Here is a 230,686-nt window from a genome sequence, read left to right as displayed (position 1 = left end):
CGTAGGGTTTATGCCACGGCTGCCCGCCCGGCGAGCCGTTACGAAGGGTAAACAGCGTCAGGCCGGTCTGCATAAAATCTGCCGCGCCAAAACTGGTGAGGTCCCAGCCCAGCCGCAGCGCCAGAATCTCCTGTATCACGTCGCGATCCTGAGCGCGCCACTGGCTGACGCTGTAATCGGCCCACGGCGGCAGATGCACATCCTGCTGCCGGAAAAACTCGCGGGTATGTTGCAGATAAGAGTTAACCTCTGAACGTTGCATAGTGGCCTCCTGAGAGCGGCACCCGAAGGGTGCCACATTAAAGCCTATTTCACCGTCCAGCCCTGATAGCTGCCGATATTATTGCGGTCGATCAGTTTCACCGGGATCAGCACGGGCTTATCCGGGGCCGGTTTGCCCTGCAGGATGTCATAGCCAATCTCAACCGCTTTGGCCGCCATGACCTGCGGGTCCTGCGCAGGCGTCGCAACGAACAGTGAATTCTTGCGCTTCAGCGCCTCTTCACCGTCTGGCGAGCCATCGACGCCAACGATAAAGAACTCACTGCGCTGCGCCTGTTTCGCGGCTAAATCGGCACCAATCGCGGTCGGGTCGTTGATAGCAAAGACCGCATCGATTTTCGGGTTAGCCGAGAGCAGGCCGGTCATGACTTCCAGTCCGCCTTCACGACTGCCTTTGGCGTTCTGGTTGTAGGAGAGCAGCTTGATATCCGGATGGGTTTTCAGCTCATTCATGCAGCCTTCAACGCGGTTCTGTACAGCTGAAACCGGCGGTCCGTTGATGATCACCACATTGCCTTTGTTCTTCAGGCGGTCAGAAATATATTTACAGGCCATCGCGCCCGCCTCGGTGTTATCGGAGGTGATGGTCGCATTCGCGCCATCGGCTGCCACGTCGACCGCCACCACCACGATACCGGCGTCACGCGCCCGCTTCACCGCCGGGGCGATCCCTTTGGAGTCGGCGGCATTGAGGATAATCATGTCGACTTTGGCCGCGATAAAGTTATCAATCTGGCCGACCTGCTGACCGAGATCGTAACCGCTGGAGACCAGCGTCACGTTGACCTTGTCGCCCGCCAGCTGACGCGCCTTCATCTCTGCGCCTTTGGTGATCTGCACGAAGAAGGGGTTAGCGAGATCGCCGACCGTGACGCCAATAGATTTGAGTTCTTTTGCCTGAGCCAGGCCGGTGCTGAGCAGCGTCGCCGCCAGCAGCCCGGTTACAATCGGATTAAAACGCATAGACCTTCTCCTGCTGTTTTTAGGTGCCAACCACTTAATGGCGTTTTTTGGGTGGCGGAGGCGACACGGCGCATCCGCCCTTTTAAGCCTCAACTCACATGATGTCGGGTACGGTATTTGTCGATCAGGACCGCGATGATGATCACCGCCCCCTTGATCACCAGTTGCCAGAAATAGGAGACGCCCATCAGCGTCATGCCGTTATTCAGCGTGGCAATAATCAGTGCGCCAATCAGGGTGCCGGTGATGGTACCAATGCCGCCGACAAAGCTGGTGCCGCCGAGGATCACCGCCGCAATCGCATCCAGCTCGTAGCCGACGCCGAGGTTGCCGTTGGCGCTGTAGAGCCGCGAGGCGCTCATTAAGCCGCCCAGCCCCGACAGCAGGCCGCTCATGCCGTAGACAAACAGCAGCACCACGCCAACCTTGATGCCGGTAAGACGCGCCGCCTGGATGTTGCCGCCGACCGCGTAGATATGGACGCCCAGCGTGGTGCGACGCAGGATGAACCAGCAGATGGCGATTACCGCAAAGGCAATCACAATCAGCCACGGCACCGGCCCGAGATAGCCGTTACCAATCCACTCAAAGTTAATATCGGAGTTAATCACCGTGGTGCCGTTCGCCAGCAGATAGGCCGCCCCGCGCAGCGCAGTGTAGGTGCCGAGCGTGACAATAAAGGGCGGCAACCCGGCCCAGGCGACGAGGATACCGTTGAACAGCCCCATCACCAGGCCCGCGCCCAGCGCCATCGGAATAGTCAGGGAGGCGAGCATCGGATCCAGCGACGCCACCAGCGCGACCACCGCCGTAGTGCCCAGCATCGATCCCACCGACAGGTCGATGCCGCCGGTCAGAATGACAAAGGTCATGCCCGCCGCCAGCACGATGTTGATCGACGCCTGACGGGTAATGTTGAGCAGGTTCGCTTCGGTAAAGAAGTTGGGCGTAACGAACCCAAATACCGCCACGATCAGGATAAGAATCGGCAGGATACCCACCGTTTGCAGCAGATCGCCCATCAGGGCGCGTTTCAGCGTCGGCGCTTTGGTGCGGGCCAGTTGTGACATGATGGTCTCCTCAGATTTCGCCTGCTGACGTGCTGTGCGCACCGGTTGCCAGCGTCATAATGTTTTCCTGACTGATGTGGCTGCCCTCAAGCTCACCGACGATGGTGCCTTCGTGCATCACGTAAACGCGGTCGCTCATCCCGACCACTTCCGGCAGTTCGCTGGAGATCATTAAAATCGCCACACCCTGCCGCGCCATCGCCTGCATCATGCGGTAGATCTCGCTTTTCGCGCCGACATCGACGCCGCGCGTCGGCTCATCCAGGATCAGAATGCGCGGGCCAATCGCCACCCAGCGTGAGATCAGCAGCTTCTGCTGGTTGCCGCCCGACAGGCCGCCTGCACGGACCTGAGCGTGTGGTACACGAATATTGAGTGAGGCGATCGCCTCCGTCGCGATGGTCTGTCCTTTACGGCGGTTGAGCATGCCGTAACTCGAATCGCGCTCCAGCGTCGCCATGACGATGTTCTCCTGCGCCGCCATCTCCAGAAACAGCCCCTGCTCTTTGCGGTTCTCAGTGAGAAAACCGATACCGCGCGCAATCGCATCACGCGGCGAATGAATAGTGACCTTCTCGCCGTCGATCCAGATCTCACCCTGTTTCGGCTTGTGTACGCCAAAGATCAGCTGTGCCAGTTCACTGCGGCCTGCGCCCACCAGACCGGCCAGGCCGACTATTTCCCCGGCCCGCACCGCCAGACTGCTGGGATGCACTTTGCCGCCGTCGGCGAGGTGATTCACTGCCAGCCGGATGTCGCCCAACGGGATAGCCCGGTCTTTGTTAAACAGGTCGCTGAGCGGCCGCCCGACCATCATCCGCACCAGTTCACTGGCATTGAGCTGGTCACGGGTCAGGCTGCCCACATACTCCCCGTCACGCAGCACGCTGACGCGATCGGACAGCTCATAGACCTCCGCCATGCGGTGGCTGATATAGATAATGGCCATGCCTTCGCTGCGCAGCCGTTTAATCAGCGCAAAAAGCTGTTCGGTTTCGCGATTAGAGAGCGCGGCGGTCGGCTCATCCATCACCAGGATGCGGCTGTTGCGTTGCAGCGCGCGGGCGATCTCCACCTGCTGCTGCTCGGCGATGCTCAATCGACTCACCAGATCCCAGGCGCTGAACTGCGCGCCGAGCCGGTCAATCACCCGCTGCGCCTCTTCGGCCATCTGCCGCCGCTTCACCAGCCCGCCGGGTGCGATTTCGCTGCCGAGAAAAATGTTCTCCGCCACCGTCAGATTGGGTGCCAGGTTGATCTCCTGATAAATCAGGGTGATCCCGGCGGCCAGCGCCTCTTTCGGCCCCTTAATCGTATAGGGCCTGCCTTCAATGAGAATTTCCCCGCTGCTGGCGGTATAGGCACCGGCCAGAATCTTCATCAGTGTGCTTTTACCCGCGCCGTTCTCTCCCATCAGCGCATGAACCTCACCAGGATACACCGTGAGGTCAACGCCCTTCAGGGCATGAAAATTGCCGAAGCGCCGGGTAATGCCCCGCATTTCCAGTATCGGTGTGGCTGTCATCGCCCTGCTCCTGCGGACTGTGGATAGCCGCCAGTTAAGCAACACCAGATAAACGGAAAATGTCAGCCGCCATTCATATTTGTCATAAATGCCCGACATCACGCTCCTATACTCGGCCCACTGTTGCAGTGATGAAGAGGTTGTGGGATGCAGCGCAGTTATCCGTGGCAGGCCGGGGCACGTGGCCGCCTGTTGCTGTTCAATCTGCTGGTAGTGTCGGTCACGCTGATGGTGAGCGTGGTGGCGATTATCGGCTTTCGTCATGCCGGGGCGATTCAGGAGCAGGCGCAGGCGCAGACGCTGGCGGATATGAACGGCAGCCTGGCGCTGGCACGTGACACCGCCAACGTGGCGACAGCAGCGGTGCGGCTGTCGCAGGTGGTCGGGGCGCTGGAGTATCAGAGCGAATCACAGCGGCTGCAGCAGAATCAGCAGGCGTTGCAGCAGTCGCTGAGCCTGCTGGCCAGCGCGCCGCTGGCGGCCCGTCAGCCGGAGCGCATCGCCCGGATCCGCGCGCGCAGCCTGATGCTGGAACAGACGATTAACAGCCTGCTGCTGAACGGCCATCAGCGGCATCTGCAGCGCAACAACATGCTGAGCGATCTGTGGCAGACGCAGATTCTGCTCAGCCATATCGACCAGCGGGTGCAGCTGGAACAGCGGACGCGACCGGATGCCGCATTGCGCGAGCAGACCGAACGGCTGATCACTATCGCCATCCGTACACCCTCGCCCATCGCCGTGATTGAACAGCTTCAGCAGATCATGACGCAGTGGCGCACGGTGCCGCTGACGGGGATCACCGGTCAGCAGGTACAGCGGCTGCTGGTCACTCAGCAGCGCCTGCTGCCGCTGGCGGAGGCGCTGGAGCAGAGTGACCTGGCGATCGCCTACGCCACCTACCGGATTAAAGCGCTGGTCGCGATGCTGAACGACGATATCAATGCGTCGGTGCAGCAGGTCGCATTGCAGAGCGAGGCGCGCACCCAGGCCACCCATCACGAACTCGACTCCATCATCGGCTTTATCGCGCTATTTGTGCTGCTGGCGCTGGCGATCACCGGGTACGCCGGGATCTATATCTACCGCAATCTTGGGTCGAGCCTGACGGCGATTGCCGGGGCGATGACGCGGCTGGCGCAGGGCGAGCAGAACGTCAGCGTGCCGGGATTGCAGCGGCGCGACGAGCTGGGCGAGCTGGCGCGCGCCTTTAACGTCTTTGCCCGCAATACCGCCTCGCTGGCGCATACCTCACGTCTGCTGAAAGAGAAAAGCAATCAGCTGGAATCCACGTTTCTGGCGATGCGCGACGGCTTTGCCCTGTTCGATCACCACGGTCAGCTGGTGGTGTGGAACGCCCAGTATGCCGAGCTGCTGGGTATCGCGCCGCGTGAGCTGCATCGTGGCGTCCATTATCAGCAACTGCTGGCTCCGCTGGCGGTCGATCTGCACGATCCCGGCGAACCGCAGGAGATCCGGCTGGCCGATGGCCGGACACTGGAGCTGCGCTTCAGCCCGATCCCCCGGCGCGGCATGGTCAATACCGTGCTGGATCGGACCTCGCGCAAAACGCTGGAGGAGGCGCTACAGCACAGCCAGAAGATGAAGGCGGTCGGTCAGCTGACCGGCGGCCTGGCGCACGACTTCAACAATCTGCTGGCGGTGATTATCGGCAGTCTGGCGCTGACTGAAGGCCAGCTGATGCCCGGCCCGCTGGCGACCCGGATAGAGCGGGCGCGGCAGGCCGCCGATCGCGCCGCCCAGCTGACGCAGCGGCTGCTGGCGTTTTCACGCAAGCAGGCGCTCTATCCCCGCGCGGTGTCGGTGGTGACGCTGGTGGATAACCTGCAGAGCCTGTTGCAACACTCGCTGCTGCCGGGACAGCAGCTGGTTATTGATGCGCAGCGTCCTGGCTGGCTGGCCTGGATTGATGCCAGCCAGCTGGAGAATGCGCTGATGAATCTGGTGGTAAACGCGCGCGATGCGATGTATCAGCAAAGCGGCGAAATCCGGCTGCGCATCTGGAATCAGCGTCGTCCGGAAGCAGGCGAGAAAAGTGACAGGGTCACAATAGAGGTCATCGATCGCGGTTGTGGCATGTCCGCCGAGGTTCGCGAGCAGGTTTTCGAGCCCTTCTTCACCACCAAAGCCACCGGCAGCGGCAGCGGACTGGGGCTGTCGATGGTTTACGGCTTTGTGCGACAGTCAGGCGGGCAGATCGAACTGGAAACCGCGCCGGGCCAGGGCACCACGGTGCGGCTGCTGTTGCCGCGCGCTTCGGAAGCCGCCGCCACTGCCGCGATCGCCCCGCCACCGCCAAAGCCCGCGGAGGCAGAGGCAGCGAACAACCGGCTGATACTGGTGCTGGATGATGAACCGGCGGTGCGCCAGACGCTGTGCGAGCATCTGCATCAGCTGGGGTATCTGACGCTGGAGTGTGGTGATGGTGAAGCGGCGCTGGCGCTGCTGCGCCAGACGCCCGATATCGACCTGCTGATCAGCGATCTGATGCTGCCCGGCGAGATCAATGGTGCGGAAGTGATCCGCCAGGCGCAGCAGAACTGGCCGCAGCTGGCGACGCTGCTTATCAGCGGTCAGGATCTGCGCCACCAGCCGGTGACGCTGCCGCTGTGCGAACGACTGGCGAAACCCTGGCAGCAGGCCCAGCTGGTGCAGGCGCTGCAGCGCGCCTGGCAGCGCAGCGAGCGACTTAATCGCGCGCAGCAGGCTGCCACAACGGCACCGGCTTGCCACTGATGTAGCGCTTACGCAGGCGGCTGGAGATCACATCCATCACCATGACCACTACCACCAGGATCAGCGTCAGGAACATCACCACATCCCAGTTCCACAGCCGCATGTTCTCGGCATAGACCAGGCCGACGCCACCCGCGCCGACAAAGCCCAGCACCGCCGCCGAGCGGGTATTAGACTCAATCTGGTAAAGGCTCAGCGCCAGGAACTGCGGAAATGACTGGGTGAAGATGCCGAACCGGTGTTTCTGCAGACTGTTGGCCCCGACCGCGCCCAGCCCGCGACTGGGCGAGCGCTCCACCGCTTCATGCCCTTCGGCGTACAGCTTACCGAGCAGGCCGACATCCTGCAGGATAATCGCCAGCACCCCGGCCAGCGGCCCCATCCCCACCGCTCGCACGAATATCAGCCCCCAGATCGCCATATCGATGCCGCGTAACACATCGAACAGACGCCGCACCAGAAACGCCAGCGGCTTCGCAGCGCGATCGTGCATCACATTGCGTGCCGCCAGAAACGACAGCGGCAGCGCCAGCAGCGAGGCAGTCAGCGTGCCGGCAAAGACAATCCCTAAGGTGATGCCGACCTGCGACAGATAGTAGCCAAACGGCCAGTTCACGAAATCGTGCCAGACAAACATCCGCAGGAAATAGCGCCCCAGCTGCTGACAGCCCATCAGCAAACGCGACCACTCCAGACCAAATACCGAGAAGAAAAAGAGGTAGTAGAGCAGCACTGCCAGTGTCATCAGCGCCAGGCGACGCAGATAGCGCGGCTGTGCGGCGAAGAGTTCACGATGCTGCTGCTTCATTAGCGCGATATCGGGAACGGTGCTTATCATGTCCTGTCTCCTGTGACACGGCGACGAAGCTGGCCGGAGAGCGTATCCAGCAGCGACACCACAATCAGGATCAGCAGCAGCGTGATACTGACCTGATCGTAGCGGTCCAGTTTGATATTGGTCATCAGCTCCTGGCCGATGCCACCCGCGCCGACCAGCCCAAGAATGGTGGAGGAGCGAAAGTTAATCTCCAGCCGCATAAAGCTGTAGGAGAGAAAGATCGGTTTCACCTGTGGCCAGAAGGCGAAACGCATCCGCTGCAGCTTGCTGGCACCGCAGGCGGCCAGACCGCGCACCGGCTTATCCGACGCCGACTCAATCGCCTCGTAAAACAGCTTGGTCAGGCTGCCCACGGTGTGCAGCGCCAGCGCCAGAAAACCAGGGATCGCGCCGATGCCAAACGCCATGACAAACATCACCGCCCACGCCAGCTCTGGCATGGTGCGCAGAAAGGCAACACAGGCGCGAATCGTCATCCGCACGCTGACCGGCGTCTGGGTGTTGTCGGCGGCGAAAAAGGCCAGCACTGCGGCCAGTGCCACCGCCACCAGCGTCGAGGCCAGCGCCAGTTGCAGCGTTTCCCAGATCAGCGGCAGCTGAATCGGCAGACGGTAGCCCCAGTAAGCCAGCGAGCCACTGGTTTTGCCGTCAGCAAACAGCAGCGGCAGATGCAGCACCGGCAGGATTTCGTGCAGGTAGTCGAAGAAGTGCGGCAGCGACTGCCAGACGGTGAGCAGATTAAATTCTGCCACCCTGCCCGCCGCCAGATAGAGCGCCACCAGCAGCAGTGACCACAACAGCGTGTCACGCTTCTGCTGACGGCGGATGCGTTGGTAATAGTGTTCGAAGTCGGTCAAAGGGGTTCTCCGGCGCTAAAGCAGCGGGACGCAGGCGGGGTTGCCGCGTCCCGCCTTTCCCGCCTGGGCAGGAAAAGTCAGGAAGTCCGGCCTTAGCCGCGGCTGCCTTTCATCAGGTCACGTTTCATATCGATGATATTTTTGTAATCAGCGACCGTCGCCTCACCGATATGCTGCTCACCGCCTACCGCTTTCACGAAGCAGGCGTGATCTTCCTTATCCAGCTTTTTAATCGCCGACACCACTTTCGCTTTAAAGTCGGCAGGCAGCTTGTTGCTGACCAGCACCGGGCCGTTGGGGATCAGCGGTGACTGCCAGATAATGCGGATCTGCTTCATCAGATCCGGATGGTCCATACGGATCAGACGGCCAAATGCGCCAGAGGTGTAGCCGCTGTTGTAGTCACCGACCAGCGAGGTCCAGGTGACCGCGCCATCGAACTGGTTGTTCAGCACGCCCAGAATGTCCTGCTCATGGCCGCCAGAGAAGGTGACGCTGGAGAAGGTGTTGTTATATTTGTCATCCACCGAGCCGCCGAACATCTTCTTAAATGCCTGGTTTGGCATCAGGAAACCGGACGTCGAGTCGGGATCGGCCATACCGAAAGATTTGCCCTTCAGGTCTTCCAGCTTTTTATACGGGCTGTCCGCTTTAACGATGACGACAGAGTGGTAGCCACGTGACTGATCTTTGTCATCCACCACAATGCCGACCACGTCTACCGCTTTCGGGTCCTGAATGTAGACCGAGGCAAACGAAGCCGGTGACATGCTCAGTACCATATCGATCTTGCCGCCCAGCAGGCCCTGAATCACGCCCGAATAGTCAGAGGCGTTGCGCATCTGGGTATCCACACCCAGCTCTTTATCAAAGAAGGTCTTCACACACTGATTATCGCCAATCTGCTGGGTGGCGTTCTGCCCGCCCAGAATCCCCAGATTAAGCTGTTTCGGCGCATCCGCTGCGCTGACACCAAACGCCATGACAGGGGTCAGAAGTGCTAAAGAAGTCAGTTTCATTCGGAATTATTCTCTTGCTGTGGACGTTAATGGATTTGGTTAAGTTCATCACCGTACAGCTGGTGCAGCAGGCTGTCGGTGAGTCGGGAAGGATGGCCGTCAAACAGCACCACGCCGCGCTGGATGCCAATCACACGGGTGCAATAGCTTTTCACCAGCTCAATCGAGTGCAGGTTGACCATGACGCTGATGCCCTGCTCGCTGACCTGACGCAGTACATCCATGATGCGTTTGGTATTTTTAGGGTCGAGCGACGCCACCGGCTCATCGGCCAGCAGGATTTTGGGGTTCTGCATTAATGCGCGACAGATCGCCACGCGCTGCATCTGACCGCCAGAGAGGTTTTCCGCCCGCTGCAGCGCCTGCGGCAGCATGTTCATCCACTGCAGCAGTTCGATGGCGTGCGCCCGGTCCTGGTCAGAGAAGATTTTAAAGAAAGACTTCAGCGTGCCGGTCTGGCTCAGACGGCCCAGCAGCACGTTGGTCAGCACGTCGAGTCGCGGCACCAGACAGAAGTCCTGAAAGATCATGCCGCACTGGCTGCGCCATTCGCGCAGCTGGCGGCTGTTGAGCGTGACCACGTTACGATCGGCTTCGCCTTCATGCAGGCTTATAATCGCGCCGGACGTGGCGTTAATCGTGCCGTTGAGCATATGCAGCAGGGTCGATTTACCCGCGCCCGAGCGGCCAATCACCGCCACCAGTTCACCGGCGTGCAGGTCGAAACTAACCTGATCCAGCACCTGGGTGTCGCCGTAGGCTTTGCTCAGTTTCTGCACCGACAACACTTTTTGTCCGCTGTGGCTGGCCGGTGGTACGTCGTTATCGACCACCGTTTTCAGAAGTGCCTGTGCCATGCTGTTCTCCGTCATCGCTGATTGCGTCTGCCGGTTATTAAGGCGTGGCGCGATGAACGCGGGATGACAGCAAGATGATCAAACCGTGACAGGCCAGTGCGCACCGCACAGCAATGTCTGACCGTCACGGGCAGGCTGCACACCCTCCGGCAACGGGTTTTCGGCTAACCAGTTATCCATCTCATGACTGAGGTGGGTCAGCCACGTCTGACGCGGCTGAAGCAGCGCCGCAATCGCCAGTGCCCGGGTCACATCATTGTGATTACGCGGTTCGGCACGGGGCGGATCGTTGCAGTCAATCACCAGTTGATCCAGCGGCTGGCCACGCAGGAAGTCGGCGGTATCGGACGGCAGTCCGCAGGTGTCGCACAGCCAGGCGAGCCGGGTGCCATGCCAGTCGAACAGATAGCCGTGCGTCAGCTTCGAGTGTTGCAGGGGCAGCGGCGTGACCTGCAATTCACCGAAGGCGTGCGCCACAAACGGCGTTAAGGCGGGACGGAAATCGAGCAGGCCAGGGTGTTTATAGAGATCGTCACAGCCTCGCGGATCGGGCGGTCCCCAGACCGGAATCGGTGCGCCCACTCCCCAGCGCAGCGCAAACAGGCCCTGCACATGATCCATGTGGTAATGGGTCAGCAGAATGCGCGTCAGCGTGCCGGGCGGAAAGCGCGACGCCAGCAGCAAGAGACCGGCATCCAGCAGGATTCGCTCGTGGCCAAACTCAATCAGCGCACTGCAGGCCGCACGCGCATGGGCGCTATTGCGCTGCGCCCGCTGGCAGGCGCGACAGTCGCAGCCCGGCAGCGGTGCCGCAGTCACCCCGCCGGTACCCAAAAAAGTGAGTTTCATTGATGCGCCTCCAGTATCTGGCGCAGCTGGCAGACGGTATCCGCCAGCGCGACGTCGTTGTTGAGAATAAAGCAGCCATCGGGCTGCGGCTGAGCGGCGCGCGCCAGCCGCCGGGCGATCTCCGCCTCATCTTCCCGTCCGCGCTGACGCAGCCGCGCCGCCAGTACCGCGGGCGACACCTGCAGACAGACCGGCAGCAGCTGCGCACCAAACCGCGCCTGCGCCTGGGCCAGATGCAGCCGCGACCCGTTCACCACCACATTCTGCCCGCGCAACAGCCATTGCTCGGTCTCACAGCCGATGCCGTAGCGGAAACCGTGCGCCTCCCAGCTCACCGCAAACAGGCCGAGTGCGGCGCGACGCTCAAACTCCGCCTCAGTCAGCGCCACATGGTTTTCACCGCCCGCATCGGCGGCGCGGGTAATGTAGCGATGGGCGATCAGCAGCCGGGGCGGCGGTGACGCCCGCAGCGCATCCAGCAGGCTGTCTTTACCTGAACCCGAGGGACCGGTGAGCCAGATCAGCCGCGCCATCAGTAAACCTGCCGACCTTTGCTCCAGACGTGCCGCACGTGCGGGTAGCCGTGTGCGGTGTGCGCCAGCACCAGATCGGCGCGGCAGCCCTCGGCGATCACACCGCGATCCTCCAGCCCTAGCGCGCGGGCCGGGTTACAGGTCACCAGTGCAATCGCCTGCGCCATGCCGAGGCTGTTGCGCTCATCATCTGCCAGCCGGAACGCCGCATCCAGCAGGCTGGCCGGGTAGTAATCGGATGACAGAATATTCAGCAGGCCGTGTGACGCCAGTTCCCAGGCGGCAACGTTGCCGGAGTGCGAGCCGCCGCGCACGATGTTGGGCGCGCCCATCAGCACCTGCATGTTGCGATAGCGTGAGGCGCGAGCCGCCTCCAGCGTGGTCGGAAACTCCGCGATGCGGCTGCCTGCCGCATGGGACTCCTCCACGTGCGCCGCGGTAGCGTCATCGTGGCTGGCAATGGCGATGCCATGTTCGCGGCACAGTCCGGCAATCGCCTGACGATTGGGCTGCGACCACGCTGCCGCCAGAGTGAGCTGGTCATGCTCGAACTGATCCATCTCGGCGTCGTTGAGCTGATATTTGCCCTGATAATATTCGCGATATTTGGTCAGCGACGCATACTGGCGCTGGCCCGGCGAATGGTCCATCAGCGACACCAGCGCCAGTTCCGGCGTGCCCATCAGCGCTTCAAACAGCGGCGCGGTGGTAGGATGCGGCAGTTCACAGCGCAGATGCAGCAGATGCTCGGCCCGGTTCAGCCCTTTACGGTTGCTGTCGCGGATGGCGTCGATCATCTTGCTGAGGTTATCCAGCCGGTGCCCGCCGTCGCGCACATCGCCCACGCCAATCGCGTCCAGCACAGTGGTGATGCCGCTGGAAACCATCAGCGCATCGTGGCTGCTCATCGCCGAATGTGCAGGCCAGTCCACTTTTGGCCGTGGGGTGAAAAACTTGTCGAGGTTATCGGTGTGCAGCTCCACCAGCCCCGGCAGCAGCCAGGCCCCTTCGCCATCCAGCGCGCCCGGCTGCTGGCTGGTGGTTTCGCTGAAGCTGCTGATGCGCTCATCACGAAACTCCAGCGATCCGTTCACCACTTCGTTTTCCAGCACCAGTCTGACGTTATTGATGATCATGCCTGCACTCCTGTGTCGGTCGCGTGCATCAGGTGCAGCCGGTCGGCTACCCGCTCGCGCACCGCCCGATCGTGAAAAATACCGACGATGGCGGCACCCCGGGCGCGCGCCTGTTCAATCAAACTCACTACCGCCGCGCTGTTGACGCTGTCGAGCGAGGCGGTGGGTTCATCCAGCAGCAGCACCGGATAGTCGGCGATAAAGCCGCGAGCGATGTTCACGCGCTGCTGCTCACCGCCGGAAAAGGTGGACGGGGCCAACGACCAGAGACGCTGCGGCACATTCAGCCGGGCCAGCAGTTCGGCGGCCCGCGCTTCGCAGAATTCACGATCCACGCCGCGCTCCAGCAGCGGCTGCATCACAATCTCCAGTGTCGGCACACGCGGGATCACCCGCAGAAACTGGCTGACCCAGCCCAGCGTGTCACGGCGCAGGGCGATAATCTGACGCGCTGATGCCTGCGCCATATCGATCCATTCGCCCTGATGCGCCACGCGGATGTGGCCGCTGTCGGGCTGATAGTTGCCATAAAGCGCGCGCAGCAGCGTGGATTTGCCGCTACCAGAGTGACCGTGCAGCACCACGCATTCGCCCTCGCCTGCCGTCAGACTGGTGTTGTGCAGCACCGGCAGCGCCGCGCCGTTCTGATTGTGCAGCACAAAGGTTTTACACAGATTTTCTACACGCAGACGCGGAGTGTGAGTCGTCATTTAATTGAGCACCGAAGAGACCAGCAGTTGAGTGTAGGGATGATGAGGATCGTCCAGCACGCGGTCGGTCAGACCGCTCTCCACCACCCGCCCCTGTTTCATCACCAGCAGGCGATGCGCCAGCAGTCGCGCTACGCCGAGATCGTGAGTGACAATCACCACCGCCAGATTCAGCTCGCGCACCAGCGTTCGCAGCAGATCCAGCAGTCGCGCCTGCACCGAGACATCCAGCCCGCCGGTTGGCTCATCCATAAACATCAGCTGCGGCTGCGTCACCAGGTTGCGGGCAATCTGCAGACGCTGCTGCATCCCGCCGGAAAAGGTGGTCGGCAGATCGTCGATGCGACCGGCATCAATCTCTACCGCCTGTAACCAGCGGCTCGCCTCGGCGCGGATGTCGCCATAGTGGCGCTGCCCGGTCGCCATCAGCCGTTCGCCGATGTTGCCGCCCGCACTGACCTGCGAACGCAGTCCGTCCATCGGATGCTGATGTACTACGCCCCACTCGGTGCGCAGCAGGCGACGGCGATCGCTTTCACTCATCTGATAAAGGTTGCGGTTCTGATAAAGAATGCTGCCCTGCTGCGGCGTCAGACGCGCCGACAGGCTCTGCAGCAGCGTGGTTTTACCGGAGCCGGACTCGCCGACAATCCCCAGCACTTCACCGGGCCAGAGATCAAAACTGACCTGCTCAAACCCTTTGCCCGGCGCGTAAAGATGGGTGAGCTGGTTCACCGCAAGCAGCGGCTGTTCACTGTGCATGTTGCTGTTCCTGCTGCTGATGGCAAAAGTCGGTGTCGGAGCAGACAAACATCCGCGTTCCCTGATCGTCCATCACCACCTCATCGAGATAGCTGTGGCGCGAGCCGCACAGCGCGCAGGGTTCTTCCCACTGCTGCACGGTGAACGGGTGATCGTCGAAGTCGAGACTCTCCACGCGGGTATAAGGCGGCAAAGCGTAGATGCGCTTTTCACGCCCGGCACCAAACAGCTGCAACGCGGGCATCATGTGCATCTTCGGGTTATCGAATTTAGGAATGGGCGACGGATCCATCACGTAGCGATCGTTGACCCGCACCGGATAAGCGTAGGTGGTGGCGATATGCCCGTAGCGGGCGATATCTTCATACAGCTTCACCTGCATGATGCCGTACTCCTCCAGCGCGTGCATGGTGCGGGTCTCGGTTTCGCGCGGCTCAATAAAACGCAGTGGCTCCGGGATCGGCACCTGAAAAATCAGGATCTGATCCTCCTCCAGTGGCGTTTCCGGGATGCGATGGCGGGTCTGGATCAGCGTGGCATCGGCGGTGCGCTCGGTAGTGGCCGCGCCGCTGACCCGCTTAAAGAACTGGCGGATCGATACCGCATTCGTGGTGTCATCTGCGCCCTGATCGATCACCTTGAGCACATCCTGATCGCCAATCACGCTGGCGGTGATCTGGATGCCGCCAGTGCCCCAGCCGTAAGGCATCGGCATCTCGCGTCCGGCGAATGGCACCTGATAGCCGGGGATCGCCACCGCTTTCAGGATGGCGCGACGGATGGTGCGTTTGGTCTGCTCGTCGAGATAGCCGTTGTTATAGCCGGTGAGTTTAGCCATGGTTGCGTTCCTGATAATCGTTCTGGAGCTGTTTCAGCAATTCCAGCTCGGCCTGAAAATCGACGTAGTGCGGCAGCTTGAGGTGCGAGACAAAGCCCGCCGCTTCGACGTTGTCGGCGTGCGACAGCACAAACTCTTCATCCTGCGCCGGGCTGGTCACACGCTCATTCTGCTCGCGGCTTTGCAGCGCGCGGTCTACCAGCGCCATCGCCATCGCTTTGCGTTCGGCACGGCCAAACACCAGCCCGTAACCACGGGTAAACTGCGGCGCAGCATCATCGCTGTGGGCGACGCCGTTGACCATTTCACACTCCGTCAGCAGCAGTTCCCCGATCTCCAGCTCAAAACCCAGCTCTTCGGGACAGATGCTGACGCTGAGAGTGCCGGTGCGGATCTCACCGGCAAACGGATGGGTACGGCCATAGCCGCGCTGGGTCGAATAGCCCAGCGCCAGCAGAAACCCTTCGTCGCCGCGCACCAGCTGTTGCAGCCGCGCGGCGCGTGAGGCGGGAAAACTCACTGGCTCGCGGGTGATATCGACCGGCTCGCTGCCGTCATCCACCTCGCCAGCAGCCAGCCCTTCCTCGGTCATCATGCTGAACATATGGGGGCACTGGTCTGGCACCGGGCAATCGTCACGCGGCGCAGCGGGCGTTTCACCGTTAGCCAGCAGCGTGAAGTCGAGCAGCCGGTGGCTGTAGTCATAGGTTGGGCCCAGCACCTGGCCGCCCGGCAGATCTTTGTAGACCGCCGAGATGCGGCGTTCGATACGCATCGCACCGGTCGCCAGCGGCGTGCTCTCCGCCAGCCGTGGCAATGTGGTTCGATAAGCGCGCAGCAGAAAGATCGCCTCGACCAGATCGCCGCTGGCCTGCTTGATAGCCAGCGCCGCCAGTTGCGGATCGTAAATTCCGCCTTCGGTCATCACCCGGTCCACCGCCAGGCCCAGCTGCTGCGCCACCTGGTCACAGCCGAGTTCCGCTACTGCCCGATCCCCGCGTCGCAGATCGGCCTGCAGCTGGTGGGCATTAGAGATGGCTTTTTCGCCCCCTTTCACCGCGACATACATCAGCACACCTCCACAACGGTGGTGCGCGGCACGGCCATGATCGCTTCGCCACAGGTGAAGATCAGATCCACGCCCTGTGGAAACGGATGCGGACGGGTGCGCAGATATTCCAGTACGCTTTCCGGCAGCTGCGGCGCAATGGCGCGGGTTTCCCGCAGGCCGGGACCGGAGAGACGCAGCGTTAATCCGCCATTCAGCGACGGTAACTCGATAATCAGCGTGGTGCTTTTTTCCGGCGACATGTTGTCACCCGCCGCGAACTGCGTCGGATCCGGCTGCGCCGCCGCATGGCTCAGCGCGAAAGGGGCGTCCTGCTGCATGGTGATGGGCGCGCCGGTGTGGAAGCGCAGATTGTTGCGCAGCTGTTCGTTGTCGATTTGCGCATCCAGCCAGACCGGACTTTCCTGGTCGACCAGCGTCAGCAGCAGCGCCGTGGCCGCCGGGGACAGTGCGCCCCAGCCCTGTTGCAGCGGCAGCGAGACCATCACGCCCGGTTCGCTCATCGCTTTCAGAATGCGGCGAAACGCGCGCTGTGCATCCGCGACCGGATGGTTAAAACTTGCCAGTAAAGTCATCAGTTATCTCCGCGAACCAGCGTAAAGAAATCCACTTTGCTGCTGGCGATTTCACGGGCGCGCAGCTGTCGCTGCTCATCGCGCCACGCTGCCAGCGGCGTAATAATCTTCTCTTCCAGCAAAAGCCGGGTTTCCGGCTGCTGCAACAGCGCATCCAGCAGGGCGCAGCGTTCGGCATGGGCTTTGTCGCGCCCTAACAGGTAGCTGTAGCCCAGGGTACCGTCGCCCAGCTGCACCACTGCGCGCGTTACCGTGGCATCACCCATCACGAAGCGTTTTCCGGTAGCCCCCATCCGCGCCTGTAACCGCGTCAGCCCGATCTCTGCCGGACGAACCAGCGTGAATTCGGGCTGGAGATTAAGCGCCTGCCAGTGCGCTTCAAGCAGGGTGGCGCTGCTGTGTGCCAGCACCGACAGCCAGCGCTGGCGATCCGTTTGCTGTTCCATTAGTGCTCCAGAGTCAGTTCGATCATGTCGCCGCGCGTCAGGCTGACGGAGTATTCCGCCACCGCGCCATCACTGGTTTTGTTCAGGGTCCGCACGCAGAGCAGCGGCGCATGCAGCGCGATATCCAGCTGCCGACACTCCTTTGCCTGCGCCCGGCGGGTGCTGATACGCGTCTGGGTGCGCACCAGCTGTTTGCCGGTGTGCTCCACTAAGAAATCGTGCAGCGACCCGCTGTTAAATTGCTGCAGCTGTGGCCACCAGCTGAGGTCGGCGAGGAAATGGTTGATCAGGCAGAGCGGCACGCCGTTGGCGCGGCGCAGGGTGCGCAGGTGAATGACGTTTTCGCCCTCTTTTACGCCCAGCGCACTGGCGACGTCGTTGCTGGCCGGACGCAGCACCGCCAGCAGCCGTTTGCTGGTCGGGTGACTGCCCTGCTCCATCAGGTTCTGGCTAAAGCGCGCCTGCGCATGCAGCGGATAGTCATACGGGCGCATCAGCACCAGGATGCCGACGCCATGACGGCGCTGCAGCAGCCCTTTGTGCACCAGCTCATCGACAGCGCGGCGCAGGGTGTGGCGGTTCACCTCATAGTGATCGGCCAGCTGTTGTTCGGAAGGAAGATAGTCGCCGCAGCGGTAGCGCTCTTTCAGCGCCTGCTCCAGTTGTGCGGCAACAGCCTGATAGACAGTGGTCGGATGTCTGGATAACTCCATCACGATGAAATCCTCACGGGTTACAGAGTGGGAACGCAGTGATAAGACGCTGCGGGATGGGGTTAGCCTGAGGGACGCAGATGACAGAATAGTGACGCAGGGGTGAAGGTGGGGTGAATGTGAAAGTCGGGACAGAAGCCAGTTAAGGATAAAGAGGCGTCATGGGAATAGAGCTCAGGCCTGAAACCCTCTGCTCTGTTTGTCCGGGAACACTTTCAGGGTGCTGCACGATGGCTTTACGCTTCTTGCCGTGTTTCAAACCAGGGCGTAATGAGCATATGCGGAATCGCCAGTGCGGCCAGTGCCGCAAAAAGTGACTGAATTCCCGCTTTATCCGTGGGATGCATCATCGCGACGGTTCCCGCCGCCAGCAGAATGGCTGCCGTCAGTACCGGCCATGTGGCATGCAGGTAGCCTGTGTAGCTTTTGCATCCCAGCCGATCGCGCCGCTGCCGGGTTTGCGGGAGCGCATGCAAAATCAGAAAGCCCATTGAAAAACCGACGAAAGGCGGAAGGAGTAATAATGCCAGTGTACCGGCCAGAAGACGTCTGTCCCGGCGGAGTAAGCCCACAAAAATAAGGCCTGCTGCACAAACTCCCCCTGTGAGGGCAATGCCTGCAGCAAAAGAGTGTGGCAATGAAAATCCCAGCCCCGCCTCATGCAGAATTGTACTGAACGCCTGCAGATGCAGAGCAGCTGGCGTCGCTATCATGCTTATTCCCCGCGCCAGACGTTCAATGCTGCATCCATGAGGGGCATCCTCAAGTGCAAAGTGTATGGCTGAGGCCAGGAGAAAAACGGGCAGCGCCAGTGCCGGCGCACCGTGCCACCAGAACAGACAGAGCACAATGACCAGCCCATAGGCGGCAAGAAATGGAAACTGACGCTCGCGTTTCACGACGTCAAGATCGCTGGCACCGTGCGCCATGCCGATAAGGCCAATCGCTCCGGTCGCAAACAGCACCTGCCCGGCAAGAGGGCTGAAAGAGGCCGCCAGCGCTGCCCCCCACAGTCCTGCCCAGCCGAGCCGCACCTGGCCTCTCATCTCCTGACTGCACCAACAGGCACGGCATGAGAAAGGGCTTTCTTCATGTTAGCCGCGGCGTAGAAGGCATAGAAAACTTTTGCGATGATATCCAGAATCAGGAATGCCCAGACCGATGTCGCATCAGTAATGATGTTGAGCCCTTCCGGACCCACCAGAAAAACGATCGGATAGATAAACCATACGATGGTCAGCAAGGCCACATTTCTGTTATATGCACCTGCCAGCGCACTACCCCGCGTAGCGGCTATAGCACGCAGCGGTCCCCAGAGCAGATAAACAACGCCCAGAAATGCCGCGCATGACCACAGATACCAGACCCATTTCGCGACAGCATTTTCAGCCAGCGAAGAGACCAGACCGGTGACGATCATCATCACATCCAGCACAATGATGGCCGTGAGAAAGCCCGCCATTTCGCCCGGCTTACCCTGTTCATGGAAAGCCAGCATGACCAGCCCGGCCAGTAAAAGAGGCGTGGTGACAGACCAGTCAGCATAACGTGCCAGATACACTACCGTGCCACTGTCCAGCGTGAGGTTGCCAAATTCAAACGCCATGGCCAGATAAGCCGTGGCCGCAATAAACGGGACTGACGCGTGCACGAGTGTATGGTGGCCAAAAGGATATTTTTTGTCACCCGTCACGTAGATAATCAGTGATGCGATGGCCATGACCGAAAACCCAATCATGAATGCGGATTGATCCATTTTTCTCTCTCCTGTACTAAAACGCCGGTATCGCGACAGCAATGCAGCGACAAATTATCGTTAATCAAGCAGGTTTATATTCATTCAACGAATATGCTGAAAGTATATGGTGATATTCGTCATCTGCTCAGGATGATTAACTCACAAGTTCTTATTTTTAAATAAACGGTTAAATTAACCTCTTTTATCAACCTGGTAAGCGTCTGATAAAAAATTCAATGTAAAGTTATGTTTCTCAGCGTTTCGCTTTACTTCCATAACCTCAAAAAAAAGAGAAAGCAATCCTGCAAATAACCTATTGATGTAAGTCATATTTTTCATCATGGCGGTGGGTCAGACCTCTTATTTGCATAAACTGACAAAAGAGCAATAATTTTATTTTTCAGTGGTAAATATGAAATCGGGCGCTATGAGAATAGCGTGGTGAGGCGTTTCACATGGGTTCAATGGCATAAATAAAAACTGAATTCTGATGTCTGCCGATTAAACGTAAAACGATAAAAAGAAATAATGTCTAAAAGTTGCCCCCATCCTGCCCGTTATCTTATGCCCAATCCATAAGTGGGGAAAGAATGCGCAAACTTAATTTCTGGCTTATAAAATCGAAACGACAGCTGTATTTTTCTGCAAACCCAATTAAACTGCCGTTTCTCTCCTTCTCTAAATATTTTCTTCCATTACTGCTCTCCCCACCTTCTCCGACCCACTCTCCGTCAGCGACGCCCTCACCTGTGGCAGGCTTTCCGGGTAATTCTGCTGAATAAACTCAATCATCTTTTCACGCACATAACAGCGCAAATCAAAGGCGATCGGGGAGTTCTGGGCGGTCATCAGCATCCTGATGGTCATGGTTTTTTCGGTGGTGTCGGTCACCTGAAGCACCGAGGTTTCCTGGTCCCAGAGTTTGGTTTCACTCAGGATTTTGTCGAAATGCTTACGCAATGGCTCCAGCGGCATCGAGTAATCCACATAGAGAAATACCGAGCCTAAAATCTGCGCGTTGTTGCGCGTCCAGTTCTGAAACGGATTCTCGGTGAAGTAAGTAATCGGCAGCACCAGACGGCGTAGATCCCAGATGCGCACCACCACATAGGTCAGGTTGATCTCTTCAATCCAGCCCCACTCCTTTTCCACCACCACTGCATCATCAATCTTAATCGGCTGGGTAAAGGCGATCTGAATACCGGCGAACAGGTTAACCAGCGACTTCTGTAAAGCGAAACCAATAATGATACCGGCCACACCCGCACCGGCCAGAATAGTGGTGCCGAATTTACGCACGCCGGGAAAACTCAGCAGAATCAGCGAAACACAGAACAGCACCAGGATGACAATAACGACTTTCTTGACATAGATAATCTGAGTACGGATTTTTCGCGCACGCAGGTTATTGGAAATATTAATGTCGTAGCGGATATAAAGCATATCCTGCGCCACGTTGGTCAGCCGGATTAAGACCGAGCAGAATGACATGATGATAAAAACGTTGATGATATTGGTGATGAGTTCAAGTGATTCAGGATGGAAATCGATGTAGTTAATCCCGACATTGATCATCAATAACGGCACGAAAAAGAACATCGAACCGCTAAGGTGCTTTTCCAGAGATTTGAACAGCTTTCTGTCACGGCCCTGCCAGTAGCGGATAAACGCGAGCAGGATAAGGCGGGCCAGGAAACCCAGAATAAAAGAAAGCGAGACGAGTAATACAACAGGTACCCATGACGGGAAACCAGATAACTCACCGAATAACAATGGCATTATTTTCCCTTTTCGTTAGCTGTCAGGCGCAGGCTGTCAGATAAGTGACCCACTCAGTAACCGTTGTCTGCACGGTTATCCATTCGTAACACAATCAGCGCTCATGAGTATGAACCATAGCAGCGAAGTTGGCAGGAAATGCGCGGTGATGGACTTGCGGCCGAATTCAGCCTGTCAGCCTTACCGCACAGGTCAGGGTTTACCATCCTGACCTTTATGCCCTCGGCATGACTGCCGCGCTCATTAAAATAACTGATAAAACGTACTCACTTTCTTTCCCTGACTGTCAGCCTGCCCCCGCCGCTCGTTAATAGAAAAACGCTCGCCTGCTCACTGTCCATCAAGCTTTTCATGGAAGATCTGTTCCTATCTGCTAATTTTTAAGCTGTTCCCCTGCTGCTGAGAAAAACAACAATATGATTAACACCCTTAAACTTTCCTCTGATTTTCGCCACAGTTTTCTGCGCGAAGTGTTGGTGCCGCTGGTGGCTATCCTTGTGCTGACGTTTGCCGGTGCGGGTGCGGCACTATTTATTGGCACGTCACTGACCAATACTGAGGCCCGGCATCAGCAGCAGCGGATGATTGAGGCCTCTTTTTCGCAGAGTCTGAATGAGCATCTGCGCCAGTTGCATAGCCTGTCACGCTGGCGGCCCTTTGAGGAGCATCTGGCTGAGGGGAACAGCGACAGGTGGCTGGATGAGAACATCGGGCAGTGGCTGTATGAGATGTTCGGTCATCAGCTGATTATGGTGCTGGATGCGCAAAACCAGATCGTCAGAGTCTGGCGTGAAGGCCAGCCGGTTATGGAAGCGGACAACGGTCCGCTGATCGCCGAGGTGCTGCAAAACACGCTGATCCAGGATCCCAGGCGTCAGGATAACGCCGATTATGCCCGTGTTACCCAGCGAGCTGCGGCGCTGGCCGTGGGTAGCATCCAGCGGGATAGCAACGACCTGCCGCGTTTCCGGCTGGTGAGCCTGAAATTTCTTGACGACGGTTATCTGGCGAGCCTGGCGGAACGCAATCAGCTGGAGGGACTGCACTTTTCTGATGGCACATCTCAGTCCGGCACCAGCGCACGCTATCTGCTGATCGCGCAGGCGGGCGAGCCGGTTGGCTATCTCAACTGGATCCCCGCCCGCCCGGGTGCGCAGATGCTGCGCACCATCGGGCCGTCTACCGGGCTGGCGGTGCTGGCGATATCGCTGCTTTGTCTTTATATGGTACGGCGACTCTGGAACTCGTCAGTTAACCTCTCGCAATCGATGCTCAGGCTGGGCGCATCGGAAGCGCAGGCACAACATCTGGCATTTCATGACGTGCTGACCGGCCTGCCGAACCGCGCGCTGGTTGAAGACCGCTTAACCCAGGCGCTGGCCCTGGCGACGCGCAACGATCAGCGGGTAGCCTTGCTGCTGATCGATCTTGACCGCTTCAAGGCCGTCAACGATACCCACGGTCATCATGCTGGCGATGAGCTGATCATCGCGGTGGCGCAGCGCCTGAGTCGTATCGTGCGGGCCAGCGATACCGTGGGACGCATCGGGGGCGATGAATTTATCGTGGTGATGCCGGAGGTCGATAATATTGGTCAGGTGAATAGCCTGGCGCAGCGCATGATTGACGAGCTGGCTCAGCCGTTTACCCTGTTCGGCAGCGATGTCTGGAGCGGGGCCAGTATCGGACTGGCGCTGGCACCTAAAGACGGCATTGATCGGCTGGAGCTGATGCGCAAAGCCGATATCGCGCTGTATGAAGCCAAAAGCGGCGGGCGCGGCCGGTTTCGTCAGTTTGAACGGGCAATGGATGAGTCAGTGCAAACCCGGCAGACCATCGCCGCCGATCTGCGTACGGCGCTGCAAACCCGACAGGGACTGGAGGTATGGTATCAGCCACTGATGGACGTTGGCGGTCAGCAGATGGTCGGCATTGAAGCGCTGCTGCGCTGGCATCACCCGACGCGCGGCCTGATCGCACCCGGTGAATTTATCGCGATTGCCGAAGAGACCGGCCTGATTATCCCGCTGGGCGAATGGGTGCTGGCTGAAGCCTGTGCCACTCAGCAGCGCTTTCCCGATTTGCTGGTGGCTGTCAATGTCTCGCCCGTGCAGTTCCGCTCTACCGGCTTTGTTGACCGTGTAATGGCGATTGTCAGCCAGCACGGCGGTGACCCAAAGCGGCTGGAGCTGGAAATCACTGAGGGCGTATTAATCGAGGATGAACGCGAAGCACGCGAGATTATTGTGTCGCTGCGGGAAGCAGGCTTCCGCATCGCGCTGGATGACTTCGGCACCGGCTACTCCAGCCTCAACTACCTCAGCACCTTCCCGGTGGACAAAATCAAAATTGACCGCTCGTTCACCCAGTCGCTGGGCGTGGCGGAAAATTCCGTGGCGATTGTTGAATCCGTGGTGAAACTGGGCCATGCCATGGGGCTGATAGTGACGGCGGAGGGTGTCGAGACCGCCGGGCAGATGTCTGCACTGGCAGATGCAGGCTGTAATCAGCTGCAGGGCTATCTGTTCAGTCAGGCGGTACCCGCCGATCAGCTTGAAGCGCTGATGAGATTACCTGCGCCAGAGGATACGCAGCGCGAATAGTGCTGCGGATGGCCTGAGCGCATAACGGCGCTCAGGCCATCCGGAATCGCCCTGAGAATCAGGGCAGCACCTCTTACTGTGGGATGCAAAACGCTACACGCCCAGGCTATCCAGCAGCGCGGCCGACGTAGCGACCGCGCCAAAGATGCCGCCCTGCATAGGGATCATGCTCAGCGCCGCCTCATGATGCCGCTGCTCGGTCGCAGCACAGCAATCGGAGAGCACCAGGCACTCAAAGCCGCGATCGTTGGCTTCGCGCAGCGTGGTATGGACGCAGACGTCGGTGGTAATACCGGTCAGGATCAGGTTACGGATGCCGCGACTGCGCAGAATCAGCTCCAGATCGGTGGCGTAAAACGATCCCTTCCCCGGTTTATCAATCACCACTTCCTCCGGCAACGGAGCCAGCTCCGGGATGATTTCCCAGCCCGGTTCACCGCGCACCAGAATACGGCCACAGGGTCCCACATCGCCGATCCCGGCGTTCATCCGTCGCGAGCGCCAGCGCTTGTTGGCGGGCAGATCGCTGAGGTCGGGCCGGTGTCCTTCACGGGTATGGATAATCGGAAACTGCCGGGCGCGCATCGCCGCCAGCACCTGCTGCAAAGGGACGATGGGCGCGCGGGTCAGGCTCACATCATAGCCCATGCTGTGGACATAGCCGCCGACACCACAGAAATCGGTCTGCATATCAATCACGATCAGCGCCGTGTCAGCCGGGCTAAAGCTGCCGTCAAACGGCCAGGCGTAGGGGGTCGAATTAACGCTGTAGTCGGGCATTGCTGTTCTCCATTACCGGGCGCGGCATGCGCATTTTACTGATCAGGGTGTAGCTGATGGCGGCGGTCATCAAACCGATCACCGCTTCACCGAACTGCGGGAAAGCCACATGGGCGATGACTGCACACAGGCTGCCAATCGCCCATGCGGCAAACGCGGTGCCACGGAAACGCTGCGCCGGACGCTGCTCGCTGATGCGCGCCATGAAAATCAAATCCACAATCATTACCGCACCAAACGGCGGCACCACAATGCCCAGCAGGCTGAGCCACTCCAGGAAGTAAGACCAGACTCCCGCCAGCGCCAGCACGCCGCCAATGGCACCGAGGATCAGCGTCCAGAGGCGCATTTTGCTGCTGAACAGATGGCTGAAACCCACCGCACCGTTGTAGAGACAGTGGGTGCAAACTGACCCCAGATTGATAAAGACAAACAGACAGGCCACCACCGACAGGAAGGCGCTGTGTCCCATCAGCATCGGCAGAAAGTTACCGCCGTTGGTCAGCGGATCAACCGCCGCGCCCACTGCCACAATCACCACGCCAAACAGATAGGAGATCACATTGGCGATCGGGAACGCAGAGAACGCGGCAATCACCGCCGAGCGGCCATTCTTCGACCAGCGGGTGAAGTCAGCGGTCATGGTGCCGGAGTCAGCAAAACCGGCCACCACCATAGTGACGGCGGTGCCCATGCTCATGGCACCGGCGGCGCTGGCGCTGCCCTTCCACTGCGTCACGATGGAGAAGTCGTGCTGTTTGCTGATCAGCCACAACGCCACCATCCCCAGCACCACAAACAGCGGCGCGGCGATCATCCCCAGTACCGACAGCGCCCGCACGCCCAGGAACGTAATACCTGTGTAAAGGATCATGGCAAAGGCGGTCACCGCCAGCGCATTCCAGCCAAAGGTCTGATTAATCACCGTGCCGGTGAGACCGGTCTGGAAGGCATACCAGCCGATCACCACCGTCGAGAGAAAACCGGAAACCAGGATGTAGCCTTTGCTGCCAAAGGTGCGTCTGGCCTGCAGAGCGAAGTTCATCCCGCTGTTACCGGCGTACCAGCTCAGCGCACCGACATAGGCGAACAGCACCAGGTTGCCCAGCAGAATGGCGATCAGCGCGGGCCAGAATCCCAGATGCCAGGTGATGATGCCGCCAAACAGCGCGTTGGTGAGGATCATCGGAAAGCCAAACCAGACCGCCGAGACGGAGCGGGTGGAATGACGGTGCGACAGCGGCACCGGCTCATGTTCAAACTCCTGCTCCAGCGCAGGTGTATCAGATGTTTTCATTGGGCGATTCCGGGTTGAAGGTGATTCCACGGCTGAATGCGCTCGAAAGCGGCACTGGCAGCCAGCACTAACGCATCATCAAGATGACGTCCGACAATCTGCATCCCGACGGGCAGGCCGCTGGCGGTAAAACCGGCGGGCACAGACGCAGCAGGCTGTCCGGTGAAGTTGAACGGGAAGCAGAACGAGAGCCAGTGATCGCTGCGGACCATGCGGCCATCAATGATCTCTGGTCCCTGCATCCCCAGCGGAAATGGCGGCACTGCCAGCGTCGGCGTGATCAGCAGATCAAAGCGCTGCATAAAGCGCCACAGGCTGTTGCTGACCGCTTTTCGGGTGGTGATGGCATCGGTGAAGTTTTCCGCCCGCCAGTCGCGCTGCAGCATGGCGACCAGATGCGGCGACATCTTGCTGTCCTGCTCCGCCATCATCTGGCGCATGCCGGTGAGATCGCTCTCCATCGCCACCAGCGCGCCAAAGGCGGCAGCCGGATCAGGGAAGCCGGGATCGGCCAGCTCCAGTTCAGCCCCGATTTCAGCGGCAAAACGCTGCACCGCCGCGCTGACCAGCGCCCGCACCTCCGGGTCAACAGCCACATAACCAAAATCTGCGCTAAAGGCGATGCGCAGTTTGCCAGGCAAATGCTCTGGTGCGCCCAGCCAGTCAACGTCGCAGCAAGGGATCGAGTGGCGGTCACGCATATCCGGCCCGGCCATCAGCGACATCATCAGGGCGGCATCGCGCACGCTGCGCGTCATCGGCCCGATATGCTCCAGTGACTCCCAGCTCGACACGCCGGGATAGCGCTCATCGCGGCAGCCGGGCCACAATGGCACCCGGCCCATTGACGCCTTAAAGCCAAAAATGCCGCAGTGCGCTGCCGGAATGCGTACCGAGCCGCCACCGTCGCTGCCCAGTGCAATCGGGTAGAGCCGCGCCGCTACCGCTGCGCCGGAACCTGCGCTGGAACCGCCTGGCGTCATTGCCCGATCCCAGGGATTGCGTGGTGACGGGAACAGCGGATTGTGTCCGACGCCGCTGTAACCAAACTCCGGCGCAGTCGTTTTGCCCAGCAGGACGGCGTCGGCGGCCAGCAACCGTTCCACCGTGATGTCGTCATCTTCCGGTACGAAATCTTTGTATGCCGCCGATCCGGAGGTGGTTCTGACGTTTGCGGTGCAGATTAAATCCTTCACCGCCAGCGGTACGCCCGCCAGCGCGCCCAGCGTTTCCCCGCGCACCCGTCGGGCATCCACTTCTCTGGCCTGTGCCATTGCCCGTTCAGGCGTCGGGGTACAAAAAGCCTGTATCGCCGGTTCCCGCTGTTCCATCCGCGCCAGCGCCGCCCCGGTCAGCTCGCACGCCGACACGTCCCCGCTGCGAATCAGAGCGGCCATCGTGGTGGCATCTTCGTCTAATAAGGAGTCAAACATGGGTTACCTCGCCAGAATTGTACCTGTCAGCGAGTGCATGAAGCGTGCCAGTTAGCGGTGATGCATCCGGTCTGAAACGGGGATGCCAGATGGAATACGGGCTGGGATACAAGATCGAATTCTTATGATGTTGGGGATGGGTGGCTGTTTATTTTTTCAGCACGATGATGGCGCAGGCCTGCGCGATAAAGGGGCGTAATAGCTGAATGGTTTGCGGGCTGGCTTACAAAACGATGTCGATAATCAGCAACAGCGGCCGATATGCTGGAATCAATAACCACATCTTTACCAGTGATGTTTGAGGTTACTGAGCAGGAGAGCAAAAATCGAGTTTCAGGGATTCATAAGCTGCGGCAGGGATGAGAAGTGCGCTTTGAAGAAGATATTTATCTTGAAAACTACGAAATCAGGCGAAAAAAATTCATTTACGATCGGCGTATTCATTACAGTTACGCGTTTGTTGCCGGTAATGAGAATTACACTGTCATCGTGGGCACGCTAATGGATGAACAGACCTTTACCCGCATCAAATACCAGTTGCCACCCGGTATCGCTTTTCCGGTTAACGGGCTGGCTGAAGTCTGTTTTGACGTGTTCGATGGTCTGGAGTGTCTGGGCGATTTCCGCCATATCAGCTTTGCAGGATTAGGGGGTGCTGTCGTTTTCAAAAGCGTACTCCTGGCGTTAATGGCACACCATGAAAGCTTCTTTATAGGCGGTTTTGTTTTCTAGGCTGCATCAGGAGAGATCGTCGACCGCAATCGCCCGACACCCCTTGAGGAGATCTATGACGCTTTGCTTGGGTTAAAAAATGAACTACGCTACAATCGCCGAACAGGGTTGCCGAAGAAAGCACCGCAACCTTTAATCCCGAAATATTTCCGGGCTTATAAAGTAGTGACTACAGGGAGAGCTTGCTATGTCGTTTTACGATAAATACGATGGCATCACAGATGCGGCTGATGCCGAGAACAGGGAGTTAAGGGCACTATTGATAGCTGAGTGGCTGGCCAGACCCGATCTGCCCGCCATTAAAGCCCAGTTAGCTCAGAGGAAAAAACGCTCCTCATCTGCCCTGTTGCGCCGCAAGCTGAAAGAGCTGAATGCGCGCGAAATGCAGAAAGCTAAGATCAGCGCTTAACTCTTAAAGGCCCGATAAACGGGCCTTTCGTATTTTATCAGCTTCTGGCTCACACGCGGGCGGCTTTCCGCCACCCACAGCGCACTCACCTCTACTCCGGAAAATCCGTCTCCACTGACGTCTGTTTCCACGCTTCTATCTCAGCCAGACGCTCTTTGAGCTTGCTGGTAACGGCGTCATGGCCCCAGGCCCCCATCACCAGATGGCGTGGCGGGTTGTCATGTTCGGTGATGGCGATCATCGCCGCGGCGGCCCGTGCCGGATCGCCTTTCTGAGTACCGCTGTATTCGGCGGTGGCTTTCATCCGTGCGGCTGCAGTCTCTGCATAGTCCGGCAAGTTACTCGGCGTCTGATGCAGTGAGCGTCCGGCCCAGTCGGTGCGGAACGGACCGGGTTCGACGCAGGTAACGTGAATGCCCAACGGCCCCGCTTCCAGCGCCAGCGAGTCGGACCAGCCTTCCACCGCATGTTTGCTGGCAGAGTAGTAGCCTGAGCTGGCAAAGCCAATTAAGCCAGCCACAGAGGTGATGTTGATAACATGACCGCTGCGCGTTTTGCGCATCGCAGGCAGCACCGCGCGCGTCAGGGCGAACAGGCCAAAAACGTTGGCATCAAACTGGGCGCGAATTTCACTTTCCACACCCTCTTCCACCGAACTCTGGTAGCCGTAACCGGCGTTGTTTACCAGCACATCAATGGTGCCGAAGGTGTCTAAAGCTGCTTTGACGGCCTGGTCGATGCTCGCCTGCCGGGTCACATCCAGCGCCAACGCCAGTGCGTTGTCGTGTCCTTCAACCAGATCGGCGATGGACGACGTATCACGCGCCGTTACGACGACCTTAAAACCACGCGCGATGGTCTGCTGCGCCAGTTCACGACCAAAACCGGTTGAACATCCCGAGATTAACCAGACAGGGCTGGAATGAGCAGTCATGTTAAGACTCCCGTTAAGTATGATGAAGGGGTTTACGACCCGGACGTGAGTGCATCCGGGGATCAAGGTTAGCGAGGCGGAACCGCCCCACTTAGCCCTTAATGCTTTTTATGGAACAGCTGGCTGGCGGTGTCGCTGATGATCTGCGCCGCCCCGCGATCGCCTTTCACCATCGACGCCATAAAGGCTTTCGCCTGCTTAAAGGTGATATGCGGCGGTAACGGCGCAACTTCCGGATCGGTTTTCACCTCCAGCAAGACCGGGCGATCGGCGCTGAGCGCACGCTGCCATGCACCGGCCAGATCGTCAGGATTATCGACATAAATTCCGACCATCCCCAGCGACTGCGCAAACTCGGCATACTTCACGTCCGGCAACTGCTGCGAGGCGTCAAAGCGCGGATTACCCTCCATCACGCGTTGCTCCCAGGTGACCTGATTGAGATCCTGATTGTTGAACACGCAGACGATCAGGCGCGGATCGGCCCATTGTTGCCAGTATTTCTGGATGGTGATCAGCTCGGCCATGTTGTTCATCTGCATCGCGCCGTCACCTACCAGCGCCACCACCGGTTTCTCCGGGTGAGCAAATTTCGCGGCAATGGCGTAGGGCACCGCCGCGCCCATACAGGCCAGGCCGCCGGAGAGCGAAGCGCGCTGCCCCTGTTTCACCCGATAGTCGCGGGCGAACCAATTGGCGCAGGAGCCGGAATCCGAGGTAACAATGGCGTTGTCCGGCAACTGAGGCGACATCTCCCACACTACCCGCTGCGGATTGACCGGATTAGCGGGTGCCATGGCGCGCTCTTCCATCAGCGTCCACCAGTCACGTACCTGAACCGCGATAGCTTCCTGCCAGCTGCGATCCTCTTTGTGGGTTAGCAGCGGCAGCAGCGCACGCAGGGTTTCAGCCGCATCGCCATGCAGATTGACTTCGCTGGGATAGCGCAGGCCGAGCATGGCCGGGTCGATGTCAATCTGTACCGCACGCGCCTTGCCCTCTTCCGGCAGGAATTCTGTCCACGGGAAGCCGCTGCCGATCATTAGCAGGGTATCGCAGTTCTGCATTAAATCAGATGAGGGCTTCGTGCCCAGCAGGCCAATCGAACCGGTCACAAACGGCGCATCGTCCGGCAGCACATCTTTGCCCAGCAGCGCTTTTGCCACGCCCGCACCCAGCACATTGGCGACCTGAACCACTTCCACGGCGGCGTCGCGTGCGCCTGCCCCGATCAGAATCGCCACTTTTTTACCGGCGTTAAGCACCTCAGCGGCGCGTTGCAGATCCGCTTCGTAAGGAATGACTTTAGGACGTTGATAGCCGCTGCCGGAATGGGTAAAACCGTGCAGATGCTGCGGCGGCTGCCACTCTTCATCCTGAATATCTTTAGGGATGATGATCACCGCCACGCCATTTTGCGCTTTGGCGATGCGCACGCCACGGTCCAGCAGATGGCGCACCTGCGTTGAGGTCGAGGCTTCCTGAACAAAGTTGGCGACGTCCGAGAAGATGCGATCCAGATTCATCTCCTGCTGGTAACTGGCACCCCGCGCAGTCGCCTCTGCCTGTCCGGCAATGGCCAGCACGGGGGCATGGTCCATTTTGGCGTCATAGAGTCCGGTCAACAGATGGGTTGCGCCCGGTCCGCCAGTCGACAGGCAGACGCCCAGCTCACCGGTAAATTTTGCGTGTCCGGCCGCCATAAAGGCCGCCATCTCTTCATGACGCACCTGAATAAATTCGATGCCGTCCCCTTTGGCGTTTGCGCGCTGAATCGCCCCCAGCACGCCGTTAATCCCGTCTCCCGGATAGCCGTAAATGCGTGTGACGCCCCACTCTTTCAGGCGCTGGACAAAAAAATCACTGGTTTTCATGCTCATCGTCGCGTTTCCCCTCGTTGTCCTTACAGACTTAAAGCGTAGTAGACGATGAGCCATCACCGTTAACTGTTCGCCATTGCCGGGTATCGCTGACGCAAATCACTGAATATTTGCGCCATATCCGCCGTTTCGCCTGTCTCCTCCACCGCCCGGAATACCTGGGTTTTCAGGAAGTGACGCCAGCTCACCGGCGCGTTTGCCAGAAAGGCGGTCAGCAACTGATAACGCTGAGGCGTCCAGCACGTTTCGAAGCGACTCCGTGCTTCGCCGTGCTCAAAATGGTGTGCGACCTGCTGCGGCATGTCGGCGCGCAACCTTTCTGTCGCCGCCTGATCCACGCGGTTATCCACTACCACCACGCCATACTGCGCTCTGGCCGCCGCGACGCTGAGATATCCACAGCGCACATCCTGCATGACCGCCTCAACATCGCGCTGTGACGGCAGGCCGTAACCGCCTGCACCGGGTCCGCGCACGTCGACCACATCACCTGGCTGGCAGTGGATCACATCGGTGTTACCGTGATTAATGACTTCACCGTTGCGCCGGGTACGGAAGGTCGACAGCGCACCGCTCTGTCCGCCCACTACACCCGCCGAGGCAAACACTGACCGGTTACGGTTGCGCGCGGTAATGGTGGTGTTGGGCGAGAAAATCTCGAACGCCATTTCGGTCGCCAGGCCGCCGCGATAGCGACCGGCGCCGGCGCTGTCCTGCGCCAGTCCGTAGCGATGGAAGCGAATCGGCACTTCCGCTTCGTTGATCTCAATCGGGGTGTTTTTCAGAAAGGCGGAAAGCCCGCCAGAACCATCGGGTCCGTCATGATGCGGCGTGCCGCCCGCCCCACCGCCCACCGGCCCCAGTGAGGCGACTACGCTGCGGTTCTGCGTCTGAGTGCGGATGTTCATAATCGAGTTGCCGCCCGGTGAGTTCGCGGGCAGTCGGTCCGGCATCGCCAGCGAGAAGACGCCAATCGTCGCAATCTGCGACAGTGCACAGGTCAGCGAACGCATCCCCACTGCTGCAGGTGCTTCACAGTTCATCACCGTGCCTGGCGGCAGAATTGCCCGGGTTGGCCGCAGCGTACCGGCGTTAAGCAGCAGCGAACGGTCCAGCGTTGATAGCACATAGGTGACGCCCACCAGCGCCAGCGGATGCCGCTCGCGCCCGCCAGTCGGCATGTTCAGCGACGACGCCAGCTGCGGATCGCTGCCGGTGTAGTCCAGCTCCAGCCGGTCGCCCTGCACCCGCAGCGTAATGGCGATGCGACAGGGATAGCCGCCCTCGCCATCTTCATCGGCGTAGTCGGCGTAAAAGTATTCACCGTCGGGAATGGTACTGATAATCGTGCGCGCCTGCGCTTCGGCATAATCGAGAATGCCCTCAATGCCCTGCAAAAAATCATCAATGCCAAAGCGGGCAATGATGTCGTGGATTTTGCGCTCGCCCACGTTCACCGACGCCAGCTGCGCCTTGAAATCGCCCCAGTTCTGATCAGGCACCCGGACGTTGAGCCGCATAATGCTGGCGACCTCTTCGTTGAGCTGACCCTGTTGTATGATCTTCAGCGGCGGGATGCGAATACCCTCCTGCACGATATCGGTCAGCGAGCGCGACAGCGAGGCAGGCACTGCGCCGCCGACGTCGGTGTTGTGAATGTGACCGACCACGAAGCAGACTATTTCGCCCTGATGGAATACCGGCTTCCAGATGTGGATATCGGGCGAGTGAGTTGCCACGTTACCGGCGTAGGCGTCGTTGGTAATACAGATGTCGCCCTCGGCGTACTCCTCTATCAGCGCCAGCACCGGCGCATAGTCGATGCCGCTGTACCAAGGCGCGCCAAAGCTGCGCGGCGAGGCAAATGCCAGCCCGCTGCGGCTGACAATCTGGCAGGAGAAATCTTCCGTCTCTTTCACGAAAGTGGAGTGCGCGGTGCGCATCAGCGTAAAGGCCATCGCATCAGCCGCAGCGGCGCAGTAGTTCGCCAGGATCTGTAAGTTACGTCCGTCAATCGCCATGTTATGCCTCGTTCGCCGTGATGAGCAGATTACCGAATGAATCGACCGTGACGCTCATGCCGGGCGGCACGCAGGTGGTGCAGTCGTCCTGGGCGATGATGACCGGGCCACTGAGCTGATGTCCGGCACGCAGCACTGAACGCAGCACTAAATCGATCTGATGCCAGCCGCCGTCGATCCAGGCTCGGGTCTGTTTCAGGACCGGCACGGGTGCTGTGGCGGGGGGAAGTGTGATGAGCACCGGTTTCGGCGTCGGTGAGGTCATCACCAGCCGCAGGTTGATCAGCTGCACTGGCGCCTCCGGGTCACAGTGACCAAACAGCTGCTGGTGCTGCCGGTCAAAGGCGTCATGCAGCGCAGCGAAGTCCGCCTGCACCAGCCAGCTCGCCTCCAGCGGCACGTCGATTTCAAACGACTGACCGCGATAGCGCATATCCGCGCTGAACTGCAGGCTGTATGGCATGTCGCTGCCGTGCTCCTGCGCCAGCCAGCCGCAGGCGCGCTGCTGCAAGGCGTCGGCTTCACTGGCTAAGGTGTCGGCCAGCGCAGGCGTCAGATCGCCGTAGAGCGTACGGATAAAGTCGTTGCGGATGTCCGCCACCAGCCCGCCCAGCGCTGAGAGCACGCCCGGCGTCGGCGGCACGATCACCCCTTTCATGTTCAGTTCGCGGGCGAGAAAACAGCCCATCATCGGTCCCGCGCCGCCAAAGGCGAGGAACCAGAATTCACGTGGATCGAGGCCAAAGCGCGACAGCAGGCCGCTGGTGTCGCTGTACATGCTGGAGATCGCCAGCTGGATAGCGGTCTCGGCGGTTTCTTCAACCGAAATTGCGAGCGCATCCGCCAGCGGCTGCCAGGCCGCACAGGCGGCGGCAACATCCACCGTCACCGCGTCATAACCCAGCGCACCGTGGCCCATCATGCCGCAGGCGGCAAAGGCATCGGTAGCGGTCGGCTGCGTGCCGCCGCGCTGGAAGCAGACCGGCCCGGGTAGCGAACCGGCGCTGTCCGGCCCCATCTGCAATACGCCCTGCCCATCAATCCACGCCAGCGAGCCGCCGCCCTGACCCACCGAGGTCACAGCGACGGAAGGAATAAAGATCGGGAAATCCCCGATGATTTCGCCATTGCCCTGCGCCACCTTGCCGTCGATGATCACCGCCACGTCGGCGCTGGTGCCGCCGATATCCAGGCTGAGGATTTTGTCAAAACCGCAGGCGCTGGCGAGGTAACTGGCGCCAATCACGCCGGATGCGGTGCCGGAGAGCACCATCTGCACACATTCGCGCTTCGCCTGGTCAACGCCCATTACCCCGCCGTTGGATTTGGTGATGCGCGGCGGTGGCTTAACGCCAAGCCGTTGCAGTGCCTGCTCAAAGGATTCCAGGTAGTGAATGACCATCGGCTGCACGTAGGCGTTGATGGTGGCGGTGATGGTGCGTTCATATTCGCGGATGATCGGCCAGATGTCGGCGGAACAGGAGGTCAGCAGTTCAGGTGCCACCTCATCGATAATCGCCTTCACCGCCGCTTCATTGTGTCGGTTGCGATAGCTGTGCAGCAGCGACACCACAATGCCCTGACAGCCGGCAGCGCGTGCCTGATGGATTGCGTCGAGCACACTCTGGCGATCCACGGGTTGCAGTATGTTGCCCTGCGCGTCGCTGCGTTCGCGGATGGCAAACACCCTGTCACGGGTAATCAGCGGCGCTGCACGCCGTGAGAAAAGGTCATGGATATGCGGGATTTTCAGCCGGGCCAGCTCCAGTACATCGCAGAAGCCCTCGGTGGCAAACAGCGCCAGCCGCACGCCGCGCCGCTGGATCACCGCATTGATGCCTACCGTGGTGCCGTGAGTGAAGTAGCCAATTTCAGCGGGATCAATGCCCTGCTGCTGCTGAAACTGCGCCAGCCCGGTTAAGATTTCGCTGCCGGGCTTATCCGGTCGCGACAGGACCTTCAGGGTGTGGATCTGGTTCGTTTGCTGATCGAGCACGGCGAAATCGGTAAAGGAACCACCAATATCCACGCCAACGCGGTATCGCATATCGGGTTAACTCCAGTGTCAGGAAGGGGGAAATTCCATCAGCGCCTCGGGATGCTGCACCACACGCCAGCCGAGCCGTTGGTAGACCTGATGCGCATCCTGGGTTGAGAGCATCCAGCGATGCACCGTTTGCAGCTCCGGGTGTTCACGAACACAGGTCGCCAGCCAGCTACCCAGCCCGTGACCACGCCAGTTTTCATCAATTATCACGTCGCACAGCCAGCCAAAGCGGGTGTAGTCGGTGATCAGTCGGGCAAAGCCAATCTGTGCCTGCTGGTGATAGAGGCCAAACGGCAGCGAACCGGCAATCGCCCGCCGGGTTTTCGCTTCCGGCTGGCCTTTGGCCCAGTACGACTTCTCCGCCAGCTGGATGTGGATCCAGGCCAGATCGAGCCGCTGGCGATCGGTAGAGACAGTGAACGCATCGCGCTGCCACTGCTGGTCAGCAATCAGTAATGAGTCCATCACAACTCCTTGTATCGGTTGAATTCAGTGTAAAAGGGTTCGCTCAACGATTGAGGCCGTAGCACGCGACAAAACCGGACAGAGCGACTGAATTTTGGGCAGGGAAAAAATTTTATGCTGAGGGAAAAATCGCAAAGGTTAAAGGGGAAAGGAAGCCCGTCTGTGAACAAAGGTGGGTGGGGGGAACAGCAGACAGAGACAATGCGTGTGGCCGCCCTCTCCACCGGGGAGGTGGCGAGAGGCGACCGCCCGTTATACGCCGAATTCGACTGAGTTATGTTTGCCGATGAGCGAGCGTAATGGCACGCTGCTTTTCATGATCGGGGATTTGATGACGATATAGCTGAAGTACTTATCGATGCCGATCTGCGCGTCGAGCATCTTCTCAATCACTTCCTGGTAATGTTCAATGCTGCGGGTAATAAAGCGCAGCAGATAGTCATAGCCGCCGGTGATCAGATGGCACTCCATCAGTTCATCGACGTCGCGCATCGCACTTTCAAATTTCATAAAATCTTCGCGGCGATGGCCGGACAGGGTGACTTCGGTAAAGACAGTCACTGAATCAGTGATGCGGGTGAGATTAATGTGCGCTTCATAACCGGTGATAAAACCGGCCTGTTCCAGACGTTTGACCCGTTGCAGACAGGGGCTGGGCGAGAGGCCTACGGCGTCGGCGAGGTTAACGTTGCTGATACGGCCATCTTTCTGGAGTTGCACCAGGATGTTGATGTCGATGCGGTCGAGTTTCATTAAGCCGTTCATAGCACCCCCCTCATTGTCAGAGCCTGTTGGGCCAGGCGCGCAATCAAATGTTCAGAACCTCCCGAAGATATAACATGCTTTACCGTAAACGCGCCAGCGCTTCGCAGTGGTTATACCAGCGGGAGATTTTCAAATTACTCTAACAAAATCAATGAGGAATACGGTTTAACCCAGCCGGCCGGTGGCACGTGCCAGCGCAATATCGAAAATATGCAGCGCCTCTTCCAGCTGTGAGTCGGTAGTGACCAGCGGTGCCAGGAAACGGATGGTGTTGCGATGCAGGCCGCACTTAATCAGCAGCAGTCCTTCCTGACAGGCGCTGTCGAGGATCTTCTGGGTCAGCGCCGCATCGGGACGACCGGTTTCGAAATCAAGAATTTCTACCGCCTGCATGAAGCCCACACCGCGCACGTCACCGATGCAGGCATATTTATCCGCCAGCTGTCGCAGACGGGCATTGAGCTGTTCGCCGAGCTGACAGGAACGCTGCAGCAGGTTCTCATGCTCAAACAGATCCAGCACCGCCAGTGCCGCCGCACAGGCCAGTGCGTTGCCGCCATAAGTACCGCCTAACCCGCCAGGCGTCGGTGCCTCCATGATCTCCGCACGCCCCACCACGCCAGAAATCGGCAGCCCCCCGCCCAGGCTTTTCGCCAGCGTGACTAAATCGGGTTTGATACCCAGTTGCTGGAAGGCGAACATCGTGCCGGTACGCCCGAAGCCGGACTGGATTTCATCACAAATCAGCAGAATGCCGTGCTGGCTGGTAATGCGACGCAACGCCTGCATAAATGCCGGGCCAGCGGGCAGGAAGCCGCCGTCGCCCTGAACCGGCTCAATGATAATCGCCGCCACACGCTCCGGCAGGATCTGCACCGCGAATAGCTGCTCCAGCGCCTTCAGGCAGTCCGCTTCCGTCACGCCGTGCAGTGGATTCGGGAAGGGAAGACGATAGATGTCGCCGGGGAACGGGCCAAAGTTCTGTTTGTATGGCGCAGACATGCCGGTCAGGGTGACGCCCAGCAGGGTGCGGCCATGAAACGCGCCATCAAACGCGATAATGCCGGGGCGCTGAGTGTGTGAGCGGGCAATCTTCACCGCATTTTCCACCGCTTCGGCGCCGCTGGTGAAGAAGACACTTTTGTACGCCTCATCGCCACCCACCAGTCTATTCAGCCGCTGCGCCAGCTCAATGTAGCCCGGATAGGCCACCACCTGAAAACAGGCGTGTGACACCAGGCCAAGCTGGCGGGTCACCGCATTGACTACCGCCGGGTGATTGTGACCGACATTCAGCACGCCGATGCCGCCAACAAAGTCGAGATAGCGATTGCCCTCAACGTCCCACACTTCACTGCCTCTGGCGCGTTCAATCACCAGCGGATGGGCGGTCACTACACCGCGCGGCACGTTCTGCTCGCGTGCATCCAGTAACAGGCTGTTATCGGAGTATGCTTGCTGCTCTGCCATGACATTCTGCATTTTAAACCCTCATCCACGTAACGTTCGGTTGGCTCAAGTATCGCAACCCGCTGGTTTCTCACGCTGCCGTAATTTCCGAGGCAGCGGCATTTCCTGTCAAAATCCCGCTGCATTCAGCAGGGAAATTTCTCTGCCAGCGCCTGGCGTACCAGCGCGACAAAAACGTTAACGCCATGCGGGATCAGCGCATCGTTGAAGTCATAAGCGGCATGGTGCAATGGCTTGCAGGGTGCCGATCCCAGCCACAGATAGGCACCGGGACACGCCTGTAACATAAAAGCGAAATCTTCCGAGGTGAGCGCGGGTCTGGCCGCGGTGTCAACCGGTATGCCCGCCTGCGTCAGCGCCTCCAGACAAAACTGCGCTTCCGTCGCGCTGTTAATCGTCGCCGGGTAGTAACGCTGATAGTTCACTTCTGCGCGCAGGCCATGAGCCGCCGTGACGTGCTCCGCCATCTGGCGCAGCCGCACTTCAATCGTATCCTGCGCCGCCGGGCTGAAGGTACGCACCGTGCCGGTGATACTCGCCTCGGCCGGGATCATGTTGTGTGAAAAGCCACCCTGCATCCGTGTGACGGTGAGCAGCGCGGTTTCACACGGGTCGAGTGCGCGTGAAACCAGCGTATTGAGCTGCACCACCAGCTCGCTGGCCGCCAGCAGGGTGTCGCGTGTAAGGTGCGGCTGCGCGGCGTGGCCGCCGCCGCCCAGCACCCTGATATCAAAGCGGTCGGCCGCTGCCATAATCGGGCCAGGGCGGGTCTGTACCTGACCGAGCGGCAGTTCCGGCCAGTTGTGAATGGCGTAGACCGCCTCACAGGGAAAGCGGCTGAAGAGGCCGTCGTCGATCATCGCTTTTGCACCCGCCAGTCCCTCTTCAGCAGGCTGGAAGATAAAGCAGACGCTGCCGTCAAAGCTGACGTCCCGCGCCAGTTTTTCAGCGGCACCCAGCAGCATCACGGTGTGACCATCGTGGCCGCAGGCGTGACTCACCTGCTCTGCCTGACTTTGCCATTCCGTGCCGCCTTGATCCTGCATCGGCAGCGCATCCATATCGGCGCGCAGGCCAATCATGCGTTCACTGGTGCCCTTTTTCAGTATCCCGACCACGCCGGTTTTACCGATGCCGCGATGCACCTCGATGCCCAGCTGGTGCAGGAAGTTCGCCACGATGTCGCTGGTGCGCTGCTCCTGAAAACCCAGCTCCGGGTGCACATGCAGGTCGCGGCGCAGTACCACTAAATGTTCCATCTTAATATCCTCGCGAACGGTCAATCTCACCGTGCAGCGGCTCACCACGCTGGTAGCGCCGCAGATTCTCCAGCAGGGCCGCAATGGCACTCTCATTCTGCGTCTGGCTGGCAATGTGCGGCGTCAGCCAGATGGCGGGATGGTGCCAGAAGGGATGGCCCGGCGGTAACGGCTCCGGATCGGTGACGTCAATGACGGCGGCGCGGAGCTGACCGCTCTCCAGCGCCTGCAGCAGATCATCATGATTCAGCTGCGGGCCGCGTCCGGCCTGTACCAGCGCCGCGCCGTGCGGTAGCTGGCTGAACAGGGACTGATTCAGCAAACCCTGGGTGGTGTCGGTCAGCGGCAGCAGGCAGACCAGAATCTCGCTGTGCGCCAGGAAGTCAGCGAGTTGATCCGCGCCGTGCCAGCAGCGCACACCGGGGCACTCGCGCGGTGTGCGGCTCCAGCCTGCGCAGTCAAAGCCCAGCGCCACCAGCCAGGCTAACGCGGCCTGCCCCAGTTCGCCAAGCCCCATCACGCCGACCCGACGCTGCCCGGCAGGTATGGCTGCATGAGGCTGCCACTGTTGCTGGCGTTGCTGATGGAAATAGCGCGGCATGTCGCGATGCAGACCGAGCACCGCGAAGGTGACATATTCCACCATGCCCTGCGTCAGGCCTGGCTCGATCATTCTGATTACCGGCAGGTCGGGCGGCAGCGTGCTGAAGTCAAACTGATCGGCACCGGCCCCCACCGAGAACAGCAGTTTCAGGCGGGGAAACAGCGCCGGAATGTCAGCTGGTGGCTGCCAGGCGACCAGCGCCTCAACCTGCTCCGGATCACCGGTCTCCGGCCAGAGATGCAGCTGAATATCAGGCGCATGTTCCGCCAGCCAGCGCTGCCAGATCCGGCCTCGTTCCGGCTCCGATTTATAGACGATATGCATCAGGCCATCGCCTGCGTCATCAGTCCAAATGCGTGCATACCCTGCGGCGTCCAGGGCGTGCCGCGCACCATGGTGGTGGGCGCATCGACCTGAGGGATACCAAGACGTTCAAGCCAGGCTGCCATCGGCAGCGCGGCATCGGTGTCGATGCGCAGAAACTCACCCTGCAGCGACTGCATCAGCGAGGCGACCAGCGCCTGAGCCATCGGGAAATCCGCCGCTATCACCGGGCCAATCGCCCAGCCGTGACCAAAGCGGCGCAGGCTGGCGAAGCCCTGAATCCGCTGTGCCGCGTCCTCTAAGAGCACCGTCTGGCAGTCGCGCACTAAATGCTCAATCAGCGCCGGACGATGCATGCCGTGTGCCTGCTGATCCAGCGTGACCAGCGTGTCACGATCGGCTACTGTCGCCGGGCGCAGTTTCAGCCCCGCAGGGATCACCACCTCTGGCAGCGTGGTGACTGCACGCGTCTGGTGCTGACGGATCTCACCGCAGCTGACAAAGCCGAGTTTTTCATACAGCCCTTTGCCCATTTCGGTGGCATGCAGACGCACGTTAACGTCGGGCAGTTTTTCCAGCTGCGCCAGCATCAGCTGCTTGCCGAGGCCGCGTCCCTGCTGCTGGTTATCGATAATCACCAGTCCCACCGTGGCGGCACGGTCACCCCAGCGCCAGAGCACAGCGCTGCCCATCAGTTTGCCCTGCTCTTCTATTACTGTGCCTTCGCCCAGTTGTAACGCCAGCTGCCAGTCTTCACGTCGGTGGGGCCATTTCAGCGCCTGCGTTAAGGCGAAACATGGGTCGAGATCGTCTGGCGTCATTGCGCGTATTGTCAGGCTCATTCGCGTTCTCCTTACATCATGCCTGGCGTGTCAAGTCCGCTGCCGTCAACCAGACGGCTGTAGCGGTAAGGGGTCGGATCAACGATGGGTGTGGCGTCGGTCGCCAGATCGGCGGCCAGTCGTCCGGCACCCGGTCCGATACCGAAACCGTGGGCGCTGTAACCCGCCGAGAGCACCAGCCCCGGCAGTTTCGCCACGGTGGAGATAACCGGAATGGCGTCCGGGGTGCTGTCAATCATGCCGCCCCATGACTGCGCCAGCCGGAGATTCGCCAGCGCCGGGTATTCACGCCGCATTGCCGCCAGTCCTTCTTCCACGATTTTTGCATCCGCTGCCGGATCGAGAATGCGCATCCGCTCAAACGGCGACTCGCGGTCGAATGACCAGCCCCCCATCGCCTCAGGGCCGTTGAAGAACGGTGACAGGCCGAGATTCAGGGTCAGATTCTTGCGGCGGCTCTTAAAGGTCGGATAGAACTGACGGGCATAGCGCAGCCCCTGTGCGCCCGGCTCCAGACGACCACGACCAGATACTGACACGGTATAGCTGCCATCCATTTGTGGGCGACAGGCGAAGCCCGGTGTGTAGAGCGGCATGGCGATCGCCTGCTCAATGGGCTGCGTGCGGAAGGCCGTGCCAATCACGTTGCCCAGCGGCAGGTCGATGCCGTGACGACGGCAGAACATGGAGGTCCAGGCCCCGGCGGCACAGATAACCCGGCTGGTTTTGATCAGACCGCGCTCGGTCCAGACGCCGCTGACCCGTCCGGCGGCGATATCCAGTCCCCGCACGGCGCACTGCTGAAACAGCAGTGCACCCTTTTTCTGCGCGCCAGCCACCAGCCCAGGCGCCGCCAGGCGCGGCTCGGCGTGACCATCGGTGGGCGACGAGAGACCGCCCAGCCAGTTTGTGGTGCTGCCGGGCGTCATCGCTTTAGCCTGCTCTGCGGTGAGAATCGAACTGCGCATGCCATAGCCTTTCGCCATCTGGTTCCACTTATCCCAGGCCGCGATATCCGACTCTTCCTGCGTGGCGTAAACCAGCCCGCTGCGGCGGAAACCCAGCTCTTCGCCGGTTTCTTCACTGAGCTCCCCCCAGCGTTGCAGCGCATAGATAATCAGCGGCAGCTCACGCTCATCACGGTTTTGCTGGCGGCACCAGCCCCAGTTGCGGCTTGACTGCTCAGCGCCGACCAGTCCTTTTTCAATCAGCACCACCTTCACTCCCTGCTTCGCCAGCTCCCAGGTGGCGGCGGCACCGGCGATACCGGCGCCAATCACCACCACATCGGCGGAATCGGGAAAGTCAGCACTGTCCTGTACATAACGAATCGGTGCGGGCATAACAAGATGACCTCTGTTGTCAGTATCGGGTCTGGCGCAGAGCGACGTCGCCGCTGTACGCTGACCCACGCCGCCTGCCTTGCACATCAGTACTATGCAGACGGATAAATTCAGTTGCCCGTAAGGCTCAGCGGCAACTCACTCCGCTTTTAAAATCTCTTCATGCTCATCCAGCCAGCCCTGCCGCAGCTCCGGCACTGCGCGCTTCAGCCGCTCGAAATACAACTCGCTGGTCGGCTTGTCGTAGTCGTTGCGTGCCAGCTGGGTGACGATGCGACCGCTTTTCATCACCACAATTTCGTCGCACACCGCGCGCACCGCATGCATGTCGTGGCTGATGAAGATCACGGAAAGCCCCAGTTCGCGGCGCAGTTCGCTGATTAAGTCGAGGACGGCGGCGGCGACCACAGTATCCAGCGCTGAGGTCACTTCATCACACAAAATCAGATCCGGCTCCGCTGCCAGCGCACGCGCCAGGTTGACGCGCTGCTTCTGACCGCCGGAGAGTGCCCAGGGACGCCGCCACAGTACGCTGCGTGGCAGCTGCACCAGATCCAGCAGCTGATAAAGTCGCTGCTGTCGGGCTGCGCCGCTCAGGCCGTGAAACAGCGTTAGCGGGCGCGACAGGATGCGCTCAACGCTATGGGCCGGATTCAGCGCGGTATCTGCCATCTGGAACACATACTGAATGCGCCGCAGCTCGTTGTCAGGACGTTTCTGCATATCGCCGGCAATATAGTGGCCGTTAAACAGGATATGCCCGTGGCTCGGCGCGTTGAGACCAGCAATGGCATGAGCCAGCGTCGTTTTGCCTGAACCTGACTCGCCGATGATGCCAATCGCCTGCCCTTTCCACAGCTTAAGGTTAATCTCCTCCAGAATGCGTATTTTTGGCTGGCCGTCGCTGCCGCGCGGACCGTAACCGGCATAGAGATCGCGCACTTCCAGCAGCGGCTGAATATCGGCGGCAGCCGGACACCAGTTGCTGGGCCGCTCTTTCTGCCGCGCTGCGTCCATCAGCAGCCGCGTGTACTCTGCCTGCGGCGCGCCAATCAGGTGCGCGGTGCTGCCATACTCCGCCATTTTACCGCGCAGCAGCACCAGAATCCGGTCAGCCATCTGAGCCACCACGGCCAGATCGTGACTGACGTAAATCGCGGTGACGCCGCGCTGCACCACCACGCGGCGAAACGCCTTCAGCACTTCCACCTGCGTGGTAACATCCAGTGCGGTCGTAGGCTCATCAAGGATCACGACGTCGGGATCGCCAATCAGCGCCATCGCCGTCATCAGACGCTGTAACTGACCACCCGACACCTGGTGCGGGAACCGGTCACCAATGGTCCCGGGATTGGGCAGCGCCAGCTCACGGAACAGGCCGATCGCTTTCGCTTTCGCGTCTTTACGGGTCATCGTGCCGTGAATAACCACCGGCTCAATCACCTGGTCGAGGATCTTCATGCCCGGATTAAATGACGCCGCCGCGCTCTGGGCGATATAGGCGACTTTATTGCCGCGAAACGCGCGCAGCTGGCCCGGTGTCAGACTGTTAATGTCGGTGCCGGCAACGTGAATATTGCCCTCGGCGATGCGGCAGCCGCTGCGGGCATAGCCCATCAGCGCCATCGCGATAGTGGTTTTCCCGGAGCCGGATTCGCCAATCAGCGCCAGCACCTCGCCCTTCTGCACCGTGAAGTGAATGTCGGAAACGAGGTCGATCTCTTCGCCGCGATCGGTCTGCGCGGTAACGCGCAGTTTATCCACCGAAATCACCGGCATGGCGGTATGTGGTGTCACGTTCATGCTCCCTCCTTCGCCAGCGTCATCGGACGCATCGCCTGCAGGCTGTCTATAAACAGGTTGGCGCCAATGGTCAGGCTGGCAATCGCCAGCGCGGGCATCAGTACCGCGGGCGAGCCATCAAACAGCCCCTGCATATTTTCACGTACCAGCGTGCCCCAGTCAGCGTACGGCGGCTGCACTCCCAGGCCAAGGAAGCTCAGGCCGCTTAGCAGCAGCACGATGTAGACAAAGCGCAGGCCAAAGTCCGTCAGCATCGGGTGCACCATGTTAGGCAGGATATCGTGAAGGGCGATATACCAGCGGCTTTCGCCCCGCAGCCGTGATGCCCGGACGTAGTCCATGCTGCGCAGCGAGCTGGCCATGGCAAACGCGATGCGGAATGCGCCCGGCCAGTAGGTGAATACCGCCGTGAGGATCAGCATGGGCAGCGAGGAGCCAAACACCGCGACAATCATCAGCGACAGCACTTTGCCCGGCAGCACCAGCAGGGCATCGTTGACGCGGCCCAGCAGCTCCTCCAGCCAGCGTCCCGTTACCGCCGCCAGCAGCGCCAGCAGCGTGCCGATCAGGCTGGCCAGCAGTGCCGCACTCAGCGCCAGACCGATGGAGAACTTCGCGCCGTAGAGAATACGGCTCAGCATGTCGCGTCCCAGGTAGTCGGTCCCCAGCAGGTTATCCGCCGTCATGCCGCCCATCAGCGGACCGCCGCCGATGTCATCAATGCTGTGCGGAGCCAGTGGCGTGCCAAACACCGCCATCAGCAGCCAGAACAGCGACATGATGAGACCCAGCCGGCCTGACCAGGAGAGCGACTGTAAGAAACGCCAGGGCAACAAGAGAGTATTCATGCGCTTCTCCATTTCGGGTTAAAGGCGATAGTCAGTATGTCGGCCGCCAGCAGCAGAACCAGGTAGCAGGCGGCGAACAACATCACGCAGAGCTGCACCACCGGCAGGTCGCGATTACTGACCGCATCCACCAGCTGGCTGGCCAGACCGGGATAGCTGAAGATGGTTTCGATGATGATCACGCCGCCAAACAGGTAGGAGAGGCTGAGTGAAATCGCATTGGCGATCGGGCCAACCGCGTTGGGTAGCGCATGACGCAGCACGGCGCGGAGCGGCGATACCCCTTTCAGCAGCGCCATCTCCAGGTAGGGGCTGTCGAGCTGGTTGATAATGGCGGCTCGCGTCATACGCGCCATCTGCGCCACCAGCACGCAGCAGAGCGTCAGCACCGGCAGCGCATAGGCTTTGAGGTAACTCAGCAGGTCGCTATCCGGACTGCCGAACGACATCGCCGACACCCAGTGCAGCTTCACGGCAAAAATCAGCACCGCTACCGTCGCCACCAGAAACTCCGGCACGGCCACCGTCGCCATGGTGCCGATAACCAGGGCCCGGTCGAGCCGGGAACCGCGATTCATCGCCGCAATAATGCCGATAATCAGCGCCAGCGGCACGCAGATCAGCGTGGTGATGCCCGCCAGTTCAAAGGTGGCGGGAATGCGCTGCGCCACCAGCTGCGAGACCGGCAAATGGCTGGCAAACGAGGTGCCAAAGTCGCCCTGCACCATGCCTGTCAGCCAGTGGAAGTAGCGCATCAGCAAAGGCTGATCGAGACCCAGTTGCTGCCGTAACGCCGCCACCGTTTCCGGTGTGGCATTCTGGCCAAGGATCATCTGCGCCGCGTCACCCGGCAGCAGGCTGGTGATGAAAAACACCACCGCCGAGACGATAAGCAACGTCAGGATGCCAGCACCAATGCGCCGGGCAATCAGGAACAGCATGTATCGGTTCATCGGCGAACTCCTTATGAATAGCCTGATGGGACAGGCTGAGATCAGGCGGTCAGCCAGGCAAACTCATGGAAGCGATAGCCCATCATCATGCCTGACGGCCAGGCTTCGACCCCTTTAACCTTTTTGTTGTAGCCATCGGTGGAGCTGATAAAGGTCGGGATGATCGTGCCGCAGTGGTCATAAATCAGCGTCTGCATATCGCCATACATCTGCTTGCGCTTTGCCTGATCGCGTTCCCCTCGCGCGGCAACCACCAGCTGATCAAACTGGGGATTTTTCCAGCCCGATTCATTATTCGGTGCGGTAGAGAGATAAAACTGTGAGAAGAGCATGTCGAGCGTCGGACGCGGATTTATCGAGCCATATCCCACCGGATCTTTCATCCAGTGCGAAGACCAGTAACCGTCATACGGCACACGTCGCACTTTTACATTCAGCCCTGCCCCGCGCGCCATCTGCTGGATCATCTGCCCCCCTTCGTTCGCCCCTTCAATGTTGGGCGTCGTGATGATCTCTACTGTCGCGCCAGCCATACCCGCTTTTTTAATGTGGAACTTCGCTTTTTCTATGTCGAGCGGACGCGGTTTGAGGTCGGCGTTGTAGAGCGGATGCCACGGCGGCACCGGCGTGTCATTACTGACGTCGCCATAACCCTGCAGTACCGTTTTCACCAGCATGTCGCGCGGCTGCAGATATTTCATCGCCAGCACAAAGTCTTCGTTGTTACCCGGTTTCACGTCGGTGCGGATAATCAGGTTGGTGTACATGCCTGATTTGCTCTCCAGTATGCCAAACTCGCTGCTGGCTTTAATGCGTTTGCAGTCTGCGGCTGTCAGGGTGGAGACCATCTGCAGATCGCCCGACATCAGGGCATTGACGCGTGCTGCACCGTCGGTAACGCCAATCAGCTCCACCTCATCCAGGTGCGGCAAGCCGGGCTTGTAGTAATGGGGATTTTTGGTGCCGATGGTGCGTGTGCCTGGCATAAAGGTTTTGCAGACAAACGGACCGGTGCCGATGCCTTTGCTGAAGTCGGTGGTGCCGTCTTTGACAATCAAAAAAGGCGGCGTCGCCAGCATGTAAGGGACGTCAAAGTTGGCGCTATTCAGCTCCAGCTGCACCTCGTTATCATTGACTGCGCTGAAGGTTTTGAACTGATCGGCCAGCTTAAAGGCGATTGAGGCGATAGCCGGATCTTTGTGTCGGCTGAGCGAGAAGATCACATCTTTAGCGGTCAGCGGTTTGCCATCATGGAAGGTGACGCCCTTCCGCAGTTTAATATGCCAGGTGATGCCGTCGCTGGACTCCAGTGATTCGGCCAGCGCCGGTTGCGCCATCAGGTTTTTGTCCAGTTCGGTCAGGCCGCTGTAGAACATGAACTGACGGGTATAGTCCGCGCTGTTGTTACTTTTCGCCGGATCGAGCGTGTCGGTAGCGGAAGCATTCGACATTGCCGCCCGCACTTTACCGCCTTTGACCGGCTTGTCGTCCGCCAGTGCCGCCCCGGAAAAGCCCACCAGCCCGCTGCTCATCACCGCACCAGCGGAAAGCATTTTCATCAGGCTGCGACGTGACAGCGATCCTTCGGTGATCATGCGCGTCAGTGCCGGATTTACCGCATCAGCGTCGTTATTATCAAATTTACTCATCTCTCTACCCTCAATAGTCAGGCGAACCGGGATCATGTTCTGGCGGTGCTGGCAACCTGGCGGCCAGCACCCGACGGGACGTTAAGAAAGGCGATCCTTTGCTTTGTAATAGAGTCCTGCGAGCGGTAAAAACCATGGCTTGCCGTGATAACCGGGCAGCGCGGGCCATGCGTCGCGCTGCCAGGGATTTTCAGTGCGCTTTTCGGCCAGCAAATCGGCCATTACCCGTCCCATCCACACCGACATCTGCGTGCCGTGGCCGCTGTAGCCCAGTGAATAGAACAGGCCATCCTGTTCACCCGCGTGCGGCAGACGGTCGGCCGTCATATCGACCATGCCTCCCCAGCAGTACTCCACCTCTGCCTGGCCGAGCTGTGGCAGCATCTGCGTCATCGCGTGGCGCAGGATCTCGCCGCTGCGCGAATCCGAGGTTGGGTTACTGACCGCAAACCGCGCCCGCCCGCCAAACACCAGTCGGCTGTCGGCAGTGGTGCGGAAGTAGTTGCCGATATTCAGCGATGTCACATAGGTCCGATTATGGGGCAGCGCCTGGCGCAGCAGCGCCGGGTCGAGCGCTTCCGTCACCACAATAAAGCTGCCGACCGGCACGATGCGGCGCTGAAACCAGGGGAAAGGGCCGATGTTGGAGCAGCCCGTCGCCATCAGCACTTTATCCGCCAGAAGGGTGCCCTGCGCGGTGTGAATCCGGTGCTGATAGCCCTTCAGACGTTCCAGCTTCGTCACGGCGTGGTGCGGGTAAATTTTCGCCCCGCTGCGGGCGGCGGCTTCAGCCAGCCCAATGCCAAACTTGCCCATGTGCATCTGACCGCCACGCTTCTGCAGCAGGCCGCCGTGGAATTTGTCACTGGCGATTTCGTCGCGCACTGCCGTTTTGTCGAGCAGTTCGATCTCGGGGTCCACAGTGCGACGCATCAGTTCATAGGCTTCCCGTAGCCCGGCGACATGCGATGCTTTGCTGGCGAGCTTGAGTTTGCCGCACAGACGGAAGTCGCAGTCGATCGCTTCAGCCTGAATCAGTTGCTGGACGTAGCTCACCGCGTCGTCAAATGCCCGGTAGAAGCGGCTGGCCTGCTCCAGACCCTGACTCGCCACCAGCGAGGCGAAGTTCTGCGCCACACCGGTATTGCAGTGACCGCCGTTGCGGGCCGATGCCTGGCTCATGACGTCGCCACTCTCCAGCAGCACCACGCTGATGCCGCTGCGCGCCAGGTTAAGTGCTGCCGAAACGCCGGTGAAGCCGCCGCCAATCACCACCACGTCCGCCTGGGCGGGCAGCGGTTCGCGGGCAGCACCGGTAAAGGCGGGTGCCGTGGCCTGCCAGAACGATTCCAGTTTCATGGGGAGTTCCTCAGAGTCCGACGACGCCAGGCAGGCCGCCGATATCTTTGATTTCGGTGTACTGGTAGTACGGGTTCGCCGGTTCATGACCACGGTTGACCCAGACTTTGTTTTTGATGCCGAGATCGTAGGCGGTCATCAGGTCATAGCGGAAGCTGGAGGAGACGTGCAGGATCTCTTCCGGACCACAGCCAAGCTTATCCAGCATGTACTCGAAGCCCTTCATCTGCGGTTTATAAGCGCCTGCCTCTTCTGCCGTGATGGTCATGTGAATGGGCGCGCCCAGACGCGGTACATGGTGCGGGATGAGGTCTTTCATCGAATTGGTCAGCAGCACCAGCGGAAACGCCTTAGCGACTTTTGCCAGTCCGGCCGGCACGTCGGGGTGCGGACCCCAGCTGGCGCAGTCGGTGTAGATAAAGTCGCTGTCGGCTTTGTCCCACTTAATGCCCCACTTTTTGCAAGTGCGCTGTATCGCATTACTGACCACGTCGTAATAGGGTTTCCATGCGCCGAGCACCTCATCCAGCCGGTAGCTGGCAAAGTCGGCGGTAAACGCGTTCATCGCATCCGGGTCGACGCGGTCGCTGAAACAGCGTTGTGCCGCACCGGCCATATCGAAGCGAATCAGCGTGCCGTAACAGTCAAACGTGATGAATTTCGGTTTAAACAGTGCCATGTAACACCCTCGTCTTGTCAGTTGCGCTTAGAAATCGATGAGTACGCTTTTCTGGCGCTGGCAGGCCTGAAACGCCTGACGCCCTAAATCTTTACCAATGCCGGAGCCGAGAAAACCGCCTGTGGGAATGATGAAGTCGCCGGAGCGACCATAGCGATTGATCCAGACAGTGCCCGCGTCGATGGCGCGCATCGCCCGCAGCGCGCGCGGCAGGCTTAGGGTGTGAACACCGGCGCAGAGGCCATAGGTGTCGTGCGCAGCCATCGCCAGGCCCTGCTCTTCATCATCAAACGTCTGTACCGTCAGCACCGGACCAAAAATTTCCTGCTGTACCGCCGGGTTATCCTGCGCCACATGGCTCAGCAGCGTCGGCTGCCAGAACCAGCCGCCTTGGGTGTCGGCAAAGCGCTCTCCACCCACCAGCACCTCTGCGCCCTGCGCTTTTGCGGCTTCAATGACCGAGCAGACTTTATTGCCCTGGCGTTCATCGATCAGCGGCGCGTAGCGGCTGCCTTCCTGCCAGGTGACGCCCGGTTTCACTTCCCGGCAAAGCTGGGCCAGTCGCTCAACCAGCGGATCGGCAATGTTGCGCTGCACAATAAGACGGGTGCCCGCTACACAGGCCTGACCACCGTTGGCGGTGAAGCCGCGCAGAATGCGCTGAGCCAGCACATCAAGGTCACCGGCATCATCAAACACCAGCTGCGGGCTTTTGCCGCCCAGCTCCAGCGTCACCGGTTTCATGCCGTGCTGCGCGGCATCACTCATGATGCGCGCGCCGGTCAGGGTCGAGCCGGTAAACGAGACTTTGCGCACCAGCGGATGTTTCACCAGCGCGCTGCCGGTCACCGCGCCACTGCCCTGCACAATGTTCAGCACGCCCGCTGGCAGGCCCGCCTGAATCGCCAGTTCGGCCATGCGCACCGTTGAAAACGGGGTCAGTTCAGAGGGTTTCAGCACGACCGCATTGCCTGCTGCCAGCGCGGGTCCGCATTTCCACGACGCCATCGACAGCGGGAAATTCCACGGGGTAATCGCGGCGATGACGCCATAGGGTTCCGCAATCAGCATGCCGAGGCTGCTGTCGCGGGTGGGAAAGAGATCGCCACTGTATTTGTCGGCGCATTCGGCATAGAAGCGAATCGCCTCGGCGGTAAATGGAATTTCGTGCAGCACCACGTCGCTGATGGGTCGCGTTGAGCCCAGCGCTTCCAGTTGAGCCAGTAGCGTATCCTGCTCGATCAAATCGGCCCAACGGCGTAAGACGCGACCACGTTTACGCGGCGGACAGCCTGACCAGCCGCTGGTTTTTAGCGCCTGATGCGCGACGGTGACGGCACGATCAACATCCTGCGGCATGGCATCCTGCAGCGTGGCATAGACGCTGCCATCAGAGGGACGTTTAACCTCGAAGGCCGCGCCCTGGCTCTGGCAATGCTGGCCGCCAATATAATGGCCAGCCGGAAGAGAAACTTTTTCAGGGTCGAAACTTAACATGGAAGAATTCCTTATTTGTAACACCCATCAGTTGCTGGCTTATTAGCGTTTTTAACTGGCATTTTATGCGCTGTTAATAAGCTAATGCAGAAAGTATGCCAGCCGGGCAAAAAATAAAAATGCGTTTAAAACAGCGCAAAAAAATTTTCTGCCGTATTACCGGGATAATTTTTGTGGATTTGCCGAACAATTAAACAGATGATTTATTTCACAAAATTTATGCGCCCTGCTGGTGCAACCTGCACGGAAATTGCACCAAAGCGGATATTCCGGGTCAGGCTGCCCACTTTTGCGCTCATGCCCCGCCAATTTACCGACCCGCCTCACATCCCTGATAAATTCTTTACTTTTTAAAGAGGATTATTTGACGCCGCAGAATTTATTCTGTGCGCCAGGCGAAAAAAAACGCCAGCCGGATTTTCCGGCTGGCGTTGGGGTCATATTTAATTACAGACTGCCAATGTGAAACGTTTTCTGTTCCAGATATTCATCCATTCCGTAGCGGGATCCTTCCCGGCCAATACCGGAAAGTTTCACGCCACCAAACGGCGCAACCTCAAGAGAAATCGCGCCGGTATTGAAGCCGACCATGCCAAACTCCAGCGCTTCCGCCACCCGCCAGGCGCGCCGGATATTTTCGGTAAAGAAGTAGGCGCCCAGGCCGTATGGCGTGTCGTTCGCCATCGCGATCGCCTGCTCTTCATCATCAAAAATAAACAGCGGCGCGACCGGGCCGAACGTCTCTTCATGGGCGATGCGCATGCTGGACGTGACCTCGCCGAGCACCGTGGGCTGAACAAAAGTGCCGTTGCCCTGGCTGATGCCGCCGGTCAACAGCGTAGCTCCCTGACTCAGCGCATCATCAATGTGACCGTTCACTTTCTCCACCGCGCGGCTGTTGATCAGCGGGCCAATGGTACTGTCGGGTGCAAAGCCATCGCCCACTTTCAGGGTGGCGACCGCCTCCAGCAGTCTTGCGGTAAAGCGTGGATAGATGTTGCGCTGCACCAGAATGCGGTTGGCGCAGACGCAGGTCTGCCCGGCATTGCGGAACTTGCTGAGCATGACGCCCGCGACCGCAATCTCAATGTCGGCATCATCGAACACGATCAGCGGGGCGTTGCCACCCAGTTCCAGGCTCAGACGTTTGATGCTGTCAGCGCTCTGCTGCATTAATAACTGCCCGATGCGGGTCGAGCCGGTAAAGGAGATTTTACGCACCGTACGGCTACTGGTCAGTGCCGCGCCAATCTCCGTGGGCAGGCCGGTCAGCACCTGCAATACGCCTGACGGAAAACCGGCACGCTCTGCCAGTACCGCCAGCGCCAGTGCCGAGAGCGGCGTTAACTCAGAGGGTTTGACAACAATCGGGCATCCGGCGGCCAGTGCGGGAGCCACCTTGCGGGTGATCATCGCAATCGGGAAGTTCCAGGGTGTGATGGCGGCGGCAACGCCTACCGGCTGTTTCAGCACCAGAATGCGCCGGTCGTCGCTGGGCGCGGGAATAGTGTCGCCATAGATACGGCGCGCCTCTTCCGCGAACCATTTCACAAAACTGGCCCCGTAGAGCACTTCACCTCTGGCTTCCGCCAGCGGTTTTCCCTGCTCGGCAGTCATGATGATTGCCAGGTCGTCAGCATGTTCAATAATCAGCTGATGCCATTTTTCCAGCAGTGCGGCACGGCTGGCGTTAGGGGTTTTGCCCCAGCTGATGCGTACCGTTTCCGCATAGGCTATCGCCTGCTCTGTTTCCGCACGGCCCAGCGCCGGAATAGTCGCCAGCGTTTCGCCCGTGGCGGGATCGGTAACCGGCAGCGTGGCACCCTGATGCGCATCCTGCCAGCGTCCGGCAAACAGCGCCTGCTGGCGCAGCAGATCGCTGTCTTTAAGTTGTAATCGCGACATAACATCCCCTTGTGGTCAGCTGATTCCACTTTATCGCGCCGTGTCAGCGCAGGATGTTGTTGTGCGGGGTCAGAAAGGTCGCTAAGCGAGTTTTTCGCGGTGATTTGAAATTTTATGCTGTGCGGAAATGGGCGCGCATCCGGCGGGATGCGCACGCGCTTTAAATCTGGAAGTCGATAACCGGTTCGTCGTCATTACTGTAGGAGAGCGCCTGCCGTTTGATCTCCTCCAGCGACAGGTTAGCGTTGCAGAGCTCCAGGAACTGCCAGACGTAATTACGCTGCAGCTGACCCCGCTTGAGGCCGAGCCAGACGGTGCTGGCATCAAACAGATGTGTGGCGTCGATGCGTACCAGCTCTTCACTCTCTTCGGTTTCACACGCCTGATCGGCCAGTATCCCGACGCCCAGACCAAGTTTAACGTAGGTTTTCACTACGTCGGAGTCCTGGGCGCTGAGCACGATATCCGGTTTTAAGCCCGCCGACTGGAAGGCACGGTCAACCCGCGAACGGCCGGTGATACCCTGGCGGTAAGTAATAAGAGGATAACGGCTGAGGGTGCTCAGTGAAACCGGTTGATTCTGCACCAGTTCATGATCTTTCGGCACCAGCAATGCGTGATGCCAGCTGAACCAGGGGAATGCCGCCAGACTGCTGTTATTAACCAGCATTTCACTGGCGATGCCGATATCCGCTTCACCCGCCAGCAGCATGGTGACAATTTCCTGTGGCGATCCCTGATTGAGTTCCAGCCGGACGTTGGGGTAGAGCTGACGAAACGCTTTGATGATTTTCGGCAGGCTGTAGCGCGCCTGAGTGTGGGTAGTGGCGATGGTCAGAATGCCGCTGGTTTCATTGGTAAAAACATCGGCCAGACGTCGTACCTTCCCCGCTTCATCGAGGATGCGTTCGGCGATGGTCAGCAGCGCTTTACCCGGTTCGGTCATTCCCAGCAGGCGCTTACCGCGACGGATAAAGATCTCAACACCCAGTTCATCTTCCAGGTCACGAATATGCCGACTGACACCTGACTGAGAGGTAAACAGCGTATTAGCGACTTCCGTTAAATTAAACTCACAGCGGGCCGCCTCGCGGATGATTTTAAGCTGCTGGAAATTCACGGTATTTACCTCCCTTTACATAATCTGATTCCCCGATGTTAAGAACTATTATTGATAACAGGAAATACTAAAAAATTTGGCTTTATGAATTTAGGGAATAACGGGGTGGGGCTGAGGTTGTGCGAACATGCTGAGATGATTGGCCTGGCAGCCCGGGCTTAACAGGTGTTCGCTGCGCGAATGGCTGCTGCAGAGCTGAAGCTGGAGTGTTCGCTGCGCGAACGGGCTGGCAGCAGAGCTGATGCTGCGGTTTGTTCGCTGCGCGAACGGGCTATGAGAGGGGTTTCGTTCGCCTGAGAAGTTGGGCAGTTTCAGACCCGCCTCTGCAGGCGACCGACAAGGGGCCGCCAGTCGCCGCGCCCCCTTGCCCCCCGGCTCCGGCCTGCTTCACCGCCGCTTCGCGGTCCCTTCGCTTCTTCCGGATTTCTGACGGACCAGCAGGACGCGCCATCCCTGGCGCGAACCCGCCTCTTCGCGACATCCCTGTCGCTCGTCCTGAAATCCCTTATCCGCTCAGCGGTTCTGACGGCCTCCCCACCCCCTCGCTGTTATCTCTTCTCTCAACGTTAAGTACTTAACTGCGGTTAGTTTCAATGATGGTCTTTGGCTCTCATGCGAGCAGACAACTCCTCATTCAGGAAAAACAAAAATTTTACAGGCGGGGGTTTTGGAGAGGCATCCGGAGCGCTGAGGAACAACCGGAGGCGAAGATGAGCCGACAGGACGTCGGCGAAAGGACGGTCCGCTGGCCGCAGGGCGTGACGAAGGTACCCCGCGAAGCGGGGCGCGCAGGCTGCCGGACGCCGGGATTGTTAAGGGGCGGGCGTCCGCCCCTTGACGCGTCCGCCTGCTCGGGCAACCTGAAACTCCCATACGCCTGGCGGGCGTCACCTTCTCAGGTGAACGCGCTGCAAAGCTTAACCTCAGCCCGCTGCAAGCGCCCCTACCCCACTAGCATCAACTCCCGCTCCTCATTCAGCGGCTTATTCAGCAGTGACAGCAGGATATTTTTCACGGCCTGTGCAGAAGGCGATAGCGGCAACCGGGCGGAGATGTTCAGCGACAAAGGCAGACTCAGTGACGGGCTGTTGATGCGTGACATCCAGGCATCCGTCGAACCCACCAGCGCCCGGGCAGCGGATTCAGGTAATACGGTGACGCCCATACCGCTGGAAATCGCTGCGGTCAGGGTTGAAATCGATTCGATCTCACCAATGATGCGCGCACTCAGGCGACGCAGTGAAAATGCCTCATCAACCCGTTTGCGCACTGCGCTGTAGTCGCGTGGTAAAAACAGGCTCATCTGCGCCACATCGGCCAGATCGACGCTGGCACCTGGGTAATCGGATGCACCGACCAGGAAGAGATCTTCTTTCATCAGCGGCACGCTGTTGATTCCGGCAGTCGGTGCGCGATCGTACAGCACTGCCATATCCAGTTGACCGTTCATCACCTTCTCATTCAGTACGCTGCCGCTGTTTTCGTGCAGGTAGACCAGGATTTCAGGAAACTGATCGCGGACGGTCTGCAGCAGCGGCATGGTCAGTGAAGAGGCTGCCGTGCCCGGTGCCAGTCCAATCGACACCTGGCCGCTCAGCACCTGACCAGCATTGATCACCGCCGTCTGGGCCTGCTCGCACTGGCGCAGAATAGTACGCGCATGGCCATAGAGAATCTTTCCGGCTTCCGTTGGCGTGACGCCGCGCTTGGTGCGGATCAGCAGTTGCTGATCCAGCTCATTCTCCAGCGTTGCCACCTGCTGACTGAGTGCAGGCTGTGCGATGTGCAGCACTTCGGCTGCCTGCGTCAGACTGCCGATATCGACGATTTTCACAAAGTACTTCAGTCGTCTTAAATTCATCTTGCCTCCGTCACTTACCCCGAATAGCGAAATAGGTCTGATCCTATCGCCCTGATAACAGAGATTTTGCAAGATGCAGGCCAGGTTTAAATTGTACACCTCACCCGTCGGCCAGATTTTTCCTAACGGCCCGGAAAATAAGCGTTTCTGATTACCTCTTAAGGGTTAATAAGGATCAGGAATGTGTAATTGCAATGAAGGAGAGGGGTGGGCGCACTGTGGCAGTGCAGACGCTGCGAGTCAGACGTGCAGAAAAGTGATGGCGGGCTGTACAGTTTAAGTGCAGTGGAAACGCATTGCACCTGATTAAAGCTTGCCGGGCTTACAGGAAAGCATTAACGAACACCATAAGAATGTAACCGGTATCAGCAGGAATTCTTATCTCTGGCGAATCACTGAGGCTAAAAGCAACCGTTGCCCTCTCCCGTTACGGAAGAAGGCAACGCCTGTTGATTAACGTTTTTTGCGGTTACGGTGCATGTCGATAGAAACCGCGGCCACGATGATTATCCCTTTAATAATGTCCTGAATGTAGGCGTCAACACCCACGAAGGTGAAGCCGCTTTTGATCAGACCGAGGATAACCGCGCCGATTAATGTGCCGGTGATACGACCTACACCACCCATCAGGCTGCTGCCGCCGATAACAGCTGCGGCAATCGCATCCAGCTCGTAGGACATTCCCATGCTCGACTGGCCGCTGCTGACACGCGCCGCCAGTACCACACCCGCCAGGCCAGAGAGCGCGCCGGCAATGGTGTAGACGATGATCAGATACTTATTAACGTTGATACCGGAGACTTTCGCCGAGGTCATGTTGCCGCCGATGGCGTAAACATATTTACCGTAACGGGTATGTTTCAGGGCGATATGGAACAGCAGTGCCACCACCAGGAAAATCACGACCGGCATGGCACCCTGACCGATTGAGGTAAAGCCGTCAGACAGGAAGCTGATCGGATTACCCTGGGTGTAATACTGCGCCAGACCACGTGCCGACACCATCATGCCCAGCGTGGCAATGAAGGGCGGAATGCCGGTGCGGGTAATCAGTACACCATTGACCGCACCCGCCAGCAGACCCACACCGATACCGGCCGCGATAGGGATCACCGCAGGCATATTGACCAGCGAGGGATACATCGGCGACAGGCTGTCAGAGGTCTGCGCCAGACTGGCCGCTACCACCGCCGCCAGGGCGATGACGGAACCGGACGAGAGATCGATACCGGTGGTGATGATGACCTGGGTCACGCCAACGGCGATAATCCCGATAATCGCCACCTGCAGGACAATCAGGATCAGACGGTTGGTGTTGAGCAGGAAAGACTGGTCACGCACGTACCAGCCGAACATTTCAAAAATCAACGCAATCCCCACCATCACCACAAAAATGCCGGTATCTTTCGGCAGTTTATGGCGCAGGCTGGCAAAAAAAGAGGGTTGCTGCGGGGCTGCCGGGGTAGCAGTAGCTTTCATATTGCTCATAGTGGTCTCGCGCCTCACTCGGATGCCAACGACAGAATGGTTTCCTGATCGGCTTCTTCTTTATCGAGGATGCCGGTTATACGCCCGCCGTGCATCACCATCACCCGGTCGCTCATGCCAAGGATTTCAGGCAGTTCAGAGGAGACCATGATGATAGCCACGCCACGGTTGGCGAGTTCACTGATTAAGCGGTAAATCTCCGCTTTTGCACCGACGTCAATGCCGCGCGTCGGTTCGTCCAGAATCAGAATCTTCGGTTGCGCCAGCAACCAGCGGGCAATAAGAACCTTCTGCTGATTACCGCCGCTGAGGTTATTGATGATTTGATCCATGGTCGGCGTTTTGATATTGAGCCGACGGATCTGGTCCATGCAGTCCTGCGCCATCTTCACATGGCTGACAAAACCGCTTTTGCCGCTGTACTCCGGCATGTTGACGATGCTCATGTTCTCCATCACCGACAGCACCAGAAACAGCCCGGACTTTTTACGGTCCTCGGTCAGGAACGCCATGCCCTTTTCAATCGCGGTTGAGGGCGAGTCGATCGTCACCGGCACGCCATCAATCAGGATCTCACCGCTGTCGAAACTCTCCATGCCGAACAGGCTTTCCATCACTTCACTGCGACCGGCCCCCACCAGCCCGGCGACGCCGAGGATTTCACCCCGGCGCACGCTGAAACTGACGTCGGTGAAACGATCTTTGCAGGTGAGGTTACGCACCGTCAGCACCTCTTCGCCAATGGCGCTGTTGAATTTCGGGAACAACTGCGTCAGCTCGCGCCCTACCATCTGTGTGATCAGCGACTGACGGGTGTATTTAGCCGTCTGATCGCTGGCGATCCAGCTGCCGTCGCGGAAGATACTGACCTCATCGGTGATGTTAAAGATCTCATCCATCTTGTGGCTGATGTAGATGATTGCTTTGCCCTGCTCCCGCAGATCGCGAATGATGGTAAACAGATGCGCGACTTCGGTTTCCGTGAGCGCGGAGGTCGGTTCATCCATAATGACGATGTCTGAATCCCAGGAGACCGCTTTGGCAATCTCGACCATCTGCTGCGACGCAATGCTCAGCTCGCCAACCATCCGATCGGCTTTCAGGCGGATGTTGAGGCGGTTGAGCAGTTCCTGCGTCTTCTGATTAAGTCTGGCATGATCGACAAAGCCAAACTTCATCGGTTCGCGGCCAAGCCAGATATTCTCGGCGACGGTCATGTAAGGCACCAGATTGAGTTCCTGGTGGATCATTGAAATGCCGGAACGCAACGCGTCCATGGTGTCCTGAAACTGCACCGGCTCCCCTTTAATTTTGATGGTGCCCTTATCGGGACGATACATCCCGATAAGGCACTTCATTAAAGTGGATTTGCCCGCGCCATTTTCGCCCATCAAGGCATGTACCGTTCCCGGACGCACCCGCAACGATACGTTGTCGAGGGCTTTGACACCGGGGAAGAACTTGCTGATGCCTTCGGCTTCAAGCGCAAACGCGTTCATACATCACCTCCGTACAGCTGGGTCGGGAACGATTATTTCAGGTTACGCTTGGTAAACTGTTCCATGTTTTCTTTGGTAATCAGCTGGTAAGGGATGTTGATGACTTTCTGGACTTTTTCGCCTTTCACCAGCTTGATTGCTGTCTGTACCGCGCCTTCCCCCTGGCCCTGCGCATCCTGGAATACCGTGGCGACCATTTTGCCCTGCTTCAGCATCTGCAGCGCATCGGGAGTGCCATCGACGCCAGCGATCAGGATTTTGTCCGGGTTTTTACCCAGCGCCTGCAGCGCACCGATCGCCATTTCATCGTTGTTCGACGCGATGGCATTGATTTCATCACCCGCCGTCATCCAGTTACTGACCACATCCACCGCGTCGTTTCGGGTAAATTTGGCGGTCTGTTTCTGAACGATTTTGATACCAGGGAATTTAGCGGCAACTTCTTCCACACCTTTGGTACGGTCGCGGGTCGCTTCGTTCGCCAAATCACCCATCAGGATGGCGACATTGCCTTTGCCGTTCATCGCTTTAGCCAGCGCTTCCATCTGTAAGCGCCCGGCCAGTTCTGAATCGGAACCCACATAGGCCATTTTGCCGGTCAGTTCCGCCTGTGGACGGCGGTTGACAAAGATCAACGGGATACCCGCTTTGCTCGCCTGATCCATAATCGGTTTCACCGCATTGGTGTCGACCGGGTTGACGATCAGGGCATCCACACCCTGACCGATAAAGTTCTGAACCTGCTGAAGCTGCTGTGAAACGTCACCTTTTGCATCCTCAACCTGGCCTTTAACGCCATCCTTCTGCATCTCCTTCTGCATTGACGTACGCAGAATCGTCAGGAAGTTGTCATCAAACAGCGCCATTGAGACGCCCACCGAGACATCTTTTGCCATAACCGCGGCAGGTAACATGCAGGCTAACAGTGAGGCGACAATCGTTTTTTTAATGTTCATAGGGACCCTTCTTATTTGTTAACTTGCTCAGGGGCTGAAGCCGCGAATGAAAAATATCTTTTACATTCACCCAGCCTGTCTGGCGTCTGTTTCGGGAAATTTGAGGTAAGACTTCAGGTTATGGCTATTTTTGTGATCGACCACTCCTTTTCACAATCACTTGATCTGCAAACAGTTAGTTTAAAAATGCCGTTTCATTTCCGGATGATAATCACGACCGTGATGATAAGCAGTTTATTTGTTCCATATAGTTTCGTTTTGAAATTTTTATCATAAAAGCACTGAAACGGTTGTTTTAACATCGGCAAACAACAAAACTTTGACATGCCTCTAACATCTGCCGAGAAATGCCCGCAAAGTGAGATCCTGTTGGCAGTTTGAAAAGCCAGCAGATTTACGTAAAAACCGCCAATCCGCTGCTTTTACGAGCATCTGAACGCAATTCAGTAAACAGGGCTTTGACAAGCGGGATCAGCGCCGTTAATATTCGCCCCGTTCAAGCGATTCCTCTGTAGTTCAGTCGGTAGAACGGCGGACTGTTAATCCGTATGTCACTGGTTCGAGTCCAGTCAGAGGAGCCAGAATTAGAAAAGCCCGCTCAGGGAAACCTGAGCGGGCTTTTTGCATTGATGTTTTTAATCACGGCGACGTGGTTTTCACGCCAGAGGCTTACACCACGAACCCGTAGTGGGAACCATCCGGCAACTCTACCACCAGCCGCAGTTTCCCCCCTGCCGCATCGACGTAGCGTTTGAGCGTGGAAAGCTTCAGGTCACGCCCCGGCTTTTCCATGCCCGCCACGGTCGGCTGTGTGATGCCCAGCGCCTGCGCCATTTCCACTTGCGTTTTCTGCACTTTCTCACGCAGCTCGGCAAGGTGAATGTTGAGCAGGATTTCGGTCGCCATAGCCTGTGCGTCGGCAACGACTTCCGGTTTTTCATCCGCAATAAGCTGTTCCAGCGTTCTGCCCATCACGTTACTCCTTATGGTTAAAGCTTTTTAGCCAGTGTGTGAATTCCCGATCGGCAACCGGAAGCATCTCCCGATAAAATCGCTTTTCATTGCCCGCCTTATTACCGGCACACAGCACAATTGCCGTGTGGTTCGGGTCAAAAGCAAAGAAAGCCCTTATTGGGTCGCCGCGGCTCTGGATACGTAACTCTTTCATGTTGATATAAGCGGAACCTTTAATCGTATCCGCATAGGGTCGGCTTAATCCCGGCCCCTTTTCCCGCAGCACCATCAATGCAGCCAGCACGCAGGCGCGATCGCTGTCATTAAGCAACGTAAACCAGCGATCAAACCGCTCTGTCGTTTTAATCATCCACACGAGATCTCCTTATCAATATAGGTCAGATGCTATATAGGTGTAAAGCGATAACCGAGTGTGATGTCGCGGCATGTCAAAATCATGGGTCTTAAATGAAATGCGAGAGAAGTATTCAGTTATGTCAGTGAAAACCGCACAAGATCTGCACACATTCGCGAGCTGTATCTGATTTGCTGCGGGTTGTGGTGATCTCATGGCGGTCAGACGAAAGCCCACTCAGGCTTCACTGAGTGGGCTTTAAGAAGGTTAGCGGCTAAACGCTAAGAGGTAACGCCTGGCGCGTGCTTATGGCAACACGATACGAGCAATCTCGTCAGTGCCTTTAGTGGAGGAATCTTTGTTAAATTCCGCTTTAAGGGTGACAAACAGGGTATTGTTATCCGGACCTATCAGCAGGCTGTTGGGATTTTTTTCGAACGACCAGCTATTTTTCACCGCATAGGTGGTGGCATCCAGTTGCAGTACTCTCTTCGATTCGCGCTGGCTGATGTAAAGCTCATTGCGCTTAGCGTTGAACTTAATGCCCATCGCATCACCTTCAATGCGTTTGATTACCTTGCCGGTGCGCTCATCAAAGATCAGCGTGGCTTTGCCTTTGGAATCGTCGGTCACGAACAGGCGACCGGTTTCAGGATCTTCTGCCATGTTCAGGAACAGATATGCTTTGCCATCGCCTGGCGTCCAGCGCTTCTCGATTTTATGGCTGCGCGGATTAATCACCAGAATTTCACCCGAGCCATTAGCAGCATAGATGCGATCAGTCAGCGGTGAGTAGATGATACCCGTCACCCATTTACCGGCATTCTTAATTTCGGTTTTAAGCGTAAAGGTTTTGGTGTCGACTACCGAGATATAGCCTGGTTCAGCCACGCGGCCCACATAGAGTTCGTTGCCATGCCATAACACTTCACGTGCACCTGCCGGATAGCCCTCTTTACTGATTTTGCCCGGGAAGACCAGACGCTGCAGCAATTTGCCACTCTTCGCATCCACTCTGGAGATTGCGCCATCCAGCGAGTTGGTGGTGTAGAAGACCTCACCCGCTTCATCGATAGCGGTGCCGAAATTTTTCATGTCGGTATGTGTTTCACCCTGAGTAGTTAGTGTGGCGGGATCAAGACGGTAGATCATGCCGCCGTTCACATCCTTAAACGCCTGCGCACTGGCAACAAATAACGCTTTTGCTGCAGGAGAATAAGCCATTTCATACAGACCATCCCCCAGGGCGCGCTGAGTTACCGCGCTGTCGACTGGTTTAGAGGCTTCTGCAGCAGGCGCATCAACTTTTTTAGCAGGTGCCTGACACGCTGTCAGGCTAATGGCAGCGGCGGCAGCCATGGCAACAGCGGCTTTGCGCGGGCTTAACGATTTCATGCAGAACTCCATCAGGGAATAAAGGGTGCCGGGCCATTCTGATCGGCCAGAATAAAGAATGCGAATCATACTCATTAACAGTCGCTAAGCAAACTACGGCTCAGATTCCTGTAGCGCTCCAGTGCGTTCTCACGACATAAACCTTCAACTTTCGCTTTTTATTAGGGTCAATTCGCCATTTTTCAGCACCAGAATAATGTAAACGCCAGCAAGTATGAGGCTTTTATCGCGCTTATTTATCTGATTTATTTGAAATTAATATAATGTTACATCTTCAATTGAATCTCACAGGGAATTTATAAAGCAAATGATTATCATTGGCATTCTCACAACTAATTCAGCTTCTCTCTTTCTGTGATGGGCTGAGAAATATAACGATCAAAGCGTAATGACTTAACGCAATACCAACATTTAATGGAAAATTTATGGCTCGTAGTGGCAGGGAATCAGATTTCAAAAACGTTTTCAGCGTTTCATTACTGGCACTGACGGTGCATGCCCTTCTCAACCCCGCTCTGGCGGCTGCGGAAACATCGCAGGATATGGTAGTCAGCGCGGCCCCCGCCGATAACAGTGAAAGTGATAAGCAGAATTACGCAGTCCAGACCACCCGCGCGGGCACTAAACTAATGCTGACACCACGCGATGTGCCGCAATCCCTTAGCGTGGTGACGCAGCAGCGGATGCAGGATCAGGATCTGCAATCCGTTAGCGATGTGCTGACCAATGCCACCGGTATCTCCACCAATCTGATCGACAGTGAACGCTCCGAGTACTATTCACGCGGCTTTAAGGTCAGTAACTTCACCTTCGATGGCATTCCGACGTCGGTCAACGATAACTGGAATTACGGCGATGCGGCGTCTGACACTGCCATCTATGACCGCATTGAGATCGTGCGTGGGGCAACCGGGCTGATGACCGGCGCGGGCAGCCCGTCAGCCTCTATCAACATGGTGCGTAAACATGCCGACAGCAAAACCGCCACCGGTACGCTGAGCGCCAGCTATGGCAGCTGGAATAAACAGCGGTATGTGGCGGATCTCTCCTCTCCGCTGAACGGCGACGGCAGCCTGCGTGGCCGCGTGGTAACCGGCTATACCGATCAGCAGAGCTGGCTGGACCGCTATCAGAAAACCCAAAAGTTTATCTACGGTGTGATGGATGCCGATCTCTCTGAGAAGACCATGCTGTCACTGGGTTACGACTATGAAGATAACAATACCGGCAATCCGACCTGGGGTGGCCTGCCGATGTTTTACAGCAACAACGCCACCACACATTACGATCGCAGCCTGAATTCGTCAGCCAACTGGACACGTTACAACACTAACTCGCGCAAAGTCTTTGCGGACATCGAGCATAACTTTGACAACGGCTGGAATATTCATGTCAACGGCACGCACGCCGAAAACACCTTCAGCGATAAGCTTCTCTATGTGATGGGCAATCCCGACCAAGAGAGCGGTGAAGGCACCACCGGCTACGGCAGCATGGATCGCGGCAAGCGTAAAATGGATTCCATTGATGGTTTCGCCAGCGGCCCGTTTGACTTACTGGGCCGTCAGCACCTGTTAATGGCGGGTGCGAACTACAGTCGGCAGCATAATGCCGCTTACAGTCAGGATGGTTTCAGCGATGCAGAGGCTCGTGAGATCGCCACTGCTGATATGGGTATTTTCAATAATCACTGGAGCGGTAACGTCGCGGAGCCTGAGTGGCAGGGCTGGTATCTCAACGATGATGACACGGTTCGTCAGAAATCGGTGTACAGTGCTGCACGTCTTTCGCTGGCCGATCCGCTGTCACTGATCGTTGGCGCACGCTATACCCAGTGGAGCACGAACGGCAGCAGCGGAGAGATGACCAAAAACAACACCACGCCTTACGCCGGGCTGGTCTATGACATCGATGACACCTGGTCCGCCTATGGCAGTTACACCGCCATTTTCCTGCCGCAGACCTATCGTGATACTCATGGCAGTTATCTCTCGCCTGTCACCGGAAAAAACTACGAAACCGGTCTGAAATCGGCCTGGAACGACGGACTGCTGACGGCCAGCGTGGCGATTTTCCGCATTGAGCAGGATAACGTCGGTCAGGCGCTTGATGGTGTCTACCTGAGCGGCAGTGAGCAGGCCTATGTTGCAGCCAAAGGTGCTGTGAGTAAAGGTGCTGAGTTCGAACTGAATGGTGCGCTGACTGATAATCTGCAACTTACCTTTGGCGCAACCCGCTATGTGGCACGTGACCAGAGTGGCCGCTTTAACAGCTATCAGCCACAAACCTCATTTAAGCTTTTTACCCATTATCAACTGGCCGCAATCCCCGACCTGACTGTCGGCGGCGGCATCAACTGGCAGAACCGGGTATTTAAAGATGTCACTAATGCCAGCGGCGACAGCGTACGGGTTTATCAGGGCAGTTATCCCCTGGCGTCGTTGTTTGCCCGCTATCAGGTGAATAAACAGGTCGCGGTGCAGGCCAACGTCGATAACCTCTTCGACCGCGAGTATTACAGCTATATGAACAGTTACGTATACGGTGAGCCACGTAATGTGAACGTCAGCGTTTCGTATCAGTTCTGAATGGCCTGCCAGAGATATCAAAAAGCCCGCGATGAATATCACGGGCTTTTTTGTTTTTCAGCAACGAGGGCGGTGACTCCTGTGCAGCTGACTATCCTTTTAAAAGGGTTAATGAAAAGAGTCATACGTGAATATGTCTGAATTGTAGCTGGCTTATTTTATCGATTTATTACGCCAGAAAACAAAAGCAACCACCGCGGTTAACACACCAATCAGCGGCATGGTCGCTGCGTCCGCCAGAAAGTTGTGCTGGTCGATACGCTGGTTCCTGCGGATATCCGCGAAGCGTGCCAGCGCCTCTGTTTCATCTGATGCACGCACTTCCTCAAACTCTTTTTTATACCCCTGCTCTGTTAGATCTGAAGCCCGGTTTACGTCTGATCTTTTCAATGCAACGGTGTGTTTGCCTCTGGAATAGAATCTGTAGTCTGACATTCAGTGAGCTCGCGGTCAGTAGAGTGAATGTCTGTTATATCGGGCAGGCAGTGATTTGCAAAATGGTTTTAGTAAAGCGTGAGGCACGATAAAGATTTCGTGCTGGTTAAACTAACCGCACGCCATCTTCTGGCAGACTCCGTGCGGTACAGGCGACAACATTCCACGCGATGAGAGTGAACCAAGCTCTTAGATCACGTCCAGCCCCAGATTTTCACGCAGCGTGGCAAACTCATACTCCTCACGAAACAGCCCGCGACGGCGCAGTTCCGGGATCACCAGTTCCACAAACAGATCGAGCTGTTCCGGCATGATGGCGGGCATGATGTTGAAGCCATCCGCACCGCCCTGCTCCAGCCACAGCTGGAAATCATCGGCGATATCTTCAGCCGTACCGACAATCACGCGGTGCCCGCGTGAACCGGCGGCGACGGCGGCCAGTTCGCGCAGCGTCAGGTTTTCGCGTTTTGCCATATCGGTCATCAGCTTAACGCGGCTCTGGTTCCCTTCGCCCAGCGGCACCTCCGGCACCGGGCCATCCAGCGGATACTGACTGAGATCCATGCTGAACCGCAGTGAGAGCTGACGCAGCCCATTCTCAATATCCACCAGCGTATTCAGCTCTTTCCACAGCGCCTTAGCGTCTTCGCGCGTGCGGCCGATAATCGGCATGACGCCAGGCATGATCACCACCTGATCCGGGTTGCGCCCGGCGGCCACCACCTGCGCCTTCTGCGCGCGATAGAAAGATTGCGCCTCCTCCAGACTGGCAGAGGCGGTAAAGATCACTTCCGCCGTCTCCGCCGCCAGCTTCTGACCATCCGCCGAAGAACCCGCTTCGATAATCACCGGACGGCCCTGCGGCGAGCGGGTGATATTCAGTGGACCCTGCACCTGAAAATGTTCGCCCTGATGATTAATCGGCTGGATTTTCTCATCAACAAAATAGTTTCCGGTCGCTTTATCCGGCTGCACGGCGCCCTCTTCCCACCCCGCCCACAGTTTACAGGCCACCTCGAGGAACTCACGCGCTCGGGCGTAGCGTGAAGCATGATCGGGCATATCACTGCGGCTGAAGTTTCTTGCAACGTCTGCGGAAAACGAGGTCACCACATTCCACGCGGCACGGCCCCGGCTGATGTGATCCAGTGATGAGAAGCTGCGCGCCAGCGTAAAGGGATCGCTGAAGGTGGTGGAGGCCGTCGCGGCCAGGCCAATGCGCCGGGTATTGACTGCCAGCGCCGCCAGCATCGTCAGAGGTTCAAGACGGGCCATGGTGGACGGCAGACGATACATGCTGGTTGCCAAGGCATCGCCAACAAAGAAAAGATCGAACTTACCCGCTTCAGCTTTTTTCGCCAGGGCGATCAGCCAGTCAATATCGGTGGGATCGCCCAACTGTTCGGTCAGACGCCAGCCGCTGACATGCTGACCCACGGGTTGAACAAACAGCCCAAGCCGCAGGCGACGTGATGAAGTTGCAGAGTTCATAAACGATTCCTGGTCTGAAAGATGAAAAAGCGAGCCGCAGCGCGCTTAGAAAAGGGTGTCGGTCGCCAGCAGGGCCTGTTCCAGCGCGCTGGCAGAGACGTTAAATGGCAGGCGATCTGCACAGGCTTTGGGAAATGTAATCTGCTGCGCAATGTTACGCAGCGCGGTATCACGATCACCCGGCAACGCGGGAAGCTTTAATGGCATGCCGTAATAGCGCAGCAGCGCCAGCAGTTCTGCATCCGGTTCCCCGTCATGCTCAATCAGCGACTGCACCAGCAGGCTGAAGCCCACTTTTTCGCCATGAAGCCAGTGATGGAGTTCCGGCTGGTGGGTCAGACGATTATGGATGGCATGCGCCAGCCCCGGCGTCGGCAGCGCGTCGCGCACGCTGTTCGCCAGCCCGGCCAGCACGATACTGGCATCGATGACTTTGACCAGTTCGGGTGTGACCCGCTGCTGCTGGCAGGCGGCTAGCGCGGCCTCACCATATTGCTGAAACACATCTGCCGCCTGCCGCGCGGTCATCACCTTTAAATCCAGCGCCAGATCGTTGGGGTTATGCCGCTGGTAAGGGCGGAATTCGTAATATTTTGCCAGCGCATCCACAATACCCGCTTTCAGAAAGCGCACGTCGCTTCGGGCAATGACCTCACTGTCTACCAGCAACAGTTCCGGCATTTTGCCCAGAGGCTGGCTGCGCAGATGCCCGCCCGCTTCGTTATAGATGATGGCAATCGGTGACCAGGCGGCACAGGTCGCTGCCTGAGTAGCAAAGTTAATCAGCGTAAGTGCCGGTAACTGGCTGGCGGCGGCTTTGGCGGCATCCAGCACCCGTCCACCGCCAATCGCCAGCAGTAACTCTGCGCCCTGCTGTTCGGTTTGCTGTTTTACGCGGGCAATCGCCTCTTCAGTACATTCACCCGCTAAATAATCCAGCTGCCAGTGAATGCCCGATGCCTCAAGACTCTGGCTTAATTCCGGATTAACCGCCTGCCACGCGTGCGGCGAGGTCAATATCCGGATATGGCTGGCGTAGGGTTTAATAAACTCACCGACGCGTGCACGCAGGCCCGCCTCATGTGCATAGGCTCGCGGAGAAGTAATCGCTAACACAGCGGCATCCTGATTATAAGAATTATGCCAAAAAGGCTTTAATTACATTTATTTATTAACGAAAGAGCAGCGTTATTTCTTTTTTAAATACTACGACAACCAGCAATTTAAGCAATTGAAAACCGGCCATTCTTTATTCACAAATCTGCATGAGGATAGTTATTTTTCACATATAGCGACCCGGCTTTTTACTGTTAACCTGCCCCTCTGGCTGAATTAATTAACTGCTTATCAGGCAGTGTTCCGGGAAAGAATATGCAACTCGATTTTCGTCAGGTCAGAGAAGATGAAACAGATGTTTATCTGGCGCTGATGCATGCGGCCTATGCGCCGGTGAAAGCGCTGGGCATTAAGTTTGATGCCGCTACCGCAGACCGCGCTATGGCTCTGCGCCATCTGCAGAGCCACGGGGTGTATGCGCTCTATGCTGACGAGAAGATGGTCTCGTCAGTGACCATCCGCTATCCCTGGGGGCCGCTGCCCGGCCCGTTTGGTCTGCCGCATATTGGCTGGTTCGGCGCGCACCCTGACTATCCCGGCCAGCAGTTTGGTCGTCAGGTGCTGGAAAGGGTCGAACAGGCGATTCTGATCGGTCAGCTGCGTGCTCCTGCGGTCTCGCTGGGAACGGCCACCCGTCACCCCTGGCTGCAGGCGATGTACCTGAAGCGCGGCTTCCAGCCAATGCATACCCGCGACCTCGGCAAGGGTCATATCACCCTCTATATGAAGAAAGCACTGGACCCGGTGGCACACGATGCCTGGCTGAGACGCCAGACAGCAGCACAAGGAAACCCACAATGAGCATCACTATCCCCTCGACATTAGGCGAACCGCTGATCGCCTTCCGTCACGAACTGCATCAGTTCCCGGAGCTGTCGAATCAGGAGTTTGAGACTACGCGCCGACTGCGCGATCAGCTGGAACAGCATCAGATACGCATTCTCGATCTGCCGCTGAAAACCGGCCTGGTGGCGGAGATTGGGGCGTCAGCGGGGCCGCTGATTGTACTGCGGGCCGATATCGACGCGCTGCCGATTGAAGAGCAGTCTGGCGTCAGCTTTCGCTCGCAGCGTCCGGGCGTGATGCACGCCTGCGGTCATGATTTTCACAGCGCAGCGGCAATGGGCGCGGCGATCCTGTTAAAGCAGCAGGAAGCGAACCTGCCAGGCCGGGTACGGATTCTGTTTCAGGCCGCAGAAGAGACCGGCCAGGGCGCGCCGGAGGTGATTGCCAGCGGCGCATTAACTGACGCGCTGGCGATTTTCGGTATTCACAACGATCCTTCACTGCCTGCTGGCGTCATCGGTTCCAGAGCCGGGCCGCTCACTGCCGCCGTCGACCGTTTTGAAATTGCGATTACCGGTATCGGCAGCCATGCCGCCAGACCCGATCAGGGCAACGATCCGATTGTCATCGCGGCACAGATTGTCTCGGCGGCGCAGACGCTGATCAGCCGCAATGCCCCTTCTGCCGATAACGCGGTGGTCTCTATCACCCAGATCCACAGCGGCAGCACCTGGAACGTCATTCCGGACAGCGCCTGGCTGGAGGGCACGGTGCGCTCGTTTTCATCATCCACCCGCCAGCGTCTTGAGCAGCGCTTCCGGGCAATTGTGGCGGGCATCGCGTCAGCCTTTGATGCGCAGGTGAGCTTTACCTGGCACGCCGGGCCACCCTCGGTAGTAAATAATGCGCACTGGGCGGACTTTGCTTTGCAGCAGGCGGAAAGCAGCGGATTGGAAGCACGCGTGGTCGAGGCGAGTCCGATTGGTGAAGATTTTGCCTTCTATCAGCAACAGTTGCCCGGTGCCTTTATGATGGTGGGCACCGGTGAACCCTATGCGCTGCATCACCCTGCTTTTCGCATTAATGATGAGGTGCTGCTGCCAACGGCGCGCTATCTGGCCGACCTGGCACGGGCGGCACTCCTTTCTCCGGAGCAGCCACAATGACCCTGACTGCCGCGCTGGCTGAAGCGATCCTGTACAGCCAGCCGGATGCTCCGGCACGTGAGCATGCGCGCGAAGGCATCCGGGATTTTATGGCGGTGAGCTGGCCGGTGCTGCAGGGCACCGTACCGGATAGCGGTTTACCGGCTCTGCGCACCCTTTACAGCGACGGCAGCGTGCGTTCACAGGCGCTGCTGCTGGGCTATGCGGGACATGCGCTGGACTACGACGACTTTCATGCCGATTTTCGCGGTCATCCCAGCGTCGTGATCCTGCCTGCACTTTTCGCCTGGCAACGGGTTCAGCCCAGAAGCCTGGAGCCGTTTCTGGATGCTTACGTCACGGGGATAGAGATGGCCGGTCGTCTGGGGCTGGCGATCAGCCAGCAACACTACGCACTGGGCTACCACAACACGGCGACGCTGGGGACCATTGCGGCAGCTGCGGCGCTGGCGCGTCTGCTGGGGATGGAGAGTGATGCCACGGCCACCCTGCTGGGTATTGCGGCGACCCAGGCCAGCGGTTTACGCGCTCAGTTTGGTTCGGCGGTAAAACCGCTGCACGCAGGCTTTGCCGCCGAACGGGCCGTGACCGCGGCTCAGCTGACCCTGGCCGGAATCGATGGCCGCCAGCAAGGGGTCATTGAAGCCTTTGTTGCCGCCAGCAGCGCGGACCAGGCTCAGCCGGAGAAATTGCTGGAAAACTGGGGCAGCCCGTGGCGGATCAGCACGCCGGGACTGGAATTCAAACCCTTCCCGACCTGCGCCGGTACGCATAGTGCGGCAGAAGCGGCCCGCAGCCTGCGCCAGCAGTGGCTGGCTGCGGGTAAACCGCTGGATGCGCTGCTGAGCCAGATTGTTGATATCACCGTCGGCTTCCCGCCAGGCGGTGACATCGCCGCCTCGATACGGGTGCCGGTTAACGGTATTGAAGCGCGCTTCAGCCTGGAATATGTGATTGCCGCCATGCTGATTTATGGCGATTTGCGCCTGCAGGATTTTGCGGAAGGCGATCTCAATCATCAGGTTATGCCGCTGGCCGCCCGTGTGCGACGGACATCGGATGAGAGTGCGCCGCCCGATGCGATCAATCCCGCGCTGCGCTTTCACGTCGTCACGCTGACGCTCGCGGATGGCACAACGCTGCATCAGCGCCGTACGCGCCAGCAATCGCTGGCGGAGGGCGTGAATGTCAGCAGTAAGCTTCGTCAGACGCTGGGTGACGCGTCGCCAGAACTGCTTGCTGCCACTGCGCTGCATTCCATGGCAGAGTTGCAGAGGCTGACCGGGGCGCTGACCCGATAGTGGCTTAGCGCGGCGGAACGAAGGCCTGAACCGGCGTAACCTCACCGGCAAATTTCCGCACCTGCACTACCGTAATCTGGCCGCTGCAGCCCTGCGTCAGCGACGACGTGCCGATATCCATGGTCAGCACATTGGGATTACCGTGGCGGCATAACGGACGGGCGGCAGTGGGCTCGACCGGATCGTACCAGGCACCGGTTGGCAGCTGAACTACGCCAGGCATGATGGTATCCGTGAGACGCGCGCTGGCGAGCACATGGCCGCGCGCGTTAAAGAGTTCGATGATGTCGCCATCCGCGATCGCCTGTGCTGCCGCATCGTCCCGGTTCAGGCTACAGACTTCGCGTCCGTCCCGCTTGCTGCGCTGGCTGTAATCACCAAAATCGAGCTGGCTGTGCAGACGCGTCGCGGGCTGATTGGCAATCAGCCAGAACGGATAGTCAGCGCTGGGTGTTTGCTGCGGTTCACGCCATACCGGATGGCCGGGACAATTTTCATAGCCAAAGCTGGCGATAGTGGCGGAGAAAATTTCAATTTTTCCGCCTGGCGTCGGCAGTGGCGCGGCGTCGGGGTCGGCGCGAAACGCCCTGATCATCCGGCCACCATCCTTTAACTGCGGCAGCTCCAGCACGCCCTCCTGCCAGAACTGACTGAAATCAGGTGCCTGCACCTGATGAGTGGCCAGTTTTTCCTGCAGCTGGCCGTAAAGATGCTGCAGCCAGCCACGCGCATCACGCCCTTCGCTGAATGCCGCTTCCCTGCCCAGCCGCCGGGCCAGGTCACGAAAAATCGTGTAATCATCCCGGGCTTCGGCGTAAGGCGCCGCCACCGGCTGCATGGCGATTAAATGGCGATCGGTTGGCGCACCGCCGATATCCTCGCGCTCCAGCGTCATGGTGGCGGGCAGGACGATATCCGCATGACGCGCCGTGGCGGTCCAGGCGCTTTCATGCACGATCAGCGTATCCAGCTGGCAGAAAGCCTGACGCAGCCGGGCCAGATCCTGGTGATGGTGAAACGGATTACCTCCCGCCCAGTAAGCCAGACGGATATGGGGATAGGTCAGCTGGCGGCCATTATAGTCAAACTTTGTGCCGGGATTGAGCAGCATGTCGGCGATACGCGCCACCGGAATAAAGCGGTCAATGCCATTTTTACCCTGCGGCAGGGCCGGAAAGCTGACCAGATTATGATGCTTGCCATAATGGCCCAGCGCGCCCAGTGCATACGTATATCCACCGCCGGGCAGCCCTGGCTGTCCGAGCGCCGCCGCCAGCACCAGGCCGAGCCACACCGGCTGTTCGCCATGCTCGGCACGCTGCAAAGCATGAGCCACGGTCACCAGTACGCGCTTACCGTGCAACTGCCGTGCAAACTGACCGATCAGATCGCTGCTGACGCCGCAGATTTCAGCCGCCCAGTGCGCGTCACGGACTATGCCATCCTCTTCACCGCGAATGTAAGCGACCATCTGCGGCCAGCCGACACAGTAGCGCGCCAGAAACGCCTCGTCGGTTAACGCTTCCGCAATCAGCACCGCCAGCAGACCCAGCATAAACGCCGCATCCGTGCCGGGCCGCAGCGCCAGCCACTCGCCCTGCGCCTCTTCAGGCAGATCGCTTTTCAGCGGGCTCACTGAGATAAACCGGGTACCGCGCTGTGCCGCTCGCTGCATAAAACCGCGCTCGGTGTGTTCGCTCAGGCCGCCGCTGGCCACCTGCGCATTTTTCAGCGCCAGGCCGCCAAACGCCAGCACCACCTCGCTGTGCGCGGCGATCTCCTCCCAGCTCACGCCGCGTCGGGCGATCTCGTTCATGTCACCGACAATGTGTGGCAGCAGGACAGATGCCGCGCCGGAACTGTAGCTGTTGACCGAACGGACATAACCGCCCAGCGTGGTGTTCAGAAATCGGTGCACCTGGCTTTGCGCATGATGAAAACGGCCTGCGCTTGACCAGCCGTACGATCCGCCAAAGATGCCTTCCGGGCCGTATGCTTCACCAACCCGCTTGAGTTCCTGCGCCACCCGCTGACTGGCCTCTTCCCAGCTGACCGCGACATACTCATCAGCACCACGACGCTGATCCGGGCCTGGCCCGTTTTCCAGCCAGCCACGCCGTATCATCGGCTGCGCGACACGCGCCGGATGATTGAGTGCATGACGGAAGTTTTGCAATAGCGGGCTGGGATCGGGATCGCGGTGGAACGGCTCAATCAGCAGTTGATCGTCCCTGTGCTGGACGTGAAAAGCGCCCCAGTGGGCGCTGTGCATTACCGGTTTCTGGGTCATGCTGATTCCTGATTACCAAAAAAGAAACGGTGCTCAAAGCACCGTTGCAATAAAGTTTCTGACACGTCCGTTGTCCGGATCGTCGAGGACCTGCTGCGTCGGACCCGCTGCGACAATTCTGCCGCTCTCCATAAATACGATGTTGTCGGCAACCTCGCGGGCAAAGCCAATCTCATGCGTGACCACCACCATGGTGATACCGGAGTGCGCCAGTTGCTTAATCACCTGCAGCACTTCCCCTACCAGCTCCGGGTCAAGTGCCGAGGTCGGTTCATCAAACAGCATGACGCCGGGATCCATCGCCAGCGCGCGGGCAATGGCCACACGCTGCTGCTGACCACCAGAGAGGTTCTGCGGCCACTCATCTTCGCGGCCAGACAGCCCCACCTGCTTCAGCAGCGCCAGCGCTTTGGTCGTGGCCTGATGACGGCTCTGCTTTTTTACCCGCATCGGTGCATCCGTAATGTTCTGCAGCACGGTGCGGTGCGGAAACAGGTTGAACTGCTGAAACACCATGCCAATTTCCGCCCGCTGGCGGGCAATGGCACTGCTGCTGAGTTCGTGCAGCGCCTGGCCTTTTTGCCGGTATCCCACCATCTGGCCGCCGATGCGGATCGTGCCGCCATCCAGTTTTTCAAGATGATTAATACAGCGCAGCAGCGTGGATTTACCGGAACCCGATGGCCCCAGAATTACGGTCACCGATCCGGCAGGAATATCGAGATTAACCTCGTCGAGAATGGTGACGCCGGAGAAGCGCTTGGTGACTTTGCGTAGCGCGATTGCTTCAGCCATTGCTCACGCTCCTTTGCGTTTTCGGCAGCGAAAAGCGCGGTAACGATGACAGCAGGCTGCGCTTTTCTCGCCGCGCCACACCGCGACCAAAGTAGCGCTCGACATAGTACTGGCCGACAGAGAGCACGGAGGTCATCAGCAGATACCACAAGGTTGCGACCAGCAGCAGCGGGATTACTTCATAGGTGCGCTGATAAATAATCTGCGCCGAAAACAGCACATCCTGCAGAGAAATCACCGACACCACTGCGGTGGTTTTCAGCTGGCCGATAATCTCATTGCCCGCTGGCGGCATAATGGCGCGCATCGCCTGCGGTAAAACGGTGTGACGGAAAATCTGCGCCGGGCGATATCCCAGGGCGCGGGCCGCTTCTATCTGTCCATTACCCACGCTCTGGATACCAGCGCGTACAATTTCTGCAGCATAGGCAGACTGATGCATCACCAGCGCGATCACCGCCGCACTAAATGGACTCACCAGCGCATTAGACTGCGCGCTCCAGAGTTCGCCTAATCCCGGGATCGACAGCGCGATGCGGGGATAGAGCGCGGCGATGTTGTACCAGAGAAACAGCTGCACCAGCATCGGCACACCACGGAAAAACCAGGTGTAAGCCCAGCTCACCGCCACCAGCACCGGGTTAGAAGAGAGGCGCATCAGCGCCAGCACCGTGCCAAAAGCGAATCCCAGCACCACCGAGATGGCCGTGAGCTGCAGCGTCATTAACACACCCTGCAGAATAGAGGGCGCAGTGAAGTTCTCTGCAATCACCTGCCATTCAAAGCGCGGATTGTTAATCATCGAATGCGCCATCGCCACCACGCATAACAGCACCACCAGCGCACTCAGCCAGCGACCATAGTAGCGTTTACCGACGATTTTCAGGTCGTCGGTGTGGTCCGGAGTTTCTCTCATTTAAAGATCTCTTCGTTGCGTCGGGCTTCGGTCACGGCACCAAAACCGATTCCCCAGTTATCGAGGATTTTCCGGTAGCTGCCATCTTTGATTAACGAATTCAGTGCCGCCTGTACGGCTGGCTCCAGCGGCGAGTCTTTCGGGAACGCGACCGAGACCGGTGCATCATTCACGGTGATTTCACCGCTCATGGTCAGCGGTTTGATCACTTTGGTCTGCCACAGCAGTCCTTCATAAGGACCGAGGAACAAGGGAACGCGACCGCTGACTACAGCCTGCACGCCCGCCGGACGATCCGGGAATATCGCTACCTTGATCGGTTGTTTACCGGCGGCTTCACAGGCTTTGCTGGACTCTTCCAGCCGCGTCACCTGAGTCGTACCGGAGCCAGCGCCCACCTCTTTGCCACACACATCGCTGAGGGATTTAAAGGGGGCGATATTAGCGTCTTTGCGGGAAATAATGCCCAGCAGGCTGGCATTGTAGTAACCGACAAAGTCGATCTGTTTCAGGCGGGTCGGCGTGGCATTGATGTTTGACAGCGCCACGTCGTAACGTCCGGTCTTCAGGCCAGGAATAATATTGTCGAAGCCGCCGGTGTCGCGCCACTGAACGGTGATGCCCAGACGCTCACCGACCGCATTCATGATGTCGATTTCACGACCCGCCAGCGTTTTGTTGTCTTCTTTATAGAAGGTGGTGGGCGGCGTATTCGGGTTAGTACCCGCCACAATATAGCCACGCTTAAGGATATCCGCGGGTATCAGGCTTTTCAGCGCCGGATCGGCTTTGACATGTAAGCTGCTTTCAGCAGGCACTGACGGTTCGGCTGCAAAACTGGCGTGCGCACTGAGCGCGAGGGCAAAAAGGGGCATTCCTTTTATATATTTCACTGGAACCTTTCTCCTGATAATTAAAATGTTCCCCCCAGAGGGAAAAGTTATCGCGATCTGTTGTCCGCACCGGAAGCCAGCGAAGCTGCGGGCTTCAGTGCTTTTATCATCCTCGTCACGTTCTGTTGTCATTCTTAGTGAAGACCGACGGCGATCACAAATGCTAAAACCGGGATTATTTAGCCGGAATATGGCAATGAAGAGGTTTCTCCGCTTTTTGATCAGGAAATGAGATGTTGCAGGGCAAGAACAGGGGGCAGAGGTCTCCGGGCGCTGGCGAAATAATAGTAGTTTCCGCAGCGGTTCGTTAACGGCAGAACAACCTCTAAAATGTCGTTTTATTGATAAGTTTATCTTTAAAATCGCTGGAATGTTTTCAGGCTAATTTTCATCATTCATTTAATTGATCAAAATCAATAAATATTTATTCAGGTAGTGTAAAGACTCTTTCCCGCAACGCAACCCCTTTAACTATCCATATTAATCAATCATTTAAATAAAAAATATATCACTTAACAGACAGATAATTACATCGCAAAACAATGGAGTTCTAATTAATAAGATTACTGAATAAATAATAAATAGCCTTAAAGTATTGTCAGAAGCTGACGATAAAAAGATCAGGATTGAATTATTTGAATTTCTTTTGTCTGCTTTTGAACCTCAATAAAGGTGAACCTCATGGGCCTTGCTCAACGCATTTCCAGTATTAAAATCGGGAAAAAACTTGGCGTCGGTTTTATCGTCGTCATCGCGGCGTCTCTCGCCATAACCTTTATCGCTTTTGACTGTTTCCGCAGTATTAAAGACAACTCTGCACGCCGCACGACAACCGTGGAAATGGTGAATACGTTAAGCAAAGCACGTCTTAATCGCACGCTTTACCAGTACACCAAAAATCCTGAATTTGCCGCGAAGAACGTTCAGGCTCTTAAGGAGCTGGATACCCTTTATCAACGACTGAGTGGATTTAAGTGGGATGATGAAGGTCAGCAAAAAATTACGCTGATGGGCCAGTTACTTAATGATTATCAAAATCAGCGCCAGAAGTTCGTGGCATCTGCGGAGGTGACCTCTGTCGCCTTTGCTGCCATTAAACCGGACATGCTAATCAGTCTTGCTCATCAGTCTGAATTACTTGATATGGCTATGGCACCCGACGCCGCGCTGCCGGTCATGAAACTGGCCGCCGCGCTGTTTGATGCCGCGAATATCGAAAAAGCGTTTCTCGATAAGCCAACAGCGGCCAGCAGAGATGCGGTTATTGAGGAGTACACCGCCATCAATACGCTGAGTGAACAACTGGACAGTTTTAATCAGCCAGCGATCAATGCCGTCACGCAAAATGTCATCACTATCCTTACGCAGCAACGTCAGGCATTGACGCGTTATGTTGATGCTTCAGAGAAAGAAAAAAGCGAATCTGCGGACCTGACCACAGCTGCAGAGCGGCTCAATGCGGCAGTTTCTGATACTTTTGCCTTCCAGTCCCGGCTGTCTGCTGAATTTATCAAACAGGCAGAGTGGCGCATCGCCTTTGCTGCGCTGATTTGTGTCGTCCTGAGCCTGCTGATTGCCTGGCGGATTACACGCAACATTACGCTGCCATTGAAAGAGACCCTGAATGCAGCGCAGCGTATTGCCAGCGGTGATTTAACGACCTCACTGAACACCACCCGGGGTGATGAGCTGGGCCAACTGATGCAGGCCGTCGATGCGATGAACCTCAGCCTGCAGAACATCATTACCAATGTGCGCGATGGCGTCAGCAGCGTAGCGCGTGCCTCGGCAGAGATTGCAGCAGGTAATACCGATCTGTCATCCCGCACCGAACAACAGTCTGCGGCAGTGGTTCAGACGGCGGCCAGTATGGAAGAGCTCTCATCCACGGTGAAACAGAATGCGGAAAATGCTCACCATGCGAGCCAGCTGGCGACAGATGCGTCGGTGAATGCCGGACGCGGTGGCGAGATTATCCGTGATGTTATCGTCACCATGAACAACATAAGCCAGAGTTCAGGCAAAATTGGTGAAATCATTCACGTCATCAACAGCATCTCCTTCCAGACCAATATACTGGCATTAAATGCCGCGGTTGAAGCGGCTCGCGCCGGTGAACAGGGTCGTGGGTTTGCGGTGGTGGCCGGTGAAGTCAGAAATCTGGCCCAGCGCAGTTCGCTGGCTGCCAAAGAGATTGAAACGCTGATTCGCGAGTCACTTGACCGGGTTCATGATGGTTCGGAGTTTGTGGAACGCGCCGGAAGCACGATGGATGATATCGTCCGCTCGGTCAGCCAGGTCAAAGACATCATGGGCGAGATTGCTGCCGCATCCGACGAGCAGAATCGCGGTATTTCCCAGATTGCGACAGCAATGTCCGAAATGGATACCACCACGCAGCAGAACGCCGCGCTGGTTGAAGAGTCTTCTGCCGCAGCCAGTTCCCTGGAAGCGCAGGCAGACGAGCTGGAAAAAACGGTGGCGGTATTCCGCTTATCAGACGGGCAAAGTGCCCCCAGCCGGACTGCACATGCCCTGGCGCCGCGTTTAGTGCCCGCGATGCCGGTTAAAGCATCAGCCGAATCCAGCTGGGAAAACTTCTGATACACAGCGCCGCTTTGACTTAAGCGTCATGCTAATACAGCCAGCCTGATTTAATGAGGCTGGCTGAAGTATGAATTGGCCACAGACAAGGCATCACAGTAATCACAGAAAAAAGCCGGCGCGGGAGCGTATTCGTCCGGGTCAGTTATTGTTTCAGGGCCGGCAGGGTTGTGGCTTCAGGAAAGCCTTCTTAAAGATGGGTATCAAATCGCGGTGGCAGGAGAAGTATCGTCCATGACAGTTTCTCCGGCCGGTATACGCTTCGCGCAACCGATGAGGTCGTCCGCTTCGTCGTTTTCCGGCCGGAGCCGGACTACGTCCACTGGCGTCAGTTCAGTTAATGCTGCTTCAGTTCTTCGTTCAGGGCTGCAAGGGTCTGCAGGTACGGCACCTGCTGTTGGGCAACCGACGGTGACTTAAAACTACTCAGCCAGCGCCTGGCTTCGGAGATTTGCGTCAGCCGATCGGGGTTGCTTTCAGATTTCGCCATAAAACCCAGCTGAGTAAAGAGTGATGCGATACTGATTTCTTTCTCACCCAGGGCAAGGCTTAGTGCCGCTTCGCCAATAATGACGTGGCCTTTCTCGTCGATTTGAATTAACACAGAAAATCCTCCATTAGTACGAATTGATGACAACCTCACCAGAGACTGTAGTCGTAAAAGCAGGACCTGCCCGAATAAATCACTAAGAATCTCGCAACCTTCTGATAGAATACACTTAATGTTTTTTTCCGGATTGTTCTGTTTGTCTCTGCCGTCCATCCTGCCAGACTGGCTGGCCTTATCAGCGACGGATGCACCTATGAAACTCTCTGTTCTTCTCACGTTGTTAGCCGCAACGGTTTGCTCAGTTTTTGCTGCCCATGGTGGATTCGGCACGCATCAGGCCAGCCATTCGCTTCCCACACAAAGTGGCGAAACGGTTACGGAAGAATAAGGGTGAAGTCCGGCGTCGTCAGTGAACCGGCAATCGGTTATGATCCCCTGCCATTCTGCTGCCGGTTGCCCGATGTCTGCCATTATCGATACGTTTATCGCCCCACCCTGCTTTGATGAGATTACTCTCCTGTTTCAGGACGATCATCTGCTGGTGATCAACAAACCCAGCGGGCTGCTGAGCCTGTCAGGCAAAAATCTGCAAAATCTCGACTCCGTGCATCATCGGCTGGTAACGCGTTTTCCCGGCTGCACGCTGGTTCATCGGCTCGATTTTGGCACCTCCGGGCTGATGGTGGTGGCACGAACCAAAGCGATTAATGCCGCCCTCTGTCAGCAGTTCAGCCAGCGCACGGTGAGCAAAACCTATCAGGCACTGCTGTGCGGACACCTTGCCGATGATGAAGGTGTGATTGATGCCGCAATAGCCAAAGATCCGGCGCTGTTTCCCCGCATGGTGATATGCGCTATTCAGGGCAAGCCGGCGCGCTCACGCTATCGGGTCATCGAACGCATTGATTATCAGGGTAAAGAGGGAAAGGCGTTGCCGGTTACGCGGGTTGAGCTGACACCAGAAACCGGACGCACCCACCAGCTGCGCATTCACTGTCAGCATCTGGGGCATCCGATTCTGGGCTGTGATCTTTACGGCGGGTTGTTACTGCCGGGTGCTGAGCAGGCAGAGAGGCTGATGTTGCACGCCAGTGGATTAACGTTTTTGCATCCTGTCAGCGGCGAGACAGTGCAGCTCTCTGCCGCCAGCCCCTTCTGACTGCATCAACGCGCCATTACCACATCAGATCATCTGGCACTTTGAAATCAGCATAAGGATCATCTTCGTCCTGAGCTTCTTCGCTTAATGCGCTGTTTAAGACGATGGCGCTGGCATCACGCTGGGCAATTTTATCCGCCACGCTGGCCGGGATGATGGCGTACTGGCTTTCACCATTCGCGTCAGCCGCCAGGCGGGCAATGGCGAGACGGCCATTGATCAGCTGAGCCTGCGTCGGCTTATCCACCATAATCTTTTTGATCAGATTATTGTCGGTGAAGTTGAAGCTGATATTGCCCCTCTCCACGGCAATTTTGTTCATTTCGATCAGCTGCTTGACCTGCGCTTTATACTCTTTCGACAGCACAGCCAGCTTCTGCTGCTCGTTCAGCTGCTTATCCCGCTCAAGCTGCGCTTTTTTGTTATCTTCCACTGCTGCTCTGGCTTCGCGCGCCTGAACCCGGGATTTCTTGGCGGTCCGCTGAACCTTGTCCATCTTCTTGCTGGATACTAATCCCGCTTTCAGCATCTGCTCTTGCAAGGTGAGTTTTGTCATTGTCGTCTCTGAACCTGTGAAATAATGCCCGGGATTATACCTGCAATCGTCCGGAGTGTGCCAGGTTGCCGCATTTGCCGCGCCCGGGGTTGCGCGCAGCCTCTCAACACTGTGCTAACATTCCCCGGTCAGAATCACCTTATTGAGCACCATGTCAGAACTCACAAAACGTAAAAATGACCCTGAAGGGCTGAAGAAACGCATTATTGCAGGCGCACTGAAAACCTTCGCTGAATTTGGTATGCAGGGTGCCAGGCTGGAGCAGATTGCTGAGCATGCGCAAACCACGAAACGCATGGTGGTCTATCACTTTGGCACTAAAGAACAGCTTTATATCGCCGTACTTGAGCAGGTTTATCAGCAGATACGTCAGCATGAAACCGGCCTGAATCTGGCGGCGATGGCGCCGGAACTGGCCATGACCCGACTGGTGGAAGCCAGTTTTGACTATCACGTCGAGCATCCCGATTTTATCCGGCTGGTCTGCAGTGAAAACCTGCTGCGCGGTCGCTACATCACCCAGTCGCCGCAGATTAAAGCGCTGAACCGCAGCGCACTGGATCTGCTGGATGACATCCTGGCGCGCGGTCAGCAACAGGGGGTATTTACTGGTGATGTGCAGACCATCGATGTCCATCGCCTGATCAGCAGTATCTGCGTGCATCACGTCTCAAACCGCTACACCTTCAACGCCCTGTTCAGTCCTGACAACAGCGAAGCCGAGAGTATCCGCCGCAATCGTCAGCTCGCTGTCACTGCAACGTTACGCTATGTCCGCAAATAAATGTCCGCCGCCCCGGCTCCGCTTAGCAATAGTCTACGCTTAGTTAAACTTGTCATTAAAATGCGATTATAAGGAATGCTGTTGTGAGCAGAGACGCACGCCTCTATCCGCTTCGCCAGACCCATGTTGAACCCAATGATGATGCGCTGTGGAACTGGGCGCAGAATGCGCAAATTGGCACTCATCATCAGGTTCAGCGTCCCGCCAGCGAAGCAGAACTACAGAAACTGATCAGCGAATCACACGGCAAAATCCGGGTGATCGGCAGCAAGCTGTCGCCCGGCCGGATGCTGCATGTCGCCGATAACGATGTACTGCTCGATCTCAGCGCACTGAGCGGTCAGCTCGCCAGTGATGAGCAGAGCGTGACCTTTGGTGGTGCCACCCCGCTTGAGCAGGTTTATCGCAGCCTGACCGACATGAACCGGATGCTGGCGTCATCGCCGGGTGTGATTGCGATTCAGACGCTGGCAGGCGCGATGGCGACCGGTACGCACGGTCAGGGTTTGCAGCAGAGTTCCATTGCCGATGAAGCGCTGGCCATACGGATGGTGCTGGCCGATGGCAGCGTGCGGGAATTTGTCCGCGGCGACGCTGACTTTCCGGCGGCGCAGGTCTCGCTGGGGGCGCTGGGCATTGTCACTGCCGTTACCCTGCGCACCCAGCCGTTTAAGATCTTTACCTGCCACAAAAATGCTGTCTCTGCCGATACGCTGGAAGAGGATCTGCTGCAGTGGAACAACGACTATCCGCTGAGCAAGGCCTGGTGGTTTGTTGACGACAACCTGATGCACGTCTGGAACGCCCATGAGGCGAGCGATGAAGAGCGTCAGCGCTATGAAGCGCAGGGTCGCCAGGTGGTCGAGCATGAGGGTGACGTTGATGACAGCCTCAACGACACCATCGACCAGACGCTGGCGCATATGCACCGCGACACGCAGATTCAGGGCAAAGGCGGAAAACAATTCCGTACCGTCACCCGTTTTCGCGACTTCACCGATGTTACCGGTGACATCTACCAGCTCTTCTGTCGCGGCATTGCGGTGCCCCAGATCAATGTGGAAATCGGCGTGCCGCTGGCAAAAACCCCGGCCATCATCCGCCGGATTAAGCAGTGGTATGCGGAGAATCGTCCGCACATGCACTACCCGATTATTCTGCGCTGTACCGGCGCCTCGTCGGCCTGGCTCAGCCCGGCTGCTGGCCAGCCGACCTGCTTTTTCGGCTTTGTGGTCTATTACGCCGACGATGGCTCGCTGTCCCAGGAAGGGCTGCACTTCCTGACCGAAGTGGAAAAACTGCTCGCCGAAGAGGGCGGACGCCCGCACTGGGGCAAGTATTACGACGAAGAACGCTACAACTGGCGTGAGATCTATCCGCAGTGGGACGCCTTCCGCGCCCTGCGCAGCCAGCTCGACCCGCAGGGCCGACTGGGGAACGACTACATCACGCCACTTTTTGACTGATTGAGGAAAGCTATGTTTGCCTGGGTAACGCTGTTAACACAACCCGATTATCTGGTGGGCGTGAAAGCGCTGCACCGTTCGCTGCAGGAGAGCCAGAGCCAGTGGCCACTGATGGTGATGACCACGCCAGCCATTTCAGACGCTGACTGTCAGAGTCTGCAGGATGAGGGCTGTGTGATTAAACCGGTTGAACCACTCTATCCGCGCGACGATCTCGATCAGCATTACGCCTCGGCGCAGTTTGGCGAGGTCTGGACCAAGCTGCGTGCCTGGCAGCTCACCGATTATGAGCGTGTGGTGTTCCTGGATGCCGATATGCTGGTGCTGCAGAACATGGACGAGCTGTTTACCCTGGATCTGGGCGATAATCCGCTGGCGGCCTGTCACGCCTGCCGCTGTAATCCGAACCAGATTGCCTCTTATCCGCCAGAATGGCAGCCCGAGCAGTGCCACTACACCTGGCAGGCACGCGGTGAGCAGGCTCCGGAGAGCGTTGACTACTACCTGAACGGCGGTTTTCTGGTGCTTAAGCCCGACAGTGCGATGTTCGATGTACTGGAAAAACGGATTGCGGCGATTGACGATCTCAGCGCTTATCCTTTCTCCGAGCAGGATCTGCTGAATGAAGTCTTTGCCGATCGCTGGAAACCGCTCTCGTATATCTACAATGCGTTAAAAACGCTGCCATTCCAGCACAGCGGTCTGTGGCAGGGGGATGAGGTGAAGAACCTGCACTACATTCTGGCGAAGCCCTGGAAGCGCGACCTCAGCCAGCCCGAGAGCCAGCGCGACCGCTTCTATGCGCTGGATAAACTGTGGTGGGAAAAAAGCGGTCTGATCTGACTGGATACGGGCGGGACACTCCCGCCCTTCGCGCCTGTTCACTCAACTCCGTAGTCTGCCACTCGCTATATCTTCTCTTTCTCAGATTCTGCCTTACACCTCGACCCAGCGGCGCTGCTCTGCGGAGTGGGCAATCGCTTCCAGCACCCTCTGCACCTGCAATCCCTCGGCAAAATCGGGCCACATGCGATCGCCCGCCGCGATACCGTTGATCAGGTCGCGGATCTCCACCGTTTTCTGATCGTTAAACCCGATGCCGTGTCCGGCTGAAACGCAGAAGTTCGCGTAGTCAGGATGGGCCGGTCCGGTCAGGATGGTTTTAAATCCCTGTCGCCCGGCAGGTTCGTCATGCAGATAAAGCTCCAGTTCCGCCATGCGCTCCTGGGTGTAGCGCAGCGTGCCTTTTGTGCCGGTGACAACATAGGTCAGGCCCATTTTTGCGCCACAGGCGATACGCGAGGTTTCAATCACGCCGTGTGCGCCATTGCGGAAGCGCAGCAGCGCGCTGGCCTGATCTTCGTTTTCTACCGGTAACAGTCGCGCAGGTTCTTTCGGGTCGGGCCGTGAGGTGATGACCGTCATCATGTCGCCGCTGACCTCGGTAATATCCCCGACCAGGTAGTGCGCCATATTCACGATGTGCGCCGCCAGATCGCCCAGCGCGCCGAGCCCTGCCAGCGCTTTCTGGCAGTGCCAGTCGAGCGGCGTTTCCGGTCTGGCGAGATAATCTTCGTTATGGGTGCCGTAGAAATGCACCACGTCACCAATCTCGCCTCTGGCAATGATCTCTTTTGCCAGCTGGCTGGTCGGGTTTTTCATGTAGTTAAAGCCGACCAGCGTTTTCACCCCTGCCGCTTCGGCGGCCGCCACCATCTCCTGCGCATCCGCCACGCTCAGCGACAGCGGCTTTTCTGAATAGACGTGCTTGCCATGGCGTATCGCCTCCAGCGCCATCTCTTTGTGCAGGAAGTTGGGTGCGCAGATATCTACCACATCAATCGCCGGATCGCTGACCAGCGCGCGCCAGTCGCCGGTAGAGCGAGAAAAACCAAAGGTTGCCGCCTGACGCGCCGCCAGCTCAGGATTCACTTCGGCCAGCATCTCCCGCACGATTTCGCCTTTCAGCGCAAATACGGTGGGGGCCTGGGCATAGGCTATCGCGTGGCAGCGCCCGATATAGCCGCTGCCAATCATGCCGATTCTGACTTTATTCATTTCAACTCCGGATATTCAGTTCAGGGTTGAAATGGAATCTACGTTTCGTTTCTGCTGCTGACAAAGCCAGAATCGGAACTTTGTGACGGCCATAAAAAACTATCCGGTTAAATCACGCACAATGCCTTCTGACAAGCGCTTTACCGCGTCAGAACACCTCATAAACACCTCAGATTTACGTGCCGCTTTTGCCGCGTGAAGCCGTAGTGCAGACCCTTCTTCTATGACGTAAATCGCCATTGTGGCGACTATTTCAGCAGTCGCACGAATTTATGAAAAAGAGCTTTGACATGATCCGGCGTGGCCGTTACTATGCGCCCCGTTCAAACAATTCCTCTGTAGTTCAGTCGGTAGAACGGCGGACTGTTAATCCGTATGTCACTGGTTCGAGTCCAGTCAGAGGAGCCAAATTTATATTTTCATGCATCTTCACGAATTTTATACGATACAGATTCAACAAGTTAGTGTGAAAAGTCTTCCAGATGCATTTTCATTTCCCCCTCGCATCGGGAAAGATTAGTGGTCTGATTTGGGGTCATTTCAGTTCGATTATGAAGTGACCATCCTATGTCTCTTCATGACACTAAAATCCGCAGCTTAAAACCATCCACTAAACCATTCAAAGTATCCGATTCTCATGGCCTGACCCTTTTAGTCAATCCAGGCGGTTCACATCTCCGGTATCTCAACTATCGTATCAATGGTAAAGAATTCCGCCTCGGCTTAGGGGCCTGTCACGATGTTTCCCTGGTTTACACCCGACAGCAACGTGATGGTATCGTTGCCGACTATCACTAAAACGGATAGACGGAGTTAAAAAAGATCTTTTCGCCAGGGACGCTCATAAACCCTGCCATAACGGCATGTTATGCACATGGCAGAAAATGGCTGGCAGACGGAACCCTCCAAACTCGCGCCGCTATTCAATCACGTTCCATTCCAGTACTTCATCTTTATCAGGCAGGCCGCGGGGTTCAGACATAAACGGCCCCAGCGGTTCTAAGCATCGTAAGCAGCAATTTCATCAGTAAAATCCTGAGTCGTTAATGACCCGTTAACTACAGAGTTTACCGTCGAAGTCACAAGCCACAGTCCTCCTGAATCTTTGCCTGCTTCTGTTCAGTTTATTTCTTAAAGCTGCCGAACATTTTGTAGCGCCCGCCCGGATACAACAGCCGGGCGCAGGTCACCACTTTTTCATGATGCCAGGTGCGGCGCAGGGTTTGCAGGCACGGCTCGGTCTGATGAATATTCAGCAGGCGCTGTTCGTCGTTGCTGGCCATCACCGCTTCAATGGTATGTTCGCCCGCCGTCAGCGGTGCCAGCTGGGTCAGATAGGCGAAAGGCGTCGTTTTAGTGAAATCCTGGTGTAAATACAACGGTGCGATGTCCGGATTCACTAGCCGGTCTTCCAGTTGCACCGGAATGTCATTTTCGTAATGCACAATCACCGAATGAAACAACACCACGCCGGGCAGCAGCATAAAGTTCATCGCCATGCTGTCACCGGCAATTTGCTTACCCAGCTGCAATACGCGGGAGGTATGAAAGTGCCCGCGGCTCTTAATTTCGTCAGAAATGTTATTCACTTCCAGCATCGGCGTGAATGCTTTCATTTCATTGACAAAGGTGCCGACGCCCTGCAAACGCAGCAGATAGCCCTCCGTGGTTAACTCGCGCAATGCCCGGTTTATGGTCATGCGGCTAAGCCCGAGTTCGGCGACCAGTTCACTTTCTGACGGCACGCGCTGATGCGGTTGCCAGTGTCCGTGCAGGATCTGATTAATGATCCCCTGTTTCACCTGCTTATACAGCGGAGAAGGCTCGTCTCCGGCGTCCGCAATGACTTCTGATAGTGATCGGTTTGATGACATTATTCCTGCCTTGTATGTCGCACGGCGGCTGGCGTATTTTACCGGACGTTATTGGCCGGTAAACGCCGCCAGTTCTTTCGCCGCCAGTGCACGCATGCCTTCGCTGCGGTCGTCACTGGCCGCAATCAGGGCCGACAACGAACGTTCGTAACTGATGCCCGCCGTTAAGCCCATATCGAAACTCGCAAGCACGGCTTTTTTGGCCATCTTAACGGCGAGTGGTGCGGCACGGGAAATATTCTGCGCAATCTTTAACGCCTGTTCCGTTAATGTTTCCGGCGGGGTGATACGGCTGATCAGTCCGGCCGCCAGCGCTTCTGTGGCGGTGATTTTTCGCCCGGCAAGGATGATTTCCATCGCCAGTGATTTCCCCACCGATTTAACCAGTCGCTGCGTCCCTCCCGCGCCGGGGATAATCCCGATGTGCGTTTCCGGCAGCCCGATAATGGCCGTGTCATCGGCAATCACGATATCGCACAGCAACGCCAGTTCCAGCCCGCCGCCCAGTGCATAACCGGATAACGCCGCGACAACGGGCGTTTCAATGGCAGCAATCTGATCCCACTTTTCACTGAAACCACTGGTGTAAAGGGCTATCGCTGAGGCGGTGGCCAGCGTGCCGGTATCGGCACCCGCAGCAAACGCACGCGCGGATCCGGAAATCACCATCGCGCGGATCTGTTTATCACCGTCCAGTTCGCGCATTTTCTCCAGCAATTGCGTCAGCATTTCTGCACTCAGGGCGTTAAGTTTTTCCGGCCGGTTAAGAATGATATGCGCCACGCCCTGATGACGTTCACAGCGGATAAGTTCGCTCATGATTTTTGCCTCCCGCTGATGGCAAGGATTGTGGCGTTACGGTGCGCGAGACCTTCTTCAATAGCCTGCGCCGTCCACGGATAAAACCCGGCGCCGGTTTTGGTGCCCAGATTGCCCTGCCCAATTTTCGCCAGCAACCACGGCGGCAGCGCCTCGTCGCGCGATAAGGCAGGCAGTAATATCGCGGCGACATTTTTCACCGTGTCCAGTCCGGCAAAATCCATCAGCTTCAGCGGCCCCATTGCCGACCAGCGCGGGGCAAGCGTACTTTGTACAGCGAAGTCCACGTCTTCGATGCTGGCAATTCCGGCTGTGACCAGGTGCAACGCCTCACGTAGCATGGCGTATTGCAGCCGGTTGACGATAAAACCCGGCGCTTCTTTATGAATGGTCACCGTCTGTTTACCCAGTTGCTGACAAAGCGCATCGACCTGCTGACGCGTATTTTCATGGGTTTGCGGTCCGCAGACAATTTCCACCATCGGCATCACATCCGCCGGATTAAACCAGTGCAGGCCGATAAAGCGCGACGGCACCGCCAGTACGCTGGCAATCTGGCTGACCGGGACGCTGGAGGTGTTGGTGGTCAGCAGACAGTCGTCGCTGACATGTTTTTCAATCTCCTTGAAAATCTGCTGCTTGAGCGCCAGCACCTCAGCGATATTCTCCGAAACAATCTTCGCGCCTTTCAGACATTCCGCCATGGACGTCGTAAACGTGACCGACGCCGTCAGCCCGGCGTTGATACTGTCGATTACGTTTGCAGCCTTGTGCAGTGAGTTTTCAGTACGTGAATAAAGTGCCACCTTAAAGCCGCTGGCGGCAAATACCGCAGCGATCCGCGCGCCCATCGTACCCGCGCCAATGACAGCAACCTGCGTTAGTTCCATATTATCTGTCTCCGGTTAAATAACGCCCTGTTGCGCAAGTGTGTCCATCTCCTGTGAAGACAGCCCCAGTTGCGCACTGAGAATGGCACGGGTGTGCTCGCCAAGCTGTGGCGGCATTAAATCGGGTTGCTGGATCATACCGCTCAGCTTCACCGGCTGCGGTAAGATACTGATTTCACCAGCGACCGGATGCCTCACCTGATGCAGTAATCCACGTTCCGCGGCATGCGGGCTTTGCAGCAGTTCATCCAGTCCCCAGACCGGTGCGGCGGGAATACCACTGGCATCGAGCAGGGCGAGCGCCCCGTCCACCGTTTTGTCATGCAACCACTCTTCAATCAGCACCCGTAATTCGTACTGATGTTTCAGGCGCTGCGGATCCGTCGCAAAGCGTGCATCCTGCACGACTTCCGGTTTGCCAATGGCCTGCGCCAGACGGCGGAACAGGCTGTCATTGGCGACGGCAAGCACCAGATAGCCGTCTGCCGCACGGTAGCTGTCCATGGGGGCGCTGATCGGATGTGCATTACCCAGTCGCCCGGCCAGCGGCATACCGCCCAGCAGCTGTGTCAGCGAAACCATTTGCATCGACACCATCGCATCAAGCATCGCGACATCCACATGTTGCCCGAGTCCGGTAATGCCCCGTTGCAGCAATGCCGCCAGAATACCCCACGAACAGTACAGACCCGACACCACATCACCAATCGCATCCCCCACCCGAGTCGGTTCGCCGTTCGCCCAGCCGGTGACCTGCATAATGCCGCCCATCGCCTGGATCACATGATCGTAAGCAGCTTTATGCGCCAGCGGTCCCTGCTGACCAAAACCGGAAATACTCGCATACACCAGCCTGGGATTGATCTTCTTTACGGCGTCATAATCAATGCCCAGGCGGGTGGTCACACCGGGACGAAAATTTTCCACCAGCACATCCACGCTTTCGATCAGTTGCTCCAGCACGGCCCGGCCTTGCGGTGATTTGAGGTTCAGCGTCAGGCTTTTTTTGCCGTGATTAAGCAGCATGAAATAGGTGCTTTCGCCATTAACATGCGGGGTGAAATCACGGGAATCGTCGCCTTTACCCGGCATTTCAATTTTGATCACTTCCGCACCCAGATCATTGAGCAACGACGCGCAGTAAGGCCCGGCCAGCACGCGGGAAAGGTCGAGCACTTTGATCCCTTCCAGCGGCCGGGATGTCTTTGATACATTCATGCGGTTTCTCCCCCAACGGTGTCTGCGAAAATCAAAGGTGTCAGCGCGCGCAAGATATCGCCCTGTTTGATGAGCTGGCGGATGGCCAGCATATCCGGATACATTTCCTCGTCACTCTGCCGGAAGGCCACCTGCTCACGCACCAGAGACAGCACGGTTTCTGTGCCCGCCGACGCGCGCAGTGGCCGGTGGAATTCCACCGCCTGTGTGGCACACAGGATTTCTATCGCCACGATATCAATGGCATTTTCAACGGCATCAATAGCATTGCGTGCCGCCGTCACGCCCATGGAAATGTGATCTTCCTGTCCGGCACAGGTGGAAACGGTATGCACGCTGGCCGGTGCCGCCAGCGCACGGTTTTCCCCTGCCAGCGCGGCCGCAGCATACGGCGGGATCATCATCCCTGAATGCGCCCCGCCATTGGCCACCAGAAAAGCCGGCAACCCGCTGAGATGGCTGTTCGTCAGGCGGTCAGAACGGGCCTGCGAACCCGTACTGAGTTGCACAATGGCAATCGCCAGCGCATCCAGACACAGCGCCACCGGCGCACCGTGTCCGTTGCCGCCCGGAAGTACATTCAGCTCGCCGTCTTCGACCATAAACACCGGATTATCCGTGACAGAATTCACTTCCGTAGTCAGCGTTTTCAGGCAATAACTCAGCACATCCCGCGCCGCGCCGTGCATTTGCGGAATGCAGCGCAGACTCAGCGCGTCCTGCACGCGAAAATCACGGTATTTATCGAGGATCTCACTGTCACGCAGTAAACTGCGCAAAACCCGCGCGGTTTCCTGCTGCCCGTCGTGTGGGCGAAGCGCATGAAGGCGGGCGTCATACCCGCGGATGTTCCCCTTCAGCACCTCCAGGCTCATGCCGCCCGCGGCATCCGCTACCGGCAGCAATTCGCGGAAGGTTTCCGCCGCCAGACAACCCAGTCCAGTGATTTCATACGTGCCGCTGACCAGTGCATGGCCTTCACGCGGGCCGGGAGTGCGTACAGCAATTCCGGCCCGTTCCAGTGCTTCCCGCGCAGGTAACAGTTCGCCCTGATAGAACGATTTTCCATAGCCGAACACCGACAGCCCGATATGAGCGGTGGCAATCAGATAACCGACTGACCCTTTGGCGGGTGACCACGGCGTCACTCCCTTGTTGAGCATGTCGGCCATCGTCTGCACCAGTGCCGGGCTGACACCGCTGAACCCCTGCAACAGGGATTTCATCATTACCGCCATCATCGCCCGCACTTCATGCTGCGCCAGAACCGGCCCTGTACCGCAGGCATGGCTTTTCAGCATATTGAGCTGCACGTCGGAGATTTGCTCCGGCGACAGGCGCTGAGTGACCAGGTCGCCCACGCCGGTGGTCAGGCCGTAAATGACGTGATTGTCAGCCATTGCCTGCCTGATTTTCTCGTGCACGATCAGCATGGCGTCTGATGCTAACGGGTCCGGCAGCACCGGCGCCCCGTAAGCGATATCTGCGATGTCACGGACGGAGGTTTCCGCCGTGCCTAAGATGACAGTGCGCCTCATCATTTATTCAGCCCGTGCCCGGTCAGCCACTCTTTTGCCACAGCATCCACACTTTCGAAATTCGCCAGTTTGCCGTTCATCACGATTAAATCGCTGGTGGTCAGTTGTCTGGATACATTGTTCAGCGTGGTTTCAACCACCTCGCTGGCTTTGTCTTTTGCAATCAGCGGCACAATGTTTTGTGCCGGGAATAAGTGTCTGGAATCTTCCAGTGCCACCAGATTCTTCGTTTTCATTGCCGGATCGGTTGAGGTCATGTCCGCGACCTGAATCTGATTGTTGGTCAGTGCAGACAGCGTCAGCGGACCCGCGACGTCAAGCACTTTGAAATTCTTAAAGGTCAGGCCGTAGACTTCGTTCAGCCCTTTCACCCCTTCACGACGGGTTTTCCATTCTGCCGGGCCACCCAGTACCAGCATTTTCGCCACCGGCGCCAGGTCACTGATATCTTTCAAATTGTATTTTTTGGCAGTTTTTTCAGTCACTGCCAGCACATCGCTGTCCTGCGCTGCAGAAATATCCAGCATTTTGATTTTCTCAGGCAGCGCTTTCGCCAGCGCCGCTGCCACATCTTCAGAAGAGTGCGCCTGGGTTTTTTCGTCGAGATAACTCAGCGTGGCACCGCTGTATTCCGGGATCAGGTTGATTGAGCCGTCAAGCAGCGCAGGCATATATACCTCACGGCTGCCGATATTAAGTTTGGTTTGCACCTTGACGTTTTTCGCCGCCAGCGCCTGCTGATAAATAGTGGCAATCAGCTGGCTTTCCGGGAAGTCCGCCGAACCGATAATGATGGAGCCACCCGTTTCAGCGGAGAAAGCGGCAGGGGCGTGCACGACAGCAGCAGAAAACAGGGCAACGGCGAGTAGTTTTTTCAATTTCATTTTTGTCAGGCTCCGAAATGAGTGAGTCGTTAATTCAGTTATTCGATAAAGGAATGGTTTTTTTACGGCGACGCTCACGCTGCCGTAATCCTGGTGAAACAATGAAACGAATTAAAAAAGAGAAAAACACATCAACCAGTAACGCTAATATCCCCACCATAAAAGCACCCGCAACCATTTGCGGATAATCGTTCTGCGCACGGCCATCAATAATCAGCCGCCCTAACCCCCCAAGCGAAACATACGCAGCAATCGTAGCCGTAGATACAATTTGCAACGCAGAACTGCGGACACCGGATAATATCAGCGCCATCGCACAAGGTATTTCTACCGTCAGCAGTAATTTCAGCGGTGAATATCCCATGCCGATTGCGGCATCAATAATCGCCGGATTAATCGCCCTGATGCCGGAATACACCCCCATCATGATGGGTGGTAATGCCAGAATAATCAGCACGATCAGACAAGGCACAATAAAAGCCAGGTCTGATTCAAATACCGGCCCGAACAGAATTACCAGTAAAATGATCAATCCGAATGAAGGCAATGCGCGCATGGCATTGGCGCTGCCGATGAGTAACATCGCGCCTTTGCCGGTATGACCGACATAACAGCCAATCGGGAAAGCAATAATCACTGCAATAAACAACGCTTCAAAGCTGTAAATCAGATGCTGAAATATCAGCACCAGTAAGCCGTCATCGTTGAACCAGTGACCGGGATCCAGCAACCAGTTAATCATTTCGCGTTCCTTTTCGGTTGCCAGGTGGTCATTTTATTGCCGGTGCGCAGCACCAGATTATCCAGCAGCAGCGCCAGCACAATGCACAGGAAAATACCGGCAATAATTGGCGTCAGAAAATGTAGCTGGAAACCCTGGGTGAATAATGCCCCCAACTGCGGCATGCCGACCAGTGCTGATATCGACACAATACTGACGTTCGATACCACCACCACCCGCATACCTGCGGCGATCACCGGCACAGCCAGCGGTAATTCCACGCTCAGGAAACGCTGCAATGGCCGGTAGCCCATGGCGACAGCGGCCTGATGGGTTTCAGGTGGAACAGAATCCAGCCCGTCGCATACGGTACGGATCAGCAGCGCAAACGCATAAAGTGTCAGGGCCACCACGACATTCACGGTATCCAGAATTTTCGTGCCCAGCAGACCGGGTAATAAAACGAACAATGCCAGGGAAGGAACGGTATAGAGCAATCCTAATACATTGAGAATGCCGTCTTTAAATTTTCCACAGCGGTGCAAAATACCCCCGACCGGAATAGCCAGTGCCAGCCCGATTAATACCGGAATAACAGACAGGTAAACATGCCAGCCGAGCAGCGTTACTATATTTTCCCGCTGCTGAAATAACCAGTCAAAACGCATGGCATTACCTCACAGCACGGGAATGAGAAAGTGAAAACACCTGTTCGATATTTGCCGTACCTATAAAGCGCTGCTGCTCATCAACCACGATACCGCGCTGACAGGGAGAACTTAACACCGAATCCATTAACTGACGCAGCGTGCCATTTTTCGGCGCAAATGTGCTGCCGAGATTAATATCCTTAGGGTCCACGGTGGTTTTATTTTGTGTCACGTCATACCAGCCGAGCGGACATTCATTTTCAACCACCAGTAACCAGGCACTTTCTCCGGCAAGGGATCGGGCTTCGCTGACAGAAATACCCGGTGAGATCACAGGTTCTTTCGTCAGACTGATATTATCAGGAATCATATCGAACGAAAGTTTACGGTATCCGCGATCACGGCCAATAAAGTCAGCGACAAATGCATCCTCCGGTTCATTAAGTAATTTCACCGGCGACGCGATTTGCGCCAGACGACCACCGGGGCGGAAAACCGCAACCTGGTCGCCTAATTTCATCGCCTCATCAATATCGTGCGTGACCATAATAATCGTCTTGCCGATCTCACGTTGTAATCTTAAAAACTCATCCTGTAACTGTTCGCGCACCACCGGATCGACGGCGCTGAAAGGTTCGTCCATCAGCATAAATTCCGGGTCCGATGCCAGCGCACGCGCCACGCCGACCCTTTGTTGCTGACCACCGGACAACTGCCACGGATAGCGCTCCGCCATCATCAGCGAAAGCCCAACCATTTCAAGCAATTCGAGGGCTTTTTTACGCGCTGCCGTGCGTGTCGCACCGTTGAGCAGTGCCGTGACAGCAATGTTATCCTGTACGGTTTTGTGCGGAAACAACCCGGCGTTCTGGATCACATAGCCTATTTTGCGTCGCAGTTTAACCAGATCCATCCCTGCGGTCGGCTCTCCGTTCAGCAAAATATTACCCGTAGATGGCTCGGTTAACCGGTTGATCATGCGCAGTGAAGTGGTTTTGCCGCAACCCGAAGGCCCGACCAGCATAGTAATTTGTCCCGTCGGCGCACTGAACGACAGTCTGTCTACAGCCACCGTACCATCTGCGTAAAATTTGCTTATGCTCTCAAATGAAATCATTTCGTTTCCAGCCACATTACGGAGTGTTTTTCATAAGGCGCCTGCGTGTCATTAATTTGCAGACCTGACATGTACTGACTTGTATGTACAACCTAGCAAACAGGATGCCAACTTCTCTGTGCGGTTGAAAAGCCACGGATTGCGGCAGATAGGAGGTACCGGGGGGGCAGAAAGTGAACGGAACATGCAGTTATTTGCACCAGAGACAACCCCACTGCCCCATTGCGGTGCGGAATGTTTTACTTTCTGACTACAGGCTGTTTACGACTTTCGCTCTGATAACTGACTGACTGACCGACTGAATGTGATATTCAGAAGTCAACCGGAGGTTGTTTTTTCCAACAATGTGGCAGAAACAGTTGCTACCCATGACATCTAAACAACAGCGTCTCCCTTTCCGGCCAGACCTGGTTCAGGTATTGGCTCAAAACCGATATTACCCCGCGATTTGTCCGTCAAGTATCTCATCAACTATGCTCAGGCTTTTTCTCCCTTTTAAACATGAAGCGCTCATCTCCCTAATCAATGCGTTTTTTTGTGCATGCACAGACGATTCTCAGCCATCAGCCGATATTCTTCCTGAGTCAGGTTATTCTGGGATGCATAAGGTTGCTCCCCATCGCTTTCATGGCCGGTGAAAAGGTAGACAAGAGGCTATTCGGACACCCAGTGCATAAAAGCCGTTTGCACCGCCAGCATCACCTGCGAGAGCACGGCATATATTGTCGTTGTTACACTCGGTGAGCAGTGATGACGGTGAAACAGAATAAGTCATTTTTTGTTTCCGGGGAGGCAAAGATTTGGGCTAAATCTGACGAAAAAATTGCGGCGCGGCTTCCATACGCAGACGACAGGACCAGTAACCAGAAGAAATCTGGCAAAAAAAACTGCACCTTAATCAGTCGGATCACCGACTTTTAGGGTGCAGTTGAATATTAGCGAATGACAGCTTTTACATAATCAACAGCAATCAGATATCAAACCGATCCAGATTCATCACTTTTGTCCAGGCGGCGACAAAGTCTTTGACGAATTTTTCACGGGCATCGCTGCTGGCATAGACTTCTGCCGAGGCGCGTAACACCGCGTTGGAACCAAACACCAGATCGGCGCGGGTAGCGGTGAAACGTGTTTCACCACTGACGCGATCGCGTCCGATGAATTTCTCATTGCTGCCATCAGTCGCTTTCCACTCGGTACGCATATCCAGCAGATTCACGAAGAAGTCCGTGTTCAGCGATCCCACATTGTGCGTGAAGATACCGTGCTGGCTGCCATCGAAGTTAGTGCCAAGCGCACGCATCCCGCCCACCAGCACCGTCAACTCTGGCACGGTCAGGGTCAGCTGCTGTGCCTTGTCGATCAGCAGGCTTTCGGTGGTGGTTTTGCCGAAGCCGGTGCCGAAGTTACGGAAACCATCCGCACGCGGTTTAAGCAGATCGAATGACTCGATGTCGGTCTGATCCTGACGCGCATCGACACGGCCCGGGGTAAAGGGCACGTCGATCGAGACGCCAGCCGCTTTCGCCGCCTGCTCAACACCAACCACACCCGCCAGAACGATGACATCCGCCAGTGAAGCCTTGTGGGCTTCGCGCTGAATCGCTTCCAGCGCAGGCAGAACACGTGCTGCGACGGCATTGACGTCCCACTCACGCTGCGGCAGCAACGCCAGTCGGGCACCGTTGGCACCACCGCGCTTGTCGCCACCACGGAACGTCGATGCCGAAGCCCAGGCAACGGAAACCAGCTCGCTGACGCTGAGGCCGGATGCGGCAATCTTCTCTTTCAGCTGGGCGATATCGGCCACGGTTGGGTGATAAACCGGTGCAGGCAGCGGATCCTGCCAGATCAGATCTTCCTGTGGCACTTCAGGTCCGATGTAGCGCGCTTTTGGCCCCATATCACGGTGGGTCAGCTTAAACCACGCACGGGCAAAGGCTTCGTTGAACGCCTGCGGATCGTTGTGGAAACGACGCGAAATTTTTTCAAACTCCGGGTCAAAACGCAGCGTCAGGTCAGTGACCAGCATGGTCGGTTTGTGTTTCTTAGTAGAATCAAACGCATCCGGGATGATATCTGGCGCATCAGCCGCTACAAACTGGATGGCTCCCGCGGGGCTGCGCGTCTGAACCCACTCATATTTGAACAGGTTCTCGAAGAAGTAGTTGCTCCACTGGGTCGGTGTCTGCGACCAGATCACTTCCAGGCCAGAGGTAATCGCATCTGCGCCGACGCCCGTACCGTGGCTGTTGACCCAGCCCAGACCCTGCGCTTCAATCGGTGCGGTTTCCGGATCGACGCCCACGTGGCTGGCCGGTGCGGCACCGTGGGTTTTACCCAGGGTATGGCCACCGGCAATCAGTGCCACGATCTCTTCGTCGTTCATGCCCATGTTGCCAAAGGTGGCGCGAATCGCCGGGGCCGCAGAGGCAGGATCGCCGCTGTGTTCCGGACCTTCCGGGTTGACGTAGATCAGACCCATTTCGGTGGCACCCAGAGGCGACTGTGCCAGGGATTCCGGGTGACGGTGTTCCAGCCAGGCGGCTTCTTCGCCCCAGTTCACATCCATATCCGGTTCCCAGACATCTTCACGTCCGGCACCAAAGCCGAAGGTACGGAAGCCGGAGTTTTCCAGCGCAACGTTACCCGCCAGGATGTAGAGGTCAGCCCAGGAGATTTTCTGGCCATATTTCTGTTTAATCGGCCACAGCAGGCGGCGCGCTTTATCCAGACTGACGTTGTCCGGCCAGGAGTTTAAGGGGGCGAAACGTTGCTGACCACGGCCTGAACCACCGCGTCCGTCTACGGAGCGATAGGTTCCGGCGCTGTGCCAGGCCATGCGAATAAACAGTCCGATATAGCTGCCCCAGTCAGCGGGCCACCAGGCCTGTGACTCGGTGAGCAGCCCTTTAATGTCAGCTTTCAGCGCAGAGTAATCTAATCTGGCAAATTCTTTACGGTAGTCGAAGGATGCATCAAGCGGATTCGAACGGGATGAGTGCTGGTTCAGCAGGTCAACGCGGAGCTGGTTAGGCCACCAGTCACGGTTAGTTGTTCCGCCACCCGGCGCCTGATTTGGCTGCGCTGGCTTGCCTGCATGAAAAGGGCATTTGCTTTCAGGCGCTTCGCGATCGGCTTCAACAATAGGCTTTGCATCTTTTGCATCTTCATCAATGGAATTGCTCATGGTCACACCTCTTTTTGTATTTTCATCGCTACTCTATAGAGGATTTTCAGGAACTCACACCTGTCTCATCCTATAAGATTGATAGCTTATCCCTTTGAATAAGGTTTATTTCAACAGCTTCCAGCAATGGCGCAACGGATGTTACTACCCGGAATCATCAACGAAGCGGCACCGACCTGCATCAGACTATTCCGACACAACCGGTTGCACAACCGTCTTATTCAATGCTGGCAGAACAACGGCCTGACCAGATTTAGCCGCGTTCGCTGGCTAAACCGGTGTAGTTGCAGGAATGGACGGAACTGATGCGAAACAGAAATGGCAGAAATACGAGAAGAGAAAATGATTAAATAGCGTTAACGATTGCAGAGATGAATGGCAGGTAATACAGGTTTATGAAGAAACAACAGAGCGCCCGGCTTGCGCGGGCGCTCGGGTAGTGACTTAACGCCAGCCGAGTTCCGGGGCGACGTACTTCAGAATCGCCTCAATCACATGGGCGTTGTAGGCGACACCAAGCTGATTAGGCACGGTCAACAGCAGCGTGTCCGCTTCGGCAATCGCCTCATCCTGCGCCAGCTGCTTAATCAATACTTCTGGCTCTGCGGCATAGCTGCGGCCAAAGATGGCGCGTGTTTTCTCATCCAGGAAACCAACGGAATCCTGATCGTTACCGCTGCGGCCAAAGTAGGCGCGGTCCATATCATTTACCAGCGCAAAGATGCTGCGACTGACGGAAACGCGTGGCGCACGCTGATGCCCCGCCGCTTTCCAGGCCTCGCGGTAGGCGCGGATCTGTTTCGCCTGCTGAATGTGGAACGGCTCGCCGGTTTCATCATCTTTCAGGGTTGAACTTTGCAGGTTCATGCCCATTTTTGCTGCCCATTCTGCGGTGGCATTGGAACCGGAGCCCCACCAGATGCGATCACGCAGCCCTTCCGAAAGCGGCTCTGGTCGCAGCAGGCCCGGCGGGTTCGGGAACATTGGCTGTGGATTCGGCTTTGCAAACCCTTCGCCGCGCAGCACGTCCAGGAACTCTTCGGTGTGACGACGGCCCATATCCGCATCGCTTTCACCCGCTTTCGGTTCAAAACCAAAGTAGCGCCAGCCATCGATCACCTGCTCAGGTGAACCGCGGCTCAGGCCCAGCTGCAGACGCCCGTTGGAGATGAGGTCTGCCGCGCTGGCATCTTCCACCATGTAAAGCGGGTTTTCGTAACGCATGTCAATAACACCGGTACCGATCTCAATTTTGCGGGTCCGCGCTGCCACGGCAGCCAGCAGCGGAAACGGCGAGCTGAGCTGACGGGCAAAATGGTGGACACGGAAGTAAGCGCCATCTGCGCCCAGCTCCTCAGCAGCGACCGCTAAGTCGATCGATTGCAGTAACACATCCTGCGCGGTGCGGGTGGCGGACTGCGACGAAGGCGTCCAGTGACCAAAGGATAAGAAGCCGATATTTTTCATCTGTATTTCTCCTGACAGGCGGTAAGCGCCTGTGGGCTATAGGCGATTTTTGATAAGGAAAGGTTACGCCCTCCACGCGGCGACTGATAGTGAATATCTTTAAGCGCCATATTCAGGAATTTCGACATAGCTAAGCAGATTATCCACTTTGCCTTTGCCCGCGCTTTCTTTCACTCTCCAGACTCCCGCTTCTGCTGTCAGGTGAACGATGCACAACGGTTATCTCTCTTTACAGCAGCGCGTCTGGCTGAAACAGCGCGCGCGCAGCTGGCTCTGGCGCAGCGAACTGCCAACCTGGCTGCTGATGGCCGTGATTTACGGTGGCTGGTTCCCGGTGATGCTGAACTGGCAGACGCTGGGACGACTGCCCGCTACCCTGCTGCTGATCGTTTTCACCACCTGGTATATGTCACTGCAGCATGAGCTGATCCACGGTCATCCCACACGCTGGCCGCGGGTGAATCAGCTGTTCGGCACCCTGCCGCTGGCGGTCTGGTATCCCTATGGTCTGTATCGCGACTCTCATCTGGCCCATCATCGCAATCACACCCTGACCGAGCCAGATGAGGACCCGGAAACCTACTATTTCTCCGCTGCACGCTGGGCGCAGTTGCCGCGCTGGCAGCAGCGGCTGATTCATCTGCGCAACACGTTTCCGGGACGGTTGCTGCTCGGCCCGCTACTGGATATCGGGTCAGCTGTTGGCGGGATGTGGCAGGCATTGCGCCGTGGCGATCGCTCTGCGACAGGCATGTGGCTGCTGCATGGCGCGCTGCTGGCTCTGCTGTTTTACTGGATGGCGGAGCTCGGGTTTTCGCCGCTGTGGTATCTGCTGGCGGTAAGTTATCCGGCGCTGGCGCTGACAAAGGTACGGTCCTTTTACGAGCATCGTGCAGCGGACGATCCGCTGGCACGTTCGGTGAATAATGAAGCGGCCTGGCCCTGGCGCATACTGTTTCTGAATCTGAACTACCATTCAGTGCATCACGATCTGCCTGGCGTTCCCTGGTATGGCCTGCGCCCGCTCTATCTTCGCGACCGCGAGCATTACTATCAGCGCAACCACGGTTTTCGGGTGGCGGGCTACCGGGTCTGGCTGCGTCAGTTCTGGGCCAGACCGGTTAGCGTCAATGCCCATCCGGGCCGCTCAGGGGAGAAAACCCATGAATAATCTGCTCGCTTTGCCCATGTATGCGCTCCATCCGCCTGCCACGCGGGCATTGATGCAGGCTGTGGTTACGCTGCTGGCGCAGCATGACACTGAGGCGCAGCCGGTCTGGCCTGACGATCTACTGGCCCACTGGCGGGATGCGCGGTTGCTGCTGAGCCAGACCTGCGGCTATCCGCTGGTCAGTCAGTTACCGGCGGTTCAGCTGGTTGGCACCTTTCACTATCAGGCACCGGGCTGTAGCGGGCGCCATTATCGCAGCTGGCTGGTAGCGCGAAATAAACAGGCGACGCTGGCCGATTTCAACGGTCAGCGGGCCGTGGCTAACAGCCCGGACTCGCACTCCGGCTATAACGCGCTGCGGTTTGTGGCGGCGCTCCAGGGCGTGACGTTTTCACAGCTACTGCTAAGTGGCGGACACCGTCAGTCGCTGGCGGCGCTGCGTGATTCACAGGCAGATATTGCGGCCGTCGACTGCGTCAGCTGGGCGCTGCTGGCGCGCTATGCGCCGGATGAACTGCGCGGCCTGCATATCATCGGTGAGACGCCCGCCGCACCCGGATTGCCGCTGATCACGGCCGCCTCAACGTCAGCCGCCCGGCTGGAGACGTTGCGTACAGCGCTGCATCAGCTGGTAAACGATCCCGCCTTTCGCAGCGTCTGCGACGACAATCTCATCAGTGGATTCAGCCCGGTGCAGCGAGACGATTATCAGGACGTGCTGGCGTGGGAACAGCAGGCTGCCGAGCTGGGCGTCACCCGGCTTTAACGCCGCACGCTAATTCGCCCTGCTGACCGGGAAAATCTGATTTTTCTGCATTCTCGCCTCACTGCTCATGCTTTCCCTGCCTGTTTTTTCACGCACCCCGAAACGCTACGCCGGAGGCTAACGCTGGTAAGCACGCTCGCGGCGTTCTAAGGTAAAGGTTTTCAGCAAAGGGAGAGTGGAATGCGGATTCTGATGGCAGGCGCCGGCGCGACCGGTGGATACTTTGGTGCACGACTGGCTCAGGCAGGTCAGGACGTGACTTTTCTGGTGCGTGAACGCCGTTATCAGCAGCTGCAAAACAACGGGCTGGTGCTGCAGACGCCGCAGGGTACCGAAACGTTACAGCCGCAGCTGACGCAGGTCAGCACCCTGACGGGCCACTATGATCTGATTATTGTGACGGTGAAGAGCTTTGCCCTTGAACAGATGATGGAGGACATTGCACCTGCGGTCGGCCCGGACACGCTGATTATGCCGATTCTTAACGGAATGCGGCACATCGCGACGCTGCAACAGCGCTTCGGCGAAGATAAGGTGATTGGCGGCCTGTGCAAGATCAACGCTACGCTGGGCGAACAGGGCGAAATCATCCAGATGACACCGCTGCATCAGATCTTTTACGGCGCGCTGGACGGCAATAATGATGAACGGCTGCAACGGGTTGATGCCGCGCTGCGCGACTGTCAGGTTGATACCCTGTTCAGCGATAACATCATGGATGAGCTGTGGGAGAAGTGGCTGCTGCTCAGCACGCTCGGCGCGGTCTGCTGCCTGGCACGCGGCGATACCCGGCAGATCCTCACCTCGCGCGGCGGCGAAGCGCTGCTACAGGGGATCTTTACGGAGATTCTGTCCGTCATTACTGCCGAAGGCTATCAGCCGCGCCCGGCGGTGACGGCCCGCATTTTTGAGCTGTTAAACAATCCCGCGACCCCGATGACCTCCTCAATGTACCGCGATCTCACTCAAGGTTATGATATTGAAGCCGATCAGATCATCGGTGACCTGCTGCTGCGGGCGAAACGAAACGGGCTTGCCACGCCACTGCTTAACGCGGTGGATGTGAACCTGCAGGTCTATCTGCAGCAGCGTTAACAACCGGCAACGTCCGCGGGTCGGGTGCCGCCATTTTCCCCCGCTGGCATGGTGGTGAACAGGTGGCCGGCAGCAGCACAGCATGAAAATTTGTTACACTCGTCGCTTCATCTTTTGGAGAGTTCAATGACTTCCCGCTCCGTGACCCTTGATGATGTCGCTCAACTGGCCGGCGTCTCATATCAAACCGTTTCACGTGTTTTAAATCGTTCTGAACAGGTTTCAGCCCGCACGCGGGAAAGGGTTGAGGCGGCGATGCAACAGCTCAATTATGTGCCCAATCGGGTGGCGCAGCAGCTGGCGGGCAAGGCGACGCGCACGTTAGGTCTCGCGACCAGCGACCTGGCCCTGATGGCACCGGCGCAGATCGCCTCGGCGATTCAGCAGCGTGCTGCGCGGGCGGGTTATCATCTGGTGATTGCGATGGACAGCGGCCACGATGCGGCCGCCACCGTGAATGAACTGCTGGCTCAGCGGGTCGATGGGCTGCTGATTAACCTGCCGCTGGATGCCGATGAAGCGCAGCAGATCCAGCTGCTGTGCGGCGGCAAGCCGGTGCTGTTTCTGGATGTCGAACCGCAGGCGGCGGTGGCGCAGTGTCAGTATCCCAATGAGTCCGGCGCACGTGCCGCCGTTGAACATCTGGTGGCGCTGGGGCATCGTCAGATTGGCCTGTTAAACGGGCCGCTGCGCTCGGTGTCAGCCCGTCAGCGCGAAAACGCATGGCGTCAGGCGCTGGCCGATCATCAGCTAACGCCGCATTGCGCGCTGCGTGGTGACTGGAGCGCGCAGTCGGGTTATCAGGCGCTGCTGACGCAGTTGCCCGATGACCTGCCGCAGGCGCTGCTGGTCGCCAACGATCAGATGGCGCTGGGTGCAATGCGGGCGCTGCATCAGTATGGCGTCGCCATTCCTGCCGGGATCTCCGTGATTGGTTATGACGATACCGCCGAGAGCGCGTGGTATCAGCCGCCGCTGACCACGGTGCGGCAGGATTTACACTATCTTGGCGCACAAAGTGTTGAGCGAATGCTGGCGCGGCTTCAGGGTGAAGAGGCACCAGCCAACGCGCTGAAAACCACGCTGGTAATTCGTGAGACCACCGCCCCGCCCGCGGATAAGCGGGTCGATGTAGTGGCGCTCTCTCGTCAGCTACAGGAGATTGCCCGCAGGCTGGCGGGTAAATAATTCTGCGCTGAGACAGATAATAAAAAACCCGCACCACCGGAGTGAATGCGGGTTCACAGGGAACACAGAACGCATAAGCGCTCTGTTCTTAGGCTTTCGGGTGTTCGCCCACGCCCATCGCTTTGATTTTTTTCGACAGCTCGCGACGCTCTTTAGACAGGTCGGCGTTTTTGATGATGTACTCATCCACGCGGTCTTCATAATCCACACGCATGCTGGCGATGATTTCCTGAATGGCCTCAACGCTCATGCCGGGTTTGATATATTCGCTCAGGTTGTCGAGCAGCAGTACGCGCTTCTGGTTATCGCGGATTTTCTTCTCATTATCGACAATTTCACGCTGCAGTTTGTTTTTGCGGCGGAACATACGCACGAACTCCAGTACGTCCTGAAATGACTGCTTGGCATTTTCCATGATGGCACCTTTCTTTAAGCCTGCTGACGCAGGGAGAGAGTCAAAACGATCAGCTTAGCGGCTAGCCCGCCAGGTAAGCAATTTTCACAGCTAAATTCAGACTGGCTCTTATCTTAGCGCAAAGAAACCCGGTTTCACATTAAGTCCTTGTCTGAGGTGATTATTTGCGCAGCGCCATCCGCATCAGATCGGTCATCCGCTCCAGCTGTTTCGCCAGTTCCAGCGTCAGCCAGACGTAGCCGTAGATTGGCGTCTCTTCCAGCCCGTCGCTGCCCGCTTCGGCGATCAGTCTGCGCAGTTCGCCACTGATTTCGGTCAACTCATGGCTGTTGGCAATCACCTCTTCTGTTTCACCCTCAATCGCCATCACCGACAGCGCCCGTAGCGTATTCTCGGTCATCTGCTGCGTGCGGCGGAGTGCAGGCGCGTTAAGCATAATCAGGTGGCTCTCACGCGAGGCCCACCAGGCATTAATCTGCATCTCAATGGTGTAAACCATATTACGGTTTATGGTCTGAATCGCTTCAAGCACCGACTTCGGAATGCGCGTCTCTTTGCTCGACGGCTCCAGCAGCGCCCGCATTTTGATCACGCTGGTCAGCAATTTGCCCAGCGGCTTATTGAGACGCGGCTTTTCAACCAGGTTAGGCGAGAAGCCGGCGTGATAGATTTTTGCCATGCCCGCCAGCGTGTCGGAGAGCTGAATGCGCCAGTGTGTGTAGGCGCGCTGCGCCCAGATAGCGGTAAACAGCAGCGCCATCAGCGATCCCAGAATGACATCACCACCGCGCCACAGTGCCACGGTGAAATCGCCGGTTGGCGCACCCACCACCACGCTCAGCGTAATCCCGATCAGCAGCGCCATGTAGGGATGTTTGCCCAGCGTCAGGTAGCCGCTGATCACCATGATGATGCCGCACCAGGCCAGCATCACCGGCATGGAAATAAGCTCCAGCTTCAGGGCAATCAGCCCGGAAATCGAGCCCGCCACCGTGCCGCAGATGCGCTGCAGGGCGCGTGGAAAGACATTTCCCCAGGTGGAAATCGGCCCCATCACCACCACCAGCGTGATCAGCGGCCAGGTGCCTTCCGGAATACCGGTTGCCCGGACAAAAATAAAGCAGAGCAAAAAGGCGATGGCAATGCGCACGCCGTGGACGTATCGGTAATGGCGATAAAACCAGAACTCCAGTTTCGAGATGGGCTTGTCAGGACGCAAAGTGATTTTCCGGTTACGGGAACATGATGGGGCTATCTTAACCCTGAACGCGGCCTGGACTTAGCGCGGGCCGGATATTTCAAAACAGTTTTGACGTTCGCTTACAATTATCAACATCCGCCTCACATACCTGACCGGAAGTCATGAACAACTTAATACGGCTTTTTAACCTTTATCAGGTATCGGTAACAGGCTCAGGGTATAAATGTGAAAACGGGCAGCCCGCAGGCTACCCGTTTCTGTACTGCCCGGCGACAATCAGAACTTCTGTTTAAGATAGTCCGTCAGGCGAGTAATCACGCCTGCTGGCTCGACCGCACTCAGTGCCACCAGCGGATAGTGAGCAATCTGCTGATCTTTATCCATCACCTGAATCTCGCCGATCACTTCATTGGCTTTCAGCGGTGCTTCCAGATCTTTACGATCGATGACGTATTTCGCCTTCACGTTCTGCACTTCACTGCGCGGCAGAGACAGATAAACATCTTCTGCCGTTCCCACCTCTACCTGATGCGGATTGCCGTACCAGACATTTTCGCTGCCAATCTTCTTACCCGCATGGAACAGCTGAACGGTATCGAAGGTGTTCTGGCCCCAGACCAGCAGTTTACGCGCCTGCTCTTCGCGGCCTTTCGAACTTTTCCCCCCCATGACGACAGCGATCAGGCGATGTTTGCCCACCACATTTGACGCGATGATATTAAAGCCCGCGGTTTCAGTGTGACCGGTTTTCAGCCCATCAACGTGGAGATTATTATCCCATAGCAGACCATTACGGTTGTTTTGGGTAATGCCATTCCAGGTCAGGGTCTTTTCACTGTACATGGCATAAAAATCAGGCTCGCCATCGATGATGGCGCGTGACAGCTTCGCCATATCCAGCGCGCTGGAGTACTGACCTGGCGCATCCAGACCATGAACCGTTTCAAAATGCGTATTCTGCAGGCCGAGCTTCTCAACATAATGATTCATCATACCGACGAAGTTCGCTTCGCTGCCCGCCACGTAATCCGCCAGCGCAACGCAGGCGTCATTGCCGGAGTCGATGATCACGCCGCGGCTTAAATCCCGGACGCTCAGCTTATCACCTGGCTTCAGGAACATCAGGGAGGACCCTTTAAACACCGGATTCCCTGCACCCCAGGCATCTTTTCCAACCGTGACCATGTCGTCCCGGCTGATTTTCTTCTGGTCGATAGCGCGATCGACCACGTAGCCGGTCATCAGTTTGGTCAGGCTGGCGGGATTGCGGCGTTCATCGGGATTGCCCGCGGTCAGCACCTGCCCGGTAGTGGCATCCATCAATACCCAGGAAGCCGCATCAATCGCCGGAGGCGTCACAGGAAAGGGAATCGCATCAGCCTGTGCCAGCGAGGCCCAAAAAACAGTAGCGGTAACGGTGAACAACAGACGCCTTTTCAACACTTCATCCTTAATTGCACGGGAGAGAAAATTTCTAAAAACGAAACGGAAACAGCCGCACGTTGTACGGCAAAAGCGTTGTGAAGGTTTGAATAAATTGAAAAAAAGTATGAACCGGGCGCCAGGCGGGTGCGCGTCTGACGAAGTAACGCGGTTCGCCCGCCAGGGCAGAACAGAGGAAGCGCAGGCGTCATTTCATACGCTGCGCTGAGAGCGGCATACATAGGCTGCGAAAATGCGTAGCGGATTCCGCTTTTGAGATGAAAATGGCGTCCGCTGATACAGGCTCGCACGCCTGCTGCAGTGATTGCAGAGGTCTGACGGTTGAAGAGAAGCATCAGGCCGACTGAACCCTTAACTTCAGACGTACCGGAATATGGTTTACCATATGGGAGAGCGTCAGACGATCCCCTGATCCGCTATAATAGCTCTGTGGCAGAACGCACAGTCAGCGCGCACCAGACGCAACGATTACCCTCCTCTGTGGCGCAAAAATTCAGAGCGGACAGAGAGCGGTCTTTACGCTTTCTGTTCTCTACGCCAGTAAACGCAATGAACGGATATGAAATTTGAATAACGACCGCGTACAGCCCACTTTTCTGTTTCACGATTATGAGACCTTCGGTACCAGCCCCTCTCGTGACCGGCCCGCCCAGTTTGCCGGCCTGCGCACCGACAGTGAGTTTAATCCGGTCGGCGAGCCTGAAGTGTTCTACTGCCGTCCGCCTGATGACTATCTGCCACAGCCCGAAGCGGTAATGATTACCGGCATCACCCCGCAGATAGCGATGAGCCGCGGCGTCATCGAAGCAGAGTTTGCTGAACGCATTCATAAGCTGTTCACCACCGAACAAACCTGCGTGGTGGGCTACAACAACGTACGTTTCGATGATGAAGTGACGCGTAATATCTTCTATCGCAACTTTTATGACCCTTATGGCTGGGCCTGGCAAAACGGCAACTCACGCTGGGACCTGCTCGACGTGATGCGTGCCTGCTATGCGCTGCGGCCTGACGGGATCAACTGGCCGGAAAATGAAGAAGGCTTTCCCAGCTTCCGGCTGGAGCATCTGACCAAAGCCAACGGCGTGGCCCATGAAAATGCGCACGATGCAATGTCCGATGTTTACGCCACGCTGGCGATGGCAAAGCTGGTAAAAGAGAAGCAGCCGAAACTGTTTGAGTTTTTGTTTACCCATCGCAACAAAAACAAGCTGATGAACCTGATCGACATCCCGCAGATGAAACCGCTGGTCCATGTCTCTGGCATGTTCGGCGCCGCGCGCGGCAACACCAGCTGGATCGTGCCGCTGGCCTGGCATCCCGATAACCGGAATGCGCTGATCGTGGTGGATCTGGCAGGCGATATGTCACCGCTGCTGCAACTGGATGCTGACACGCTGCGTGAACGTCTTTACACGCCGAAAAACGACCTCGGCGATCTGCCTGCGGTACCGGTTAAACTGGTGCATATCAACAAGTGTCCGGTGCTGGCACCTGCCAGTACGCTGCGTCCGGAAGATGCGGCCCGTCTGGGTATTGATCGTCAGCACTGTCTGACGAATCTGGCGCTGTTGCGTCAGCAGCCTGACGTGCGGGAAAAACTGGTTACGCTGTTTGCCGAAGCCGAGCCGTTTACACCGTCAGAGGATGTGGACACGCAGCTCTACGATGGATTCTTCAGCGATGCCGATCGCGCCGGGATGAACATTATTCGTCAGACCGCGCCGGCCAATCTGCCTGCACTTGACCTGAGCTTTGAGAGTGCGCGGGTGGCGAAACTGCTGTTCCGCTATCGGGCGCGTAATTTCCCCGGCACGCTGGATGATGCCGAGCAACAGCGCTGGCTGGAGCATCGCCGTGACGTGCTGAACGGTGATCGGGTGCAGGCGTTTATGCAGGAACTGGAAGGACTGGCTAATCTGCATGAAGCTGATGCAGAAAAGGTTGGGCAGCTCAAAGCGCTCTATCTTTATGCGCAGGAGCTGGTTTCCTGAACCCATGAGAAAGCCTGACCCGGCATCCCCTGCCGGGTCAGGCTTTCCTGTCTTGCTCAATCAGAGCACCATCCACGCCAGCCAGGTCAGCACAAAACCGCTTAATCCCATTATCGTCGTCAGCACTGTCCAGGTGCGTAAACCGTCGGCCACGGAAAGTCCGAGATAACGGGTGACCACCCAGAAGCCCGCATCATTGACATGTGAAAGCCCCAGGCCGCCAAAACAGGCTGCCAGGGTAACCAGTACCCGTTGCATATCCGTCACGCCGGTTACCGCCTGCGTCAGCAGTCCGCTGGTGGTCAGAATGGCTACCGTGGCGGAACCCTGTGACGCCCTCAGCGCCAGTGACAGGATAAACGCAGCAGGCACCAGCGGCAGATGCAGCGTTTCCAGCGTCACCGCCAGCGCTTTGCCGACCCCTGATTCCACCAGGACTTTGCCAAATGCCCCACCCGCACCGGCCACCAGAATCACACTGGCGGAGGTGGGAATTGCCCGGCCGGTCAGATCTTCCAGCTTGTCTTTGCTCCAGCCACGACGGACGCCCAGCAGCCAGGCCGCCAGTCCTAAGGCAATCAGCAGGGCAATCGGCGGCGTGCCAATCACAGTCATGACGTTACGCAGCAGACTGCCTTCAGCCAGCAGGGTGTGGGACAGCGTTCCCAGCACGATCAATACAATCGGGACCACAATCAGACCGCTGATGGTCAGCGCGCCCGGTGGGGCAGGTTCATGCTTCTTTTCCTGCCCCTCTGGCTTCGCCATCTGCAACTGCTCCAGCACCTCGACCGACAGATGATAATGGCGACGGTTCATCACTTTCGCCACGTAGTAGCCAATGATCCCGACCGGCACGGAAATCGCGATACCCAGCATCATCAGCCAGCCCATGTCCGTGTGCAGGATCCCGGCGGCGGCCGCGGCCCCCGGATGGGTTGGCAGCGCCACGTGCACCGTCAGCATGACGCCCGCCATCGGCAGGCCAAACTTCAGCGGTGAGACACGCGCTACCTTAGTGAAGCCATAAATCAGCGGGATGACGATGATAAAGCCCACTTCGAAAAACACCGGAATACCCAGGATAAAAGCCGCCATGGTTAAAGCGGCGACGGTCCGCTTCAGACCCAGCGTTTTACTGAAGCGTTGCGCCAGCGATTCAGCGCCCCCTGAGGCTTCAATAATTGCCCCGAGCATAGCACCCAGCACGATGATGATGGTGATATGACCGAGCAACCCGCCCATTCCGGTGATAATCGTCTCCATGATTTTCTCAGCCGGAATGCCGGTCGCGATAGCCACCAGCAGGCTGACAATCAGCAGGGCGACAAACGGATGAATTTTGGCTTTGATGACCAGCAGCAGCAGGATCACGATGCTGGCGGTCGCTATGGCTAACAGCAGTGCGGTGGACATAGTAAACCTCAGAAATTGTTATATTTTTTGGGTTATCGGCGTACAGGGTCAGCAGGTGCAGGGCCAGATAAAGGGCGAGCCTGACCCAACCGGTGCTGAAACACCGGTTTAAGAGCACGTTAAATCAGGCTTTTAATTTCCAGGGAGCAAACCAGCCCAGGCCCGCGTTGGTGTCACCACGCGGGATATATTCGCAGCCGACCCAGCCGGAATAGCCAACCTCATCCAGTAGTGAGAAGAGCCAGGGATAGTTAACTTCCCCCTCATCCGGCTCATGGCGATCCGGCGCTGACGCAATCTGTACGTGCCGATAACGTCCCGCATAGTGTCGAATCAGATGACTGAGGTTGCCGTCTACCCGCTGTGCATGAAACAGGTCGAGCTGAGTGAACACGTTCGGCCGGTCGATCTGTTCAACCATCTCCAGCGTCTGATACTGACTGGCGTAGAGATAGTTGGGCTTGGTTACAGGGTTAAGCGCTTCTATCAGCAGGTTGATGCCGTGCGGCGCAAAGCGCTCAGCCGCATAGCGCATGTTGCTGATAAAGGTCTCAACGTAACGCTGACGATCGGCACCGGGCGGCACCGTCGCCGCCATGATGTGAACCTGCGGGCAGTTCAGTGCCAGCGCATAACTCAGGGCACGGTCGATATCCGCCTTTGCTTCCGCTTCCCGTCCGGGGATGGCGGAAACACCCCACTCACCCGCGGCGACATTGCCCGGCGCGGTATTGAACAGCACCAGTTGCAGCAGGTTTACATCGAGCCACTGTTTTATCTGCGTGGCGGGATAGTCATAAGGAAACAGAAATTCGACCGCCGTGAAACCGGCTTTCGCCGCTGCAGCAAAGCGTTCAGAAAAGGGATATTCTGTAAACTGCGTCGAGAGGTTAGCAGCAAACTTCGGCATTATCGGCTCCTGAGTTCTGCCACTTCGGCATCGCTGAGATAACGGATCGGGCGGTCGCCCAGGGTAAAGATCAGACGAGCAGTCTCTTCCAGCTCTTCGGTGTTGTCTGCCGCTTCCTGTAAGGATTTCCCCACCACCACCGGGCCGTGATTCGCCAGCAGGAAGGCGCGGTAGCGCGGCGCCAGCGCCGCCAGATCTTCGGCCAGACGCCCATCGCCCGGCTTGTAGTAAGGCACAACAGGCACATCACCGACGCGCATTACCACATAGGGGGTAAACGGACGGATGCAGTTGTCCGTATCCAGCCCCTGTAAACAGGAGAGCGCCGTCAGGTAGTGGCTATGCAAATGCACCACTGCGCGGCAGTCGGGGTTATTCAGGTAGAGCGCGCGGTGAAACGCAATCTCTTTGGAGGGTTTATCGCCGGAGAGCCATTCCCCCTCCGGCGTCACTTTCGACAGCCGGTCACCCTGTAATTCCCCGAGGCAGGAGCCGGTAGGGGTCGCCAGCAGATTGCCATCCGCCAGCAACATTGAGAGGTTGCCCGCTGAGCCGGTGGCATAGCCGCGCTGAAAGAACGAGGCACCGAGACGTACCATTTCGCCACGCGCCTGCTGCTCCGCTAAAAGTAAAGATTCAGACATCGGTAAACTCCGTTTGCGCGCGGCGGAAGAAATCTTCGTCGCCAAAATTGCCCGATTTCAGAGCCAGGGAGAGCGGCTGATGAATGTCGCGCACCCAGGGCACGCCGGGCGAGATGGTCGGGCCGATGTGAAAGGCAGTTACGCCCAGGCTCTGCGCCACCACGCCGGAGGTTTCCCCTCCCGCCACAATAAAACGTTGCCAGCCACGCTGTTTCAGCTCACGGGTGACGGCGGCGAACAGCTGCTCAACGGCTTCGCTGCTGCGCTGCGCACCATAGCGCTGCTGAATCACCTGCAGTTGCTGCGCGTCAGCGGTGGCAAAAAGCAGCGGGGCCATCGTCTGATGGCTGTTGGCTTCCACCCAGTCGCACAGCTGCCGGGCATACCCTTCTGCATCTTCCAGACAATGCTCAATCTCTACTTCGCAGGCCGGTGCCAGCTTGCGGTACGCGGCAACCTGACGATTGGTCATCTGCGAACAGGAACCGGAGAGCACTACAGCGCGATCGCCGTGCGGACGGCCTGCCCGCTCCGCCTCTGCATCCGTCCCGGCCGTCGTCCACTGTCGTGCCAGACCGATAGCCAGCCCGGAACCGCCGGTCACCAGCCGCCTGTCACTGAGTGCTTCACCCAGGGTCAACAGATGCCCCTGATGCAGGGTGTCAGTAACGACGTAGCTGATGCCCTGCTCCGCCAGCTGGTCCAGCGCCTGACGTACTGACTCCGCGCCCTGATCGATCTGTGCTGCGGCGATTAGCCCGGCTTTGCCGGTTGCCTGCGAGGTCATCAGACGCATCAGGTTGCTGTCCTGCATCGGTGTAACCGGATGGTGCCGCATGCCGGAATCGGACAGCAGTTGATCGCCGACAAACAGATAGCCCTGATAGACGGTGCGCCCGTTCACCGGCAATGCCGGGCAGATGACCGTCTGCGTCTCACCAAGCGCATTCAGCAGCGCATCGGTCACCGGACCGATATTGCCCTGCGCGGTACTGTCGAAGGTGGAGCAATATTTGAAGTAGAAGCGCTCGCAGCCCTGCTTTTGCAGCCACGCCAGCGCGGCCAGCGACTGCGAAACCGCCTGATCTGCCGGGCAGGAACGGCTTTTCAGGCTGATCACAATCGCCTGCGCCTCTGTCATCTCTTCGCTGGCGGGAATGCCGTTGAACTGAATGGTCGTCAGGCCGTTCTGCACCAGAAAACTGGCGATATCCGTTGCGCCGGTAAAATCGTCCGCTATAACACCAAGACGCATCAGCTGCTCTCCCCTGCCTGCGGCAGCGTGATGCCGCTGAAGATCTTAATCACCGCACTGTCATCTTCCCGGCCATAACCGGCGTTGCTGGCTTCGGTAAACATGTTGAGGGCGGTCGAGGCCAGCGGCAGCGGGAAGTGCAGTGACTTCGCGGTATCGGCCACCAGGTTGAGATCTTTCACAAAGATATCGACGGCTGATTTCGGGCTGTAGTCGCCGTCTACCACATGCTTCATACGGTTCTCGAACATCCACGAGTTACCCGCAGCATTGGTGACCACTTCATACATGGTTTCCAGCGGAATACCGGCTCGCGCCGCCAGCGCCATCGCTTCTGCACCCACCGCGATGTGAACGCCCGCCAGCAGCTGATGGATAATTTTGACGGTTGACCCGAGGCCAATTTCCTTGCCCACGCGATAGACTTTGGCGGCGACCGCATCCAGCACCGGCTGCAGTTGTGCAAAGACTGCATCACTGCCGGATGCCATTACCGTCATTTCACCGCTGGCCGCTTTGGCCGCGCCGCCCGACACCGGGGCATCCAGCATCAGCAACTGATGTTCAGCCAGCCGCTGTTCAATCAGCTGTGCATCCTGCGCTGAGAGTGTGGATGAGACCATCACCACCGTGCCCGGACGCAGTTTTGCGGCCAGGCCCTCTTCACCGAACAGGATGGCCTTAACCTGCTTTGCATTGACCACCAGCAGCAAAACGGCATCGAGCTGGTCTGCAAAGGCAGAGGCGGAAGTCTGCGCATCACGTGCGCCGGCCTGACGTAAGCTCTCCAGGGCTGCAGAATTCAAATCGACCCCCCAGGTGTTGAGTCCGGCGCGCAGACAGGACTTTGCCGCACCCATACCCATGGAACCTAACCCGATAACGCAGATGTTTTCAGCTGGCACGTTACGCCTCCACTGTTAAATTAAGTGATTATTTGTTTGTTACTGTTAATCCTGCCAGCTTCCGGTCGGTAAAAATGTGCCACTCCTCACAAAAAAAACATCCATCATGTGAACGTGAACAATTTTTAACATCGCGCATTTTACTGTCTGCACCTTGTATCAGCCCGGTAACTCCCGTTCTCCGCCCTGTATCAGCTGTTATTTTTTGTTCTGGTTGACTGGGAGATACTTTATAATGTGAAAAAATGGTAATTGTCAGGGAGCAGATATGATTCCGGTTGAACGTCATCAACAGATTCTGGCACTGGTGGCCGATCGTGGCGTGGTGAGCATTGCTGAGTTAACTGAGCGGCTTGGCGTGTCACACATGACCATCCGCCGGGATGTGCAGAAACTGGAGGAACAAGGTGCTGTGCTGTCGGTTTCCGGCGGCGTGCGTTCTGCCGATCGACTGGCAGCTGAACCGTCACATCTGACGAAAAGCACCCTGTACAACGATGAAAAGCGCGCTATTGGCCGCACTGCTGCCCGTCACATTCCCCGTAACAGCTGCATCTATCTGGATGCCGGGACCACGACGTTAGCACTGGCACAGGAAGTGGTTGATCGTGATGATTTACTGGTGGTGACCAATGATTTCATGGTGGCGAATCTGCTGATGGAGGCGAGTCAGTGCCGGGTGATCCACACGGGCGGCACCGTATGCCGGGAGAACCGCTCCTGCGTCGGCGAGTCGGCAGCACGCAGCCTGCGCAATCTGGCGATTGATATCGCCTTTATCTCCGCCTCCTGCTGGGGACCACGTGGCTTGTTTACACCGGATGAAGATAAAGTGATGGTGAAGCAGGCAGTAAGCGAAGTAAGCAGCAAACGGGTTTTACTGAGTGACAGTTCGAAGTACAACAGAATAGCGACGTTTCTGGCGTTACCGCTGGAGAGGTTTGATCAGGTGGTGACGGACAACAAACTGAGTGATGCGGGGCGGGATCTGTTAAGTGCGGGCAACCTGGAACTGGTGCTGGCCGGTTAACAGTTGCCGCCTTCCCGATAAAGCCCGGAAGGCGGCAACGTGAGCACGATTAAACTTCTTCGCTGAACTGCGGCACCGGATTACGGAAGCTGCGGGTCACGAATGCCAGGTAGATAATCCCGATGGCGGCCCAGATCAGGCCCAGAACCATAGAGCTCTCTTCCAGATTCACCCACAACGCACCGACCGTTATCGCGCCGAGCAGCGGCAGCAGCAGATACTGAACGTGATTTTTCAGCGTGCGGTTACGCTTCTCACGGATCCAGAACTGTGCGATCACCGACAGGTTCACGAAGGTAAACGCCACCAGCGCACCGAAGTTAATCAGCGCGGTCGCGGTGACCAGGTCAAAGTTAATCGCCATCAGCGCAATCGCACCGACCAGCAGCACGTTGAGCGACGGGGTACGCCATTTTGGATGGATGTAACCGAAGAAACGCTCCGGGAATACACCATCACGGCCCATCACATACATCAGACGCGATACGCCTGCGTGCGCCGCCATACCGGATGCCAGTACCGTGACCACCGAGAAGATCAGGATACCGACCTGCAGCGCTTTACCGGCTACGAACAGCATAATCTCAGGCTGTGAGGAGTCCGGATCCTGGAAACGGGTGATGTCCGGGAAGTAGAGCTGCAGGAAGTAAGATGCCGCGATAAAGATCACACCGCCAATCAGCGCCGTCAGGAAAATAGCGCGTGGAATGGTGCGTTCTGCATCTTTGGTCTCTTCCGACAGCGAACTGATGCCATCAAAGCCGAGGAACGAGAAGCAGAGTATGGTCGCACCGGTAATCATCGGCACCACGTGCGCATTCTCAGACCAGAACGGACGGCTGCTCACCAGGGTACCGGAACCGACGCCGCTTGCCACACCGTAGATCACCATGCCGGTGATCCCGACCATGACAATGACCTGCAGCACCACAATGACACTGTTGAAGTTGGCGACGGTTTTGATGCCCTTGAGGTTAGAGAGCGTCATAAAGCCGACCAGCAACACCACGAAGATCCACGACGGGATGCCCGGCACCAGCGATTCGAAATAGTTTTTAGCCAGCAGGATGTTGATCATCGGCATGAACAGATAGTCCAGCAGTGATGACCAGCCGACCATAAAGCCGACGTGCGGACTGATCGCCTTCTGAGCGTAGGTATAAGCGGAGCCCGCAGAGGGGAAGCGGCGTACCAGCTTACCGTAACTCACGGCAGTGAACAGAATCGCAATCAGTGCGAAAGCATAAGCGGTGGCGACGTGACCATCGGTCAGACCGGAAACGATGCCAAAGGTATCGAACAGGGTCATAGGCTGCATGTAGGCTAAGCCCATCATGACGACCGGAAGTAACGTAAGCGTCTTTTTGAGTTGCGCACGCTGCGGTGCGGCGGAGGTATTAAGCGACATGCTTCAGTCCCCCCTGTGCGACAACCTGGCTGGGCTGGGTCACAGGGCAACTGCGCATTAAGCGACAGGGAGTAAGGTTAGCGGTTGACGCGGCGCCGTAGTCATCACGAAAACGCGTACCAGCGTTGGCTGGCAGAGTGAAAAACATCCCCATCTTTGTAATCCTCAATCTCACGCTTACGCGTGTTTTCAGTGTTTATCTATCCGGGTGCGTGCCCGGCCTCGGTTAAGTCAGCAAAAACGCTCTGTTAAAACTGGATGCAAAAAAATAACCGGCGCGTTAAGCGTCGGTTATCATCTGATTTTGCAGGCCGCGTATTCTGCCCTAACCCGTGGCAGTATTACAAGCCGTCGGGGCACCTTATGCAAAAAAAAGCGCGACAGAGTAACGCTGAAAAGCTCATCAGGCGTTTTTCAGCATCCAGTCTATTTCCGTAGACGTAATCAGTCGTTCAAACTGCATCAGTTCATGATGCTTGCAGCTGTGCCAGACACTGGCAAAGCGTTCGCCCAGTAACTTCTGCAGCGGATAGCTGCTGTCAAACTCATACAGCGCATCACTCTGCCGGATCGGCAGTGCCAGCCCCTCGGCATGGTGTCCGTTGCCGGTGACCGGATGCGGCAATGGCAGCTGCGTATCCAGCCCATGCAGCATCCCGGCCAGGATAGCCGAGACGACCAGATAGGGATTAGCATCAGCGCCTGCCACCCGATACTCAATACGGTGGTTGTCGATATCGCCGCACGGCACGCGCAGCGCAACGGTACGGTTGTTATGACCCCACGAAGCCTGTAACGGCACATAGGCTTCAGGGACAAAGCGGCGATAGGCATTCACATTGGGTGCCAGCAGCGCCATTGAGGCGGGCATCAGATCGATCATCCCGGCCAGCGCCCGTTTCATCAGCGGAGAATCGCTGCCGTCATCGCAGGCAAAGGCGTTGTGATCGGCAGCATCCAGCATGCTGATATGCACATGCATGCCGCTGCCCGCGTACTCCTCATAGGGCTTCGCCATAAACGTCGCGGTCATACCGTGGTTTTCTGCCACCTGACGAATCAGGCGCTTCAGCTGCACCGCATGGTCGCAGGCGCGCAGCACGTCACGGGTATGATGCAGGTTGATCTCAAACTGTCCGGGCGAGGCTTCCGCCAGCGCGCCATCGGCCGGTATGCCCTGCTGACGGGCCAAATCGTCAATATCGCGCAGGACATCAGCGAAATGATCGAGATTATCGACCGAGTAGACCTGGCTCTGCATATTGCGTTCATCGCTGCCAGGCGAACAGGGCGGCTGGATAAAGCCTTCAGCATCGCGCTTTTTGTCCACCAGATAGAACTCCAGCTCTACCGCTACCACCGGAAACAGACCTCGGTTGCGCAACTGTTGCCACAGTCGGTTGAGGACATTTCGGGGTTCAACGTCAAAGGGAGTGCCATCTTGGTTGCACATGGTTAACAGCAGCTGTGCAATGTGTTGAGGGTCAGAGGCGGAGGGAACTAACGTGCCGCTAACGGGCAGACAGAGATTATCGGGTTCACCAAGAGACTGGCCGAGTCCCGCTTCTTCCACCGTGTTGCCGAGGATATCCATGGCAAACACTGAGGCGGGGAAATAACATCCTTTTTCCAGCTTAGGTAGCGCAGAGACCGGAATACGCTTACCGCGGAACACACCATTTAAATCATTTAACAGGATGTCGACATACTGCGTTTCAGGATGGCGCTCCAGCCAGGTTTTCACCTCAAGCTGGAACGCGCTGGTTCGTTTCTCTTCACTGTGAAGCGTGAAGTCTTCCACTTCTACCAGGTTAGTCATGATCTCACCCGCCCCTATTAGGTTTGCGTAATGCTCAAAATAACAGCCACACCACTAACATAGCGCCAACATAAAAAGTGTGCAAATGTAACAAATCTGTTTGAAGAACAAACAGCACATTGCTAGATTGAAAAAATATTGCACACTTAACCGCCAGCCGTGCCCTTTCGGTAGATATTTCGACCAGTAATGCGAGGACGTAAGATGGGCATTATTTTTGACAAGCCGTTGATTGGCGTAGTGATGTGCCAGAAGGATCTGGGCGGCCATCCGACTCAGACGGTGCATAACAAGTATATTGATGCGGTCGTCCTGGCGGGTGGCGTGCCTCTCGCCCTGCCCCAAAGTCTTACTAATGCGCCTCATCTATCAGAAAACGCTATGGCTGTGCTGGATGGCCTGCTCCTCACCGGCAGTCCCAGCAACATCGAACCCTGGCATTATGGCGAAGCCGGTGAAGAGCCGCATGCCGATCCGGGCCGCGACCGTCTCGCCTTTCAGCTGATCACCTGGGCCACCAGCCACAAAATGCCGATGTTTGGCATCTGCCGTGGACTGCAGGAGCTGGTGGTGGCCAATGGTGGCGCGCTGTGGCGGAATCTCAGTGAGCAGGCAAAATTTCAGCGTCATCATGAAGATGAGACACTGCCATTTGATGACCAGTATGCGCCAGCGCATACCATCACTATCGAACCGGATGGCCTGCTGGCAACGCTGCTGGACAGCAATATGCCGCTTGCGGTCAATTCACTGCATCATCAGGGCGTGCGCGAACCGGGGCCGCAGCTGCGCGTTGAGGCACGCGCGCCGGATGGCCTGATTGAGGCGGTGAGCCTGCGTCATCATCCCTTCGCCCTGGCGGTACAGTGGCATCCCGAATGGCAACCGGAAAACACGGCGGGATCGCAGGCGCTGTTCAGCGGCTTTATTCAGGCCGCGAGTCGTTACCACAGGGGAAAAGCAGATGAGTGATGCCACGCTGGCACCGGGACGACGGCTGGCGCAGATCCGGCAGACGATGGGATTGTCGCAACGTCGCGTTGCTGAACTGGCCGGACTGACCCACAGCGCTATCAGCACCATTGAGCAGGATAAGGTCAGCCCGGCGGTCAGCACCCTGCAGAAGCTGCTAAAGGTCTATGGGCTGTCGCTGTCGGAATTCTTCTCCGACCCCAAACCGGATGCGGAGCCGAAAGTGATTGTCCGACCCAGCGATCTGCTGGAGATTGGCAGCCAGGGTGTGTCGCTGAAGCTGATCGACAATGGCCGTGCGCAGCGCACGCTGGGCATGCTGCTGGAAACCTATCAACCCGGTGCCAGCACTGGCGAGAAGCTCCGTCATCCAGGCGAAGAGACCGGTACGCTGCTGGAAGGCGAAATTACGCTGATCATCAACGGACAGCAGTTTCATCTCTCCGCTGGCGAGAGCTATGTGATTGACACCGGTTTACCGCACAGCTTCACCAACAGGGCTGAAATCCCCTGCCGCATTGTCAGTGCCCACACGCCAGCCAACTTTTAGGCGCTTCCCGGAGGTTGTTATGAATTATGTGGAGAGTTATTACGCAGCGACCGCCAATCCGCATGCGCCCTGGCCGACCCTGCAGGAGAGCATTCAGTGTGACGTCTGCATAATTGGTGGCGGTTTCACCGGTCTTTCAGCGGCGCTGCATCTGACCGAGGTCGGCTATGACGTGGTCGTGCTGGAAGCGGCGCGGGTCGGCTTCGGTGCCAGCGGGCGAAACGGCGGTCAGGTGGTGAACTCCTACAGCCGCGACGTGGATGTGATTGAGCAGCGCTACGGTAAAGAGAGCGCCCGCATGCTGGGCAGCATGATGTTTGAAGGCGCTGAGATTATCCGCGATCGCATTAAGCGGTATGCAATTGACTGTGACTACCGGCCCGGCGGCATTTTTGCAGCGCTGAATGCACGTCAGATGGCACATCTGCAAAAACAGAAAACGCTATGGCAGCAGTACGGCAATTACGATCTGGAGTTGCTGGACGAACGGGGTATTCGCCGCGAAGTTGCCACCGAACGTTATGTCGGCGGGCTACTGGATCGACGTGGCGGCCATCTGCATCCGCTGAATCTGGCGCTGGGAGAAGCGGAAGCCATTCGTCGACATGGTGGACGCATTTATGAGCAGTCCGCGGCGACAGATGTGGTTTATGGCACACCTAACCGGGTGAAGACCGCTCAGGGCGAAGTCAGTGCGACATTTGTGATCTTCGCCGGTAATGCCTATCTGTCACCCCAGCTGGAGCCACGCCTGAGCAGGAAAAGCATGCCATGCGGCTCGCAGATTGTGGCAACCGAACCGCTGACACCCGACCAGGCACTGTCGCTGATGCCGAACAATTACTGTGTGGAGGATTGTAACTATCTGCTGGATTACTTCCGTCTGACCGCCGACAACCGGCTGCTCTATGGCGGCGGCGTGGTCTACGGCGCGCGGGAACCAGCCGATATTGAAGCGCTGATCCGGCCCAAGCTGCGCCGTACTTTCCCGCAATTGCAGAACGTGAAGCTGGACTTCAGCTGGAGCGGCAATTTCCTGCTAACGCTGTCGCGTATGCCGCAGTTTGGCCGGATGGAGAAGAATGTCTATTTTATGCAGGGCGACAGCGGCCATGGCGTCACCAGTACCCATCTCTCCGGCAAGCTGATTAGCGAAGTGTTACGCGGCGATGCGGAGCGGTTTGACGCCTTTGCTCGTCTGCCTCACCTGCCGTTTCCCGGCGGGCGGCGGTTTAAGGTGCCGCTGACGGCGATGGGGGCGGTGTGGTATGCGTTGAGGGATCGGCTGGGGGTGTGAGGCTGAGGGCCAGACCTGACTGCCTGGCCTGATGAAAACAGGTCCTGCAGCAGGGCACATTCTGCCCTGTTGTTTAAAATTCTTTTGTATGTTGTAACTATAGGAAGAGCAGACTTCTCATATATCAGAGCGGGAGCACTCAGCCCCCGCAACAGCGCCAGCCGCGTATCACTCCAGCGGCATCTTCACCGGGTCGTCATAGCGGTACTCAAACCCGAGTTCACTACAGATGCGTGACCCATCAATCAGCTTGCCGCTGTCTTTTACGGCCTCTGGCGCGAACTGCGGCGGCTGCAGACCAAGCTGGCGCGTAACGGCGGGATAGAAGGTGTCGCGCGTCGGATGTTTCGGCGCACTAAGGTTATAAACCCGGCCCCCTTTTGGCGACTGCAGCAGCAGCGTAATCGCCTCAACCACGTCATCCAGATGCACCAGATTGACGCCCTGCGAGCCATTTGTCACATCCTGCTTACCGGCGAGGAAGCGTCCCGGATGACGCTTTGGCCCGACCAGACCGGACAAACGCACAATATCCACGCTGGTTCCTGGCAGATCGTGCAGCCAGCTCTCCAGCTTAACCAGGGTTTTACCGGCTACCGTTTCGGCGGTCAGCGGGCTGTTTTCCCGTTTAATGCCAGAGCTGCCACCATAGACTGACGTTGAGCTGGTAAAGATGATGCGCGGCACTTTATACACCAGCGCGGTATCGACCACATTCTGCACCGCCTGCAGATAAGCTTCACCGCCTTCCGCTGTACGGCTGGCAGGTAACGTGACAATCAATGCATCGACGTTAAAGAGCGACTCGATATCGGCAGCATCACACAGCAGTTCCGGCGTCAGTTCCAGCTGGAACGCCTCAATGCCGCAGCGGCGTGCGGCTTCAACTCCGTCTGGCGTGGTTTTGCTGCCGGTGACCTGCCAGCCTCGCGCCGTTAACGCCGTGGCCAGCGGCATACCCAGCCAGCCCAGTCCCACAATCGCGACCTTCTTCATTTTGACTCCTGACGTGAAACATCAACCCTGACTTCACCGTAGTTTGCCCCCGGATTGCAAACAAGAACAACCTGTTTCAGCGCTTTCCGAAGCGCCTGTTTAAAAAAGTGTTGCCAAGTGCTGCCATCTTCGCTAGGTTAAACCCCACAAATGAATACTCATTCATCGACGAGATTATTATGACACGCGTTCAGTTAAACCATCATCACCACCATCATCCTGACTAGTCTTTCAGGCGATTGGTGCTGGAAGACTTTCAAGATCTTCCAGTGGTGTGAACGCAAGAGAACCCCCGGAAGATCGTCTTCCGGGGGTTTTTTTATGGGCTGGCGCAACCACACTTTCAGGACAGGATTAAGAGGACAGGAACCATGTTAGATAACACCCGTTTACGCATAGCTATGCAGAAATCTGGCCGTTTAAGTGATGATTCACGCGAACTGCTGGCGCGCTGCGGCGTTAAAATCAACCTTCAGCAACAGCGCCTGATTGCGTTTGCGGAGAACATGCCGATCGACATCCTGCGCGTGCGCGATGACGATATCCCTGGCCTGGTGATGGACGGTGTGGTCGATCTCGGCATCATCGGTGAAAACGTGCTGGAAGAGGAATTACTCTCGCGCCGTGCCCAGGGCGAAGACCCGCGCTATTTTACGCTGCGTCGCCTGGATTTCGGCGGTTGCCGTCTGTCACTGGCGATGGCGACTGACGCCGAGTACACCGGCCCGGAATGCCTCGATAAATCCCGCATCGCTACCTCTTATCCGCACCTGCTCAAACAGTACCTCGACAAAAAAGGCGTCAGCTTTAAAACCTGTATGCTGAATGGCTCTGTTGAAGTGGCGACCCGCGCCGGTCTGGCGGATGCCATCTGCGATCTGGTCTCCACCGGTGCCACGCTGGAAGCGAATGGCCTGCGTGAAGTGGAAGTCATCTATCGCTCAAAAGCCGTCCTGATCCAGCGCGACGGCGAGATGCCAGCCGCCAAGCAGGAGCTGATCGACAAGATGATGACCCGTATTCAGGGCGTGATTAAAGCGCGTGAATCGAAGTACATCATGCTGCACGCGCCGAGTGAGCGGCTGGAAGAAGTAATCAGCCTGCTGCCTGGCGCGGAGCGTCCGACCGTTCTGCCGCTGGCAGGCGATGTCAGCCGCGTGGCAATGCATATGGTCAGCAGCGAAACCCTGTTCTGGGAAACCATGGAAAAACTGAAAGCGTTGGGTGCCAGTTCAATTCTGGTGCTGCCTATTGAGAAGATGATGGAGTAAGCCATGGCCTTTTCTACCCCGATTGAGTGGCAGCAGTGCACCTCCGAACAGCAGCAGGCGCTGCTGTTGCGTCCTGCCATCGCCGCCTCTGAAAACGTCACGCTGACAGTGCGTAACGTGCTGGAGCAGGTAAAGCTGAACGGTGATGACGCGCTGCGCGAGTTCAGCGCCCGCTTCGACAAGGCGCAGGTTGAAAATCTGCGTGTGACGCCGCAGCAAATCGCAGACGCCAGCGCCCAACTGAGTGACGAGCTGAAGCAGGCGATGGCCGTCGCGGTGGGCAATATCGAAACCTTCCACAACGCGCAGATTTTGCCGCCAGTGGATGTGGAAACCCAGCCCGGCGTGCGCTGCCAGCAGATCACCCGCCCGGTGAAATCGGTCGGACTTTATATTCCTGGTGGTTCCGCCCCACTCTTCTCCACCGTGCTGATGCTGGCGACTCCGGCCCGTATCGCCGGTTGTGGCCGCGTGGTGCTCTGTTCGCCGCCGCCGATTGCCGATGAGATCCTCTATGCCGCGCAGCTGTGCGGCGTAGAAGAGGTGTTCCAGGTGGGCGGCGCGCAGGCTATCGCCGCGCTGGCCTTCGGCACTGAAACCGTGCCACGCGTGGACAAGATTTTTGGCCCGGGCAACGCCTGGGTGACCGAAGCGAAACGTCAGGTAAGTCAGCGACTCGATGGCGCGGCGATTGATATGCCGGCGGGTCCTTCTGAAGTGCTGGTGATTGCGGATGAAGGCGCCACGCCCGCGTTTGTCGCGTCTGATTTACTCTCACAGGCAGAGCATGGGCCCGACTCGCAAGTTATTCTGCTGACGCCTTCATTAAAGCTGGCCGAGGCGGTCGCGGTCGCGGTTGAGCAGCAGCTGGCACAGTTGCCGCGTGCGGCCACGGCGCGTCAGGCGCTGGAGAGCAGCCGCCTGATCGTGGCGCGCGACCTTGAGCAATGCGTTGAGATTTCCAATCTCTACGGCCCTGAGCACCTGATTCTGCAGACCCGTCAGCCGCGCGATCTGGTGGAGTCGATCACCAGCGCCGGTTCAGTCTTCTTAGGCGACTGGTCGCCGGAGTCCGCGGGCGATTACGCTTCGGGCACCAATCACGTGTTACCGACCTACGGTTATACGTCGACCTGTTCCAGCCTGGGCCTGGCCGACTTCCAGAAACGCATGACGGTGCAGGAGCTGACGCCGCAGGGCTTCCTGAATCTGGCCGCCACGATTGAAACCCTGGCCGCCGCTGAGCAGCTGGATGCCCACAAGAATGCCGTCACCCTGCGCGTTGCCGCACTGAAGGAGCAAGCATGAGTCAGGATATTGAGCAGCTGGCGCGCGCGAATGTGCGCGCTCTGACGCCTTATATGTCGGCGCGTCGTCTGGGTGGCAACGGTGATGTCTGGCTCAATGCCAACGAATTCCCGCTGCCGGTGCCGTTTGAGCTGTCGCAACAGACGCTGAACCGCTATCCCGAATGTCAGCCAAAGCTGGTTATTGAGCGCTATGCGGCTTACGCAGGTTTAACGCCCGAGCAGGTGCTGGTCAGCCGTGGCGCGGATGAAGCCATCGAACTAATCATGCGTGCCTTTTGTGAGCCGGGACAGGATGCGATTCTGTTCTGTCCGCCGACCTATGGCATGTACAGCGTCAGCGCCGAAACCATCGGCATTGAATATCGCACCGTTCCGGCGCTTAGCGACTGGCAGCTCAACCTGCCCGCTATCGCGGAACAGCTTGATGGCGTCAAAGTCGTTTACCTTTGCAGCCCGAACAACCCGACCGGCAACCTGATTAATCAGGACGACATCCGCCAGTTACTGGCGATGACCGCCGGTAAAGCGCTGGTGGTAGCCGATGAAGCCTATATTGAATTCTGCCCGCAGGCGACGCTGACCGGCTGGCTGAAGGATTATCCGCATCTGGTCATTCTGCGTACCCTTTCAAAAGCCTTTGCGCTGGCGGGCCTGCGTTGTGGGTTTGCGCTGGCGAATAAGCCGGTGATCGACCTGCTGATGAAGGTGATTGCGCCCTACCCGCTGGCGACGCCGGTAGCGGACGTCGCCGGACAGGCGCTGAGTGAGCAAGGCATTGCGCTGATGCGCGAGCATGTGGTCCAGCTGAACGACAATCGCAGCTGGCTGCTGGCTGAACTGGCGCAGCTGGCCTGCGTTGAGCAGGTTTTCCCCAGCGAAACCAACTATGTGCTGGCGCGCTTTACCGATTCTCCAAAAGTCTTCAAAACCTTATGGGATCAGGGCATTATCCTGCGTGATCAGAACAAAAATCCGGGCCTGTCGGGATGCCTGCGCATCTCCATCGGCACGCGTGAAGAGTGCGAACGAGCGATCGCCGCGCTGCAAGCCTTTTCTCTGGAGCAAGCATGAGTCAGAAGACCCTTTTTATTGACCGCGACGGTACGTTAATCTCTGAGCCGCCTGAGGATTACCAGGTGGATAGACTGGATAAACTGGCATTTGAGCCAGACGTTATCCCGGCGCTGCTGGCGCTGCAGGCCGCCGGTTATCGCCTGGTGATGATTACCAACCAGGATGGTCTTGGCACCGCCAGTTTCCCGCAGGCGGATTTTGATGGGCCGCACAATCTGATGATGCAGGTCCTGACCTCGCAGGGCATCGCGTTTGACGATGTGCTGATCTGCCCGCACATGCCGGACGATCATTGCGACTGCCGCAAGCCGAAAACGAAAATGGTAGAAGCCTGGCTGGCAGAAGGCGCGCTGGATACCGCCAACAGTTATGTGATTGGCGATCGTCTGACCGACGTGCAGCTGGCGGAGAACATGGGCATTCAGCCTATCCGCTACGGCGCTGACGGCGAGAACTGGCAGACCATTCAGCAGCGTCTGACCCAGCGTGACCGCCATGCGCTGGTGCAGCGCAACACGAAAGAGACGCAGGTTCGGGTCGAACTCTGGCTGGATCGCGAAGGCGGCAGCAAGATTAATACCGGCGTGGGTTTCTTCGACCACATGCTGGACCAGATTGCCGTACACGGCGGCTTCCGCATGAACATTGAAGTGAAAGGCGATCTCTATATTGACGATCACCACACGGTGGAAGATACCGGTCTGGCACTGGGCGAAGCGCTGCTGAAGGCGCTGGGCGACAAGCGTGGCATTGGCCGTTTCGGCTTTGTGCTGCCGATGGATGAATGCCTGGCGCGCTGCGCGCTGGATATCTCCGGCCGTCCGCACATCGAGTTCAAAGCAGAGTTCAACTATCAACGCGTGGGCGACCTCAGCACTGAGATGGTCGAGCACTTCTTCAGCTCGCTCTCTTACGCCATGATGAGCACCCTGCATCTGAAAACCAAAGGCAAGAATGACCATCATCGCGTCGAGAGCCTGTTTAAAGCCTTTGGTCGTACGCTGCGCCAGGCGATCCGCGTTGAGGGTAATACCCTGCCGAGTTCGAAGGGAGTGCTGTGATGAACGTGGTGATCATGGATACCGGTTGCGCCAATCTCTCGTCGGTGAAATGGGCAATTGAACGTCTGGGCTATACCCCGGAAGTGAGCCGCGATTCCGATGTGGTGCTGCGCGCCGACAAACTGTTTCTGCCAGGCGTAGGCACCGCGCAGGCGGCAATGAAGCAACTGGAAGAGCGTGACCTGATCGATCTGGTAAAAGCCTGTACCCAGCCGGTGCTGGGGATCTGTCTGGGTATGCAGCTGCTGGGACGCGGCAGCGATGAAAACGGCGGCGTGCCGACGCTGGGCATTATCGATGAGCCGGTGTCACTCATGGACACCCACGGCCTGCCGCTGCCGCACATGGGCTGGAACCAGATTACCGCGCAGGCGGGCAATCATCTGTTCCGCGGCATTGATGAAGGATCCTATTTCTACTTCGTCCACAGCTATGCCATGCCGGTCAACGCCAGCACCATCGCCCAGTGTCACTACGGTGAAGCGTTCACCGCCGCGGTGCAGAAAGATAACTTCTTCGGCGTCCAGTTCCATCCGGAACGCTCGGGCAAAGCGGGCGCGCAGTTGCTGAAAAACTTCCTGGAGATGTAATGATTATCCCCGCGTTAGATTTAATTGACGGCAAAGTGGTTCGTCTGCATCAGGGCGATTATGGTCAGCAGCGTGATTACGGCAGTGAGCCGCTGCCACGTCTGAAGGATTACGTAAGCCAGGGCGCGACTGTGCTGCATCTGGTGGATTTAACCGGCGCGAAAGATCCGGCGAAACGCCAGATTACGCTGCTGAAATCCCTGCTGGACGGCGTTGATGTGACGGTGCAGGTGGGTGGCGGCATTCGCAGCCGTGACGATGTGCACGCGCTGCTGGAAGCGGGTGCGAGTCGTGTGGTGGTCGGTTCCACTGCTGTGAAAGAGCCTGAAGAGGTCAAACGGTGGTTCGCGGAGTTTGGCGCAGAGGCGATTGTGCTGGCGTTAGATGTGCGCATTGACGCCAGTAACCGCAAAGAAGTGGCGATCAGTGGCTGGCAGGAAGCGGCGGGTGTTACCCTGGAAGAGGTGGTTACCGACTTTCAGCAGGTGGGCCTGAAGCATGTGCTGTGCACCGATATTTCCCGCGACGGCACCCTGAGCGGTTCCAATGTTGCGCTCTATCAGGAAGTCACGGCGCGCTTCCCGACGATCGCTTTCCAGTCCTCGGGTGGCATTGGCGACCTCAATGATATCGCCGCCCTGCGCGGCAGCGGCGTTCAGGGCGTGATTGTCGGACGTGCGCTGCTGGAAAATAAATTCACAGTTTCGGAGGCGATCGCATGCTGGCAAAACGGATAATTCCCTGTCTGGATGTACGTGACGGTCAGGTGGTCAAAGGCGTACAGTTTCGCAATCACGAAATCATCGGCGACATCGTGCCGCTGGCGCAGCGCTACGCCGCTGAAGGAGCAGACGAACTGGTCTTCTATGACATCACCGCCTCATCTGATGGCCGCGTCGTCGACAAAAGCTGGGTATCACGCGTTGCGGAAGTGATCGATATTCCATTCTGCGTCGCGGGCGGCATCAAAACCCCTGAAGACGCGGCACGTATTCTGGAGTTTGGTGCGGATAAGATCTCGATTAACTCCCCGGCGCTTGCCGATCCCACGCTCATCACCCGCCTCGCAGACCGGTTTGGCGTGCAGTGTATCGTGGTCGGCATCGATACCTGGTTTGACGAGGCCAGCGGCAAGTATCAGGTGAATCAGTATACCGGTGACGAAGCACGCACCCGCGTGACGCAGTGGGAAACGCTGGAGTGGGTGCAGGAAGTGCAGAAACTGGGCGCAGGCGAGATCGTGCTGAACATGATGAATCAGGATGGCGTGCGTAACGGCTATGACCTGGTGCAGCTGAAGAAAATGCGTGAAGTCTGCAACGTGCCCCTGATCGCCTCTGGCGGCGCAGGCACCATGCAGCACTTCCTGGAGGCGTTTACCGAGGCGAATGTCGATGGTGCTTTAGCCGCCTCGGTATTCCATAAGCAGATTATTAATATTGGTGAGCTGAAGAGCTTTCTGATCGACAACGGAGTGGAGATTCGCGCGTGCTAACTCAACAACAACAGGCCCTTCTCGACTGGGATAAAACACAGGGCATGATGCCGGTCATCGTTCAGCACAACGTCTCAGGCGAAGTGCTGATGCATGGCTACATGAACCCGGCAGCGCTGGAAAAAACCCTGGCAGAAGGCAATGTCACCTTTTTCTCCCGCACCAAAAACCGCTTGTGGACCAAAGGCGAGACCTCCGGCAACTTTCTGCAGGTGGTAAGCATCACGCCTGACTGCGACAACGACACACTGCTGGTACTGGCGAACCCGATTGGCCCGACCTGCCATCTCGGCACCACCAGCTGCTTCTCTCCGGCTGTGCCTGAATGGACCTTCCTCTATCAGCTGGAAGAGCTGCTGGCGTCGCGCAAAACGGCTGACCCTGAAAGCTCTTACACTGCACGGCTCTACGCCAGCGGCACGAAGCGCATCGCGCAGAAAGTGGGTGAAGAAGGCGTTGAGACCGCGCTGGCGGCGACCGTCAACGATCGGGATGAACTGACCAATGAAGCTTCAGACCTTGTCTATCACCTGATGGTGTTGTTACAGGATCAGAATCTCGACTTCAGCGCGGTGATTAACAACCTGCGCAACCGCCATAAGTAATTGTGCAATATGCTGCTCAGAATTTCGTTTTACAGGCGGATTCTGAGCAGAATCCTTCTCAAAAATTAAACGCTATTGTTGAGCATCATATTGCTCAACAGGTGTTGCCATGCGCACACTCCAGCTATTTATTAAGGGCCGCTGGTATGATGCCGCCCAACTCAATATTTAGCATCCCCTCCAGGGCCGTGAAAGCGCCGCCTTACTTGCGTACGATTATCTTGATCAGCGTATTAAAGGCTGGCAACTATGAAAAAAACGCTGTCACCTTTGGAACGCGAAGCGATGCTGCTGAACCTTACTCAACAGTTTCCTGAAGAGAAACTGTCACAGGGCAAGCTCCTGATGCAGCTTCGCAAAAACGTGCTGGGATTCTCTCAGGAACGTTATGCCGCGCTGGCCGGGATTAGCCGCCGCACACTGTCAGATATTGAACAGGACAGGGACAATACCACGCTGAGCACCCTCAACCGGGCGCTTAAACCGCTGGGTCTGAAAACCGGCATATTGCCACGTCAGCCGCATATGCTGCAGACACTGATGCTGCAACTGACCGCAGGAGAGCACCGTGACCACCCATGAAAAGTTAATCGCTCTGCTAGAGCAACACCAGGCGCGTTATCGCCTGATGGAACATGAGGCGACCGGCAAATGTGAAGCGGTCGCGGCGATACGCGGCACCGAAATCGGTCAGGGCGCGAAAGCGCTGGTCTGTCATGTGAAAGGCAATGGCATTAAGCAGCATGTGCTGGCGGTATTACCGGCCGACCGGCAGGCCGATCTGGGCAAAGTCGCGGCAGCAGTAGGCGGTCGACGCGCTTCACTCGCCAGCCCGGCGGAGACCGCTCTGCTGACCGGCTGCGTATTCGGGGCGATACCACCGTTCAGCTTTCATCCTGACCTCAGGCTGATTGTGGACCCCGCGCTGTTTGAACGTTATCCGGCGATCGCGTTTAACGCCGGTCTGCTGGAACGCTCAGTGATCCTGAATACCGAAGATTATCGCGCGTTATGCGCGGCTGACGTGGTGGCGATTACGCAGCAATTGCCATCCCGGCAGTCCGGCGATACTCTGCATAATCACTCATCACGACAGAATAAGAGCAAAATCATGAACATTTTCACTCAACGCCTGCGTCAGACGCTGGCTGTGGCGGTTATGGCAGGCTGCGCTTTTAGCGCGCAGGCAAAAATCGAACAGGTGCGTTTCGCGGTCGATCCGACCTATCCGCCCTTCGAATCGAAAACGCCACAGGGCAAGCTGGTCGGCTTTGATATTGATCTGGGCAATGCGCTCTGTACTCAGATGCAGGCAAAATGTGTCTGGGTTGAAAGCCAGTTTGACGGCATGATCCCGGCCCTTAAAGCGCGTAAATTTGATGCCATTCTGTCTGACATGGGCATTACCGAAGAGCGCCTGAAGCAGATCGATTTCACTGTTCCACTCTATGACACCCACACCCAGCTGATTGCCCGTAAAGGCGCTGGCATCCTGCCCACCGTTGAATCCCTGAAAGGAAAAACGGTCGGCGTAGAACAGGGAACGGTTCAGGAGCGCTATGCGCTGGCAAAATGGCAGCCTCACGGTGTGACCGTAGTGCCTTATGGCGATCAGGCACAGGTTGAAAGCGATCTGGTTTCAGGCCGACTGGATGCGGTATTCACCGATGCGGCACAGGCGGCCATCGGCTTCCTGAAGCATCCGCAGGGCAAAGATTTTGAACTGGCTGGACCGATTATTCAGGATCCGATTATCGGCCCCGGCACGGCTATTGGCCTGCGCAAAGGCGATACCGAACTGAAAACCGCACTGGATAATGCCTTTGCCGAAATCAAAAAGAACGGCACCTTTGACCAGATTCAGAAGCGCTACTTCGCCACGGATATCTCTATCCAGCAGTAACCTCGCGGTCATCCTTTTTCGTCCTCACCGCGATCCGGCACTATACTCTAACTTTTTCGGGACGGCGCGCTGTCGTCCTTTGCCGATTAAAGGACATTAACACGGTATGCATCAACAACATCATCCACTGTTAAGCGCCTCTTTAGGCACCCAGCGTGAAATCATCAGTTTCCATTTCGGTGAAGATTACCAGCGTCAGGTTTATATCCAGGCTGCCCTGCATGGCGACGAACTGCCCGGTATGGCGGTGGCGTGGTTTTTAAAGCAGCGACTACAGGCGCTGGAGTCCGCCGGTCAACTTAAAGCCGCCTTTACCCTGGTGCCGGTTGCCAATCCACTGGCGCTGGGACAGCACTGGCATGGCACCCATCTGGGCCGATTCCATACGCTCTCTGGCCAGGACTTCAACCGCCGTTTCCCGTCACTGGGCGCAACCCTGGCGGCCGGGCTGGCTGAAAGTCTGACCCAGAGTGAAACGCAGAATAAGAGTCTGATCCGCGAGGCAATTGATCGCCACTATCGCGATACCGTGCCAAAAACCGAGCTGGATGCGCAGCGCTTTACGCTGATGCGGATGGCCAGTCAGGCCGATCTGATGATTGACCTGCACTGTGACTGGGAAGCCGTGCCGCACCTCTACACGACACCGCACGCCTGGCCGGACATTGAGCCGCTGGCGCGCTGGTTAGGCAGTGAAGTACAGCTGCTGGCGCAGATCTCCGGTGGAGAGCCGTTTGATGAAGCCTGCTGCGAACCCTGGCTGACGCTGGCAGAGCGATTTGGTAAGGATTACCCGATGCCACGCGGATTGCTGCCAGTGACACTGGAGTTGCGAGGCATGCGTGATGTTTCGCCTGAACAGGCCGAGAAAGACGCGGAGGCGATTATTTCAGCGCTGCAGGAAGGCGGCTATATCGGCTACAGCGAACCTTCAATTTCCGTAGAAGTGGCCGCGCCCGTCATTGGTGGCGATGAACTGGTCCCGGCGAGCGCGGGCGGCGATGATGTGGTAGCAATCAATGACGGGCCGATTGGTTTGAACGTACCTGACGTTGCTGAAGCACCGGGAGAGGCGAGCGTGATTAAAGAACGTCACAGCGAAGGATCGTCGGCGGCCTCCCCTTCCCTGAAAAATCCGCCAACGCCGTTAGCGGGCTGTGAATATATTCATTCGCCGGTTTCAGGGTTGATTTTGCATCGCAAACCGCTGGGCGCACTGATTCGTCCGGGAGAAGTGGTGGCTGAGATTGTTGATCCGCTGACCGACCATATTACGCCGCTGGTCGCAGAGTATGGCGGTATTCTCTATGCAAGGCACTGGGTAAGGTTTGCGACAGCGGGCATGCTGGTGGTGCGGCTGGCAGGTGAGCGAGAGATTCGGAGCGGGGATTTGCTGGTAGGATAAAAAAAGGGCTTCCCTCGGGAAGCCCTTTTTAGTGATTAGTCTAACCACTCGGTGTGGAACACACCGTCTTTATCAATGCGCTTGTAGGTATGCGCACCAAAGTAGTCACGCTGCGCCTGAATCAGGTTAGCAGGCAGCACTTCTGAACGATAGCTGTCATAGTAAGCGATCGCCGCAGAGAAGGTTGGCGTCGGGATACCGTTCTGAATCGCATAAGAAACGACATCACGCAGCGCCTGCTGATACTGATCCGCGATATCTTTGAAGTACGGAGCCAGCAACAGGTTAGCGATGCCTGCATCGGCTTCATAAGCATCAGTGATCTTCTGCAGGAACTGGGCACGGATGATGCAGCCAGCGCGGAAGATCTTCGCGATTTCCCCGTAGTGCAGATCCCAGTTGTTCTCTTCTGACGCGGCACGCAGCTGTGAGAAGCCCTGCGCATAAGAGACGATTTTACCGAGGTACAGCGCGCGACGAACTTTCTCGATGAACTCCGCTTTGTCGCCAGTGAAGGCTTTCGCCTGTGGACCGCTCAGTACTTTAGAGGCCGCAACACGCTGCGTTTTCAGCGAGGAGAGATAACGGGCGAAGACAGACTCGGTGATCAGTGACAGAGGCTCACCGAGATCCAGTGAACTCTGGCTGGTCCATTTACCGGTGCCTTTGTTTGCTGCTTCATCCAGAATCACATCAACCAGGTATTTACCGTCTTCGTCTTTCTTGGTGAAGATATCTTTGGTGATGTCAATCAGGTAGCTGCTCAGCTCGCCGTTGTTCCAGTCGGTGAAGGTCTCAGCCAGCTCTTCGTTGTTCAGGCCCAGTGCGCCTTTCAGCAGCGCATAGGCTTCTGCGATCAGCTGCATGTCGCCATATTCGATGCCGTTGTGAACCATCTTCACGTAGTGGCCCGCGCCGTCCGGACCGATATAGGCCACACAGGCTTCGCCATCTTCCGCACGCGCCGCGATCTTATCCAGAATCGGCGCAACCAGCTCGTAGGCTTCTTTCTGGCCACCAGGCATGATGGATGGACCTTTCAGTGCGCCCTCTTCACCGCCGGAAACGCCGGTACCGATGAAGTTGAAGCCCTGGTCAGACAGTTCTTTGTTACGACGGATGGTGTCTTTATAGAAGGTGTTACCGCCATCAATCAGGATGTCGCCTTTATCCAGGTGTGGAGTCAGTGAGGCGATAGTCTTGTCAGTCGCTTCACCCGCCTGAACCATCAGCAGGATACGACGAGGTTTTTCCAGCGATTCAACAAACTCTTCAACGGTGTAAAAAGGAGCAAGCTTCTTGCCCTGGTTCTCGGCGATGACTTCATCAGTCTTTTCACGTGAACGGTTGAAGATTGAAACAGTGTAACCGCGGCTCTCAATGTTAAGAGCCAGATTGCGGCCCATCACTGCCATACCTACAACGCCGATCTGTTGCTTGGACATTACATACTCCTGTCTGTGGTCTCGCATGGTGTTACCCGTAACACCACTTCGTAAGTGATCACTATGTTAACTCAGGATAGCGGATTAAAGGTAATGAATGGTGCGGTAGCACCATTAAATTATGTTAATAAAAATCAACCAGATAGGTTGTTTTGCTAAATAATGCTTCCCAGACTGAAATACACATGAATTTAATAAACACAATCGATAACCTGGCATCAACCTTTGTGAGCATTGATGCCTGACTGAGAGTTAAAGTGATGTGATATCGACTACTTTAAAACCTTGTGAATTAGCTACTGCTCCAGTGACCCTTTCGACACTGTGAGCAAGAGTGCCGTCCAGTTGACCCGCCTCAAGTTCGAACTCTTCTTCGTCTAGCAAGTTGCTGGCCAATGGATCGAGGGCATCTTTTCTAAACCAGAACATGGAACCAGCCGGGAAACTGGTTTTGAATGTCTTGAACAATTCGGGAGAATCCATCCGTGCAAAGAGTTTTTCAAGCCAGTATCTGTTACCCAGATTTATTTCAGGAATTGAAAGATCCGTGATTGAATTTCTCGGTGCAATTATTCCGACATCTTCATGTAGCTCAAAATAGTTGATGATTTTTGCAACATGTTCGCGTGCTCCAAGAAGATCCGCGAAAAGGCTTTCACGCCATTGTTGACCATCAACACGATGCGGTGACTTTTTAGTATGAACCTTACAGATATATTTATAACCAAAGCCATCAGCAACTTTGAGCGCCTTAATGAAAGGCCGAATATCTCGCCCCCTATTATCTACCATCACAAAGAAAACATTTTTAAAGGAAGCTTTTATTTTCTCGAGCGTGCTCAGTTTAACATCGCTGCGCATAGTAATGATTAGGTCAAGCTTATCCTGATATTGAGCGATATATTTTTCGACTAATTCGCAAGCCAGGTCTTCATAATAGGCATGTAAAATAACTGCAGACTTAAATCTGGGTTTAAATTCTTGATTCATATCTGAAATAAGCTGGTTATCACAATCATATTTTAAAAGTGAATTACGAAGAATATTAGCTGTAGCATGTAAATAGGCATAGCCATTGTGACGGTCCGGCTCAAGATGCGCACCTTCAGCCCATTCGTTCCAGGCATTGACAAAGACAAGACGCTCTTCAGGTCTGCGATTCATTGTCGTTTTAATTGCGCTATCAAGCCATTTAGCATAGAGCTCAGGTTTTGCATTATAGAAAGAGAAACCCTGAGTAGGTTTTCGGGCTTCATTATCCCATGATGGCATGACTGCTTTGAAACAGGTAAAATTGTCGTTATCAATTTTACCTGCTCTCAACGCCAGCTCTTCATAATCATAAACCCGCCCTGTAAAGTTTTTATTTAACGGCGTAATACTGTCAGTAATATCTTTAGCACCAATCTGATGCGGTGGGAACTCAACAATAGCGTCAAAGTCATAAGGCTGTGGACTTGAAACATCGAATGCATTAACGACAACAAGGTAAAGACCTGGTAATCCATTTTTAATGGCATGCTCACGCCAGCGTTTACCCGTCTCTTTAGCATCTGGAAGTGAACTTGCACGATAAAGAATAAGCAGTGGCTTACCATCTACTCTGATATAGCGCTCATCCTTAAGTGCAGGCATGATGTCATCTAAAAAGGCAATATCATCTTCTGGAGAATGCTTTTGAGAAATCAAAACATCATTTTCCAGACCGTCCCAGCGACGCGTCCAGTTCTCATTAGCCCAGCATAAACAAAAATCAATATCGAGCGATTTATCTTTAAGGAAATTTTGTACAGGCGTTTCCATCAGACGTTTGCCACCAAACCAGTAATGGTGGAAGCAAAAACCATTGACCCCATACTGTTTTGCTAGATCAATTTGCTGGCGCATGACCTGAGGTAAACGTAAATCATAAAAACCGAGTTCGCCAGGTAAGCGTGGCTGTTGATGCCCAAGATATTGCGGCCTTGCTTTAGTCACGTTTGTCCATTCAGTGAAACCTTCACCCCACCACTCATTATTCTCTTTAAATGGATGAAATTGCGGGAGATAGTAGGCGATGACTTTTACCGGTAAATCAACGCCTTCAAGACTATCGAGCGCCTTAGGTACATAATGACTTTGTTCGTTAACTTTCAGTGAAGCTTTTTTAAAATCAGTTTTTAGCCAAGCCTCAATCAGCGAAGACCTATCATTGATAGATGTTTCATTAAAGGTATCTGTTGAAGCAGGATTATGAGCATAAATGCCAGGGTTATTATTCTTATAGGCTGACTGTAATCTGCTATAGACAGCTTTAACTCCCTCTTCTTTATAAAGCCTGGAGACCAGTTTAATACGATATTTCAAAAGATCGCGATCTCCGGAAGATAACATCTTTTTTGCAAAACGATAGATTTTCAACGTCAATACCCTTATCTGATTTCAGATTGCCAGTTTAGTATTTATTCAGCGATTTAGCAGACCGACTGAAAAATGAAGCTAATTTCCATGCTCTTGATGAAGTAATTTTCTGTAATTTATCCGTTTTGACTTTAACCTCTTCCGTAAGTTTTTCTTCTCTGAATTTTTGTTCAGCGGCAACGCTAAGAAGGTCGTCGATTTGCTCCTGCAACCTCGAACAGGATTCTTGCGCATCGATCAACTCTTTCTCTTTAATATCTAATAAAGTATTTTTACCAAATATCTCCTCACCTTTCTCCTTGATCTGCTTTTCAACATCTTTAATTTGATTTTCAACATTGGTCACAGTTGAGGAGAGATCCTGATTTGTATGATAAACTCTGGCAAGTTCACTTTTATAATCATTTAAGAAGTCACGAACAACGAAAAACGAATTTTTATAGCGTTCAAAAAGATCGTTAGTGTCAACGTTTACTACTTGCGAAACTAGAGCAACCTCTTGTTTTAAGTATTCGTTAAAATGCTCTTCAGTCAGTTCTGGGAAGATTTCTGTTACTATAATTTTAGTAGTGGTAAATATATTAGAATCTGATAGCTCTTTTGTAGGAGCAATGGAGGTTACTCGCAATAGAGAGTTGAATACGCCTCTGAAAACCAGATAGGAAAGCATTAATGGCTTATCAGAGCTTAGTTCTAAATCGAAAATCTCGTAGCCTTGCTCAGTTTTAATAATATTAAATGGAGTTGCGTCCAGGTATTCTGGTGGAAGCTCAGTGTTCCATTTCCAGGAATCCGCATCCTTTCCAGTGACGAGTGCTTTACTGATCCACAGCCTTACCCATTCAGTCACGCTGCTTAATTGCCACCCATGTTTATTAATAATATTTACCAAGCTTAGCCACAGACTTTCGCCTTGATAGAATGGCTCTTCATTAATAAATTCACCTGATATTTTGTAACTTTCAATCTTATAATTACCATTAACCTCAAGAAACTTAATTTTCTTTTGGCTGTCATTAATTCTGGCATCAGAATAATACCAAGCCAACGTATTATCGCTTTCGTGACTTAACTCTGATGCCGAAGCAATCATAAGAAATGAATTTGACAAATCTGAAGCAAGCTTATTATTCCAGATTGTTTTTGTTGACTCTTCTAATGAGAATGTATACGAATCTGGTGCCTGTGCATCTTTATGATGTACTTCACTCACCAAAGGATAAATTATTGAACTGCGCTCTTGATGACCATATGGAGTAATAACTAAAGTTGGCAGTTTGTAGTCAGGAAAAGGAAGAAATTCCTCAATATTGCTGAATCCTACTTTTTTCATCATTTGGATAAGTTCAACTCTACCAAAGGTGCGTACACCATTATTATGGTAAGCATTATTAATACCTACCATTGGTATTCCCAAATGATCTTCCTTGGCTCCAGCTAAATATTTCATGCCGAGTTGGTTTTCGATTGCTACAAATAAAGAACCATCGGATTTCAATCTTTTCTTGCAGAACGACAAAAGTGATAATTGTCCTTCATGGCCCAGGAAACACTGGGCATATTCGAGAACGCCAATCAATAATACGTAATCAAATTCACCTATATCCGGAATTTTATCGCTAGGACAATTGATTACAGTAACATTTGATAGATCCTTGCAACGGTTGCGTGTTATAGATGCTCTTCTTTTACTACCTTCTATGGCAATAACTTCTGCGCCAGCTTCAGCTATGAAACGCGTTATCGCACCACAACCACATCCAATCTCCAGAACACGTTTGCCTTTGAACTTTTTCCCAAATGGCCTCAGTAAGTTAGATCTTTTTGAAGTTAAATGATACTGTGAAGGCCAGTCTTTTATATATCCAGCAAGTTCCTGCGAAAGTACGGAACAGTCCTGAGACTTTGTGACAACGTCCAGAATATAGTTTTCATGATAATCGCCGTCATTATAATTGAATTCCTGCTGATCTTTTTCGGCCCAGATATTGATTTCAGAGTCATAAACGAAATCAGATGATAACAATACTGTTGAAAGTTTTTCTTTATTCACAGTTAATCGAAGCCTCTAAATTTACCAGACCTAAAAACTCTGGGGTAGGTTCTACTGTAATATGAATTGAATCATATCTCCGATCGTGCGGAACTACCTCTCCTGATGTATCATAACTGGCAAGGCCAATCGAAATAAAATAGTCACCCTGGAAAAGACGCATTGGCATTTCAGTATTAACGGTATATGACTTTCCTTCCTCTCCAGCTTCAATGAAAGGCGCTTCTAATATATTGGTATTAGTGTTATAAATTGTTACCCCATCTTTAGTTTTTACAGCAAAACCAAAAATAGGCCTGAAAATAGTTGAGTTGAACTTAATAAGAAACTTAAGCTTGATATTTCCATTGCCCGATACGCTGAAGGGATAAAGATTCTCACCCTGAACAAGTGAAAAGTCCTGAATCTCGGCAGCTCTGTCGCCCCAGCGAAATTCATTAGGATTATAGTTATTGCGATTTTCGAATCCGTTTTCTTCTAGAGTAACGACAGGCTCAATCTCCTGACTTACGTTAAACCTTTCAGTCTGGTCTTTTTCAATTTTACTAGCTGATTTAAGATGGTTATCCTCTTTAATTCGCTTCGCATTTGCTGAGGATGACTTTCCAAAGAGTAGATCCAGATATTTATTAACAATATCTTTTGGGGCACCGTTGCCTACAATCGAACCATCATTAAGTAGTATAGCTTTATCACAATGCGTAATAATCTGTTCAGTAGCATGGGATACAAAAAGAATGGATGTACCATCATTTTTAAGTTGTTTCAATCTGGCAAAACATTTTGCCTGAAATTTAGCATCTCCAACAGCTAATGCCTCATCAACGATTAATATCTCAGGATCTATTTGCGCCTGTACAGCAAATGCAAGACGAACCATCATTCCGCTTGAATAAGTCTTCACCGGATTATTAATAAAGTGACCAATATCGGCAAAAGACAAGATATCATCTAACTTACTATCGATCTCTTCTTTAGTCAGACCTAAAAGCGCGCCGTTCAGATAAACATTTTCACGTCCGGTAAAGTCACCATTAAAACCAGCACCTAATTCAAGTAAGGCAGCAACGCGACCTTGAATATTGACTGATCCCTGGGTAGGGGATAATGTACCTGCAATAATCTGCAATAAGGTTGATTTACCAGAGCCATTCCGTCCGACCACACCCAGCGTTTCGCCTTTAGGTAAATTAAAACTTATATCCTGAAGTGCCCAAAATTCTTCATGGTATACACGAGGTACTTTGCCTAGTTTACGTTCAATATTAGGTACGATAAATTGCTTAAGTCTTCTGACAGGACTATCGAAGACCTGATAGCATTTGCTAACATCGATTATTTCTAATGCATTGTCTTTAGATAACATCAGCAAATCCCTTACGTGTTTTCTGGAACCAGAAGTAGCTTAGCCATAATATTACTGTTGAAACACAACCATATATTAACAATCCGTTAAAATCTGGCATTCTACCCCAGATAACAACTTCCCGAGTTTGCTCAATTATGAATGTCAATGGATTAGATAATATGATGACCTGATATTTCTGAGGTACAGAAGACAGTGGATAAAACACAGGGGAAAGGAAAAGTATTACCGTAATTAACAACGTTATAAACTGTCCTAGATCCCGAATAAATACGCCCAGCGAAGAAATCAAAAAACTCAAAGCCAGTACTAAAATCAATACGGGAATAAATACAACAGGAAGCAGCACCACAGTCCAGTGGATATAACCATTCGCAAAAGTAAATGCAAGTAATAGCACAAAAATATTGATTAACGCCTGAAAGCAAGCGGACAACAATGCTATTACCGGAAAAGAATCAAGTGGAAAAACCACCTTTTTGACATAATTAGCATTATTAAGTATTAATGTGGGTGATTTAGTCAACACTTCACCAAATATCCCATGCACAATAAGTCCCGCGAAAAGAATAATAGCAAACTGTGCTTTTGACTCATTTGCGGCAGCGTTTCCCCAGCGAGCATTAAATACTTCGGAAAAAACAAGCGTATAAACAGCCAACATAAAAACAGGGTTTATGAAAGACCAGAAAATGCCCATTACTGAGCCTTTATATCTGCTTATTACATCGCGCTTGGTCATTTCGAAAATAATATGTCTATTAATATAGGTATTCTTGCATAACGACCACAGCGAAGTATCGTGTTTAGTATTCTGCTGCAAAATTTCACCTTTTTACGAATAAATTTATCTATCGATTATAATTTCTTCAGGACAATGGCAACATATAGACCTAACGTACCTAATAAAGTCTGACGGTACATGCCTAACTTTCTGAATACATACAGTCTTTTAAATAAATTACTATTCCTGGCCACATTAAAGCTTTCAAGAATAAATCTATTCTCCGGGGTGATATTTACGTCTGCTTTATTCAAAGCGTAGATATTGGAATCTATCCACATCTTAAAATGCCCGTCCATAAGACCCGAAATGCGTTTAAATCTGGCCAGCCAGCCTAGATTCGAGCCAACAATATTATTAGTATGTTGCCGATAATTAATTGATGGTTTCGGATCGTAGAAAATATTACCACCTATTGCTGTAATAACTATATATATCCACCAATCGTGAGATATAATTCTTACATCTATGGGGGTTTTATTAATAATATTTCTACCTGCCCGATTTAAGATCATCGTATTGCCGCCAGCTATACTTTGGATAAGGGCATTTTTGAACGATGGCGGCTTACTGAATAGGGGAGACTCACCCAAATGATGACCATTCTCATCGACCAATGAAGTTCGTCCACAATAAACTGAAGGAACATTATGTTTATAACCAGATAAAAGTGATATGCTCCTTGATAATTTGTCTGGCATCCATTCATCATCCTGATCGCTGAATGCATAATAATCAAAAGCATCACCACATTTTTCCAGCAACGATATAAAATTCCAGGCAAATCCTTTGCCTGGACCATCGATTATGACAAAACGCTCACGGCCTAACTTCTCCTGATAATATTTCAATATATCAAGAGTTCCGTCAGTTGATCCATCATCCGAAACAAATACCGTCCATTCGGTTTCAGTCTGATTTATAATTGAATCAATTTGCTGTCTTATATATTGACTGCCATTGTAAGAGCATAAAAGGACTGCGGTACGCGTTTTTTTATCCATCTCAATTGAAAGTTTCTGCGTTATTGAGCAATACGCCATCTTTATCTTTGCCAGACAAAGTCATTTCTTCAACTTCAGGCCATTCAATATTTATCTGCGGATCATTCCACAAAATGCTTCTTTCTGACTGTGGCGCATAATAATTTGTGGTTTTATAAATAAACTGTACACGATCCGAAAGTGTGATGAAACCATGAGCAAAGCCTTCTGGAATCCAGAGCTGACGGTTGTTTTCAGCGCTTAAATGTACGCCGACCCATTGTCCAAATGTTTCTGATGAACGTCTGATATCTACAGCTACATCAAATACTTCCCCTTCAACGCAGCGCACAAGTTTACCCTGGGCATGAGGGGCAAGTTGGTAATGAAGGCCTCTCAACACGCCTTTTTTGGACATTGAGTGATTGTCCTGAACAAAGTCGACATGTCGACCAACGGCATTATCAAAAATTGACTGATTGAAGCTTTCCAGGAAAAAACCACGCTCATCACCAAATACTTTAGGCTCAATGATCTTTACATCAGGAATTTTAGTATCAACAATATTCATTATAAACGTCCTTCAACCAGCGCCATCAGATATTTGCCGTATTCATTTTTAAGATATGGCTTAGCGAGTTCCTGCAATTGCTCTTTATTAATGAAACCCATTCTGAATGCGATCTCTTCCGGGCAGGCAACTTTTAAACCCTGACGTGATTCAATCGTCTGGATAAAATTGTTCGCTTCCATCAGGCTCTGGTGCGTTCCGGTATCAAGCCAGGCATGCCCGCGGCCCATGATGGAAACAGAAAGCTTACCCTGCTCCATGTAAATACGGTTGATGTCCGTAATCTCAAGTTCACCACGTGGTGATGGCGCAAGATTTTTAGCCATTTCTACAACACTGTTGTCATAGAAATAAAGACCGGTCACCGCATAGTTGCTGCGTGGATGTTCAGGTTTTTCTACCAATGAAATTGCTTTGCCTTCGCTGTCGAATTCCACAACGCCATAACGCTCAGGATCGGTAACATGATAAGCAAATACGGTTGCCCCATCATCTTTCATCGATGCGGCTTCAAGTTGCTTGTAGAGGTCGTGACCATAGAAAATATTGTCGCCAAGGATGAGCGCGACTGAGTCGTCACCTATAAACTCTTCACCAATGATAAACGCCTGCGCCAGGCCATCCGGGCTTGGTTGTACTTTATACTGAATTGAGATGCCCCATTGGGAACCATCACCTAACAGGCTCTCAAAGCGCGGTGTGTCCTGCGGTGTACTAATGATCAGGATATCGTTGATTCCTGCCAGCATTAGCGTACTGAGCGGATAGTAAATCATTGGCTTGTCGTAAACCGGCAGCAACTGCTTGCTGACTGCCATCGTTACCGGATAGAGGCGTGTTCCTGAGCCACCAGCGAGAATAATGCCTTTATTCTTTTTCACAATTTCACCTTAAATGGTCAGGCCGCTATTGCGGCCTGTTTCGATTAAATAAGCGTTTCGAGCAACATACGTTCAACGCCGACCGTCCAGTCGGGCAGGTTCAGACCAAAGGTCTGCTGAAATTTCTCTGTATTGAGTCTTGAGTTTGCAGGACGTTTAGCCGGTGTAGGGAATGCACTGGTTGGAACAGCATTGATCGTCTGCACCTGCAGTTCGACACCCTGTGCTTTCGCAAACTCTATGACTTTAGTGGCATAGGCATGCCAGGTCGTCTCACCTGCTGCAATGAGGTGATACAGACCTGCGACATTGCTATTTTCCAGAGCCACTCTGATTGCATGAGCCGTGCAGTCAGCAATAAGCTCAGCGCCGGTAGGTGCACCAAACTGATCGTTTATTACTGACAGGGATTCCCGGTCTTTTGCCAGTTTCAGCATTGTTTTGGCAAAGTTGTTACCCTTCGCGGCATAGACCCAACTGGTGCGAAAAATCAGGTATTTCGTCATATTGCTGACAATAGCCTGCTCTCCTTCCAGCTTGGTCTGACCGTAGGTGTTAAGCGGCGCAGTAGCATCGTCTTCGCGCCATGGTTGATTACCAGAGCCGTCAAAAACATAGTCGGTAGAGTAATGGATTAACCATGCCCCTGTCTCTTCGGCGACTGCAGCCAAAGCTTCAATAGAAGTAGCGTTAATCAGCCGAGCTTTATTCTGCTCTGATTCCGCTTTATCCACCGCAGTGTAAGCGGTGGCATTAACGATAACCGCTGGCTTAATTTTGCGAACCGTTTCAGCAACGCCTTCAGGATTTTCAAAATCACCGCAGTAGTCACGGGAATGACGATCGACCACGATTAAATTGCCTAACGGCGCAAGCGCACGCTGCAATTCCCAGCCGACCTGTCCGTTTTTACCAAACAGCAAAATATCCATTAGCTACGCTTCTCGTAGTTCTGTTCGATCCAGTTCTGATAGGCACCGCTCTTCACATGCTCAACCCACTGAGAATTATTGAGGTACCATTCAACGGTTTTCTTCAGACCCGTTTCAAAGGTCTCTTCCGGTTTCCAGCCAAGATCTTTCTCAATCTTAGCGGCATCAATCGCGTAGCGGCGATCATGTCCCGGACGGTCCTGAACATAGGTGATTTGATCGCTGTACGAGGTTGCTTTGGGACGCAGCTGATCCAGCAGTTCGCAGACTTTCAACACAACATCGATATTTTTCTTTTCGTTATGACCACCGATGTTATAGGTAGTGCCCGTCTCTGCATTTTTAACCACGGTATAGAGCGCGCGCGCGTGATCTTCAACATAGAGCCAGTCACGTATCTGGTCGCCCTTGCCATAGATTGGCAGTGGTTTACCTTCCAGCGCATTGCTGATGATCAGTGGAATGAGTTTTTCCGGGAAATGATAAGGACCGTAGTTGTTTGAGCAGTTGGTTACAATAACCGGCAATTTATAGGTGCGACCCCAGGCGCGAACCAGATGATCGCTGGCTGCTTTTGTTGAGGAGTAGGGACTGCTCGGGGCATAAGGGGTCTCTTCGGTAAACAGCGGTAAATCGCCGTCCATCTCATCCGGATGCGGTAGATCACCATACACTTCGTCAGTAGAAATATGGTGGAAACGAAATGCCGCTTTACGTTCTTCAGGCAATGCGCTCCAGTACTGGCGGCTCGCCTCTAACAGAGCATAGGTGCCTACCACGTTAGTCTGAACAAACTCAGCCGGACCGGTGATCGAGCGGTCTACATGACTTTCAGCGGCCAGATGCATGATAGCATCCGGCTGAAATTCATTTAATGCTGCAGAAATCGCCTGACCGTCGCAAATATCGATCTGCTTAAAGGTGTAGCGTGGGTCGCTGCTGACCTCTTTTAAAGACTCAAGATTGCCTGCATAGGTAAGTTTATCAACGTTTATGACTTCATCATTTGTATTGTTGATAACATGACGTACAACCGCCGAACCGATAAAACCTGCACCACCAGTGATAAGAATCTTCATAACGTGTTTATTCCTGACAAGCTATCTGAGGCATGGACGCCTGAATGAAAAGCAGACAATCATACGCGTTTTCAGAGCACGCTACCGCCCCTGGGTTACAGCCCCCACAATGCTGATTATCTTTGACCGAATGAGTATGCTGACAACATGAACCCGACAGATGTTCAGCATTCAGTTGATTGATATCACTTTATTAATGAAATTAGTTAAGTGGGTTTATCATTCAACAATCGCAAATTCTATCACTCAGGTATAGCTATTACGAATAAAATGCGATTATGCCTTGGGTGTTAGTTCAACTAATGAGCATTTTTATGGCGTAGGGGATGGTTGCTGATGCGTCAGGATGATGCAATCAGAATAGTGGGAAAGGACTGGTAAGATAATTCAAATCAAATATAAGAAAGGCGAACCTGAGTTCGCCTTTCTTTTCAATTACCGAAACCCATCCGGGTTCTTACTCTGCCAGTTCCACGTATCGCGCATCATCTCATCGATTCCGCGCGTCACGCGCCAGTCGAGCTCGCTGTTCGCCAGTGATGCATCGGCCCAGAACGCAGGCAGGTCACCGTCACGGCGTGGCTTGATCTCAAACGGGATCGCCTTACCGGACGCCTTCTCGAATGCCTTAATCATCTCCAGCACGGAGAAGCCTTTGCCGCCGCCCAGGTTGAAGGCGGTGTAGCCTTCCACTTTGCTAAGGTGATCCAGCGCTTTCAGGTGCCCTTCCGCCAGGTCAACCACGTGGATGTAGTCACGCAGGCAGGTTCCGTCTGGCGTATCGTAATCGCCACCAAACACGCCCAGCTTCTCCAGACGACCAATCGCGACCTGCGCGATATAGGGCAGCAGGTTGTTCGGGATGCCGGTCGGGTCTTCACCGATTTCGCCTGACTCATGCGCGCCAACCGGATTGAAGTAACGCAGGGCAATCGCCTTGAACTTCGGCTCCGCTTTGGCGAAGTCGCGCATGACGAATTCGGTCATCAGCTTGGAGGTGCCGTAAGGACTGGTGGTGCCGCCAATTGGCGTAGTCTCAACGTAAGGAACCGGTGCATCTGCGCCGTAGACGGTCGCTGATGAGCTGAAGATAAAGTTCCAGACGCCGGCATCACGCATCTCTTCCAGCAGTACCACTGTGCCCGCGACGTTGTTCTCGTAGTACTCCAGCGGCATACGCGTAGATTCACCGACTGCTTTAAGCGCAGCGAAGTGGATTACGGCTGAAATGCTGTTGGCTGCGAACAGGTCACGCAGACAGGCGCGGTCACGGATATCGCCCTCGACGAAGGTCGCTTTCTTACCCGCCAGTTTCTCCACGCGGTTAATGGCTTCGCGTGAGGCGTTGCAGAGGTTATCCAGAACCACAACATCATCACCGCGCTGCAACAGCGCCAGTACCGTATGGGAGCCGATATAGCCTGCTCCACCCGTTACTAAAATTGCCATGTGAGCTCCTTTCAATCTGCCGCGCATGACGCGGCGATTTAATTACTTTTGTTTTGCGAGAATCGTCTGGATAGCTTCGCGGAAATCGCGACCCTGCGCGTTGTTGCGCAGTCCGTAAGAGACGAACGCCTGCATGTAACCCAGTTTACGACCGCAGTCGAAACTGTGACCGGTCAGCAGAGAGACATCAACCGTTTTGTGCTTACTCAGGCTGGCGATCGCATCGGTCAGCTGGATACGGCCCCATGCGCCTGGCTCCGTGCGTTCCAGTTCTGCCCAGATATCAGCAGAAAGGACATAGCGGCCAACCGCGGCCAGGTCAGAGTTCAGTCCGGTGGTATCTTCAGGCTTCTCAACGAAATCGGTAATGGTGCTGATGTCGCCAGGGTGATCAATCGGCTCTGCAGTGGTGATTACCGAGTACTCAGTGAGATTGGACGCGGGCATATGTTGCGCCAGGACCTGGCTGTGGCCGGTCTCTTCAAAACGGGCAACCATCGCAGCGAGGTTATAACGCATGTGGTCAGCCGTTGAGTCATCCAGCAGAACGTCTGGCAGTACGACCACGAACGGGTTATCACCGATCATCGGACGGGCACAGAGAATCGAGTGGCCCAGGCCCAGCGGCTGTGCCTGACGCACGTTCATGATGGTGACGCCTGGCGGGCAGATAGACTGCACTTCGCTCAGCAGCTGACGCTTCACGCGCGCTTCCAGCAGCGCTTCGAGTTCATAAGTGGTGTCGAAGTGGTTTTCTACGGCATTTTTCGATGCATGCGTGACCAGCACAATCTCTTTAATACCCGCGGCAACACACTCGTCAATGATGTACTGAATCATCGGTTTGTCGACGACAGGCAGCATCTCTTTCGGAATGGCTTTAGTCGCAGGGAGCATATGCATACCGAGGCCCGCAACCGGGATTACTGCTTTAAGCTTGGTCATATTTATTCCGTTTAATAAAATGAAGATGTGGGTCGATTATGCAGGATCGGCCGGAAGAGCAAGTATAATCTTTATCTGAAAAGCGGACAGTAACTCTCTGTCATAACTTGGAAATTCGGCATTTTGCCCATTGCCAGCAACACCATAAACTGAATAAAGACAATCAGTAATCGAATATTGCCACTGTGACCTACAGCACTCTTCGTTGCATGGCTGAGACCAGCTATAAATGAAAACGGGCGACCCTGAGGCCGCCCGTTGATATAACGCTTTGTAATCAGAGCCAGCCTTCAAACCACTCTGGCATCACAAACAGATTAAAGTGATTTACCAGCAGCATCACGCCAACAAATACCACCGACACGGCCACCCACTGCCGGGCATAAGGAATAAACCGAATGCCAATCACCGGCTTGATAAAGAATGGATGCGCCAGTGCCGAGATCAGAATCTGCGAGATGGAGAGCGTCAGCGCGACGTAGAGCACGTTTGGCCAGATAAAGGTGGTCGCCAGTACCGCCAGGACCACAATGCTCGCCACGATGTTCCAGTAGAACTCAACGTTGGTCCGTCCGTTGGCCTGGGAAATTGCCCCGGTCAGCCCCCCCATCGGCCGCAGCATACCAAACAGCAGCATCAGCGGGATCAGGTGATAGACCTGCTCATGTGATGCGCCATAGAGCACACGCACAATAACCGGCGAGAAGATACCAATGGCCAGATACATGGCGCTGCTGAACAGCATGATCCCCAGCGTACCTTTCAGGAACAGCTTTTTCAGCTGCTCGGCATCGTGCTGTTTCTCAGCAAAGCGCGGCAGTGCCAGACGATTAATCACCGGCGTGACAAGCTTCAGCGGTTGCAGCACCAGCTCTTTCGCCAGCGAGTAAACGCCCAGCATCTCAGCACCCATGACTTTACCGACCACCAGCGCATCCGCCTGGGTACGTAACTGGTTAATGGTCTGCGAACCGAGCTGATAGCTGCCGTAGCGAATCGCGCCGAAGAAGGTCGCTTTGTCGAACTCCCAGGTCGGACGCCACGACTTCTCACCCAGTGCAATCATGCAAAGGATGCGCGTAAAGGCGTTGATGAACAGACCCAGAATTGCCGCCGCCACCGTCAGCGAGGTGAACTCCAGCATCGCCACGACACAGAGGAAGGCAAACAGTTTGGTGCCCATCTCAATCTTCGCCAGCGAGACCATCCGCTTGGTTTTGATGTAGTGCGCCTGATATTGCGACAGGTGCCCCAGCACCAGGAAGTTCAGGCTGGTCAGCATGATCAGCCCGGTCAGCTCCGGCAGGTGATAGAACCAGGAGACCGGGAAGGCGATCAGCAACATGATCAACCCGGTACACAGGCTGAGCGAGACGTTCACCCAGTAGATGGTGCTCTGCTCACGACGGGTAATGTTCTGGCGATGCACCAGATAACTGCTCATCCCCATATCCTGCAACACACCCGCCACCGCCAGGATGGCGTTGATGATGGCTAACAGGCCCAGCTCGTGGGTTTCCAGTTTGCGGGCGAGAAAGCTCAGCTGTGCAACCTGCAGCACCGCAGAAAAGCAGGTACTGCCGAACAGCCAAATCGCCTGTGACTTAAATCCACTCACACCAGTCGCTCCAGAATCTGTGCCAGTTCGCCGTAGGCGATATGCTGATTAAATTCAGTCTCAACTTTGTGACGGGCGGCCGCGACCACGGGCGCCACATCGACTTCGCCCTGAGACAACTTCAGCAGCGTTTCCGCCAGCGCCTCGGGGTCGTCCTCTTCCACCAGCCAGCCAGAAACGTTGTTCTCAATCAGCTCCGGAATGCCGCTGTGGAAGGTAGAGACCACAGGCAGGCCAACCGCCATCGCTTCCATCAGTGCGACCGGAATACCCTCCATATCGCCATCTGCGGCGGTTTTGGACGGCAGCAGGAAGATGTCAGCCTCGCTTAGCGCACGACGGATCTCCTCCTGCGGCTTAAAGCCCGGCATGCTGACACAATCTTCCATCCCCTCACGGGCGATGAAATCACGCATCATCTCATCCTGATCGCCGTTGCCGATAATGGTGTACTGAAACTGACCGCCACGCTGCTTCAGGATGGCGCTGGCTTTCACCGCCACATCCAGGCCTTTTTTCTCGGTCAGACGCGCCACCGAAACGATACGGAGCGGCGTATGGAACGCCTGGCGCGGCTGGAAGTTAAACTTCTCCGGCTCAATGCCCATACGCGTCACGTGAATTTTATCCGGCGGGCACCCCATCTCAATCAGCTTGTTCTCCCACAGATGGCTGATGGGCAGCATCAGCTCACTCTGGCGGAACAGATTCACGTAGTCGAGTTTGTGCTCTTCCAGAATGTGACGGCGGGAAATATCAGCGCCATGAAACACGGTCGCCTGTTTACCCTTAAGCACGCCCAGTTCACGCAGTTTGTTTGCCAGTGCGCCGGCATAGCCGAAATGCACCAGAAACACATCTGCGGTAAAGGTCTGCTTAGCATTCGCTACAATCGACGGCAGCAGCAGTTTGCTGGACTGCGCGCCATAACGGCGTACATTCAGCGAACGCAGCAGCGACGGCTTCGTTACTTTTGGCAGCACCAGTTTGATACGCTGGTTCAGCTTATCAACAATCGAGACTTTCTCTTCCGGCAGCAGATAGTGCGTCTTCGCCGCCAGACCATACTCATCAAACGCCGCATGCCGGTTCACTAAATCGCCGGGAAAGACTGAAATAATCTCCACCTCGTAACCGGCATCAATAAAATGGGTCACCTGATTTAGAACGAATGTCTCAGAGGCAACCGGGAAACGCATGGTGAAAAAAGTCAGTTTCATCACATTACCCTAATACTTTGAGAATCTCTTCAGTGATCCGGTTGCCAATTTCCCTTTCATTCGCAACGGCCGTATTGACCTTAAGCTTAATGTTGTCGTAATCGGCAAGAACCGTTTTCACCTTGTCGATCAGCGAGCCGTCCATCAGGCTTTTCACATCGGTTGCCATCTGCGGCAGACCCAACTGGTTCATTACACCCATCGACTTGTGCTCATAGTTGATTGCCACAGCCGGGGTGCCAAAGTTCATGGAGATAATCGCCGAGTGCAGGCGGGTACCGATGGTCAGATGGCAGTGACTCAGCAGAATGCCCAGCTCCAGGTCATTAAACTCGTCCATGATGACATGGTAATGTTCCGGCTGCGCCACGTGGTCACGCAGCGTCAGTGCCACCATGCGGTCATCTTTGGCATAGCTGTCGATGCCGGTACAGGTGGAGAACGCCACAACCTGATAGCCTTCAGCAATCATGGCATTAATCACCCGGCCAAACGCCGCTTCATACTCTTTCTGTGTGACACCCAGACGTTTATCAAACGGCGCCAGTTCACGCACGGTAATCGCGATGGTTTTACGGCCATCGATAATGCCCTGCCAGTAAAGCAGGTTATGGCTCGGGTTTTCGACTTCACGCGCACGCACCAGGAAAGCGGTATCCACACCCGATGCCACTTTAGAGCTGGTCACGCCATCGCGTTTCATCAGATCAAGGCTGACCGATTCACGCAGCACCAGGCTGTCGACCCGATCAAAAACAAAATTTGCCAGCGCATTGACGCGCGGGTTCTGGAAAGGTCCCACTGAGTGGCCGATCAGATAGATCGGTTTTTTCGCCATCAGCGCACAGAGCGCATGGTCAAACTGGGTCACGCCATAGAGATCGACGAAGAAGGATCCGCCAACCTGAATAATCGCATCATATTTTGCCAGGCTTTCGGTAAAGGCCTTCAGGTGAGGCGGCACAGAGAACGACTTAAAGATCCCGCCCTTGCCCAGATGCGCCATCATGATATCGGGCATCAGACGATTCGCCACTTTACGCTTAAACGAACCGACCAGACCTTTACCTGATTTGCTGTTGTGCAGATACAGCGCATCCTGCTGAATATCCTGCTGGAGCAGATAACCGGAGCTGGTTGGATAACGGCTAATAACATCAATGTCTAAATCACTGCGTGCAGACTTCATTGAATCGATTAGTCCACGAAGAATCGCGCCATCCCCGCGATTCCCACACGTATGGTTACCCACCAATAAAATTTTCATAACAACTCCGAATAAATTTTTTTAATTCTGTAAGCCGCCCAGATCCGAAATGGGCAAAATGAACGCTGTTTAAAGTCATGCTTTACGGGATAACGCACCCAAAGGTACTGCTCCTGTTAAACCGGCCGCCTCCATTCTGGCGGCCCTGATACAAGGGGTTATGACTTAATCGCGAAGTAAGGCAACGCAACCTGTTTACCGTTGATCACCACGGAAACAAAGCCTTCCGGCTTACTGGTATCGACCTGCCCGGCGGAGAGCGGACGGGAAGCCATCAGCAGATCGCCCTGCTCGTTGGCACCCACGCCCGCTTTGCCGTTGTGCAGGCTGAAACGCTGCGGCGCGCGTTTGGCCGCGTCACCCGATGGCGGATTGCCCTTCTCCATCTTTGCATTGACCCGCGCACAGCGACCGGTCACAAAGCGATCTTTACCGGTGGTTTTCACCAGCACGGCCGCCGACGGCGTCCAGCCCGCCAGTTTGACGAAGATACGGACATCGGTGTCATGCTCAGCCACGTAGCGCACATCCACAATCGGGCTGCTGCCTTCGGCCGACCAGCTCGCTTCCGACAGGTCTTTCTTGCGCTGCACGTGGATCACTGCGCGGCCGCCGGTGGTCTTGTCGCCAATCAGGTTCATCAGCGGCTTATCGCCACTGCCGTTACTGAACTGCGACTGACCGAAGATTTCGATCTCCCACGAATCACCCACCGTCGGTGAGTAGAGGCTGCCAAGGTCAAACCAGGTCTCCTGGTTCGTATTGTTCTCTAAACGCCAGCGCGAGGTGATGTAGTTATAATTCAGGCTGCCATCCAGCGCGACGCCGTAAGACTCCACACGGGTCGAGCCCATTTCCCAGATACTGAGCAGACGATCGCCCTGCATGGAGTTATCTATCCAGCTGCCCGACTGCAGGCTGGTCTGACGCATATTCAGGCGGCTGTTATGGGCGATAAGCGGATTCTTACAATCTTCCAGGCTTAATGCATCGATAATCCACTGGCCGTTGGAGATATCGCCTGGATTATCACAGTGCTCAATCCAGCCATTGTGAATAATCGACTGGGCGCAGCGCGCCAGGTTAAGAACCTTGCCGCCGCGACAGTGCTGCGCATTGAAGTTTGACAGCTCGATTGCGGTACTGTGATCCCAGTTGCCCTGCTTCTGACCAGACCAGCCTGCTTTGATCACATCACCGCTGCAGCGTGAGGCGTACCACTGATCGATTTTGCAATCGAGCGTATCCTGCAGACTGATGGCCGTGCCGCCTACTGCGGTAAAGCGCAGGCAGGCCCCACGGAAAAATTGTCCGCCAGGACACGTGTTATGGAAAAAGCCCTGCTGATTCGGGTTTTTATCGCTATTACCGTTAAAAATCAGGTTAGAAAGCTCGACCCGACGGGCATTCATCTCAAAAACAAAATCTGACTTACCATCAGAGACAATCGTGGTCGCCGGGAAGTAGCCGAAGTTAACCATCGCCCCTGAGATGCGGAATAGATTGAGATTCTTCTCGCCCAGATTACAGGCGGAAACCATAAAGGTCCCGGCCGGGAACTGGACGCAGATCTGCTGGTTAGCCTGCTGTGACCAATTGAACATTGCCATAATGGCAGGGGCTGTATCGGTCTGGCCATCGGCAATCGCACCGAAATCAAACAGCGTCAGACGGTTGAAATCGTCTACCACACGACGCCATGAGAAGCCCTCACCGGCAATGTTTACGCCGCCATCATTCTGAGTGGACTGGAAGCTACCGACAAACTCACCGCCGCCGACTTCCCGTCCTTCATGCCAGCTTTTGAGCTTAACCTTGGCCCCTTCAAACAGCGGACGGGTTTTGCGTAACTCCGCGACAGACGCGATCTCGCCAATCAGCTGATAACCCGCCGGCTGAGCCAGACGCTGACTGAAATCAGCGGCGCCCGGACGGCTGACATCGGCGATATTAAACACGGTCTGACCGTTGTTGTCCTCGACCGTCATCGAATGAGAAGGATCGGCAATCAGCGCAGCGTTGTCCTGAATAAACTGGGTAAAATTGCCCTTGTTCAGCGCGATAGGCTGAGCAATCTCAGACACTTTACCGCTGGCATCGCGCAGGAAGACCGGAATCTGGTTACCCGGTTTGCTGGCATCCACACCCGCTTTACCAATCCAGAGTTTGCCCTCAAAGCCCTGCCAGAACTGTGGTGGCATGGCGTAGACATTCTCTGGCGTCAGGATAGGCACGTCGCCTTTAGGGATAGCAGCCGCATCAACCGGCTTCAGGGCAATGCCGTTACTTTTTGCAGCGTAGCTGGAAAAGGTGCTCACGGAGAGAGCCCCCACCAGAGCGGAGGCGGCGGTCTGTAAAACTTCTCTTCTTTTCATGCATCAATTCCCGTAGTCAATAAGGCCATTGGCCATGGCGGTGTCCCTGAGGCACGTCGCAAGTGAGCTTTTCCAGCTTCTGTTAAACCAATGACAGCCAGCTTTGCTTAATCTGGTTACCGTCAAATTTCAGCGCGGTTTGTCTGGTTTTTTCGCTCATGGCATAGAACAGCGCGTCATCGGTGGCAAGCTGCTCCATTCGGGCCAGAAACGTGGCTTTGTCATTCATCGGGACCAGGAATCCATCTTCACCGTGGTTGATGATCTCCTGCGGCCCGGTCGGGCAGTCATACGCGACGACCGGCAGTGACCAGGATTTCGCTTCCAGCAGCACCAGTGGCAAACCTTCATAGCGCGACGTCATCAGCGCCATGTCGCTGTCGCGATAATAGTCATTGATATTGCTGACCTTGCCGACAAACTTCACGCTGTCGGTAATGCCCAGCACGGCCGCCTGGTCATGCAGTTGCTGACGCAGTTCGCCGTCACCAGCAATCACCAGCGTCCAGTCGGCATGAGTGCGGGAGAAGTCGCGCCAGATATCCAGCAGCAGATCAAAGCCCTTCTGATTATCCAGACGGCCCACCGCCAGCGCCTGGCGATGACGGGTCTGACGCTGATAGCCTTTGTATACCACCGGGTTGGGGATTGGCTTGCTGGGAATGCGCCAGCGGCTGAACACCTGATGATCTTTTTCGGTCAGAACAATCACGCGATCGTAGTAGCGCAGCAGCAGAAACTTGAGGAACTTAATCGGTTTGCTGAAGGAGTTAATGGCGATATGTTCGCAGGCGTAGGCTTTGCCTCGCTTCTTCTTCATGGCCAGCAGATTCCAGAAGGCGAACATCACGCTCAGGCGACCCATGCTGATCAGGAAGACGGTATCGAAACCCTCTTCGTTAATTCGCGCTACCGCGCTTTTAATCGGGTTGCTCTGCCCTTCGAAGCTGACGATTTCTCTGACATGCTCAAACGGATAAAAGGTTTTACCGCTACCTTCCAGCGAGTAGATGGTGACGTCATGCGTTTCGCCAAGACACTCTGACATAAAGTTACAGATGTTCTCGGTGCCCGCATACGAATAAGCATCTTTGATCACCAGGACAATTTTTTTCATGAAACGCTATCCACCTCAAATTTTAAAGACAATCCTGCCGACAGGCTTAACGATGCTTAAGGGTAAATAGCACACCATTCACCATATACCAGGCGTAATAGTAATAGATTTTTAACGGATTGTTTTTATAGATAATTCTTAATAGTTCAAGGTGCCACTGGGCCGCTTTGTTCTTATTACGCGAAAGGGAATCGCCTAACTCGTAATAGTTGACCAGAATCGTCTGAATTACGCGTGCCTGCTTATAGCGGGTGAATAATTCATACAAAAACAGGAAATCTTCGTGTCCTTTTCGCTGGAAGAACAGACCCTGCGGTGGACGGCGGAAACAGACAGAAGAGAAACAGACGCGATACTGCTTCTTCACAAAGTTTTCCTGCTGCAGGTAAGGTTTGCTGTAGGTGATGTCGTGCTCAGCTTTGCGGGTTTTATAGTGATATTCGGTAATCACAAAATCATCACCCGCCGCGATGGCCGCAACCTGCTGGGTCAGTTTATCGGCGTGCCACTCATCGTCGCTGTCGAGAAACGCGATAATCTCTTCAGTCGCCGCGCGCAGCCCGACGTTGCGGGTCTCTGCTGCACCCATGTTGACGGCGTTATCCAGAATAGTAATGCGCGGGTCCTGACAATGCTCGCGCACAAATTCCAGCGAGTCATCGGTGGACTTATCATTAACCAGATAGAGGTGCCAGTCGGTATAGCGCTGATTGATAACCGATTGCACAGCGCGTAATACCGTCTGACGTGCATTATACATAGGCATGACAATGCCAACGGTTCCAACAGAAGTATTCATCTTCAACCCTGAATTAAACGAAAAGAGAGGTGCTCCTGGCGTCAGGAGCAGAACGAGGCGCGGCGTGCGTCAGGAGTGTGCTTTCTCACCGCCGAAACGTGCTTTGACCTTGTCTTTAACCCGGTTCATAAAATAAGCACGGTTGTCTTTATTGGTGAGGAAGAAGTAACGCGCAAAGCTCAGGCTCGCCATCAGCGACTTGCCATCCATTTTGTAGCGCAGCGGCAGCTTAAAGGCTTTGTAGGTGTGGATATCACGCGGGGTAAGATGCGGCTTCATGCTATCAAGCCAGAACATCGAGTAGTTCACCGATTCGCCTTTGTGTTTCGAGCCAAATTTCGTGACCAGGTGGTAGTTCGCCAGCGGTGCGGCGATCATGACAAAGTCATAGCCCATGCGGTCGGCACGAATGCAGAAATCATAATCCTGATGACGGATGTAACGGGTATCGAACTGAATCTTCGCCGCGTCTTCGCGCTTCAGCACAATCGTGCTGGTCTGGATAAAGCCGTAACAGCCGAACAGATATTCCGCAACGGTTTCATTTTTACCCGGTGGCTGCATCGGCATCACTTTCAGGAAGGTCCCATCCTGGTAGATATTCACCTGGCTGAAAATGACGACGTTCTTTTTGCCCTGGGCTTCCAGCTGCGCAATTTTTTCGTTCACCTGCTGCAGTTTGTCCGCGGCCCACTCATCATCGGCGTCAAGGAAGCTGACATAATCACCGGTCGCCAGCTCTATACCTTTATTACGCGCACCGGCTCCGTTGAGCTTAACCTCAGAGAGCACAAGATTGATGTCGAGATCCTGGTAGCGTTCGCTGCGAACCACCTCCGCCAGCGCGGCGGCATCCGCCGATTTATCATCCACGATGATGACTTCAAAATTGCGATACGTCTGCGCCTTAACGCAATCCAGCGTAGTTACAATCGATTCTGACGCATTGTAAGCGGGGATCACGATAGAGAAGCGAATGTCCTTCATTGCCAGCACCTCATTAAAAACATTTACAATTCAAATATATAACGTTTGGACGTGGCAGGGTAACCGGTGATGTCCTAAATTGTTGCCGAAGCGTTGGCCGCCTCTTTTTTCTTCTGACTGCTGGTGATAAAGGGCTTCTCAACGCAGAGATAGGTCAGTCTGGCAACATAGAAGGAGGCCACAAAGAACAGCGTGGAAAGCAAGGTGTAGAAGACAAAGTTATGCTGAATCAATGATTCTGGAATCATCTTGATGAAATAGAGCACGATGCCGTGGATCAGATAGAGGCTGTAGCTGACCTCACCGACCGACATCAGAGTTTTACTTTCCAGCAGGCCGAACAGCGAATTGCCGCTGCTGATAATGAAAAACACCACGGCCAGCAGGCAGAGGAAAATCAGGTAGTAGAACGTACTACTGGTAAAGAACAGCGCGATAACGGCCAGAGCAATGGCCATTGCCGCCGCCAGACCTGAAGAGCGGAAAGCCATAAAGCGGTCGCGGTAATGCCATGCCAGATACCCGGTTGCAAAGCCCAGCACCGGACGGGGATCGGTATAGGCGGTGCCCCAGAGACGCAGCGCGATAGCGACGGCCAGAATTCCGCCAATCGATCCCATGATCAGCAGCATCTTAAAGCGGCCACCGGTGGCACGATTCAGCAGGTAGATGAACGGAATTGACAGATAGAGCAGCCATTCCAGTCGCAGCGTCCACTCGACACCCGCGTTGATATTAGCCGTCGGAATTGAACCGATATGGTAATTGCCGATAAACAGGAACCAGCGCAGCCCGTCCACCAGCATTGCGCCGCTCGCCACCACATCCCCACTGAACCAGCCAATGACCACGATCAGCAGTGCAGAGAACCAGAACATCGGCACAATGCGTCGCACGCGTGACTTCAGCAATTTGCGTGTCAGTTCAGCGGTGGTCAGCTTGTCGTTGTCCAGCCAGCGATAGAACAGAAAAGCTGAGATCATGAAAAACAGGGCGACACCGAATTTACCGGAGTTGGCAAAAAAGTTTCCCTGCGACACCCATGCAAAATAGTCTTTATCAAAGATCCACTCATGGTCGAGTGAATAGACGTAATGCGCAAAGTGTGAAAAGGCGACGATGCTGGCCAGCAGCGCACGCAATCCCGAGATACTTTTAATACCGCTGCCGTTATAAACGCCGCGATGGAATGAAAATAACCGTAATACCATCAGTGCCATGACTAATGACAGCACCATCATGAGTACGTACATACCGCCCTGCTCCTTCTGTTTTTAAATAACTTAATTAGTGAGTCGATTTAAAAACGGCATCAAAATCGTGGCTCAGCAGCGCGAACGTCTGCTGCGCTTTTAACTGATAAAGATCTTTCGTCGGGTGAATACAGTCAGGAGACATCTGACTGTTCCACGTTTTCTGCTGCTTAATCAGTTCATACTGTCTTACTACCGGGACCTGCTGTTCGCGGGCCACCGCATTTATCTGATAGACATAAGGCCAGACATTCCATTGCTCTGCACGGCCACACAGCGGATTAGGCTGCTGCAGCACCACCTGTTTGCCATGCGCTTTCGCCGTTTTCACCAAGTCCGTCAGGATACGGTTAAAATCCTGCGGGCTTTCTGCGCCATGAGAGTGGTTTTTACCTGAAAAGACGCGCGCATCATTGATGCCATAGTTGATGAGAATGATGCTGGCATCGGATTGCGCCATACGCTGTTCCCAGCTCTCTTTCGCGTTAATCAGTTCTGAAACCTGTGCGCCTGGCGAACCATGATTCTCAATACGGATGTCCGGGCCATATTTTTCCTGCAGCATCTGCTGCAGATAAGTCATTTCATTCTCTTTGCTGATGACATTACGTCCGCCAGAAGAGGTCACACCGGCGGTCGTCGAGTCGCCATAGGCTGCGATAACAACCGCAGCCGGAGCATCGGCTGCCTGCACCATTAACGGCGCAGCAATCACTAACAGGGGGAGGAATCGAATCATTTTCAGCTCTCGTCTTAGTGAACTAACTTGAATTCACGCGCCACTTCATACCCCACAACCGCCTGTTTAAGCGAGATGGTGTTGTAGTAGAGGTAGTACATCTGGAAGAAGACAAACATCGCAAACATCGCGGGCTTCCAGGCTCTCTTAGACTGGTAGATCAACAGCGTCAGCACTATTGGCTCTACCTGCAGCAGGTAGTTTGAGAGACGAGCGCCCGATGAGTAGTTGTAGAAAAAGATCCTGATAGCCCCCCCGATTGCGAAGGTAATAATCAGCAGGTAATTCAGTCGCCAGACATCATAATTGTCACGCTTCAGGCGGTTCGACAGCATGAAGTAGACAAAAATAAAGACCAGCGCCACGTTTTTCAGGTTCGAAACCGAGAAAACACTGCCGGTACTGGCTGTCGCTGCGTTGTCATTGTTGTAGCCAGCGGCCCTCTCCCCTAATCCCCCCAGATGGCCGGCAATGGCTGTAACGAAGCCCATCCCACCCACTTTCGAAGCCGGAATACTCAACACAATAATCGCAATCGGGAACCAGCGACGTTCACGCAGGAACAGGAAGGGGATCAGCGTGACCACCATGACCGCAGTATTGTGGCTGATAAATGAGAGAACAAAGAAGCCAAACGCCAGCCAGTAACGCTTCAGATAAAGCGTCCAGATTACTCCCAGGAAAAAGGCCGAGCTCAGACCAAAACGGATCTGGTTAACATCTTTGTTAATAAAGATATGGGCCGAATAGAGCGCCAGTGCCAGCACCGGATAAGGTGACATCTTTTTAAAGAAGATGGCGTTCGTCCCCACCGCGAGGATCGAGAAGACAAACAGAAAGGCGCTGGCATTATGGGAAACCAGGCTGGTCAGCCAGGCAATGGCAAAGATCAGCGGTTCATAGCGGAAAAATGCTACGGTATTGAAGAAGCCGTTGACCTCGATGCGCCGGACGAAATCTTCAAAGAAGCTGCGGTACTGATAATCATCCATGCCCGTGCCAAGTCCGCGGATACCGCCGAACACAATCAGCGTCACGGTCGCGATGCAGAGCAGATAAGTCAGAATATGGGAGGTGCGTTCGTCTTTTTTTAGCAATATTTCAAACAGCGAAAGCAGCAGTAAAAAGCCTGATACATACCAATATGGAGCCATGGTGTGATTCCTTAATTCCACAAGTTCTCATGCCAGCAATAATCACGCTTCGCCTTCCCGGCTTGCTTTTCCGGGTCTGATAGCACGGTCACAAGTTGCGTGCAGGCGATGCCATGCTGGTGATGAATTCTGTTGAGTGACGCTCGCCATGCGATTTATAGAGGTATCGCTTTCGTGGGTTTGGACAGAATAACCTGTGTAAATTGATGCGTGTCGTCATTCAAAGGGACGATAAAAAGGGGCGGTCAGACCGCCCCCTGTTTATTACTCAATGATCAGCTTTTTTCGGGCTTGCTGTAGTCATAGGCATAGTAGTCATAACCATGGCCATATGAATTAGCAGCTTTACGCACCACGGCGTTGAGGATCACACCTTTAATCTCAATACCGTTCTGGGCAAAGCGCTTGAAGCTGACGTCCACTTCTTTGGTGGTGTTGGCTTCGAAACGTGCCACCATCAGTGAGGTGCCGGCCAGCTTACCGATAATGGAGGCATCGGTGACGGCCAGGATGGGTGGCGTATCGATTAACACCAGGTCGTAGTTCTTGCTCGCCCATTCCAGCAGCTCACCCATGCGACGATGCATCAGCAGCTCAGACGGGTTTGGCGGAACCTGACCACGTGGCAGGAAGTCGAAACCGTACACGCCCTGCTGAATCAGCGCCGGACTGAACTCAGTTTTGCCAGACAGCACGTTTGACAGGCCAGATTTGTTATCCGCGCCCAGCAGTTCGTGGGTATAACCACGACGCATGTCGCCATCGATAAACAGAACACGCTGACCTGCTTTCGCGACCAGAGTCGCCAGGTTGGCACAGATAAAGGTTTTACCGATACCCGGGCTGGCACCGGTGATCATCAGGATGTTGTTTTTCGCTTCCATCATGGCGAAGTGCAGGCTGGTACGCAGACTACGAATCGCTTCAATGGAGAGGTCAGTCGGATTACCCAATGCCAGCAGCGTTTCGTGCGGATCGGTTTTCACCTTGCTGCCACGGCGCGCCAGTGCTTCGGTATCCTTCTTACGCTGCCAGTCAGACAGTGGAACGCTGGCATAGACATTCATACCCAGCTCTTCCAGCTGATCCGGATTCTCAATGCCGTGATGCAGCAGTGCTTTGAGCAGAACCAGACCTACTGATACGAACAGACCCAGAATCAGGCTCGCAGCAATGATCAGCAGCTTCTTCGGTGCAACCGGTGAGTTAGCGGTCTGCGCGCTGTCAATGATGCGGACATCACCCACGGTGCTCGCCTTGCTAATGCCCAGCTCCTGCTGACGGTTCAGCAACTGCATGTAGATCTCCTGACCAGACTGAACGTCACGGGTCAGACGCAGGATTTCCTGCTGAGTCTGTGGCATGCCAGAAATTTTCTTGTTCAGCTGAGCCTGCTCACCTTCCAGCGTTTTGCGTTTTTCCAGCAGCGCGCGGTAAGTCGGGTGATCTTTGGTGAACAGCTGGGAGACTTCTGCTTCACGGAAGGTCAGTTCGTTCAACTGACTCTGCACGCTGACAGAGGAGTCCAGGGCAGATTTCGCTTCCAGTGACAGGTCAACAGATTCGTTCTGACGACGGAAGGTATTCAGCTTGTTCTCTGCTTCATCCAGCTTGCTGCGAACGGCAGGCAGCTGCGTGCGTAAGAACTCCAGGCTTTTCTCGGCCTGCTCTGACTTGCGTTCAACGTTCTGTAACAGATAGTTGTTCACAATCTGGTTCAGCACTTTGCTGATCTGCTCCGGATCTTCACCCAGATACTCCAGACCCAGTACGCCGGTATCTTTACCTTTGTCTGCCACGGTCAGGTTAGAGAGCACAGAACGGATCGCCTGCAGGTCATTCAGCTTGGTCACGGTGAAGCTGGTGCCTTCATCGGCATGAATCTCGCTTACCAGCATGCTGATGTCGCCGTGCGACTCCAGCTGGCCGACTTTACCTTTGAACAGCTCATCGCCATCTTTAGAGACGGTGTAGCTATCCGGACCGGTCACTTCCAGTTCAACGTTACGTTTGTCGATAGTGCGTGGGATTTCCAGACGCGAAATCGCGATACTGGCGGGTTTGTTGCCCATCAGGCGCGACAGACCCTTGCCGATGACCGGTAAGTAGTTCTGCTCAACCACGGTATCCAGACCCAGATCGTCAACGGTTTTGCCGATGACCATACGGGATTCCAGAATCTCGATTTCCGTATCAGAGGCAGGTGTCGGTGGCAGAATGCTGTCAATCTCGTTCAGAACGGTGCTGGCATTCTTCTGCTCAACCTGAACTAATGCATCAGCGCTATAAATCGGTGTCGCAAACAGTGTGTAGAGTGTTCCCGCCAGCATGAAAAATGCAGTAACGGCAACAATGATCCAGCGATGGTCAATGAGCTGTCCCACAAGATGTGCCAGATCCCATCCATTCGACTCCTCGCCCGGCGCGGTTCTGACCTTATTTTTTATATTCATGGATAATCCCAACTATCGGCTTAATACGTTGACCCATTTCTGGGTAGCGTTTTCCAGTAATCCGTAAATCTCTTCAAAGGCCTCACGGCTTTTTCGGTACGGATCCGCAATTTCTTTCTGATTGAGCCAGTGCCCAAGCAACATGGTTTTGCCACGTGCGGCGGGGTCGATGCGATTCACCTGTTCAATATGTCGCTTCTCCATGACCAGAATCAGGTCAGTGTTGCGGCACATTTCGGCTGTTAACTGTTGTGCCTGATGGCCTTCCAGCGACAGACCCTGCGCTTCGGCAACAGAGGATGCCATTTTGTCGGCCGGGTGGCCGACAAGCGCCCCCAGGCCGGCAGAGCGAACATCTAAATCGGGCAGCGCACGTTTAAACAGGCGCTCTCCGGTCGGAGAGCGGCAGATGTTGCCAACGCAAACGACTAACACGGACGTAATCATGGTCAGACCTTAGTTCGACCAGTTGCGGATACGCAGTGCGCTCTCGCTCACATCGTTGATACCCGCAATGGTTGGCAGTAATTGCGAGATCACACGGTTCCAGCGCGTCAGCGGCGTTGAGGTGACATACACGATGTCATATGGCTGAAGCTGGAATTCCGTTCCCATCACCATGGATGCCGCATCTTTGGTGTTCAACTGATAGATGTTGGCAATCTTATTGCGATCGGTGCCGCGCAGTGGACGGATAACGAAGACGCCGGTAGCGTCAGAGGTGGTTTGATCCATCCCGGCCGCGTTGCCCAGTGCTTCCGCCAGCGTCATGCCGCTACGGTCCATTTTCAGGGTCGCCTGCTGCTTCACTTCACCCATCACGAAGATTTTCAGATCATCGTTACGCGGAACGTAAAGGATATCGCCCGGATAGAGGAGGTGGTTCTGACTCAGGTCGCCATTCTGCATCAGTGCCTGCAGAGAGACGCGCTGTTCACGACCGTTGTGCGTCAGCACGACGTTACGCCAGTCAGCATCAGGGGCCAGGCCGCCAGCAGCGTTAATCGCGTCCAGAATCGTCAATGGCACGTTAGTGATCGGCTGCTGACCTGAAGTCGTGACCGAACCGGTGACATAGGTTTTCTGTGATTTGAACGAGGCGATGCTCACATCAACCTGTGGGCTTTCAATGTACTGTGCCAGGCGGCGTGCTACTTCGTTACGCACTTCGCCAACAGTACGGCCCGCTACACGCACACGGCCAATGTAAGGATAGAAGATAGTGCCGTCAGAATGTACCCAGTTGCCGGTGTCGCTGGCGCTACGGTACTGGCCCGCAGGTGTCGTCAGTTCCGGGTGATCCCAGACCGTCACGGTCAGGACATCGCCCACACCGATACGGTATTCATAGTTCTGAATTTCGTTCTGCAGTGAAGGGTTCGCCTGAGCCACCAGAGGCTTAGGACGCATTTTCTCAACCAGTGAAGGCGTTAACGGGAAGACGTTGACATATTTATCGATGTCAAAGTTGCTATCCTGTTGCTCAATAACATCTTTTCCTGATGTAGAAAGACGAGAACCGGGTTCGACAGTACACCCGACAAGGAATGTGGCAGATACCAGCAAGGGTATCAATTTCATTTTGATTGTAATCATTTAGATCTTCGCTATCAGTTATTTATTGATAGAGGCGAAACCGCCGCTGTGTAAGCGTCCAACAAAAAGTAAATCCTGGCTGACTTAAGCCTTAAGCTCTGAACCTGTCGTTCATTATCCTTGCTCCACTTGTTATAAGTAGTGGCCATCAACCAGGGTGTACCCGAAACGCCTTGCATCATAGCGGACTATAGATGCACTGCGATATCCCTGATGATGGCCGCTATTAACGACACGCCTGACAACGGCATAACACCTCGGAGCGCGCGTGAGCACGCTCATTCCGACTCACGATTAATAGGCACCGTCGCGTTTCAACACCACGCCCACTGTTTTAAACAGAATGGCGATGTCATTCCACAGTGACCAGTTTTTCACGTACCACGAGTCGAAATAGACGCGGGTTTCATAGTCAACATCATTACGACCGCTGACCTGCCACAATCCCGTCATGCCTGGTTTAGCCATCAGGTAATAATCAACATCACCAGCATAACGACAGAGTTCATCTTCAATGACCGGACGAGGCCCGACCAGACTCATATCACCGCGCACCACGTTCCAGAGCTGAGGCAACTCATCGAGGCTTGTTTTACGGATGAAGTGGCCCACTTTAGTAATACGTGGATCATTTTTGAGTTTGAAATCTTTATCCCATTCCGCACGCGCAATCGGATCAGTACGAAGCACTTCTTCCAGCACTTCTTTTGAATTAATCACCATTGAACGGAATTTCAGACATTTGAATTTACGGCCATTCATGCCGACACGTTCGTGACCATAAATCGGTGGTCCGCCATCACGGCCAACCAGGAAGCCCAGGACCAGCAGTGCCGGCATCAGCATCAGAATAATCGACAGCGCACCGACGATATCAAAGGCTCGCTTCAGGAAACGCGAAGTGCGTTTTGCCAGGTTATTCTGAACCCGCAGGATCATCACTTCGTGGCTGAAGATATAGGCCATATCAGTACCGTAAAGCGGTACACCGCGTAGCGTCGGGATGACAGAAACTGAACGACAGTTGTGCATCGCCAGCGATTTCAGCCACACATCGCGATACTGACTCTGCTCATATTCTACTGCCACGATAAACTGGGTTTCGCTGTTAGTCAGGCTCCACAGCTCCTGCTCGTCGCGCAGAACCGGTACGCCGTTCATGATCTCCTGAGGACAGGTTCCGTCAACGTCATAGAAGGCGATGACGTCAAATCCCATGACCTCTTCACTTTGCAGCGCCTGCCAGGCTTCGTGCGCATTTTTGCTGCTGCCGATAATAATGGTCTGTTTTTTCCACAAGCCATTTTTATTCAGCAGACGCTTAGCCAGCGCGCGACAGGTCGGAATTAAAATCAGCGCCAGAATCCAGGTCAGTAACCAGACGAAACGCGACATCTGCCACTGTGACAGCGCGGTAATCGACAGGTCGATAACAGAAAATATAAGAATGGTACGAAAAACTTCTTTTAATTCGAACCAGAAAGGTTTGCGGTAAGTGTAGTGACGCAGCCTTACCCAGAACCAGCCAATACAAATTACCGACAGGCAAATGTGTGTGGCAATTTTTAAATTCATTTCTTTTTCAGAAATATCTGCCAGCGGCGAACCTGACTGAGCATTAATTAGCATCATCGCCACAAATAACGCTGCGTTGAAACAAATTAAATCTGAACATGCCAGCATTAATTTGGTAATAAGACTTTTAAACGTAAATTCAGTATCGCGCATATTTAACTCTTTATTTTATTTCCTTAAACCCGCAACGGCTATCGCCTGTTTAATCGTTAAGCGATGAAACCTTTCCAGACTGAGCCGTTTCTAAGGGGAGCTCCTGCGGCGTTTACGCCAGTGATCTTAACCATGACACCAATAATATTGTGATGAATACCAACAGATTACTCTGACTTTACGCACCGCCAGCACTGCTCATTTTATCAACGAAAAACGCGATTCAGGCACGCTACCGCCCTTGGCTGTCGCTGCCAATATCGCTGTCATCATTCATATTGCTCCCCGTAATGCGTTTACGTTACCGCAGCGCATCATACAGACGTTTTTTAGCGAATAACTCATTCGTCACATTTCGATTAATGTCGAATAGGCACGCAAATTACGACTCTGGGACAGAGTTTGCTAACTTGTTGCTATACTAGTTATTACTGGCTTGTTTACAAGCAGGTCCCGCCATCCCTGGACTATTTTAGGAAAAAGACTACCAGCAATTAGTATTGATGCCTGACAGGCAGTGCAATCCTTTCTGTACAATTCGGATTAATGCCATACTCCCGGTGAGATAAATCTCATAAGCCCGGCAGGTGAATATCACTTTCCCGTGACAAAATGACTCAGAATAGTCTTCTCTACACCCTGTGAATTTAATCAAAGCGTCACACTGTTATGTTCATATTTTGCACGATATATAGCGCTGTGCTGGTTATCCCTCCCTGCCCTGCCATTTGTACGCGGCTTCGCACTCCACTATCATCAGAGAAAACCCAATTTAAGACATTCAGGTGAACAACACATGCTGGAGGTAATTGCAGATCCCTCGCTTTGGGCGGGATTAGTAACGCTAATCGTTCTGGAACTGGTTTTAGGCATCGACAATCTGATCTTCATTGCCATCCTGGTTGAGAAGCTTCCCGGCCCCCTTCGCGACCGCGCGCGCGTAATCGGACTGCTGCTGGCATTAGTGTGCCGCTTATTGCTGCTGGCTTCGCTTTCCTGGCTGGTTACGCTGAAAGAACCCTGGGTTACGCTGGCCGGTCACCCCTTTAGTGCGCGCGACTTACTGCTGTTGTCCGGCGGGATTTTCCTGTTATTTAAAGCCACAACAGAGCTGAACGCGCGCCTTGAAGGCCATGATGACGATGCTGGTCAACAAAAAGGCGGCGCTAAATTCTGGCCGGTGGTGGCGCAAATTGTGGTGCTGGATGCCATCTTTTCGCTGGATGCGGTAATTACCGCCGTCGGCATGGTGAATGAATTGCCGGTCATGATGATTGCGGTCACCATCGCCATTCTGCTGATGCTGCTCGCCAGCAAGCCGCTGACCCGCTTTGTGAATAACCATCCTACGATTGTCATCCTCTGCTTAAGCTTCCTGCTGATGATTGGCTTCAGCCTGGTGGCGGAGGGCTTTGGCTTTGTCATTCCCAAAGGCTATCTCTATGCGGCTATCGGCTTCTCGGTAATCATTGAGGCACTCAACCAGCTGGCCCACTTTAACCGTCGGCGTGTGCTGTCGGCGGGTCGCCCGTTGCGCCAGCGCACGGCGGAAGCGGTGTTACGGATGCTGCGCGGTGCAGCGGAACCGGCGGAACTGGATGCAAAAACCTCGTCGCTGATTGCTGACAGCGACGCCAGCATGCTGTTCAACCGCCAGGAGCGGGTGATGATTGCCCGGGTGCTGGGCATGGGTCAGCGCCACGTTAACAGCATCATGACCTCACGCCATGATGTCGAACATATCGATCTCAGTGATGACCCGGCAGAGATCATGTCACGCCTCGACCGCAACCAGCACACACGCATTCTGATAACGGACAATTCCAGCGAACCGCTGGGCGTGGTGCATGTCATCGATTTGCTGCACCAGTCGCTGCACCATAATTCACTCGATCTGCGCGCCCTGATTCGGCAGCCGCTGGTCTTTCCTGAACGTCTGACGCTGCTGCAGGCGCTGGAACAGTTCCGGCAGGCCCATACTCACTTTGCTTTTGTGGTGGATGAGTTTGGTTCAGTGGAGGGCGTGGTGACCCTGAGTGATGTGATGGAAACCATCGCGGGCAATCTGCCGAATGAGGCGGGAGAGATTGATGCCCGCTACGATATTCAGATTCAGGGAGAGGGACACTGGATTGCCAACGGCCACATGCCGCTGGAAGACCTGGCGCTCTATGTGAAATTGCCGCTGGACGAGCAGCGTGATTATCATACGCTGGCAGGATTACTGATGGATAAGCTGCAACATATCCCTCAGGAAGGGGAAGTGTTGCAGCTGGGGGATTATCTGCTGCGAACCCTGCAGGTGGAAAATCATCGGGTTCAGAAAGTCGACATTCTGCTGCAGCCCGATAGCGATTACGAGGTGTAAGCATTCACCCGGTTTGACAGCATGCGCCCGCTATGGGCGCATGATTTTCTTCAGGTTCTCTTTGTTCTCGCCCTCTTTCTGACGATCGATCCACTGATTCAGTCGTGACTTCGCTTCACTCTGAAGACGGTCACGCAGCACGGCATCCACCGGCAGAGAATATTGCAGGCTGTTCCAGTCACCATACATACGCAGCGGAACCGGCTGACTGGAGAGCGTCTTCACCAGCGCCTCGTCGCCATGCCAGCCGCTGATTTTCAGCCCCAGGGTGAGGTCCAGCTGTTGCTGCACTATGTCGACTTTACCCGCGCCCTGCAGACCCAGATTCTGACCATTGCCATTGATATCGCTGAAGCTGAGAACGCCTTTATTCAGCGCGACCTGACCACTGATCGACTCAATGCCTTCATCGGCGGCTTCCTGACTGCTGACTTTATCACTGACCCGTGCCACGGCACGCTGCACCATCTGCTGCAGATTAAGCTGTGCCAGCTTCAGGTTACTGGCGCTGATGGTCGCCCTGCCCTGCCAGCGTCGTTTTGCCGCCTCAACCGTCAGCGTATTACCCCACAGCTCGCCATCAAGGCTCAGATTTCCCTGCAGGCTTTCCGGCAGGTCAAACGCTTTAAGCAGTGGCTGAATGGCAATCAACCGGAGTTGCGGTTTCAGGCTGGCCTGCGTTTCCGGCTGACGAATATCGATGCTGCCGGGAACCGAGAAACTGCCATTGCCCAGTTTGCCGCTAAGCGTGTTCAGTGTCATCAGTCCCTGCTGGTTGCTGGCGTTTACCGCCAGTCCGGTCAGGGAGAGGCCGCGCCATATCACACTATCCGCCTGTAATTTCAGCGCCAGGTTCAGGTCATTCAGCGGAGAGTCGGCATTGCTGCGCTCCCGTGGGGCAGCAATCACCGGGGAACGAGCCACAGTGGCATGCTGCACGCCAGATGTTTCAGAGACCGGCGTGCTGGTGAGCAAATTATCAAGATTCAGCGTGCTGGCTTTCAGATCCAGCGCCAGCTGCTGTGGCGGAGTAATCTGTCCGTTGCCCTGCCCGGTCAGTGTACTGTCGTTGGCGGTGAGCTGCAGATTGCTGAAGGAGAACTGCTGGCGGTCACCATTCCATTCGCCCTGCAGGCTCAGAGAGCCTTTGATTCCCTGAACCGGAATATCGGCACCGGAGAGGGTGTAATCAAGCTGCTGCAACTGGCCGCTGAGACGATGGGGATATTGTGCGGCATCAAGCTGACCTTTGAGATTCAGGGTCGCGTTGCGCTGATTGCGCATCAGACTGGTGCTCAGCGACAGGGTCGCCAGCTTATTCGCGTCCTGTTCCATATTAATATTGAGGTCGCGAAAATTATATTCGTCGCCGCCCGGCTGCTGCCAGATAAGCAGACTGTCGGCTACCTGCAGCTTAGCAATATCAAATGACCAGCCGCTGGACGCCGCGGCTGGCTCCGCATCGCGCGGCCCCTGCGGCGCATTTTTAGCACGCTGCGCACTGCTCTCTGGCGTGACCCGCACGATCGCATTTTTCAGCAGTACCTGACTGACGCTGAGCTGATGGGATAAGAGTGGCCAGAGATCGACATCAAGCCGCATGTTTTCTGCCGAAACCAGCGGCTGGCTGGCACCCGGCGCGGTGAGACTCATCCGGCCTGCCAGGATACTGAGCTGAGGCCAGACATGCCAGCGCAGATCGCTGCTGACTTCAAGGCGATAACCACTGCGTTGTTCGACCTGTTGCACCATATAGGCACGAAAGTCGTTGGGATTGACCAGCAGCACCAGCGCGCTCATTCCCGTTACGACCACCACTAACAGGATGGCCAGCGTGGTTATCACTCTTTTCATTACATCCTCAAATCAGTCTTTATCGATACGGCTGGCATCAGCGCCCTGCTGACCGCGATATTTCGCATCTTCACGTCGGTTGTAGGGACGCGCAGCCGGGCCTGAAAGCGGTTCAAAACTTAGCGCGCCAATTAACATACCGGGACGCAGCGCCAGCGGCAGTTTACCTGAATTGTAGAACTCCAGCACGATACGGCCCTGCCAGCCTGGATCAATGCGGTGAGCCGTCACATGAACCATCAGTCCAAGACGCGCCAGCGAGGAGCGGCCATCCAGCCAGCCGACCAGATCGTCGGGCAGCGTCACGGACTCCAGCGTCACCGCCAGCGCCAGTTCACCCGGATGAAGGAAAAAGGCTTCGCCATCAGGCAGCACGATCTCATCGCTCATTACCCGGTCCAGTGCCGCGCTCACTTCCTGTTTCGGGCCGCTCAGATCGATAAAGGCCGCGGTATGACCGCTGAAGGTACGGAACTGATTACCCAGACGCACATCGACCGTGGCACCATTAATGCGCTCGACCGGCGGGCGCGGCTCAATGGCCAGTTTGCCATTGTCCAGCCAGGCTTCGATATCGCGATCGCATAATCTCATTGCGGTAACTCCATGACATAAGTGTAGCAAACCGGCATGCGTGGCTGCCGCCGGTCTGCACCACGTCCGGACGGACGTGCGTTATTCAAAAAACTGGTTGATTTTCGCCTTGAGGATATCGATGGCGATACGGTTTTTTCCGCCGCGCGGCACAATAATATCGGCGTACTGTTTTGATGGCTCGATAAACTGCAGGAACATCGGACGCACGGTCTTCTGATACTGACTCATTACCGAATCCATTGAACGGCCACGCTCATTGACGTCACGTTTCATGCGGCGCATCAGACAGATGTCGAGCGGCGTGTCCACGAAGATAGAGAAGTTGAGTTCCTGGCGCAGACGGGCATCGGTTAACAGCAGAATACCTTCAAGGATAATGACCTTTTTGGCCTTCAGGTGTTGCGTTTGCTGGGTGCGGGTGTGTTCAACATAGCTGTAAACCGGCAGCTCAATATCCTGACCGGCTTTCACCGCCTGCAGATGCTGCAACAGCAAATCATGATCCATCGCACTCGGATGGTCATAATTGGTTTTAACCCTCTCTTCCATGGTGAGGTGACTTTGATCTTTGTAATAAGCATCTTCCGGGATAACCCCGATGTGCTCGTCACCTACCTGATCACGGATTTCACGATAGAGCGTGCTGGCAATTAAACTTTTACCGGATGCGGAAGCGCCGGCAATGCCTACAATCACGCACTGATGAGACTTGTCAGTCATACTTTTTTGAGACCTGATAACTGGAGCCTGCCACTGGTCACACATTACGCGGGCAGTGGACGGGCCGAAATGGAGAGGGTGTGTTCGCGCTAAGTATAGGGATTTCGGCCTTTTGATGCCACAAAAATGGCGTCGGCGACTTTTCAGACTTTCTCCTTTGGACGCCACTCATTTCACCGATAAACTAACGTCACACCATACTATAAATAAAATGGCCTGTGCGGCACGCTGTTCTGACGACGCGTGTCGCAAACGTTCCGACCGAATGATGCATCAGGAGTGGTATGCACTGGAAGACTTTGACCTATTTTGGCGACAGCATGCTGTTGATTCCGACAGCGGTGATTATTGCGCTGATTTTGCCGTGGAAGAGTGACAATCGTCTTACGGTCTTTTACTGGATTGTGGCCTTTGGCCTGGCTGGGCTGACTGTCAGCCTCTCGAAAATCCTGTTTCTGGGATTTGGCATTGGCAGCGCCCGCTTTAATTTCACTGGTTTCAGCGGTCACAGCGCCATGTCCGCCACGCTGTGGCCGGTCATGTTATGGCTGATTTCCGGGCGCTGGAAAGCCCTGTGGCGCATTACGGCGATAGGCGTCGGTTACCTGATCCCCCTGATGGTCGGTTTCTCCCGCCTGGTGATCCACGCCCACTCTAAAAGTGAGGTCGCTACCGGTCTGCTGCTGGGCTTTACGCTGAGCACCGCGTTTCTGATTTCGCAGCGCCGTACCTCATTAAAAGGCTTCAGCTGGCCGCAGGTGGGTGCCGCGCTGTTAGTGCCGTTTGTATTGATGGGTCACGGTCGCGTCGCGACGACGCAGCAGTTTCTGGAGCGCTTCTCTGCCAGCCTCGCGGGCCTGGAAAAACCCTATACCCGCGCCGATCTTTTCCGCCAGTAATCAACACGCTGGCAATCAATTATACCGTGCCCGTCAATTCGCCGAATAACGGGCAATATTGATTTCACCCCTTTTTTCTTTGCCGAATGTGCTAGCATGCAGTCAGAGAATGACTGGTGCCTGATTCGCCGTTGCGGAGCCCTGCACCCTGCCGGAAGTCCGCATGACGATAGAGATCCTGTCCCCGCAAAATAACATGCCAAACCGCTGGCTCTCGGCCCTGGTGCTTGGCTGCGTGGTGTTTGTCCTGACCCTGTTCTGTCTTGAACTGATTGTTGTCAGTGGGAAGATTTCCCCGCTCTGGTTCCCGACCACCTTAATGACCGTCGTGGTTTTCCGCTGCCCGTCACGACAGTTGCCGCTGCTGTTGACCGCTTGTGTGCTGGGCACCGCGGGGGCTAATGCCATCATCATCGGACCTGCTCTCTCTAATATTAAATTCGCGCTGCTTAATCTTATTCAGGCCGGCATAGGTGGCATGCTGCTGCGCGCCCTGCTAAATCGGCGCGCGCCGCTGAATTCGCTCAACGACTGGGCCAGGATGGTGTTGTCAGTCGGCATCGTGACGCCGGTGCTTGGCGGCCTGCTCGCGATCTGGACGCTACAGGTCAGCGGTCATGCCTCGTTTCCCTTCTTCTATACCTGGGTAATCTCCGAGATCATCGGCATGCTGGTGTTAGGCCCGATGCTGCTTCTGCTGCCCTGGCCGCTGCGGCGCGCGCAGTTCAGCGATCTGCGCCTGGCCGAATCGCTGCTGACGCTGCTGCTTACCCTCGGGGCCAGTTATCTGGCACTGCGTTTCCTGCCGTGGCCCTTTACCTTTATTGTGGTAATCCTGTTCTGGTGTGCAGTTCGCCTGCCCAAGCTGCAGGCGTTTGTCCTGTTCTTCCTGAACGCCAGTTTTATCTCAATACTGCTGGCTTTTGATTTGGTCAACGTGGTCAATAACAACAGCGCCCTCGGCCCGGTCTCCAGCTGGCTGCCATTTCTGCTGGTGTTAATCCCCAGCCATATTATGTCGCTGGTGATGGATGCGTCCCGGCGTGAAAAACTTCATATTACCGACAGCGAAACCCGCTTCCGGCATGCTATGGAGTACTCCGCCATCGGTATGGCGCTAGTCGCACCTGAGGGCAACTGGCTGCAGGTGAATCGATCTCTGTGTCAGACTCTGGGTTATCCGGCAGAAGAGCTGAAGCGTCTGACCTTTCAGCAGATTACCCATCCCGACGATCTCTCACTCGATTTGCAGCATGTGAGCCGGCTGCTGGAAGGCGAGATTGATACTTATACCTTCGAAAAGCGCTATTTCCGTAAGGATGGCGAAATTGTCTGGGCGCGGCTGACGGTCTCGCTGGTGCGCGACAGCAGTCATGCCCCGCTCTACTTTATTGCGCAGATTATCGATATCTCAGAGCTGAAGCAGAGTGAGCAGGTGAACCGCCGGCTGATGGAGCGTATTACGCTGGCCAACGAGGCGGGCGGCATCGGCGTGTGGGAGTGGAACCTGCTGACCGGCGAGATGTTGTGGGATAAGCGCATGTACGCCCTGTTTGGCCTTGCGCCGCATGAGTCGCCCAGCTATGACCTCTGGATCCATCTGCTGCACACCACCGATCGGGAATATGCCGCGATGACGGTACAGCAGGCAATTGAACTGCGCAGCGCGTTCCACATGGAGTATCGCGTAGTCAATGCTGAAGGACAGCGCTGGGTACGTACCCAGGCTAACCGGCAACTGAGCAAAGAGGGGCGCATTGAGCGCATGCTGGGTATCTGCCAGGACATCACGCCACTCCGCAACCTGAATGAAGCACTGTTTCAGGAGAAAGAGCGCATGGCGATCACCCTGGATTCCATCGGCGAAGCGGTGATCAGCACCGATAAAGAGATGCGCGTCGCCTTTATGAACCCGGTAGCAGAAAAGATGAGTGGCCTCTCGCAGGAACAGGCAGCCGGTCAGCCGCTGAGTGAACTGCTGCATATCACTCAGGGGCGTAACGGCCCGGAAGTCGAAAATCTGCTGTTATGCCAGCTGCCGGCGGAAAAAATCACCCCTGGGCTCGCGGAAGATCTGGTGCTGCATACGCCCGAAGGCGGCCATATCGATATTCACTACAGCATCACACCGCTGCGCTCCGAAGCGGGCCTGGAACAGGGTGCCGTCATGGTTATTCAGGATGTCAGCGAATCCCGCAAACTGATGAAGCGGCTGAGCTATAGCGCGCTGCATGACACCCTGACCCGCCTGCCGAATCGTGCCAGTTTCGAGCTTCAGCTTAAACGTCTGCTGTTTGATGCCGCTGAACATCAGCATCAGCATGTGCTGGTGTTTATCGACCTGGATAAGTTTAAAGCGGTCAATGACAGCGCCGGACACGCCGCAGGCGATGCGTTATTGCGTGAGCTCTCTGATTTAATGCAGCAACATCTGCGAAGCAGCGATTTCCTGGCCCGGCTGGGCGGTGACGAGTTTGCGCTGCTGATGCCAGATTGCGAAGTCGCTCAGGCGCATGACGTGGTGCAGCGCATCGTCGCCGCGGTCAATCATTACCGGTTTCAGTGGCTGGGCCGCCTTTATCATGTGGGTGCCAGCGCGGGCGTTACGCAGATTTCAGCGGATAACTGCCAGAGCGGCGACGTGCTTTCGCAGGCGGATATCGCCTGTTACAACGCCAAACGCAGCGGGCGCGGACGGCTGGTCATCTATGAACAGCATCGGTTACCGCTGCCAGGTAATCATCAGGGCATGGATGCAGCAATGATTGATGCGCTGAAGATCGAACTGCCTGCCTGGGCCGTTGCGCCGCCCAAAACACCGCAGGCAGCCTTTATCTGGCTGCTTGAGGTTCAGCTGTTAACGGCTGACGGGCTGCTGGTGGATGAAACGTTGCTGCGCAATAACCTGTCTGACGATACGCTGCGGCGGCAGCTGGATAACACTATTCTGGATGCTTTTTTCCGTCACGATGTGCAGAGGCTGAATAACAAAGGCATTCCGGTGATCCTGCCACTCAATGCACAGGTTCTGAGCGATGCCGCCTGTGTGCAGCAACTCTGTCAGCGCTTTGTTGCCGAGGGTCTCTCCGACAGCCGCTGTGGTTTCGCTTTCCCTGCAGCCAGTGTGCTCAGCAAAGGCGATCAGCTCTATGCCGCACTAATGCAACTGCGGCAGTGTGGCTGTCGTGTCGTGTTGCAGCATTTTGGCCGTAATCTGGATGCCTTCAATCTGCTGAGCGACGAAGTAGTTGATTATCTGGTGCTGGCGCCTGAACTGGTTGCTAACGTTCATAACAATCTGATGGATGAGATGCTGCTGACCATCATTCAGGGCCAGGCAAAACAGCGCAATATCTCGGTCCTGGCCGGGCCAATTTCAGTACCCGCCGTACTCAGCACGCTGGCGACCCTTGATGTGGATGGCGTCTGGGGCAGTGCCGTAGCCGAGCGTCAGCCGTTGCGTTCTCTGGCTGAAGATCGCATCTTCGCTATCCGTTAATTCCCGCGCTGCCTGCTTGCCACCCTGCTGAAGCTGCGCTAAAGTCGCCCCCTTTTTTCCGGCATGGGGGCGAAAATGTTCATAGGATTCGATTACGGCACGGCTAACTGCGCCATTGCAGTCAGCGAAAATGGCACGCCACGTCTGTTAACGCTGGAAAATGATCAGCGCCTGCTGCCGTCAATGATCTGTGCGCCGACCCGCGAGTCGATCAGCGAATGGCTCTATCGTCATCATCAGGTGGCGACACCAGACAGCGAAACCACGGCGCTGCTGCAGCGTGCGATGCGTTATAACCGCGAAGAGGATATCGAGGTCCAGCCCAACAGCGTGCAGTTCGGCCTCACCGCGCTGCAGCATTACATGGTCGACCCCGAAGATGTCTGGTTCGTTAAATCGCCCAAATCGTTCCTCGGTGCCAGTGGCCTGAAGCCGCAGCAGATCGCCCTGTTTGAAGATCTGGTCTGCGCCATGATGCTGCACATCCGCCAGCAGGGTGAAAGCCAGCTTGATCAGCCCATCGATCAGGCGGTGATCGGGCGGCCGGTCAACTTCCAGGGCTTAGGCAGCAAAGAGTCTAACCAGCAGGCGGAAGGCATTCTGCTGCGCGCCGCCCACCGCGCCGGTTTCCGCGACGTGGAGTTTCAGTTTGAGCCGGTCGCCGCCGGGCTCGATTTCGAAGCGACGCTGAAGCAGGAGACGACGGTTCTGGTGGTGGATATCGGCGGCGGTACGACCGACTGCTCGATGTTGCTGATGGGACCAGAATGGCGTGATAAGGCGGACCGGCGGGAAAGCCTGCTGGGCCACAGCGGTTGCCGCGTGGGCGGTAACGATCTGGATATTATGCTGACGTTTAAGACTCTGATGCCGTTACTGGGCCTGGGCGGTAACACCCTGAAAGGCACCGCGTTGCCTGCCCTGCCGTGGTGGAACGCCATCGCGATTAATGATGTTCCGGCGCAAAGCGACTTTTATAGCCCCGCCTGCGGCAAGTGGCTGCGGGATTTAGTACGTGATGCGGAACAGGGTGATGTTGTGGCTCGTCTGCTGAAAGTGTGGCAGCAGAAGCTCAGTTATCGCCTGGTGCGCGCCGCGGAAGAGAGCAAGATTGCGCTGTCATCCAGCCCGGCGCAGACCGCCTCTCTCGACTTTATTGCCGCGGCATTAGAGACAGAGATTGGCGTGGATCAGCTGCAGGATGCCATCAGTCAGCCGCTGGAGAAAATTCTGGAGCAGGTGCAGCTCGCGCTGGCCACCAGCCAGATTAAGCCCGATGTGATTTATCTGACCGGCGGCAGTGCGCGCTCACCGTTGCTGCGCGCAGCGCTGCAGAAGACGCTGCCGGACACGCCGATTGCGGGAGGCGATGATTTCGCCTCCGTCACCGCAGGGCTGGCCCGCTGGGCGGAAGTGATGTTCCGTTAATTCTGCTCTACGCTGCGCTGCAATAAAAAAACGGCACCTGAAGGTGCTGTTTTTGTTTGCGGATCACTGAGAGCAGGCTCAGGGAGCATACGCCTTTCGCAAAGACGCAAAACCCGCCATCCCTGGCGGGCTCAGCGCGGGCCATCCCAGGCCCGCTATGCTTTGCTACTGGCGTATACACCCATCGCTTTAAGTCTGGGAGTCGTCTGTTTAGGTGCCGTTTTTATTGTAAATCAGAATGCAATATTGGCGCTGATACCGCCGATAAACGCATCCTTCACTTCGCTCACCCCGCCTGGTGCCACCACATACTGCAGGTTAGGTCGCAGTGACATCCAGTTCGTCACTTTGGCGTTGTAGTAAACCTCATAGTTGTACTCTGAACCTTCCTGAATCGGCAGATAAGTCGGGCTGTCAAAGCGGCTCTCGCCATTGGCCTGATTTTGTTGACGCAATGAGCGGGTATAGTCGCTGTTCACGTGAATACGCGATGCGCCCACACCGATCTCATCCTGCGGACGGGCATCGAACGGTCCAGTCCAGGTAAAGGCGATAGACTGGTAGTTATCGGTCTTCGAGGTCTTGTGATCGTTCATCACCGCCTGAACCCGCACGCCCAGACCGCGATTCACATCGCCATCCTGCGCGGTCAGCTGTTGCTGCAATAACAGATAGCCGCCGTAGGAATGCGCCTGATCCTGATAACCACCGTTGCGCCAGCTGCCATAGACATCGCCATCCACTGACGAATAGTAATAACCGATGCGGTAGTTACCCGGTAATTTCTCCGGCCCGAAGGTCGGTTTCCAGCCCAGTTCGACCGGCACCAGATTGCCTTCTGAATTGCTGGTATCCAGACGGAAGCCATCGCCGCGATCGTAGTTAGCACGGTTCTGATTATAGAAACCGACCTGGAAGAAGACATCCGGCGTGATATTAAACTTAACCCGGCCGCCCCACTGCGACACCGGCCAGTTGAACCAGCGATCGCCACGCCAGTTACCCGCCTGCCCGCTGCCCAGCGCCAGATTCTGGAACAAATTGCCATCGAAATTATCGAAATCTTCACCTACCGTTACCCGTCCGGCTTTAATATCAACCACATCGTTGAACAGCCCTTTGCGCAACCAGAACTGCGTCAGACGCCAGGTCTGACCGCGACCATAAACTTCCTGGACTGAGGAGAGCATACCGGTGCGTTGATCCGCGACCTGATCGGAAAGATTCTGCCCGTTACGACTGGTGACGGTCATCTGAAACTCGGCATCCTGCCAGTCCAGCAGCTTCTGCAGATCGAAATTGGTGCCGAACGTCCACTGGTCGCTGTAGCGCATGGTGGTATTGGTATCGGCTCCGCCGCCTAAATTCGCGGCGCTTTCCATGGTGTAGTTAACGTCAAACTTAATGCCGTCGTCCTGCAGCTGCGTTCGGTACCCGCCCCAGTCACCAAACATCCATTCGGAGTCCGGGCTGAAAGCATCAGCGGCCAACGCCTGCGCGGAAAACATGGCCAGGATCAGGGTGCCGGTTGCCACACGGCGCAGCGGGAAACGCTGCTCTGCTTTTCTGTTTTTCATCTTGCTTATTCTTATATAAGTTACGGAAAATGACGCGCAGAGGATAGTGCTGGATAACCTCTGTTTTTTGTAAATACGTGCGCATAATTACCCGTAACATCCGTTTATTAACGCATTTGTGATCGGGATCTCTGATTGGTTATTCTCTGGGCGAGGTGCGTATTTTTTGACAGATACAGCGTAAAAAGGGGCGCTATCGCCCCTTGTGTTTACTGGCTGGCCTGATCCAGTTGATCAATCTGTGCCGGGGTCAGCGTCAGCTGCATGGCGCCAGTCAGATCGTCGAGCTGTTTAAGTGAGGTAGCACTGACAATCGGTGCGGTAATACCGGGCCGGGCAATCTGCCAGGCCAGCGCCACCTGCGTCGGTGTCACCTGATGCGCATCGCTGATCGCATCCAGCGCGTCCAGGATCCGCAAACCGCGCGGGTTGAGGTATTTGTCTACCACGCCCTGCCCCCGCGCGCTTTTACTGGCATCCGCTGCATCACGGTATTTACCACTGAGAAAACCGCTGGCGAGTGAGTAGTAGTTGATCACACCTAAACCGTGCGCCCTGACCACCGGCTCCAGCGCCGACTCATAGGGCTGGCGGTCATAAAGGTTGTATTCAGGTTGCAGGGTTTCGTAACGCGCCAGCCCCTCCGTTTCACTGATCTTTAATGCTTCCTCAAGCCGCGCCGCGCTGTAATTCGAGGCACCAATCGCCCGCACTTTCCCCTCGCGGATCAGACTGTCAAAGGTGCTCAGCGTGTCTGCCAGTGGCGTGTCCTGATCGTCACGGTGCGCCTGGTAGAGGTCGATGTAGTCGGTCTGCAACCGGCGCAGTGAATCTTCGACCGCCTGACGGATATATTGCGGCTTCAGCCCGGTTTTCTCCGGGGACAGCTCCATACCGACTTTGGTTGCCAGCACGACCCGATCGCGCTTGCCGCTTTTTTTCAGCCACTCACCAATAATGGTTTCCGATTCACCGCCTTTATTGCCCGGCGCCCAGCGGGAATAGACATCCGCGGTGTCGATAAACCACAGCCCTCGATCCACCAGCGCATCCAGCAGAGAAAAGGAGGTGGATTGATCCACCGTCCAGCCAAACACATTGCCGCCAAACGTCAGTAACGGCACCGTAATACCACTGTCACCCAACTGCCGGGTTTGATTCTGACTCATTATCTGCTCCTGATTTGCCTGCAAACGGTCTGTTTTTCAGCATAGCAAAGTCATTTCACGCCTTTATGACGATTGTGCTGCGATTAATGAAGGAACAGGCATAATTACCCCGCCCTGACAGATATCCTTATTTCCTTCAACTTTTGCCCGTCAGAGGCGACTACACTCTGTCGTTTGCAGGCTACCCCTTTCATGCCTGCGCCTGGGACTACGTCACTGCTGGAGAGCATCAACAATCATGAGCACCCGACATCCTGTTATGAAAAAAACCCTGATCGTGCTGGCCCTGATCGCCGTGGCCGCTGGCGGCTACTATGCCTGGCAACGCAATGCCCAGCCGCAGAGCAGCAGCCAGACGGATTCGCCAGCGCCACGTGGCGGTAAAGGCGGCGGTGATGGCGCGCGTCGTCCCCTCGCACCGGTTCAGGCCGCAACCGCCACTCGCCAGAGCGTGCCGCAATTTCTCAGCGGACTGGGAACGGTGACCGCCGCTAACACCGCCACGGTGCGCAGTCGGGTCAATGGCGACCTGCTGGCGATCCACTTCACCGAAGGCCAGCAGGTGAACGCAGGCGATCTCCTGGCAGAAGTCGACCCGCGGCCTTATCAGGTGGCGTTAACCCAGGCTCAGGGCCAGCTGGCGAAAGATCAGGCGACGCTGGCGAATGCCCGTCGTGACCTGGCGCGCTTCGAGAAGCTGGCAAAAACCTCGCTGGTGTCACAACAGGAGCTGGACACTCAGCGCTCACTGGTGAGTGAAACGCTCGGCACCCTGAAAGCGGATGAGGGCGGCGTTGCCAGTGCGCAGCTCAACCTGACCTACAGCCGGATCACCGCGCCGATTGCTGGCCGGGTCGGGCTGAAACAGGTGGATGTTGGCAACTATGTCACCAGCGGCGACACCTCCGGTATCGTGGTGATCACCCAGACGCACCCGATTGATGTGGTTTTTACCCTGGCAGAAAACAGCATCAGTTCCATTCTGCAGGCGCAGAAAAGCGGCCTGCCGCTATTGGTTGAGGCCTGGGATCGCAGTAATCAGAATCTGATCGCCAGCGGCAAACTGCTGAGCCTGGATAACCAGATTGATGTCACCACCGGCACCATCAAAATCAAAGCGCGTTTTGATAATCAGGACGATACGCTGTTCCCTAACCAGTTCGTCAATGTGCGGCTGAAGGTCAACACCCTGCAGGATGCAGTGGTCATTCCGCCTGCCGCATTGCAGATGGGCAACGAAGGCCACTTTGTCTGGGTGGTGAACAGTGACAATAAGGTCAGCAAAAAAAGCGTAATTGCTGGTCTGCAGGACAGTGAGAAAGTGGTGATCAGCGCCGGTCTGGAGGCGGGTGAACGCGTAGTGACAGACGGGCTGGATCGCCTGACCGAAGGCGCGAAAGTTGAGGTGGTCGCGCCGCAGAGCAATGCTCCGCGCGCCACCCGCGCGACCCTGCCGTCAAAAGGAGAGCGTGAGTAATGCAGGTCATGCCTCCCGATCACAGTGGCGGGCCGTCACGCCAGTTTATTCTGCGCCCGGTTGCCACCACGCTGTTGATGATTGCGATTTTGCTGGCCGGGATACTGGGCTACCGCTTCCTGCCGGTCTCGGCGCTGCCCGAAGTCGACTATCCGACCATCCAGGTCGTCACGCTCTATCCGGGTGCCAGCCCGGATGTGGTCACCTCATCGATTACTGCCCCGCTTGAGCGTCAGTTTGGTCAGATGTCTGGCCTGAAACAGATGGCGTCGCAAAGCTCCGGCGGTGCCTCGGTAGTGACGCTGCAGTTCCAGCTGACGCTGCCGCTGGATGTGGCAGAACAGGAGGTGCAGGCAGCCATTAACTCAGCTACCAATCTGCTGCCCAACGATCTGCCTAATCCGCCGGTCTACAGCAAAGTGAACCCTGCCGATCCGCCGATCATGACGCTGGCCGTTACCACCCGCAGCATGCCGCTGACGCAGGTGCAGGACATGGTGGAAACGCGCGTCGCACAGAAAATCTCTCAGGTCAGCGGCGTCGGACTGGTGACGCTGTCGGGCGGTCAGCGTCCGGCGGTGCGGGTGAAGATGAATGCGCAGGCGCTGGCGGCGCTGGGTCTGACCAGCGAAACGGTGCGGACCGCGATCAGCAATGCCAACGTCAATTCGGCTAAAGGGAGCCTGGATGGCCCGACCCGCTCCGTCACTCTGTCAGCCAATGACCAGATGAAGTCGGCGGAAGATTATCGCCAGCTTATCATCAGCTATAAAAATGGTGCGCCGGTACGACTGGGGGATGTGGCAACCATTGAGCAGGGAGCAGAAAACAGCTGGCTCGGTGCCTGGGCCAACCGCGATGCGGCGATTGTGCTCAACGTTCAGCGTCAGCCCGGTGCCAATATCATCGCCACGGCAGATAATATCCGTGCCATGTTGCCCGCCCTGACCGCCGCCCTGCCAAAGTCGGTAGACGTTAAACTGCTCACCGACCGCACCACTAATATTCGCGCTTCGGTCAACGACACACAGTTTGAGCTGATGCTGGCGATGGCGCTGGTCGTGATGATCATTTATCTGTTTCTGCGCAACGTACCCGCCACGCTGATCCCGGCGGTGGCCGTACCGCTTTCGCTGATCGGTACCTTTGCAGCGATGTATTTCCTTGGCTTTTCCATTAACAACCTGACGCTGATGGCGCTGACCATCGCCACCGGCTTTGTGGTCGATGATGCCATCGTGGTGATTGAGAACATCTCACGCTATATCGAGAAAGGGGAAAAACCGCTGACCGCCGCACTGAAAGGGGCCGGGGAAATTGGCTTTACCATTATCTCCCTCACCTTCTCACTGATTGCGGTGCTGATTCCGCTGCTGTTTATGGGCGACGTCATTGGCCGCCTGTTCCGTGAATTTGCCGTCACGCTGGCGGTGGCGATTCTGATTTCAGCGGTGGTGTCACTGACCCTGACGCCGATGATGTGCGCCAGGATGCTGAGCGCGGAGTCGCTGCGCAAACAGAACCGCTTTTCGCGGGCCAGTGAAGCGATGTTTGATCGTATCGTCGCCACCTACGGTCGTGGCCTGAGCCGGGTGCTGAATCACCCCTGGCTGACGCTGTCGGTGGCGCTGGGCATGCTGGTCCTGACGCTGCTGCTGTGGATGGTGATCCCGAAAGGCTTCTTCCCGCAGCAGGACAACAGCATTATTCAGGGTACGCTCCAGGCTCCGCAGTCGGTCTCCTACGCCAGTATGGCGCAGCGCACCCGCGATGTTGCCTCCATTATCATGAAAGATCCGGCGGTTGAGAGCATGACCTCGTTTGTCGGCGTAGATGGCACCAATGCCTCGCTGAACAGCGCGCGGCTGCAGATCAACCTCAAACCGCTGGATCAACGCGACGACCGCATTCCTGCCATTCAGCAGCGCCTGCAACAGCAGGTCAGTGAGGTACCGGGCGTGCAGCTGTGGCTGCAGGCGGTGCAGGATCTCACCATTGATACCCAGGCGAGCCGCACGCCTTATCAGTTCACGCTGCAATCGGGTTCACTATCGTCGCTCAGCACCTGGGTTCCGGCCCTGCTGACCCGGCTCAGCACCCTGCCACAGCTGCGCGATGTCAGCAGTGACTGGCAGGATCAGGGGCTGGAAGCCTATGTCAACGTGGACCGCGACAGTGCCAGCCGGCTTGGCATCAGCATGGCGGACGTCGATAACGCGCTCTATAACGCCTTTGGGCAGCGGCTCATCTCAACCATCTATACGCAGGCGAATCAGTATCGTGTAGTGCTGGAGCAGGATAATAACGCCACGCCAGGGCTGGCGAGTCTGGATGCTATTCGCCTGAACAGCAGCGACGGCGGCAGCGTGCCGCTAAGTGCCATTGCCCGTATCGAGCAGCGCCACACGCCGCTGAGTATTAACCATCTCGACCAGTTCCCGTCGGCGACCTTCTCGTTCAACGTGGCTGACGGCTATTCGCTGGAAGATGCGGTAAAAGCCGTCTCACAGGCAGAAGCGCAGCTTGGCATGCCTGCCGAACTGATGACCCAGTTCCAGGGCAGCACGCTGGCCTTTGAGGCGGCGCTCGGCAGCACGGTCTGGCTGATGGTGGCGGCCATTGTGGCGATGTACATCGTGCTGGGCGTGCTTTATGAGAGCTTTATTCACCCGATCACCATTCTCTCGACGCTGCCTACCGCGGGTGTTGGCGCGCTGCTGGCGCTGATGCTCAGCGGCAATGAACTGGATATTGTGGCGATTATCGGCATCATCCTGCTAATCGGCATCGTGAAAAAGAACGCCATCATGATGATCGACTTTGCGCTGGCGGCGGAGCGTGAACAGGGTATGAAGCCTGTTGATGCCATCTATCAGGCCTGCCTGCTGCGCTTTCGCCCGATTCTGATGACCACGCTGGCCGCCCTGCTCGGCGCGCTGCCGCTGATGCTTAGCACCGGCGTCGGTGCTGAGCTGCGCCATCCGCTGGGCATTGCCATGGTCGGCGGGCTGATTCTGAGCCAGGTGCTGACGCTGTTCACCACGCCGGTGATCTACCTGCTGTTTGATCGTCTGGCGCACGCCACCCGTCGCCGCTTTGGCCGCACGGAGGCCGCAGAGTGAAGTTTTTTGCCCTGTTCATCAACCGGCCCGTCGCGACGACCCTGCTGACGCTGGCCATCGCCCTGGCGGGCATGCTGGGTTTCCGGCTGCTACCGGTAGCACCGCTGCCGCAGGTCGATTTCCCGGTGATTGTCATCTCGGCATCACTGCCGGGTGCCTCACCGGAGATTATGGCGTCGTCGGTGGCCACGCCGCTGGAGCGCTCGCTGGGACGCATCGCGGGCGTCAGTGAAATGACCTCCACCAGTTCGCTGGGCAGCACCCGCATCATTCTGGTGTTCGATTTTGATCGCGATATCAATGGCGCGGCGCGCGATGTGCAGGCCGCGATCAATGCGGCGCAGAGCCTGCTGCCCACAGGCATGCCGTCGCGTCCCACCTATCGCAAAGTAAACCCTTCTGATGCGCCAATTATGATCATGACGCTGACCTCGGATACCTACAATCCTGGTCAGCTCTATGATTACGCCTCGACCCAGCTGGCCCAAAAGCTGTCGCAGATCGAGGGCGTGGGCGACGTCACCGTGGGCGGCAGTTCGTTGCCTGCGGTGCGTGTGGCGCTCAATCCGCAGGCGCTGTTTAATCAGGGCGTGTCGCTGGATGCGGTGCGCACCGCGATCTCGAACGCCAACCAGCGTCGGCCGCAGGGCGCACTGGATGACGCGCAGCAGCGCTGGCAGTTGCGTACCAATGACGCGCTGCAGACCGCCCGTGAGTATCAGCCGCTGGTGGTGCATTACAAAAACGGTGCAGCGGTGAAGCTGTCCGATGTGGCGACCGTCGAGGATTCGGTGCAGGACGTGCGTAACGCCGGGATGTCGCGCGGTAAACCCGCGGTGCTGCTGCTGATCCGCAAAACGCCTGAAGCCAACGTCATCGATACGGTTGACCGGATCCGTGCCGAAATGCCGCTGCTGCATGAGGTGATCCCGGCCGCCATCGATCTGCAGATTGCTCAGGATCGCTCGCCCACCATTCGCGCCTCGCTGCATGAAGTGGAGCAGTCTCTGTTAATCGCCGTGGCGCTGGTGATCCTGGTGGTGTTTGTTTTCCTGCGCTCGGGGCGTGCCACGCTGATCCCCGCCGTCGCCGTGCCGGTTTCGCTGATCGGCACCTTTGCCGCGATGTACCTGTGCGGCTTCAGCCTGAATAACCTGTCGCTGATGGCGCTCACTATCGCCACCGGCTTTGTGGTGGATGATGCAATCGTAGTGCTGGAGAACATTGCCCGCCATGTCGAAGCGGGCATGAAACCGCTGGCCGCCGCGCTGAAAGGGGTACGGGAAGTCGGCTTTACCGTGCTGTCGATGAGCCTGTCGCTGGTTGCCGTGTTCCTGCCGCTGCTGATGATCGGCGGCCTGATTGGCCGTTTCTTCTCTGAGTTTGCCATTACGCTGTCGGTGTCTATCATCATCTCGCTGTTTATCTCCATCACCCTGACACCGATGATGTGCGCGTATCTGCTGAAGCCCCACGGGCCGCGCAGCCAGCCCCGTCGCCGCGGCGCAGGCCGGCTGCTGATGGCGCTTCAGCAGGGTTATGGTCGCTCGCTTAACGTGGTATTGAACCATGCACGCTGGGTCATGCTGCTGTTTTTCGCCACCATCTTCCTGACCGGCTGGCTGTTTGTTCATATCCCGAAAACCTTTATGCCGGAACAGGATACCGGGCGACTTTCCGGCTTTATCTCTGCTGACCAGAGCATTTCGTTTCAGGCGATGCGCAGTAAACTGCAGGATTTTATGGAGATCGTCGGTGCCGATCCCGCTGTAGACAGCGTGGTGGGCTTTACCGGTGGCATGCGCACCAACAGTGGCTCCATGTTTATCTCACTGAAGCCGCTGTCAGAGCGCAAAGAGAGTGCCGTGGAGATCATCGCCCGGTTGCGTACAAAGCTGGCGAAAGAGCCGGGCGCCAGCCTCTATCTGAATGCGGTGCAGGATCTGCGCGCAGGTGGCCGGGAGTCGAATGCCGGTTATCAGTATTCGCTGCTATCGGACGATCTCGCCGCGCTGCGGACGTGGGAGCCGAAAATTCGCGAGGCGTTCTCTGCCCTGCCGCAGCTGGCGGATGTGAACTCCGATCAGCAGGATAAAGGCAGCGAGATGGCGCTGACCTATGACCGGGAAAGCATGGCGCGGCTCGGCATCGATGTCTCTCAGGCCAATGCCCTGCTGAATAACGCCTTTGGTCAGCGTCAGATCTCCACCATCTACCAGCCGCTTAACCAGTACAAAGTGGTGATGGAGGTCGATCCACGCTACACCCAGGATATCAGCGCCCTGTCGCAGATGTTCGTGATAAACAGCGAAGGTAAAGCGATTCCGCTGTCGTGGTTCGCCCACTGGCAGCCCGCGAATGCGCCACTCTCGGTCAATCATGAAGGGCTGTCTGCCGCCTCGACCATCTCATTCAACCTGCCGGAAGGTGTGTCGCTGTCGCAGGCATCGGAGGCAATTGAACGCACCATGACCGCGATTGGCGTGCCCTCCAGCGTGCGCGGCAGCTTTGCCGGAACCGCGCAGGTGTTTCAGCAGTCGCAGAGCAGCCAGCTCTGGCTGATGCTGGCGGCGATAGCGGCGGTCTATATCGTGCTGGGGATCCTCTATGAGAGCTATGTCCATCCGCTGACGATCCTCTCTACCCTGCCTTCGGCGGGTGTCGGCGCGCTGCTGGCACTGGAACTGTTTGATACGCCCTTCAGCCTGATTGCGCTGATCGGGATTCTGCTGCTCATCGGCATTGTGAAAAAGAACGCCATCATGATGGTCGACTTTGCACTGGAGGCAGAGCGAAACGGCCAGCTCAGCGCGCGCGAGGCGATATTCCAGGCCTGCCTGTTACGCTTCCGGCCCATTTTGATGACCACGCTGGCGGCGCTGTTTGGCGCGCTACCGCTGGTGCTGAGCAGCGGCGACGGTGCTGAACTGCGCCAGCCACTGGGGATTACCATCGCAGGCGGACTGGTGATGAGTCAGCTGCTGACGCTCTTCACGACGCCGGTCGTCTATTTAATGATGGATAAGCTGCGGCGCAGAAAACGCCCGCTGGCCGCTGCGCAGCAGCCGTAATGGGTCTGGCGGCGACAGACGGGGAATGTTACGCCTTGATCGGGGGGATTGATGACTACGCAAAGCACTAACGTCCGCTGGCAACTGTGGATTGTTGCTATCGGTTTCTTTATGCAGACGCTGGATACCACCATCGTCAATACCGCGATCCCGTCGATGGCACGCGACCTGGGCGTCAGCCCGCTGCACATGCACTCGGTGATCGTCTATTACGTGCTGACGGTGGCCGTGATGCTGCCGGTCAGCGGCTGGCTGGCGGATCGCTTTGGCGTGCGCAACATCTTCTTCTGCGCGATTGTGCTGTTCAGCCTGGGTTCGCTACTGTGCGCCCTGTCCGGCACGCTGGATCAGCTGGTGCTGTCGCGCGTGGTTCAGGGGATTGGCGGGGCCATGATGGTGCCGGTGGGTCGCCTGACGGTGATGAAAATCGTGCCGCGAGAACAGTATATGTCCGCCATGACCTTTGTGACCCTGCCTGGCCAGATTGGTCCGCTGCTGGGTCCGGCGTTGGGCGGTGTGCTGGTCGAGTACGCCAGCTGGCACTGGATCTTTCTGATTAATATTCCGGTCGGTATCGCAGGCGCTATCGCCACCCTGATGCTGATGCCCAACTACAGCATGCAGACGCGCCGCTTTGATTTCGGTGGTTTTATTCTGCTGGCCGCCGGTATGGCTACCCTGACACTGGCGCTGGATGGTCAGCGCAGCAGCGGCGGTTCGCCGTTGCTGCTGGGGGCCATGATCCTCACTGGCATTTTCTCTCTGCTGTTTTACCTGATGCATGCGCGCGGAAATGATAACGCCCTGTTCAGCCTGAAGTTGTTTGATCATCGCGTTTACTCTATTGGCCTGCTCGGCAGTTTTACCGGCCGCATCGGCAGCGGCATGCTGCCCTTTATGACGCCCATTTTTCTGCAGCTCGGCATGGGCTACAGCCCGTTTCACGCCGGTCTGATGATGATTCCGATGGTGCTGGGGAATATGGGGATGAAGCGCATTGTGGTGCGCATCGTCAATCTCTATGGCTACCGTAATGTGCTGGTGATGTCGACCGTAGCGCTGGCGCTGGTGGTCCTGTTGTTCCCGCTGGTGGCGCTCATGGGTTGGGTCTGGCTGCTGCCGCTGGTGCTGTTTCTGCAGGGTATGGTCAACGCCATCCGCTTCTCTTCGATGAATACCCTGACGCTGAAGGAGTTGCCCGATGAGCTGGCCTCCAGCGGTAACAGCCTGCTGTCGATGATTATGCAGCTGTCGATGAGTATTGGCGTCACCGTGGCCGGGCTGCTGCTGGGCGCGTTTGCCCAGCAGAGTACGGCAAACAGCCCAGCGGAACACCAGATGTTTATTTATACCTACCTTTGCATGTCGCTGATTATCATCCTGCCCGCGCTGGTGTTCTGGCGCGTTCCGCCACAGGTGAGTACCAACGTTGATCTGCGACGCCGGAGAAAAAAATGAGTGTTAACCTGCGCCTTGGAATCGGGGCCAAACTGTTTATGGCGATTTTCGCCACCTGCATGCTGGTGCTGATCACTATGCACTGGGGCGTTCGCCTCAGTTTCGAACACGGCTTTGTCGACTACATTAAGCGCGGCAATGAGCAGCGGTTAAATCTGCTCAGCGATGCGCTGGCCGATCAGTATGAGCAGCATGGGAACTGGGATTTTTTACGCCACAACGATCGGCTGGTCTTCACCATGCTGCGCTCACTGGAGCAGAATCCCGACAGCAACAGCCAGCTGCCGCCACACGGCTGGCGCACCCAGTTCTGGATCCTCGATCAACAATATAAAGTGATGGTCGGGCCGCGTGCGCCGGTGCCGCCGGAGGGGACGCGCCGCAACATTACCACCAGCACCGGCAAAGTGGTCGGCTGGGTCATCGGCTCGCCGCCGGAGCGGCTGACGCGCAGTACCGACATTAATTTTGATCAACAGCAGCGGCGCACCAGCTGGATTATCGTGGGGCTGTCAACGCTGCTGGCGGCGCTGGCGACCTGGCTGATGGCGCGTGGCCTGCTGGCGCCGGTCAAGCGGCTGGTCGATGGCACGCATCATCTGGCGGCTGGTAATTTTGCCACCCGCGTTGAGGTCAGCAGCCGGGATGAGCTTGGCCAGCTGGCCGGTGACTTTAACCTGCTGGCCAGTTCGCTGGAGAAAAACGAAAGCATGCGCCGCGCCTTTATGGCCGATATCTCCCACGAGCTGCGCACGCCGCTGGCGATCCTGCGCGGTGAACTGGAAGCGATGCAGGATGGCGTACGCAAACTGACGCCAGACGCGATCGCCTCACTCCAGAGTGAAGTGGTGGTGCTGACCAAGCTGGTCGAAGACCTGCATCAGCTGTCGCTGTCGGACGTGGGTGCCCTCGCCTACCGCAAGCAGGCGACCGATCTGGTGCAACTGCTGGAAGTAACGGCGGGCAGCTTTGCCGAGCGCTACCGCGCACATGGCCTGACGCTGAAGCTGAATTTGCCCGACAACGCTCCCTTCTTTGGCGATCCCGACCGCCTGATGCAGTTGTTCACGAATCTGCTGGAGAACAGCCTGCGCTACACTGACAGCGGTGGCCGGGTTGAAGTGACGCTGAAGTATGAAGCCCCTCACTGGCATATTGAGTTTGATGACAGCGCACCCGGCGTTGACAGAGAACATCAGGTGCAGATTTTTGAGCGCTTTTTCCGCACCGAAGGCTCGCGCAATCGCGCCAGCGGCGGTTCGGGCCTGGGCCTGGCCATCTGTAAAAATATCGCAGACGCCCACGGCGGCGATATTCATGCGACGCACTCTGATTTAGGTGGACTGAAAATCGCGCTACACTTGCGCTATGTTCCCCCTGTGTAAACGCTTATGAGCCAGGAAAACCACGACCCGCTGATTCTGGTGGTCGAAGATGAGCCGAAACTGGCGCAGCTGATGATCGATTATCTGCACGCTTCGAACTACCGTACCCATCACATCGCCGACGGCAACGCGGTACTGGATTACGTGCGCCAGACGCCACCCGACCTGATGCTGCTGGATTTAATGCTGCCAGGCACCGACGGTTTAACGCTGTGCCGTGAAATCCGTCGCCATTCCGAGCTGCCGATTATTATGGTCACCGCCCGCACCGAGGAGATTGATCGGCTGCTGGGGCTGGAGCTGGGCGCGGATGACTACATCTGTAAACCCTTCAGCCCGCGTGAAGTGGTGGCGCGGGTCAAAACAATCCTGCGCCGGATAAAACGGTCGACGGAGGAGCCGCAGAGCGCCTCGTTACTGCGGGTTGATGAGAGCCGATTCTTCGCCAGCTGGCGTGAAAAGCCGCTGGATCTTACCCCGGCGGAGTTCCGGCTGCTGAAAACCCTGTCGCTGGAGCCGGGCAAGGTCTTTTCACGCGAACAGCTGCTCAACCATCTCTATGATGACTATCGCGTGGTCACGGATCGCACCATCGACAGCCATATCAAGAATCTGCGGCGCAAGCTGGAGAATCTCGACAGCGAGCAACCCTTTATCCGTGCCGTTTACGGCATGGGCTATCGCTGGGAAGCCGATGCCTGTCATTTGATCTAGTTTGATCCCGATCAATTTACTTCCCTTTTCTCACTGCCTACAATTCCGCACCTTTTGCAGGGCTTAACGGCTCTGCTTCTGCCGCTTAAGGCGGCATACTGACCTGACATCAGTGAGAACATCATGAAACCCGAACTGCTTTCCCCCGCCGGCACGCTGAAGAACATGCGTTACGCCTTCGCTTATGGTGCCGATGCCGTCTATGCCGGCCAGCCACGCTACAGCCTGCGCGTGCGCAACAACGAATTTACCCACGAGAATCTCGCACTGGGCATTAATGAAGCGCACGCGCTGGGTAAAAAATTCTACGTGGTGGTGAACATTGCGCCCCACAACGCCAAGCTGAAAACCTTTATTCGTGACTTAACGCCGGTGGTGGCGATGCAGCCCGACGCGCTGATCATGTCCGATCCCGGCCTGATCATGCTGGTACGTGAGGCTTTCCCGGCGATGCCGATTCACCTGTCGGTGCAGGCCAATGCGGTCAACTGGGCCACGGTAAAATTCTGGCAGCAGATGGGGCTGAGCCGGGTGATTCTGTCACGCGAGCTGTCACTGGAGGAGATCGCTGAGATCCGCCAGCAGGTGCCGGAGATGGAGCTGGAAGTCTTTGTTCATGGTGCGCTCTGTATGGCTTATTCCGGTCGCTGTCTGCTGTCGGGCTATATGAACAAACGCGATCCGAATCAGGGCACCTGCACCAACGCCTGCCGCTGGGAGTATAAAGTGGCGGAAGGCCAGCAGGATGAAGTGGGGAATATCGTCGGTAGTCATGAGCCTATTCCGGTACAGGATGTGACGCCCACGCTGGGCATCGGTCAGCCCACCGACAAGGTATTTCTGCTGGAAGAGAAGATGAAGCCCGGCGAGGTGATGAGTGCGTTCGAAGATGAACACGGCACCTACATCATGAACTCGCGGGATCTGCGCGCAGTGGCGCACGTGGAGCGGCTCAGCGAGATGGGCGTACATTCACTGAAGATTGAGGGACGCACCAAGTCCTACTACTACTGCGCCCGCACTGCCCAGGTTTATCGCCGGGCGATTGATGATGCCGCGGCCGGTAAGCCGTTTGATCCCTCACTGCTGTTAACGCTGGAAGGCCTGGCCCATCGTGGCTACACCGAAGGTTTCCTGCGCCGCCATACTCACGACAGTTACCAGAATTATCAGCAGGGCTTTTCGGTGTCCGACCGCCAGCAGTTTGTCGGCGAATTCACCGGCGAACGCCGGGGCGAATGGGCTGAAGTGACGGTGAAGAATAAGTTTATGCTGCACGACAGCGTGGAGATCATGACGCCCCAAGGGAATCTGAATTGCCAGCTGGACGCGCTGCAGAATGCGCGCGGCGAACCCACTGAAGTTGCGCCGGGCGATGGCCATCGCGTCTGGCTGCGGGTGCCCGAGGAGGTGGATCTGCGTTTTGCACTGCTGCTGCGCAATTTTGATCACGGTGAAGATACCCGGGACCCTCATAATCGTTTACCAACGGAAACATGTTGAGGAAATCAGAACAGGATCACAGACCCCTGCGCAGCGCTGCTTTATAGTCCCGCCTGCTGCTAACGAGTAACAACAAACGGCAGATTTACCAGGAACCACCTCATTTACCCGCCCGGCTCCCCCGTGCGGGTTTTCTTTTTTCTCTCTTTCGCCAATAATTTACTGCTGGCAGCTGTGTTATAAATCCCTTCTTACTCTGTAGATCTTCAAGGAACGCAAAATGGATAATAAACCGCTTACGCTGCTCATCCTGAATGGGAAAGGCGCGGGTAATGATGATCTGCGCGAAGCTATTACGACTCTGCGTGAAGAAGGCTTCGACATTGCGGTGCGTGTCACGTTTGAAAAAGGTGACGGCGACAGGTACGTTAAAGAGGCCATTGCGCTGCAGGCCGCGACCGTGGTGGCCGGTGGTGGCGATGGCACCATCAATGAAATTGCGACAGCGCTGGCTTCTTCTGAAGCGGATCATCGCCCGGTGCTGGGCATCCTGCCGCTGGGTACCGCCAACGATTTTGCCACCAGCGTCGGCATCCCGGAAGAGATGGAACCGGCACTGCGACTGGCAATTCAGGGCAAAGCTAGTGCCATCGATCTGGCCAGGGTAAATCAGAGCCACTACTTCATCAATATGGCGACCGGCGGGTTTGGCACCCGTATCACGACTGAAACGCCGGAAAAGCTGAAGTCGGCGCTGGGTGGCGTCTCCTACTTTATTCACGGCCTGATGCGCATGGATACCCTGAAACCCGATACCTGCGAGATCAGCGGCCCCGATTTCGCCTGGCAGGGTGATGCGCTGGTGATCGGTATTGGTAATGGTCGTCAGGCGGGCGGCGGTCAGCGGTTATGCCCTTCTGCCCTGATCAATGATGGCCGACTGGACGTCAGTGTTGTCACCGCGCAGGAGCTGCTGCCGACGCTGCTGCACTCCCTGACCGGCGACGATGACAATCCCGGCATCGTCACCACGCAGCTGGAGTCGCTTACGATTCGCTCTCCGCACGAGATGACCTTTAACCTTGATGGCGAACCGCTCTCCGGGCGCGAATTCGTGATTCAGGTGATGGCGGGCGCGCTGAGCTGTCGCCTGCCACCACAGTGTGAACTCCTTTCCTGAGCATGGGTCAGGGGGCGAAAGCCCCTTCAGATTACTGACAAACTCACAGCTGTACGAATTTAGCAGCAACGCAATAGCTTAAAGCGTAGGGAACACGGGCAGAGGAGGAAAGCGTCCCGCGTCAGGGACGACGCGGGACGAGCATGCCAGGGATGGCGGCTTTTGCGACTTTCCGATCTGAATGTGTTCCCTTCGTCGGCTGGGTCTTACAGCCAGCAGGGGCAGACGCTGTCAATACCTTAAGAGGGCGAAAGCCCCTTTTTCACGCTGGCCGCCCGTCGTTTTACTACCACGCCGCCCTTTTTGTCGCCAAATAATACGCCAGTTCATTACCCCATTTCGTCCCAGAAAACAGTCTGTGACTGGCTTCACAACTCTGCCAGACTAACTTGTATGGTAGTATTAAAGCGCGTACTTTTTCGTCATTGAACGCTGACTGAAAGGCAACCAGGATGAAAATTGTTAAGGCGGAAGTATTTGTAACCTGCGCAGGCAGAAACTTTGTCACACTCAAAATCACCACCGATGAGGGTCTGACCGGCGTGGGTGATGCCACGCTGAATGGCCGCGAGCTGCCGGTCGCCTCCTACCTGAAAGATCATGTCTGCCCGCAGCTGATTGGCCGCGATGCGCATCAGATCGAAGACATCTGGCAATATTTCTACAAGGGCGCTTACTGGCGTCGTGGCCCGGTCACCATGTCCGCTATCTCGGCCGTCGATATGGCACTGTGGGATATCAAAGGCAAAGCCGCCAATATGCCGGTGTATCAGTTGCTGGGTGGCGCATCACGCACCGGCGTGATGGTCTATTGCCACACCACCGGCCACTCCATTGATGAAGTGATGGATGACTACGCGAAGCACAAAGAGCTGGGCTTTAAAGCGATCCGCGCGCAGTGCGGCGTCCCGGGCATGAAAACCACCTACGGCATGGCGAAAGGCAAAGGTCTGGCCTATGAGCCTGCAACTAAAGGTAACTGGCCCGAAGAGCAGCTCTGGTCAACCGAGAAATACCTCGATTTCACCCCGAAACTGTTCGCCGCCATCCGTGACAAGTTTGGTTTCGATGAGCACTTGCTGCATGACATGCATCATCGCCTGACGCCAATCGAAGCGGCGCGTTTTGGCAAGAGCGTGGAAGATTATCGCCTGTTCTGGATGGAAGATCCGACGCCTGCTGAGAATCAGGAGTGCTTTCGCCTGATCCGACAGCATACCGTCACGCCGATTGCTGTGGGGGAAGTGTTCAACAGCATCTGGGATTGTAAGCAGCTGATTGAAGAACAGCTGATCGACTACATCCGCACCACCATTACGCATGCGGGCGGCATTACCGGTATGCGGCGTATCGCTGATTTTGCCTCGCTCTATCAGGTGCGCACCGGCTCGCACGGTCCTTCTGATCTCTCCCCTATCTGCATGGCGGCTGCACTGCACTTTGACCTCTGGGTGCCGAACTTCGGTGTGCAGGAGTACATGGGCTTCTCCGAACAGATGATGGAGCTGTTTGAGGCTAACTGGACCTTTGACCAGGGCTACATGCATCCAGGCGACAAACCCGGTCTCGGCATTGAATTCAACGAGAAACTGGCGTCGAAATATCCCTATGAACCTGCCTATCTCCCGGTTGCCCGTCTTGAAGATGGCACCCTGTGGAACTGGTGAGGAGAAGCTGATGAAAAGCGTTGTTATTGAACAGCCGGGTGAACTGGTGGTGGCTGAACGTCCACTGCCACAACCCGCGGCGGGCGAAGTCCGTATTAAAGTGGCCTATGCCAGCATCTGCGGATCGGACGTGCATATCTGGCACGGTCATAACCCGTTCGCCAAATATCCGCGAGTGATTGGTCACGAGTTTTTTGGCGTGATTGACGCGGTGGGCGACGGTGTTGATCCGGCCCGGCTGGGCGACCGCGTGGCGGTGGATCCGGTGGTGAGCTGCGGCAGCTGTTATCCCTGCTCGGTAGGCCGTCCCAATGTCTGCACCACACTGCAGGTGATTGGCGTGCACCGTGATGGCGGCTTCAGCGAGTTTGCGCTGGCTCCGGCGAAAAATGCCTTTTCCCTGCCGGACAGCATCCCCGATCGGCTCGCCAGTCTGATTGAGCCTTTCACTATTGCCGCCAATATCTCCGCGTTTCTCAAGCCACAGCCAGACGATGTGGCGCTGATTTACGGCGCCGGTCCGATGGGGCTTACTGCGATTCAGGTGCTGAAGGGCGTCTATAAGGTTAAAAAGGTGATGGTGGTGGATCGCCTGCCGGAAAGGCTGGCACTTGCAGAACAGAGCGGTGCCGATCAACTGTTCGATAACAGCGAAATCCCGCTGGCGGCACAACTTGAGGGCGTGCAGCCTACGCTGATTATCGACGCGGCGTGCCATCCCACCATTCTGGCTGAAGCAGCTGCCCTCGCCTCACCCGCCGCGCGCATCGGTCTGCTGGGCTTCTCCGGCGAGCCGTGCAGCATTACTCAGCAGAGCCTGACCAGTAAGGAGCTGTCGCTGTTTACCTCACGTCTTAACAGCAATCGTTTCCCACAGGTGATCGAATGGATGGAAAAAGGGTTAATCCAGCCAGAGAAGCTGGTCACTCACTACTTTCCGCTGCATGAAATTGAACGCGCGATGACCCTGTTCGAAAAAGATCCGCGCACCTGCTGCAAAGTCATACTTCAGATGGGTTAATTATCCGCTGAACACCAGGTCTCCTCAGCCGGTGCGTACCCGCCGGCATGACTATAAAGATAAAACAGATCACGGAGTTTGTATGTTCAAGAATCTGCGCTGGACCCTCGTTTTGCTGCTGTTCCTGGTTTACATGATTAACTACCTCGATCGTGTCGCCCTGTCGCTGACCGTACCGCTGGTAGAGAAAGATCTGGCGATTAATGCTGAGCAGTTTGGCATGATCTTCGGCAGCTTTTTCTTTGGCTATGCCCTGTTTAACTTCCTTGGCGGGCTTGCCACTGACCGCTATGGTCCAAAAATCGTACTGGCCGTGGCGGTGGGTGCCTGGTCCATTTTCTGCGGCATGACCGCGCTGGCCACCGGCTTCTGGTCGCTGCTGATCCTGCGTGTGCTGTTCGGCATGGCTGAAGGCCCGATCTGCTCTTCGGCTAACAAAGCGATTAATGGCTGGTTCCCGAAGAAACAGGCCGCCACGGCGATGGGTTTACTTAGTGCCGGGTCACCTTTAGGTGGCGCAGTCGCCGGCCCGATCATTGGTTATCTGGCCCTGGCCTATGGCTGGCGTCCGGCCTTTGTGATCGTCTGCTGTATTGGTCTGGTATGGATGGCGTTCTGGCTCTTCTTTGCCGCTGATAATCCGGCGAAGAGCAAACTGGTCACCGAAAAAGAGCGTCAGCTGATCGATCGCCTGAAAGCCACCAGCCCGAATGATGAGGTTGACCTGTCAGAAACGTCACATCCGTTTGGCTACTACCTGCGCCAGCCGATTATCCTGGTCACGGCATTTGCCTTCTTCTGCTACAACTACATCCTGTTCTTCTTCCTGAGCTGGTTCCCGGCCTACCTTGTGCAGGCGCACGGCCTGGATATCAAATCAATGAGCATCACCACCATGATCCCGTGGATCGTCGGTTTCGTTGGCCTGGCACTGGGTGGGTGGATCTCCGATAAGATCTTTAACATCACCGGCAAGCTGTTGTTGTCCCGCAAAATTGTGCTGGTGGTCTCACTGCTGGCCGCCGCAATTTGTGTGGCGCTGGCGGGTACGATAAAAGATGTGGTGCCTGCGGTAATTATGATGTCTGTGTCGATTTTCTTCCTCTACATCACCGGCGCGATCTACTGGGCGATTATTCAGGATGTGGTGCACAAAAGTCGTATCGGCAGCATCAGCGGCTTTATCCATCTGGTGGGGAGCCTTTCCGGCATCATCGGGCCGATCGTCACCGGCTTTATTGTTCAGCATACCGGTAAATTCGATAGCGCCTTTGTGCTGGCGGGTTGTGTCGCCGCGCTGGGGGCTTTCCTGGTGCTGTTTGTGATTCGCAGTCCGAAACCTGGGGATAAACCGGTTTCGGTCTGAGTGTTGTTCCGCTAACAGAACGATGTTTTGGGGCGCTTTGCGCCCCGTTTGCCATAAGGACGGACTATGTTACAGATTGATTGCCTCCCCGCTGAGGTCCGGCGCCCCGCTTACGACCGCAGCCAGTTAAAAACCCGCATGGTGCATATCGGTTTTGGTGCTTTTCATCGCGCTCATCAGGCACTTTGCAGCGACAGGCTGGCTGAACAGGGTAGCGACTGGGGATACTGCGAAGTGAACCTCAACAGCGGCGCGCTGATTCAGGCTCTGCGTGAGCAGCATCTGCTCTATACCCTCACCGAGATGGCTGATGATTCCCTGCATACCCGGGTAATTGGCGTTATTACCCAGGCGCTGCACGGTAAAAGTGACGGTATTGAGGCGGTGATTAACGCCATGAGTCAGCCTGAAGTGGCGATTGTCTCCATGACCGTCACTGAAAAAGGCTACTGTCATCAGCCCGCCAGTGGCAATTTAAATCCCGATCATCCCGATATCGTCCATGACCTGCAGCATCCGGATGCGCCGCGCTCGCTGCCAGGTCTGATTCTGGCCGCGATCCGCCGCCGCCGTGACCAGGGGCTACCTGCCTTCAGCGTGATGTCCTGTGACAACATGCCGGAAAATGGTCATGTCACCCGCAACGTGATTGTGCAACTGGCGCGGCAGCAGGATCCGGCGCTGGCAGAGTACATTCAGCAGCACATTACCTTCCCCTCAACCATGGTCGATCGCATCGTTCCGGCGATGACCGATGCGGCGTTTGCGGCCCTGAGCGCGCGCCTGGGTTCCAGCGACCCGGTTGCGGTTGAAGCAGAACCCTTCTTCCAGTGGGTGATTGAAGATAACTTCGTCAATGGTCGTCCGGCGTGGGAAAACGCGGGCGCAGAACTGGTCAGTGACGTTCTGCCCTATGAAGAGATGAAACTGCGCATGCTGAATGGCAGCCACTCTTTCCTGGCCTATCTCGGCTTCCTTGCCGGTTATGAATACATCAGCGACTGCATGGCCGATCACCATTTCCGCGCCGCCGCCCGTTCACTGATGATCGATGAGCAGGCTCCTACTTTGCGCACTCAGGGCGTGGATCTCAACGCCTATGCCGATTCACTGATTGCGCGTTATGAAAATCGCGCCATTAAACATCGCACCGGACAGATTGCCACTGACGGCACACAGAAACTGCCACAGCGTATGCTCGATAGCCTGCGCTGGCACCTGCAGCGCGGTAGTGACTGCGACCTGCTGCTGCTGGGCGTAGCGGGCTGGATGCGCTATGTCGGCGGCGTCGATGAACAGGGTCAGCCGATCGACATCCGCGATCCGCTGAAAGCGCAGCTCGCAGAGTGCGTTGCCACCAGTGAAGAAGGTGAGTCTCGCGTGCGGGCATTGCTCGCCATCCGCGAAGTATTCGGCGAGGATCTGGCGCAGAATAGCGACGTGGTTGCCCGACTGACTGTCTGGTATCAGCAACTCACCACCCAGGGCGCGCGTGCCACAGTGCATCAGTGTCTCAACCGCGGCTAAAAGCGCTGGCGCAGACGCAGCGCGCTGATTAGACTGACACTTTCCCATCGCGCTGGCCCCGGCCAGCCGTAATATGGATATTGCTGCATGTCGATCGCCTATACCATTACTACCAGCGAACCGGTAAATCAGCAGATTTACCGTTATCTGCGCAAAGATATTGTTACCTGCGCAATTCAGCCAGGTTCGCTGCTCTCTGAAAAAGAGGTCTCAGCACGCTTCAACGTCTCACGCCAGCCGGTGCGTGAAGCGTTCATTAAGCTGGCTGAAGCCGGACTGGTACAGGTATTGCCGCAGCGCGGCACCTTCGTGCGCAAAATCTCCGCTAAACGTGTCGCGGATGGCCGGTTTATCCGTGAGGCGGTGGAAGTGTCGGTAGTGCGGCGGGCAGCGGTGGAGATTGACGATCCCGCCCTGATGGCACTGGAACATAATCTGCAGCTGCAGCGCATGGCCGCTGAGCGGCATGACAGCCAGGCTTTCCTCACTCTGGACGATGAGTTTCATCGCCTGATCGCTGAAAGCATTGACTGCAAGCTCGCCTGGGAGACGGTGGAAAACATAAAAGCGGCTATGGACAGGGTGCGGTTTCTGACGCTGAGTGAAGTCTCACCACCGGAGAGGCTGATTGAGCAGCATGAAGAGATTTTTGCCGCGCTGAAGCGCCATGACGCCGATGCCGCCGAAGCGGCGATGCGTCGTCACCTGCAGGAGATGATCTTCTCAATCACCCCGATTGCCGAGCGTAACAGCGCCTGGTTTGAAGCGCCCTGAAACGGAAACTGCCCGCACCGCCTGATTACCAGGTCGATGCGGACCTTCGCCGTCACCACCACTGATGAAAATGGTGCACCGGTCCGATGCCGTTCCCGACCTCCAGCGAATCCGCCTGTAACAGCGCCTGCTGCAACCAGTTTTTCGCTTCCTCAATCGTCTCTGCCCAGTCAGTATGGCGCGGACGTAACGCGGCTAAGGCGGCCGACAGCGTGCAGCCGGTGCCATGGGTATGACGGGTATGCACGCGTGGCGTGCTGAATCGCTGTTCCGCTGAGTGAGTAATCAGCCAGTCCGGACTCTCCGACGCCGCCAGATGACCGCCCTTCATCAGCACGGCCTGACAGCCGAGTGCCAGCAAGGCCCGCCCCTGCTCGCGCATCTCTGCCTCATTGGTGGCGATAGCGCAATCCAGCAACGCCGCCGCTTCCGGCAGATTTGGCGTGATCAGCGACATCTGCGGTAATAACTGCTCCCGTACGCTGGCCACGGCGTCTGGCGAAAGCAGCGCATCACCACTTTTCGCGACCATGACCGTATCCAGCACGACAAACGGGATCTCAGCACGCCTCAGCCGGGCTGCAACCTGTTCCACAATCGCCGTTTCAGACAGCATGCCGATTTTTGCGCTGTCGATACGCACATCATCCAGTACCGAATCGAGCTGGGCGGCAACAAAGTCAGGCGCAATGCGATAAACCGACTGCACGCCCTGGGTGTTTTGTGCCACCAGCGCGGTAATCACACTGGTGCCGTAGGCACCCAGAGCTGAGAAGGTTTTCAGATCGGCCTGGATGCCCGCGCCGCCACTGGGATCGGTACCGGCAATCGTCAGAGCATTAATGCGCTTCATGCTCTACCTCCAGCGTCCAGAGTGCATCAATAAACGCCGTGACAAAGCTGCCGGGTCCGGCTGCCTGCGCCGCTGCCTTTTCACCCGACAGGGCCATTATCTGACAGGCCGCCGCCACGTTCATCAGCCGATCGCCTGGCAGAGCAGTGAATCCCGCCACTACAGCAGAAAGTGCGCAGCCGGTTCCGACCACGCGCGTCATTAACGGGCTTCCACCGGTTATGGCAAGGAGTCGCCGGCCGTCGGTGGCGTAGTCCACTTCACCGGTGACGACCACAAGCGTGCTCCAGGTTTCCGCGAGCTGTTGGGCCGCATTGAGTGCTGCATCCGCCTGATGCAGCGTGTCGACACCGCGCCCGCCGCCGGCCTGTTGTGCCAGCGCCAGAATCTCTGACGCATTTCCCCGAATCACCGCCGGTTGCTGGCTGAGCAGTTGCTGACAGAAGTCGCTGCGCAGCGTCAGCGCGCCGACGGCAACCGGATCGAGTGTCCAGGGGGTGCCCGCCTGATTAGCCGCGATAACGGCAGCCTGCATCGCCTTCTGGCGCTCGCGGGTTAACGTGCCCACGTTAATCAGCAACGCATCGGCAAAGCGGCCGAACTGTGCCGCTTCGTCAGCATCGATCACCATTGCCGGTGAGGCATTGAGCGCGAGTAACACATTGGCAGTGAAGTTCTGGACCACGTCATTGGTCATGCAGTGCACCAGCGGTGACTGACGGCGGAAAGTGTGCAGAACGGGCGCGAAGTGCGCAGCAGAAAGGTGTTGAGATTGATGTGTCATCTTAGCTCCCAACCGGCGAACAAGAAGGCGAATGCGGTCAGGCATCAGACTTCCCTACGCTGGCATTATCCAGATCAGGTAATACGGGTATTTCTCAGCCTTCATTTAAGAAGGGCACCCCGAGTCGTGTTACGGCTTGCAGCATAGGCAAGCCGTACTGTTAAAGCAAGCCTGGAAAATAATCGGAACTGAAACAATTCACATGATCCCGATCAACTCTCAGCAGTACAAAAAAAGGCTTAATGCTGCGGGCTATCGGAATACCTCTTTATAAGTAGAAGTGTTTATTACCCTGATGAGTAATATTTCCCGCACTGACTCTGGTGACCCCATAATAACTAACCTGCTCGCAGCATTATCGTAAAAAACACGTTATTTCATGGAGTTAAAAAACTTCTGAAGCGGAACTTCATACTATTCAGGACGTATGATGCGATTTTTAGCGCTTATTCCACACCGTCATCGATGGCAGGAGATTAATATTGAACGCAAGGGTGCCGTGGCACCCAATGGCAGACAGTACCTCTCCACCTATCTTTCCGCCCGCTGCACAGGCTGTGGCGAAATTATTCACCGGGTCTATTATCGGGATATCAGTGACAGACAGGCACGCCGCTGGTTAGGTTAGTGTCCGGGCAACGGTCATTCCAGACACAGTTCAAGTTAACAGTTAGTTAGCAATTTGTTAGTCTGGTAACTAATCATCGCCTGACCAGACTCTCTCTATGCCACTGCTGTTTGAAAGCTTAAGCCATCAAATTTATCTGTCAGCCCCGCTGTTTATCCTGATCCTGCTGGGATACTGTCTGACGCGCCTCGGAAAATGGCCCGCCAGCATCAGCGAAGGGATGAACCGCTTTGTATTTAACGTCGCACTGCCCTGCATGCTGTTTCGGGTGATGAGCACCTTCTCGCAAAGTCCGCCGGTGGATGCGCGCCTGTTGCTGGCCTTCTTCGGCAGTTGCCTGCTGGTGTTTATCGTGGGGCGACTGCTGGCAACAAGGCTGTTCAATCTGGATGGCGTAGCGGCGTCGGTTTTTGCGCTGGGCGGCATCTTTTCCAATAACGTGATGCTGGGGATCCCGGTGGCCACAGTACTGCTGGGGCCAGAAGCCCTGCCCCCGGTGGCGCTGGTTCTGGTATTTAACAGCCTGATCCTCTGGACCTTACTCACCGTTTCGGTCGAATGGGCGAAACAGGGCAGCTTCTCGCTGGAAGGCGTGTGGCGCACCCTGATTGGGGTAGTAAAGAATCCACTCATCATCGGCATTCTCAGCGGGACGGCCTGGAGTTTTCTGCAGCGTCCTTTGCCGATGCTGGCCGCAGAACCGTTAAAGATGCTGGCTTCACTGGCCGCGCCCCTGTCGCTGGTGACGCTGGGCATGAGCCTGGCGCATTATCGGGTGCGGGAAGGACTTAAAGAGAGCTATACCCTCTGCCTGCTGAAGCTGGTGCTGCAGCCGATGACGGTATGGGCTATCGCGTGGCTGACCGATTTGCCACCGCTGGAGAGTAAAGTGGTGGTACTGCTGGGATCGATGGCAGTCGGGGTTAACGTCTATCTGATGTCGCAGAAGTTCAATGTCATTACCGGCCCGGCGGCGGCGAGTATGCTGTTTTCAACGGTATTTGCGGCGGTGACGACGCCGATATGGATGATGCTGATGACACTGGCGGGCTATTAACAGGCTAAAAAAAAGCCCCTCAGCAGGCGTGCTGAAGGGCTATTGTCTGGTTAACTAAATGTTATTCAGCCGATTTGGTACGAATCAGATAGTCAAACGCGCTCAGTGAGGCTTTAGCACCTTCACCACTGGCGATGATGATCTGTTTGTACGGCACGGTGGTGCAGTCGCCCGCAGCAAACACGCCCTTCAGGCTGGTTTCGCATTTACCATCGATGATGATCTCACCCATTTTGTTGCGCTCAACCGCGCCTTCCAGCCACGGGGTGTTCGGCAGCAGACCGATCTGAACGAAGATACCGGAGAGCGGCAGCTCGTGGGTGGTCTGCGTCGTACGGTCGATATAGTGCAGGCCGGTCACTTTGGTGCCGTCGCCTTTCACTTCAGTGGTCTGCGCGTTCAGGATCACATCAACGTTCTTCAGGCTGCGCAGCTTATCCTGCAGCACCTGATCGGCGCGCATCTCACCGGCAAACTCCAGCAGCGTAACGTGTTCAACGATACCGGCCAGATCGATGGCCGCTTCCACGCCGGAGTTACCGCCGCCGATCACCGCTGTGCGTTTGCCTTTGAACAGCGGACCATCGCAGTGTGGGCAGTAGGTCACGCCTTTGGTGCGATACTCTTCTTCACCCGGCACGCCCATGTTACGCCAGCGTGCGCCGGTCGCCAGGATGATGCTGCGGGATTTCAATACTGCGCCGGAGGCGGTTTCGATGGCGTGCATTCCGCCCTCTTTCGCTGCCGGGATCAGTTTGATGGCGCTCTGGCTTTCAATGACGTCCACGTTGTAATCATCCACGTGTGCGCGCAGTGAACCGGCCAGTTTTGCCCCTTCGGTTTTCGGTACGGAGATATAGTTTTCGATATCGACCGTGTCAAGCACCTGGCCGCCAAAACGCTCACCCAGCAGGCCGGTACGGATGCCTTTACGTGCTGAGTAGATGGCTGCCGCTGCGCCCGCCGGACCACTGCCGATAATCAGGACTTCATACGCGTCACGCTTGTTCAGCTCTTCTGCCGCACGTTTATCCGCATTGGTATCCACTTTGCTGACGATTTCCGCCAGGCTCATGCGACCCTGACCAAACTCTTTACCATTGAGGTAAACCGCTGGCACGCCCATCACGTTACGTTCCTGAATCTCGTTCTGGAACAGGCCACCGTCGATAGCGGTGTGGCTGATGCGCGGATTAATCACCGCCATAAGGTTCAGCGCCTGTACGACGTCAGGGCAGTTATGGCATGAGAGTGAATAGTAAGTTTCGAAATGGAAGTCACTGTCCAGCGCCGCGATCTGATCCAGCAGGCTCTGTGCTTCTTTCGACGGATGCCCACCGGTCTGTAACAGCGCCAGCACCAGTGAGGTAAATTCGTGACCCAGTGGGGAACCGGCAAAACGCGGGCCGCTGTTCGAACCTGGGTTAGTGATCAGAAATGAGGGCTTACGCACCTGACGATCGTTCTCTTCGCGGAAGCTGACTTTGTCAGACAGGCCGGCGATATCAACCAACAGTTCACGAATCTCGGTTGATTTTGCACCCTCATCCAGGGTGGCGATCAACTCAACAGGTTTGGTTAATTTCTCAAGGTAAGCCTTGAGCTGCGTCTTCAAATTTGTGTCGAGCATAGTGATATCCTGGTCAAAAAATCGGGTGCCGCAGCACCCGATTGGAGAATGGTCGAAAGGGCGAAGCGGAATTAGATTTTGCCAACCAGGTCCAGAGACGGAGCCAGAGTTGCATCACCTTCTTTCCATTTAGCCGGGCACACTTCACCTGGGTGAGAAGCCACGTACTGAGCCGCTTTCACTTTGCGCAGCAGGTCAGAGGCGTCACGGCCAATGCCTTCAGCAGTGATTTCGATGGCCTGGATAACGCCTTCCGGGTCAACGATGAACGTACCGCGGTCAGCCAGACCTTCGTCTTCACGCATGATTTCGAAGTTACGGGTCAGCGCGCCAGTCGGGTCACCAATCATCGCGTACTGAATTTTCGCGATGGTGTCTGAAGAACCGTGCCAGGCTTTGTGGGTAAAGTGGGTGTCGGTAGAAACGGAGTAGATATCTACGCCCAGTTTCTGGAATTCTTCGTAGTGGTCAGCCACGTCGCCCAGTTCGGTCGGGCAGACGAAGGTGAAGTCAGCTGGATAGAAGAAGAACACACTCCATTTACCTTCAACGTCTTTCTCGGTTACGTCGATGAATTCGCCGTTTTTGAATGCTGCGTTTTTGAACGGCTTGATTTTGGTATTGATAATAGACATCTGTGGCCTCCGTTAAAATATGTGATGCAGGTTACATAATTTTCGGGCCAACATCTAATACGCGGTCGTTATCAATCTGATAAACGAAAGCTATCAAACGCTGAAAGCCTGATGCTCTCTGGCCCGGCAGGCAGTGTACAGCGATTTTCGTGACATTTAACCCGCTTTATCTTTTCGCCTGTCTTCGCGAATCACTGCTAGTTTTGTAAGACCGGATTATAAGGGAGCTGACCTGTGGAGATTCGTCCGTTTACGGAAGCCGATCGTCCTTTCCTGCGCACGCTGTTTCTGGCGGCGCGACGACACAACTGGCGCTGGCTTGACGGCAGCGAGTGGCAGCTGGAAGATTTTGATGGCGTGATTCTGGGCGAAACCGTGCTGGTTGCGGAAGCAGAGGGGCAGCGTGTCGGATTTGCCGGGCTGCTGGAGAACGACAACTTCCTGCACAGTCTTTATGTCGATCCTGACTGGCAGGGACGCGGCGTGGGCAGCGCTTTACTGGAAGCAGTCGAAGCGCGCTTTACCTCAACCGGCGCGCTGAAGTGCCTGCAGAAGAACAAAGCGGCACAGGCGTTTTACCTGAAACACGGCTGGAAAATGATTTCACAGGGCGAAGGTGAGCACGGCGGCTACGTGTTGATGCATTACCCGCTGGCCTCACACTATGCCAGCGGGTCGGGTCGGGCTTAAAGCGCGCGGAAGGCGATGTCGCCGGGGATGACTTCGCCCTGCCAGTAAAGCTGAGCCGCAACGCGTCCGGCCAGCTGGCGATAGAGCGCGGTAAATTCGCTGTCGGGACGGCGAATCACCGTCGGTTCACCTTCATCAAGATCTTCGCGCAGGTCAATGTGCAGCGGCAGCTGGGCCAGCAGCTGTGTCTGGTAATCCTCCACCAGTTTCTGCGCGCCGCCGGTGCCAAAGATGGGCTCGTGGAAGCCACACTGACTGCAGATATGCAGGCTCATGTTTTCCACCACGCCGAGCACCGGCACATTGACCTTTTCAAACATCACCAGCCCTTTGCGGGCATCAATCAGGGCGATGTCCTGCGGTGTCGTCACCACCAGCGCACCGGTGACCGGCACGTTCTGCGCCAGCGTCAGCTGAATGTCGCCGGTGCCGGGCGGCATATCCAGCACCAGATAATCCAGCTCCGGCCACAGCGTTTCGTTAAGCAGTTGCATCAGCGCTTTGCTGGCCATCGGCCCGCGCCACACCATCGCATTGTCATCCGTGACCAGATAACCAATGGAGTTGGTGGCCAGCCCGTGCGCCATGATCGGTGCCATATGGGTGCCATCCGGCGAGGTTGGCCGTTGATCCTGAGTGCCGAGCATGTTCGGCACAGACGGGCCGTAGATATCGGCGTCCAGAATCCCGACCCGCGCGCCTTCTGCTGCCAGCGCAAGCGCCATGTTTACGGCGGTGCTGGATTTTCCCACGCCGCCTTTGCCGGAGCTGACCGCAATAATGTTTTTGACGCCGTTAACGCCCGGCTGGTTTTTTACCCGCTTCAGGGTGGCAATATCATGGCTGAGCCGCCAGTCGATGGCGCGTGCGCCGGTCTGGCGCAGCAGTTCGGCGCTGACCTGCTCTTTCAGGTCGTCGAATCCGCTGGCCCAGGCAAACGGCATCACCAGTTCCACATGCAGCGTTCCATCCAGCTGCGCCACATGGTGCAATGCCTTCAGGGCGGTGAGATTCTGCTTAAGGGTCGGATGCTCAAAGCTTCTCAATACGCCTGCCACGATGGCGCGCAGGCCTTCTGGCGTATGCGGTTCCCGGGATTGTACTGTCATCCCCTGCTCCTTATTTCTGCTGTGCTTACGCTGTGTTTCAGCGATGTATTGTCAATGATATCAGATGCTCGTGGATCTGCGGCGACTGGCAGGGTGAATCCCTTGTGTTTACGCAGGTGAAGCCTTCAGTTACCATCTAAGCCCGTTTTTTCAATCAACAGAAAGCTACGCAAACTATGACTCAAGTCGCTAAAAAAATTCTGGTAACGTGCGCACTGCCTTACGCGAACGGATCAATCCATCTCGGCCACATGCTCGAGCATATCCAGGCAGACATTTGGGTGCGTTATCAGCGAATGCGTGGCAATCAGGTTTATTTCATCTGCGCCGATGATGCGCACGGCACGCCGATCATGCTGAAAGCTCAGCAGCTGGGCATTGCACCGGAGCAGATGATTGCAGAGATGAAAAGCGAGCATGAAGCCGACTTTGCCGGTTTTAATGTCAGCTATGACAACTATCATTCGACCCACGGCGACGAGAACCGTGAGCTTTCAGCGCTGATTTACGGCCGTCTGAAAGAGAACGGTTTTATTAAAAACCGCACCATCTCCCAGCTCTACGATCCGGAAAAAGGGATGTTCCTGCCGGACCGTTTTGTGAAAGGCACCTGCCCGAAATGTAAATCACCTGATCAGTATGGCGACAACTGTGAAGTCTGCAGCGCGACCTACAGCCCGACCGAGCTGATCGATCCGAAATCGGTGGTATCCGGTGCGACGCCAGTCCTGCGCGACTCCGAGCACTTCTTCTTTGATCTGCCGTCCTTCAGCGCCATGCTGCAGGCCTGGACCCGCTCCGGTGCGCTGCAGGATCAGGTGGCGAACAAAATGCAGGAGTGGTTTGAATCGGGCCTGCAGCAGTGGGATATCTCCCGCGATGCGCCTTATTTCGGCTTTGAAATCCCGGACGCGCCAGGCAAATATTTCTACGTCTGGCTGGATGCGCCTATCGGTTACATGGGCTCGTTCAAGAACCTGTGCGACAAGCGTGGCGACATCGACTTCGACGAATTCTGGCGTAAAGACTCGACGACCGAGCTGTATCACTTCATCGGTAAAGATATCGTCTACTTCCACAGCCTGTTCTGGCCAGCGATGCTGGAAGGCAGTCACTTCCGCAAGCCAAACAACCTGTTTGTACACGGCTATGTCACCGTCAACGGTGCCAAGATGTCGAAGTCGCGCGGCACATTTATTAAAGCCAGCACCTGGCTGCAGCATCTGGATGCCGACAGCCTTCGTTACTACTACGCGGCGAAACTCTCTTCACGCATCGACGATATCGACCTGAATCTGGAAGATTTCGTCCAGCGCGTGAATGCTGACATCGTTAACAAAGTGGTTAACCTGGCGTCACGTAACGCGGGCTTCATTACCAAACGCTTTGACGGCAAACTGGCGGCAGACCTGGCCGATCCGGCGCTCTATCAGACCTTCGTGGATGCGTCAGAGAAGATTGGTGACGCATGGGCGGGTCGTGAATACAGCCGTGCTATCCGTGAAATCATGGCGCTGGCTGACCTGGCGAACCGTTATGTCGATGAGCAGGCTCCGTGGGTGGTGGCGAAGCAGGAAGGCCGTGATGCCGATCTGCAGGCAATCTGCTCCATGGGCATTAACCTGTTCCGCATTCTGATGACCTGGCTGAAGCCGGTACTGCCGTCACTGAGCGCCCGCGCAGAAGGCTTCCTGAACTGTGAACTGAGCTGGGATGCCATCGCGCAGCCGCTGCTGGATCATCAGGTCGCACCGTTCAAAGCGCTCTACAGCCGCATTGAAATGGCGAAAGTCGAAGGACTGATTGAGGCTTCGAAAGAGGATGCCGCTGCGGCCAGTGCATCGCCCGCCACGGGCCCGCTGGCCGATGCACCGATCGGTGAAACCATTACCATTGATGATTTCGCCAAAGTGGATATGCGCGTCGCGCTGATTGAGCAGGCGGAACTGGTGGAAGGTTCGGACAAGCTGCTGCGTCTGCAACTCGACCTGGGCGGTGAGAAGCGTCAGATCTTCTCAGGTATTCGTGCCGCCTATCCTGATCCCGCCGTGCTGGTCGGTAAAATGACCATTATTGTGGCTAACCTCGCCCCGCGTAAAATGCGTTTTGGTATCTCTGAAGGCATGGTGTTGTCAGCGGGCCCGGGCGGCAAAGATCTGTTCGTGCTCTCCGTCGACAGCGGTGCTGTGCCGGGTATGCCGGTTAAGTAATCGCCTGCCGACGCTTAACAGGTTAAGCGAAGTGCCGTCCTCAACCCTTCGCGCCGTATCACTGGCGCGAAGGGTTATTTTTCCCCCTTTGCATTCTCACCGCTACTACCCCGCTTCCTTCTGCTGAAACGCTTTGCCCGTTGCTGCTACTCTGCGGCATAAATGTGATCGCTAGCACGCTAAGCGGTTAATGCGTATGATGAAGCTCAGTGAAAACAGGAGCCTGCCATGCTCACCGTGCTGTCTGTCTGCGGACGTTATCTTCGCGCCTTTATCATCATTTATCTCTGCTTATACGCTGGCATCGGCATCGCTTCGCTGCTGCCCATTAAACTGCCAGGCAGCATCCTGGGAATGTTAATTCTGTTCGGCCTGCTGGCGTCGCAGATCCTGCCGGTCAGCTGGGTAAAACCGGGCTGCCATCTGCTGATTCGCTACATGGCGCTGCTGTTTGTGCCAATCAGCGTCGGAGTGATGAGTTACACCGATATACTCACCGCCCAGTTTGGCCCGATTGTTGTTTCCTGTGTTGTCAGTACCTTCCTGGTACTCTCCATTGTCGGCGTCAGCGCCCACCGGCTTCACAGCCGCCGTCCTGCCGGAGAGTCAGCCGATGAGTGACATGTGGTGGTCACTGCCACTGACGCTGGCAGCCTTTTTTCTGGCGCGCAAGCTGGCGATACGACTGAAAATCTCGCTGCTTAATCCGCTACTGGTCGCCATGGGGATGATTATCCCGATACTGCTGCTGTTGCAGCTTCCTTACTCGCGCTATTTCGCCGGCAGCCAGATTCTTAATCAGCTGCTGCAACCGGCTGTGGTCGCGCTGGCACTGCCGCTGTATGAGCAGATGCATCAGATTCGTGCCCGCTGGAAATCGATTATTGGCGTCTGCTTTATCGGCAGCCTGACCGCCATGATCTCAGGCACCGCTATTGCCCTGTGGATGGGTGCCACACCTGAAATTGCCGCCACCATCGTACCTAAATCCGTGACCACGCCCATCGCGATGGCCGTCTCCGGTTCGCTGCACGGCATTCCCGCCATCAGCGCCATCTGCGTGCTGATTGCCGGAGTACTGGGTGCGGTATTCGGACACACGCTGCTGAATCTGCTGGGCGTAAAATCGAAAGCGGCGCGCGGACTGGCAATTGGCAATGCATCGCATGCGCTGGGCACGGCGCGTGCCGCGGAACTGGACTATCAGGAAGGAGCATTCAGCTCACTGGCGCTGGTGATCTGCGGCATCATCACCTCTCTGCTGGCACCGTTTATTTTTCCGCTGCTGATGCACTGGTTTGGCTGAAAGTTTGCGAGAGATCTCGCAAAGTTGAAACATGCAACACATGTTACATTGTCAGAGCGATGTGGATCACATATAAACCGGTGACTGGCACATCGCCCTGCTGAATTTAATGAGGCTCACATGCATTCCCGTTTCCTCTCTGCTTTTGAGGCATTGCCGTCAACGCTGCAAACTGCACTTGCTCCCCTGTTGAACGATCCTGACTTTCATGCGGTGATCAGCGCCGACCAGGTCACCTCACTGCAACAACAGACACAAATGGAGGCCGATGCGCTGGCGCTGGCGCTGCTGCCCCTCGCGGCCTCCTGTGCCGTTGCTACCGTGTCGCATTTTAACGTTGGGGCGATAGCCCGCGGCGTCAGCGGCAACTGGTACTTCGGGGCTAACATGGAATTTGTCGGCACGCCCATGCAGCAGACCGTCCATGCTGAGCAGAGCGCTATTACCCATGCGTGGCTGCGCGGCGAGCGCCAGCTTGAGACCATCACCGTTAACTACACGCCGTGCGGTCACTGCCGTCAGTTCATGAACGAGCTGAACAGCGGCACCAACATTCTCATCAGCCTGCCACAACGCGCAATCAGCACCCTGGCCGATTATCTGCCGGATGCCTTTGGCCCGCGCGATCTGGACATTACGACCTTCCTGATGGACGAGGTGGACCACGGCTATGTGGCCGAAGGCGATGAACTGGTGCAGGCTGCGGTTGCCGCTGCCAATGCCAGCCACGCGCCTTACAGCCAGTCCCACGCGGGTGTTGCGCTGCTGACCACGGATGGCGCGATTGTCGCCGGTCGCTATGCCGAAAATGCCGCGTTTAACCCGAGCTTCCCGCCGCTTCAGGCGGCACTGGTCTTGCTGAACATGCAGGGCGGCGATGTTCGTCAGATAAAAAAAGCGGTACTGGCCGAAGTGGAAAATGCCACGTTAAGCCAGTTTGCCGCCACGCAGGCGACGCTTGAGACATTTGGTTGCGGTGAGCTGCTGCAGGTAACGCTGTACAAAGCATAACCCGCTGTCAGAGAAGCCACAGTTTTGTGAGCTTTTGTGAACAAACGCTGTACTTCTGCGGGAAATTTCATAGGATCTGGCGCCAGAATTCACGCAATTACAAATTACTCTGAATAATTCAGGTTGCAGGATAGCAGCACGGTCGTGAATGTTTCCGCAGCGGTTACCCTGCCGCTGCCTGACCTGCAGTCTGAGCTATAACGGGTGAGAAAACTGGCGCTACCTTTCCGGCGTGACGCCAGACAACACTGCAACCGGAGCATTACCGCATGGAACTCGACTACGAAAGTAAACGCCCGCTGTATATCCCTTATGCTGGCCCGATTTTGCTGGAATTTCCCCTGCTGAATAAAGGCAGCGCCTTTAGCATCGAAGAACGTAATGAATTCAACCTCAACGGTTTGCTGCCAGAAGCAGTGGAATCGATTGAAGAGCAGGCGCAGCGTGCCTGGCGTCAGTTCCAGGACTTCAAAAATAATAACGATAAGCATGTCTACCTGCGTAACATCCAGGACACCAACGAAACGCTGTTCTATCGCCTGCTGGATAATCATCTTGAAGAGATGATGCCGATTATCTACACCCCGACTGTGGGCGCAGCCTGCGAACACTTCTCTGAGATCTACCGTCGTGCGCGTGGCGTGTTCATCTCCTACCCTAACCGTGACCGTATCGAAGATATGCTGCAAAACGCCACCAAGCAGAATGTGAAGGTGATTGTAGTGACCGATGGCGAGCGCATCCTGGGCCTCGGCGATCAGGGCATCGGCGGCATGGGTATCCCGATTGGTAAGCTTTCACTCTATACCGCCTGTGGTGGCATCAGTCCGGCTTACACCTTGCCGGTGGTACTGGATGTCGGCACCAATAACCAGCAGTTGCTGAACGATCCGCTCTATATGGGCTGGCGTCATCCGCGCATTACCGGCGAAGAGTACGACGAGTTCGTCAATGAATTTATCCAGGCCGTTAAACGCCGCTGGCCGAAAGTTCTGCTGCAGTTTGAAGATTTCGCCCAGAAGAACGCCATGCCGCTGCTGAACCGCTATCGCGATGAGGTCTGCTGCTTTAACGACGATATTCAGGGCACTGCAGCCGTTACGGTAGGTACCTTGATTGCCGCCAGCCGCGCAGCCGGTAGCCGCCTGTGCGAGCAGAAAGTGGTGTTCCTGGGTGCCGGTTCCGCGGGTTGTGGTATCGCTGAACAGATCATCGCGCAGATGAAATCAGAAGGCCTGAGCGACGAGGAAGCACGTGGCCGGGTGATGATGGTCGATCGCTTTGGTCTGCTGACGGACAAGCTGCCTAACCTGCTCGATTTCCAGAGCAAGCTGGTGCAGAAGAGCGAAAACCTGCAGCAGTGGGATGTCACCAATGATTCCATCTCGCTGCTGGACGTGGTGCGCAATGCGCAGCCCGATATTCTGATTGGTGTCTCTGGCCAGCCGGGCCTGTTCACCGAAGAGATCATCCGCGAGATGCACAAGCACTGTAAGCGCCCTATTGTGATGCCACTGTCGAACCCGACATCACGCGTGGAAGCGACGCCAGCCGATATCATCGCCTGGACTGACGGTGCCGCGCTGGTCGCAACCGGCAGCCCGTTCTCGCCGGTGAGCTGGAACGGTAAAACCTATCCGATTGCGCAGTGCAACAACTCCTACATCTTCCCGGGCATTGGTCTGGGTGTGATTGCTTCGGGTGCCAGCCGCGTTACCGATACCATGCTGATGACCGCCAGCCGCGCGCTCGCTGACTGTTCTCCGCTGGTGAATGAAGGTGAAGGCCCGGTACTGCCTGAGATTAAAGATATCCAGGGCGTGTCGAAAATCATAGCGATGGAAGTGGGTAAAGCTGCTCAACTGGCGGGTGTCGCCGTGGTGACCTCTGAAGATGTGTTGTCACAGGCTATCGCCAACAACTTCTGGCTGCCGCAGTATCGTCACTATCGTCGTACCTCGATTTAATCTTCCCACTGCCGGATCGCCTCTGGTCCGGCAGTGTTCAAAAAACGTACAGCCAGCCGGCACTCACTTGCTTCGCTGCGGCTGCTCAAGTAGCCTTGTCCCATCTCACTATTTTGACATCGAGTCTCCAGGCGCATGCTGAAACGCGTTCTCATTGGTCTGCTTTTCATCATCTTACTGATGGTGGCAACGGCGCTCGGCCTTGATCGCTGGATCAGCTGGAAAACTGCGCCTTTTATCTACGAAAATGTCGCTTCATTGCCGCATCGTCAGGTAGGTGTGGTACTGGGGACGGCGAAATATTATCGTACAGGCGTTATCAATCAGTATTACCTCTATCGTATGCAGGGCGCTCTTAATGCCTATAACAGCGGCAAGGTGAATTATCTGCTGCTGAGCGGTGACAACGCGCTGCAAAGCTATAATGAGCCGATGACGATGCGCCGCGATCTTATCAAAGCCGGTGTCGATCCGGCTGATATCGTGCTCGATTATGCCGGGTTCCGGACGCTGGATTCGATTGTGCGCACCCGCAAAGTGTTTGATACCAATGATTTCATTATTATCACGCAGCGCTTCCACTGTGAGCGCGCGCTGTTTATCGCCCTGCAGCTGGGCATTCAGGCCCAGTGCTATGCGGTGCCCTCACCGAAAAACATGCTGAGCGTGCGCTTCCGTGAGGTCGGTGCCCGGCTTGGCGCACTGGCGGACCTCTTCCTGCTTAAGCGTGAACCCCGTTTCTTAGGCCCGCTGGTGCCGATTCCTGCCGTACACGATGTTCCTGAAGACGCGCAGAGTTATCCGGCGGTGACGCCGGAGCAGCTGCTGGAGCTGGAACAGAAGCTGCGGAAGTAGCTGGCGCTCAACGGCTTAATGAAACTGTGCTGAAAACTGTTATATGTGCTGAGCTGCAGTGTGGCAGCAAGGTACAAGACTCAGGGAGCATACGCCTTTCGCAAAGACGTAAAAGACGCTCTCTAAGGCAAGGCTCAGCGCGGGCCGAGCATGTCATGGATGACGGCTTTTGCGTCTTTCCGATCTGACCGTGTTCCCTTCGCAGACTCCGTCTTACAGCATCAACCCCAGCACTCCCCATAAAAAAAGCGACCCGAAGGTCGCTTTTTTAGCGTTGAATAAGACTTACTTCTTACGAGAATATTTCAGGGAATCCAGCGCCACGGCGAAGATAATGATGCCGCCCTTAATGATGTACTGCCAGTAAGGGTTCACGCCGATATAGGTCAGACCGTAGTTGATAACGGTGAAGATCAGCACACCGGTGACGACACCCGCCACACTACCCACACCACCGGCGAAGGAAACGCCGCCGACCACACAGGCCGCAATCGCATCCAGCTCATACATAAAGCCAAGGTTGTTGGTGGCAGAACCGATACGACCCGCCTCCAGCATCCCGCCAAAGGCGTAGAACACACCTGACAGGGCATAAATCATGATCAGGTTCAAAGGCACGTTCACGCCTGACACTTTCGCCGCTTCCGGGTTACCGCCGATAGCAAAAATGTTTTTGCCGAAGCGGGTTTTGTTCCACAGAATCCAGACGAAAATAATGGCAATCACAGCGTAGAACGTGATGAACGAGAGTTTAAAATCACCAAAGCGTAAGAAACCCTGAGCAAATTTCGAGAACCCTGCGTCAAAGCCAGCAATCGGTGAGGCACCCACAAAGTCGTAATAGAGTGAGTTGATACCGTAAACGATAATCATGGTGCCCAGCGTGGTGATAAATGGCGTTACCTTCAGGTAAGCAATAATCACACCATTCACCAGACCAATTACACCGCCAATGATGCACACCGTAAGGATAACCAGTGGAATCGGCACGGTATCCAGCGTCGGGAAGACTTTGTTCGCGTTATCCATCGCCTGCAACAGCGTTGCGGCAACGACCGCCGCTAAGCCAACCTGACGTCCGGCTGACAGGTCAGTACCCTGGGTCACAATCAGACCCGCCACACCCAGTGCAATAATAATGCGCACCGAAGATTGGGTCAGAATATTACTCAGGTTCATCAAACTTAAAAATGTCGGATCCTGGAAAATAATAATAGCCAGCAATACCAGCAGAACGACATAAATGCCGCCCTCTTTTAACCAGGTTAGCGCATTCTTTTTTGTAGTCGCTTTCATGTTAACAGCCCTTGCTTCATTAAAGGTGTAATGACGCTAAACGCAATATTTCGTTCTGCGTGGTCGTTTTGGTATCAACTATGCCTGCTACCAGACCATTACTCATTACCAGAATACGATCGGTAATGCCTAACAGCTCCGGCATTTCGGATGAGATAATAATGATGCCCTTTTCTCTTTTCGCCAGTTCAGCAATCAGCTGGTAAATTTCGAATTTCGCACCAACATCAATACCGCGTGTTGGTTCATCAAGCATCAGGATTTCAGGCTGGGTCAATAACCAGCGGCCAATAATCACTTTTTGCTGGTTACCGCCCGAAAGCGAACCAATTTGTGTATGATGCCCTGGGGTTTTAACACGCATTGAATCGATAACCCATTGGGTATCACTCTTCATGCGTTTATTATCCAGCAGTCCCATACTGTTTTTATATTTTTTAATATTGGAAATAAGCGAGTTAAAACCAATATCCAGGTAAGCATAAATACCAGTCGAACGACGCTCTTCAGTCACCAGCGCGAAACCGTGGTTAATGGCTTCATTGGCGCTGTGATTATTAATCGGTTTGCCATGCAGTTTGATGGTGCCGCCCGATTTTTCGCGAATGCCAAACAGCGTTTCGACGATATCGGTACGTTTGGCGCCCACCAGCCCGGCAATGCCGAGTATCTCCCCTTTACGCAAATCAAATGAGATATCGCGAATAGACGGCTGACGCAGTGACGTCAGGTTGCGAACTTCAAGAATTGTCTCGCCTGGCACGTTGGTACGGTCAGGGAAACGCTGGTTCAGTGAACGGCCGACCATCATGGCGATGATCTTATCCATATCCAGCCCGTCCAGCGGCTGAGAGGTGATCCACTGACCATCACGCAGAATCGTGATCTCATCACACAACTGGAAAATCTCTTCCATCTTGTGCGAAATATAAACAATGCCACAGCCGCGATCTTTCAGCTTACGAATAATCGTGAACAGGTGATTCACCTCTTTCTCGGTTAACGAGGAAGTCGGCTCATCCATAATCACTATTTTCGCGTCGTAGGAGAACGCTTTAGCAATTTCAATCATCTGCATCTGTGACACAGAAAGATTGGCAACTTTGTCGCGTGGATCGATATCGATATCCAGCTCGTCAAAAATCGCCTTAGTGTCCTGGTACATCTTATCCTGATCCACAAAGAAGCCTTTGCGCGGATAACGCCCCAGCCACATGTTATCCATCACGGTACGCTGAAGAACCAGGTTTAATTCCTGATGCACCATCGACACGCCATTTTCCAGCGCCTCTTTGGAGCTTTTATAGTCGATCTCTTTACCCTGAAACAGGATACTGCCGGTATCTTTTTTATAAATACCAAACAGGCATTTTAATAAGGTGGATTTCCCGGCACCGTTCTCGCCCATTAATGCATGAACAGAGTGAGGCCGCACTTTCAAATTCACATTATCTAACGCTTTAACGCCGGGAAATGATTTTGAAACATTCGTCATTTCCAGCAAATATTCTCGCTGCGCGGTCGTGTTATCACTGGCCATATTTTACCTGGCTAAAAAACGGTGGTGACATAAAAAAGGCGCGACAGCTGTCGCGCCCGTAATCAATCTTACTTCGAGAACTGAGACAGGTTTTCTTTATCAACCGGAACGTAAGGAACACGGACGATCTTATCGACCATCTTGAAGTTTGTTCCATCGGTTGCCGCTTTGCCGTTCGCCAGGTTGTTGGCAATATCCAGCGTCGCTTTCGCCTGGTTTTCCGCATCGTTCAGCACGGTACCGGCCAGCGCACCGGATTTCACCAGTGCCATCGCTTCTGGCAGGGCATCGACGCCGAAGACCGGGATAGAAGTCATGTTGTGCGCTTTCAGCGCTTCAACGGCACCCATCGCCATCGCATCGTTATTGGCAATCACAACTTCAATTTTCTTCGCGTTCGGGCCTGACAGCCACGCATCCATCTTATCTTTGGCCTGTGCGGTGTCCCACATCGCCGTATCCATCGCTAACTGCTGCGTCTTCAGACCATCTTTGTTCAGGGTGTCGATAACATATTTAGTACGGGCTTCAGCATCTGGATGGCCTGGCTCGCCTTTCAGCAGGACGAACTGAATGGTGCCATCTTTGTTCAGATCCCAGGCTGGGGTCGCTTTCCAGTGCTTCTCAATCAGCTGACCCTGGATGATGCCGGACTCTTTGGAGTCGGTACCCACATAGTAAGCTTTGTCATAGCCGGCCAGGACTTTAGCGTTCGGTTCTTTGTTAAAGAAGACAACCGGCACGTCGTTGGCACGTGCTTTGTCTACGATGACGGCAGCGGCAGCCGGGTCAACCAGGTTAATCGCCAGCGCTTTCACGCCTTTTGCCATCAGCACGTCCACCTGATCGTTCTGTTTGGACTGGTCGTTCTGCGAGTCATTCATCAGCAGCTGTACGCCACCGATCGTTTTCGCTTCTTTCTCGATGTCTTTGCGCACCATTGACATGAAGTTGTCATCATATTTGTAAATGGTCACGCCGATACGGGTGTCAGCTGCGTGAGCGGTTGCACCAAACATCATGCTGGCAACCAGTGCTGTAAGCGTGAAAACCTTCTTATTCATGGTATCTCCGGTTTTATTATGCAGGGTCTTTTTAGCGCTGCCGCAAAATGTGCGGAAGAGCAATTGGTAAAACAGATCGGCGCGTTGGTTAACGTAATGAGGCTGTTAAGCCATCAGACGCCGTCTAAAACCTGACTTCCCTGTGCCAGAACGCTTCCATGAAGAGGGTATGAACCCTTTAACCGGCTACTGAGACCACAACTGATGCCGTTACACTGGCGTTACATAATGTTTCAGTCCGGTAAGACGCTGCCATCATAGTGAGGGCAATGTTAATTAACTGTGAATACAATCACAGATTGAAAACGGTTACATGCCTGAATCGCCTGAATTAGTGACGGACTCCACATTTTGCCGCTGCGCCACAGAATGACGCCGCACCAGGGTTGGCATAAAGATATGCGTTGCCGTGTCATCAAGCAGTCCGGCTGCGCCCTGCAGTGCCAGCTCAGTGGCAATTTTTGCCATAGATACAATGGGATAGCGCACAGTGGTCAACTGCGGATCGGTATAACGGGAAATCGGGATATCATCAAAGCCAATGACAGAAAAATGCTGTGGCACCTGAATGCCGTTGTCTTTCAGCGCAGTAAGTGCGCCAGCCGCCATGCCGTCGTTATAAGCAAACACTGCTGTAAGGTTGAGATTGCGCCCCAGCAGCTCCACCATCGCCGCTTCGCCCCCCTGCATATCTGGCTCTGCGCTGGCGATCCAGCTCTCCTGCGGCCGGATGCCCTGTTCGGCCATCGCCTGCATCCACCCTTCACGGCGCTGCGCCACATCCTCAATGGGATGACTGGAGCAAAGATAGCCAATGCGGCTATGCCCCTGTTGCAGCAGGGTTCTTGAGGCCATCAGTGCACCCGTGACGTTATCCAGACTGACGCTGCGGTGTTCAAATCCAGGGACGATGCGGTTAATCACTACCATGCCGGGCACGTGCTGCATAAAGTCCGCCAGCTCCGCGTCCGGCAGCGTTTTTGCGTGGACCACCAGGGCGCTGCAGCGCTGCCTGATCAGCACCTCGATAGCATGACGCTCTTTCTCTTCCTGATGCCAGGAGTTGCTGATTAACACATGCTTGTGCACGCGCTGCGCCACGGTATCCACTGCTTTAACCAGCGCCCCGAAGAAGGGATCAGAGACATCCATCACCACTACCCCGATCGTATCGCTGACCTGCGTCGCCAGCGCCTGGGCGTTGGCGTTAGGGCGATACCCCAGCGCTTCAACCGCCTGTAACACGGCGTCGCGGGTGTCAGAGGTCACGGCGTTGCTCTGATTGAGAACACGCGACACGGTCGCCACTGACACGCCAGCCTGACGGGCAACATCACGAATAGTTATCATGCAGCAGTTCCAGAAGGGAAAAATAGGGCTTCACGCCGGGTTATACACCGGCGCTATTCTGTCAGGGGCGGGAGGCGTGCAGCGTGAATTGCGTCACATCAATGAAAACGGTTACATACAATTCTGTAACCTTTGTGATGGCGGTCATTATCTGGCGTTGTCGGTAATGCGTGATTTGCCGGCTGAGAGCAGCGTAAACCGCCGCCACAGCCATTCCAGCGGACCCTGTGCGAAGAAATGTAACCAGATGAGTGAAAACAGGATATTGATGAGCCATATCGCAGGCACCATCAGCACCAGTTCCAGCCGGGTGAAATGCATGTAGAAGCCAAAGCGATAGAACAGCGTGGTGCAGATGAGCGTTTGCAGCAGGTAGTTGGTCAGCGCCATACGGCCCACGCACTGGATGGCGTGGCTGATATGCCAGTGAGAAATTTGTGGCCAGTAGGCCAGACAGAGCGCGGCATAGCCCAGGCTAATCAGCGGGCTGGCAAGATCGCGCGGGGCCTGCAGGTAAAAAGCCGCCCAGCGGAATTCCCAATGTAACAGCCATTGCGCGGCTACACCGGCTACCGCAATGGAGAAGCCCATTGTCAGCAGCAGGGCCGCCGCCTGACGATAGTGGCGGAGGGAAAATTCTCCAGTCAGCCAGCCGCTGCGCAGCATTGCGCCACCCATCATCATTAAGCCCGCCAGCTGCCAGCCATATTGAGCCGCCAGCGCCATCAGCCCTGATGAGAGATGATCCAGCCGGTTCTGTATCGCTTCCCAGCCGCCGCTCAGTTTCCAGTACTGCTCATATTGCAGATCGGCAGCACCCGGCAGCCAGGATCGCGTCGGTTCGGGATCGGAGATCGACCCAAACACCAGCAGCACGCCGCAGCCCACCAGATAAAGCAGAATGCCGGTATTCATCAGGCTGCGGGTTGACGGGACGTCACGCAGCACCCGCCAGACCACCAGCCCGATGATGCCGTAATCCAGCAGGATATCGCCTTCCCAGAGAAAGACACCATGCAGAAAACCGATGAGTACCAGAATGGAAAGCCGGGCAGTCAGCCAGCGACTGCCGCGCGGCAGCTGCATTTGCAGACCTGCGCCAAACAGCAGTGCAAACAGGGTGAGGAATTTGAGCTGAGCAAAGGCGTCAGAGAGTGCCCAGGTCCAGACGTCGGAGAGACTGACACTGCCCTGCCAGGCCGGATTCAGGTAAGCAGCAGAAGGCAGGCCGAAGCCCACAATATTGAGCAGCAGGATGCCGAGAATGGCACAGCCTCGAATGAAATCCAGCACGTGATAGCGTTGCATGCGGCACCCTGCCCCATTGAGGCGGGCAGCATTATGCGCCCGCCGTTAACTCAACTATGGCGTACCGCGCGCAAGAATTCCTGGCGGGTATTCTGACTGGACTTGAACAGGCCGCCCAGAGAGGTCGTGGTGGTGGCGCTGGTCGCATCTTTGACGCCACGCGCTTTCACACAGTAATGTACCGCATCAATCGAGACAGCAACGTTGTTGGTGCCCAGCAGCGTCTGCAAGGCCACCAGAACCTGCTGTGTCAGGCGCTCCTGCACCTGCGGGCGCTGGGCGAAGAACTGCACGATGCGGTTGATTTTCGACAGGCCAATCACCTTTTCCTTGGGAATATAGGCAACCGTGGCTTTGCCATCAATGATCACAAAGTGATGTTCACAGGTGCTGGTCAGGGTGATATCACGCACGGTCACCATCTCATCGACCTTCATTTTATTCTCAATGACGGTGATTTTCGGGAAGTTGGCATAATCGAGACCGGAAAAGACCTCATCCACATACATTTTGGCGATGCGATGCGGCGTTTCCATCAGGCTGTCATCTTCAAGATCCAGATTCAGCAGCTGCATAATCTCGGTCATGTGCCCGGCAATCAGGCTCTTACGCGTTTCGTCATCAATGTCGCGCGTCGGTGCACGTAACGGCGTTTCCAGTCCACGCGCCAGCAGCGCTTCGTGAACCAGGGCAGCTTCCTGACTTAGGGTGCTCATTTACTCTTCTCCGGCTGGTGTTGCGCCCGCAAGCTTTTGCCTGCAGGCCCTGTAATCAGGCGCGTATTGTGAAACTTTCTTTGCGGGGAATCCAGCAATCAATCAGATTGGTGATGAAAGCTTTTCATTCAATTTTTCGCCAGACCAGCAGGCCCGCCCACACCAGGCTGATCCCGGCCACCCACAGGGCAGGCTCCAGCCGATGTAACAGAGCCGTTGAGAGAAAAGAGAGCAGCGGACCAACCAGCTGTCCGACCGCATAGCCGGTGGTCAGGAGGCCGGCCATGTAACGCAGATGATGGGGTGCCAGTTCACGGGCGCAAAGCAGCGACAGCTGTACCACGCTGAGGAAGCCGCCGCCCACCAGCAGCGCCCCGGCCAGCAGGCCACTAAAGCCGGGCAGCAGTGCCGCAGCAAAAACGCCCAGCGCCTGAGCCCAGAGCACTACCGCCAGGCGGACGTGACTATGCCCCCAGCGCCGCGTCAGGATGCCCAGCAGGATGCCGACCATCGCCGCACCGCCAAATATCGGCCAGACAAACTGCGCGAAGATGCCGTCAGGAAAACGCGTAGCGGCCATCTGCGATAAAAAGGTGGCGGGCAGGATATAACCAAAGCCCGCCAGACTGTAACTCAGCACCAGACGTTTCAGGTTGCGATCCAGCACCAGCGGCTCAGGTGCCTGATCCGGGCGATGCAGTTCGCCCCGACGCGGCAGATTACGGGTAATCAGCGCAATCAGCAGCAGTGCCAGCGTACCGTAAGCGGCCCAGGCCAGACCGGCAGAGACCTGTAGAGTATGCAGCGCCACCCCCAGCAGACCGCTGACAAAAATACCGCAGCCCGGCCCGGCAAACACGGCCGCCGACAGCCCTGCCCGGCCGTGGCGATGCAGTTGTTCGTTGCTCCAGGCCGCCACCAGCACCATCGCCCATCCACTGGCCCAGCCAATCAGAAAGCGGATCGCACCGTGCAGCCACGGTCCGGTTGCCAGTGCAGAGAGCAGCGTCAGGATCACTGCACCCCATACGCCCGCCTGCAAACGCAGCTCCACCCGCCGGTGCGCGCGCATGGCATCGAATGAGCCACACAGATAGCCAAGATAGTTGAGCGCAGCGACCAGGCTGGCACTGGTGAGCGTCAGCTGGTGCGCCTGAATCATCAGCGGCACCTGCGGCGTAAAGGCGAATCGCCCAATGCCCATCGCCACAAATAAGGTTAAAAACGCGCTGAGCGCGACGCGTAACGCCATTGCTGAACTCCTGTTGTTCTGCCTTGCGATCTCTTCTGACTTGCTAACAGCATGCAGGATGATTAAACTCACGGAAAGTGAATAATATTAACCAACTTGTTTACGGGAAAAGAAGATATGGATTTAGTTCAGCTGCGTATGTTCTGTTCCGTTGCCGAAACGGGCTCCCTGGCGCGCGCAGCCGAACAGCTGCATCGCGTTCCCTCTAATCTCACCACGCGGCTGCGTCAGCTGGAAGAAGAATTAGGTGTGGATCTCTTTATTCGTGAGAAGCAGCGCATTCGCCTGTCACCGATGGGCCATAATTTCCTGAATTATGCGCAGCGTATTCTGGCATTAAGTGAAGAAGCGATGAGCATGACCCGCACTGGTGAACCGGCAGGCAACTTTGCGCTGGGCTCAATGGAGAGTACCGCAGCGACCCGCCTGCCTGGTCTGCTCGCCGCCTATCACCAGCGCTTCCCTAAAGTGGCGCTGTCGCTGATTACCGGCACCTCGGGCGAAATCATCGATCGGGTTCGCGAAGGCACTCTGGCCGCCGCGCTGGTGGATGGCCCGGTTTCCCATGACGATCTGAATGGCTGCATCGCCTTTCGTGAGGAGATGGTGCTGATCACCGGGCTGGATCACGCGCCTATCACCACAGCGCGCGATGTGCAGGACGACACCCTGTTTGCCTTCCGCAATAGCTGCTCTTACCGGGTGAAGCTGGAGAGCTGGTATCGCGACAGCCAGACCGCGCCCGACAATGTGATGGAGATTCAGTCCTATCACGCCATGCTGGCCTGCGTGGCGGGCGGTGCGGGTGTCGCGATGATCCCGGCTTCGGTGCTGAAGCAGATGGCGGATCGGTCGCGGGTGCAGGCGCATACCTTACCTGCGGCTTATCGCGATACCGCCACCTGGCTAATGTGGCGACGCGATGCTTTTACTCCGAATGTTGAAGCGCTGAAGTATCTGATTATTGAACAGTTTGACGATCGTCCGCTCAACGATGAGTTGATCTATCCATTACAGGCGGCGCAATAAGCGTTCCACGCTATGTTTAAACCATAACCACACGACGCCATCGTGCGTCACAATCTGACTGGAAGAGGGATTGCATGAACATGATCAAAACCCGTGCCGCTGTTGCCTGGGCCGCTGGCGAACCGCTGAAAATCGAAGAAGTGGATTTGATGCCACCGCAGAAAGGCGAAGTGCTGGTGCGCATCGTCGCGACTGGCGTCTGTCATACCGACGCCTACACCCTCTCCGGCACCGATCCGGAAGGCGTTTTCCCGGCGATTCTCGGCCATGAAGGCGGCGGCATCGTAGAAGCCGTGGGCGAAGGCGTGACCAGTGTGGAAGTAGGTGACCATGTCATTCCGCTTTACACCCCGGAGTGTGGCAAATGTAAGTTCTGCCTGTCGGGCAAAACTAACCTCTGCCAGGCGATCCGTGCCACTCAGGGCAAAGGCCTGATGCCGGACGGCACCACGCGCTTCTTTAAAGATGGCAAACCGATTTTCCACTATATGGGCACGTCGACCTTCTCTGAATACACCGTGATCCCGGAAATCTCGCTGGCGAAAATCAGTAAAGAAGCGCCGCTGGAAGAAGTTTGTCTGCTGGGTTGTGGCGTGACTACCGGCATGGGCGCGGTAATGAACACCGCTAAAGTAAAAGAAGGCGACACCGTCGCGATTTTCGGTCTCGGCGGTATCGGTCTTTCTGCGGTTATCGGCGCAAAAATGGCGAAGGCTGGCCGCATCATCGCAATCGACCTCAACACCAGCAAATTCGATCTGGCGCGCAAACTAGGTGCCACCGATCTGATTAATCCGAAAGATTACGATAAGCCGATTCAGGATGTGATTGTCGAGCTGACCGACGGCGGCGTGGACTTCTCATTTGAGTGTATCGGTAACGTCAACGTGATGCGTTCCGCGCTGGAGTGCTGCCACAAAGGCTGGGGTGAGTCTGTGATTATCGGCGTCGCCGGTGCCGGTGAAGAGATCTCTACCCGTCCGTTCCAGCTGGTAACTGGTCGCGTCTGGCGCGGTTCCGCCTTTGGTGGCGTGAAAGGCCGCTCACAGCTGCCGGGCATTGTGCAGGATTACCTTGATGGTAAGTTTGCCCTGAACGACTTCATCACCCACACCATGCCGCTGGAAGAGATCAACGACGCCTTTGATTTGATGCACGAAGGAAAATCGATTCGCTCGGTCGTGCACTTTAACAAGTAATCAGGAGGCGTTATGGCATCCACTCTGGAGCTACTGGAAGAACACCGCATTTTTGGCGGCTGGCAGCAGCGCTGGCGTCATCAGTCGGCCGTGCTGAACTGCCCGATGACCTTCAGCATCTACCTGCCTGAACCGCACGGTGATGCGCCGCCGCCAGTGGTCTGGTTTCTGGCCGGGCTGACCTGCAACGATGAGAACTTCACCACCAAAGCGGGCGCGCAGCGCGTGGCGGCGGAACTGGGTCTGGTAATGATTATGCCGGATACCAGCCCGCGCGGTGAAGGCGTTGCCAACGATGAGGGCTACGATCTGGGTCAGGGCGCGGGATTTTATCTCAATGCCACTCAGCACCCCTGGGCCACTCATTTCCGCATGTTCGACTATCTGAGCAGCGAGCTGCCCGCCCTGATTGCGGATAACTTCAAAGTCAGTGAACGTCAGTCGATTATGGGTCACTCCATGGGCGGACACGGCGCGCTGATGCTGGCGCTGCGTCTGGGTAACCGCTTTGCCTCAGCGTCTGCGTTTGCGCCGATTGTAAACCCTATGCAGGTGCCGTGGGGCCAGAAAGCGTTTAAGGCCTATCTGGGCGACGACCAGGCGGCGTGGCGGGAATATGACAGCTGCCAGCTGATGGCAGAGGTGTCGCATCGTCTGCCAGTCCTGATCGATCAGGGCGACAGCGATCAGTTCCTGGCCGATCAGCTGCAACCGGAGCGGTTAGAAGAGATTGCTAAAGCAGTCGGTTTCCCGCTGACGCTGCGTATTCAGCCGGGTTATGACCATAGCTACTTCTTTATAGCCAGCTTTGTGGAAGATCATCTGCGCTTCCATGCACAACATCTGCTAACGTAAAACATCAGGGCCGCAATTGCGGCCCTGAACTTTTCTGCATCCTGTACTGCTACTGCCGCAAACGCTGGCTCAAGGCCAGGCCTGCCCGACTTTCAGACCAGTGCCGGTCCGGTCAGCCCGTCGATCATTACCTGCGGAATGCCGCGTGAGCAGTGTTCGATACGGCCATTCACGCCATACACTTTTGCCAGCGTAGTCGGCGTAATCACCTTATCCGGTTGCCCTTCCGCTACCAGTGCGCCCTGCTTCAGCATCAGCGCGTGTTGCGCATGACGCAGCGCGATATTGATGTCATGCACCACCACCACCGTCACGATGTTGCGCTGGGCTGTTTCGCGGCGTACCAGATCCATCACGTGGAACTGATAGTTGAGATCGAGCGCGCTCAGCGGTTCATCCAGCAGCAGCAGCTTAGGGCGACGGATCAGGGACTGCGCCAGCCCGACCAGCTGCTTCTGACCGCCGGAGAGCTGATCGAGGTAACGCATCGCGAGATGCGCTATCCCCAGTTGTTCAAGCAGATGCATGATTTCGGCTTCGCTGCTGGCGCTGTGCAGTCCACCAGAGGCACGCTGCGCCACAATGATCGACTCCAGCACGTGCAGATGCACGCCCGCAGGCAACGACTGCGGCAGATAGACCACGTTCTTCGCGCGGCGGGCAAACGGCTGAGTCATCAGATCTTCACCGTTGAGCCACATCTCACCCTGACCTTTATTCAGCCCGGCCAGTGCACGCAGCAGCGTCGATTTACCACAGCCATTCGGCCCGAGCAGCACGGTGATCTCACCGCGTGGCAGCGGTGCCACGTTGAGATTTTCAATGACTTTATGTTTGGGATAACCGGCACTGAAGCCGCGTAACGTCAGACCCTGTTCCATCATACCGTCCCCCGATGACGCAGAATAATACTCAGGAAGAACGGCACGCCAATCAGTGAGGTGACGATGCCGACAGGGATGATCACGCCGGGGAGCAGGTTTTTCGAGGCGACTGATGCCAGCGACAGCACCAGCGCGCCAACCAGCGCACTGGCGGGCAGATAGAAGCGGTGATCTTCACCAAACATCATGCGGGCAATATGCGGCGCGACCAGCCCGATGAAGCCGATCGGGCCAACAAACGCCACCGCCAGCGCCGAGAGAATACTGATACGCAGCAGGGTGGTCAGGCGCAGACGACGTACATCAATACCAAAGCTCACCGCGCGATCTTCACCCAGACGCAGCGCCGTCAGCTTCCAGCTGCTCATCATCGAGAACGGCACCAGAATGGCCAGCGCTACGGTCAGTACACCCAGCTTTTCCCAGGAAGCACGCGCCAGGCTGCCCATGGTCCAGAACACCAGACCCTGCAGGGTGTCTTCACTGGCGATGAACTGCATCATTGAAACTAACGCGTTAAAGGTGAAGACCAGTGCAATACCGAACAGCACCACGCCCGCCGACGAAACCTGCGTCCAGCGGGTCACGGCATCCAGCATCAGCGCGGCAAACAGCGCAAAGACAAAGGCATTGGCAGAGATTAACCACTGATCAGGAATGCCGGGAATACCGATGCCGAGAATGATCGCCAGCGCGGCACCAAACGCTGCCGCCGAGGAGACACCGAGTGTAAACGGGCTGGCCAGCGGGTTATTCAGGATGGTCTGCATCTCTGCACCTGCCAGACCCAGCGACAGCCCTACCACCAGCGCCATCAGCGCATAGGGCAGACGAATGTCCCAGACAATCACGCGGGTGCCGGCATCGACGCTGTCGGGGCTGAGCAGCGTATTCCACAGCGTATCAAGTGAGAGTCCGGCCGGACCCAGCGTGAAGTCGAGGATCAGCGAGGCGACAATAGCCACCAGTAATACGCCAATCCAGATCAGGCGGCGGCGCAGCACCTGATGGTAGTTTTGCATGGTGTGGTGAAGCGTCTCTTCCCCCGCCAGCAGCGAAGTTTCAGTAGTCATGTTTGAACCCTGTGTGGCTATCACGTCAGAAAACGCAGCCACAATAGTGCAGGTGATAATAATTATCAATTCGTGAAGATAAGCGAGACGTGAAAAAAGGGTAAAAAACGGTGTTGTTATGGGCAGGATACCGGCAGACACAGCGCGTTGAGGCTGTTCCCGGACTTAAAGCGATGGGAGCATACGTCTGGAGCAAAGCATCGCGGGCCAGGGATGGCCCGCGCTGAGCTTGCCAGGGATGGCGTTTTTGCGTCTTTGCGAAAGACGTATGCTCCCTGAGCATGTGCCCCATCTGCAGCCTCAACGCGCTGTGTCAGGCACCTGACTCAACAGAGCAAGCGCACAGAACTACTCTTTATGAACCGGGAACTCCATCTCGCTGTACTTCACGAAACGGCTGCCGCGCGTCAGTTTGTAGCCGAACCAGATAATCAGGAACAGCGGAAGACCAATATAGGTTGCCGCTACGCCATACCAGTCGATGCTGTCGTTGAGGAAGGCCTGATAGTTCTGACCCAGCGTAATGATCAGGCAGAGCACAAAGGCAAAAATCGGTCCCAGCGGGAAGAAGCCGGAACGGTATGGCAGATCGTTCAGATCACGTCCCTGGGCGACATAGCCGCGACGGAAGCGATAGTGACTGATGGCAATACCCAGCCAGGCGATAAAACCGGTCATGCCTGAGGTGTTCAGCAGCCACAGATAAACCTCCTGGTTGCCAAATTTTGAGGTCAGGAAGCACAGCCCGGCCACGACGGTCGTCGCCCATAAGGCATTGCGCGGCACGCCGCCCTTAGACAGTTTCGCGAAAATACGCGGTGCCTTGCCTTCGGAGGCCAGGTTATACAGCATGCGCGTTGAGGCATACATACCGGAGTTACCGGCTGACAGCACCGCCGTCAGGATAACCGCATTCATCACTGCTGCCGCAGAGAGCAGACCGGCGTTGCGGAACACCAGGGTGAACGGGCTGACGCTGATATCATCAATGTCGTTATGCAGTAATTGCGGATCGGTGTACGGCAGGATCAGACTGATAATGAGAATGGCGAACACATAGAACAGCAGGATACGCCAGAAAATCTGCCGCACGGCGCGCGGGATATTTTTTGCCGGGTCTTCAGATTCGCCCGCCGCGATACCGATCAGCTCGGTGCCCTGGAAGGAGAATCCCACAATCATCGCCACGCCGATCATCGCCGCAAAGCCGCCCGCAAACGGCGCATCGCCCACCTGCCAGTTCTGCCAGCCCGCATGCTCTGCACCGCGCATGATGCCCGTGATCATCAGCACGCCCACGATGATAAAGATAATGACGGTGGCCACTTTGATCAGCGAGAACCAGTACTCCGCCTCGCCAAAGCCTTTTACTGAGATGTAGTTGAGCAGGAATATCAGTCCCAGGAACAGCGCGCTCCAGATCCAGCCCGGCGTGTCGGGGAACCAGTAGGTCATCACCAGCTGCGACGCCACCAGGTCAACCGCGATGGTCACCGCCCAGTTGTACCAGTAGTTCCAG

General features: G+C 56.0%; 193 protein-coding genes, 2 tRNA genes, 2 pseudogenes, 1 riboswitch and 1 other annotated feature (2 of these 199 cut by a window edge). Of the genes and pseudogenes, 68 read left to right on the top strand and 129 right to left on the bottom strand.

Going from position 1 to position 230,686, the window contains the following annotated elements:
- The 4 genes from ACTJKZ_RS02755 to ACTJKZ_RS02740 all read right to left on the bottom strand — a co-directional run.
- Positions 1-262: the 5' end (the start) of a D-lyxose/D-mannose isomerase gene (locus ACTJKZ_RS02755; RefSeq protein ID WP_161735999.1), read on the bottom strand. It extends 422 nt beyond the left edge of the window; the window shows 262 of its 684 coding nt (coding positions 1-262); its start codon is at positions 260-262; its stop codon lies beyond the left edge, outside the window.
- Between the two features lie 44 nt (positions 263-306).
- Positions 307-1,245 (bottom strand): ABC transporter substrate-binding protein, encoded by a 939-nt coding sequence (locus tag ACTJKZ_RS02750; RefSeq protein ID WP_161736000.1) that lies wholly within the window; start codon positions 1,243-1,245, stop codon positions 307-309.
- An 89-nt stretch (positions 1,246-1,334) separates the two neighbouring features.
- A complete protein-coding gene (locus tag ACTJKZ_RS02745; RefSeq protein WP_161736001.1) occupies positions 1,335-2,315 on the bottom strand; it encodes an ABC transporter permease subunit in 981 nt (326 codons plus the stop codon).
- 10 nt (positions 2,316-2,325) lie between these two features.
- Positions 2,326-3,840 carry a sugar ABC transporter ATP-binding protein gene (locus tag ACTJKZ_RS02740; protein ID WP_161736002.1) on the bottom strand — a complete coding sequence of 505 codons (1,515 nt, stop codon included), beginning with the start codon at positions 3,838-3,840 and terminating at the stop codon, positions 2,326-2,328.
- A 147-nt stretch (positions 3,841-3,987) separates the two neighbouring features.
- Between ACTJKZ_RS02740 and ACTJKZ_RS02735 the strand changes: the two genes are divergently transcribed.
- Positions 3,988-6,597, top strand: coding sequence for an ATP-binding protein (locus ACTJKZ_RS02735; RefSeq protein ID WP_161736003.1), 2,610 nt, complete (start codon positions 3,988-3,990; stop codon positions 6,595-6,597).
- Here the strand turns inward: ACTJKZ_RS02735 and phnE (ACTJKZ_RS02730) are convergent.
- The 17 genes from phnE (ACTJKZ_RS02730) to ACTJKZ_RS02650 form a co-directional block, all read right to left on the bottom strand.
- Complete coding sequence (gene phnE / locus ACTJKZ_RS02730; RefSeq protein ID WP_161736004.1) at positions 6,551-7,435, bottom strand: phosphonate ABC transporter, permease protein PhnE; 885 nt, start codon at positions 7,433-7,435, stop codon at positions 6,551-6,553. The genes ACTJKZ_RS02735 and phnE (ACTJKZ_RS02730) overlap by 47 nt on opposite strands.
- A complete protein-coding gene (gene phnE, locus ACTJKZ_RS02725) occupies positions 7,432-8,292 on the bottom strand; it encodes a phosphonate ABC transporter, permease protein PhnE (protein ID WP_222925317.1) in 861 nt (286 codons plus the stop codon). Before phnE (ACTJKZ_RS02725) ends, phnE (ACTJKZ_RS02730) begins: the two co-directional genes overlap by 4 nt.
- A gap of 92 nt (positions 8,293-8,384) precedes the next feature.
- Positions 8,385-9,311: a phosphonate ABC transporter substrate-binding protein gene (gene phnD, locus ACTJKZ_RS02720; protein ID WP_161736006.1), complete on the bottom strand. Its 927-nt coding sequence runs from the start codon at positions 9,309-9,311 to the stop codon at positions 8,385-8,387.
- A 26-nt stretch (positions 9,312-9,337) separates the two neighbouring features.
- Complete coding sequence (gene phnC / locus ACTJKZ_RS02715) at positions 9,338-10,168, bottom strand: phosphonate ABC transporter ATP-binding protein (RefSeq protein WP_161736007.1); 831 nt, start codon at positions 10,166-10,168, stop codon at positions 9,338-9,340.
- 78 nt (positions 10,169-10,246) lie between these two features.
- Entirely contained in the window at positions 10,247-11,017 is a 771-nt protein-coding gene (gene phnP, locus ACTJKZ_RS02710; RefSeq protein WP_440829194.1) for a phosphonate metabolism protein PhnP, read from the bottom strand.
- Positions 11,014-11,550 (bottom strand): ribose 1,5-bisphosphokinase, encoded by a 537-nt coding sequence (gene phnN / locus ACTJKZ_RS02705; RefSeq protein ID WP_440829193.1) that lies wholly within the window; start codon positions 11,548-11,550, stop codon positions 11,014-11,016. The genes phnP and phnN overlap by 4 nt, the downstream gene beginning before the upstream one ends.
- The gene (phnM, locus tag ACTJKZ_RS02700; RefSeq protein ID WP_161736010.1) at positions 11,550-12,686 is read right to left on the bottom strand and encodes an alpha-D-ribose 1-methylphosphonate 5-triphosphate diphosphatase; all 1,137 of its coding nucleotides are present in this window, start codon (positions 12,684-12,686) and stop codon (positions 11,550-11,552) included. Before phnM ends, phnN begins: the two co-directional genes overlap by 1 nt.
- A complete protein-coding gene (gene phnL / locus ACTJKZ_RS02695) occupies positions 12,683-13,396 on the bottom strand; it encodes a phosphonate C-P lyase system protein PhnL (RefSeq protein WP_440829192.1) in 714 nt (237 codons plus the stop codon). Before phnL ends, phnM begins: the two co-directional genes overlap by 4 nt.
- Positions 13,397-14,158 carry a phosphonate C-P lyase system protein PhnK gene (gene phnK / locus ACTJKZ_RS02690; protein WP_161736012.1) on the bottom strand — a complete coding sequence of 254 codons (762 nt, stop codon included), beginning with the start codon at positions 14,156-14,158 and terminating at the stop codon, positions 13,397-13,399.
- Positions 14,148-14,996 (bottom strand): alpha-D-ribose 1-methylphosphonate 5-phosphate C-P-lyase PhnJ, encoded by an 849-nt coding sequence (locus ACTJKZ_RS02685; protein WP_440829191.1) that lies wholly within the window; start codon positions 14,994-14,996, stop codon positions 14,148-14,150. The genes phnK and ACTJKZ_RS02685 overlap by 11 nt, the downstream gene beginning before the upstream one ends.
- Positions 14,989-16,065, bottom strand: a complete 1,077-nt coding sequence (locus ACTJKZ_RS02680; protein ID WP_440829190.1) for a carbon-phosphorus lyase complex subunit PhnI — start codon at positions 16,063-16,065, stop codon at positions 14,989-14,991. The genes ACTJKZ_RS02685 and ACTJKZ_RS02680 overlap by 8 nt, the downstream gene beginning before the upstream one ends.
- A complete protein-coding gene (phnH, locus tag ACTJKZ_RS02675) occupies positions 16,065-16,640 on the bottom strand; it encodes a phosphonate C-P lyase system protein PhnH (RefSeq protein ID WP_440829189.1) in 576 nt (191 codons plus the stop codon). The genes ACTJKZ_RS02680 and phnH overlap by 1 nt, the downstream gene beginning before the upstream one ends.
- Positions 16,640-17,086, bottom strand: coding sequence for a phosphonate C-P lyase system protein PhnG (gene phnG / locus ACTJKZ_RS02670; protein WP_161736015.1), 447 nt, complete (start codon positions 17,084-17,086; stop codon positions 16,640-16,642). Before phnG ends, phnH begins: the two co-directional genes overlap by 1 nt.
- Positions 17,086-17,799 (bottom strand): phosphonate metabolism transcriptional regulator PhnF, encoded by a 714-nt coding sequence (gene phnF / locus ACTJKZ_RS02665; RefSeq protein WP_440829509.1) that lies wholly within the window; start codon positions 17,797-17,799, stop codon positions 17,086-17,088. Before phnF ends, phnG begins: the two co-directional genes overlap by 1 nt.
- A gap of 236 nt (positions 17,800-18,035) precedes the next feature.
- Positions 18,036-18,845: a Brp/Blh family beta-carotene 15,15'-dioxygenase gene (locus tag ACTJKZ_RS02660; RefSeq protein ID WP_161735920.1), complete on the bottom strand. Its 810-nt coding sequence runs from the start codon at positions 18,843-18,845 to the stop codon at positions 18,036-18,038.
- Positions 18,842-19,555, bottom strand: coding sequence for a bacteriorhodopsin (locus tag ACTJKZ_RS02655; RefSeq protein ID WP_161735922.1), 714 nt, complete (start codon positions 19,553-19,555; stop codon positions 18,842-18,844). The genes ACTJKZ_RS02660 and ACTJKZ_RS02655 overlap by 4 nt, the downstream gene beginning before the upstream one ends.
- A gap of 660 nt (positions 19,556-20,215) precedes the next feature.
- Positions 20,216-21,316: a mechanosensitive ion channel domain-containing protein gene (locus tag ACTJKZ_RS02650; RefSeq protein ID WP_161735924.1), complete on the bottom strand. Its 1,101-nt coding sequence runs from the start codon at positions 21,314-21,316 to the stop codon at positions 20,216-20,218.
- A gap of 416 nt (positions 21,317-21,732) precedes the next feature.
- On the opposite strand from ACTJKZ_RS02650, the gene ACTJKZ_RS02645 reads away from it, so the two are divergent.
- Positions 21,733-23,919 carry a putative bifunctional diguanylate cyclase/phosphodiesterase gene (locus tag ACTJKZ_RS02645; protein WP_161735925.1) on the top strand — a complete coding sequence of 729 codons (2,187 nt, stop codon included), beginning with the start codon at positions 21,733-21,735 and terminating at the stop codon, positions 23,917-23,919.
- A 93-nt stretch (positions 23,920-24,012) separates the two neighbouring features.
- Here ACTJKZ_RS02645 and biuH read toward each other — a convergent pair whose 3' ends face one another.
- The 3 genes from biuH to ACTJKZ_RS02630 are packed head-to-tail and all read right to left on the bottom strand — an operon-like array spanning position 24,013 to position 27,429.
- Positions 24,013-24,699, bottom strand: a complete 687-nt coding sequence (gene biuH / locus ACTJKZ_RS02640) for a biuret amidohydrolase (RefSeq protein WP_161735926.1) — start codon at positions 24,697-24,699, stop codon at positions 24,013-24,015.
- Positions 24,680-25,996, bottom strand: coding sequence for a purine-cytosine permease family protein (locus ACTJKZ_RS02635; RefSeq protein ID WP_161735927.1), 1,317 nt, complete (start codon positions 25,994-25,996; stop codon positions 24,680-24,682). The genes biuH and ACTJKZ_RS02635 overlap by 20 nt, the downstream gene beginning before the upstream one ends.
- The gene (locus ACTJKZ_RS02630; protein ID WP_440829188.1) at positions 25,993-27,429 is read right to left on the bottom strand and encodes an amidase; all 1,437 of its coding nucleotides are present in this window, start codon (positions 27,427-27,429) and stop codon (positions 25,993-25,995) included. Before ACTJKZ_RS02630 ends, ACTJKZ_RS02635 begins: the two co-directional genes overlap by 4 nt.
- A gap of 366 nt (positions 27,430-27,795) precedes the next feature.
- Between ACTJKZ_RS02630 and ACTJKZ_RS02625 the strand changes: the two genes are divergently transcribed.
- Both ACTJKZ_RS02625 and ACTJKZ_RS02620 read left to right on the top strand, forming a co-directional pair.
- A complete protein-coding gene (locus tag ACTJKZ_RS02625; protein ID WP_440829187.1) occupies positions 27,796-28,161 on the top strand; it encodes a hypothetical protein in 366 nt (121 codons plus the stop codon).
- 187 nt (positions 28,162-28,348) lie between these two features.
- On the top strand, positions 28,349-28,570 hold the full coding sequence (locus ACTJKZ_RS02620) for a hypothetical protein (protein WP_010670899.1): 222 nt from the start codon (positions 28,349-28,351) through the stop codon (positions 28,568-28,570).
- 91 nt (positions 28,571-28,661) lie between these two features.
- Here ACTJKZ_RS02620 and ACTJKZ_RS02615 read toward each other — a convergent pair whose 3' ends face one another.
- The 24 genes from ACTJKZ_RS02615 to ACTJKZ_RS02500 form a co-directional block, all read right to left on the bottom strand.
- Positions 28,662-29,504, bottom strand: coding sequence for an oxidoreductase (locus tag ACTJKZ_RS02615; RefSeq protein WP_440829186.1), 843 nt, complete (start codon positions 29,502-29,504; stop codon positions 28,662-28,664).
- A 98-nt stretch (positions 29,505-29,602) separates the two neighbouring features.
- Positions 29,603-31,384 carry a thiamine pyrophosphate-requiring protein gene (locus tag ACTJKZ_RS02610; protein WP_222925305.1) on the bottom strand — a complete coding sequence of 594 codons (1,782 nt, stop codon included), beginning with the start codon at positions 31,382-31,384 and terminating at the stop codon, positions 29,603-29,605.
- A gap of 62 nt (positions 31,385-31,446) precedes the next feature.
- Positions 31,447-33,405 carry a hydantoinase B/oxoprolinase family protein gene (locus ACTJKZ_RS02605; protein ID WP_222925304.1) on the bottom strand — a complete coding sequence of 653 codons (1,959 nt, stop codon included), beginning with the start codon at positions 33,403-33,405 and terminating at the stop codon, positions 31,447-31,449.
- A 1-nt stretch (position 33,406) separates the two neighbouring features.
- Positions 33,407-35,452, bottom strand: a complete 2,046-nt coding sequence (locus ACTJKZ_RS02600) for a hydantoinase/oxoprolinase family protein (RefSeq protein WP_440829185.1) — start codon at positions 35,450-35,452, stop codon at positions 33,407-33,409.
- 18 nt (positions 35,453-35,470) lie between these two features.
- A complete protein-coding gene (locus tag ACTJKZ_RS02595; RefSeq protein WP_253419135.1) occupies positions 35,471-35,917 on the bottom strand; it encodes a GNAT family N-acetyltransferase in 447 nt (148 codons plus the stop codon).
- Between the two features lie 252 nt (positions 35,918-36,169).
- Positions 36,170-36,682 (bottom strand): Lrp/AsnC family transcriptional regulator, encoded by a 513-nt coding sequence (locus ACTJKZ_RS02590; RefSeq protein ID WP_010247853.1) that lies wholly within the window; start codon positions 36,680-36,682, stop codon positions 36,170-36,172.
- Between the two features lie 165 nt (positions 36,683-36,847).
- Complete coding sequence (gene gabT / locus ACTJKZ_RS02585; protein WP_440829184.1) at positions 36,848-38,164, bottom strand: 4-aminobutyrate--2-oxoglutarate transaminase; 1,317 nt, start codon at positions 38,162-38,164, stop codon at positions 36,848-36,850.
- Positions 38,165-38,277: 113 nt separating this feature from the next.
- Positions 38,278-39,411, bottom strand: a complete 1,134-nt coding sequence (locus tag ACTJKZ_RS02580; RefSeq protein ID WP_440829183.1) for a M20 aminoacylase family protein — start codon at positions 39,409-39,411, stop codon at positions 38,278-38,280.
- A gap of 1 nt (position 39,412) precedes the next feature.
- Complete coding sequence (locus tag ACTJKZ_RS02575) at positions 39,413-40,339, bottom strand: 2-hydroxyacid dehydrogenase (protein WP_253419141.1); 927 nt, start codon at positions 40,337-40,339, stop codon at positions 39,413-39,415.
- On the bottom strand, positions 40,339-41,181 hold the full coding sequence (locus tag ACTJKZ_RS02570) for a GNAT family N-acetyltransferase (RefSeq protein WP_161735938.1): 843 nt from the start codon (positions 41,179-41,181) through the stop codon (positions 40,339-40,341). Before ACTJKZ_RS02570 ends, ACTJKZ_RS02575 begins: the two co-directional genes overlap by 1 nt.
- A gap of 11 nt (positions 41,182-41,192) precedes the next feature.
- Entirely contained in the window at positions 41,193-42,524 is a 1,332-nt protein-coding gene (locus ACTJKZ_RS02565; protein WP_222925470.1) for an NAD(P)/FAD-dependent oxidoreductase, read from the bottom strand.
- A gap of 138 nt (positions 42,525-42,662) precedes the next feature.
- Positions 42,663-44,327, bottom strand: a complete 1,665-nt coding sequence (locus ACTJKZ_RS02560) for an ABC transporter ATP-binding protein (RefSeq protein WP_161735939.1) — start codon at positions 44,325-44,327, stop codon at positions 42,663-42,665.
- Positions 44,324-45,175 (bottom strand): ABC transporter permease, encoded by an 852-nt coding sequence (locus ACTJKZ_RS02555; RefSeq protein ID WP_161735940.1) that lies wholly within the window; start codon positions 45,173-45,175, stop codon positions 44,324-44,326. Before ACTJKZ_RS02555 ends, ACTJKZ_RS02560 begins: the two co-directional genes overlap by 4 nt.
- Positions 45,172-46,128 (bottom strand): ABC transporter permease, encoded by a 957-nt coding sequence (locus ACTJKZ_RS02550; protein WP_010247875.1) that lies wholly within the window; start codon positions 46,126-46,128, stop codon positions 45,172-45,174. The genes ACTJKZ_RS02555 and ACTJKZ_RS02550 overlap by 4 nt, the downstream gene beginning before the upstream one ends.
- Before the next feature lie 41 nt (positions 46,129-46,169).
- On the bottom strand, positions 46,170-47,777 hold the full coding sequence (locus ACTJKZ_RS02545) for an ABC transporter substrate-binding protein (protein ID WP_161735942.1): 1,608 nt from the start codon (positions 47,775-47,777) through the stop codon (positions 46,170-46,172).
- Between the two features lie 81 nt (positions 47,778-47,858).
- The gene (locus ACTJKZ_RS02540) at positions 47,859-49,136 is read right to left on the bottom strand and encodes an NAD(P)/FAD-dependent oxidoreductase (RefSeq protein WP_440829182.1); all 1,278 of its coding nucleotides are present in this window, start codon (positions 49,134-49,136) and stop codon (positions 47,859-47,861) included.
- 10 nt (positions 49,137-49,146) lie between these two features.
- Positions 49,147-49,815 (bottom strand): haloacid dehalogenase type II, encoded by a 669-nt coding sequence (locus ACTJKZ_RS02535; protein WP_161735944.1) that lies wholly within the window; start codon positions 49,813-49,815, stop codon positions 49,147-49,149.
- 27 nt (positions 49,816-49,842) lie between these two features.
- Positions 49,843-51,312 (bottom strand): aldehyde dehydrogenase family protein, encoded by a 1,470-nt coding sequence (locus ACTJKZ_RS02530; RefSeq protein ID WP_440829181.1) that lies wholly within the window; start codon positions 51,310-51,312, stop codon positions 49,843-49,845.
- A gap of 447 nt (positions 51,313-51,759) precedes the next feature.
- A complete protein-coding gene (locus ACTJKZ_RS02525; protein ID WP_161735946.1) occupies positions 51,760-53,217 on the bottom strand; it encodes an NAD-dependent succinate-semialdehyde dehydrogenase in 1,458 nt (485 codons plus the stop codon).
- Between the two features lie 160 nt (positions 53,218-53,377).
- Positions 53,378-54,337 carry an HTH-type transcriptional regulator Cbl gene (cbl, locus tag ACTJKZ_RS02520; protein WP_013358380.1) on the bottom strand — a complete coding sequence of 320 codons (960 nt, stop codon included), beginning with the start codon at positions 54,335-54,337 and terminating at the stop codon, positions 53,378-53,380.
- A 943-nt stretch (positions 54,338-55,280) separates the two neighbouring features.
- A complete protein-coding gene (gene nac, locus ACTJKZ_RS02515; protein ID WP_161736886.1) occupies positions 55,281-56,198 on the bottom strand; it encodes a nitrogen assimilation transcriptional regulator NAC in 918 nt (305 codons plus the stop codon).
- A gap of 453 nt (positions 56,199-56,651) precedes the next feature.
- Positions 56,652-57,677, bottom strand: a complete 1,026-nt coding sequence (locus ACTJKZ_RS02510) for an ABC transporter permease (protein WP_190285965.1) — start codon at positions 57,675-57,677, stop codon at positions 56,652-56,654.
- A 23-nt stretch (positions 57,678-57,700) separates the two neighbouring features.
- The gene (locus ACTJKZ_RS02505; protein WP_098052921.1) at positions 57,701-59,185 is read right to left on the bottom strand and encodes a sugar ABC transporter ATP-binding protein; all 1,485 of its coding nucleotides are present in this window, start codon (positions 59,183-59,185) and stop codon (positions 57,701-57,703) included.
- A 32-nt stretch (positions 59,186-59,217) separates the two neighbouring features.
- The gene (locus tag ACTJKZ_RS02500) at positions 59,218-60,141 is read right to left on the bottom strand and encodes a sugar ABC transporter substrate-binding protein (RefSeq protein WP_033733168.1); all 924 of its coding nucleotides are present in this window, start codon (positions 60,139-60,141) and stop codon (positions 59,218-59,220) included.
- 505 nt (positions 60,142-60,646) lie between these two features.
- Between ACTJKZ_RS02500 and ACTJKZ_RS02495 the strand changes: the two genes are divergently transcribed.
- Positions 60,647-60,722: transfer RNA gene (locus tag ACTJKZ_RS02495), tRNA-Asn, on the top strand.
- Positions 60,723-60,810: 88 nt separating this feature from the next.
- Here ACTJKZ_RS02495 and ACTJKZ_RS02490 read toward each other — a convergent pair.
- The 3 genes from ACTJKZ_RS02490 to ACTJKZ_RS02480 form a co-directional block, all read right to left on the bottom strand.
- Positions 60,811-61,113: a helix-turn-helix domain-containing protein gene (locus ACTJKZ_RS02490; RefSeq protein WP_033733169.1), complete on the bottom strand. Its 303-nt coding sequence runs from the start codon at positions 61,111-61,113 to the stop codon at positions 60,811-60,813.
- A 4-nt stretch (positions 61,114-61,117) separates the two neighbouring features.
- Positions 61,118-61,471, bottom strand: a complete 354-nt coding sequence (locus tag ACTJKZ_RS02485) for a type II toxin-antitoxin system RelE/ParE family toxin (protein ID WP_440829180.1) — start codon at positions 61,469-61,471, stop codon at positions 61,118-61,120.
- Between the two features lie 285 nt (positions 61,472-61,756).
- The gene (locus tag ACTJKZ_RS02480) at positions 61,757-62,845 is read right to left on the bottom strand and encodes a YncE family protein (protein WP_440829179.1); all 1,089 of its coding nucleotides are present in this window, start codon (positions 62,843-62,845) and stop codon (positions 61,757-61,759) included.
- Positions 62,846-63,270: 425 nt separating this feature from the next.
- On the opposite strand from ACTJKZ_RS02480, the gene fhuE reads away from it, so the two are divergent.
- On the top strand, positions 63,271-65,433 hold the full coding sequence (fhuE, locus tag ACTJKZ_RS02475; RefSeq protein ID WP_440829178.1) for a ferric-rhodotorulic acid/ferric-coprogen receptor FhuE: 2,163 nt from the start codon (positions 63,271-63,273) through the stop codon (positions 65,431-65,433).
- A 153-nt stretch (positions 65,434-65,586) separates the two neighbouring features.
- Here the strand turns inward: fhuE and ACTJKZ_RS02470 are convergent, their stop codons facing one another.
- From ACTJKZ_RS02470 to ACTJKZ_RS02460, 3 genes are all read right to left on the bottom strand, one after another.
- Positions 65,587-65,868: a hypothetical protein gene (locus tag ACTJKZ_RS02470; protein ID WP_440829177.1), complete on the bottom strand. Its 282-nt coding sequence runs from the start codon at positions 65,866-65,868 to the stop codon at positions 65,587-65,589.
- A gap of 189 nt (positions 65,869-66,057) precedes the next feature.
- Positions 66,058-67,359, bottom strand: a complete 1,302-nt coding sequence (locus ACTJKZ_RS02465; protein WP_440829176.1) for an LLM class flavin-dependent oxidoreductase — start codon at positions 67,357-67,359, stop codon at positions 66,058-66,060.
- Positions 67,360-67,404: 45 nt separating this feature from the next.
- Positions 67,405-68,475: an iron-containing alcohol dehydrogenase family protein gene (locus tag ACTJKZ_RS02460; RefSeq protein ID WP_440829175.1), complete on the bottom strand. Its 1,071-nt coding sequence runs from the start codon at positions 68,473-68,475 to the stop codon at positions 67,405-67,407.
- 255 nt (positions 68,476-68,730) lie between these two features.
- On the opposite strand from ACTJKZ_RS02460, the gene ACTJKZ_RS02455 reads away from it, so the two are divergent.
- Genes ACTJKZ_RS02455 through ACTJKZ_RS02445 form a run of 3 tightly spaced genes read left to right on the top strand, consistent with a single transcriptional unit; the run spans position 68,731 to position 71,728 of the window.
- Positions 68,731-69,276, top strand: a complete 546-nt coding sequence (locus ACTJKZ_RS02455) for a GNAT family N-acetyltransferase (protein WP_440829174.1) — start codon at positions 68,731-68,733, stop codon at positions 69,274-69,276.
- Positions 69,273-70,427 (top strand): amidohydrolase, encoded by a 1,155-nt coding sequence (locus tag ACTJKZ_RS02450; RefSeq protein ID WP_440829173.1) that lies wholly within the window; start codon positions 69,273-69,275, stop codon positions 70,425-70,427. The genes ACTJKZ_RS02455 and ACTJKZ_RS02450 overlap by 4 nt, the downstream gene beginning before the upstream one ends.
- Complete coding sequence (locus ACTJKZ_RS02445) at positions 70,424-71,728, top strand: MmgE/PrpD family protein (RefSeq protein ID WP_440829172.1); 1,305 nt, start codon at positions 70,424-70,426, stop codon at positions 71,726-71,728. Before ACTJKZ_RS02450 ends, ACTJKZ_RS02445 begins: the two co-directional genes overlap by 4 nt.
- A gap of 4 nt (positions 71,729-71,732) precedes the next feature.
- Here ACTJKZ_RS02445 and ACTJKZ_RS02440 read toward each other — a convergent pair whose 3' ends face one another.
- Genes ACTJKZ_RS02440 through ACTJKZ_RS02425 form a run of 4 tightly spaced genes read right to left on the bottom strand, consistent with a single transcriptional unit; the run spans position 71,733 to position 76,622 of the window.
- On the bottom strand, positions 71,733-74,018 hold the full coding sequence (locus ACTJKZ_RS02440; protein ID WP_440829171.1) for a molybdopterin-dependent oxidoreductase: 2,286 nt from the start codon (positions 74,016-74,018) through the stop codon (positions 71,733-71,735).
- A gap of 33 nt (positions 74,019-74,051) precedes the next feature.
- On the bottom strand, positions 74,052-74,813 hold the full coding sequence (locus tag ACTJKZ_RS02435; RefSeq protein ID WP_013358395.1) for an amino acid ABC transporter ATP-binding protein: 762 nt from the start codon (positions 74,811-74,813) through the stop codon (positions 74,052-74,054).
- Positions 74,806-75,729, bottom strand: a complete 924-nt coding sequence (locus ACTJKZ_RS02430) for an amino acid ABC transporter permease (RefSeq protein ID WP_253419181.1) — start codon at positions 75,727-75,729, stop codon at positions 74,806-74,808. Before ACTJKZ_RS02430 ends, ACTJKZ_RS02435 begins: the two co-directional genes overlap by 8 nt.
- Positions 75,726-76,622, bottom strand: a complete 897-nt coding sequence (locus ACTJKZ_RS02425) for an ABC transporter substrate-binding protein (RefSeq protein ID WP_440829170.1) — start codon at positions 76,620-76,622, stop codon at positions 75,726-75,728. Before ACTJKZ_RS02425 ends, ACTJKZ_RS02430 begins: the two co-directional genes overlap by 4 nt.
- Positions 76,623-77,303: 681 nt before the next feature.
- Between ACTJKZ_RS02425 and ACTJKZ_RS02420 the strand changes: the two genes are divergently transcribed.
- Positions 77,304-79,226, top strand: a complete 1,923-nt coding sequence (locus tag ACTJKZ_RS02420) for a methyl-accepting chemotaxis protein (RefSeq protein WP_440829169.1) — start codon at positions 77,304-77,306, stop codon at positions 79,224-79,226.
- A gap of 337 nt (positions 79,227-79,563) precedes the next feature.
- Here ACTJKZ_RS02420 and ACTJKZ_RS02415 read toward each other — a convergent pair whose 3' ends face one another.
- Positions 79,564-79,830 carry a hypothetical protein gene (locus ACTJKZ_RS02415; protein ID WP_161736853.1) on the bottom strand — a complete coding sequence of 89 codons (267 nt, stop codon included), beginning with the start codon at positions 79,828-79,830 and terminating at the stop codon, positions 79,564-79,566.
- Positions 79,831-80,029: 199 nt separating this feature from the next.
- Between ACTJKZ_RS02415 and ACTJKZ_RS02410 the strand changes: the two genes are divergently transcribed.
- Together ACTJKZ_RS02410 and ACTJKZ_RS02405 are read left to right on the top strand one after the other, a co-directional pair.
- Positions 80,030-80,164, top strand: a complete 135-nt coding sequence (locus tag ACTJKZ_RS02410; RefSeq protein WP_285088341.1) for a hypothetical protein — start codon at positions 80,030-80,032, stop codon at positions 80,162-80,164.
- 72 nt (positions 80,165-80,236) lie between these two features.
- Positions 80,237-80,935 carry an RluA family pseudouridine synthase gene (locus ACTJKZ_RS02405; RefSeq protein ID WP_161736851.1) on the top strand — a complete coding sequence of 233 codons (699 nt, stop codon included), beginning with the start codon at positions 80,237-80,239 and terminating at the stop codon, positions 80,933-80,935.
- A 16-nt stretch (positions 80,936-80,951) separates the two neighbouring features.
- Here the strand turns inward: ACTJKZ_RS02405 and ACTJKZ_RS02400 are convergent, their stop codons facing one another.
- Positions 80,952-81,491 carry a DUF2058 domain-containing protein gene (locus tag ACTJKZ_RS02400; RefSeq protein WP_161736850.1) on the bottom strand — a complete coding sequence of 180 codons (540 nt, stop codon included), beginning with the start codon at positions 81,489-81,491 and terminating at the stop codon, positions 80,952-80,954.
- A 151-nt stretch (positions 81,492-81,642) separates the two neighbouring features.
- Here ACTJKZ_RS02400 and ACTJKZ_RS02395 point away from each other — a divergent pair, with 151 nt between their 5' ends.
- From ACTJKZ_RS02395 to ACTJKZ_RS02385, 3 genes are all read left to right on the top strand, one after another.
- Positions 81,643-82,275 carry a TetR family transcriptional regulator gene (locus tag ACTJKZ_RS02395; protein WP_161736849.1) on the top strand — a complete coding sequence of 211 codons (633 nt, stop codon included), beginning with the start codon at positions 81,643-81,645 and terminating at the stop codon, positions 82,273-82,275.
- Positions 82,276-82,358: 83 nt separating this feature from the next.
- On the top strand, positions 82,359-83,741 hold the full coding sequence (locus ACTJKZ_RS02390; protein WP_161736848.1) for a D-arabinono-1,4-lactone oxidase: 1,383 nt from the start codon (positions 82,359-82,361) through the stop codon (positions 83,739-83,741).
- Between the two features lie 12 nt (positions 83,742-83,753).
- A complete protein-coding gene (locus tag ACTJKZ_RS02385; protein ID WP_440829168.1) occupies positions 83,754-84,584 on the top strand; it encodes a glycosyltransferase family 8 protein in 831 nt (276 codons plus the stop codon).
- Positions 84,585-84,677: 93 nt separating this feature from the next.
- Here the strand turns inward: ACTJKZ_RS02385 and ACTJKZ_RS02380 are convergent, their stop codons facing one another.
- Positions 84,678-85,799, bottom strand: coding sequence for a Gfo/Idh/MocA family protein (locus ACTJKZ_RS02380; RefSeq protein WP_161736846.1), 1,122 nt, complete (start codon positions 85,797-85,799; stop codon positions 84,678-84,680).
- A 332-nt stretch (positions 85,800-86,131) separates the two neighbouring features.
- On the opposite strand from ACTJKZ_RS02380, the gene ACTJKZ_RS02375 reads away from it, so the two are divergent.
- Positions 86,132-86,207, top strand: a tRNA-Asn gene (locus tag ACTJKZ_RS02375).
- Positions 86,208-86,366: 159 nt separating this feature from the next.
- Positions 86,367-86,579 (top strand): annotated as a pseudogene (locus ACTJKZ_RS02370) (Arm DNA-binding domain-containing protein); the annotation flags it as partial.
- Between the two features lie 344 nt (positions 86,580-86,923).
- On the opposite strand, the gene hutC reads toward ACTJKZ_RS02370, so the two are convergent.
- From hutC to ACTJKZ_RS02315, 11 genes are all read right to left on the bottom strand, one after another.
- On the bottom strand, positions 86,924-87,673 hold the full coding sequence (hutC, locus tag ACTJKZ_RS02365; RefSeq protein ID WP_440829167.1) for a histidine utilization repressor: 750 nt from the start codon (positions 87,671-87,673) through the stop codon (positions 86,924-86,926).
- A gap of 48 nt (positions 87,674-87,721) precedes the next feature.
- A complete protein-coding gene (locus ACTJKZ_RS02360; protein ID WP_440829166.1) occupies positions 87,722-88,492 on the bottom strand; it encodes an enoyl-CoA hydratase-related protein in 771 nt (256 codons plus the stop codon).
- Positions 88,489-89,382: a 3-hydroxyacyl-CoA dehydrogenase family protein gene (locus tag ACTJKZ_RS02355; RefSeq protein ID WP_440829165.1), complete on the bottom strand. Its 894-nt coding sequence runs from the start codon at positions 89,380-89,382 to the stop codon at positions 88,489-88,491. The genes ACTJKZ_RS02360 and ACTJKZ_RS02355 overlap by 4 nt, the downstream gene beginning before the upstream one ends.
- A gap of 15 nt (positions 89,383-89,397) precedes the next feature.
- Positions 89,398-90,600 (bottom strand): CaiB/BaiF CoA transferase family protein, encoded by a 1,203-nt coding sequence (locus ACTJKZ_RS02350; protein ID WP_440829164.1) that lies wholly within the window; start codon positions 90,598-90,600, stop codon positions 89,398-89,400.
- The gene (locus ACTJKZ_RS02345) at positions 90,597-92,141 is read right to left on the bottom strand and encodes an HAL/PAL/TAL family ammonia-lyase (protein WP_440829163.1); all 1,545 of its coding nucleotides are present in this window, start codon (positions 92,139-92,141) and stop codon (positions 90,597-90,599) included. Before ACTJKZ_RS02345 ends, ACTJKZ_RS02350 begins: the two co-directional genes overlap by 4 nt.
- Positions 92,138-93,022, bottom strand: a complete 885-nt coding sequence (locus ACTJKZ_RS02340; protein ID WP_440829162.1) for an ABC transporter substrate-binding protein — start codon at positions 93,020-93,022, stop codon at positions 92,138-92,140. The genes ACTJKZ_RS02345 and ACTJKZ_RS02340 overlap by 4 nt, the downstream gene beginning before the upstream one ends.
- 34 nt (positions 93,023-93,056) lie before the next feature.
- Entirely contained in the window at positions 93,057-93,764 is a 708-nt protein-coding gene (locus ACTJKZ_RS02335) for an ABC transporter permease (protein WP_440829161.1), read from the bottom strand.
- Positions 93,761-94,411, bottom strand: a complete 651-nt coding sequence (locus ACTJKZ_RS02330) for an ABC transporter permease (RefSeq protein ID WP_440829160.1) — start codon at positions 94,409-94,411, stop codon at positions 93,761-93,763. Before ACTJKZ_RS02330 ends, ACTJKZ_RS02335 begins: the two co-directional genes overlap by 4 nt.
- A gap of 4 nt (positions 94,412-94,415) precedes the next feature.
- Complete coding sequence (locus tag ACTJKZ_RS02325) at positions 94,416-95,510, bottom strand: ABC transporter ATP-binding protein (RefSeq protein WP_440829159.1); 1,095 nt, start codon at positions 95,508-95,510, stop codon at positions 94,416-94,418.
- Between the two features lie 970 nt (positions 95,511-96,480).
- A complete protein-coding gene (gene katG, locus ACTJKZ_RS02320; protein WP_440829158.1) occupies positions 96,481-98,700 on the bottom strand; it encodes a catalase/peroxidase HPI in 2,220 nt (739 codons plus the stop codon).
- A gap of 444 nt (positions 98,701-99,144) precedes the next feature.
- Positions 99,145-100,167 (bottom strand): LLM class flavin-dependent oxidoreductase, encoded by a 1,023-nt coding sequence (locus ACTJKZ_RS02315; RefSeq protein WP_440829157.1) that lies wholly within the window; start codon positions 100,165-100,167, stop codon positions 99,145-99,147.
- Positions 100,168-100,375: 208 nt separating this feature from the next.
- On the opposite strand from ACTJKZ_RS02315, the gene ACTJKZ_RS02310 reads away from it, so the two are divergent.
- The 4 genes from ACTJKZ_RS02310 to ACTJKZ_RS02295 all read left to right on the top strand — a co-directional run bounded on the left by ACTJKZ_RS02310 (position 100,376) and on the right by ACTJKZ_RS02295 (position 104,387).
- A complete protein-coding gene (locus ACTJKZ_RS02310) occupies positions 100,376-101,338 on the top strand; it encodes a fatty acid desaturase (protein WP_440829156.1) in 963 nt (320 codons plus the stop codon).
- Entirely contained in the window at positions 101,331-102,104 is a 774-nt protein-coding gene (locus ACTJKZ_RS02305; RefSeq protein ID WP_440829155.1) for a phosphate/phosphite/phosphonate ABC transporter substrate-binding protein, read from the top strand. Before ACTJKZ_RS02310 ends, ACTJKZ_RS02305 begins: the two co-directional genes overlap by 8 nt.
- 180 nt (positions 102,105-102,284) lie before the next feature.
- Complete coding sequence (locus ACTJKZ_RS02300) at positions 102,285-103,199, top strand: ketopantoate reductase family protein (RefSeq protein WP_440829154.1); 915 nt, start codon at positions 102,285-102,287, stop codon at positions 103,197-103,199.
- 126 nt (positions 103,200-103,325) lie between these two features.
- Positions 103,326-104,387, top strand: a complete 1,062-nt coding sequence (locus ACTJKZ_RS02295) for a LacI family DNA-binding transcriptional regulator (RefSeq protein ID WP_440829153.1) — start codon at positions 103,326-103,328, stop codon at positions 104,385-104,387.
- Positions 104,388-104,475: 88 nt separating this feature from the next.
- On the opposite strand, the gene tmaR is transcribed toward ACTJKZ_RS02295, so the two are convergent.
- From tmaR to dacD, 3 genes are all read right to left on the bottom strand, one after another.
- On the bottom strand, positions 104,476-104,802 hold the full coding sequence (gene tmaR / locus ACTJKZ_RS02290; RefSeq protein ID WP_004571340.1) for a PTS system regulator TmaR: 327 nt from the start codon (positions 104,800-104,802) through the stop codon (positions 104,476-104,478).
- Between the two features lie 160 nt (positions 104,803-104,962).
- Positions 104,963-106,021 carry an FUSC family protein gene (locus ACTJKZ_RS02285; RefSeq protein ID WP_161734409.1) on the bottom strand — a complete coding sequence of 353 codons (1,059 nt, stop codon included), beginning with the start codon at positions 106,019-106,021 and terminating at the stop codon, positions 104,963-104,965.
- A gap of 258 nt (positions 106,022-106,279) precedes the next feature.
- On the bottom strand, positions 106,280-107,443 hold the full coding sequence (dacD, locus tag ACTJKZ_RS02280; RefSeq protein ID WP_202604973.1) for a serine-type D-Ala-D-Ala carboxypeptidase DacD: 1,164 nt from the start codon (positions 107,441-107,443) through the stop codon (positions 106,280-106,282).
- Positions 107,444-108,012: 569 nt separating this feature from the next.
- Here dacD and sbcB point away from each other — a divergent pair.
- Entirely contained in the window at positions 108,013-109,440 is a 1,428-nt protein-coding gene (sbcB, locus tag ACTJKZ_RS02275; protein ID WP_161734413.1) for an exodeoxyribonuclease I, read from the top strand.
- Positions 109,441-109,500: 60 nt separating this feature from the next.
- Here the strand turns inward: sbcB and ACTJKZ_RS02270 are convergent, their stop codons facing one another.
- The 5 genes from ACTJKZ_RS02270 to ltnD form a co-directional block, all read right to left on the bottom strand.
- A complete protein-coding gene (locus ACTJKZ_RS02270; protein ID WP_440829152.1) occupies positions 109,501-110,856 on the bottom strand; it encodes a GntP family transporter in 1,356 nt (451 codons plus the stop codon).
- 124 nt (positions 110,857-110,980) lie between these two features.
- The gene (locus tag ACTJKZ_RS02265; RefSeq protein ID WP_440829151.1) at positions 110,981-111,766 is read right to left on the bottom strand and encodes an HPr family phosphocarrier protein; all 786 of its coding nucleotides are present in this window, start codon (positions 111,764-111,766) and stop codon (positions 110,981-110,983) included.
- A complete protein-coding gene (gene otnC / locus ACTJKZ_RS02260) occupies positions 111,766-112,410 on the bottom strand; it encodes a 3-oxo-tetronate 4-phosphate decarboxylase (protein ID WP_440829150.1) in 645 nt (214 codons plus the stop codon). The genes ACTJKZ_RS02265 and otnC overlap by 1 nt, the downstream gene beginning before the upstream one ends.
- Positions 112,403-113,665: a 3-oxo-tetronate kinase gene (gene otnK / locus ACTJKZ_RS02255; protein ID WP_440829149.1), complete on the bottom strand. Its 1,263-nt coding sequence runs from the start codon at positions 113,663-113,665 to the stop codon at positions 112,403-112,405. The genes otnC and otnK overlap by 8 nt, the downstream gene beginning before the upstream one ends.
- Positions 113,665-114,570, bottom strand: a complete 906-nt coding sequence (gene ltnD / locus ACTJKZ_RS02250; protein WP_440829148.1) for an L-threonate dehydrogenase — start codon at positions 114,568-114,570, stop codon at positions 113,665-113,667. Before ltnD ends, otnK begins: the two co-directional genes overlap by 1 nt.
- Positions 114,571-114,838: 268 nt before the next feature.
- On the opposite strand from ltnD, the gene ygbI reads away from it, so the two are divergent.
- The gene (gene ygbI / locus ACTJKZ_RS02245; RefSeq protein WP_161734424.1) at positions 114,839-115,600 is read left to right on the top strand and encodes a DNA-binding transcriptional repressor YgbI; all 762 of its coding nucleotides are present in this window, start codon (positions 114,839-114,841) and stop codon (positions 115,598-115,600) included.
- A gap of 49 nt (positions 115,601-115,649) precedes the next feature.
- On the opposite strand, the gene ACTJKZ_RS02240 is transcribed toward ygbI, so the two are convergent.
- Positions 115,650-117,008, bottom strand: coding sequence for an APC family permease (locus ACTJKZ_RS02240; RefSeq protein ID WP_440829147.1), 1,359 nt, complete (start codon positions 117,006-117,008; stop codon positions 115,650-115,652).
- Positions 117,009-117,411: 403 nt separating this feature from the next.
- Positions 117,412-118,827, bottom strand: a complete 1,416-nt coding sequence (locus ACTJKZ_RS02235) for a glutamine synthetase family protein (RefSeq protein WP_161734428.1) — start codon at positions 118,825-118,827, stop codon at positions 117,412-117,414.
- A gap of 204 nt (positions 118,828-119,031) precedes the next feature.
- On the opposite strand from ACTJKZ_RS02235, the gene puuD reads away from it, so the two are divergent.
- From puuD to ACTJKZ_RS02220, 3 genes are read left to right on the top strand one after another with little or no spacing between them, the layout of a single operon-like run.
- Positions 119,032-119,799 carry a gamma-glutamyl-gamma-aminobutyrate hydrolase gene (puuD, locus tag ACTJKZ_RS02230; protein WP_161734430.1) on the top strand — a complete coding sequence of 256 codons (768 nt, stop codon included), beginning with the start codon at positions 119,032-119,034 and terminating at the stop codon, positions 119,797-119,799.
- Positions 119,792-120,349 (top strand): HTH-type transcriptional regulator PuuR, encoded by a 558-nt coding sequence (puuR, locus tag ACTJKZ_RS02225; RefSeq protein ID WP_161734432.1) that lies wholly within the window; start codon positions 119,792-119,794, stop codon positions 120,347-120,349. The genes puuD and puuR overlap by 8 nt, the downstream gene beginning before the upstream one ends.
- A gap of 19 nt (positions 120,350-120,368) precedes the next feature.
- Entirely contained in the window at positions 120,369-121,646 is a 1,278-nt protein-coding gene (locus tag ACTJKZ_RS02220) for an NAD(P)/FAD-dependent oxidoreductase (RefSeq protein WP_161734434.1), read from the top strand.
- 168 nt (positions 121,647-121,814) lie between these two features.
- Here the strand turns inward: ACTJKZ_RS02220 and ACTJKZ_RS02215 are convergent, their stop codons facing one another.
- A complete protein-coding gene (locus ACTJKZ_RS02215; RefSeq protein ID WP_440829146.1) occupies positions 121,815-122,642 on the bottom strand; it encodes an SDR family oxidoreductase in 828 nt (275 codons plus the stop codon).
- Between the two features lie 179 nt (positions 122,643-122,821).
- Between ACTJKZ_RS02215 and hisL the strand changes: the two genes are divergently transcribed.
- The 13 genes and pseudogenes from hisL (at position 122,822) to ACTJKZ_RS02150 (ending at position 133,356) form a co-directional block, all read left to right on the top strand.
- Positions 122,822-122,869, top strand: a complete 48-nt coding sequence (gene hisL, locus ACTJKZ_RS02210; RefSeq protein ID WP_110411768.1) for a his operon leader peptide — start codon at positions 122,822-122,824, stop codon at positions 122,867-122,869.
- Positions 122,845-122,965 (top strand) — a sequence feature (His leader region). Its footprint overlaps the gene before it by 25 nt.
- Positions 122,966-123,013: 48 nt before the next feature.
- On the top strand, positions 123,014-123,913 hold the full coding sequence (gene hisG, locus ACTJKZ_RS02205; RefSeq protein WP_061062857.1) for an ATP phosphoribosyltransferase: 900 nt from the start codon (positions 123,014-123,016) through the stop codon (positions 123,911-123,913).
- Between the two features lie 3 nt (positions 123,914-123,916).
- Entirely contained in the window at positions 123,917-125,221 is a 1,305-nt protein-coding gene (gene hisD / locus ACTJKZ_RS02200) for a histidinol dehydrogenase (protein WP_440829145.1), read from the top strand.
- On the top strand, positions 125,218-126,294 hold the full coding sequence (hisC, locus tag ACTJKZ_RS02195) for a histidinol-phosphate transaminase (protein ID WP_161734440.1): 1,077 nt from the start codon (positions 125,218-125,220) through the stop codon (positions 126,292-126,294). Before hisD ends, hisC begins: the two co-directional genes overlap by 4 nt.
- Positions 126,291-127,358, top strand: coding sequence for a bifunctional histidinol-phosphatase/imidazoleglycerol-phosphate dehydratase HisB (gene hisB, locus ACTJKZ_RS02190; RefSeq protein ID WP_253419265.1), 1,068 nt, complete (start codon positions 126,291-126,293; stop codon positions 127,356-127,358). Before hisC ends, hisB begins: the two co-directional genes overlap by 4 nt.
- A complete protein-coding gene (gene hisH / locus ACTJKZ_RS02185; RefSeq protein WP_161734444.1) occupies positions 127,358-127,948 on the top strand; it encodes an imidazole glycerol phosphate synthase subunit HisH in 591 nt (196 codons plus the stop codon). Before hisB ends, hisH begins: the two co-directional genes overlap by 1 nt.
- Positions 127,948-128,685: a 1-(5-phosphoribosyl)-5-[(5-phosphoribosylamino)methylideneamino]imidazole-4-carboxamide isomerase gene (gene hisA, locus ACTJKZ_RS02180; RefSeq protein WP_161734446.1), complete on the top strand. Its 738-nt coding sequence runs from the start codon at positions 127,948-127,950 to the stop codon at positions 128,683-128,685. The genes hisH and hisA overlap by 1 nt, the downstream gene beginning before the upstream one ends.
- Positions 128,667-129,443 carry an imidazole glycerol phosphate synthase subunit HisF gene (gene hisF / locus ACTJKZ_RS02175; RefSeq protein WP_033783632.1) on the top strand — a complete coding sequence of 259 codons (777 nt, stop codon included), beginning with the start codon at positions 128,667-128,669 and terminating at the stop codon, positions 129,441-129,443. Before hisA ends, hisF begins: the two co-directional genes overlap by 19 nt.
- On the top strand, positions 129,437-130,048 hold the full coding sequence (hisIE, locus tag ACTJKZ_RS02170) for a bifunctional phosphoribosyl-AMP cyclohydrolase/phosphoribosyl-ATP diphosphatase HisIE (protein ID WP_161734447.1): 612 nt from the start codon (positions 129,437-129,439) through the stop codon (positions 130,046-130,048). Before hisF ends, hisIE begins: the two co-directional genes overlap by 7 nt.
- A 249-nt stretch (positions 130,049-130,297) precedes the next feature.
- Positions 130,298-130,630: a helix-turn-helix domain-containing protein gene (locus ACTJKZ_RS02165; protein WP_285088318.1), complete on the top strand. Its 333-nt coding sequence runs from the start codon at positions 130,298-130,300 to the stop codon at positions 130,628-130,630.
- Positions 130,617-131,084, top strand: a pseudogene (locus tag ACTJKZ_RS02160) (YbaK/prolyl-tRNA synthetase associated domain-containing protein); the annotation flags it as partial. The gene ACTJKZ_RS02165 and the pseudogene ACTJKZ_RS02160, both read left to right, overlap by 14 nt.
- 75 nt (positions 131,085-131,159) lie before the next feature.
- On the top strand, positions 131,160-131,951 hold the full coding sequence (locus tag ACTJKZ_RS02155; protein ID WP_161734453.1) for an ABC transporter substrate-binding protein: 792 nt from the start codon (positions 131,160-131,162) through the stop codon (positions 131,949-131,951).
- Between the two features lie 106 nt (positions 131,952-132,057).
- Positions 132,058-133,356 carry a succinylglutamate desuccinylase/aspartoacylase family protein gene (locus ACTJKZ_RS02150; protein ID WP_161734455.1) on the top strand — a complete coding sequence of 433 codons (1,299 nt, stop codon included), beginning with the start codon at positions 132,058-132,060 and terminating at the stop codon, positions 133,354-133,356.
- Between the two features lie 35 nt (positions 133,357-133,391).
- Here the strand turns inward: ACTJKZ_RS02150 and gndA are convergent, their stop codons facing one another.
- From gndA to wbaP, 26 genes are all read right to left on the bottom strand, one after another.
- Positions 133,392-134,801 carry an NADP-dependent phosphogluconate dehydrogenase gene (gene gndA / locus ACTJKZ_RS02145; protein ID WP_033733220.1) on the bottom strand — a complete coding sequence of 470 codons (1,410 nt, stop codon included), beginning with the start codon at positions 134,799-134,801 and terminating at the stop codon, positions 133,392-133,394.
- A 252-nt stretch (positions 134,802-135,053) separates the two neighbouring features.
- Positions 135,054-137,201, bottom strand: a complete 2,148-nt coding sequence (locus ACTJKZ_RS02140; protein WP_222925256.1) for a glycoside hydrolase family 99-like domain-containing protein — start codon at positions 137,199-137,201, stop codon at positions 135,054-135,056.
- 34 nt (positions 137,202-137,235) lie between these two features.
- Positions 137,236-139,254 (bottom strand): methyltransferase domain-containing protein, encoded by a 2,019-nt coding sequence (locus tag ACTJKZ_RS02135; RefSeq protein WP_253419271.1) that lies wholly within the window; start codon positions 139,252-139,254, stop codon positions 137,236-137,238.
- Complete coding sequence (locus ACTJKZ_RS02130; RefSeq protein ID WP_222925254.1) at positions 139,247-140,620, bottom strand: ABC transporter ATP-binding protein; 1,374 nt, start codon at positions 140,618-140,620, stop codon at positions 139,247-139,249. Before ACTJKZ_RS02130 ends, ACTJKZ_RS02135 begins: the two co-directional genes overlap by 8 nt.
- A complete protein-coding gene (locus ACTJKZ_RS02125; protein WP_222925253.1) occupies positions 140,610-141,443 on the bottom strand; it encodes an ABC transporter permease in 834 nt (277 codons plus the stop codon). Before ACTJKZ_RS02125 ends, ACTJKZ_RS02130 begins: the two co-directional genes overlap by 11 nt.
- A 35-nt stretch (positions 141,444-141,478) precedes the next feature.
- The gene (locus tag ACTJKZ_RS02120; protein WP_440829144.1) at positions 141,479-142,408 is read right to left on the bottom strand and encodes a glycosyltransferase family 2 protein; all 930 of its coding nucleotides are present in this window, start codon (positions 142,406-142,408) and stop codon (positions 141,479-141,481) included.
- 1 nt (position 142,409) lies between these two features.
- A complete protein-coding gene (rfbC, locus tag ACTJKZ_RS02115; protein ID WP_253419274.1) occupies positions 142,410-142,958 on the bottom strand; it encodes a dTDP-4-dehydrorhamnose 3,5-epimerase in 549 nt (182 codons plus the stop codon).
- Complete coding sequence (gene rfbA, locus ACTJKZ_RS02110) at positions 142,958-143,839, bottom strand: glucose-1-phosphate thymidylyltransferase RfbA (RefSeq protein ID WP_222925949.1); 882 nt, start codon at positions 143,837-143,839, stop codon at positions 142,958-142,960. Before rfbA ends, rfbC begins: the two co-directional genes overlap by 1 nt.
- A gap of 44 nt (positions 143,840-143,883) precedes the next feature.
- Positions 143,884-144,771, bottom strand: a complete 888-nt coding sequence (gene rfbD, locus ACTJKZ_RS02105; protein WP_253419277.1) for a dTDP-4-dehydrorhamnose reductase — start codon at positions 144,769-144,771, stop codon at positions 143,884-143,886.
- A complete protein-coding gene (gene rfbB / locus ACTJKZ_RS02100) occupies positions 144,771-145,850 on the bottom strand; it encodes a dTDP-glucose 4,6-dehydratase (protein WP_440829143.1) in 1,080 nt (359 codons plus the stop codon). Before rfbB ends, rfbD begins: the two co-directional genes overlap by 1 nt.
- 435 nt (positions 145,851-146,285) lie before the next feature.
- Positions 146,286-147,299, bottom strand: a complete 1,014-nt coding sequence (gene galE / locus ACTJKZ_RS02095) for a UDP-glucose 4-epimerase GalE (RefSeq protein WP_161732306.1) — start codon at positions 147,297-147,299, stop codon at positions 146,286-146,288.
- 42 nt (positions 147,300-147,341) lie between these two features.
- Positions 147,342-148,244 carry a UTP--glucose-1-phosphate uridylyltransferase GalF gene (gene galF, locus ACTJKZ_RS02090; protein WP_161732304.1) on the bottom strand — a complete coding sequence of 301 codons (903 nt, stop codon included), beginning with the start codon at positions 148,242-148,244 and terminating at the stop codon, positions 147,342-147,344.
- 277 nt (positions 148,245-148,521) lie between these two features.
- Positions 148,522-149,862, bottom strand: a complete 1,341-nt coding sequence (locus ACTJKZ_RS02085; protein ID WP_033733234.1) for a lipopolysaccharide biosynthesis protein — start codon at positions 149,860-149,862, stop codon at positions 148,522-148,524.
- Positions 149,859-151,082, bottom strand: a complete 1,224-nt coding sequence (locus ACTJKZ_RS02080) for a glycosyltransferase (protein ID WP_161732302.1) — start codon at positions 151,080-151,082, stop codon at positions 149,859-149,861. Before ACTJKZ_RS02080 ends, ACTJKZ_RS02085 begins: the two co-directional genes overlap by 4 nt.
- Before the next feature lie 4 nt (positions 151,083-151,086).
- Positions 151,087-152,349 (bottom strand): colanic acid biosynthesis pyruvyl transferase WcaK, encoded by a 1,263-nt coding sequence (gene wcaK, locus ACTJKZ_RS02075; protein ID WP_260058865.1) that lies wholly within the window; start codon positions 152,347-152,349, stop codon positions 151,087-151,089.
- Between the two features lie 158 nt (positions 152,350-152,507).
- Positions 152,508-154,724 carry a phage tailspike protein gene (locus ACTJKZ_RS02070; protein WP_440829142.1) on the bottom strand — a complete coding sequence of 739 codons (2,217 nt, stop codon included), beginning with the start codon at positions 154,722-154,724 and terminating at the stop codon, positions 152,508-152,510.
- An 82-nt stretch (positions 154,725-154,806) separates the two neighbouring features.
- Complete coding sequence (locus tag ACTJKZ_RS02065) at positions 154,807-155,841, bottom strand: glycosyltransferase (RefSeq protein ID WP_161732296.1); 1,035 nt, start codon at positions 155,839-155,841, stop codon at positions 154,807-154,809.
- Between the two features lie 46 nt (positions 155,842-155,887).
- Complete coding sequence (locus ACTJKZ_RS02060; protein ID WP_150010351.1) at positions 155,888-156,640, bottom strand: glycosyltransferase family 2 protein; 753 nt, start codon at positions 156,638-156,640, stop codon at positions 155,888-155,890.
- Positions 156,641-156,709: 69 nt separating this feature from the next.
- Positions 156,710-157,627, bottom strand: a complete 918-nt coding sequence (locus ACTJKZ_RS02055) for a glycosyltransferase family 2 protein (protein ID WP_253419287.1) — start codon at positions 157,625-157,627, stop codon at positions 156,710-156,712.
- A 74-nt stretch (positions 157,628-157,701) separates the two neighbouring features.
- Complete coding sequence (locus ACTJKZ_RS02050) at positions 157,702-158,880, bottom strand: acyltransferase family protein (RefSeq protein ID WP_161732292.1); 1,179 nt, start codon at positions 158,878-158,880, stop codon at positions 157,702-157,704.
- Between the two features lie 34 nt (positions 158,881-158,914).
- Positions 158,915-159,619: an SGNH/GDSL hydrolase family protein gene (locus tag ACTJKZ_RS02045; RefSeq protein WP_161732290.1), complete on the bottom strand. Its 705-nt coding sequence runs from the start codon at positions 159,617-159,619 to the stop codon at positions 158,915-158,917.
- 14 nt (positions 159,620-159,633) lie between these two features.
- Positions 159,634-160,773: an EpsG family protein gene (locus ACTJKZ_RS02040; RefSeq protein WP_161732288.1), complete on the bottom strand. Its 1,140-nt coding sequence runs from the start codon at positions 160,771-160,773 to the stop codon at positions 159,634-159,636.
- Between the two features lie 275 nt (positions 160,774-161,048).
- Positions 161,049-163,226 (bottom strand): tyrosine-protein kinase Wzc, encoded by a 2,178-nt coding sequence (gene wzc / locus ACTJKZ_RS02035; protein ID WP_161732286.1) that lies wholly within the window; start codon positions 163,224-163,226, stop codon positions 161,049-161,051.
- A 12-nt stretch (positions 163,227-163,238) separates the two neighbouring features.
- The gene (locus tag ACTJKZ_RS02030) at positions 163,239-163,673 is read right to left on the bottom strand and encodes an arsenate reductase/protein-tyrosine-phosphatase family protein (protein WP_013358465.1); all 435 of its coding nucleotides are present in this window, start codon (positions 163,671-163,673) and stop codon (positions 163,239-163,241) included.
- Between the two features lie 9 nt (positions 163,674-163,682).
- Complete coding sequence (locus tag ACTJKZ_RS02025; RefSeq protein ID WP_033733244.1) at positions 163,683-164,822, bottom strand: polysaccharide export protein; 1,140 nt, start codon at positions 164,820-164,822, stop codon at positions 163,683-163,685.
- A 294-nt stretch (positions 164,823-165,116) separates the two neighbouring features.
- A complete protein-coding gene (gene wbaP, locus ACTJKZ_RS02020; RefSeq protein ID WP_222925241.1) occupies positions 165,117-166,550 on the bottom strand; it encodes an undecaprenyl-phosphate galactose phosphotransferase WbaP in 1,434 nt (477 codons plus the stop codon).
- 796 nt (positions 166,551-167,346) lie between these two features.
- Between wbaP and ACTJKZ_RS02015 the strand changes: the two genes are divergently transcribed.
- Positions 167,347-168,918 carry a TerC family protein gene (locus ACTJKZ_RS02015; RefSeq protein ID WP_161732282.1) on the top strand — a complete coding sequence of 524 codons (1,572 nt, stop codon included), beginning with the start codon at positions 167,347-167,349 and terminating at the stop codon, positions 168,916-168,918.
- Positions 168,919-168,948: 30 nt separating this feature from the next.
- On the opposite strand, the gene asmA is transcribed toward ACTJKZ_RS02015, so the two are convergent.
- The 3 genes from asmA to udk all read right to left on the bottom strand — a co-directional run bounded on the left by asmA (position 168,949) and on the right by udk (position 172,089).
- Positions 168,949-170,772 carry an outer membrane assembly protein AsmA gene (gene asmA / locus ACTJKZ_RS02010; protein WP_440829141.1) on the bottom strand — a complete coding sequence of 608 codons (1,824 nt, stop codon included), beginning with the start codon at positions 170,770-170,772 and terminating at the stop codon, positions 168,949-168,951.
- A gap of 12 nt (positions 170,773-170,784) precedes the next feature.
- Positions 170,785-171,366: a dCTP deaminase gene (dcd, locus tag ACTJKZ_RS02005; protein WP_004571280.1), complete on the bottom strand. Its 582-nt coding sequence runs from the start codon at positions 171,364-171,366 to the stop codon at positions 170,785-170,787.
- A gap of 81 nt (positions 171,367-171,447) precedes the next feature.
- Entirely contained in the window at positions 171,448-172,089 is a 642-nt protein-coding gene (gene udk, locus ACTJKZ_RS02000; RefSeq protein WP_004571279.1) for a uridine kinase, read from the bottom strand.
- Between the two features lie 284 nt (positions 172,090-172,373).
- On the opposite strand from udk, the gene ACTJKZ_RS01995 reads away from it, so the two are divergent.
- The 3 genes from ACTJKZ_RS01995 (at position 172,374) to yegD (ending at position 177,915) form a co-directional block, all read left to right on the top strand.
- On the top strand, positions 172,374-172,988 hold the full coding sequence (locus ACTJKZ_RS01995; protein WP_222925238.1) for a phosphatase PAP2 family protein: 615 nt from the start codon (positions 172,374-172,376) through the stop codon (positions 172,986-172,988).
- A 163-nt stretch (positions 172,989-173,151) separates the two neighbouring features.
- Entirely contained in the window at positions 173,152-176,487 is a 3,336-nt protein-coding gene (locus ACTJKZ_RS01990) for a diguanylate cyclase (RefSeq protein WP_440829140.1), read from the top strand.
- Positions 176,488-176,562: 75 nt separating this feature from the next.
- Positions 176,563-177,915, top strand: coding sequence for a molecular chaperone (yegD, locus tag ACTJKZ_RS01985; RefSeq protein WP_161732274.1), 1,353 nt, complete (start codon positions 176,563-176,565; stop codon positions 177,913-177,915).
- A 233-nt stretch (positions 177,916-178,148) separates the two neighbouring features.
- Here yegD and ACTJKZ_RS01980 read toward each other — a convergent pair whose 3' ends face one another.
- Positions 178,149-179,492 carry a carbohydrate porin gene (locus ACTJKZ_RS01980; RefSeq protein ID WP_222925235.1) on the bottom strand — a complete coding sequence of 448 codons (1,344 nt, stop codon included), beginning with the start codon at positions 179,490-179,492 and terminating at the stop codon, positions 178,149-178,151.
- A gap of 209 nt (positions 179,493-179,701) precedes the next feature.
- The gene (locus ACTJKZ_RS01975) at positions 179,702-180,661 is read right to left on the bottom strand and encodes an aldo/keto reductase (RefSeq protein ID WP_253419301.1); all 960 of its coding nucleotides are present in this window, start codon (positions 180,659-180,661) and stop codon (positions 179,702-179,704) included.
- Between the two features lie 238 nt (positions 180,662-180,899).
- On the opposite strand from ACTJKZ_RS01975, the gene ACTJKZ_RS01970 reads away from it, so the two are divergent.
- From ACTJKZ_RS01970 to ACTJKZ_RS01910, 13 genes are all read left to right on the top strand, one after another.
- The gene (locus ACTJKZ_RS01970) at positions 180,900-182,138 is read left to right on the top strand and encodes an MdtA/MuxA family multidrug efflux RND transporter periplasmic adaptor subunit (RefSeq protein ID WP_161732268.1); all 1,239 of its coding nucleotides are present in this window, start codon (positions 180,900-180,902) and stop codon (positions 182,136-182,138) included.
- The gene (locus tag ACTJKZ_RS01965) at positions 182,138-185,260 is read left to right on the top strand and encodes an MdtB/MuxB family multidrug efflux RND transporter permease subunit (protein WP_253419307.1); all 3,123 of its coding nucleotides are present in this window, start codon (positions 182,138-182,140) and stop codon (positions 185,258-185,260) included. The genes ACTJKZ_RS01970 and ACTJKZ_RS01965 overlap by 1 nt, the downstream gene beginning before the upstream one ends.
- Positions 185,257-188,331: a multidrug efflux RND transporter permease subunit MdtC gene (gene mdtC, locus ACTJKZ_RS01960; protein ID WP_161732264.1), complete on the top strand. Its 3,075-nt coding sequence runs from the start codon at positions 185,257-185,259 to the stop codon at positions 188,329-188,331. Before ACTJKZ_RS01965 ends, mdtC begins: the two co-directional genes overlap by 4 nt.
- Positions 188,332-188,382: 51 nt before the next feature.
- On the top strand, positions 188,383-189,789 hold the full coding sequence (locus tag ACTJKZ_RS01955; RefSeq protein ID WP_440829139.1) for an MFS transporter: 1,407 nt from the start codon (positions 188,383-188,385) through the stop codon (positions 189,787-189,789).
- Entirely contained in the window at positions 189,786-191,174 is a 1,389-nt protein-coding gene (gene baeS, locus ACTJKZ_RS01950; protein WP_161732260.1) for a two-component system sensor histidine kinase BaeS, read from the top strand. Before ACTJKZ_RS01955 ends, baeS begins: the two co-directional genes overlap by 4 nt.
- Positions 191,175-191,180: 6 nt before the next feature.
- Positions 191,181-191,888 carry a two-component system response regulator BaeR gene (baeR, locus tag ACTJKZ_RS01945; RefSeq protein ID WP_161732258.1) on the top strand — a complete coding sequence of 236 codons (708 nt, stop codon included), beginning with the start codon at positions 191,181-191,183 and terminating at the stop codon, positions 191,886-191,888.
- 120 nt (positions 191,889-192,008) lie between these two features.
- The gene (trhP, locus tag ACTJKZ_RS01940; protein ID WP_440829508.1) at positions 192,009-193,391 is read left to right on the top strand and encodes a prephenate-dependent tRNA uridine(34) hydroxylase TrhP; all 1,383 of its coding nucleotides are present in this window, start codon (positions 192,009-192,011) and stop codon (positions 193,389-193,391) included.
- 220 nt (positions 193,392-193,611) lie between these two features.
- Positions 193,612-194,511: a lipid kinase YegS gene (yegS, locus tag ACTJKZ_RS01935; RefSeq protein ID WP_161732256.1), complete on the top strand. Its 900-nt coding sequence runs from the start codon at positions 193,612-193,614 to the stop codon at positions 194,509-194,511.
- A gap of 452 nt (positions 194,512-194,963) precedes the next feature.
- A complete protein-coding gene (gene manD / locus ACTJKZ_RS01930; protein WP_161732254.1) occupies positions 194,964-196,178 on the top strand; it encodes a D-mannonate dehydratase ManD in 1,215 nt (404 codons plus the stop codon).
- A 10-nt stretch (positions 196,179-196,188) separates the two neighbouring features.
- A complete protein-coding gene (locus ACTJKZ_RS01925) occupies positions 196,189-197,199 on the top strand; it encodes a Zn-dependent oxidoreductase (protein ID WP_440829138.1) in 1,011 nt (336 codons plus the stop codon).
- Between the two features lie 82 nt (positions 197,200-197,281).
- The gene (locus tag ACTJKZ_RS01920) at positions 197,282-198,565 is read left to right on the top strand and encodes an MFS transporter (RefSeq protein WP_161732250.1); all 1,284 of its coding nucleotides are present in this window, start codon (positions 197,282-197,284) and stop codon (positions 198,563-198,565) included.
- 66 nt (positions 198,566-198,631) lie between these two features.
- The gene (locus ACTJKZ_RS01915; protein WP_260058880.1) at positions 198,632-200,092 is read left to right on the top strand and encodes a mannitol dehydrogenase family protein; all 1,461 of its coding nucleotides are present in this window, start codon (positions 198,632-198,634) and stop codon (positions 200,090-200,092) included.
- A gap of 87 nt (positions 200,093-200,179) precedes the next feature.
- Positions 200,180-200,866 carry a GntR family transcriptional regulator gene (locus ACTJKZ_RS01910; protein ID WP_161732247.1) on the top strand — a complete coding sequence of 229 codons (687 nt, stop codon included), beginning with the start codon at positions 200,180-200,182 and terminating at the stop codon, positions 200,864-200,866.
- 52 nt (positions 200,867-200,918) lie between these two features.
- Here the strand turns inward: ACTJKZ_RS01910 and thiD are convergent, their stop codons facing one another.
- On the bottom strand, positions 200,919-201,719 hold the full coding sequence (thiD, locus tag ACTJKZ_RS01905; RefSeq protein ID WP_260058882.1) for a bifunctional hydroxymethylpyrimidine kinase/phosphomethylpyrimidine kinase: 801 nt from the start codon (positions 201,717-201,719) through the stop codon (positions 200,919-200,921).
- Positions 201,706-202,503, bottom strand: a complete 798-nt coding sequence (gene thiM / locus ACTJKZ_RS01900) for a hydroxyethylthiazole kinase (protein WP_440829137.1) — start codon at positions 202,501-202,503, stop codon at positions 201,706-201,708. Before thiM ends, thiD begins: the two co-directional genes overlap by 14 nt.
- Before the next feature lie 34 nt (positions 202,504-202,537).
- Positions 202,538-202,635, bottom strand: a riboswitch (TPP riboswitch).
- A gap of 298 nt (positions 202,636-202,933) precedes the next feature.
- On the opposite strand from thiM, the gene ACTJKZ_RS01895 reads away from it, so the two are divergent.
- Both ACTJKZ_RS01895 and ACTJKZ_RS01890 read left to right on the top strand, forming a co-directional pair.
- On the top strand, positions 202,934-203,131 hold the full coding sequence (locus ACTJKZ_RS01895; RefSeq protein ID WP_222925463.1) for a hypothetical protein: 198 nt from the start codon (positions 202,934-202,936) through the stop codon (positions 203,129-203,131).
- 97 nt (positions 203,132-203,228) lie between these two features.
- Positions 203,229-204,188 carry an AEC family transporter gene (locus tag ACTJKZ_RS01890; protein ID WP_222925225.1) on the top strand — a complete coding sequence of 320 codons (960 nt, stop codon included), beginning with the start codon at positions 203,229-203,231 and terminating at the stop codon, positions 204,186-204,188.
- Between the two features lie 61 nt (positions 204,189-204,249).
- Here ACTJKZ_RS01890 and ahpF read toward each other — a convergent pair whose 3' ends face one another.
- On the bottom strand, positions 204,250-205,818 hold the full coding sequence (gene ahpF / locus ACTJKZ_RS01885; RefSeq protein WP_010248223.1) for an alkyl hydroperoxide reductase subunit F: 1,569 nt from the start codon (positions 205,816-205,818) through the stop codon (positions 204,250-204,252).
- 71 nt (positions 205,819-205,889) lie between these two features.
- A complete protein-coding gene (gene ahpC / locus ACTJKZ_RS01880) occupies positions 205,890-206,453 on the bottom strand; it encodes an alkyl hydroperoxide reductase subunit C (protein WP_013358496.1) in 564 nt (187 codons plus the stop codon).
- Between the two features lie 234 nt (positions 206,454-206,687).
- On the opposite strand from ahpC, the gene ACTJKZ_RS01875 reads away from it, so the two are divergent.
- Positions 206,688-207,143 (top strand): GNAT family N-acetyltransferase, encoded by a 456-nt coding sequence (locus ACTJKZ_RS01875; protein WP_161732239.1) that lies wholly within the window; start codon positions 206,688-206,690, stop codon positions 207,141-207,143.
- Here ACTJKZ_RS01875 and apbC read toward each other — a convergent pair.
- Complete coding sequence (apbC, locus tag ACTJKZ_RS01870; RefSeq protein ID WP_161732237.1) at positions 207,140-208,252, bottom strand: iron-sulfur cluster carrier protein ApbC; 1,113 nt, start codon at positions 208,250-208,252, stop codon at positions 207,140-207,142. The two genes, ACTJKZ_RS01875 and apbC, sit on opposite strands and share 4 nt — an antisense overlap.
- Before the next feature lie 176 nt (positions 208,253-208,428).
- Between apbC and metG the strand changes: the two genes are divergently transcribed.
- The 6 genes from metG to sanA all read left to right on the top strand — a co-directional run bounded on the left by metG (position 208,429) and on the right by sanA (position 215,601).
- A complete protein-coding gene (gene metG / locus ACTJKZ_RS01865; RefSeq protein ID WP_222925224.1) occupies positions 208,429-210,462 on the top strand; it encodes a methionine--tRNA ligase in 2,034 nt (677 codons plus the stop codon).
- Positions 210,463-210,690: 228 nt separating this feature from the next.
- Positions 210,691-211,083, top strand: coding sequence for a CidA/LrgA family protein (locus ACTJKZ_RS01860; protein ID WP_222925223.1), 393 nt, complete (start codon positions 210,691-210,693; stop codon positions 211,081-211,083).
- A complete protein-coding gene (locus ACTJKZ_RS01855; protein WP_222925222.1) occupies positions 211,076-211,768 on the top strand; it encodes a CidB/LrgB family autolysis modulator in 693 nt (230 codons plus the stop codon). The genes ACTJKZ_RS01860 and ACTJKZ_RS01855 overlap by 8 nt, the downstream gene beginning before the upstream one ends.
- A gap of 120 nt (positions 211,769-211,888) precedes the next feature.
- Complete coding sequence (cdd, locus tag ACTJKZ_RS01850; protein WP_440829136.1) at positions 211,889-212,779, top strand: cytidine deaminase; 891 nt, start codon at positions 211,889-211,891, stop codon at positions 212,777-212,779.
- A gap of 269 nt (positions 212,780-213,048) precedes the next feature.
- Positions 213,049-214,746 carry an NAD-dependent malic enzyme gene (locus ACTJKZ_RS01845; RefSeq protein ID WP_222925221.1) on the top strand — a complete coding sequence of 566 codons (1,698 nt, stop codon included), beginning with the start codon at positions 213,049-213,051 and terminating at the stop codon, positions 214,744-214,746.
- Between the two features lie 135 nt (positions 214,747-214,881).
- Positions 214,882-215,601 (top strand): outer membrane permeability protein SanA, encoded by a 720-nt coding sequence (sanA, locus tag ACTJKZ_RS01840; protein WP_013358504.1) that lies wholly within the window; start codon positions 214,882-214,884, stop codon positions 215,599-215,601.
- A 285-nt stretch (positions 215,602-215,886) separates the two neighbouring features.
- On the opposite strand, the gene mglC is transcribed toward sanA, so the two are convergent.
- The 7 genes from mglC to ACTJKZ_RS01805 form a co-directional block, all read right to left on the bottom strand.
- Positions 215,887-216,897, bottom strand: a complete 1,011-nt coding sequence (gene mglC / locus ACTJKZ_RS01835) for a galactose/methyl galactoside ABC transporter permease MglC (protein ID WP_161732226.1) — start codon at positions 216,895-216,897, stop codon at positions 215,887-215,889.
- A 19-nt stretch (positions 216,898-216,916) separates the two neighbouring features.
- The gene (mglA, locus tag ACTJKZ_RS01830; protein ID WP_161732224.1) at positions 216,917-218,437 is read right to left on the bottom strand and encodes a galactose/methyl galactoside ABC transporter ATP-binding protein MglA; all 1,521 of its coding nucleotides are present in this window, start codon (positions 218,435-218,437) and stop codon (positions 216,917-216,919) included.
- A 68-nt stretch (positions 218,438-218,505) separates the two neighbouring features.
- A complete protein-coding gene (gene mglB, locus ACTJKZ_RS01825; protein WP_222925220.1) occupies positions 218,506-219,501 on the bottom strand; it encodes a galactose/glucose ABC transporter substrate-binding protein MglB in 996 nt (331 codons plus the stop codon).
- A 309-nt stretch (positions 219,502-219,810) separates the two neighbouring features.
- Positions 219,811-220,851, bottom strand: coding sequence for an HTH-type transcriptional regulator GalS (gene galS, locus ACTJKZ_RS01820; RefSeq protein WP_013358509.1), 1,041 nt, complete (start codon positions 220,849-220,851; stop codon positions 219,811-219,813).
- 147 nt (positions 220,852-220,998) lie between these two features.
- Positions 220,999-222,159, bottom strand: coding sequence for a DUF418 domain-containing protein YeiB (gene yeiB, locus ACTJKZ_RS01815; protein WP_161732220.1), 1,161 nt, complete (start codon positions 222,157-222,159; stop codon positions 220,999-221,001).
- Positions 222,160-222,209: 50 nt separating this feature from the next.
- On the bottom strand, positions 222,210-222,875 hold the full coding sequence (folE, locus tag ACTJKZ_RS01810) for a GTP cyclohydrolase I FolE (RefSeq protein ID WP_061062924.1): 666 nt from the start codon (positions 222,873-222,875) through the stop codon (positions 222,210-222,212).
- A 124-nt stretch (positions 222,876-222,999) separates the two neighbouring features.
- On the bottom strand, positions 223,000-224,127 hold the full coding sequence (locus ACTJKZ_RS01805) for a YbfB/YjiJ family MFS transporter (RefSeq protein ID WP_222925219.1): 1,128 nt from the start codon (positions 224,125-224,127) through the stop codon (positions 223,000-223,002).
- 117 nt (positions 224,128-224,244) lie between these two features.
- Between ACTJKZ_RS01805 and ptrR the strand changes: the two genes are divergently transcribed.
- The 3 genes from ptrR to fghA all read left to right on the top strand — a co-directional run bounded on the left by ptrR (position 224,245) and on the right by fghA (position 227,210).
- The gene (ptrR, locus tag ACTJKZ_RS01800; protein WP_161732216.1) at positions 224,245-225,156 is read left to right on the top strand and encodes a putrescine utilization regulator PtrR; all 912 of its coding nucleotides are present in this window, start codon (positions 224,245-224,247) and stop codon (positions 225,154-225,156) included.
- A gap of 74 nt (positions 225,157-225,230) precedes the next feature.
- Positions 225,231-226,355, top strand: coding sequence for an S-(hydroxymethyl)glutathione dehydrogenase/class III alcohol dehydrogenase (locus ACTJKZ_RS01795; RefSeq protein WP_161732214.1), 1,125 nt, complete (start codon positions 225,231-225,233; stop codon positions 226,353-226,355).
- A 12-nt stretch (positions 226,356-226,367) separates the two neighbouring features.
- Entirely contained in the window at positions 226,368-227,210 is an 843-nt protein-coding gene (fghA, locus tag ACTJKZ_RS01790) for an S-formylglutathione hydrolase (RefSeq protein WP_161732212.1), read from the top strand.
- Between the two features lie 92 nt (positions 227,211-227,302).
- Here the strand turns inward: fghA and ACTJKZ_RS01785 are convergent, their stop codons facing one another.
- The 3 genes from ACTJKZ_RS01785 to ACTJKZ_RS01775 form a co-directional block, all read right to left on the bottom strand.
- Positions 227,303-228,091 carry an ABC transporter ATP-binding protein gene (locus ACTJKZ_RS01785; protein WP_161732321.1) on the bottom strand — a complete coding sequence of 263 codons (789 nt, stop codon included), beginning with the start codon at positions 228,089-228,091 and terminating at the stop codon, positions 227,303-227,305.
- The gene (locus ACTJKZ_RS01780; RefSeq protein ID WP_222925217.1) at positions 228,091-229,167 is read right to left on the bottom strand and encodes a FecCD family ABC transporter permease; all 1,077 of its coding nucleotides are present in this window, start codon (positions 229,165-229,167) and stop codon (positions 228,091-228,093) included. Before ACTJKZ_RS01780 ends, ACTJKZ_RS01785 begins: the two co-directional genes overlap by 1 nt.
- Positions 229,168-229,515: 348 nt before the next feature.
- On the bottom strand, positions 229,516-230,686 hold the 3' portion of the coding sequence (locus tag ACTJKZ_RS01775; RefSeq protein ID WP_161732210.1) for an amino acid permease. It continues 296 nt past the right edge of the window; the window shows 1,171 of its 1,467 coding nt (coding positions 297-1,467); its start codon lies off the right edge, out of view — the gene reads right to left on this strand; it ends in the stop codon at positions 229,516-229,518.

This window comes from Pantoea sp. 22096, assembly GCF_052045955.1.
Classification (GTDB): domain Bacteria; phylum Pseudomonadota; class Gammaproteobacteria; order Enterobacterales; family Enterobacteriaceae; genus Pantoea; species Pantoea alfalfae.
The sequence above is the reverse complement of the archived record's forward strand: the minus strand, read 5'-3'. Positions and strand labels throughout refer to the sequence as shown.

Bases quoted from the DNA above. Each gene is read 5' to 3' on its own strand.
- ACTJKZ_RS02750 (WP_161736000.1), bottom strand. From the start codon at position 1,245: ATGCGTTTTAATCCGATTGTAACCGGGCTGCTGGCGGCGACGCTGCTC.
- ACTJKZ_RS02745 (WP_161736001.1), bottom strand. From the start codon at position 2,315: ATGTCACAACTGGCCCGCACCAAAGCGCCGACGCTGAAACGCGCCCTG.
- ACTJKZ_RS02740 (WP_161736002.1), bottom strand. From the start codon at position 3,840: ATGACAGCCACACCGATACTGGAAATGCGGGGCATTACCCGGCGCTTC.
- ACTJKZ_RS02735 (WP_161736003.1), top strand. From the start codon at position 3,988: ATGCAGCGCAGTTATCCGTGGCAGGCCGGGGCACGTGGCCGCCTGTTG.
- phnE (WP_161736004.1), bottom strand. From the start codon at position 7,435: ATGATAAGCACCGTTCCCGATATCGCGCTAATGAAGCAGCAGCATCGT.
- phnD (WP_161736006.1), bottom strand. From the start codon at position 9,311: ATGAAACTGACTTCTTTAGCACTTCTGACCCCTGTCATGGCGTTTGGT.
- phnC (WP_161736007.1), bottom strand. From the start codon at position 10,168: ATGGCACAGGCACTTCTGAAAACGGTGGTCGATAACGACGTACCACCG.
- phnP (WP_440829194.1), bottom strand. From the start codon at position 11,017: ATGAAACTCACTTTTTTGGGTACCGGCGGGGTGACTGCGGCACCGCTG.
- phnN (WP_440829193.1), bottom strand. From the start codon at position 11,550: ATGGCGCGGCTGATCTGGCTCACCGGTCCCTCGGGTTCAGGTAAAGAC.
- phnM (WP_161736010.1), bottom strand. From the start codon at position 12,686: ATGATCATCAATAACGTCAGACTGGTGCTGGAAAACGAAGTGGTGAAC.
- phnL (WP_440829192.1), bottom strand. From the start codon at position 13,396: ATGACGACTCACACTCCGCGTCTGCGTGTAGAAAATCTGTGTAAAACC.
- phnK (WP_161736012.1), bottom strand. From the start codon at position 14,158: ATGCACAGTGAACAGCCGCTGCTTGCGGTGAACCAGCTCACCCATCTT.
- ACTJKZ_RS02685 (WP_440829191.1), bottom strand. From the start codon at position 14,996: ATGGCTAAACTCACCGGCTATAACAACGGCTATCTCGACGAGCAGACC.
- ACTJKZ_RS02680 (WP_440829190.1), bottom strand. From the start codon at position 16,065: ATGTATGTCGCGGTGAAAGGGGGCGAAAAAGCCATCTCTAATGCCCAC.
- phnH (WP_440829189.1), bottom strand. From the start codon at position 16,640: ATGACTTTACTGGCAAGTTTTAACCATCCGGTCGCGGATGCACAGCGC.
- phnG (WP_161736015.1), bottom strand. From the start codon at position 17,086: ATGGAACAGCAAACGGATCGCCAGCGCTGGCTGTCGGTGCTGGCACAC.
- phnF (WP_440829509.1), bottom strand. From the start codon at position 17,799: ATGGAGTTATCCAGACATCCGACCACTGTCTATCAGGCTGTTGCCGCA.
- ACTJKZ_RS02660 (WP_161735920.1), bottom strand. From the start codon at position 18,845: ATGAGAGGCCAGGTGCGGCTCGGCTGGGCAGGACTGTGGGGGGCAGCG.
- ACTJKZ_RS02655 (WP_161735922.1), bottom strand. From the start codon at position 19,555: ATGGATCAATCCGCATTCATGATTGGGTTTTCGGTCATGGCCATCGCA.
- ACTJKZ_RS02650 (WP_161735924.1), bottom strand. From the start codon at position 21,316: ATGCCATTGTTATTCGGTGAGTTATCTGGTTTCCCGTCATGGGTACCT.
- ACTJKZ_RS02645 (WP_161735925.1), top strand. From the start codon at position 21,733: ATGATTAACACCCTTAAACTTTCCTCTGATTTTCGCCACAGTTTTCTG.
- biuH (WP_161735926.1), bottom strand. From the start codon at position 24,699: ATGCCCGACTACAGCGTTAATTCGACCCCCTACGCCTGGCCGTTTGAC.
- ACTJKZ_RS02635 (WP_161735927.1), bottom strand. From the start codon at position 25,996: ATGAAAACATCTGATACACCTGCGCTGGAGCAGGAGTTTGAACATGAG.
- ACTJKZ_RS02630 (WP_440829188.1), bottom strand. From the start codon at position 27,429: ATGTTTGACTCCTTATTAGACGAAGATGCCACCACGATGGCCGCTCTG.
- ACTJKZ_RS02620 (WP_010670899.1), top strand. From the start codon at position 28,349: ATGTCGTTTTACGATAAATACGATGGCATCACAGATGCGGCTGATGCC.
- ACTJKZ_RS02615 (WP_440829186.1), bottom strand. From the start codon at position 29,504: ATGACTGCTCATTCCAGCCCTGTCTGGTTAATCTCGGGATGTTCAACC.
- ACTJKZ_RS02610 (WP_222925305.1), bottom strand. From the start codon at position 31,384: ATGAGCATGAAAACCAGTGATTTTTTTGTCCAGCGCCTGAAAGAGTGG.
- ACTJKZ_RS02605 (WP_222925304.1), bottom strand. From the start codon at position 33,405: ATGGCGATTGACGGACGTAACTTACAGATCCTGGCGAACTACTGCGCC.
- ACTJKZ_RS02600 (WP_440829185.1), bottom strand. From the start codon at position 35,452: ATGCGATACCGCGTTGGCGTGGATATTGGTGGTTCCTTTACCGATTTC.
- ACTJKZ_RS02595 (WP_253419135.1), bottom strand. From the start codon at position 35,917: ATGGACTCATTACTGATTGCTGACCAGCAGTGGCAGCGCGATGCGTTC.
- ACTJKZ_RS02590 (WP_010247853.1), bottom strand. From the start codon at position 36,682: ATGAACGGCTTAATGAAACTCGACCGCATCGACATCAACATCCTGGTG.
- gabT (WP_440829184.1), bottom strand. From the start codon at position 38,164: ATGCAGAATGTCATGGCAGAGCAGCAAGCATACTCCGATAACAGCCTG.
- ACTJKZ_RS02580 (WP_440829183.1), bottom strand. From the start codon at position 39,411: ATGGAACATTTAGTGGTACTGCGCCGCGACCTGCATGTGCACCCGGAG.
- ACTJKZ_RS02575 (WP_253419141.1), bottom strand. From the start codon at position 40,339: ATGCATATCGTCTATAAATCGGAGCCGGAACGAGGCCGGATCTGGCAG.
- ACTJKZ_RS02570 (WP_161735938.1), bottom strand. From the start codon at position 41,181: ATGAGCCTGACAATACGCGCAATGACGCCAGACGATCTCGACCCATGT.
- ACTJKZ_RS02565 (WP_222925470.1), bottom strand. From the start codon at position 42,524: ATGCCCGCACCGATTCGTTATGTACAGGACAGTGCTGACTTTCCCGAT.
- ACTJKZ_RS02560 (WP_161735939.1), bottom strand. From the start codon at position 44,327: ATGAACGTGACACCACATACCGCCATGCCGGTGATTTCGGTGGATAAA.
- ACTJKZ_RS02555 (WP_161735940.1), bottom strand. From the start codon at position 45,175: ATGAATACTCTCTTGTTGCCCTGGCGTTTCTTACAGTCGCTCTCCTGG.
- ACTJKZ_RS02550 (WP_010247875.1), bottom strand. From the start codon at position 46,128: ATGAACCGATACATGCTGTTCCTGATTGCCCGGCGCATTGGTGCTGGC.
- ACTJKZ_RS02545 (WP_161735942.1), bottom strand. From the start codon at position 47,777: ATGAGTAAATTTGATAATAACGACGCTGATGCGGTAAATCCGGCACTG.
- ACTJKZ_RS02540 (WP_440829182.1), bottom strand. From the start codon at position 49,136: ATGAAACTGGAATCGTTCTGGCAGGCCACGGCACCCGCCTTTACCGGT.
- ACTJKZ_RS02535 (WP_161735944.1), bottom strand. From the start codon at position 49,815: ATGGCACTGTTTAAACCGAAATTCATCACGTTTGACTGTTACGGCACG.
- ACTJKZ_RS02530 (WP_440829181.1), bottom strand. From the start codon at position 51,312: ATGTTAAGTTTCGACCCTGAAAAAGTTTCTCTTCCGGCTGGCCATTAT.
- ACTJKZ_RS02525 (WP_161735946.1), bottom strand. From the start codon at position 53,217: ATGTCGCGATTACAACTTAAAGACAGCGATCTGCTGCGCCAGCAGGCG.
- nac (WP_161736886.1), bottom strand. From the start codon at position 56,198: ATGAATTTAAGACGACTGAAGTACTTTGTGAAAATCGTCGATATCGGC.
- ACTJKZ_RS02510 (WP_190285965.1), bottom strand. From the start codon at position 57,677: ATGAAAGCTACTGCTACCCCGGCAGCCCCGCAGCAACCCTCTTTTTTT.
- ACTJKZ_RS02505 (WP_098052921.1), bottom strand. From the start codon at position 59,185: ATGAACGCGTTTGCGCTTGAAGCCGAAGGCATCAGCAAGTTCTTCCCC.
- ACTJKZ_RS02500 (WP_033733168.1), bottom strand. From the start codon at position 60,141: ATGAACATTAAAAAAACGATTGTCGCCTCACTGTTAGCCTGCATGTTA.
- ACTJKZ_RS02490 (WP_033733169.1), bottom strand. From the start codon at position 61,113: ATGGGCAGAACGCTGGAACAGCTTATTGCGGATGAAAAACCGGAAGTC.
- ACTJKZ_RS02480 (WP_440829179.1), bottom strand. From the start codon at position 62,845: ATGAAATCGTTAAGCCCGCGCAAAGCCGCTGTTGCCATGGCTGCCGCC.
- fhuE (WP_440829178.1), top strand. From the start codon at position 63,271: ATGGCTCGTAGTGGCAGGGAATCAGATTTCAAAAACGTTTTCAGCGTT.
- ACTJKZ_RS02470 (WP_440829177.1), bottom strand. From the start codon at position 65,868: ATGTCAGACTACAGATTCTATTCCAGAGGCAAACACACCGTTGCATTG.
- ACTJKZ_RS02465 (WP_440829176.1), bottom strand. From the start codon at position 67,359: ATGAACTCTGCAACTTCATCACGTCGCCTGCGGCTTGGGCTGTTTGTT.
- ACTJKZ_RS02455 (WP_440829174.1), top strand. From the start codon at position 68,731: ATGCAACTCGATTTTCGTCAGGTCAGAGAAGATGAAACAGATGTTTAT.
- ACTJKZ_RS02450 (WP_440829173.1), top strand. From the start codon at position 69,273: ATGAGCATCACTATCCCCTCGACATTAGGCGAACCGCTGATCGCCTTC.
- ACTJKZ_RS02445 (WP_440829172.1), top strand. From the start codon at position 70,424: ATGACCCTGACTGCCGCGCTGGCTGAAGCGATCCTGTACAGCCAGCCG.
- ACTJKZ_RS02440 (WP_440829171.1), bottom strand. From the start codon at position 74,018: ATGACCCAGAAACCGGTAATGCACAGCGCCCACTGGGGCGCTTTTCAC.
- ACTJKZ_RS02435 (WP_013358395.1), bottom strand. From the start codon at position 74,813: ATGGCTGAAGCAATCGCGCTACGCAAAGTCACCAAGCGCTTCTCCGGC.
- ACTJKZ_RS02430 (WP_253419181.1), bottom strand. From the start codon at position 75,729: ATGAGAGAAACTCCGGACCACACCGACGACCTGAAAATCGTCGGTAAA.
- ACTJKZ_RS02420 (WP_440829169.1), top strand. From the start codon at position 77,304: ATGGGCCTTGCTCAACGCATTTCCAGTATTAAAATCGGGAAAAAACTT.
- ACTJKZ_RS02410 (WP_285088341.1), top strand. From the start codon at position 80,030: ATGAAACTCTCTGTTCTTCTCACGTTGTTAGCCGCAACGGTTTGCTCA.
- ACTJKZ_RS02405 (WP_161736851.1), top strand. From the start codon at position 80,237: ATGTCTGCCATTATCGATACGTTTATCGCCCCACCCTGCTTTGATGAG.
- ACTJKZ_RS02400 (WP_161736850.1), bottom strand. From the start codon at position 81,491: ATGACAAAACTCACCTTGCAAGAGCAGATGCTGAAAGCGGGATTAGTA.
- ACTJKZ_RS02395 (WP_161736849.1), top strand. From the start codon at position 81,643: ATGTCAGAACTCACAAAACGTAAAAATGACCCTGAAGGGCTGAAGAAA.
- ACTJKZ_RS02385 (WP_440829168.1), top strand. From the start codon at position 83,754: ATGTTTGCCTGGGTAACGCTGTTAACACAACCCGATTATCTGGTGGGC.
- ACTJKZ_RS02380 (WP_161736846.1), bottom strand. From the start codon at position 85,799: ATGAATAAAGTCAGAATCGGCATGATTGGCAGCGGCTATATCGGGCGC.
- hutC (WP_440829167.1), bottom strand. From the start codon at position 87,673: ATGTCATCAAACCGATCACTATCAGAAGTCATTGCGGACGCCGGAGAC.
- ACTJKZ_RS02360 (WP_440829166.1), bottom strand. From the start codon at position 88,492: ATGAGCGAACTTATCCGCTGTGAACGTCATCAGGGCGTGGCGCATATC.
- ACTJKZ_RS02355 (WP_440829165.1), bottom strand. From the start codon at position 89,382: ATGGAACTAACGCAGGTTGCTGTCATTGGCGCGGGTACGATGGGCGCG.
- ACTJKZ_RS02350 (WP_440829164.1), bottom strand. From the start codon at position 90,600: ATGAATGTATCAAAGACATCCCGGCCGCTGGAAGGGATCAAAGTGCTC.
- ACTJKZ_RS02345 (WP_440829163.1), bottom strand. From the start codon at position 92,141: ATGATGAGGCGCACTGTCATCTTAGGCACGGCGGAAACCTCCGTCCGT.
- ACTJKZ_RS02340 (WP_440829162.1), bottom strand. From the start codon at position 93,022: ATGAAATTGAAAAAACTACTCGCCGTTGCCCTGTTTTCTGCTGCTGTC.
- ACTJKZ_RS02335 (WP_440829161.1), bottom strand. From the start codon at position 93,764: ATGATTAACTGGTTGCTGGATCCCGGTCACTGGTTCAACGATGACGGC.
- ACTJKZ_RS02330 (WP_440829160.1), bottom strand. From the start codon at position 94,411: ATGCGTTTTGACTGGTTATTTCAGCAGCGGGAAAATATAGTAACGCTG.
- ACTJKZ_RS02325 (WP_440829159.1), bottom strand. From the start codon at position 95,510: ATGATTTCATTTGAGAGCATAAGCAAATTTTACGCAGATGGTACGGTG.
- katG (WP_440829158.1), bottom strand. From the start codon at position 98,700: ATGAGCAATTCCATTGATGAAGATGCAAAAGATGCAAAGCCTATTGTT.
- ACTJKZ_RS02315 (WP_440829157.1), bottom strand. From the start codon at position 100,167: ATGAAAAATATCGGCTTCTTATCCTTTGGTCACTGGACGCCTTCGTCG.
- ACTJKZ_RS02310 (WP_440829156.1), top strand. From the start codon at position 100,376: ATGCACAACGGTTATCTCTCTTTACAGCAGCGCGTCTGGCTGAAACAG.
- ACTJKZ_RS02305 (WP_440829155.1), top strand. From the start codon at position 101,331: ATGAATAATCTGCTCGCTTTGCCCATGTATGCGCTCCATCCGCCTGCC.
- ACTJKZ_RS02300 (WP_440829154.1), top strand. From the start codon at position 102,285: ATGCGGATTCTGATGGCAGGCGCCGGCGCGACCGGTGGATACTTTGGT.
- ACTJKZ_RS02295 (WP_440829153.1), top strand. From the start codon at position 103,326: ATGACTTCCCGCTCCGTGACCCTTGATGATGTCGCTCAACTGGCCGGC.
- tmaR (WP_004571340.1), bottom strand. From the start codon at position 104,802: ATGGAAAATGCCAAGCAGTCATTTCAGGACGTACTGGAGTTCGTGCGT.
- ACTJKZ_RS02270 (WP_440829152.1), bottom strand. From the start codon at position 110,856: ATGTCCACCGCACTGCTGTTAGCCATAGCGACCGCCAGCATCGTGATC.
- ACTJKZ_RS02265 (WP_440829151.1), bottom strand. From the start codon at position 111,766: ATGCCGAAGTTTGCTGCTAACCTCTCGACGCAGTTTACAGAATATCCC.
- otnC (WP_440829150.1), bottom strand. From the start codon at position 112,410: ATGTCTGAATCTTTACTTTTAGCGGAGCAGCAGGCGCGTGGCGAAATG.
- otnK (WP_440829149.1), bottom strand. From the start codon at position 113,665: ATGCGTCTTGGTGTTATAGCGGACGATTTTACCGGCGCAACGGATATC.
- ygbI (WP_161734424.1), top strand. From the start codon at position 114,839: ATGATTCCGGTTGAACGTCATCAACAGATTCTGGCACTGGTGGCCGAT.
- ACTJKZ_RS02240 (WP_440829147.1), bottom strand. From the start codon at position 117,008: ATGTCGCTTAATACCTCCGCCGCACCGCAGCGTGCGCAACTCAAAAAG.
- ACTJKZ_RS02235 (WP_161734428.1), bottom strand. From the start codon at position 118,827: ATGACTAACCTGGTAGAAGTGGAAGACTTCACGCTTCACAGTGAAGAG.
- puuD (WP_161734430.1), top strand. From the start codon at position 119,032: ATGGGCATTATTTTTGACAAGCCGTTGATTGGCGTAGTGATGTGCCAG.
- puuR (WP_161734432.1), top strand. From the start codon at position 119,792: ATGAGTGATGCCACGCTGGCACCGGGACGACGGCTGGCGCAGATCCGG.
- ACTJKZ_RS02220 (WP_161734434.1), top strand. From the start codon at position 120,369: ATGAATTATGTGGAGAGTTATTACGCAGCGACCGCCAATCCGCATGCG.
- ACTJKZ_RS02215 (WP_440829146.1), bottom strand. From the start codon at position 122,642: ATGAAGAAGGTCGCGATTGTGGGACTGGGCTGGCTGGGTATGCCGCTG.
- hisG (WP_061062857.1), top strand. From the start codon at position 123,014: ATGTTAGATAACACCCGTTTACGCATAGCTATGCAGAAATCTGGCCGT.
- hisD (WP_440829145.1), top strand. From the start codon at position 123,917: ATGGCCTTTTCTACCCCGATTGAGTGGCAGCAGTGCACCTCCGAACAG.
- hisC (WP_161734440.1), top strand. From the start codon at position 125,218: ATGAGTCAGGATATTGAGCAGCTGGCGCGCGCGAATGTGCGCGCTCTG.
- hisB (WP_253419265.1), top strand. From the start codon at position 126,291: ATGAGTCAGAAGACCCTTTTTATTGACCGCGACGGTACGTTAATCTCT.
- hisH (WP_161734444.1), top strand. From the start codon at position 127,358: ATGAACGTGGTGATCATGGATACCGGTTGCGCCAATCTCTCGTCGGTG.
- hisA (WP_161734446.1), top strand. From the start codon at position 127,948: ATGATTATCCCCGCGTTAGATTTAATTGACGGCAAAGTGGTTCGTCTG.
- hisF (WP_033783632.1), top strand. From the start codon at position 128,667: ATGCTGGCAAAACGGATAATTCCCTGTCTGGATGTACGTGACGGTCAG.
- ACTJKZ_RS02165 (WP_285088318.1), top strand. From the start codon at position 130,298: ATGAAAAAAACGCTGTCACCTTTGGAACGCGAAGCGATGCTGCTGAAC.
- ACTJKZ_RS02155 (WP_161734453.1), top strand. From the start codon at position 131,160: ATGAACATTTTCACTCAACGCCTGCGTCAGACGCTGGCTGTGGCGGTT.
- ACTJKZ_RS02150 (WP_161734455.1), top strand. From the start codon at position 132,058: ATGCATCAACAACATCATCCACTGTTAAGCGCCTCTTTAGGCACCCAG.
- gndA (WP_033733220.1), bottom strand. From the start codon at position 134,801: ATGTCCAAGCAACAGATCGGCGTTGTAGGTATGGCAGTGATGGGCCGC.
- ACTJKZ_RS02130 (WP_222925254.1), bottom strand. From the start codon at position 140,620: ATGTTATCTAAAGACAATGCATTAGAAATAATCGATGTTAGCAAATGC.
- ACTJKZ_RS02120 (WP_440829144.1), bottom strand. From the start codon at position 142,408: ATGGATAAAAAAACGCGTACCGCAGTCCTTTTATGCTCTTACAATGGC.
- rfbC (WP_253419274.1), bottom strand. From the start codon at position 142,958: ATGAATATTGTTGATACTAAAATTCCTGATGTAAAGATCATTGAGCCT.
- rfbD (WP_253419277.1), bottom strand. From the start codon at position 144,771: ATGGATATTTTGCTGTTTGGTAAAAACGGACAGGTCGGCTGGGAATTG.
- rfbB (WP_440829143.1), bottom strand. From the start codon at position 145,850: ATGAAGATTCTTATCACTGGTGGTGCAGGTTTTATCGGTTCGGCGGTT.
- galE (WP_161732306.1), bottom strand. From the start codon at position 147,299: ATGGCAATTTTAGTAACGGGTGGAGCAGGCTATATCGGCTCCCATACG.
- galF (WP_161732304.1), bottom strand. From the start codon at position 148,244: ATGACCAAGCTTAAAGCAGTAATCCCGGTTGCGGGCCTCGGTATGCAT.
- ACTJKZ_RS02080 (WP_161732302.1), bottom strand. From the start codon at position 151,082: ATGAAACTGACTTTTTTCACCATGCGTTTCCCGGTTGCCTCTGAGACA.
- wcaK (WP_260058865.1), bottom strand. From the start codon at position 152,349: ATGAAAATTTTATTGGTGGGTAACCATACGTGTGGGAATCGCGGGGAT.
- ACTJKZ_RS02070 (WP_440829142.1), bottom strand. From the start codon at position 154,724: ATGAAAAGAAGAGAAGTTTTACAGACCGCCGCCTCCGCTCTGGTGGGG.
- ACTJKZ_RS02065 (WP_161732296.1), bottom strand. From the start codon at position 155,841: ATGAAAAAAATTGTCCTGGTGATCAAAGATGCTTATTCGTATGCGGGC.
- ACTJKZ_RS02060 (WP_150010351.1), bottom strand. From the start codon at position 156,640: ATGAATACTTCTGTTGGAACCGTTGGCATTGTCATGCCTATGTATAAT.
- ACTJKZ_RS02055 (WP_253419287.1), bottom strand. From the start codon at position 157,627: ATGAAGGACATTCGCTTCTCTATCGTGATCCCCGCTTACAATGCGTCA.
- ACTJKZ_RS02050 (WP_161732292.1), bottom strand. From the start codon at position 158,880: ATGTACGTACTCATGATGGTGCTGTCATTAGTCATGGCACTGATGGTA.
- ACTJKZ_RS02045 (WP_161732290.1), bottom strand. From the start codon at position 159,619: ATGATTCGATTCCTCCCCCTGTTAGTGATTGCTGCGCCGTTAATGGTG.
- ACTJKZ_RS02040 (WP_161732288.1), bottom strand. From the start codon at position 160,773: ATGGCTCCATATTGGTATGTATCAGGCTTTTTACTGCTGCTTTCGCTG.
- wzc (WP_161732286.1), bottom strand. From the start codon at position 163,226: ATGAATATAAAAAATAAGGTCAGAACCGCGCCGGGCGAGGAGTCGAAT.
- ACTJKZ_RS02030 (WP_013358465.1), bottom strand. From the start codon at position 163,673: ATGATTACGTCCGTGTTAGTCGTTTGCGTTGGCAACATCTGCCGCTCT.
- ACTJKZ_RS02025 (WP_033733244.1), bottom strand. From the start codon at position 164,822: ATGATTACAATCAAAATGAAATTGATACCCTTGCTGGTATCTGCCACA.
- wbaP (WP_222925241.1), bottom strand. From the start codon at position 166,550: ATGCGCGATACTGAATTTACGTTTAAAAGTCTTATTACCAAATTAATG.
- ACTJKZ_RS02015 (WP_161732282.1), top strand. From the start codon at position 167,347: ATGCTGGAGGTAATTGCAGATCCCTCGCTTTGGGCGGGATTAGTAACG.
- asmA (WP_440829141.1), bottom strand. From the start codon at position 170,772: ATGAAAAGAGTGATAACCACGCTGGCCATCCTGTTAGTGGTGGTCGTA.
- dcd (WP_004571280.1), bottom strand. From the start codon at position 171,366: ATGAGATTATGCGATCGCGATATCGAAGCCTGGCTGGACAATGGCAAA.
- udk (WP_004571279.1), bottom strand. From the start codon at position 172,089: ATGACTGACAAGTCTCATCAGTGCGTGATTGTAGGCATTGCCGGCGCT.
- ACTJKZ_RS01995 (WP_222925238.1), top strand. From the start codon at position 172,374: ATGCACTGGAAGACTTTGACCTATTTTGGCGACAGCATGCTGTTGATT.
- ACTJKZ_RS01990 (WP_440829140.1), top strand. From the start codon at position 173,152: ATGACGATAGAGATCCTGTCCCCGCAAAATAACATGCCAAACCGCTGG.
- yegD (WP_161732274.1), top strand. From the start codon at position 176,563: ATGTTCATAGGATTCGATTACGGCACGGCTAACTGCGCCATTGCAGTC.
- ACTJKZ_RS01980 (WP_222925235.1), bottom strand. From the start codon at position 179,492: ATGAAAAACAGAAAAGCAGAGCAGCGTTTCCCGCTGCGCCGTGTGGCA.
- ACTJKZ_RS01975 (WP_253419301.1), bottom strand. From the start codon at position 180,661: ATGAGTCAGAATCAAACCCGGCAGTTGGGTGACAGTGGTATTACGGTG.
- ACTJKZ_RS01970 (WP_161732268.1), top strand. From the start codon at position 180,900: ATGAGCACCCGACATCCTGTTATGAAAAAAACCCTGATCGTGCTGGCC.
- ACTJKZ_RS01965 (WP_253419307.1), top strand. From the start codon at position 182,138: ATGCAGGTCATGCCTCCCGATCACAGTGGCGGGCCGTCACGCCAGTTT.
- ACTJKZ_RS01955 (WP_440829139.1), top strand. From the start codon at position 188,383: ATGACTACGCAAAGCACTAACGTCCGCTGGCAACTGTGGATTGTTGCT.
- baeS (WP_161732260.1), top strand. From the start codon at position 189,786: ATGAGTGTTAACCTGCGCCTTGGAATCGGGGCCAAACTGTTTATGGCG.
- baeR (WP_161732258.1), top strand. From the start codon at position 191,181: ATGAGCCAGGAAAACCACGACCCGCTGATTCTGGTGGTCGAAGATGAG.
- yegS (WP_161732256.1), top strand. From the start codon at position 193,612: ATGGATAATAAACCGCTTACGCTGCTCATCCTGAATGGGAAAGGCGCG.
- manD (WP_161732254.1), top strand. From the start codon at position 194,964: ATGAAAATTGTTAAGGCGGAAGTATTTGTAACCTGCGCAGGCAGAAAC.
- ACTJKZ_RS01925 (WP_440829138.1), top strand. From the start codon at position 196,189: ATGAAAAGCGTTGTTATTGAACAGCCGGGTGAACTGGTGGTGGCTGAA.
- ACTJKZ_RS01920 (WP_161732250.1), top strand. From the start codon at position 197,282: ATGTTCAAGAATCTGCGCTGGACCCTCGTTTTGCTGCTGTTCCTGGTT.
- ACTJKZ_RS01915 (WP_260058880.1), top strand. From the start codon at position 198,632: ATGTTACAGATTGATTGCCTCCCCGCTGAGGTCCGGCGCCCCGCTTAC.
- ACTJKZ_RS01910 (WP_161732247.1), top strand. From the start codon at position 200,180: ATGTCGATCGCCTATACCATTACTACCAGCGAACCGGTAAATCAGCAG.
- thiD (WP_260058882.1), bottom strand. From the start codon at position 201,719: ATGAAGCGCATTAATGCTCTGACGATTGCCGGTACCGATCCCAGTGGC.
- thiM (WP_440829137.1), bottom strand. From the start codon at position 202,503: ATGACACATCAATCTCAACACCTTTCTGCTGCGCACTTCGCGCCCGTT.
- ACTJKZ_RS01895 (WP_222925463.1), top strand. From the start codon at position 202,934: ATGCGATTTTTAGCGCTTATTCCACACCGTCATCGATGGCAGGAGATT.
- ACTJKZ_RS01890 (WP_222925225.1), top strand. From the start codon at position 203,229: ATGCCACTGCTGTTTGAAAGCTTAAGCCATCAAATTTATCTGTCAGCC.
- ahpF (WP_010248223.1), bottom strand. From the start codon at position 205,818: ATGCTCGACACAAATTTGAAGACGCAGCTCAAGGCTTACCTTGAGAAA.
- ahpC (WP_013358496.1), bottom strand. From the start codon at position 206,453: ATGTCTATTATCAATACCAAAATCAAGCCGTTCAAAAACGCAGCATTC.
- apbC (WP_161732237.1), bottom strand. From the start codon at position 208,252: ATGACAGTACAATCCCGGGAACCGCATACGCCAGAAGGCCTGCGCGCC.
- metG (WP_222925224.1), top strand. From the start codon at position 208,429: ATGACTCAAGTCGCTAAAAAAATTCTGGTAACGTGCGCACTGCCTTAC.
- ACTJKZ_RS01860 (WP_222925223.1), top strand. From the start codon at position 210,691: ATGCTCACCGTGCTGTCTGTCTGCGGACGTTATCTTCGCGCCTTTATC.
- ACTJKZ_RS01855 (WP_222925222.1), top strand. From the start codon at position 211,076: ATGAGTGACATGTGGTGGTCACTGCCACTGACGCTGGCAGCCTTTTTT.
- cdd (WP_440829136.1), top strand. From the start codon at position 211,889: ATGCATTCCCGTTTCCTCTCTGCTTTTGAGGCATTGCCGTCAACGCTG.
- ACTJKZ_RS01845 (WP_222925221.1), top strand. From the start codon at position 213,049: ATGGAACTCGACTACGAAAGTAAACGCCCGCTGTATATCCCTTATGCT.
- sanA (WP_013358504.1), top strand. From the start codon at position 214,882: ATGCTGAAACGCGTTCTCATTGGTCTGCTTTTCATCATCTTACTGATG.
- mglC (WP_161732226.1), bottom strand. From the start codon at position 216,897: ATGAAAGCGACTACAAAAAAGAATGCGCTAACCTGGTTAAAAGAGGGC.
- mglA (WP_161732224.1), bottom strand. From the start codon at position 218,437: ATGGCCAGTGATAACACGACCGCGCAGCGAGAATATTTGCTGGAAATG.
- mglB (WP_222925220.1), bottom strand. From the start codon at position 219,501: ATGAATAAGAAGGTTTTCACGCTTACAGCACTGGTTGCCAGCATGATG.
- galS (WP_013358509.1), bottom strand. From the start codon at position 220,851: ATGATAACTATTCGTGATGTTGCCCGTCAGGCTGGCGTGTCAGTGGCG.
- yeiB (WP_161732220.1), bottom strand. From the start codon at position 222,159: ATGCAACGCTATCACGTGCTGGATTTCATTCGAGGCTGTGCCATTCTC.
- folE (WP_061062924.1), bottom strand. From the start codon at position 222,875: ATGAGCACCCTAAGTCAGGAAGCTGCCCTGGTTCACGAAGCGCTGCTG.
- ACTJKZ_RS01805 (WP_222925219.1), bottom strand. From the start codon at position 224,127: ATGGCGTTACGCGTCGCGCTCAGCGCGTTTTTAACCTTATTTGTGGCG.
- ptrR (WP_161732216.1), top strand. From the start codon at position 224,245: ATGGATTTAGTTCAGCTGCGTATGTTCTGTTCCGTTGCCGAAACGGGC.
- ACTJKZ_RS01795 (WP_161732214.1), top strand. From the start codon at position 225,231: ATGAACATGATCAAAACCCGTGCCGCTGTTGCCTGGGCCGCTGGCGAA.
- fghA (WP_161732212.1), top strand. From the start codon at position 226,368: ATGGCATCCACTCTGGAGCTACTGGAAGAACACCGCATTTTTGGCGGC.
- ACTJKZ_RS01785 (WP_161732321.1), bottom strand. From the start codon at position 228,091: ATGGAACAGGGTCTGACGTTACGCGGCTTCAGTGCCGGTTATCCCAAA.
- ACTJKZ_RS01780 (WP_222925217.1), bottom strand. From the start codon at position 229,167: ATGACTACTGAAACTTCGCTGCTGGCGGGGGAAGAGACGCTTCACCAC.